This is a genomic window from Hamadaea flava (assembly GCF_024172085.1).
Classification (GTDB): domain Bacteria; phylum Actinomycetota; class Actinomycetes; order Mycobacteriales; family Micromonosporaceae; genus Hamadaea; species Hamadaea flava.
In genome coordinates, this window is record NZ_JAMZDZ010000001.1 from 7,422,624 (window position 1) to 7,653,309 (window position 230,686).

A 230,686-nucleotide genomic window follows, 5' to 3' on the forward strand; every position below is an offset into this window, starting at 1 on the left:
TGTTCGCGGCCTCGTTGTACGCCGGGACGATGATCGACACCGGATCGAGCACCTCGAACGGCCGTTCCCGCCAGCGCCGGCGGGCGACCTTGACGTGCCGGCGCGAGGCGAGGATCTGCACGAGCAGCCGGACGACCGCCAGCACCAGCGCCACCGCCATGAGCACGCCCATGGCGTCGGTGGCGAAGCCGGCCGCGACTTGTACCGTACGCAGCACGTCACCGCGGACCTGTACCGCTCGCGGGGCGGGTGCGGCAGCCGGCAGCCCGAGCGCCTCGGAGACGGTGACGAACTTGTAGCCCTTGGCCTGCAACGCCGGGATGAGCTTGGCCAGTGCTTGCACGGTCTGGCTGCGGTCGCCGCCGCTGTCGTGCATCAGCACGATCGCCCCGGCCGTGCCTTTCGGCTGGGCGGCCCGCACGATCGCGTCCACCCCCGGCCGCTGCCAGTCCTCGGTGTCCAGATCGTTGAGGACGGTCAACGCGTCGGACGGCAGCGCGGCGACCTCATAGGCGTGCAACGCGTCGGCAGTGGACGAGAACGGCGGCCGGAACAGCGTCACCTCGCGCCCGGTCGCGCCCGCGATGGCGTTGCGCGTCATCCCCAGCTCCAGGTCGCGCCGCCAGCCCGCGACGCGCGCGATCTCCACGTGGGTGAAGGTGTGCGAGCCGACCTCGTGCCCTTCCGCCGTCATGCGGCGTACCAGGTCGGGGTATTCGTTCACGTGTGAGCCGATCGGGAAGAACGTCCCATGCGCCTGATACTTCGCCAGCACGTCAAGGACCTTCGGCGTCCACTCCGGGTCCGGACCGTCGTCGAAGGTCAACGCGATCGTCTTGGCCGGCATCCGCCGCGACTCCACCTGGCCGCCGTTCGCCCGGATCACCGGCCCGCCGGTCAGCACCTGCTCAGGGGCGGCCGCCGCGCCGTCGATCGGCCGCGGCAGCTCGGCCCCGCCCGCGATGCCGTGGGCGTACCCGTTGAACGCCAGCGCTGCCAGCAGCAGCAGGAGCGACAACAGCAGCAGGATCCAGTGCGCCCGGGGCTCGCGGGCGGGCGCGCGACGGTTGCCGCTCATGGCTTGCGTGAGCGGCTCGGCTTCGCCGAGGGCCGGTGCGTGTTGGTCTGCCCCGGCGGGACCGAGGTCGCGGACGTCCGCGCGGTCGCGCTCGGCGACGCGCTCACGGACGGATCGGTGGTCCGGGTGGTCGCGGCCGTGCTCCGGCTCGGCGACACACTCGGCTCGGCCACCGCCGACGGCTTGGGCTCCGCGCCGCCGCCATGCCCCGGCCAACCCGGCAGTTGCGCCGGTCCGCCGCCGATCAGACTCGCGCCCAGCCCGATCAAACCCAGCAACAGGGATACGCCGAGAGCAGCGCCCAGGACGGTGATCAGCCGACGGCGGCGACCCGACCGGTCGACGAAGACGGGCCGGGTGTTGCGGTCGGGGTGCTCCAGGCCGGGCTCGCCGGACGGGCGCAGACTGTGCGAGGGCATCGGCAGCGAGGCTACCCAGGGCTATAAGCGCTGGTCGAGTCGAGTCACCCCTGTCACCATCCGTGACACGACATCGGCTGAACGGCCATCGGCCGCTCGGTGTCGCGGTGCCCGGCCCAGGTGAGCCTGCCGGGTCGGGCACCTCTGTGCGATCGGGGCTCGGTCAGAGGATGGTCACGCCGTACTTGTTGACCGCCTCGCGTACCGGCTGGAAGAAGGTGGTGCCACCGGACGTGCAGTCGCCGCTGCCCCCGGAGGTCAGGCCGAGCGCCTTGTTGCCGTCGTACAGCGGGCCGCCCGAGTCGCCGCCCTCGGCGCAGACGGTGGTCTGGATCAGGCCGCCGACCTTGCCACCGGGGTGGCCGGAGTACCGGACCGAGACGTTGAGGGCCGTGACCTTGCCCGAGTGCACGCCGGTGGTGGAGCCGTCGCGGGTGACCGTCTCGCCGACCACCGCGTCCGCCAGGGTGTAGCCGCCTGAATGCGACAGCGAGGTGTTGTCGTAACGGACCAGGGCGTAGTCGTCACCGGGGAAGCTGTACCCGGCGTTGCCGCCGATCAGCGTGGTGTGCGCCGAGTTGGTGTACCAGGTGCTCGCCAGGGACGCGCAGTGCCCGGCGGTCAGGAAGTAGTAGGTGCTGCCGCTGACGACGTTGAACCCGAGCGAGCAGCGGTAGCTGCCGCCGTAGATCGCGTCACCGGCCGACAGCAGCGGGCTGAAGACGCCCGAGGTGCGCTCGATCCTCAGCGCTCCGGCGGTGACGCCGGCCGCGCGCTTGAGGGTGGCCAGTTCGGCGGCGTCGACGGACTTGTCGGCGGTGACGACGACTCGGCCGGATGTCTCATCGACATACCAGGAGATTCCGTCGACGCCGGAGGCGTCGACCGCGGCGTACGCCGTAGCGAGCTGGGCCGGGCTGTAATGCGGCGCTGCCGAGGCAGCCGACGGCACAGCGACCATGCCGAGCGTGAGCGCGCCGACGATCGCGGCCAGCCGCCGGGCGGCCTGATCGAGCTGAACTCTCATGTTTCCTCCCCACGAGGCGATCGGATCTGTAGACCCGCTCCGGTCAGTATTTAGATCAATCGATCGCTGCTCAAGGGAGGAGGTTCGCCCGAAAGGCCGCTTCTGTACGCCGATGGAGACAGCCGAGGCGTGACACCCACGCCGTCGCTGCGTCAGCCGAGTAGGTTCGCGCCACAGGCGCGGGCGAGCGGGTCGGACCAGACGCTGCCGGTGAGCGGCAGCACCACGGCAGTCAGGTGGCGACGGCCGTCCGAGGGGATGACGACAAGTTCGGCCGTCATGCTCACGGGTGCCGTCGAGTCCACGCACGAGACGGTGGCACGCGCTGGGAACCATGCCGTCGCGTGCGGAATGATCCGCTGGTTGCCCTGCAGGACCAGGGCGGCGTCCTCGCCGACGCCGGTGACGTGAACCGGCAGCGGACCACCGTTCATGACGGCGACGGTGCCCTCGATCACCATCCGGCCCGACTCGCCATACCCCGAGTTGATGCCCGCCACCGTGGCGAACACCGAGACCTGGGCCGACTGCGTACGCACCCACTGCCGGGCGGCCCACAACCCCATCCCGGCCATGCCGGCGAGCACGCCCCCGAGAACGAGGACGACGACCAGCTCCATCGGCAGCCGGCGCGACCGGAACCGCGCCCACCGCCCCGGACCCGCCGGGCGACGAGCCTGGTCAAGATCGATGGCGATGGAGGCGTCCGGCGTCGGATCGAGCACGCGCACAATGTAGCCGCCGCCATCGATCGACAACGGCCGCGGCCGCCGCTGCGCGGCGACCTGCGACTGCGGCCTTCCTGGGAGATGATCGCCGGGAGGCATTCATCGAGACCGGCATTCCTCGGGAAGGACTGATCATGACGGACGACAAGCAACCGTCAGCGGCGCAGAAGCTGCTGGGCGACTTCGCGCCCGCGCTCGCGCACTTCACCGATCAACTCTTCGACGACGTCTGGGGGCGCCCTGACCTCGCGCCCCGCGACCGAAGCCTGATCACCGTCGCCGCGCTCGTGGCCGGTGGCAACACCGAGCAGTTGACCTTCCACCTCACCTTCGCCAAGCAGAACGGCCTGACCGAGGCCGAACTCGTCGAGGCGATCACCCACCTCGCCTTCTACGCCGGCTGGCCGAGAGCGATGTCGGCGATGGCCGTCGCCAAGCAGGTCTTCGCCGACGCAGGCTGACCCCGGCTCAGATGAGCCGGCCCTGGAAGAACACGAAGGTCAGCAGGCTGCCGACGCCGGCCAGGCCCACCAGCATCAGCAGGCGCAACCGCTCCGGAATCGTCGTGAGCAGCACCACCGCCGGAGCCGCCAACGCATACGACCGGTACGCGGACACCCGGGGACCGGCCACGAGCGGCACCAGGACCAGACTGACCATGAGCCCGATCAGCAGGATGAGCTCGGCGTCGAAACCGCGCGCCGTCCCTCGGCGTACCGCGACCACCAGAGCCGGGCCGACGAAGATCAGCATCGCCAGCAGGCTCCAGGCCAGGGCGCCGGCCTCGCCGCCTGCCACGATCTGCGCCGTCGTGGTGAACGGGTTGTGCACTCCGTTGCCATAGTTCCGCTGGATCAGCTGGTACGCGTCCCAGCGGCCGGTCTGCGCGAAGAAGATCCAGCCGACCACGATCAGGCCGAGCCCGCCGGCCGCCGCCACGCCGAGCCCCTTCACCGCCCGGATCCACCATGGATCCGGGCGACCGCCGAGCACGATCGCCAACGGGACCGCCAGGCACATCACCGCAGCGCTCGGATACGCGGCCACTCCGACGCCGACGCTGAGGGCAGCCCACGCCCACGATCCGTTGCGGACGGCGAGGACGGCGCCCGCTACACAGAGCAGCGCCAGCGAGATCGGGAACACCAGTTGGTAGTAGACGCTCCCCGGCAGGAGCACCGCCATCAGCAGACTTTGCGCGGCCGGCTCGGTGAGTCGTGCCCCGAGCAGCCGCCAGACGACCGTCAACGCGGCCACGAGCGCGACTTGGGAGAGCAGTACGCCCGAGGCGGCGTACCCCAGACCGGTGACGTGGACGAGCTTGATCAGCATCGGGTAGAGCGGGAACCAACCAGCATTGCCGCACCAGGCGTCCGGCGGAGGGGCTGGGAAGTCGATCGGACCGTCGCCGCAGGGATGAAGTTCATAGCCACGGCGGGCGATGTCGACATACCGCAGGGCGTCCCACTTGAGCCCGGACGTGAGCCGGAACGGATCGGCTCCCGCCGCCGCCGCGAGCAGCCACATCCATAGCTGGCAGCAGACGGCGACTGCCACTGGCGGCAGCCACCGCTGCCAGACCCTGGTCCGCTCAAGCTTGCCGGCGTCCTGCACCCGCGCCTCGGACATGCGCTTCAGCCTGCCGGGCGATCCGGTTCTCGCGCAGCGGACCGTTCGGGCGGAGCGAACTGTCCGGCGGGCCGGTGCGCGGGCGAGGGCGGATTGGCACCGTGCAGGGGTGGCGACCGGACCCCGCTGGCATTGGGCTCTACTGCCGATGGCGTTCCTGCCGTTGGCGATCTTCCGGGCCGGTCTGCTCGCCGAGTCGGACACGTTCTGGCAGATCCGCGTCGGCCTGGACACCCTGACGACCGGGCGCATTCCGCAGTCCGACACCTATTCGTGGACCCTGGCCGGTACGCCGTGGCAGCCGAACTCGTGGGCGTTCGACGTCCTGCTGGCGCTGGCGTATCGCGGCGGCGGACTGCCGATCGTCGCGTTCACCGGAGCCTTGGTCATCCCGCTCATCGCGCTCACCGTCGGATTGGCGGCGCGGCGGCTGGGCGCCCAGCCGAAGATCACGCTGCTCGTTCTGCTCTACGGCGTCATCCCGCTGACGGCGTTCCTGTCCGTCCGCCCGCAGATCGTCGACTACGCGGTCGTGCCGCTGCTGATTCTGCTGGTCGACGTGCTGATGCGGGGGAGTACGACCAAAGCCCGCTGGTGGGCCGTCGCCGGGCTCGGACTCACCCAAGCGGCCTGGGTGAACCTGCATCTGGCCGCTCCGCTCGGAGTGGCCGTCGTGGCCGCGGCCGGCATCGGCCACGTGATCCAGGAACGGTCCGCGGCCACGGTTCGGGCGTTGGCCGCCGGGCTCCTGACCACCGCAATATGTTCCCTGGCCAGCCCGTACGGGTGGCACGTCGTGCAGATCGCGGGCGCCGTCCGGGCTTCGTCGGCGTACGTCGTGGAATGGGCGCCGTTCGATCCGACCGTGGTCACCTCCGACCTGCTGCTGCTCCTGGCCGTCGGCGCGGCGTACGCGGCCTGGCGGTTGCGTGCGTACGCGTACCTGCTCGTCCTGGTGCTGCTCATCCCGGCCGGTCTGTACGCCCTGCGGATGCTGCCGATCGCCGTCGTCGCCGGGCTGCCGATCCTGGCTCGCATCGCCGACGCGTCACCGCGGCGGGACGCTTATCTGCGATCGCGGTCACCGCTGGTGTGGCTGGCGGTGTCCGGCCTGCTCGCGGCCGAAGTCGTCCTCGCGGCCGGCAAACTGCCGACCCTGGGCACTCCCGATTACCCCGTCGCAGCTATTCAGGCGATGCCGACCGGCTGCCGCCTGTTCAACGGCTACCAACTCGGCGGGCCGGTGATCCTGCTGCGCCCGGACGTGCCGGTCAGCCAGGACTCCCGCAGCGACCTCTACGGCCGTACGCTGCTGGCCGCGGCCAACGACACCGAGTTCGGCCCGGACGGCCTGCGCCGGTTGGACGCCGACGGCATCACCTGCGTCCTCGTCACCCCGAGTACGCCGCTGGGCCGGAGCCTGCGTACCGCCGACGGCTGGACGACCATCGGCGGCGACGACACAGGCATGCTCTTCATCCGTGGCGGATCGGCGGCCTCAGGCTGACTCGTGGCGGGCGCGCGGGTCCGTGTGCCATCTCAGGCGGAGCGCCCGGCCGCCGCCTCGCGGAATTGACCGACCACGTCTGACCTGGAACTCTTGCTGCATGAGCCAGAAGTCCACGACGCCGATCCGCTTCGAGGCCGGCCTCGAAACCGTCGTCACCACGACCATCGTGCGGATGCCGGGCGAAGCGAGCAAGCTGCTGCCGTCGCGGGGGCAGGTCGCGGTGAACGGATTCCTCAACGGCCACGCCTTCCAGTCGGTGATCGAACCGGACGGGCGGCGGGGCCACTGGATCAAGGTCGACGACGAGCTCCAGCGCGCCGCGGGTCTCTCGGTGGGCGACGCGGTCGACATCACCGTCGAGCCGGCTCAGGAGTGGCCGGAACCAGAAGTCCCGGCCGACTTCGCCGACGCGCTGGCGTCCGCGCCGCAACGGATCCGGCTCATCTGGGACGACATCACGCCGATGGCCCGCTGGGAATGGGTGCGCTGGATCAACGCCACGGCGAACCCGTCGACCCGGCAGACCCGGGTGGAGGCGAGCCTGTCGAAGATGGACGACGGCAAGCGGCGGCCCTGCTGCTTCGACCTCAGCTCGTGCACGGATACGACGGTGTCCCGAAGCGGCAAACTCCACGACACCGCCTAGCCGCCGTCCATGGCCGATGGTCGGCGTGGTTCCGTCCAGTCCATCTGAGCAAGATAGGCGGCGGGGTCAGCGGTGCGGCCTGATCATTTCTGCGAGGCGCGGCAGGAAATATGACCAGCCTTGCTCGTGGGAATCGCGGTCCTCGGCGTCCTGTGCCGAGTCGGCGTACGGGCCGTGGGTGATCTGCAAGCTGGTGCCGCCTTCGACTTCCGCTGGGGTGACAGTCACCTGGTAGACGTGGCCGGTGCCGTCCCATTGCCAGGTGAACACCAGGCGTCGCGCCGGATCGTATTCGACGACCCGTCCGGTCAGGGCACTGCCGAGCTGGCTGAAGTCCACCCGGTACCGGCCACCACGGTGGGGTTCGAAGGTCAGTTGCCCACGCCACCAGCCGCTGAGCATCGTCGCATCGGTGAACGCCCGCAGCGCCTCCACGGGCGTCACTCCGGGTAGCTCCACCGCGGTGTGCAGGTAATCCATGACCTGACCGTACAGGTGTCCACGAACGGTGGCACACAGCCACGGGTGCTGCCGCAGCCGCGGATCAGCGGGAAATCGACGCTTCCTCCCCATCGGATCGAGTCAGGCGGCGGCCGTCCGGGCGCGGCAGTGGAGTGTTGCGGCCTAGCTACTAAGTGATACCGTATAGCGGTACTCGGTGGCGCTAGGTACCAAGGCCCGGAGGATCGCAATGAAGACTGACGTTCGCCGTCACGCCCCGACGTTGCTGCTTGTGCGCCAGCGCGCCTGCCAGCGGGCGGCCCGCAGCCTTCGTGTACGCGTGTCGGTGTGGCTGTGCAGATTCCGCGGGCGTTCGGCTCAGTGGATCGGGCGAGGGCGAGCGAAGACCGGTGCGTCACACCCGGCGGATCTCCCAGGTCGTCAACGAAACGTCAAGAAGCCGGCGGCGGGCGTCAAGAAGGCGTAAGGACGTCTGTGCAGCCGCCATCCCCGGTTGTCGACTTGATGGTAGGGGCCGAAAAGCGGCCGCTGACAACCATCGGAGCGAGTCGTGAACACCATCCGGGCGGGGGTGAACCCGCCACACCTGAGCGAGGCGGACCCAGGCCGTCCGCAGGGAATCCTGGTCGGCCTCGGATCGCTCGTCGTCATCGTCGTGGCCTTCGTCGCCTCGGCAGTCCCGCCGGCGGACGCCGTGCTCCGGTACGCCGTCCTGGTGCTGGCGGTGTTCGGCTTCGCCGCGGCCACCTCCGTGTGGAGGGCGCCGATCGTGACCGCCGTCATCGGGTTCCTCGTGTTCGGCGGCTTCCTGGTGAACCACCTGGGCCAGCTCACCTGGCACGGCAGCTCCGACGGGATCCGGCTGGTCGCGTTGGGTGCGGCGGTGATCTTCGGCCGTCTGGCGGGCGATGTCTTCCGGATGCCCAGGTCAACCCAGGCCCGACGGCCTGCGGCGTCAACGTCGGTGCGTCACCGATAAGCGTCACGACGGGCTGACCGAGCCAAGCGGCCCTCCGCTTTGCGGCGTCCGGATCAGGCGGCGAACGCGCCCACCACCCAGGTGACGGCGATGATCAGGGCGGCGGCCAGTTCGATCAGCATGGACAGGCCGACGGCCTTGACCGCGTGCCAGGTCGCGGACCAGGCCGGTTTGAACTGCCGTTGGCGGGCCAACTCGGCGAGCAGGATGCCCACGACGAAGCCGAGGGGCAGGCCGACGACTGGGACGACGAAGAAGCCGACGATGCCCAGCAGCCCGCCCGCGATCAGCGACCAGTTCGGCACGCCGCTCTGCTTGAGGCGGCGGCCGGGCCAGGCGTACTTGGCGGCCGTGCCGGCCAGCGCGACGAAGGTCGCGATGAACAGCACCAGCCAGCGGCCCCAACCCGCGTCGGAGAACAGCGCCCAGACCAGCACCGCGCCCCAGCTCAGGATCAGGCCGGGAATCACGGGGACACCCGTTATCGGGTTGTGACACCTATGTGGTTACCGGCCCACAGCTCGGGCTGCCAGCCACGGCGCTCCGACGTGGGCGAATTAAGGCGAGCGCTACAGGTCCGGCCGAGCCAGGCGACCGGTGTCGAGGTCGACGCATGACAGGGACGGCGAGGCAGGACATCACCATCAAGTGTCGTAATCTTGCCTGTCGCCGCAGGCTCACGGATTGTGTAGATAGCCGATACTCTGTGATTCTCGGTCACGGCACCGCTGGTCGCGCCGTGGCGATTGGGGAGGTACGCCGGGTGGGAAACACACCGGACCGCGCCGGCGGCGAGCGCGACGACGATTCGTGGGATTTCCAGGTCGATGTCACCGACTCGCGGCGCGCCATGGCGTATCTGGTGGCACCTGGCTCCGCGGACTATATCCGGATCATGACCGTGTTGGAGTCGTCCCTGACGGACCTCACTCCAGCCGAGATTGCCGCGCTCGTGTCGGCTTCGGGACCGGCGATGGCGGACGACCTTGTGCAGAAGCGGCTGGACAAGCTCAAGGATTGGACGGCGGCCACAGGTCGCAGCGACCCGGCTCGGATTCGGCGGCACGCCGACATCCTGGCTCGGAACTGGCGCTGGAGCGCCACCCCCGCAGGTCGGCAGGTGCATCGTTTCTACACGACCGTGCTCGCCGCTACCCCGACGATGCGTGAGATCCCGTTGCCCAGCCTGGCACGGATCGTGGAGTCGGTCGAGAAGCTGGCAGCGGCTGTGCACTCGACGCGGCGTGACGATGCCGCAGTCGCCGAACTGATCGGACGGCTGTTCACCGGTCACGACGATCTCGATGCCGCCCTGGTGGGCGCAGAGGACAGTTTGGCCGGGTTGGCGGATCGCTTCGACCTCGATCACGACGCTACTTCCGAACTCAAAGGATTGTTGGTCGACTATGCCACGCATGTCGCGGGTGAACTCGACCGAGGGACGCAGCGGGCACACGACCTGCTGCATCGCCTGCTCCAGCCCCACTTCGCGACCCTCGCGGCGGTGGCCGTCGCCGGTTCTCAAGCGCGTGCGCTCATTGAACGTGGTGCGCTGACAGCGTCGAAAGGCGGCCGTGTCTCCGATTGGGAAGGGCTGATGGCGTGGTGCGATCCGCACACTGGCCGGTCGAGCAGGTTCGCGTTGCGACTGGTTCGCGCCCTGCCGGGCATGCACGCCAACCTCAGGCGCCTACACAGTTCGGCTAGCTACGGCACCGGCCGCGCCCGATCGCTGCTACTGGCCAAGGCATGTCTGGATGAGCGCTATGGCACGGCGATCCTGCTCGCGGCCACCGGCGACCATAAATGGCGCAAATTGTACGGGGAGGCGGAAGACACCGATCTGGCGAGCAACCCCATGTGGCGTGGTGGACCCTCGGTGGAGCTGCCCGAACTTCTGCGTACGACTGGCCGGACTGGTGCCCGCGGCCGGGCGCCCGCCGCGCGTGACGACGCGGCGGCGCGTGCGGCGGTGCAGGCCGCCCGCGAACGGAGAGTCGCTGAGCACGCCGCAGCGCTTACGGAGATCCTCGCCGCCGAGCCGGGGCAGAAGCTGTCGGCGCGGGCTGCGACGGTGGCGTTGGCGGCCCTGATGACCGCGGTGCGAGCTGGGCTGTCCCGCGGCACAACGGATCGGCGTGTCGGCACCCGGGACGGCCTGTCGTGCACGCTGTTTCACACCGGGGAGGGCATCGGCGCGCTGATCGCGCCGACGTGGCGGGTGCTGTTGCCTGGACGTCGGCCGGTGTTTCACCTGCCGGGACAATGGGCAGCTCGGCCGCGGCAGACACGTCCCGACTTGGCCGTCCGCGCGGTCGCAATATTCGAGCGGGCTGATCAGGCGGCCCGGCCATGACGACGACGTCGAATCCCAAAGCATGGCGGCGGCGTTCTGGACACGGACCGGAGGCAGCTGCCGAGACGGCTGCTGCTCTTCGTCTGCTGATGGTTCAGCCGTGGCTGGTCGCCGGCCGGGATGACATTGCCATCGCCACCGTCCGCCGCAACGAGACGTCGATACGTGACGTGCTAGCCCGTCTGGGCTGGGTGCTTGTGGTCGATCGGGACTTCGTGCGGTTGCGCAAGTCGGCACCGGTGCGACGTGACGCCTGGGCGGTCAATGGGCCCAATCCGCTGACGTGCTCGTGGTTCTTCCTGTTGGTCGCGGCGGCGGAGTCGTTGCCACGCCGAGTGAGTATCGGCCAGCTCGTCGCCGCTGCGCGTACGGCGGCCGCCGAGGCGGCCATACAATCCCGCGATGACAAGCCAGAACGGCTGGCGATTTTCAACGCGTTGAAGATGCTGGACCAGCGCGGCGCGGTTGAGAGCATCGACGGCGATGTCAGCGAGTTCCTCCGCAACGACGACCCGCCGGTTCTGCTGGCTATCCACCATCATCGGCTGGTGCACATCATCGCCAACTTCGCCCCCGCCGATCCGGTGGAAGATCCGTTGGGCTGGCTCGAGCAGGTGGAGCGAGAGCCCGAAGCCGCCCGGCGGATGCGCCGTCGGCTCATCGACGACACGGCTGTCTATTCCGGCGATCTCGACCCTGACGAGGCCGATTGGCTGTCGCGTCGGGTGCGCGGTGACGATGGGCTGCCGCTGGCCGAGGCATTCGGGTTGCATCTGGAGCGTCGCGCCGAAGGCGCGGCGTTCGTCGTACCGCTGGAGTCGTTCCGGTCGCGGGATCAGCTCGGCGACTGCCCATTCCCGGGTGGAGGCACCGTGGCGCATGCCGGGTTGCTGCTGTGCGATGTGGCTGATGCGCATGGCACGATCGACGCCGATCGTCCCGGCTGGCGCGGACTGGCCCGGAGCGAGGTCCTCGCCTACCTCGCGGACTTCGCCGAGCGCTACGCCGATCAAGGGTGGGCGGCCGAATATGTGCAAAGCCTGCCCGTGCTGGCCACGGACGTCCTGGCGCTGCTCTCGGGAGCAAACCTCGTCCGGGTCGAGGACGCCACGTGGTGGTTCACGCCGGCAGCCGGACGGTGGGAGCGTCCAACCGATCCGCACGTTCGGCGACCTGCTGGGCGTCGTGCTGACGCCAGTCCAAGTGGCATGTCCGTCGGAAACACTGGAGCGGCGCCACCGGAGGGACACCGTGACATCGACTGACCTTCTGGCGATCCTTGACGATGACAATCCCGCCGAACCGGTAGGACACGCCGAACGCTTCACCACACGATGGCGGCTGGTCGGCGCTGGCCTGTCCAATGTGTGGCGCTACGGCGATCTGCACCTCGACGCACCCAGCGGCCGCTTGTTGCTGCGAGGTCCGAACGGCACGGGAAAGACCACCGCGCTGGAAGCCTTGTGGCCGTATCTTCTCGATCTCAATCCGCAACGGCTCGCCGCAGGCAAAGCCAGGCCAACCACGCTGTCGCTGCTGATGCGCGAGGGAGCCAACGGAGCTAAACGACGCTGCGGATATCTGTGGCTCACCCTGGCCGCACCAGGAAACGAAGGGACCTTCTCCTACGGCGTACGCCTGCTGTTCAGCGAGAGCGGGTCGCCGGCCGTGCGGGTGACGCCGTTCATGGTGCCCGGAGTGCCGTTGCGGGATGTCGCGTTCTACGGCCCGAATCGCGGATTCCTGTCGGCCGATCAGTTCACCGAGGAGATAGCCAGAGTCGGGGGCATAGTCTTCGACGACGAAGACGCGTACGTAGCTCACCTGGCAACCCGGATCTGGGCCGCCGACGAACGCGAGCTACTCGAACTGGCCAACCGCGTCCGGGCCGTCCGCAACCCCACGCTGCTCGGTGATGTGTCACCTCGCGCCGCCGCCGAGACTCTGCGCGACGCGCTCCCCGGAGTCGCGGACGACGTCGTCACCGCCACGGCTGAAGCGCTCGCCGAGTCGGAAGCGACCCGGGAGGCGTTCCAACGCGACCGCGACGCAGCCGTCGCCCTTGATCGCTTTGCCGAAGCGTGGGCCGGACACGTCGTCGAGGTCGTCACCGGCGCGACCGCAACCGCGAAGAAGGCGTTGTCGGACGCCAAGGAAGCCGAGCGGCAACGCGAAAAGGCCAGCAAGAAACTCGAGGACGCCCGCCAGCAGCGCGACGAAGCGGAGAGTAAGTTCGCCGAACTCTCCCAGACAGCCCGAAGTCTCGAGGCGACCATCCGCGCATTGGAAACCTCTGAGGGATACAAAGCGGCTGGCCGCCTCACCGCCATGCAGGACGCGGTCTCCAACGATATGCGAGCCGCGTCGACCTCGCTGACGGCGTTCCAGACAGCCGTCGAGACCGCAACCCAGCGGGCCGCGCAGCTACGCGAAAGTGCGTCCGACATCGAGGTAGACCTCGAAGAGATGTTTGCCGCAGCCGCAAGAATCGACGGTCACGCCCGATCCGACCACCCGCTGCTCATTGTCGGCACCACACCGCAGGATGCCTTCCACATCGAGACGGTGACGATCGACCCCGGGCCGGCGACGCAGATCGCCGTCGATCTCGAACGAACGGACGACCTCGCGCGGTCCTGGAAGAACCTCGCAAGCGACCACCGAACGCGAGGTGACAGCGCACAGCTGGCACTGGCTGATCGCCGCGAGACCGATGAAGCTGAACGACAGGCAGACGACGCCTCGGACAAGGCACGAGCGGCGAGGCTGCAAGCCGAGCAACAACAGCGAGAACTGGCTCGCGAAACATCAGCTGCGCGCACCGCTATACAGCAGTTAGTTGACGCTATAGAGGACTGGTACGCCGAGCATGAGCCACTGGTCTCGCTAGTCGACGATGCAGTTCATGACGCATCCTCGGCTACAAATGTGGACTCCTCGGTATGGCATCTCCCCGAAACGATCGCATCGACGCGAGACGAACCTGCTCAGGCGCTCACCGAAATTGACAGCCTCGCCAATGCCATCAAGGACAGCGGCCAAACCGCTGCCGTCGATCTGCGCCATCGCGCTCAGATCGTCCGGAAGGCGGCAGCCGCTCTCCGCGAGGAGCGCAACCGACTGCTTACCGAGGCTCGGCAACTACGCGAAGGCAAACTTCTGCCGGTCCCACGGCCCGACTGGGCTGGACCACTTGCTGAAGGTGCCGCATTCGCCGACGCGATCGACTGGCACCCCACGTACACCGACTCGGACGGACGTGCGCGCATCGAATTGGCGCTGGCCGCCAGCGGTCTCCTCGGCGCTGTGCTTCTGCCCGACGGTGTGCACACTGAGGCGTGGTATGTGACCGCGACGAGCCACTCTAGCGAACCTAACCTGTCGTCGGTGCTGATCGCCGACCCGGCTCATCCCTTGTCAGGCGCGGCAACGAGAGTTCTGACCGCAATCCCGCTTCGTGACACTGCCCGCGTCGCCGACACGAACTCGGGGCTGACCGTCGGACGTGACGGGACGTTCGCCGCCGGGCCGCTGCACGGCCGTCCAGCCGGCGTTGACGACCCGGCGCGCAGACCGGCGGCCGCCTATGTGGGTGCCGCGCAACGGCGCGCCGCCGCCCTCGCCCGAGCTGAGGAACTCGAAGCACAAGCCGCGATCCTCGAGGGACAAGCCGACGACCAAGATTCCGTCGCCAGACTGCACCAATTGTCCGCCGAGCGGATTGCCTCGGCCGTGAGGCAGTTCCCTGACCGCTCTGCGGCAACCCGGGCTGAGAGTACCCGGGCCGCAGCAGCGATCCTTGCCGGTCGTCTCAACACGAAGGCAACCGAAGCGTCCGTACGGGCCGCTGAACTTGGCGAGCTGGCCCATGACCTGCGCGCCGAATGGACGCAGCGAACCTTGGCACGCGGCTTACCTAGCGACAAGGCCGAACTGGGTCGTCTCCGGGACGCCGAAGCCGAAGCCGCAAAGAAGCTCGACGGGCTGGCGAAAGACCTGGCCGCCCGCCTGCGGCCGCGGCTCCAGCGCCTAGCGGGCAACGCGGTCAATGACCGCGAACGCAATCACGCATTGGGAGGGCAGCACGCCGAAACCGTCGCCGCGGCGCGACATGCCCGCGAGGTCCAGACCGAGTACGACGCCTTGGTCATGGCCGTCGGGCTCGACGCCGAGACCGCGCTCGCGCAGCACGCCCGCGCCAAAGAACGGAGGCAAGGGCTGGCCGAGCGACTCATACTCGCTGAAAGCACCGCTAGCGACAAGCGCATCGAAGCCCAAAAGATCGGATTCGAACTGAATCAAGCCGCGGATAGGGTCGAGAGCCTCGTCCCGCTCACCGCCGCCGCGATCCGGCAGCTACGCGGTCTTGTCGATGTTCCCGGACTGGCGCAAGCTCTCGGAGGAGAAGCCGCCATAGCGACACCATCGGACGACGATGCCACTGATGAAGCCTTCGTCGCCGCTGTCAGCGCAGCGCTGACCGGCAAGCGGGCCATCAACCGACGCCTGCTACGCGAACGTTACGACGCCTGCCGGGCGGATCTCGCTGGACTCTGGACACTGGATCCCGGCGACAGTTACGACAGTCTCGACACGTACGTGCTGACCCACGACGGAATGTCCTACACGCCGCCCGCCGCCGCCGAAGCCGGACGCCGGCTCCGCGATCGGGCACAGGCAGCTCTCGACAAAGCGGAGGAGTCCGCGCTGCGCGACTTCGTCATCGGCCGCCTGCCTCTGGCCATCGGCACCGCATGGGTCGGCATCGAGGACTGGATCAAAGACGTCAACCGCAAGATGAACAAGGCCGCCGCATCCTCCGGCGTCGGCGTACAGGTCAGAAAGACCCTGCTGAAGGACCTCAGTGCAGCCGAACTGACCGTCCATCGCCTCGCCTGCAAGGAGACCACCCTCACGAGCGCGCAACAGATCGAAGTGGGCGAGGCACTGCAGGACCTCATCAACGCCGCTGACGGTGCCACCACCGCCGAGAAACTGGCCAACGCCATCGACCTCCGCAAGTGGCTTGACATCACTTATGAAATCGTCCGACCCGGCGGCCAAACCAGCCGCTGGTCCTCTAAGACAGGTCTGTCGGGTGGCGAACGTCGCCTGGTCGTCCTCGCCCCGATGCTCGCCGCCGTCGCCGCCTACTATGACCAGCTCGACCTCGCCGGGTTGCGACTGACCGCCCTCGACGAAGTTCCCGCCGAGGTCGACGAACGCGGCCGCGAAGGACTTGCCCGCTACCTTGCAGAGCTCGACCTGGATCTCATCTGCACCAGCTACCTCTGGGACGGCGCCCCCGGAGCGTGGGACGGAATCGACGCATGGGACCTGGAAGCGGGACCCGACACTACTGTCGTCGCCTTCCCCATGCTCGTTCGGGGCCTGAGCCCGCTGCCGGGCGACTCCGGCGAGGAACCCGAATGATCGAAAACGTCGGCGTGTGCGAATGGTGCGCTTCTGACTGCGCCAATGTCGACTTCAGCCCACTACGCTCGGCACAACTGGACTGGTTCTGGCGCCAGCTCGCGGCTGCCGGCGATCGACGCGGCGACCGGCAACTCACCAGCGGGACCGCGACCATCACCGCTCCTGCCAGCCCAGCCGAACGTGCCGCGGCACTAGGACTCCTCGGCGGACGCGTCCCGCGCAGCGGCCAGAGTGTGCGTGTTGACCTCGCCGACCTGACCGAGCGCATCAGGTCTCACGATCCGGTCGTCACGCCGGGCATGATCGCAGCCCACGTGGTTGAGCGAAGCCTCGGTGAGCGCGTACGCCAAACCGCACAACGCCGCAACAGCCTCGAACAGCTACGCCTGCGCTTCACCGCAGTATTTCAGACGCTTCCAGAAACCTCCCCGGTAGAGCCTGACGCTGACCAGATCTGGGCTGTGCTGCAGCGGACCGGATGGACTGCCCGCATGCTCGCCGCGTCCGATCCGGCGAACCTCGTCAGGCAGGCGGTAGACGTCATCGCCCGGTTGCCTGCCGAAGGCAGCCGCCTCGATCGACGGTTGCTCGCCGAGTCGGTTACCCGCAATCCGCATGCCCTTGACGCCGGGACGTTGCCCGGGCTCGTCCTTGCCGTCATGGCAGCCGCCGGCACCATCCCTACCGGATTGGCTCCGCGAGCGGCATGGACCGCGCTCGGCGTCGACTATGACGACCTCACCGGAGGTCTGCTAGCATTCGGAATCCAGCCGCTCGGGTGGGTGCTGCCCGCAGACGCCGTAGTCACCCTTCCACCGCGCGAGCTCGTGAACCGTAGCTGGCCACATCCACCACCAGACGGCGGGTGCGTCTTCGTCACCGAGAATCCGTCGATCGTCGGCGCCGCCGCAGATCTTGTCGCCGCAAGTCCGCAGTCATCGAAACCCATCCGTCTGTTATGTACCGTTGGTACGCCTTCGGCTTCCGAGATCGACGCGATCGGCAGACTGGCGGCACAAGGCTGGCAAATCGCGGTCCGCGCTGACTTCGACCCCGCGGGTCTGCGACATGTCGCGTCGCTTCTGCGCGGCGTCCCGACTGCCCGCCCATGGCGGATGGGCGCACGGGATTATCTCGACTGCCTAGCCGGACTCTCCAACGCCGACCGCGTCCGGCTTCCGGAGCAAGCCGTCCTGGAGACGCCATGGGATGCCGAACTCGGCCGTGTCATGGGGGAGCAGAAGGCCGTCGCGTACGAAGAGGGCCTGATCGAGGCACTTCTCGCCGACCTGACCGCCGATCGAAATGGCCCTAAGCGGCTGCGCGCCTCATAGCGCAACCGCCAAGAGCGTGGGCTGTCCCGCAGATGCCCGGTAAACCGTCTGTGCGCTGGACCGCTGAGTACGCGACTCGCGACGTAGAGGAACAGGTGATGGCACAGAGATGTACCGATGCCGAACAGGTATGGCAGCGATTTCACGATCTGGTGAACAGGAACTCGAGGCAGCTGCGGGACTCGCTGGCGGCCAGCCCGTCCGTCTACGGCCAGGAGGCACTTGGCGTGCCGCGTGAGGAACCCGAGGGTGATCCAGGCGACCTGGGCTGGCGGGTCGTCGAGGTGCTCGGCAAACGCCGGACCGACGTGACCGAAGCAGACGTCGAGGTCATGGCCCGGACCATCGGGCTCATCGAAATCCGGCTGGCGAATCCGCCAACGCGGGACAGCGACGCTGAACAATGGCGGCGCGGGCTCATGTTGCTCGGCCACGACCCGCTCGATTCGGGCTGATCGGGGCACGACGCCGTCATGTCCGATGTGACCGTGGTGATTGCCACCCGCAACCGCCGCCGACGTCTCCTGGAGGTTTGGCGACTGCGATCTTGCGGTCGCCAAATAGAGATCAAATCCGTGATGTCCGTCGTCTACTCGGCACTGCGCGAGTTGATCTATGGCGCGCACTGGCCAATGTGGTCGCTCGTGTTGAACGTTTGGGCAGTGTTTGACGTGCCTTGGCTCATATACCCTTTCGATCCGCCCATTTAATCAGAGGCGGTTGCGGGGCGGTGTGCCGCTCAGTGGCGACGGGAGGTCTCGTGTCGGGGACGCAGGCGAACGGGTTGCCTGACCCGGGCACACAGATGACTTTGGACGGTCAGCTGGTAACGGTATTAGCGGCGTCGCCAAGCCTGTCTGGCGTTGATCTAGTTTTCCGTCTTGGTGATGGAACATTAGGTGAGGCTTCGCTTGATATCGACCAGGTAAGTCGCGCTCTCATACCGATCAATGATGCGGGTGGACATCCGGGACGGGCATTGACCGGCCTCTGGGGCCGCTGGATGCAGTACGCGGTACCCCGTATCCGTTCCGCAGTGCTGGCCACGAGGCCACTGCGGCCTTACGCGCACCAGGATGAGGCCGTCTTCATCCACATGCTCGCCCAGCCACGCCTGCGGTTCCTGCTCGCTGACGAGCCCGGCACCGGCAAGACCATCATGACCGGAATGTACCTAGCCGAGGGGGCTCGCCGAGGACTAATCCCCGGGCGCACCGTCATCGTCGTTCCGGCTCATCTAGTGGAGAAGTGGCGCCGGGACCTGCGCCGGTACTTCGCGATCGAGGCTGACCGGCTCACCCCGGAACTTGCCCGCGACCCAAAGGATCTCGACCCGCGCGTCAGCGTGTGGGTCGTCTCGGTTGATTTGTATACCTACAACGGCGACGTGCGTCGCAAAGTCGCGGGTGCCCGGGCCTCCTGGTCGCTTGCCGTCTTCGATGAGGCGCACAGGTTGACTCCTACCTCCCAGTACCTCACTGCGGCCCGGGAACTGGCGGCCCGCACCCATCATCTCTTGTTGCTCACGGCTACCCCGCATCGAGGCAAGGAAGGGTTCTTCCGAGGATTGCTTAATCTCCTCGACCCGACCCTCTATCCGTGGGATCCGCGGCAGACGGACTACGAAACAGCGCTGCGTCCTAGCACTTTGTCGTTCCTGCGTCGAATGAAAGAGGAGCTGAAGGACCTCGAGGGACGTCCGCTGTTCCCGCCGCGCTACGCCGAGACCGTCCCGGTCGACCTGACGGGCCCGGAGCAGGCGGCATACACCGCGGTCATGGACTACGTCGACAGCTTCTACGGCGAGAACGCCACGCTGGCGCGGTCCATCTATGGTAAGCGCGCCGCGTCGTCCATGGTCGCCGCCATGGCGACCATCCGTCGCCGCGAGGAGGCGCTTCGCGGCCCAGCAAGTAGCCGTTCCGACGCGCTTGTCCCCGAGGAGTTCGTCGGTGATGGGGTAAACCTACAGCTTGAGGTCGCAGACGATGAGGCGTGGCAGCGAGCTGAGGACGCCGTGGTCACAGCACGCAGTAAGGACAAGGGCAAGGAGCTCGACCGAATCGAAGCCGTCCTTGAGGCGCTGCGGGTGGCCACCGCCGCAGGTATGCCGACCAAGTGGTTGCGCACGCGCGAGCTCATAGAGCGACACGGGATCCTCCCTGGGAACGGCCAGTTGCTGGTGTTCACCGAATTCGCAGACACCGCGCGTTGGCTGGCAACCATATTCATTGACGCCGGCTTCACTGCCGACACGCTCGAAGGTGCGGTAGGACACCGGGAGCGAGACCAGCTGCAGCAGCGGTTCCTCGACGGTGACTTCCAGGTGCTGGTTAGCACCGATGCTGGCGGCGAAGGCATCGACCTTCAGAGTGCGAATGTCATGATCGACTGGGACATTCCCTGGTCTCTTGTCCGCCTCGAACAGCGTATGGGGCGGTTGCACCGCATCGGCCAGACCCGGCCGGTGCACATCTATCACCTGGTTTCGCCGGCTACCCGCGAAGGCCGTGTCCAAGAGGTCATGCTCCAGAATCTGGAGAGCGCTGGCGATGCGCTCGGCGGTCGGATATTCGACCTGCTGGACGCGACTGCCGCCCGCGCAGGGTTCGACTACGGCCGCGCCCTCGTCGAGGCCCAGAAGTCTGGGATTACCGCACACATCCCCATGCCCGGTGCGCAGGAGTTGCTCGCAGCAGCCCGTGAGCTTGTGGCTGATGAGGACCGACTGCATACACCAGCGAACACCGCAGCTGCGATGGCGCGGTTCCGCGCCGACCGGCTGGAAGCCATCAACCCGGTCATCGTGGACACATTTTTCGACCAGCTTGCCCGCTCCCACAGCTGGCAGCTAGGGCCGGGGCCGGCAAAGGGAATCCGCAAAGTAACCTCGCGTGCTCCGCTGCCCGCTGCGCTCGGCGGCTCCACTAGTCGGCTCGTCGCCGCCGACGGTGCATCGGTGCGGCAGGCCATCAATGAAGGTGCCCATGGCCTGGACGAGGTAGTCGTCCTCGGTCCGACTGAAGAACCGTTCGCCGAGCTGGTGGACCTCGCGCTGCGCGATGGCGAAGCCGAGCTGATCCGCGGCACCTATCTCGTCGACACCGCTGCCCTCACCAGCTACACGCTGCTCATCTACGACGCCGAGGTCGAAGTCCACGATGGCATTCGGCGGCTGCGCCGCAAAGCGCCGCTGCTCATCCGGTTTTCCGGTGCTGGAGCGTTTGAGGTCGCCTGGGAGTCGCTGATGACCCTGCAGCCCGGCACCACGGACGCCGCCGGCGGCAGCCTAACGCCGGCGATTCGCATCGAGGGGCTTTCACAGGCGCAGGCGGCACTGACGCGGGAACTCGACCGGCAGCGTGCCGAACGGACGGCGTGGGTGGAGAAGGCCCGCGAGCAGCTCGACCAGGTCGAATACCGCTACCTCGATGAGCTCGACGAGCTTCCCGCAGAGGTGCGGCGCGAGCGGCGCGAACAATTCGCCATCCTCAAGGCCGACCGTGTCAGGCAGCTCGAAGACATCGGCAAGGTCACCGGTACGGCGCCCCGCGTCGTCGGCTGGGCGCACGTCGCCGCTGGCGCCCGCAGTGCCGAGCTCGGGTACGACCCTGATAGCGAGAACGTAGCGGTTGCGACCGTCCTTGAGGAACTCGAGCGCCTGGACTACGCCGTCGACGACCGGCAGACCGCAGGCGTCGGCTACGACCTGTTTGCCCGCCACCGAAACACCGGCGAGCAGAGACTCGTCGAGGTGAAGGGGTTCCACGGCGAGCTCCAGGCAGTGTGGCTGGAGCGGCACGAGTGGGCGCAGGCTCAACAGCGCGGCCAGGACTACTGGCTGTACGTAGTCGTCGACTGCGCCGTTTCGCCCACTGTGGTCGTCCGGGCTCAGGATCCGGCCGGGCGACTTTCAACCGGGCCACGGCGCATCGAACGGTTCCAGATCAAGGTCAGCGACCTGAAGCGGCTAATGAAGGGCGAACAGTGAGCATCGACGAGGTCAAGCGGACGCCTTATGCACCGGCAACTCATGGTGGTGCTGGCGACGTGCGCGAGCGGCTTATCGACCACTGGTTCCCGTGCACCGCCGTCGACGCAGCGGTCGGGACCCCCGCGGGCTCGGGACGGAACGAGAAGGCCATCTTTCCGTGGTTCGCATCACGTCCCATCGCCCAGGCCCGGGCGGCTGTGCTGACCACGTTGTTACCGAACGACGCGGCGCATCGGCAGTCGGTTGAAGCTGCTGTCCGCCATGGCTCTGCCGAGGCCTTCGACCGGCTGGCCGAAGCGGTGACGAAGAATTACCACGGCCGCACCCCTGTAGTAGTCGACATCTTCTCCGGCAGAGGGATGATTCCGCTCGAGGCCGCGCGTGTCGGCGCAACTGCCGTCGGCACTGACTTGAGTCCGGTGGCCACGCTGGCTGGCCGGCTGCTCGCCGACTGGTCGATGCGTGATTGGTCGGCGGAGGCACCGCTTCCGTTCGAAAGCGATGTACCCGCCGTGCTGGACTTCGCCGATACTCATCGCCTCGTATCGGACACACGACTCTTGCATGAGGAGGTCGGGCGCCGGACGCGGCAAGCGCTAGCTAAGTTCTACCCGGCCAACCAGGATGGACGACGACCGTGGGGCTATTTGTGGACGGTGTCCATGCCCTGCGACCAATGCCACCGCCGCTTCCCACTAATCGGCAGCCTCGTACTTCGGCACCCCAACAGCCGGAAGCAGGACCTCGGCCAGGCCATGAGCCTGATCACAGTTGGCGACACCTGGAAGGTCGAGGTCGTGGACGGCCCCGCCAACGGCCAGCCCACCTACTCCTCGGCCGGTAAGAAGGGCAAGAGCGCCCGGTGCCCCTTCTGCAGCCACGTTCACACTCTGGAGACGGTCAAGGCCAAAGGCTTCGCCGGACAGTACGTCGATGAACCGCTGCTCGCAGCAGACTTCGCGAACGGAGACGGAGACGCCAAAAAGCACTTCCGCCAGCTGCGAGACGAGGAGCGGCGGGCCGCACTGTCGGCCAGCCCGGACGAGCTGCCGAAGGCCGGGCAGCTGTCAGCCATCCCCGACGAGGCGATCCCCCCAGGGAATGTCCACACCGTGATGGCCAGCGGTTACGGTTACACCAACTATGGCCAGCTCATGTGCGACCGGCAGACCCTGCTTTTCGGCACCCTGACCGAGCATATCCGCGCCTGCCACGAGGAGATGCTCGATGCCGGCGTCTCCGCCGCCTACGCGAACGCCCTGGCTGGCTTCGCCGCAGCGACCCTCATGCGCGGCCTTCGCTATGCCACACGTGGGGCCCGGTTGCGTTGTCACGGGAAGCCGGACGGGTCAGGAAACAACAACGTGCAGGTCGGCGATCTCTTCGCCAACGAGGCAGTTCTCTCATTCCAGTTCGATTTCTTCGAAGTCGGCATCGGCAAGGGCCCCGGCACGTGGGCCGGACTGACCGAAACCGGCACGACTCCGCTGGCGACGCACCTGCGCGGCCGCCGGGGAACCACGGCACGCCTCCGGCGTGAAAACGCGATGGCCCTCCCGTTCCGCGACGGCACCGTCGATGCAGTGGTGACCGACCCGCCGTACTACGACATGATCGAATACTCCGACGTCTCGGACTACTTCTACGTGTGGCTACGCCGGATCATGGCCGACGTGCAGCCAGACTTGTTCGCCGAGACCATCGGGACGGAAGTCGCGCCGAACTTGCAGAACAAGGATGATGAGATCATCGTCCGACGCGTGTACAACGGTGGCGTCCGCCATGACCGCGAATTTTACGAACGGTCGCTGTCCCGCGCATTCCACGAAGCGCGGCGGGTGCTTCGACCCGACGGGCACCTCGTCGTGGTCTTCGGTCACTCCGACCCGGACGCATGGCTTCGCTTGCTGGGCGCACTCCGCGACGCCGGCTTTGTCGTGACCAGCGCGTGGCCGTCCCGGACGGAGACCTCGAACACCGGCGTTGCGAGCATCAAGGTGACGGTCACGATCGGGTGTCGTGTTGCTGCACCGCAGCGGCCCATCGCTACCGCCGCGCAGGTTGACCGTGAAGTCGCGACGGCTGTGAAGGCTGCGGTGAAGCAGTGGGACGCCGATGGGCTCGCGCTCACCGATCAGCTTATGGCTGCATACGGTCCGGCGATGGAGGTCTACGGCCGGTACAGCAGCGTGCTGCTGCCAAACGGGGAACGAGCGAACCTTGACCGCTACCTCACCTTAGCGCGGACCTCAGTGCGGGACGCTACCGCGCTCAAGCTCGACCAGTTGCCCTTGGAGACTTTCGACGCCCCCACCCGGTTCGCCGTCTTCTGGCAGCGGCTGTACGGCCGTACCGACGTCCCGAAGGGAGAGGCCCGGTTCCTCGCACAGGCTGACAACCTTCGGCTTGAGGACATGCGAGGCGCACTCCTGACCGAAAGCAAGAGCGGGTTCAAGCTTCGCTTGGACGGTCCGGCCACGTTCAGCGACCGGTCTTCGACCTTCGAGATTGCTCGGGTGATGGCGAAGGCCTGGGACGACGGCGGCACCGAAGCGGTAGCCACGGTCCTCGCGAAGTCGGACCGGCAGGCCAACGACGCACACCTATGGGCAGTCGTCGCCGAGATAGTGCGGCAGCTGCCTGCTAGCGACCCGGTTGCAAAGGCTCTCAGCGCGGTGCAACGCAACGCCGGAACCATCGGCACCATGATCCAGTATGCCGCCGCGGTCGCCGATCGAGAGGCTGATGCGCGCGCCCAGCTGACGCTGCCCTTCGAGGAGGATCTGTCGTGACTACGACTGCCACACCTGCTCCGCATTGGGCGGATGTACTCGAGCTGCGCTCCGAGGTACGTACCTCTGAGGGGTCCATCGGCGAGCTGCAGATGAGCTTGTACAAGGCCGTGTACCAGACTGTGGATGTGCCCTACCGTAGGGTCGGCTACTACGGCGACATCACAGAGCCGACTCCCAACCTTGTCGGATTCTTCGCCCGCGTAGCCCGCCGGCTCGGCACTGGCGCCGAAGCCCCGGCCCTGTTCCACCTGGACCAGGGTATGGGAGGCGGCAAGAGCCACGCGCTCGTCGGGCTGTACCACATGGCGAGCAGCCCGGAGGAGTTCTTCGCCACCGAGCTTGGCCAACGGGTGTACGACGAGGCAGCACGCGGTGCGGCCGCCATGGACCTCGCTCGAGCTACTGTCGTCACGCTGACTGCGGACTACTTCAGCCCGGGGAGCACCAACGAGGTGTTCGGCCCGGCGACCAACCTGTTTGAGCGGTTCGTGTGGGCGCTGGTCGGCGGCGATATGGATCGCTACCGGCGCTACATTGACGCCGGTCCGAACAAGGGCACGATTCAGCAGGCGTTGACAGAGAGCGGCCGGCCAGTGCTCATCCTGCTGGACGAGCTCATGGATTACGTCCTGGCGCTCTCCGACGTGGCGCATATCGACACCATGCCGGGCGAAAAGGCGTTCCTGAACGCGCTGATGGACGCCTGCGACGACGTGCCGCGGGTGGCGTTCGTTGTCGTCATGATCCGCTCCGAGCTGGACGAGCGCGGCTACCCACCGCAAGCCCTGGACTTCCGCGACTACGTCGCTGCCCGGCTGGTGCGTAACGGCCAGACCGTGGCCGTCACGGAGGCACAAGACTTCTCCGCCATCATTCGTCGACGGCTGTTCGAGCTCCCCGAGCATGATCTTCCCGTCCACGACCTGACTCGCCGGTACGCCGTTGCGGCTGAGCAGGCCTGGCGCGAGAAGGTGTTCGACAAGCTTGGGCCAAACCGTGGCCTGTCCGGCTTCGAGGAGAGGACAGCAGCCAGCTACCCGTTCCATCCGGAGCTGATGCGACTGGTCCGCGAGGAATGGGCGCAGGTCTCCGGATTCCAGCGAGTCCGCTCCACCGTAGCTATCTTCGCCCGCACCGCACTTCACTGGGTCACTGAGCACAAGGCGGGGCGGTGGTCGCCGCTGCTGATCGGCATCGGGGACATTCCGCTCACTGTTGCCCTCGAGCAGTTGCTGTCGTCCGGGCTGCTGCTCAGCAATGACCGGGCCATCCAGGGCTATCGGGCTGTTGCCAGCACCGACATCACTAGCACAGACGGCCGTACCGGCCGCGCCGTCGTCGTTGACGCATCGCTCCGCCAAGATGGCGTGACCGTAGCGCAGCCCGCGCCAGCCGTCCGGATGGCCACCGCCCTGCTGTGCTACTCGATCGTCGGTCGGCCGCAAGGTCGGCGGGGCGCCACAAAGGCGGAACTGCTGGCTGCCATCTTCGGGCCAGCTGGTGCCGCGGTGCCCTACCCTGCCGCCGACGAAGTGTTCAACAAGCTCACCGGCGACGAAGGGCTCGGCGCGTTGGAGGTCACCACGCCGACCAACGCACCAGCACGGTGGCACCTGTCGATCAAGCAGACACTGCGGATGTATTTCACCGCAGCGATGGCGTTAGTGCCACCAGAGGCCCGGGGGAAGCTGGTTTGGCACGAGGCGCAGCGGCTCGCATCGAAGGGCACCTTCGACGACCTTGTGCTGGTGGATAAACCAGGAGACGACCGGGCGCCGCTGGACAAGGTGTTCGAGGGCGTCGACAGTGCCGAGAACCGCCTTGTGCTCCTCGACCCGCGTCGATGGACACTGCTCAACGGCAAGGACTCCGCCAGCCGCGACGACATCACCGCATTGCTCGGGCTCGGTGACCACCCGCTGCGTGTCGACAACGCCGCTAGCTGTGTGGTCGCCTGCGTCAACACCCAGCGCCGCGACATTGCGCTGAAGCGGGCCGCGGAGGTCCTCGCCTGGCGCGAGGTGATCACGCAACTTACCGACGACACCGAGGACGAGCTCCGGGACGCCCGCAGCAAGCACGACGACGCGGCGGCGAAGCTGCGCCGTGATGTCGAACGTGCGTACCAGCATTACGCCTATCTAGTCCGTGCCGGGGAGCTGTACGTCGAGTTCAAGCGGTTCGATGATGACAGCCGGACCGCGCTTAATGGCGGACACGTGTGGACCGCGCTCCTCGAGGCGGGTCGGGCCACGCTGCCTTCAGCGCTGTCCGCTGGGTACCTGGCCGCGCTCCTGGACGGATTTGATCGTGCGCTGACTCCACGTGAGGTCGTGCAATCGTTCTATAAGAACTCGTCATTCCCGCTGGTCACCTCAACGGATGAGATCCGCCGTGTCCTTTTCGAACTGCTGATCACCGGCTGGGAACTTATTGACGCTGACGGTAACCCGCTGTCGATCACAAGCCCTGGACAGATCTCCATCAACTCGATCAGCCAGACCGTGCGCCGCCGGGTCGAACAGCCGGGTCGGATCCCAAAGCCGCGTGTCCAAACGGTGGACACGTTGGTGCCCAGCGGGATGGTCGCGGCTGGAGGCGGCGCCTCGGTAGTTAGAGACGATGAGTACCGCGCCGATCCTGAACCATCCACCTACACGCCACCACGGCCCTCCGAGCCGGCCGTATACAAGCGATACAGGATCGAGCTGACCAATCGCAGCATCACAAGTGCTGACACGCGCGATCAGGCATGGCAGCTGCTGAAGGAGCTTGCAAAGGTCATCGACAGCGCCAACAGGGCTGATCATCAGCTGCTGAGCCTCGATCTCACCCTGGTTACCGCCGAAGGAGATCAGGGACAGCTCGAAGCGAAGGCTCACGTTCTGGGCGCACAGGTACGCGTCGAAGACGACGACTTCTGACGTCGGAGTTGCTCAGAATTGCATGAATTGTGTCCGAATGTCAGATACCGGCTCCATAATGTCTCTAGTTGTAACCGCACTGATCAGTACGCTTGGCGTTTAACCCAAACTGGTTGTGCGTTCGGGTAACATTCAGTACATGCCGCCCAATCTCGATAAGTTTCGGCAAGTCTTCTTCGGTAGATTCCCGGAGGCCGCGAAGCTCGATAAGGCACTAAGAACATCGGCTAACAGGACGCCACTCTTCTTTTTTCACGAGTCAAGTGATCCTGACCTTAAGAGGTGCTGGCTTGTTCTCGGACGTTTAGGCCCAGAAATGGAGGCAAGCTTTTCCATTAATGGCGAAGTGCTGTTGCTGTTCAGTCCTTATGACGACTTCCAGCGACGGACATTTAACAAACTCATGAGCGAAGCCAGGAAGGAGGTTGCGGCGGCGCAGCGGCGCATATATGGTACCGTGCGGTTTACGCCCGATTCTCATTTGGCACTGATCTCGTCCCAAGACCCAGCTCTAGACAAACACATCAAAGCGTGGAATGCCGACAGGTCCTCTTCGCTGGTAGCTAGCATCCCTGCACTCGACGGTGACATCGACGCCGTTGGGCCACTTTTGCGGAGATCGATTGCTAATGTGCTGGCATCGAGGGATCTGTACGGAGGCAAGGACCCGGTATCGGGTAGAGACTTTTTCGGTCGAATAGACACGATACAGACCGTAACCGCCGAACTTAGGAGCGGCCATTCAGTTGGTCTATTTGGACTGCGCCGCTCCGGCAAGACATCACTGCTCCGCGAACTGCAATACAGGGAAGAATCGGCGGGCCTTGCGCTGGTGCTCACGGACCTGGAATCGGCAGATTCGATCGACGAAGTCCCGCATCAAATGTCGCGAGACCTTGTGGACGCATTGCGTGGCATTCGTCAATCTCGCTCAGACGTTTGGCTCGGGCCCGAAAGCGATCACGGAGCTGCAACCTTTGGCGCTCTGTCCGCACGCCTCATCCGAATAGCGAAGAAGAACCCAGATCTTCTTTTCGTGGCTGCGATTGACGAGGTAGAGAACCTACGCCGACTTGCGCGAGAATCACCGGACAAGGTTCGCCTGTTTCTTGGTGCGCTTCGACGGGCGGCGCAGGCATCGGACAACATTTCCTTGTTCTTCACTGGGTTGACGACTGAGTTCTTTGATCAAAGCATGATCGCAGGCGAGGTCGATAACCCATTGTTTGGTTTTGTTGACTCACACTATCTCCCGCCCTTCAGTAAATCGGAATCGGCTGAGCTAGTTAGGGACCTGGGAAGCCTGATGATGCTCGACTGGTCACCAGAAGCGCTCGCTTCCGTGCATCAGTTCACGGGAGGGTTTCCCTTCTTCGTACGAGACCTTTCATCAGCAGTGCGGAAGCTTGTACTAGAGGAACGCCCTCCAGATTCCGACCTGGCGGGCCGACTCGATGTGCATGAGCATCACGTTGCGCGTGCATATGCCACCTGGACGGACGGTGCTGGGAAGAAATGGTCTGAGATTCTGCGTTCACTTGCCTCGTACCATCCGGTGATGGAGGAAATGTTGCGCGCTAAATCTGAGCACCAAATGAGCGAATGGAGAAACATCGGCATTGAGGGCGACGCGGCAGTTTCTGCGCTCACCAAGCTGGGATTGGTCTACGTTGACGAAGAAGGGCGGTTGAGATGGTCCGAGAGCCTTGGCGCGCTGAAGGCTCTTGGTGGCAAGACGGAAGCGCCTTTGGCTGATATCCAAACAAAGATCGGTCTTCGTGACCTTCTGGCTCAACCGGAGAGCGCCCACCTTGAGTTTAAATCGACAGCTCGATGGAACCTTCGGAGCGAGAAGAAGGACCCTGCCATAGAGGATGCGGTCCTCAAGACAGTCGCGGCGTTTCTCAACACGGATGGTGGGACCCTTATCATCGGAGTGGATGATGGCGGTATAGTTCGGGGAATCACTGAAGACCTCCGGACATGTCGCGACAGCATGGATCAATACGAGCGGTGGCTTATGGGCAACCTGTTATCGGATCGCATCGGAGCTGACGTGATTTCTCAGTACGTGAGATTCAGGTCGGTTTCCCTTGATGGAAAAGTTGTCGTCGTGCTTGAGGCGGCAAAGTCCGAGAATATTGTTTGGGTCACTACTGGGAGCGATGAAGCGCTTTACGTCAGGAACGGCAATGAGACAAGGCAGCTGTCCGGCAAGAAGATTATTGAATTCGCTCAACTGCGCAAATAGAGAGCCAGTTTGGGGAACTCGTGCGTTACTAACGCAGATGGGGACCAGAGCGCGAATGGGTCCAACTCCGGTATTCTCCTTCGAGGTGACTGGATTTGCCTACGAGACCCACCGGTTGTACTCGCCTGCGGGTGTCGAGAGATCCACTCCAAGATGAAGTCGGCTCCAACAGTTCGATAACCAACTGTGCAGGCTTGTCGCGGAATATCTGCGGGTATCTTCCCGGCGTCTAGTCGCCACGCCGCTCAATGAGCTATCACTCGCTAGACGTCCGCTGGCCACAGGTGTCGCGGAGCACGGCTAGTGCGACCCGACGGCCCCGCTTTGCAGACAGTGTCCCCAGATCGGGGTCAAGCGGCCATGGCGCCGACGACCCAGGTGACGGCGATGATCAGGGCGGCGGCCAGCTCGATCAGCATGGACAGGCCGACGGCTTTGACGGCGTGCCACGTCGCGGCCCAGGCCGGCTTGAGGTCGCGTTGGCGGACCCATTCGGCGAGCAGGATGCCGAGGACGAAGCCGAGCGGCAGGCCGACGACGGGGACGACGAAGAAGCCGACGATGCCGAGCAGACCGCCCGCGACGAGCGACCAGTTCGGCACGCCGCTCTGCTTGAGGCGGCGGCCGGGCCAGGCGTACTTGGCGGCGGTGCCAGCCAGGGCGACGAAGGTCGCGATGAACAGCACGAGCCAGCGGCCCCAGCCCGCGTCGGAGAACAACGCCCAGACGAGCACGGCAGCCCAACTCAACACCAAACCTGGGACGACTGGAACCACTACTCCGACGGTTCCAATCAGGATCGCCAAGGCGCAGACGAGGGTCAGCGTGCTCTGCGTATCGGTCAGGTCCACGGTGTCTAGGTTCGCATGTTCACGCCAACCCTGCCGTGCGGCGGGAGCGCATTCCGTCAGATCGCGGCTCCTCGTAGGCTGCCCTCATGGATGACGTGGTGATCTCGCTATTCGACAGCACAAGCGGTCGTGAGCTGGTTGACGCGATCTGCGACGTCTATGACGAGGTGTTCTCGGCGCCGCCGTTCTTCTGGCGGGACGATGAGTCCGATCTTCATCGTGATCGGCTCATCGGGCTGTTCGATGATCCGTCCTTTGGCCTTGCTGTCGCGATGGAGGGTGACGACCTCGTGGGCTTCGCATACGGCTTCACGGTCCCGTCGGACACGCAGCGTTGGCATCGCCTGGTAGAGCAAGTGGACCCCGAGGTCGCCCGGGAGTGGCCGGGCCGGACGTTCATGCTCTTCGACTATGCGGTCTTGGCCGCCCATCGCGGACGGGGCATTGGCAGGAGGCTACACGACGTTCTGCTTGCGAGTCGATCGGAGGAGCGTGCGACGCTGACAGTCCAGCCAACTGCCCTCGAGACTAAGCGCCTCTATGAACGGTGGGGCTGGCGGACGATCGGCCAGATCGAGGGCGGACCGACGGCTGCAGCACCACTGTTCGACTGCTACCTTCGCGACAGCTTAGACGATCTCCGTGAGTCGAGTTAGGTCGTCAGCCCGTACGCGACCATCTGCTCGGATACTTGCCGTACCTCAGGGACATGCGTCCACTGAGCGAGTTCCTTCGTTCCGCGACGGAGGCGCTGTATCAACCGAGCCGACTGATTGTGGCTGGCAAGCTGTACCGCGACGGTCATCGCCTGGGCTGCCCGTGAGATGTCCGGTTTGGCGGCGCGCATCCGGCATACTCCCAACCGTAGCGAGGTCAGCGCCAGGTTCCGGACGAACGTCGGGTCGATGTCGGCCAGCGCTTGTTCGGCGACCGTGGCCCCGTGCTCATAACTGCCGAGGTAGAGGTGGCAGGTGCTCTCGGTACTCGCGAGCTGGCCGACGTTGTAGAAGTAGACCAAGCCGGTCGGGCTGCCCGCCGAGTTGCTGACGATTGTGCGGGCTGACTCGATGGCGCTCAGGGCAGCTGTTTGCTGCCCATCCATGGCGTAGGCGCGAGCGGCGACGTCGAACGCATACGCCCTCAGATGATCGTCCTCCGTGCGCATTGCCCACCCGCCTGCGGCCAACGCGTGGTCAATGCCAGTACGCGGCTGGCCACGCCACGTTGCGAGATGGCTCATGTTGCACAGCACGAGGGCGCCGAGCTCCGTGTTGTGGGCTTCGTGAGCCGCCGTCCGTGCGTGTTCGAAGTAGGTGTTGGCGGAGTCGAAGTCGTTGAGGTCGAACGACAGCCAACCGGCGAAGCGCAGCAGGTTCGCGTAAAGGGAGAGCAGTCGATCCCGCGTGATGCCGGCCACCGCAGGGAGAAGACTGCGGACGAGGCTGCGCTGAGCCAGGGTGGTCTCCAGCGCTGCTGCGGGTCCAAGCGTGTCGTCCTGCCGCATACAGCGCCAGAGGACCGCCTCGATGTGATCGATCGTGTTGTCGTCGACGCGTGACGGGCTGGCGAGCGCGGAAACGGTTCGTTCTTGTTCGTCCGGGTCCAACCCGATGAGGACGGGAGCGGCGGCTGCGGCTGCGGCGGCGAAGCTAAGCCAATGAAGAATGTCGCGACGGTGCATGCGTTGGGCCCACTCGATGAGTTCCTGCACGAGTCGCTGGTAGTCGGCCTCGTTGGCGACCAGGTGAGATCCAGACGACGAGATGACGGCGTCGACCCGGCTGACGATGTCGATGGGCTGGACGCTGTTGGTGCGGTCGCCGACGGCCACAGCCGCCGTGGCCGCCTCAGGGCTGACGGCGGTCACCGCGTCGTAAGCCGTGAAGTCCGCGCCGTCGAGTAGGGCGGCAGCGCTGCACTGATAGATCTGAGCAAGCTTGTTCAGATCCTCGATGGAGGGTGGACGGCCGCTGGCGGACGGCCATGCCTCCCAGTAAGAGATCTGTTTGTGCGTCACGGGCCGGTCGGAGGGGAACAGCTGATTCCACCGATCCGCGACCCTTTGCTGGGTCAGCCCCAGTGCCTGGCGGTAGGCCACGCGTGAGTTGACGTTGAAGCGGGCGCGGACGATCGCCGCGATTCGGTCGGTCGTTGCCCCGCGGTCGGTCAGGTCGGCCCGAATCGCCGCCAGCTCTGCCCGGCGGCTGCGGTACGCAGCCCGTGGCATGATCGCTCCTCCGCATTGAAGCGCCGATAGGGATCGTGCACGCTGCATCGTAGGTCGGAGCGGACGGGTTCTGCATCCATCGTTGCGGATATTCCACGGCTGCGTGGATTTCCCGCCGCAGGTTCCGCGTCACCGTGGTGCCACCTTGCGTAACCATCGATAACGATCATCCCAAGCTTAGGAGCAGGCTTGGGAGGGTCCATAGTGCCAATACAAGACCGCGCAATGCGCCTGGCCGAGCTGGGGCCCCGGAAGATTGGACTCGACGCGTCGATGCCATTGCCCGTCGCAGCCATGGCCATGGGCGCGGCCGCCATCCTGGTCGTCCGGACGGCGAACTCTTCGCGCGACACGGCCACGCTGCGTCGGATCCTCGCTCACCTGCAAACGATGTGAGGAGATAGCGGTGCTCGAACTAGCAAGACCCTCTACGGCAGAGGCCGCTCTGTGCTGGCCGCTATTGGGCAGCCACAGCGCCCCGCGCCAGCGGATCTTCGACGCGCTACTTGCAGGGCCGAAGCGCGTGTGGACGGTGTCCGCATTGGCCAGCGAGGTTCCAGATGTTTCCGTCGAAGCTGTACGCACGACGCTGTACCTGATGATGGGCGATCAGCTTGTCGAGGTCCTACCAGGGCAGCGCAACCTGACATTGCGCCTGACCAGACGCGGAATCGACGTGATTAGCGAAATCATCGAACGTTGGGCTGCGGCCGAAGAAGGAGCCGAGTGATGAGGAGACTTGGTGCCGTCACGGATGGACGCAATCCGAGACTGCGCAGGGCCATGCGCGCAGCCGGGCTAGACCACGTCCAGCTTGCGCTGGAGGTCGGCTGCAATCCCAAGACCGCACAGCGCTGGTACTACGAAGGCCGCGTCCCGCACCGTACGCGAGCGGAGTCGGTTGCGAACGTCCTCGACGTGCCGGTGGAGTGGCTGTTTCCTTCCCTGGGGAGCGGCGCGGCGGACGCCCGAACGGCTGGCGACCGCTACGAGCTGTACAACCACCTCGGTGAGGTGCCCGACCATCTCCTCAACGGACTGATCATGTCGGCTCAGCGCGAGATCGACGTCGTAAGCGCCAACAACGCATTCCTCGAGCTGTTCGCTTCTCCCGCACTCGACTGCTCCGGATGGCTGCGTGCCCGTGTGCTTGTGTCGCCGGACTGCGGCTGGCGCCCGAGTGTCCCGGACGCGGACGATCAGGTAGAGCTGCGTACCGCCGAGAAGCTGACGTTCGGATCGATGCTGCGGGCTGATGACGCCATGCTGATCATCGCCAGCCTTCTCGGCGAGGAGGAACCCCAGTCGCCCGCTCTCATGATCTTTCGGGCCGGCAAACCGGGCATCTTCGACTCATGCGCCCTTCGGTTCGAGCGGCTTTGGAGGTCGGCTGGGTAGCCGCTCCCGCTCCTTCTTCAGTCCGGCACCACAGCGCGATCGGGGTCGGCCGCCGAAGTCGGGATCTTACGAGTGCCGCTGACAGAACTCCCTCTGTCAGCGGCACTCGCATCGCTGTGACCAGCACTGTCAGCAAGGTGACGCAGATCACGCACCCTGCGACCGTTCGATTCGGCTGACAGAAAGCCCTTTAGGGAGTGAGGGACGCTCACCAAGGACCGCTGCCGACGGCGGTCCTTCTCGCCAATGAGAGGAGGTTCCGTGTCCAACTCAAACGACAACACGGCGGACTCCCCGCCGACCTTGGAGGGTTATGACTGACACACACCAACCCCGGACCACAACCAAAACCGAGTATCGGGCTCACCCACGGCGGCCCGTTGCAGTCGCGCCGAACCTGTCACGGGCCGAGGGCGCGGCTCAGACGGTGATGATGTTAGCCATCGCCGTTGCGGCGGGGGCGGCATCGTTCCGGCACGTTCATGACGTAGCGGCAGCGCATGGCCAGCCCGGCTGGCTCGCCTGGACCGATGCGGTGACGCTCGAACTGGCCTCGATCGCCGCCGGCCTCGACCTGCGCCGACGCAAGCGGGTGGGCAAGAGCGTCGGATTCCCCGCCACGGCCCTCACGGTGGCGGTGGCTCTCTCACTGTCAGCGCAGGTCGTCGAGGCCGAGCAGTCGATGATCGGCTGGCTGTCCGCGGCGCTTCCAGCACTCGGTTTTCTGTCGATGGTCAAGATGGCCCTCGGCCGGGCTGACCCTGGGCCTGATCCGAAGTTGGGCCGACCGGGTCGTGGTCCAGGACTCCTTGGCGCCGATGCCGACCATGTCCGGCTCACAACGGACCGTCCTGGACCGGTCCACGCTGACCGCGGACGTGGGTTCGTTGGTCCCGGCGGCACGCTCTGCCGCAGAGGTTCTTTCCGTACGAGGCGTCGTGCTCAACCGCGCGAACCTCGCCGCCCAACTACGAGAGGAGGGGCACCCGCTTTCTACCGCCTCCGCGACGGCCCTCCTGCGAATTCTCCGTTCGGAGCGAGCCGACGCAACGAAACCGCCTGGTGGCACCGACCGAGCCGGGCAATCCGCTGACAGGACCATTGCGAGCGCAGCGCCTCACCCCGCCGAGGAGGGCCACTCCTCGGGCGAAATCGAAAACCCAACCAGCAAAGGAATCGCGCCATGATGATCTTTATTCGACCTGCTGTCAGCCAAGGGCGCTGGAGCCCGGAGTTGACCGCGGTGAACTCCGGTCCGTCCGCTTCCAGTGCCCGTCAGCGGCTCAGCGTGGACCGCCATTTGGTCCTCCGTCTTGAGGCCGACCCCCGGACGGACACCACCGATCGCCCAACACTGCACGACAACCTAATCGGCTATCGACCATTGACGACCCAGACGAACCTGCTTCTGGGGGTTCCCCCGGGGGGTGCATATGTCTATTCGAACGAGTAGCAGCAGGCTCCAGATTCCGCCCTTGCTGCGGCTGCAGAACTCCATCACCGCACGTGACGACCGACTGCTCGGCTGGCTTTACGACCACGGCGTCCTCACGACCGAACAGATCGCCAAGGCCCTATTCCCGTCGCTCGACTTCGCCCAACGTCGCCTCCTGAGGCTCGCGGGACTCGGGCTCATCACGAGATTCCGGCCGAACCGACTGGACGGCGGCTCCTACTCGTACCACTATGTCCTGGCTCAACTCGGCTACGAGCACGTCATGGGACAGCGTGGACTGGGCTTTCCTCGACGAGACCAGGCCAAGCGCCGCCTCCAGTCGCTGATCTCCCGAGCGGATCTACCGCATCTGCTCGGCGGCAACAATGTGTTCATCGAACTCGCCCGCCACGAACGCACACACCCCGGTGCGAAGCTCGCCGATTGGCTTCCGGCATCGCACTTCCACAACACCGGATCGTTCTATCGGCCGGGCTCGCAACTAAGAATCATGACCCAGGAGACCAAGGTGCCGAGGCCGGATGGTGCGGCCGTGTGGGCGGACGACGGAAAGGCAGTGCCCTTCTTCCTGGAGTTCGACACCGGGACCGAACGTCTGGACGTCCTGGAAGAGAAGGTCGACAAGTACTGGCAGCTTGCTCAGTACGCCGAAGTGTGGGCCTGGCCCATGGTCATGGTGCTGCCTTCCATAGCCCGAGAACGGCACTTCCATGAGCGTCTCCCCGGCGATCCAGAGGTCGTCGTAGCGACTACCGCTCTGGAATATCTCCAAGTCCTCGGGAAGTCGCCCGCCGACGATGTCTGGCGACTGCTAGGGAGCGGACCTGAGCGAGTACGCCTCGTCGAGCTGCCCTATATCGACGCCGAGCACGACCGACGCTGGAGCGACCTCTCACGGCTGGGCCTGGAGGCTCATGGCTGAACCCGAAACCGCCGGCCCGAGCAAGCGCATCCCACGCCAGCGTGGGCCGACTAGCTACGTGCGGGCCAAACCCGCGCAGACCAAGGAGGACACCCGTAAGAAGGCGAAGACCACGACCGACGCGGCGATCGAAGCAGCCGCCGAACGTTTGGCTGCCGAGGCACCGCCGCTGAGCGCGGAGCAGCGCGCTCGACTCGCCGAGCTCTTCGCCGTCGTCGTCAACCGTTACAGCGGCTGACATGCCATCGGGTCGCGGCCGCTAGTCCACCCCAACGGGCTACGGCCGTGGCCCTTCACCGCATGCGAGGGGTCTGCTCACCGCTGCGGTGCTTCTTGAATTTGATCTCCACCGCCGCCGGGTCGAAGCCAGGCCCGCGCTTGGTCACCGGCAAGATCCGGACGGTGACCAGGGTGTCTAGGACGAGCCGCTGATGCGACAGCGGCAACCGCTCCCAAGCGGCCTCGATGTCCTCCACGCCTATCAACGGCTTGAGCGGCGAATCGACCGTTGCCGCATTCAATTCTGAGTCGATCTCGTCGAGGCGTTTTGTTCCGACCTCCGTCGCGGCGTACAGCTGCTCTCGGGTGACGCGTCCGAGGACTTGATCAGCCGCCATCGCCTTGAGGTTCGTTCGGATCGCCGTGGCTTCCGAACGGAGGGCTGGAATGTCCACGTCGGGACGGGTCGGCTGGAGCAAGTCGACGGCGTCCTTTCGTTGGAGGCGTTTAAGGATCGTCGAGACGACCAGCTTGTCGACGTTAGTGCGGTCGCGTACGAGGTGGGTGCTGTCCTTGCAGCGATATCGGGGTCGGCTTCCTCCTCGGCTGACCTCGACTCCGACGGGGTTGGTGAACTTGGCGTCGGTGCATATGCCGCACTTGTAGAGCGAGCTTCCGAGGTACTTCGGCGGAGATCCGGGATTCGTGCGCCGATTGGGATCTTGCAGGATTCGCTGGACGGCTCGGAAGGTCTCCAACGGCACGATCGGGTCCCACGGTGCTTGCCCGATCTCCTTGCCTTTGAAGATCATGATCCCGGCGTTGCGAGGCCGCAGCAGGATCTGGCGAAGAGTGGCCGAGCTCCAAGGCGCGCCGGTGACCGTCGGGATCTTCCGAAGGCGAAGATCCAGCGCGATCGAACGTAGTGACGCGGTCCTCTCGTCGTTGTCGTCCGCGTCGGCGGCTTGGACCACCCGTATCGAGCAGTCGAGGAGTACCGCGGCTTCGTCGGGGCGTACGGTGACGCCGTCCTCCTCGAACCCGTAAGGGCGCTTGCCGCCGCCGTATTCGCCCGCACGCGCCTGACGTTCCCGCGCGGCCGACACTCGGCGGCTCGTGTCCCGGGAAGCTTTGTTCGCCATCGCGACCATGACGCGGGCCATGGTGATGTCGGCGTCATTGTTCAGCCGTAGAGACCCGGTGACCGACTCGACCGGCACGTTGTACTCAGCAGCCACATCGATGAGATCTTCAAGGTCGCGCGGATCGCGGAAGGCCCGGTCAAGATCCAACGGGATGAAGCCGTCGTGCTCGCCACGCGCCAGCAGATCGAGACTCAGGCGCAGACCCGGCCGGTAGGTGCGCCACTCATGACGGCCGTCGGGGAGCTTGACCTTGCGTCGCTTGAACGCTGACACGCCTTTGACCGAACCGTCCGCGCGGCGTACAAGGTCGTTCTCGACGATCACCCGCGTGATCCGCCAGCCGATTGCCTTGGCGTAATCTCGGATACGCTGCTCCTGATCGATGTTGCCTTTGGCCCGGCCATCCTCGTCGAGATCGATGAGCCGAAGGTCGGACAGTCGCGCGAATCCGAGAGCGTTTCTGGGTTTTCCCATGTAGACGATGGTGCCACCGGGTATGTGTCACATCCCAGTGTTCGGCACGACCACGCCGACGGTCCCGACCAGGATCGCCAGCGCGCAGACGACGACGAGGGTGCTCTGCGTGTCGGTGAGGTCCACGCCGTCCAGGTTCTCACGCGGACGCCAGCTCGGCATCCGCGTGAGGTCATGGTCAGCGCGGCAGTCGCTCCGGGATCGCCATGCAGGACGGCAAGGTTCGCACCACCGCGGGCACGACGATGGTGGTACGCCCGTCGCGGTCGGTGCGGGTGGCGTACCCGAAGGAGAGGGTGTCCACCGCCGGGATCTTCTCCGGGCGGACGGTGATGATGACGTCGCCGTCGGCCACTCGGTAGGCGACCGGGGCGCGCTCCAGATCCTCCGGCGTGGCGGTCGTGAGGAACGGGAACGCCGGATCCATGTCGAGCGCTTCTGTGCAGCGGTCGGCCGCGACCATCCGCATCACCACCGTGCGCGCACCGGCCCGAGCCAGTTCTTTGTTGAGCTTGGCGGTGTCCTTCAAGCGTTCGGCGCGGAACGAGAAGTGCACCGAGCCGTCGGGTCGTTTGTCCACCGTGTACGCCGCCGCCGGGGTGGCGACGAAGAACCCGGCGACGGCCGCGGCGACTGCCGTACCGGTGACGGCGGCCATGAGGCGACGGCGGTTCCGCTTCGGCAGCGGTTCGGCTGGTGTGTCGAGGACCCGTTCGAGCAGGGCGAGCGCCTGCGAGCCGCGCGGGTCGGGGTCGGTGTGCGTACGGGCGGGATCGGCGGCACGCAGCCGGTCCAGGGGATCGGTCATGAGGTGGTGCTCCTTCCGGGAACGATGGTCGGCTGGGTGCGCCGGATCGGCGAAGCGTCCTGTTCCTCGCTGGCGAGCAGCCGCTGAGCGAACCGTTTCCGGGCTCGATGCAGCCGCACCTTCAGCGCGGTACGCGTACAGCGCAGGACGAGCGCCGCCTCGGTCACGTCCAGCCCGTCCCACTCGACTAGCCGCAGGACTTCCTGGTCGGCGGGGGACAGCTCGGCGAGGACGGCGCGTACGCGCAGCTGCTCGTCGACCTGTCCAGAAGGGTCCGCCACCTCGGCGTCGCCACCGGCAGCCGCCTTGGCGGCCAGCCTTTCCCGGCGCGTACGCCCCCGCAGTTCGTTGGCGATGACCTGCCTCGCCGTCGAGTAGAGCCAGGCTCGGGTGTGCTCGGGCGGCAGTTCGGCGAACCGGCGCCAGGCGATCAGGAACGTGTGGGCGACGATGTCGCCCGCCGCGTCGGCGCCTACCCGACGGGTCGCGAAACGCGTCAACTCCGCGTAGTGGGCGTCGAATAGTCCTTCGAAGCGCCTTCGAGCGGCCGCGTCATTGAGTTCCATACCTGGAGATGTCCGCCTGAGGCGCTGTGGTTACCGGGTGGGCGAGCATATCGGCCGGGGGAGACCCCCACATGCCGGACGAAGTGCCGGTTCAGGTGCGCCTGGTCGAAGAAGCCGGCCTCGATCGCCACCTCCGCCGGGCGGCGGCCGTCCAGCAGCAGCGTCCGGGCCAGCGCGATCCGCCGCCCCATCAGGTACGCGTGCGGCGGCAGGCCGAACGCGCGGGTGAAACTGCGTACCAAATGGGTGGGATGTGCGAAAAGCGACTCCGACGCCTCCTGGAGTGTCACCCCGGCCTTGACCCGGTCGTCGAGCAGATCCCGCAGGTCGGCCGCGAGCCGGGGCGGTGCGGAGCCGACCCGGGGCGGTGCGCCCAGGTGGGTGAGCAGGCGTTCGGCGACGAACGCGAGCCGGCTCTCGGCCTCCAGCGGGTCCGGCCCGGACACCGCGTGGTGCAACTGATCCAGCCGTGCACGCAGCAGCGGATCGCGGAACTCCGGCTGCCCGACGGCCGCACCGATCAACGCGTCGCCGAGCACCGCGCGATCGAGGTAGAGCACCCGCTTGCGGAACCCGCCCTCGGTCGCGGACTGCCCGTCGTGCGGCACGTCCGGCGGCAGCAGCGTCACCGTCGCACCGACCGCGCCATGCTCGCTGCGATCCAGGTCGTAGCGGATCGCGCCGTCGTCGACGATCAGCAGCGTCCAGGTCTCATGGGTGTGCATCGGGTACGCGTGCCGGTCGAACCGGGCATGGAACACCTCCGCGATGCCCGGTACCGGTGGACGCCACGCCGACACCGCCTGCATGCCAAGAACGTACAAGACCCGGCGGGCGCGAACGGACAGCCTCGAGTCATGAGGTTCGACACGAAGATCGCGGTCCTGCTGCGCGAGGACCTGGCCACCTGGCAACGGCTGAACGTGACGGCGTTCCTCGTCAGCGGGGTCGCCGCGCAGGAACCCGAGCTGATCGGCAAACCGTACGCCGACGCCGACGGGACGGCGTACCTGCCGATGTTCCGCCAGCCGGTGATGGTCTTCGCCGGCGACGCAGCACAGCTCACCCAGGCACACGGCCGGGCGCTGGAACGCGGGCTGACGATCGGGGTCTTCACCGAGGAACTGTTCAAGACCGGCAACGACGACGACAACCGGGCAGCCGTCGCGGCCGTACCCCGAGACGGACTACGGCTGGTGGGCATCGCCATGCACGGTCCGCGCTCCGTTGTGGACAAGGTGCTGAAGGGGGCGGCGCTGCACCCATGACCTGCGGTCGGGTAGGTTTCGCCCATGGCCGAGGTGAATGCGCGCATCGTCGAGATCTACACCGACGGCGCCTGCAGCGGCAATCCCGGGCCGGGCGGCTGGGGAGCGATCCTGCGCTGGGGCGACCGCGAGAAGGAGATCTGGGGCGGCGACGGCGGCCAGACCACCAACAACCGGATGGAGCTGATGGCCGCCATCCAGGCGCTGGAACTGCTCTCCCGGCCGGTGACCGTACGCCTCCACACCGACAGCTCCTACCTGCGTAACGGCATCCTGTCCTGGCTGCCCAACTGGAAGCGCAACGGCTGGAAGACCTCGGACAAGAAGCCGGTCAAGAACGCCGACCTGTGGCAGCGCCTCGAAGCGGCGGTCAAGGCCCACCAGATCGAGTGGGTCTGGGTGAAGGGGCACGCGGGCGATCCGGGGAACGAACGCGCCGACGCCCTCGCGAATCGGGGCATGGCCGAATCCCGCGCCGCCCTCTGATGATCAGCGGAAGTATCGCGGTGCTATAACCCCACGAAAGCTCCGCTGATCACGGCGCGATCATGCCGCCCAGTGGGCGGGGTGGTGCAGCGCGGCGGGCACTCGCGTACGGGAGTCGCCGCGAGCGGCGTCGAGCTGCGCCTGGGTGAGGTAGAGCGCCCCGGTCAGGTCGGCTCCGCGCAGGTCGGCGCCCCGGAAGTCGGCGCCGATGACGTCCGCCTCACGGAGGTCGGCCTGCCGCAGATCCGCCCCGACTAGCATCGCCCCGCGCAGTGAAGCTCGCCGGAGCGAAGCGCCCCGCAGCGACGCTCCGAAGAAGGACGCGCCCCGGTGGTCCGGCCCGGCCGGGCGGCGGCTCAACAAGCTGGCTTCGAGCAACAGCGGATTCGCCTCCGCGCGGAGAACGGAAGGGTCCACCGACGGGTCGAGCGACGCGGCCAGCTCGTCGATCTTGTCGTACATCGCGGTGAGCTGGGCGTACAGGGGCGCGGCGGCCGGCATGCTCCGTGCTTCGGCGAGGTAGTAGAGCAGCTCGTGCAGGTCCCGCATGATCGGGAACGCGGCCAGCATCCCGGGCTCGTCCCGCCAGCTTCGCCCGTCGAAGGCGGCGGTGATCCGCTGGCCCGCGCCGAAGCAGTCGAACACCGTGCAGCCGGGGAAGCCGGATTCCCGCAGCCGGGAGTGGATGCCGCAGCGGTGGTCGTCGCGCAGGTTCGGGCATGGTTTGCCCGCCGGCTTGGTGATCGCGAAGTCCGCCGACTTGGCGAAGGCGGGTGCGACACAGCAGAGCCCGACGCACGAGGCGCAGTCGGCGTGCAGAAGCTCCCGGAAAGTCATCCCGACCAGCGTACCGGCCCCTGATCATGGCCGGGCTAGGGTGGGGGCGTGACTGCGCTGGACGGCCCCTGGACGTTGCACGGAGACGCACTCGACGGGCCGGTCCCGGCGACCGTTCCCGGGTGCGTGCATACCGATCTGCTCGCCGCCGGGCTCATCGACGATCCGTTCCTCGGCGAGAACGAGCCGAAGACCGCCTGGATCGGCCGCAGCGCTTGGGCGTACCAGCTGGATTTCGACTGGAGCGACGCCGGTGACCAGCGCGCGGACCTGGTGTGCGCGGGTCTGGACACGATCGCGAGCGTGACCCTCAACGGCGTCACGCTGGGTGACACCCGCAATATGCACCGGTCGTATCGGTTCGACGCGCGTGAGGCGCTGCGGGAGGGCCGCAACCGGCTGGAGGTGCGTTTCGCCGACGTCTACCAGTACACCGATGAGCTGCGTGAACAGCTCGGAGATCGGCCCAATTCGTATCCGGAGCCGTTCAACTTCGTCCGCAAGATGGCCTGCAACTTCGGTTGGGACTGGGGTCCGACGCTGGTCACCGCCGGTATCTGGCGGCCGATCGGGCTGGAGACGTGGTCGGTCGCGCGGCTGGCCGAGGTCCGCCCGCTTGTCACGCTGCGTGACGGTATCGGCCTCGTCGAGGTGCACGTCCGCGCCGAACGCGCGTCATCCGCGCCACTGACGCTGACCGCCGCGGTGGGCGAGCACCGCGCCGAGGTCCAGCTGATCGACTCCGATCAAGGACTTGTACGCCTAGAGGTGCCGGACCCGGCCCGGTGGTGGCCCCGCGGCTACGGCGAGCCGACGCTGCACGACCTCACGGTGACGCTCACCGACGGTGACCGGGAGCTGGAGGTCTGGCAGCGTCGCATCGGCTTCCGCGACCTCCGCCTGGACACCACGCCGGACGAATCGGGCAGCGCGTTCACGCTGGTCGTGAACGATGTGCCCGTCTTCGTCCGGGGCGTCAACTGGATCCCGGAGGACGCGTTCATCACCCGTGTCGACCGTTCCCGGTACGCCGCCCGCCTGGCCGACGCGTGCGTGGCGAACGTCAACCTCATCCGGGTGTGGGGCGGCGGGATCTACGAATCGGAGGATTTCTACGACCTGTGCGACGAACTCGGTCTGCTGGTCGAGCAGGACTTCCTGTTCGCGTGCGCGGCGTACCCGGAGGAGCAGCCGCTGTGGAGCGAGGTCGAGGCGGAGGCCCGGGAGCAGGTCGCCCGGCTGACTCCGCATCCGAGTCTGGTGATGTGGGTCGGCAACAACGAGAACGTGTGGGGCTGGCGGGACTGGGGCTGGCAGGCTGATCTCGGCGACCGGACGTGGGGGAGCGGCTACTACTTCGAGCTGCTGCCGTCGATCGTCGCCGAGCTGGATCCGACTCGGCCGTATTGGCCGGCCAGCCCGTACTCGGGCGGCCCGTTCACCGGGGCCGCCGATCGGCATCCCAACGATCCGGCGTACGGGTCGACGCATATCTGGGACGTGTGGAACACCCACGACTACACCCATTACCGGTCGTACAAGCCGCGGTTCGTGGCCGAGTTCGGCTTCCAGGCCCCCGCCGCGTATTCCACGTTGGACCGTGCGCAGGCGCTGGCCGGACCGGCGCTGACGGCGCACCAGAAGGCCGGCGGCGGCGACGGCAAGCTCCAGCGCGCCCTGGACGAGCACTTCGGCGACGTCCAAGGGTTCGACGACTGGCACTACCTGACCCAGGTGAACCAGGCGCGGGCGATCCAGCTCGGCGTGGAATGGTTCCGGTCGCTGCGCCCGCACTGCATGGGAACCATCGTCTGGCAGCTCAACGACTGCTGGCCGGTGATCTCCTGGTCCGCCGTCGACGGCGACGGCCGGCGCAAACCCCTCTGGTACGCCCTCAGCCGGTCCTATGCCGATCGGCTGCTGACCTTCCAGCCGGACGGTCTGGTGGCGGTGAACGAGACGTCGTCGGAGTGGCCGCTGCGGCTGCCGGTACGCCGCATGTCGCTGGCGGGCGAGCAGCTCGCGACGGCCGATGTGGACCTCGTCGTGCCCGCCCGAGGCGCGGTGACGATCCCGCTCGCGGACTCGGTGGGCGAACCGGGTCCGGACGAGTGCCTGGTCGCGGGGAACGCCTGGTGGTTCTCCGGACGCGACAAGGACCTGGCCTACCCGGCGGCCGCGTACGAGGCGACGGCGTCGCGGGTCGAGGACGACGTGCTCGTCACCGTGATCGCCGAGACGTTCCTGCGCGACCTGTGCCTGTTCGCCGACCGGGTCCACCCGGCGGCCACCGTGGACGAACAGCTTGTCACGCTGCTGCCGGGGGACAGCTTCACCTTCCGGGTCAGCGGACTGCCGCTGGACGCCGCGGTGGACGAGCTGACCGCGGCGCCGGTGTTGCGCTGCGTCAACGACCGGGTGGGCTGACGCCTCAGGCGACCGCCTGCCACCAGCCGTCGACCGGCGGCGGAAGATCGACGTCCACCCGTTCCCCGGGCCGGGGCACCGCGAGGCGTACGCCCCGGGCCTTGGCCTCGCGCCAGACCCGGTCCACCGGCTCGGACCAGTCGTGGAAGGCGAGGTTGAAGGTCGCCCAGTGGACGGGGATCATCAGCCCGCCCTGGACGTCGAGGTGGGCGGCCACGCCCTCCTCCGGGAACATGTGGATGTGCGGCCAGGCGTCGCCGTACGCCCCGATCTGGATCAGCGTCACGTCGAACGGGCCGAGCCGCTCGCCGATCTCGGCGTACCCGTCGAAGTAGCCGGAGTCGCCGGTGTAGAACACCTTGCGCTCGCCCACCTGGACCACCCAGGACGACCACAGCGTCCCGTCGCGTTTGAGCCCCCGGCCGGAGAAGTGCCGCGCCGCCGTGCACACCAGATGCACGCGGCCGATCTCGACGTCCTCGTTCCAGTCCAGCTCGATGATCCGGTCGGCCGGCACGCGCCAGGCCTCCAGATGCGCGCCGACGCCGAGCGGGACCACGAACGGCGCGTCCTGCGACCGCGTCAGCTCCTGCACGGTGGCCATGTCGAGGTGGTCGTAGTGGTCGTGCGAGATGAGGATCGCGTCCACCTGCGGCAGCATGTCCACGGCGATCGGCGTACGGTGCAGGCGCTTGGGCCCGACCTCCTGCGACGGCGAGCAGCGGTCGCTCCAGATCGGATCGATCAGCACCCGGGCGCCTTCGATCTCCACGAGCGTCGAGGCATGCCCGTACCAGGTGATGTGCAGCCCGGTCGCGTCGGCCGACGGGGCGGCGTCGACGATCGGGATGTCGCGCTTGGGGCGGCGTACCTGGCCGCCGAAGAACGCGTCGTGCGCCAGCTTCGCCGTGTTCGACGGCATGGTCAGGGTCGGGATCGTGTTCTGGAACCGGCCGTCCCGCCACTGCGGCGACCGGCGTACGCGGTCGGCCCGCTCGCCCGAGACCCTGCCGCCCATCGCCCGGGGCACCTCCCGGCCGAACCAGGCGACCGCCGCCCCACCGGCCAAGGCGGCCAACCCGACGAGCCCCCAGCCCTTACGCGTACCACTCATGCCTCGACCCTACCCAGGCTGGGCCAGGCGCAGTCGCGGAAGTCCGGGACTCGGCGCTCGCCGAACGCGGCGACGCCCTCGGCGTACTCGGGACTGTGATAGGAGGCGGCGTACAGCTCGCGGGTCCACGCGTCGTCGGACTCCTGCCCGGCCAGCACCCGGTCGATCAGCGCCTTCGCCCCGGCGACCGAGATCGGCGCCCGGCCGGCCAGCATCCTGGCCAGCGCGTACGCCCGGCGCCGCACGGCGTGCGGCGAGCACACCTCGTCGACCAGACCCATCCGCAGCGCCCGCTGGGCGTCCACCACTTCGCCCGTCATCAGCAGGAACCGGGCGGTGGCGTGGCCCACGGTGTGCACCAGGCGCGCCGTCGAGGCCAGCGGGTAGACGATGCCCAGCTTCGCCGGGGTGATCCCGAACGACGCCCCGTCGGCGGCGACCCGCACGTCACAGGCGAGCGCCAGCTGACAGCCGCCGCCGACGCACCAGCCCTCGATCAACGCGACGACCGGTTTGGACAGCCCCGACACGGCCGCCTCGGCCCGCTGCACCACCTCGGTGTACGCCTGCGCGTCGGCCGGCTCCCGGCGTACGGTGGTGAACTCGTCGATGTCCGCGCCGGTGGAGAACGGGCCGCCCGACGGGCCCCGGATCACCAGTACGCGTACCTCCGGGTCCTCCTCGACGGCTGCGGCCGCCTCGGGCAGCGCCGCCCACATCTGCAGGGTGAAGGCGTTGAGCCGGTCCGGCCGGTCCACGACCAGGGTCGCTACCGGCCCGTCGGCGCTCAGGCGCAACTGCGGCGGGAGCGCGGGAATCCTCATGGGATCACGCTAGCGGACCGGGGTTGACCCGGCGCCGATCTTGATGGCATGCTGAGCCCCGATCGGCGTACGGGCCGGTCCCGAATTCTCCAAGGGAATGAAGTCCATGATCTCGGCGAGCCACAGCGGCCGCCGCGCGCACTTCGCCTGATTCGCTCAGGCGCGCGCCTTCATCTGCGGCGGTCCAACGCTCTCTTAGCGCATTCACGCGCGCCCTTTTCCGCAGAGCTTTCTCATCAGATGAGGTCATGAAGTTGATCATGGACATGAGCGTCCAGCGTTCCGTCGTCGCCCAGCTCTCCGCCCGGCCGCAGGTCGTCGAAGCGGGCCCGTTCGTCCTCGGCTGGGATCCCGCCAGCCCGAGCAAGTACATCAACTACGCCACCCCGGTCCCGGGCGCGGCGATCACGCCGGCCGACGTCGCCGCCCTGGTCGCGGCGTTCCGGGAGATCGACCGCATCCCGCGCCTGGAGTACGTGGTGAACATCGCCCCGGACCTGGAGGGCCAACTCCTCGCCGCCGGGTTCACCGTGGAGGCCCGGCACGAGTACCTGGTCTGCACGCCGGACACGTTCGCCGACGTGCCCGACCCCGACGGCGTCGAGGTCACCGAACCCGACACCGACGCCGACTACTGGGGCATGATCACGGCCCAGGCCGCCGCCTTCGGGGACGCCTTCGAGGTCGGCCCGGCCGACATCGACCGCTCTCGGCGTACCAAAGAGCGGGGAGGCGTGGTCCGGATGGCCCGCAGCCGCCCCGACGGCCTGATCGTCGGCGGCGGCCAGGCGTCACCCCCGAGCGAGGGCGTGGCCGAGGTCGCGGGCATCGCCGTGACCGAGCCGTTCCGGCGACGGGGCATCGCCGGGGCGATCACCGCGGCGATCACGCGCGAGGCTTTCGCGCGGGGCGTCGAGGGCGCGTGGCTGGAGGCGTCGGGCGACGACTCCTGGCGCGTCTACGAGCGCGTCGGCTTCGTCCCCACCGGCAAACGCCTCTACCTCGCCCTCGACTGATTCGCGTGATCATTGCGTCACTCATGCTGTGTCCCGCGGCGAAATGTCCGTTCAAACAGCCTGGGTGACGCAATGATCTTGCACGGTGGCTAGAAGCGGAGGAGTTCGAAGGCGGTGGCGCGCCGGCCGCCGAAGGCCGGCGCGACCTGGTCGGCGAGGAACTCCAGGAAGCCGCGCGCCGAGGCCATCGGATGGTCGCCCAGCCCCGCCAGGTACGCCCGATGCGCCTCCAGCGACGCGACGGCCCGATCGAACGTGCCCGTGATGTCCACCGCATGGGTCGGCTGAGGCGACCCCCCGACGGCGACATAGCGCACGCCGTTCCACGGCTGGAGACCTTCCTCGGCCAGTTCGGGGAAGATCCAGCGGTTCCCGGCGTCGGCCACCGCGTCCAGCACCGCCCGGCCGGTGTGCCGGTGGTCGGGGGTGTTCCAGCCACCGCCGGGCCAGCTGTCGTGATAGTTCCCGGTGATCACCAGCTCCGGCTGGTGGCGGCGGATCGCGGCGGCCAGGTCCCGGCGCAGCGGCAACCCGTACTCGATGATCCCGTCGCGGTGGTCGAGGAACTCGACGATCTCGACGCCCACCAGCTCGGCGCCGGCCCGTTCCTCGGCCTCGCGCAGGGGAGCGCACTCGGCGGGCGCGATCCCGTCGATGCCCGCCTCACCCCGGGTCACCATCAGATAGCGGACGTCCTTGCCGACGGCGGTCCACCGTGCGACCGCCCCGGCCGCGCCGTACTCCAGGTCGTCCGGGTGCGCCGCGATCGCCAGCGCCCGGGTCCAGTCCTCGGGCAGCGCCTCCAGTTGCTCCACAAGGCGAGCCTAACGTGAGCTGTGCCACCGCGAAGTGAGGCGAGGCGGACCGGCCAGGCATTCTGGAAGGCGTGACCTTGGCCGCGGTGCTCTTCGACATGGACGGAACGCTCATCGACTCCGAGCAGCTCTGGGCGATCTCGCTCCAGCAGCTCGCGGGGGAGTACGGCGGGCAGCTGTCGGAGGACGCCCGGCTGCGCATGGTCGGCACCGACATGCCCACCTCGATGGGGATCTTCCACGCGGACCTCGGCCAGGAGCACCGCGATTACGCGTTCAGCGCCGAGCGCCTGGTCTCGCTGACCGGGGAGCTGTTCGCCCAGGGGCTGCCGTGGCGGCCGGGCGCGCTGGAACTCCTCACCGAGGTACGCGCGGCGGGCGTACCGGCGGCCCTGGTGACCTCGACCGAGCGGCGGCTGGTCAAGATCGCCCTGGACACGCTCGGCCCGTTCGACGTGATCGTCTGCGGTGACGAGGTCGGCAACTCCAAGCCGCACCCGGAGCCCTACCTGACGGCGGCCCGCCTGCTCGGCGTACCGATCGAGCGGTGCGTCGCCATCGAGGACTCCTCTTCCGGCGTACGCAGCGCGATCGCGGCCGGTGCGCGGGTGATCGGCGTACCGTGCGAGGTGGCGCTGCCCGGCGATCTCGGCGCGCACCTGCTGCCGACCCTGTCCGGTGTGGACCTGGCGTACCTGCGCGGCTTCTAGACCGGCTGCCGTTCGGTCAGCTCCGAGCGCAGCGCCCCCAGCTCGGCCCGCAGCTCGCGCAGCTCCGCCAGCACCGCCCGGTCCTGGGCGGGGATCGGCTTGGCCTCCTCTTCGGCCCGATGCTCGGCCTCCATCGCGCTGACCGCCACCGCGATGAACAGGTTGAGCACGGTGAACGCCGAGACCACCAGGAACCCGATGAAGAAGATCCAGGCGAGCGGCTGTTTGGCCATGACCTCGCGGGCGACCTCGGACCAGCTGTCGCCGGTCATGATCTGGAACAGCGTGAAGATCGACTGGCCGAGCGAGCCGAACCACTCCGGCGCGGTGTGCGCGAACAGCTTGGTCGCCATCACGCCCGCGACGTAGAGCACCAGGACCAGCAGCCCGGCGATGGAGACCATGCCCGGCATCGCGGTCAGCAGCGCCGAGACGACGCGCCGCATGCTCGGCACCACCGAGACCAGGCGGAGCACCCGCAGGATCCGCATCGCCCGCAGCACGGTGAACGCCGACGACGCCGGGGCCAGCGCGACCGAGACGATCGCGAGGTCGAACACGTTCCACGGATCGCGGAAGAAGCGCAGCCGGTGCACGAACAGGCGCAGTATCAGCTCGATCACGAAGATCGACAGTGCCGTCACGTCGATGACGTGCAGCTGAACGCCGTACCGGTCGTGCAGTGTGGACGAGGTCTCCAGGCCGAGGGTCGCCGCGTTCCCGAGGATGACGGCGGTGATGAAGTACTGGAAGGCCCGGGACTCGACCAGCTGACGTGATCTCTCCCGCAAACTCACTCGCGGAAAATACCAAACCGGTCCCCGGTGAGTCGTGATCAACACGTCACCGGGGACCGGACCCTCCCGTGCAGAGGGGTCTACTGGGGACCTACTCGTACGCCTTACTCGTAGGCGATCGCCTTGAGCACGTCCGTGCGGGCCGCCTTGATCGAGGGCAGGACCGCCGCGAACACGCCGACCAGGGCCCCGGCCACGAGGTACGCGGTCAGCTGCGACCACGGCACCGCGAAGTCGGTGATGCCCTCGCCCTTGAGCGACCGGACGACCGCCGCGCCCATCCCGACGCCGGTGGCGAGGCCGAGCAGCGTCCCGAACAGGGTGATGACGACAGCCTCCACTGTGATCATCCGCATGGTGGCCGCCCGGCCGAGCCCGATCGCCCGGAGCAGACCGAGTTCCCGCGTACGCTCCAGGACCGACAGCCACAGGGTGATGATCACGCCGAGGACGGCGATCAGGATGGCCAGCGCCAGCAGGATCGTGACCATCGTCAGCAGCGTGCCGATCTGGCCCGACGCCTGGTCGAGGTACTCGGCCTTGTTCATCACCGTGACCTCGGGGTTGCCGGCGAGCAGCGCGGTGATCCGGTCGCGGACCGCCTGCTCCGAGGCGCCGTCAGCCAGTGTGATCGTCGCGATCGCCGGGTCCGGGTTGTAGCTGTGCTCGAGTGCGGCCGAGCCCAGCATGTAGCCGCCCATGAAGTCGTTCTGGGTGTAGATCGCGGCGATCCGGAACTCCACGGGATCACCCTTGGGCAGCACCACCCGGACGGTGTCGCCGAGGCGTACACCGTCCTCGACCGCGGTCTCGGTGTCCACGACGGCGTCGGTGGGTCCGAGAGCCGACAGCGATCCGCCGACCGCCTTCAGGCTGAACTGGGTGGCCAGTGCGGGCAGATCGTCGACGATCTCGACGCCGTGTCCCTGCTTGCCGACCAGGGCCCGCTCGTAGACCTCGCTGGCGGCGCTGGCCACCCCCGGGATCTTGCGGATGTCGTCCATCGTGGAACGCGCGAACGTCGGCACGACGTCGGTGCTCTCCTGGCCGCTGACCAGCAGATCGGCGTGGACCTCCCGGGCGGCCGCGCCCCGCAGGCTCTGGTCGCCCGAGGTGAGCACCGTGCTCGCCGCCGTGATCAGTGCGATGCCGATCATGAGCGCCGCCGCCGTGATCGCGGTACGCCGCGGGTTGCGGCCGGAGTTGAGCCGGCCCAGTTTGCCCGCGACCGACCAGGAGAAGAGCCGGCCGAGCGCGGCCACCAGCGGCTTGCCGACCATCGGGCTCAGCAGTGCCACCCCGATGAAGGCGAACATCACGCCGCCCAGCATCGGCCACAGGTGACCGTTGCCGGTCAGGCCGTACCCCATGAGGGCGACGCCGACCGCCGTCACCAGGCCGCCGCCGACCGTCAGCTTCGTCAGCGGCCGGTCCGGCGTCGCGACCTCCTGTAGCGCCGCGATCGGCGGCACCCGGCTGGCCCGCAGCGCCGGCAGCAGCGCCGCCAGCACGGTGATCACGATGCCGACCGAGAACGCCGCGATCACGGCCGAGGCCGGCAACGCGATCGGGGCCAGGACCAGCCCGGAGACGTTGGCCGCGAGCATCGCGAGCACCCAGCCGACGCCGAGCCCGGCGAGCAGGCCGAGCACCGAGCCGGCCAGGCCGACGACGAGCGCCTCGGCCAGCACCGAGCCGATCATCTGGCGGCGGCTCGCGCCCAGCGCCCGGGTCAGCGCCAGCTCCTTGGTCCGCTGGGCGACGGTGATCGAGAAGATGTTGAGGATCAGGAACGTGCCGACGAACAGGGCCACGCCGCCGAACCCGAGCAGCACCTTGTTCAGCCCGTCCAAGACCGACTTGAACTGGTCGGCGATGGACTTGGCCAGCTCGGCCCCGGTCTTGACCTCGTACGCCCCGCCGGTCTTGGCGGCGATCGCGTCGCGGACCGCCTCGACGCTCTGGCCGGGCGCGGCGTCCACGTCGAACGAGGTGTACGCCCCCGGCTGGCCCAGCATCAGCTCCTGGGCGACCTTCTCGGTGAACCGGACCTCCAGTACGCCGCCGCGCCCGTCGAGGCCACCGGCGTACCCGAAGGTGCCGGCCAGCTCGAAGGTGCGCTTGCCGCCCGGCGTCAGCACCGTCACCTGGTCGCCGACCTTCAGCCCGGCCTTCGTGGCCTGCTCGACGTTCAGCACGACCTGGTTGTCGTTCTGCGGGGCGTGCCCGTCGCGGATCTCCGCGCCGCCGACGCCGTCGAGCCAGTTGCTGCCGAGGCGGGGCGGGCCGACCGTCGTGACGACCTTGCCGTCGCTGCCGATGACGCGGGCGCCTTCGGCCTCGGCGATGGGGTGCACGGCGGCGACCCCGGTGACGGCTTCGACGGCCTTCTTGTCGTCGGCGGTCAGCAGCCCGGGCACCGGCGAGTCGCCGCCGGCGATCTGGCCGTCCACCTTCGGCTTCGGCTGCACGACCACATCGGTGTGGGCGTACGCCGAGTCGAACATGCTCTCGAACGAGCGTCCGAGGGTGTCGGTGAGCACAAAGGACCCGGCGACGAACATGACGCCGAGGATGACCGCCATCGCGGACAGGGCGAGCCGCAGCTTGCGGGCCAGCAGGCTCTTCAGGGTGGCGCGCAGCATCAGGACTCAGCCCCGGCGGTGTCGGCCGCGACGCGGTCCAGCGACTGCATCGCGTCGAGCACCTTCTGCGGCGTCGGCTCGGTCAGTTCGTTGACGATGCGCCCGTCGGCGAGGAACACGACCCGGTCGGCATAGGACGCGGCGGTCGGGTCGTGCGTGACCATCACGATCGTCTGCCCGTGTTCGCGTACCGACGAGCGGAGGAAGGACAGCACCTCCGCACCGGAGCGCGAGTCGAGGTTGCCCGTGGGCTCGTCGGCGAAGACCACCTCGGGCCGCGACACGAGGGCGCGGGCGCAGGCCACGCGCTGCTGCTGGCCGCCGGAGAGCTGGCTCGGGCGGTGACCGAGCCGGTCACCCAGCCCGACCGTGTCGATCACCGTGCGGAACCACTCGCGGTCCGGCTTGCGTCCGGCGATCGCCAGCGGCAGCAGGATGTTCTCCTCGGCGGTGAGCGTGGGCAGCAGGTTGAACTGCTGGAAGATGAACCCGACCTGCTCGCGACGCAGCTTGGTGAGCCCGGCGTCGCCGAGGCCGGTCAGCTTCGTGTCGCCGATGTGCACCTCGCCCCGGGTGACCGCGTCCAACCCGGCCAGGCAGTGCATCAGCGTCGACTTGCCGGAGCCGGACGGTCCCATGATCGCGGTGAAGCGGCCGGCGGCCACCTCCATGCTGACCCCCCGCAGCGCAACGACCTGGGCCTCGCCCGAGCCGTACACCTTCCAGACGTCCACGGCCCGCGCGGCGACGGCCACGCGGACGGGCGGGTGTGCGGTGATTGTCATCGAAGTCCCCCTGCACGGAATTGAAAGCTTGGTCCGGCCGGGCAAGGCGGTGCCCGACCGGCGACTCTCATCGTTCCGGCTGGTGACGCGGGAGACGTCAGACCGTGGGTGGAAAGAAGCCCGAGATCCGCGCCAGGGGCCGTCCCCGAGACGATCTCGGGGAAGCCCCTGAGTCACGCCTGGCCGCACCCTCCGTTCGCGCGTCGGCTGCACGCCGGCGCCGGCGTTGGCGCTGGATCACGGATCTGGGTCGAATCTTGGCCCAAGATTCGACCCAGAACCCTGATCCGCCGCGAAAAGCAAGCCGCGGAAAGCGAGCGGAGAGCGTCACTCGTACGCGATGGCCTCCAGCACGTTGAGCCGGCTCGCCCGGATCGCCGGGAGCACGGCGGCCAGGATGCCGGCCACGATCGCGAGGATCAGCGTCGCGATCAGGTAGCCCCACGGGATGGTGAGTCTCAGGTAGTCCCCGCCGAAGATCTTCACCGCCGCGACGCCGAGGCCGACCCCGACGACCATGCCGAGCAGTGCCCCGAACACGGAGATCAGGATCGATTCGACGGTGATCATGCGGGCGGTGGAGCCGCGGCTGAGCCCGATCGCGCGGATCATGCCGATCTCCCGCGTCCGCTCATAGATCGACAGCAGCAGCGTGTTCACCACCCCGAGCAGGGCCACGACGATGGCCAGCCCGAGCATGATGTTGAGGATCACCAGCACGATGTCGAGCACGCTGGTGACCGTGCTCAGCAGCTGGCTCTGGTCGACGACCGTCACTTCCTTGTTGTCGGCGAACAGCGACTCCAGCTGGGTGCGTACCGACTCGATCTGGTCGTCCGAGGCCACCTGGACGTAGGCCGCCTGGGCGTTGGGCGAGGTGAATCCGGCCGCGTCGGTCTCGTTGAGCAGCGGGCCGGACCAGGCGCTGGACGGCTCCAGGGTGGCCACGACCTTCTCCTGCTTCGGCCCGCCCCGCGCGGTGACGATGTCGACCGTCGAGCCGGCGGTCGCGTTGAGTCGCTTGGCGGTGGCGTCGTCGAGGATGATCTCGCCGGCCGTCAGCGGCCGGATGTCGCCGGAGGCCGGCGTCAAGGTGAAGATCTCGGCGGTGGCGGCCGGGTCACCCGCGAGGATCTGCGTGGTCTGCCCGCCCACCCGGGCGGTGTCGGTCCGGTACGCGGCCGCCTGAGTGACCCCGGGGATCTCCCGGATCTGCTTCTGCATCCCCGGGTCGAAGCCGGCCGTCGCGCCGGCCGAGAAGTCGACCTGCACGATCAGCTGCGCCTTCACGTCGTTGGTGAAGACGTCGGTGAGCCCGGCCTTGGCCGACGAGGCGAACACGCCACCGGCGGTCGCCAGGGTCACGCCGATCATCAGCGCGGCCGCGGTCAACGCCGTACGCCGAGGGTTGCGCCCGGTGTTGCGAGTGCCCAGCCGGGCCGGGACCGAGGTGCCGAACAGCGCGCCCAACGCTCGGGTCACCGGCCGGCTGAGCACCGGGGCCAGCATGATCACGCCGATGAACACCAGCAGTGCCCCGCCGCCGAGGACGAGCCAGAGCGGGTCCTTCCACACCTTCGTCAGCCGCAGCACGAGGAACGCGACGCCGATGAGCAGCACGATCAGGCCGGCGATGGTGAGCTTCTTGAGCGGCTTGTCCGGTACGGCGGCGTCCCGCATCGCCGCGATCGGCGGTACGCGCGACGCCCGCAACGCCGGGACGAGCGCCGAGATCACCGTCACGAGGACGCCGACGAGCAGCGTCACGATCACGACATAGGGCTTCACCACGATGCCGGTGACGGGCAGGTTGGTGTTGGACACCGCCTCCAGGCCCTTCTTGCCCAGCCAACCGACGCCGCAGCCGATGATCAGCCCGACCAGCGCGGCGACCAGGCCCAGCAGCGCGGACTCGGTCAGCACCGAGCGGAGGACCTGCTGCTTCGAGGCGCCGAACGAGCGATAGAGCGCCAGTTCCCGCGTACGCTGCGCGACCAGGATCGAGAACGTGTTGAAGATCAGGAAGATGGCGACGATCAAGGCGATCAGCGCGAAGACGGTGAGCCCGGTCTTGAGTACGGTGATGAAGGGCTGGATGCTGTTGCCGGCCGCTTCGGTCGCCTCTTTGTTGGTGCGTACGTCGTAGCCGGGGCCGATCTTCTGCTCGATGCGGCTTTTCAGCTCGCTGTCGCTGACCCCGCTCGCCGCCCGGACGTCCACACTGGTGTACGCGCCGGTCTTGCCCAGCATCAGTTCCTGGGCGACCGGCATCGTGAACGCGACCGTCATCTCCCCGGCCAGGGAGTCCCGGCCGCCTTCGTACCCGAAGATCCCGGCGACGGTGAACGTCTTCTCCGGCTGCAAGGTGATGACCTGCACCTGGTCGCCGACCTTCTTGCCGGCCTGCTCGGCCAGGTTCGCCGACAGGGCGACCTGGTTCGGCTGGGTCGGCCCGGTCCCGTCGCGCAGTTCGAGCAGACCGTCCTCGCCGGTCCAGCCGACGCCGAGCCGGGGCGGCCCGGAGGTCGGGATCACCTTGCCGTTGTCGCCGATCACCCGAGCGCCGTCCGAGGCGACCTGCGGGGTCGCCTTCTCGACGCCGTCGACCGTGCCGACGGTGTCGGCGACGCTCTGCGGCACCGTCGCGGTGACCACGCCGGACTGCTGGTCGCTGACCTCCGACTTGCCGGTGACCTGCACGTCCAGATCGGAGTTGATGGTCGAGAACAGCCCGGTGAAGCCCTGGGCGATCGTGTCGCCGGCGATGAACGCGCCGGACATGAACATGGTGCCCAGGATGATGGCCAACGCGGAGAGCAGCAGCCGCAGCTTGTGCGCGAGCAGGCCGCGCAGCATCGCCTTAAACATCGGCGCCGCCGGTCGCGGCGTCGGGACCGGACTGCCCCGGGTCGAGGCTCTTCATCTTGTCCAGCACCGTGCTCTCGGTCGGCCTGGCCAGCTCGTCCACGATGGAACCGTCGGCGAGGAAGATCACGCGGTCGGAGTACGAGGCGGCCCGAGGGTCGTGGGTGACCATCACGATGGTCTGCCCGAAGTCGTGCACCGAGCTGCGCAGGAAGTTCAGGACCTCGCCGCTGGACCGGGAGTCGAGGTTGCCGGTGGGCTCGTCGGCGAAGATCACCTCGGGCCGGGCCACCAGCGCGCGGGCGCACGCGACGCGCTGCTGCTGGCCGCCGGACAGCTCGGTCGGCCGGTGGCTCAGCCGGTCGCCCAGGCCGACCGTGTTGATCACCAGATCCCACCACTGCGGGTCGGGTTTGCGCCCGGAGATCGCCATCGGCAGCATGATGTTCTCCTGGGCGGTCAGCGTCGGCAGCAGGTTGAACTGCTGGAAGATGAATCCGACCTTCTCCCGCCGCAGCTTGGTCAGCCCGGCGTCGCCCAGCCCGGTCACCTGCGTGTCGCCGATGAACACGTCGCCGGCGTCGACCGTGTCCAGGCCGGCCAGGCAGTGCATCAAGGTCGACTTGCCGGAGCCGGACGGCCCCATGATCGCGGTGAACCGCCCCCGGTCGAACGCCGTGGTCACCCCGCGCAGCGCGTGGACCTGCGCCTCGCCGTGGCCGTAGACCTTCCAGATGCCCTCGGCCCGGGCGGCGGCCGGCTGGGTGGTTTCGCTGTTCATAGGCCAGATATTGCCGTAGAGATCAGGCGAATCGGGCAAACTCCGCTAAATTTCCCGCGCTTCCCGCGGCCCGCGGGACGGTCCGGCTACTCGCCCGGTTTGATCAAGCCCGACTCGTACGCATAGACGACCGCCTGGACGCGGTCACGCAGTTTGAGCTTGGTGAGCACATGACCCACATGGGTTTTCACCGTCGTCTCGCTGACGGTGAGGACCCGGGCGATCTCGGCGTTCGACAGCCCCCGCGCGACCTGTGCGAGCACCTCCCGCTCCCGCTCGGTCAACCCCGACTGCCCCTCCGGTACGCCCTCCGCCGACACCGGCAGCGCCGCGAACTGGGCCAGCAGTTGCCCCAGCAGCACCGGCGAGATCGCGGCGTGACCGGCGGCGACCGCGCGTACCGCGCCGACCAGGTCGTCGGCCGGAGCATCCTGCGCCACCAGCCCCCGGGCGCCCGCCCGCAGCGCTGCGACCGCGTGATCGCCGACCGGCTCGGCGGTCAGCACGAGCACGCCGACCGGCAGCCGTGCCCCGGTGACCTCCCGGGCCACGGCGACCCCGTCCCGCCGGGGCAACCGGGCCTCGACCAGCAGCACGTCCGGCAGCAGCCGGCGGGCCAGTTCGATCGTTTCGACGCCGTCACCGGCCTCGCCGACGACGTGGATGTCGGCGTACGCCCCGAGCACGCTGCGCAGCCCGCTGCGCAGCATCGGCTGATCGTCGGCGAGCAGCACTCGCACCGGCCCGGACATCACGAGGGCAGACTACCGGGCACGTGCCAGCGACCTGCCTGATCTTGCCCGGTCAGAGGGCGTCGGCGAGACGTTCGCCGTCCACGCCGCGCTGGGCCGCCAGCCGGGCGGTCCGGGCGTCGATCGCGGTGGTGATCGCGGCCTCTTCCGGGAACGGCGGCGGAGTGCCGCCGAACGCCGGGCAGAGCGCCTGATGGGAGCACCAGTTGCACAGGCGGCTCTGCTTCGGCCGGAAGTCGCGGGCCTGCGCCGCCTGCTCGATCGCCCGCCACAGCGCGATCAGCGTCTTCTCGAACCGCTCCAGCTCCTCGGAATCGGGGGTGTAGTCGCAGACCTCCCGGTCCTTCAGGTAGACCAGGCGCAGCACGCGCGGGACGATGCCCCGCGTCCGCCACAGCACCAGCGCGTAGAACTTGAGCTGGAACAACGCCCGCGCCTCGAACGCCTCCCGGGGTGCGCCGCCGGTCTTGTAGTCGACCACGCGCAGGTCGCCGGCAGGGGAGACGTCAAGCCGGTCCACGTAGCCCCGGATCAGCAGCTCGTCGTCCAGGGTGGCCTCGATCAGGGTCTCGCGTTCGGCCGGTTCGAGCCGGGTCGGATCCTCCACGGTGAAATAGCCCTGCAGCAGCTGGGTCGCCTCGTCGAGGAAGCCGTCGTCGACGGCGAGCGTCGCCAGCTCGGGCGCCTCGGTCAGCAGCGCTTCCCACGCCGGCCGCACCAGCAACGCCGCCTCCGCCAGCGTCCGGCTCGACGCCGGCAGGTCGAACAACCGCTCCAGCACCGCGTGCACCAATGTCCCGCGTGCCTGGTCCACCGTGGGCTGCTCGGGCAGCCGGTCGATGCTGCGCAGCCGGTAGAGCAGGGGACATGTCTTGAAGTCGGCGGCCCGGGAGGGGGAGAGGGTGGGCAGCGGCGTTGTCATGGCCCTCACCGTAAGGCAGGGGTACGACGTTCGGCGTCAGCGGATCTTCGGGCGTGCCGCCCGCGGGGGAGTACGCGGTGCGTAGCATTGCGGCGATGGAGAAGCGCTCATGACCGCGCCGGGCGCGGGCGTCAGGGTGCCCGGGGACCAAGCGGACGCTGACCGCAGGGAGGTGGCCGCGTGAGCGAGGAGACCGAACACCCCAGGTCGCAGCGGGCTCCCGAGCCGCCGCCGGCGGTCCGCCCAGGGGTGAGCCTCGGCCGGTTCTTCGGCTTCCCGGTCCGGCTGAGCCCGTCGTGGTTCCTCATGGCGCTGCTGATCATGGTCAGCTGGGGATCACAGCTGGCCGTCTCGCACGGCTCGATCGGGTACGCGCTCGCCGCTGCGATGGCGTTCTCCCTGCTGGTCTCGGTGCTGCTGCACGAGCTGGGGCACGCCCTGGTCGCCCGGTGGCGCGGGGTCGGCGTACGCGGCATCACGCTGGACCTGCTCGGCGGGTACACCGAGATGGAGTCCGATCCCCGCAAGCCCTCCACCGAACTGCTCTTCTCGCTGGCCGGTCCGCTGGTGTCGTTCCTGATCGGAGCCGTCGCCACGGTGGCGGCCCTGCTCATGCCGCCGTCGCTGCTGCGCATCCTGATCTGGCAGGTGGCCTTCAGCAACCTCGTCGTCGCCGTCTACAACGCCCTTCCGGGGCTCCCGCTGGACGGCGGCCGCGCGTTGCGTGCCGCGGTCTGGGCGATCAACGGCGACAAGACCACCGGGACGATCGTGGCGGGCTGGTCCGGCCGGGTCGTGGCGGTGCTCACCATCGTGGTCGCCTTCGTCCTCTACGCGACCGGCCTCTACAGCGCGGTCGGGCTGATCATCGCGGCGCTGATCGCGTTCACCCTGTGGCAGGGCGCCACTGCCTCGATCAACCAGGCCAAGGTGATGGCCCGCTTCCCCCTGATCGACCCGGTACGCCTGGCCCGCCCGCTGTTCGTGGTGCCGACCGGCACCTCTCTGGCCGAGGCGCTGCGCCGGGCGGCCGAGCAGGGACGCCCGGCAGCGGCGCTCGGTGTGGCCGACGCGTCCGGCCGGCTGGTGGCCCTCGTCAAGCGGGAAGCGGCCGCGGCCGTCCCCGAGCAGCGCCGGCCCTGGGTGCCGGTGGAGTCGATCGCCCGCGACATCGACAGCGTCGGCGTCATCGCGGCCGGCCTGCGTGGCGAGGACGTGATCCGGGCGGTTCAACAGCACCCGGCCGACGAGTTCCTCGTGACCACAGGAGAGGATGTCGTCGGGGTTCTGCACCTGGCGGACCTCGTCCAGCTGCTCGACCCGCGTGCCCGAAGGAGTGCTCAGTGAGCCAGATGCCCGATTTGAACGTCCCCGCGATGCCCGCCCGGCGCGGGCCGTTCGCGGTAGGCGACCGGGTGCAGCTCACCGACCCGAAGAACCGGATGCACACGATCGTCCTGGAACCCGGCAAGGCCTTCCACACGCACCGGGGCATCCTGGAGCACGACGCGCTGATCGGGCAGCCCGACGGCAGCGTCGTGGTCTCCTCCGGCGGGACGGCGTACCTGGCGCTGCGGCCGCTGCTGGCCGACTATGTGCTGTCCATGCCCCGGGGCGCGCAGGTGATCTACCCCAAGGACGCCGCGCAGATCGTCTCCATGGGCGACGTGTTCCCGGGCGCGAAGGTGCTCGAGGCGGGCGTCGGCTCCGGCGCGTTGACCTGCTCGCTGTTGCGGGCCGTCGGCGAGCACGGCGAGGTGCACTCCTACGAGCTGCGGGAGGAGTTCGCGGCGGTCGCCAAGAAGAACGTGACCGCGTTCTTCGGCGCCGAACAGCCCAACTGGCGGCTGACCGTCGGCGACGTCGCGTCCTGCGACCAGACCGGCTTCGACCGCATCATCCTGGACATGCTCACCCCGTGGGAGGCCCTCGACATGGTCGAGAAGGCGCTGCTGCCGGGTGGGGTGTTCATCGGCTACGTCGCGACCACCCCGCAGTTGTCGGAGTTGGTGGAGGCGCTGCGGGAGAAGGGCGGCTTCACCGAGCCGTACGCCTGGGAGTCGCTGGTCCGCGACTGGCACGCCGACGGTCTGGCCGTACGCCCGGATCACCGGATGATCGCGCACACCGCGTTCCTCGTGCGATCCCGGAAACTCGCCCCAGGGGTGACGCCCCCGCCCCGACGTCGCAAGCCCAGCAAGGGCGCCGAGGCGTACCAGTTGAAGAAGGCGGGACGGATCGCGGCGCGGGAGGCGGCGGCGGACGGTGAGCCGGCGGACGGTGATCAGGCGTGACCGAGGCCGTGTTCCCCGACTGGGCGCCGTTCAAGGAGCTGGACGCGGCCGCGCGAGCCTATCTGCGTGACCCGGAGGTCGCGCTGGACTGTCTCAACAGCGCGCTGGCCGGGGCACAGATCCTCGGCTTCACCCTGGAACGGTTCGTCAACGAATACAACGGCGTCTGGCAGGAGGTCGTGGTCTGCGACGGCTCGCGGCTGCTGCTGTGGCACGGCGAGGACACCGCGCCCGGCGAAGGCCCGGCGGGCTCGATGATCTCGTCGTTGCGCGTGGTGCCGTTGTCGGCGGTGACCGAGATCGGCTGCCGCCGCCGGCTGATCCGCACCGCGACCGGTCACCGGGTCGACGCAGTCGACGTCTACCTGTTGCTCAGCTCGGTCGAAGAGGCGACGGACGGGCCTGGGGTCCGGCACGACGCGCTGCGGTTCGGCAAGACCCTGACGGACGGTGGCGTAGCCCAGATCGGCCGGCTGGAGGAGTTCGCGGAACTTCTCGCCGGACTGATCGGGCGACCGCTGCTGTGAGGTCGCGACCGCCGCTGTGCGGTTTCAGACGGCTCCGGCAGCCAACTGGGACCGGATCTCGTCGCGCTCGTCCTCGGTCATCGGCTCGGCCGACGCGTCGGCTGCGCGGCGCACGTGGATGCACTCGCCGGGGCATTCCTTCGCCGCGTCGAGGATCTCCAGTCGCAGGTTTGCAGGCACCGTGACCCGGGCATCCTTGGCCAGCTGCAACTCGCCGGCCTCATCCTTGACGTAGGCCAACCCGTCGACGTCGAACTCGAAGACTTCCGGGGCGTATTGCACGCACAACCCGTCACCGGTGCACAGATCCTGATCGACCCAGACCTGAAGTTCGCTGTCTGCCACGAGTCGACGGTACTCCACCGTCCGGCGGCCGGTCGCAGCCGGTGAGATCACGATTGCGTATGGCCGTGTCGGGAGGGTTTTATTGGGGCATACAGCGGCTAGTGTTAAGGCACAACCTGGCTCAACCCCCGGGGAGGTGGGACGTGGCACGCAGCGACGACGCGGATGCGCGCGCCGCACGGTGGGAGAAGGAGTCCAACGATCTCTCCACGCAGGTCGCGTTCCTTCAAGAGGAACTCGCCCTGCTGCGGCGCAAGGTGTCTGAGAGCCCTCGTCATGTTCGCCAGCTGGAGGAGCGGCTCGCCGCGACTCAGGCACAGCTGGCCCGGCTCACGGAAAACAACGAGCGACTGGTCGCCACGCTCAAGGAGGCGCGGGCCCAGATCGTGACCCTCAAGGAGGAGATCGACCGGCTGGCGCAACCGCCCAGCGGCTATGGGATCTTCCTGACCCGGCATGAGGACGGCACGGTCGACGTCTTCACCGGGGGACGCAAGCTGCGGGTAGCCGTCTCGCCCTCGCTGGACGTGTCGGCTCTGCAACGTGGTCAAGAGGTGCTGCTCAACGACGCCTTGAACATCGTCGACGCGCTCGGGTTCGAGCGCAGCGGCGAGGTGGTCATGCTCAAGGAGCTGCTCGAAGGCGGCGACCGGGCGCTGGTCATCTCGCACGCCGACGAGGAGCGCATCGTGTTCCTGGCGGAGGGTCTCATCGAGTCCCCGCTGCGGGCCGGCGACTCGCTCATGATCGAACCGCGCTCGGCGTACGCGTACGAGCGGATTCCCAAGAGCGAGGTCGAGGAGCTCGTCCTGGAGGAGGTGCCCGACGTCGACTACACCGACATCGGCGGCCTGTTCAACCAGATCGAGCAGATCCGCGACGCCGTCGAGCTGCCCTTCCTGCACGCCGAGCTGTTCCGCGAGCACCACCTGCGCCCGCCGAAGGGCGTGCTGCTCTACGGCCCGCCCGGCTGCGGCAAGACGATGATCGCCAAGGCGGTCGCCAACTCCCTGGCCAAGAAGATCGCCGAGAAGCGGGGCGAGGAGAAGCAGACCAGCTACTTCCTCAACATCAAGGGCCCCGAGCTGCTCAACAAGTATGTCGGCGAGACCGAGCGGCACATCCGGCTGATCTTCCAGCGGGCCCGGGAGAAGGCTTCCGAGGGCACGCCGGTCATCGTGTTCTTCGACGAGATGGACTCCGTGTTCCGCACCCGCGGCTCCGGCGTCTCCTCCGATGTGGAGAACACGATCGTCCCGCAGCTGCTGTCCGAGATCGACGGTGTGGAAGGGCTGGAGAACGTCATCGTCATCGGCGCCTCCAACCGCGAGGACATGATCGACCCGGCGATCCTGCGCCCGGGGCGCCTGGACGTCAAGATCAAGATCGAGCGGCCGGACGCCGAGGCGGCCCGCGACATCTTCACGAAGTACATCGTCGAAGGGCTGCCGTTGCACCCGGACGATCTCGCCGAGCACGGCGGATCGGCCGAGGCGTGCGTGCACGCGATGATCAGCGCGGTCGTCCTGCGGATGTACTCCGAGACCGAGGAGAACCGTTTCCTCGAGGTCACCTACGCCAACGGTGACAAGGAAGTCCTGTACTTCAAGGACTTCAACTCCGGCGCGATGATCCAGAACATCGTGGACCGGGGCAAGAAGATGGCCATCAAGGAGTTCCTCTCCTCGGGGCGCAAGGGCATGCGGCTGCAACACCTGCTGGACGCCTGTGTCGACGAGTTCCGGGAGAACGAGGACCTGCCCAATACCACCAACCCCGACGACTGGGCCCGGATCTCCGGCAAGAAGGGCGAGCGGATCGTCTACATCCGGACGCTCGTCTCCGGCGGCAAGGGCACCGAGGCCGGCCGGTCGATCGAGACCGCCAGCAACACCGGCCAGTACCTGTAAGCAGCTCCTCCGGCCCGGCTGCCCGCGTGGCGGCCGGGCCGGATTTTTGCGTGCGCAGTGCCACGGACCGGTAGCGGGGAGTGCGATCGCCTGGACACCGTCTAGGCTCAGTGATATGACAGTGCGCCGGATCATGGGGACTGAGGTCGAGTACGGCATCAGCGTGCCCGGACAGCCTCAAGCCAACCCGATGGTGACCTCCTCTCAGGTAGTCAACGCCTACGGCGCGCGACCCGAGCTGACCAAGGGCGGCCGGGCCCGCTGGGACTACGAGGAGGAATCGCCGCTGCGCGACGCGCGCGGCTTCACCTACACCGGCGCTGTCTTCGACCCGGCCGAGGCGCTCGCCGACGAGGACCTGGGCCTGGCCAACGTCATCCTCACCAACGGCGCCCGCCTCTACGTCGACCACGCTCACCCGGAGTACTCCACGCCCGAGGTGACCAACCCGATGGACGTCGTCCTGTGGGACAAGGCCGGCGAGCGCGTGATGGCCGAGGGCGCCCGCCGGGCCGGCACGATCCCGGGCGCGCCGCCCATCCACCTCTACAAGCACAACACCGACAACAAGGGCGCAAGCTTCGGCTCGCACGAGAACTACCTCATGCGGCGGCAGACGCCGTTCGCGGAGATCGTCACCTACCTGACCCCGTTCTTCGTCACTCGGCAGGTGGTCTGCGGCGCGGGCCGGGTGGGCATCGGCGCCGACGGCGCCCAGGCGGGGTACCAGATCTCCCAGCGCGCCGACTTCTTCGAGGTCGAGGTCGGCCTGGAGACCACGCTCAAGCGGCCGATCATCAACACCCGCGACGAGCCGCACGCCGACGCGGACAAGTACCGCCGGCTGCACGTCATCATCGGCGACGCGAACCTCTCCGAGATCTCCACCTACCTCAAGGTGGGCACGACCTCCCTCATCCTCGCCATGATCGAGGAGAAGGCACTCACCCCTGACCTCAGCATCGCCGACCCGGTGGCCGAGCTGCGCGCGGTCAGTCACGACCCGTCGTTGTCCCATCGCGTACGCCTGCGCGACGGCCGTCGTCTGACCGCCCTGGACGTCCAGTGGGCGTACTACGAGCGCGCTCGGGCCTTCATGGACAGCCGGGGCCTCGACGACCAGACGGCGGACGTCCTGGACCGCTGGGAAGCCGTGCTGGACAAGCTGGGCCGCGACCCGATGCTGTGTGCCGACGAACTCGACTGGGTGGCCAAGCTGCGCCTGCTGGAGGGCTACCGCGAGCGGGAGAACCTCGGCTGGGCCTCGCCCAAGCTGCACCTCGTGGATCTCCAGTACGCCGACGTCCGCCAGGAGAAGGGCCTCTACCACCGCCTGGTGGCCCGGGGCGCGATGAAGACGCTGCTGCGCGAGGAGGACGTACGCCGCGCCATGACGGAGCCGCCGGAGGACACCCGGGCGTACTTCCGCGGCCGTTGCCTGGCCCAGTACGCGTCCGAAGTGGTCGCCGCCAGCTGGGACTCCGTCATCTTCGACGTCGGCCGCGAATCGCTGGTCCGGGTGCCGATGCTGGAGCCCGAGCGCGGCGTCAAGCGCGTCGTCGGCCCGCTGTTCGACCGCTGCGCCAGTGCGAAGGATCTGCTGGAGGCACTCACAGCCGCATCGTGACGCGGCGTCGGTTGAGCTTCCAGCTGATCGCAATTGTCGGTCAGGCGGGGTAGGTTTTACCTAAGACGGACGGCCGGGACCTACCAGTCCCGGCCTTGCCATCAGGGCGGCCTTTGCGGGTCGCCCCGACGGCACCAGCACGCTTCGCGGGCAGGGAGGGGCGCAATGGCCAGCCAGGACACAGGTGGGCAGGGTCAGGCCGGTCGCCGGCGCGAGAACGAGGTCGACGAGGCGGTAACGCCCGAGGTCGACCCGGAGATCGCCGAGCGGGTCGAACAGATCGGCGAGGACGTGGACGACCTGCTGGACGAGATCGACTCGGTGCTCGAGGAGAACGCCGAGGAGTTCGTCCGGGGATACATTCAAAAAGGCGGGGAATAGCCGCTAATGTCCGTTTCGCGCCGCGTCGTGGACGCAGGTGCTCGTTCAGCTGCCGTCGAGAGGTGAAGGGGACGACGTGACGTCCGGAGCAGAGTGGAACCGGGGCTTTCCGGCGGCGTACCACGCCGTGGGCATCAGCTCGTTCACGGAGTTCTTGAGCATGGCCGCGCCGGACCTGCTGCCGGGGCGCCGTCCCCTGCCGGCCGGGACGCACGCGGAGATCGCCCCGCACGCCACCACCATCGTGACGCTGAGCTGCATCGACGGTGTCGTGATGGCGGGCGACCGGCGCGCGACCATGGGCAACCTGATCGCCAGTCGTGACATCGAGAAGGTGCACGAAGCCGATCCCTACTCGCTGATCGGCATCGCGGGCACCGCCGGCATCGGCATCGAGCTGATCCGGCTGTTCCAGGTGGAGCTGGAGCACTACGAGAAGATCGAGGGCGCCATGCTCTCGCTCGACGGCAAGGCCAATCGGCTCGCCGCGATGATCCGGGGCAACCTCGGCGCGGCGATGCAAGGGCTGGTCGCCATCCCGATCTTCGCGGGCTACGACCTCGACGCCAAGGACCCGGCCAAGGTCGGCCGGATCTTCAGCTTCGACGTGGCCGGCGGGGTTTACGAGGAGACCGGCTACGACGCCATCGGCTCCGGCTCGCTGTTCGCCAAGTCCGCGCTGAAGAAGCGCTTCCGGCCCGGCCTGACCACCACCGAGGCGGTCCGGTTCGCGATCGAGGCGCTCTACGACGCGGCCGACGACGACACCGCCACCGGCGGCCCCGACGTCATCCGGCGCATCTTCCCGGTCGTCATGACGGCGACCGCCGAGGGCACGCACCGGCTGCCGGACACCGAGACGGGCACGATCGCCGAGGAGATCATCGCGGCGCGCCACGAGAACCCCGGCGGCTGACCGGCCGAGGTCCGGCGCAGCGCCGGGAAGCTCTCGGCTGAGCCGGCCAGGAGCGCAGTCCACTGAGGATTCACCTGGAAGGGAGCAGGCCGCGTGGCCATGCAGTTCTACGCCTCGCCCGAGCAGATCATGCGGGATCGCTCGGAGTACGCGCGCAAGGGGATCGCGCGCGGCCGCAGCGTGGTCGTGCTCACCTACGAGCAGGGCGTCCTGTTCGTGGCGGAGAACGTCTCGACCACGCTGCACAAGGTGAGCGAGATCTACGACCGGATCGGATTCGCCGCCGTCGGGCGGTACAACGAGTTCGAGAACCTGCGTTCGGCCGGCGTCCGGATGGCCGACATGCGCGGCTACTCCTACGACCGTCGTGACGTCACCGGCCGCGCCCTGGCCAGTGCGTACGCCCAGACGCTGGGCAACCTGTTCGGCGAGAGCGGCAAGCCGCTCGAGGTGGAGATCTGCATCGCCGAGGTCGGTGCGACCGCGGCCGACGACCAGCTCTACCGGCTCACCTACGACGGCTCCGTCCAGGACGAGCCGGGCTTCCTGGTCATGGGCGGCCAGGCCGACGCGGTCGCGACGGTGCTGAAGGACCGGCACAGCGAGAGCGACGCACTCGGTCAGGCCCTGTCCCTGGCGATCGAAGCGCTCGGCAGCGTCGGCGGTGAAGGCGGGGCGGCTCGGGAGATCTCGGGCGACCAGCTGGAAGTCGCCGTGCTGGAGCGGGCTCGGCGGGGGCGGGCGTTCCGCCGGATCACCGGGAACGCCCTGAAGACGCTGCTGACACCGGCTCCCGCTGCGGCCGCCGTCGAGGAACCCGAGCCGGCGGCTGCGGCCGAACCGGCGGGCGAAGGTTCGCCCGAGGAGTCCGGCGACACCGAGAGCTGAGCACTACGCGACAAGCGCCCCGAGCCCACCAGCTCGGGGCGCTTGCGCTCGCCCGCGTCGCGCCCGCGCCCGTCCGCGTCGCGCCCGCGCCCGTCCGCGTCGCGCCGGTTTCCTGCAGATCACGGTTATGCAGGGCAAAACCGGGCTCGGAGGCATGCGTAACCGTGATCTGCAGCGAACGGGAGCGTCAGCGGAGGGGAGCGTCAGCGGAGGGGAGCGTCAGCGGAGGGGAGCGTCAGCGGACGAGGCCGCGTACCAGCCGCCACCAGGTGCGGACGAACGCGTTGTAGAGCCCGATCCCCGGCGGAGCCTCGACATTGGACGGAGTGAAGTCGGGCGTCAGCGGCAGCACCGCATCACCGACCAGGCGTTCGGCCTGCAACTGCCGACGACGCGTACGCAGAAAGCCCAGGTTGCGCCAGATCCAGCCCCAGCCGCGTACCTTGGGCCGCAGCCAGCCGCCGGCGACCGCGGTCGCCAGCATGGCGAGTTCGGTCAGGGCCAGGACGGGCAGCAGGAGCAGGATCGTGCGCGTCCGGTACAGCGTGAGCACGGTCAGCAGCCGGTTGCGTTCCAGCAGGTAGAACTTGAGGTCGTTGCGGGAGAACTCGTAGTGGTGTCCGACGACCGCGTCCGGCACGTAGACCGGGGCCAGCCCGCGCTGCCATAGCCGCAGGCTCAGCTCGGTGTCCTCGTGGTACGCGAAGTACTCGGGCGCGAAGCCGCCGAGTTCCCGCCACAGGTCGGCCCGGATGACGAACGCGCAGCCGCTGAGCGTCGGCACCGTCGTCCGGGTCGCGTGGCGGTCGGCCGGCTCCTCGTTGCCGCCCGCCCAGGAGAGCCCGGCCACGTGCAGCGGGTTGCCCGCGGTGTTGATGACGTCGAGGCGGTCGGCGTGCCGGATCGAGGCCATCGCCGCGCCCACCCCGGGTTCCAGGGCGACGGCCCGGACCTTGGCCAGCGCGTCCGGTGCGACGACCGCGTCCGAGTTGACGAACGCGATGGCCGTCGCGTCCGCGTCGGTGGCGCCGAGGTTGCAGCCCCCGGAGAATCCGGTGTTCTCGGTCGGCTTGACGACGCGCAGACCGGGCCGGCGGGTGATCGAGGCGACCGACTCGCTGCCGTTGTCGACCAGGGTCAGCGTCACGTCGACGCCGGTGGAGGCGAAGACGGCGTCGACGGCTTCGGCCAGCCACGGCTCCTTGCCGTACGCGAGCATGACGACGTCCAGGCGAGCGTCGGCGGGGGACTCCGTCATGTCAGCGCCGGACCAGCGCCAGGAGTAGCACCGCGAAGGACCGCCCGAGGTAGACCGTGGCCTTCACGGGGGAGTGGCTCGCCTTGCCGGCCACCCGGGCGCGCATGGCGACCGGGACCTGCCGCACGGTCAGCCCGCCGCGGACCGCCTGCACGATCGTCTCGACGGTGTCGCCGAGGTACTCGACCGGGAACCACTGCGCGTACAGGTCGATGCCTTTGCGGTTGGCCGCCCGGAAGCCGGAGGTGGTGTCGGTCAGCCGGGCCTTCGCGACCCGGGAGAGCACGCCGGACAGCACCGTCATCGCCCACGCCCGCGGCCCGCGTACGCGATAGTCGCCCTCCCCGGCGAATCGGGCGCCGATCACCACGTCGGCGGTGTCGAGGGCTTCGATCAGCTGGGGGATGTAGCGGGGGTCGTGCTGACCGTCGGCGTCGAACTGGACGACCACGTCGTAGTCGTTGTCCTGGCCGTATCGGAAGCCGAGCCGCCGGGCCCCGCCGACGCCGAGGTTGTAGGGCAGCCGGGCGACCAGGGCGCCCGCCTTGCGGGCTTCGACGACGGTGGTGTCGGCCGAGCCGTCGTCGACCACGAGCACGTCGACGCCGGGCAGCTCGCCGCGTACCTCGCCGATCACGCCGGCGATCGCTCCGGCCTCGTTGAACGCCGGGATGACGACGAGAACCCGCTTACCGCTGATCATCGTGCGCACCCACCGTCTCGTCCGCGTCGATCTTGATCTTGATCAGCGCGATCTCCTCGGCGAGCGTCCGCGTCTCCTCCTCCAACCGGCTCACCTCCCAGCTCAGGTGCAGGCACACCAGCAGGAGGAAGACGATGGCCGCGAACAGCACCAGGCTGACGCCGCTGGCCACGCCGACGAAGCCGGCGACCCGGTCCATCAGGCTGGGGAAGATCGACAACGGCACGATGATCAGCGCGACGCCGATCCAGAGCATGCCGTACTTCTCGCGCAGCTGCCGCCGCCGCAACAGCTCGAGGATGCCCACGAGCAGGATCAGCCCGCAGATCATGGTTGTGACATTGAGGGTCATGCCACGGGTCCTCCGGTCAGGACGTCGCGTAGTTCGTCGCGCCAGTCGGGCTGGGGGGTCAGCCCCGCCGCTGCCCAGCGGCGGTGACCGAGGACACTGTACGCCGGTCGGGGCGCCGGGCGGGGAAACCGGTCCGTGGTCGTCGGGCGTACGCGCTCCGGATCCAGCCCGGCCTGCGCGAAGATCTCCCGGGCGAACCCGAACCAGGTCGTCTCACCGGCGGCGGTGCCGTGATAGATCCCGGCCGGGGTGTGCCCGGCGACCGCCGCCTGGGCCAGCCGGACGAGCTGAGCGGCGAGGAAAGGCGCGCCGGTCGGCTGCCCACGCTGGTCGTCGACGACGTCCAGGGTGTCCTGAGTGTCGGCCAGCCGCAGCATCGTGGTCAGGAAGTTCCGGCCGTCCCGGTCGTAGAGCCAGGCCGTGCGGACGACATGACCACGATCAGGCAGCAGCCGCCGCACCGCCAACTCCCCGGCGAGCTTGCTGCGCCCGTACGCGTTGATCGGCGCGGTCGGGGCGTCCTCCGGATAGGGCGCTTTCCCGTCCCCGGCGAAGACGTAATCGGTCGAGACGTGCACGAGCACGGCCCCGCTCGCGGCGCAGGCGGCGGCGAGGTTGGCCGGGCCGTCGCCGTTGAGCGCCGTCGCCTCGGCTTCCCGGGTCTCGGCCCCGTCGACGTCGGTCCAGGCGGCCGCGTTGATCACGGCGTCGTACCCGGTCACGGCCTCGGCGACGGCGTACCGGTCGGTGATGTCCAGAGCAGCCCGGTCCGCCCCGTGGCATCCGGGGAGCACGGACAGGCGCCGACCGAGCATCCCGCCGGCGCCGGCGACCAGGATCCTCACTTGATCAGCGCGGCCTTCGCCTGCAGCGGCTCCCACCACGACCGGTTCCCCTGGTACCAGGCGACCGTCGCGGCCAGCCCGTCGGCCAGCGTGACCTGCGGCTCGTAGCCCAGCTCGTCGCGGATCTTCTCGATCGACAGCGAGTAGCGCCGGTCGTGGCCCTTGCGGTCGGCGACCGGCTCGACCGAGGACCAGTCGCGCCCGGTCGCGGCCAGCAGCATCTCGGTCAGCTCCCGGTTGGTCAGCTCGGTGCCTCCGCCGATGTGGTAGACCTCACCGGCCCGGCCCTTCTCCAGGGCGAGGTTGATGCCCAGGCAGTGGTCGGACACGTGCAGCCAGTCGCGGACGTTCAGGCCGTCGCCGTAGAGCGGGACCTTCTTGCCGTCGAGCAGGTTCGTCACGAACAGCGGGACGACCTTCTCCGGGAACTGGTAGTGCCCGTAGTTGTTGGAGCAGCGGGTGACCACGACGTCCAGCTCGTGCGTCTTGAAGTACGACAGCGCCAGCAGATCGGAGCCCGCCTTGGCGGCCGAGTACGGCGACCGGGGGGCCAGCGGCCAGTCCTCGGTCCAGGAGCCCTCGTCGATGGAGCCGTAGACCTCGTCGGTCGACACGTGCACGAAACGTTCGATTCCGTGCCGGTACGCGGCGTCCAGCAGCACCTGGGTGCCCAGCACGTTGGTCCGGACGAAGGCGGCCGAGCCGGTGATCGAGCGGTCGACGTGCGTCTCGGCGGCGAAGTGGACCACCGCGTCGTGCCCGCTCATCAGGCCGTCGACCAGCTCGGCGTCGCAGATGTCGCCGTGGACGAAGGTCAGGCCGGGGTGGTCGGCGACAGGGTCCAGGTTCGCGCGGTTGCCCGAGTAGGTCAGCGCGTCGAGGACGGTGACCGCCGTCTCAGCGGGGCCGTACACACCCTGAAGGATGTTCCGGACATATTCCGAGCCGATGAAGCCGGCACCGCCGGTGACGAGGAGTCTCACGGTCCGGGAGTCTAGCCGACACGCTGGCTAGTACCCTGTCCCCTCATGCGCGGAATCCTGCTGGCCGGTGGTACCGGATCGCGACTGTGGCCCATCACCCGAGCGGTGTCGAAGCAGCTCATGCCGGTGTACGACAAGCCCATGATCTACTACCCGCTGACCACGCTCGTGATGGCGGGCGTACGCGAGGTCCTGGTAATCACCACCCCGGAGGACTCGACGCAGTTCCAGCGGCTGCTCGGCGACGGCGGCCAATGGGGACTGAGCATCGGATATGCGACACAGCCGAAGCCGGAGGGCATCGCGCAGGCGTTCGTGATCGGGGCCGACTTCATCGGCGACGAACCGGTGGCGCTCATCCTCGGCGACAACATCTTCCACGGCGTCGGCCTCGGCCGGCAGCTCGCCGAGCACGAGAGGCTGGAGGGTGGCCGGATCTTCGCGTACCAGGTCGCCAATCCGAGCGACTACGGCGTGGTCGAGTTCGCCCCGGACGGGCGGGTGCTGTCGATCGAGGAGAAGCCGCTCGAGCCCAAGTCCCGGTACGCCGTTCCCGGCTTGTACTTCTACGACAACCAGGTCGTCGACATCGCGGCCGGCCTCAAGCCCAGCGACCGGGGCGAACTGGAGATCACCGCGGTCAACGACGCGTACCTGCAGGCCGGGCAACTGTCGGTGACGGTGCTCGACCGGGGCACCGCCTGGCTCGACACCGGCACCTTCTCGTCGATGATGCAGGCGGCCGAGTTCGTCCGGGTCATCGAGGAGCGGCAGGGACTCAAGATCGGCTGCGTGGAGGAGGCGGCCTGGCGGGCCGGCTTCATCGACGACAACCGCCTCGGATCGCTGGCCCAGCCGTTGCGCAAGAGCGGCTACGGCGACTACCTGCTGCGCCTGCTGACCGACCACTGACCACCGCCGGGGCGGAAGCACCACTGACCACCGACGGGCGAAAGCAGCACTGACCTCCGCCGGGGCGAAAGCAGCACTGACCGCCGTCCGGGCGGAAGCTCAGTCCGCGGCCGCCCGGCGGAACACGGCGTACATGAACCCGACGGTCACCACGGCCGAGACCAGCTGCGCCGTCAGCCCGGCGGCGACCGGCTCCAGCGGGAGCAGGAAGCAGGCCAGGAAGCTGACCATGCCCACGGCGTACCCGGCTGTCACGGCCCGGTGCCGGGCCAGGGCCAGGAGTGCCGACTGAAGCACGGCGACGGCCATGCCGAAGACCGCGCTGAGTGCCAGCAACGCCAGGTCCAGGGCGCCGATGCCATGCGCGTCGCCGAAGATCATCCGCAGCACGAAGCCGCCCAGCGCCGCCGTGCCCAGGACGCCGAGAGCGCCGAGTCCCGAAACCAGGTACGCCGCTTGGCGTACCCCTTGGCGCAGGAGACGGTGATCCCCCGTGGCCGCAGCGCGCGAGAGAGCCGGGAGAAGCACGGTCTGGGCGCTGGTGAAGAGGAACTGCGGGATGCGAGCCAGGACGAAGGCGAACGCGAAGACCCCGGCCCGGCCGGGGTCGTCCGTGAGCAGGGCATTGACCACGACCGGGCCGAGGTTCGCCATGCCGAGCGAGAGCAGGTTGGACGCGGCCAGCCAGCCGACCGCCGCGAGCAGGCCGCGCCACGCGACCTGACCGCCGGCCGGGCCGAGCCGGACCCAGGGCAGGCAGGCCACCGCCGCGAGCAGCGGGCCGATGCCGACGCCGATGCCGTACGCCGACGCCAGATGGACCCCGGCGACGGCCAGGCCCAGGCAGGGCAGCAGCCGTCCGAGGCCCTCGCCGCCGATCGTGGCCGCGTATCGGCGCAGCTCGCTGCGTCCGGCGAAGGTGCCGCGCGGCAGGCTCATCACCGCATAACCGGCGCAGGCCGCAGCCAGGCCGACCACCATCCAGTGGTTGCCGTCGAACACGCGCCGCGACAGCGGGTCCGCGGCCACGCCGAGCACCGCCAGTACCGTCACGAGCAGCCCGGCGGCGATCAAGCGCAGCTGGCGCACCGCGGTGCCGGTGGGCTGCCCCTGGGCGAGGCCCCGGCTGACCAGGCGGCTGATCTCCAGGTCGACGCTGGCGAACAGGCCCGCGCCGAACACCACGATCAGCAGATAGAGCGAGGCCAGCGTGGCGTATTCGGCCGGGGTGACCATTTTCGCCGTGATCGTCAGGAACGCGTATCCGGCCGCGCCGAGCACCGCCAGCCCGACCACGATCGAACTCGCGCCCCGGGCGACGCTCTGGACGGAGACCGCGGTTTCGTCGGTGAGCTGCGCCTGGCTCACCGCTTCACCGCCTGGGGAGAGTAGGGCATAGTAGGCGCCAGCGTAGACGACGCCCGGCGGCCTGCCCCTGATCGCCTGGGTCCCCAGGCCGCAGCAGACGAGGAGATCCACCGTGACCGACGAAGCGTCGTCGCCAGCCAAAGCGGGCGCTGGGACGGAAACGCAGGCCTATACCGATCGGCTCACGACCAAGAGCGGCGTGTGGTGGAAGCGGGCGCTCAACGTGCAGGCGCCCTACCGGTGGAACCTGCGCCGTCTGGGCCTCGGCCGCACCCTCGACGTCGGCTGCGGCGTCGGCCGGAACCTGGCCCACCTGGGCCCCGGCGGCGTCGGCGTCGACCACAACCCGACCTCGATCGACGTGTGCCGCGAGCTGGGGCTGGAGGCGTACACCAGCGAGGAGTTCTTCCGCGACGGCCACGCGCGGCCCGGTTCCTTCGACTCGCTGCTCGCGGCGCACCTCGCCGAGCACCTGGACGCCGCCGACTTCGACGAGGTCATGGCCCCCTACCTGCCCTGCCTCAAGCCCGGCGGGCGGCTCGTGCTCATCACTCCGCAGGAACGCGGCTACGCCAGCGACGCCACACACGTCCGGTTCGTCGGGTTCGCCGAGGCCGCCGACGACTGCAAGCGCCTGGGACTCGACCTCGTCCGGCAGTACTCGTTCCCGCTGCCGAGGTCAGCCGGACGGTCCTTCACATACAACGAGTTCGTCACTGTCGCGCGCAAACCGGAGGGGGACGGTCGGCGATGAAGGTCAACGAGCTGAAGATCGAGGGCGCCTGGGAGTTCGTCCCGGTGCAGCACGGCGATCCGCGCGGGGTCTTCCTGGAGTGGTACCGATTCGAGCAGGTCGAGGCCGTGGTCGGGCATCCGCTGCGACTCGCGCAGGCCAACATCTCGACCTCCGTCGGGGGAACGGTCCGCGGGATCCACTTCGCTCAGGTGCCGCCCGGCCAGGCCAAATACGTGACATGTGTACGCGGAGCGGTGCTGGACGTCATCGTCGACCTGCGAGTGGGGTCCCCGACGTTCGGCGAGTGGACCTCCGCCCAGCTCGACGAGACCGAGCGCAACGCCATCTACCTGGGCGAAGGCTTGGGGCACGGGTTCTGCGCGCTGACCGGCGACGTCACGATCGCGTACCTGTGCTCGGAGGTCTACAACCCGGCGCGGGAGTTCGCGGTGAACGCGTTGGACCCCGAATTGGGCATCGTGTGGCCGGCCGACTCGCCCCTGCTGTCGGCCCGCGATTCCGCCGCGCCGTCGCTCGCGGAAGCGGCCGCTCAGGGCCTGCTTCCGTCCTATGCGGACTACCGTGCGTACGTCGATGCGCTACGTGCGTGACCTTCGCAGGTGATCTCGCGTACTGTTTGGGGATGGACCGGCGCATCTACGGCATCGAGACGGAGTACGGCGTCACCTGCACGTATCGGGGGCAGCGTCGGCTGTCGCCGGACGAGGTGGCGCGTTACCTGTTCCGGCGGGTCGTCTCGTGGGGCCGTTCTAGCAACGTCTTCCTCCGCAACGGTGCCCGCCTCTACCTGGACGTGGGCTCGCACCCCGAGTACGCCACCCCCGAATGCGACTCGTTGCTCGACCTGGTCGCCCACGACCGGGCCGGCGAGCGCATCCTCGAGGGTCTGCTGGTCGACGCCGAGAAGCGACTGCACGACGAGGGCATCGCGGGCGAGATCTACCTCTTCAAGAACAACACCGACTCCGCCGGCAACTCGTACGGCTGCCACGAGAACTACCTGGTCAGCCGGCACGGCGAGTTCGGCCGGCTCGCCGACGTCCTGATCCCGTTCCTGGTCACCCGCCAGCTCATCTGCGGAGCCGGGAAAGTCCTGCAGACCCCGCGGGGAGCGGTCTACTGCCTGTCCCAGCGCGCCGAGCACATCTGGGAGGGCGTGTCCAGCGCTACCACCCGCAGCCGGCCCATCATCAACACCCGCGACGAGCCGCACGCGGACGCCGAGCGCTACCGGCGCCTGCACGTCATCGTCGGCGACTCCAACATGAACGAGATGACCACCCTGCTGAAGGTGGGGTCGGCCGACATCGTCCTGCGGATGATCGAGGCCGGGGTCGCCATGCCCGACCTGTCGCTGGAGAACCCGATCCGGGCCATCCGGGAGGTCTCCCACGACATCACCGGCCGGCGGCGCATCCGGCTGGCCAGCGGCCGGGAGGCCAGCGCGCTGGAGATCCAGCAGGAGTACTTCGCCAAGGCCGCCGAGTTCGTCGCGAAGCGTACCCATGACGACGTCTCCAAGAAGGTCATCGACCTCTGGAGCCGGGTGCTCACCGCCGTCGAGACCGGCGACCTCGAACCGGTCTCCCGCGAGATCGACTGGGTCACCAAGCTGCGCCTGATCGAGCGCTACCAGGCCAAGAACGACCTGCCGCTGGCGCACCCCCGGGTCGCCCAGCTCGACCTCGCGTACCACGATCTCCGTCGGGGCCGGGGACTCTACCCGCTGCTGGAGAAGCGGGGCCAGGTCGAGCGAGCCGTCCACGACCTGCGCATCTACGAGGCCAAGGAGACTCCGCCGCAGACGACCCGGGCCCGGCTGCGGGGCGAGTTCATCCGGCACGCCCAGGAGAAGCGCCGCGACTTCACGGTGGACTGGGTCCACCTCAAGCTGAACGACCAGGCCCAGCGGACCGTCCTGTGCAAGGACCCGTTCCGGGCGCACGACGAGCGGGTGGACCGCCTGATCGCCAGCATGTGACCGCACCAGCCGCCGCCCGCATCCCCTCCAGGACGCGGGCGGCGGGGTGTAGGCTTCGGCCCACCATGAGCGAGAACGACACCCCGCCCACCGAATCCCAGCGGCGAATCCAGCGCGACATCTTCGGCCGCCGGATGGACGAGGTCCAGCCCCGATGGGAACGCCGCAAGGCGAAGATCCGCGCCGAGATCGAGCGGAACCGGCGCGGCGAGTACAAGGTGCCGACCTGGGTGCTGCTCGCTGTGCTGATCGCGATCGTGGTCGGGTTCACCCTCTTCGTCGCCCTCGCCTGACCCGGCCTCCCCCCTCGCCCCCCTGCGCGCTCTCCGCTCCCTCCGCGTGCCTCGGCTCTTTCCGCGTGCCTCGGCTCTTTCCGCGTGATCATGAACTAACGGTCGTGATCGACCGGCGTGTCGTGTCCCCGCGACCCTGATCGACTCCGCGCCGCCCTGATCAACTCCGGGCCGCGGCGACCGCCCTCATCAACTCCGCGCCCCCCGACCGCGCGTGATCAACCCCGCGACCGCGCTTGGTCACGGCAGCGCACTCGGTGTCGGAGCAGCGCGGCAGCGTGGCGTCCGGCCGCGGCAGCGGCGAGGAAGTACGCGTAATCGCCGTCCAGCCCCCGCCCCATCGTCGACAGCTTCACCGGCGACGCCCGCAACGCCTCGTCCAACCCTGCGCAGTCGACCTCCACGAGCCGGTGCTTGGCCTGGAGGGGGGCCAGGTCCGACGACAGTCCGGCCGCCAGGGGAGCTGGGACGGGCAGGTCGGCTCTGGCCAACGCCACCTGCCCGTACGCGGTGAGGCTGTGGTGTGACACGCCCTGGTGGCGTTCCCGGGCGTCGGCTTCCGAGATCCGCAGCGATCCGACCGGCCGCCCGCCCAGGGTCGCCACCGCGTTGACCGCCTCGCCGACGGCGACGCCGGAGAATCCCCAGATCGTGCCGGTGCCGAGGTTGCCCGGTCCCTGCGCCACGATGGTCAGCTCGGCGTCGAGGGCGTACCGGGCGGCCAGGAGCGCGCTGTGGACGTTGACCGCCTCGAGGTCACCCCCGTACGCCTGCCCGGCGGTCACCGTCCCGGCCAGCCGTTCGGTCAGCTCGGACAGCGATCGGGAGAACCAGGCGGGCAGCGCGCCCCCGTCGGTCATGACGTACGCCACTCGCGTACCCGGGCGGGTGGCGTCGATCCCGGCCAGAATCGCCGGCAGTGCCGAATGCAGGTCGGCCAGGACGACCGGCATACCGCCGAGGCCGTCGGCATCCACCAGCTTGGAACGGAACGGCGAATCCTCCTCGTCGGCGGCGAGCGTCACAGTCTGTAACGGGGTGTAGCGCGATTTGACGATGTGGCCGGGGCCGGACGGGTCCGGCGGCAGCCGGTCCGGCAGGGCCACGACCAGGGCGTACCCGCCCGTTCCCAGGCCAAGTGCCAGAGCGGTGGCGTTCAGCAACACTCGGTCACCGGTCTCCGGCTCGCCGACGAGCGCCGGGTACGCCAGCGCCCGCACCGACGAAGGGTCGTCGGGTGTCCGCTGCGTCAGGCGTACCTCCAGCTCGACCGCGCCGCGCCACCGCCGGCCCACCGATTCCACGGATCCCTGCCGCCACCTGATCACCACGACACCCTAGCGGCCCACGAGTCGCTCGGAGCGCAGCGCTCGCACACGGATTGTCACTCTTCCGAACGTTAGTTCGATCTTTTCGGGAGCCGGGGGCGACGCCGCGCGCGGACGCTGCTAGCGTTGCTCTGTGTCGCGCAGCCGGACCGAACGCCTCGTCAACTTGGTGATCTGCCTGCTCTCTACGCGCAGGTTCCTCACGGCTGCCCAGATCGCCGCGACCGTTCCCGGTTACGAGCACGATTCCGACGATCCCCGCGAGCACGAGGCCTTCCAGCGCAAATTCGAACGGGATAAGGCTGAGCTGCGGGAGCTGGGCGTACCACTGGAAATCGGCACGGCGAGCGTGTTCGACGCGGAGCCGGGCTATCGCATCGCGCGCCGGGACTACGGCCTGCCCGAGATCCCGCTCGCGCCGGACGAAGCGGCCGCCGTTGGCGTGGCCGCGCGCCTGTGGCGGCACGCGGGCATGGCCGCCGCCGCCAGCTCGGGTCTGGCGAAGCTGCGAGCCGGCGGCATCGAGGTCGACGGCGAGGCCACCCTCGGCGTGGAGCCGGTCGTGGCGGTCGACCCGGCGTTCACCCCGCTGGCCAACGCCGCCCGCGAGCGCCGCGCGGTCACCTTCAACTATCGCGTTCCCGAGCAGGACGCTTCCGCCACCCGGCACCTTCAGCCATGGGGTGTGGTCTGCTGGCGCGGCCGCTGGTACGTGGTCGGCAACGACACCGACCGGGGTGCCACCCGCTGCTTCCGCCTGTCGCGGATCACCGGGGCGGTGCGGCTGGTCGGCCCGACCGACGCCTACACGCCGCCGGCCGATCTCAATCTGATCAGCCACGTCGCGCGGTGGTCCGGCCCGCACGAGCGCACCCGGTCCGCGCGGGTCCTGGCCCGTCCAGGGCGAGCAGCAGGGGTACGCCGCTGGGCCGAGCAGGTCGAGGCGACGCCTGACGGCGACATCCTCACCCTGCGATACGCCGAACCCCTCGGCCTGGCCGCATGGCTGGTCCGCTACGGGCCGGACGTCCTCGTGCTGGAGCCCGAGGAGGTCCGCGAAGCGATCGTGTGCCGCCTGCGGGACATGGCCGGACTGGCCGAGAAGCTGGGTGCGACCGAGCTGCCGGCTCAGCTCGCCGGGTCGGATCAAGATCCGGCGCAGACCCGTTCCGCGCAGGAGATCGCGGCATGACGCGTCCGGGGACCACTTCGTCGGAGCGGCTGGCTCGGCTGCTCAACCTCGTGCCGTACCTGCTGGCCCGGCCGGGCGTGGAGGTCGCGCAGGCGGCCGCCGACCTGGGCGCGACCGAGGCCCAGGTACGCGACGACCTGGAGTTGCTGTGGGTCTGCGGCCTGCCCGGCTACGGCCCCGGCGACCTGATCGACATGGCGTTCGACGGCGACCGGGTCACCATCACCTACGACGCCGGCATCGACCGCCCGCTGCGGCTGCGGCCCGACGAGGCGACCGCGCTGGTGGTGGCGTTGCGGATGCTGGCCGAGACGCCCGGCATCGCCCAGCGTGACGCCATCCTGCGGGCGCTGGCCAAGATCGAGAGTGCTGCCGGAGACGTCGCCGACGCCCCGATCGCGGTGCAGTCGCCCGACGGCGGCTCCGCCGACGATCGGCTCGCGACGGTCCGGGCGGCCGTCGATCGGGGGCGCGCGCTGAGGATCACGTACTACACGGCGACCCGGGACGAGTCGACCGAGCGGGTCATCGACCCGATGCGGGTCATCGTGGTGGCCGACCGCTCCTATGTAGAGGCTTGGTGCCGCCGGGCCGGCGCGGTCCGGCTGTTCAAGATCGACCGCATCGACGCCCTCACCGAACTGGACGAGCCGGCCGCGCCGCCGCCGCAGGCCCAGTCGAGCGTCGTCGACGAGCAGGTCTTCCGGCCTTCGCACGAACTGCCGAGCATCACCATCCGGATCGGCCGCGGCGACCGGTGGATCACCGAGTACTACCCGGTCGAGTCGGTCGACGAGATCACCCCGGAAGAATGGCTCGTCACACTGCGAGTCAGCGACCTGGACTGGGCCCGGCGGTTCGTCCTCGGCCTCGGCCCGGGTGTGGACGTCATCGCCCCGAAAGAACTCGCCGAATCGGTACGCGGAGCGGTCCTGGAGGCTCTCGCGGCGTACGCCTGAGTCGCCTAACGTCTGCGCCGTGGAGATCCCCCTCGGCGTACAGGCGGCTGTTGCCGTCGTTGGGCTTTCGGCGTACCTGGTGCTCTCGATCGTCTACCGGCGACGGTGGGACCGTTCGCTGCGCGTCGCGTTGGGCCGCCGGCTCGGGCTGGACGTGCAGTGGCGGCGGGTCGCCGACTCCGGCGACATCCCGATGGACGCCTGGTACGCCGAGACCGACGGCCCGCTCGGCAAGCAGTTCGGCCAGCATCTGGCCATCCGGTTCGCCGACATCGCGGCCCTGGTCGTGCTCGGCGTGCTGCCACCGCTCGCGGTGCTGGGCCTGGAGTTCCTCGGCGACTTCCACAGTGCGGTCATCGGTTTGACCGCGTTCGCCGTGATCCCGATCTTCGGGGTGTACTGGAGCAGGCGGCGCGCCGCCTAGTGAGAGCGCCCCGATCCGGGGGTAAGGTGCGGTCGTGATCGGCTGGATCGTGCTAGCGCTCATCGTGGTCAGTGTCGCCGTGCTCGCCTTCGCGGCCCGTTCGGTGGTACGCCGCCTACCTGCCCTTCAGCAGGCCCAGGCCGATCTGCAGGGCCGGGTGGCGGATGCCCAGCGCCTTCAGGAACGTCTCAGCGGACTCCAAGCACAATCGGCCGCCTTACAGCAGAAGATTGCACTGGTCCAGGCGGGTGTGGCGGAAATAACGGCCAAACGTGCCAAAAAGGAACAGGGAGTCGGTTGACGTCGCTCCCGCGATGGTCAACACTTCACCAGCCGGTGCGGATGTGGCCACCAACGGACGTGGCGATCCGGCAAAACGCACGTAGGATGGGGCCGAAACACCAGCCCCTTAACTTGATCACACTTGGAGCACGACATGGGCGCCCTCAAGCCGTGGCACATCATCCTTCTGGTTGTTGTGATCGTGGTCATCTTCGGCTCGAAGCGGCTGCCGGACGCGGCCCGTTCGCTCGGCCGGTCGATGCGGATCATGAAGGCCGAGACCAAGGGTCTGATGGACGACGAGAAGGACAAGGCCAAGGAAGACTTGGTCGAGAAGGCCGACGCGCAGTCGGGCCGTGCGCCGCTGACCGGTGAGGTTCAGCAGAACGCCGACCCGGTGCAGCGCGAGCGCGTCGCCGACCGCTGAGGTCGGCACCGGCGTGACTACCCCGGCACGTCGGCAGAAGAAGCCGACCCAATTCGATCGGGCCTCCGACGGCTCGATGACTCTTATCGAGCACATCCGGGAGCTCCGTAGTCGCTTGACCAAAGCGGTCCTGGCGATCGTGGTCGGCTTCTTCGTCGCCTTCTACTTCTCGGACCAGATCTTCGACTTCATCAAGGAGCCGTACTGCGGCCTTGACCTCAAGGGCGACGGCACCTGCGACTTCGTCGTCCTGAAGGCGACGGATCCGCTCCTGATGAGCATGAAGATCGCCCTGTGGGGCGGTCTGATCGTCGCCGCGCCGTTCTGGCTGTACCAGCTCTGGGCGTTCATCGCGCCCGGCCTGCACAAGCATGAGCGCAAGTGGGCGTACATGTTCGGCGCGATCGCCGTGCCGCTGTTCTTCGCGGGCGCGGTGCTCGCCTCGCTGGTGGTCAGCAAGGGCCTTGAGTTCCTGCTCACCCATGGCGCGGTCAAAGCCACGTCGCTCGAAGCCAGTAGTTATCTCTCCTTCGTCACGAACCTCGTCCTACTTTTCGGGCTCTCGTTTGAGTTCCCGGTGCTGCTGTTGCTCCTCAACTTCACCGGGATGGTCTCCGGCAAGCGGATGATCGGCTGGTGGCGGGTCGCGATCATCGTGTTCTTCGCGTTCGCCGCGATCACCACACCCGACCCGGGTCCGTTCGGCATGACCCTGCTCGCTTGCGCGCTGATGGTTCTCTACTTCATCGCGTGTGGCATCGCGATCCTCAATGACAAGCGGCGTGCTCGCAAGCACCGTCGCGAGTTCCCGGATCTCGGTGACGACCAGGCCTCGCAGCTCGAATACGATCCCGAGCCGATCGAAGGCGCGGAGCCGGTCGCGACCCCGTCCGTGATCGACGAGCCGGCCCCGGTCGAGCAGCCTGAGCGGATCGAGCGTCAGCCGAACCGCTGGGATGACATGACCTGATCCACCCGCAAACCGGGTCGATCCGATCGAACGTGAGCCCCCGCCCCTGCACCAAGGGCGGGGGCTCACGCATACTTCCCCCACACCTCGTCGAGCCGTGGCATCCAGCAGCGAAGTCGATCACCCGTTCGTGGGAACGATCATGACGCTGGGGACACGACACACCGGTTGATCACGACCGTTAGTTCATGATCGCGGGGAAAAGGTCGCGCGGAAGAGAGGGCGGGGTGGGAGAGGGCGGAGTGATGGGGTCGGTGGCGGTGCTGATGAACCCGACGGCGGGTCGGGGTCGCCATGCGCATCTGCGTGATCAGGTCGCGCGGGTGCTGGGCGCCGACGCCGAGGTGCTCGCTGTGCGTACCACTGAGGAGGCGGAAGCCGCGTGCCGGGCGGCGGTCGCCGGCGGCGCGCGAGCTGTGATCAGCGTGGGCGGGGACGGGACGCTGCATCGCGCGGTGCAGGCCGTGGCCGGGACGGGCGTGCCGCTGGGTATCGTGCCGGCTGGGACCGGTAACGATGTCGCCGCGTGTCTGGGGGTGCCGGCGGACCCGCGGGCAGCTCTGGAAAGCGCCGCCGCCGCGCTGCGAAGCGGGCAGACCCGCGATTTCGATCTTGCCCGGCTGGAGCGTGACGGTGTCGTGCGCTGGTCCGTGGGGGTCACCGGGCTGGGCTTCGACACGCTGGTCAACGAGCTGGCCAACCGGATGCGGTTCCCGCGTGGCCCGCGTCGTTACGACGTGGCGATCGTGCTGGAGCTGGCCCGGATGCGGCCGCGCCGCTACCGGATCACCGTCGACGGCGTCGCCGAGGAACTGGACGCAGTGCTGGTCGCGGTCGGCAATACCGCGCGGTACGGCGGCGGCATGCGGATCTGCCCGGCCGCGGACCCGACCGACGGCCTGCTTGACCTGGTCCTGGCCGGTCCGGTCTCGCGGTTCACACTCATGCGGATCAAGCCCCAGGTGTACGCGGGAACGCACGTCGCCCATCCGGCGGTTCGGCAGCTGCGCGGCCGCGTCATGACGGTCGAGTGCGACGGGATCACCAGCTACGCCGACGGGGAGCAGTCGTTGCCCCTGCCGGTCACCTTCACCGCCGTGCCCGGAGCACTCCGCGTGCTCGGCTGACGGTGTGGGTATGAGCGGTTTATGGCCTGCCCGTTTTGGTGGGATTCAGCAGGGGACTGCCAGGTTCAGGGCCGCGCTCAGGCCGTTGGCTTGACCCGGTTCGGCCGGCGGCAGGACGAGTGCGCGCAGGCCGGCGTGCACGGCTCCGGCGTCGGCCGGGGTGTCGCCGACCATCAGCGCCCGTTCCGGCTCGGCCCCGAGCGCGTCGCACGCCCGCAGGAAGATCTTCGGATCGGGCTTGATCAGGCCGACCTCGTAGGACAGCGTCACCGGCAGGTCGCCCAGACCCCAGGCGGTCAGATGCGGCCGGATGTCGAAGCCGATGTTGGACAGCACCCCGACCGACACGCCGGCCTCGCGCAGTGCCTTGATCGTCGGGACGGCGTCGGGATACACGACCCAGCCTTCCGGGGTCAGCACCCGTTCGTAGATCGCCTCGGCGAGTCCGTCCACCCCGGCGTCGACCGTCTCGCACAGCCCGATGTACGCCGCGCGGTGGGCGTACGCGGAGAGATCGCGATCCGACCAGACCTCGGCGAGGTGGATGGGAATCCGGGCGGTCCGCTGCGCCACGCCGGGCAGGCCGCCGGCGGTGGCGTACCGGTCGGCGAGGACGGTCAGCCGGCCGGGGTCCAGTGCCACCCCGAGCTGGACCAGGGCCGCTCCCACCCAGGTCACCGGAGGCTGTGTCGTGGCGAGCGTCCCGTGGAAGTCGAAGATCACGGCGTCGAGCAGGCGATCGGGCACTCCCGGGAGCATTCGGTTGGGCACGCCAGCACCATACCTACATGCAGGTTGGGGACCCCAGCAACTAGGCTCGGCGGTATGTTGCGCCGCCCCTCCTCGCGGAGGCCCCGGAGTTCCCATAGGCCCGGCTGGGTGAGGAGTCCGAGATGACCAGCCCCGCGGAGCGGTACGCGGCCGCCAAGCGCCGGGCCGAGACGCCCCGGCTGACCGAGTTCATCGCCGGTCTGGAATTCCAGCTCGACGACTTCCAGCAGCGCGCCTGCGCGGCCCTGGAAGCCGGCTCGGGCGTGCTCGTGTGCGCGCCCACCGGCGCGGGGAAGACGGTCGTCGGCGAGTTCGCCGTGCACCTGGCCCTCCGCGAGGGCCGCAAGTGCTTCTACACCACGCCGATCAAGGCGCTGTCCAACCAGAAGTACCACGATCTGGTGCAGGTGCACGGCGCGGCCAAGGTCGGCCTGCTCACCGGGGACAACGCGATCAACGGCGACGCTCCGGTGGTCGTGATGACCACCGAGGTGCTGCGCAACATGCTGTACGCCGGTTCGCAGTCCCTCCACGGCTTGTCCTATGTGGTCATGGATGAGGTGCACTACCTGGCCGACCGGTTCCGCGGCGCGGTCTGGGAAGAGGTCATCATCCACCTGCCCGACTCGGTGAACCTGGTGTCGCTGTCGGCGACGGTGTCCAACGCGGAGGAGTTCGCGGACTGGCTCGTCACGGTACGCGGCCAGACCGAGGTCGTCGTCAGCGAACACCGCCCGGTCCCGCTGTGGCAGCACATGCTGGTCGGCAAGCGGATGTTCGACCTGTTCCACGACGCCGAGGCGGCCCGGTCCCACGAGGTGCACCCGGAACTGCTGCGCTACACCCGAGAGGTCAGCCGCCGCCTGGAGATGGGCGACATCCGCGGCCGGGGCCGGGGCGGCCGGGGCCGCAAGGCGATGATCTACCGGCCGGAGATCATCGAACGGCTCGACCGCGAGGGCCTGCTCCCCGCGATCGTGTTCATCTTCAGCCGCGCCGGCTGCGACGCCGCCGTCCAGCAGTGCCTCCAGGCTGGGCTGCGGCTCACCAGCCCGGACGAGCGCGCCGAGATCCGCGCGATCGTCGAACGCCGGATGAGCAGCGTGCCCAACGAGGACCTGAACGCCCTCGGCTATTGGGAATGGCTCGACGGCCTCGAACGCGGCCTCGCCGCCCACCACGCCGGGCTGCTGCCGCTGTTCAAGGAGATCGTCGAGGAGCTGTTCGTCCGGGGCCTGGTCAAGGCGGTCTTCGCAACCGAGACGCTGGCCCTCGGCATCAACATGCCGGCTCGCTGCGTCGTCCTCGAACGACTGGTCAAATACAACGGCGAAGCCCACGTCGACCTGACCCCGGGGGAGTACACCCAGCTCACCGGCCGGGCCGGGCGGCGCGGCATCGACGTCGAGGGCCACGCCGTCGTCGTCTGGGGCCCGGACGTCGACCCCAGGCACGTCGCCGGACTGGCCTCGACCCGCACCTATCCGCTGCGGTCCAGCTTCCGGCCGTCGTACAACATGGCCGTCAACCTCGTCGGCTCGGTCGGCGCCGACCGAGCGCGGGACCTCCTGGAGGCCTCGTTCGCCCAGTTCCAGGCGGACCGGTCGGTCGTCGGCGTCGCCAAGCAGGTCCAGCGCAACATCGAGACGATGGACCAGTACGCCCACGAGGCCGGCTGCGACAAGGGCGACTTCGCGGAATACTTCGCGCTACGGGTGGCGATCGCCGACCGGGAACGGCACCTGGCCAAGCAGACCCAGCAGCACCGCCGGTCCGAAGTGGCGCGATCGCTGGAACAGCTCAAGCCCGGCGACGTGATCCGGGTGCCGTCCGGCCGCCGCGCCGGGCTGGCCGTCATCCTCGACGCCGGCGTCGGCGGATTCGGCGAACCCCGGCCGCTGGTCGTGACCGAGGACCGCTGGGCCGGCCGGCTGGCTGCAGGGGAGTTCAGCGTCGCCGTCGAGGTGCTCGGCCGCGTACGCCTGCCCAGGCACGTCAACCACCGCAATCCCGGGGAACGCCGGGACATCGCGGCGAGCCTGGCCGCCCTCGGGCTCGAACGCGGACGGGGCTCCGGCCGGCGGGGCGGCCGCGCCAAGGCGCCCACCGGCGACGACGACGAGCTGCTGCGCCTGCGCCACCTCATGCGCAAGCACCCCTGCCACGCCTGCCCCGAACGGGAGGACCACGCCCGCTGGGCCGAGCGCCGGCACCGGCTCGAACGCGACACCGACCAGATGCGCGCCAAGGTCGCCAGCCGGACCGGATCGCTGGCGCGTACCTTCGACCGCGTCTGCGACCTGCTCACCGCGCGTGGCTACCTCGTGCCCGGGGTGTCGGCGCTGGACGGTGGCGGAGTCACCGACGCCGGTCGGATGCTGGCCCGCATCTGGACAGAATCCGACCTGCTCATCGCGGAGGTCTTGCGGGACGGCGTCTTCGACGGGCTCGCCCCGGCCGAACTCGCCGCCGCCGTGTCCGTCGTGGTCTACGAGGCCCGTCGCGAGTCCGAGGACCGGGCGTCGCTGCCACGCGGCCCGGTCACCGACGCGGTCGAAGGCGTCCTGCGCGTCTACGGCGGGCTCATCGGCGAGGAGCGCGACCGCGGCCTGCCGCTGACCCGGGAACCCGACCTCGGCTTCGTCTGGCCGATCTACCGGTGGGCCCGGGGCGAACCGCTCGCCAAGGTGCTGGCCAGCGCGAACGCCCTCGAGGGTGAACTGCCGGCCGGCGACTTCGTGCGCTGGGCCCGCCAGGTGGTCGATCTGCTCGGCCAGATCGGTGAGGCCAAGGGCACGCCCGACGGCGTACGCACGACCGCCCGTCAGGCCATGGATCTCATCAACCGTGGCGTACTGGCCTATACCTCAGTCGGGTGATCGGCTGAGGCGGAGACCCCTTCCGGCTCTGTTACCTTGACCCGGGCCCCTGTCATCGGCGTGAACAGCCGCCAGTGCGGGGCCCGGGGGGCACGGTTCGAGGGGGAGGCATGGCCGGAGTCTTGTCGGCTGAGATTCACCATTTCACATACGGTCCGATCACGCCGATCCTCGCGTACGCGGTGTCGGTGCTCGGCTCGCTGCTCGGCTTGACCTGCACCGCCCGCGCCCGCCGGCTCGACCCGGGTGCGCGTCGCGGCGGGTGGCTGATGCTGGCAGCCTGGGCGATCGGCGGCACCGGCATCTGGACCATGCACTTCATGGCCATGCTCGGCTTCGGCGTGAACGGCGTCGCCCTGCGCTTCGACATCCCGATCACCGTGGCGTCGGCCGTGCTCGCCGTCGCGGTCGTCGGCATCGGACTGTTCATCGTCGGCCTCGGCAAGCCCAACGTGCTCCGGGTGCTGTTCGGCGGGCTGTTCACCGGGCTCGGCGTCGCCTCGATGCACTACACCGGCATGGCGGCGCTGCGCGTCGACGGCTCGATCACGCACAGCCGCAATCTCGTCATCGCCTCCGTGGTCATCGCGGTCGTCGCCGCCACCGTGGCCCTCTGGTTCACCCTGGTCGTCTCCAAGCCCGGGACCACCTTCGCGTCGGCCCTGGTCATGGGCGTCGCCGTGTGCGGCATGCACTACACCGCCATGGCCGGCGTACGCGTCAACGCCGGCCAGCCGACACTGCACCTGCACGGGGCGACCGCCGGTACCATGCTGCTGCCGATCATCGTCCTCGTCGTACTGGTCGTCGTGCTGCTCTTCTACGCGCTGCTCTCCGAGCCGAAGGAGGAGGACGCGGCGGCCCGCGCCTTCCTCGATCGGCAGGCCGCCGAGCGCCTCGCGGCACAGCAGTCGGCCCCGGCGGCGCAGCCTATCGGCGTACGCCGGACGCGGCTGCGCTGATCGCCTCGTCGAGCTTGGCCCGCAGCCGGCCCGCCGGCTGAGCGCCGACCACCTGCCAGACGACCTCGCCGCCGGAGAACAGCGCGAACGTCGGCATCGCCATGATCCCGTACGCCCGAGCCGTGGCCGGGTTCTCGTCCGCGTTGAGCTTCGCCACCTGGGCGCGGCCGGCGTACTCCCCGGTGAGCTGGTCGAGCACCGGCGCCATCTTGTGACACGGCGGGCACCACTCGGCCCAGAACTCCACCAGCACGGGTGCGTACGCCCCCAGCACCTCGTCGGCGAAAGTGGCGTCGGTGACAGACAGGGTCATGCGTTCTCCTCCAGTTCCAGGCTCACCCGGCGGCGGATCTCGACCAGCCGCCCGATGCTCGCATCCAGATCGGCGAGCTTGCGGCCGAGCACCGCGACCGAGCCCGGGCACTGCGCGCCCGACGCGTGTCCTGATCGGAGGCACTCCACGAACGGCCGGGTCTCCTCCAGCGAGAACCCGATCTCCAGCAGCGACCGGATCTCCCGGACGAGGCGCAGATCGTCCTCGCCGTACTCCCGATAGCCGTTGGCGGTCCGGCGGGCGCTGAGCAGCCCGTGCTCCTCGTAGTACCGCAGCGTGCGGGCGCTCGTCCCGGCCTGGTCGGCCAGCTCACCAATGCGCATGCGGCAACGGTAAACCTTGACGCCCGCGTCAACGCTACTGTGACGTGGGTCGCCATTCGCCTGGCGTGTGTGCCGTGATCAGTGCGCCAGTCACGATGTTTCGCGCCGCGATTTGTCCGCTCAAGCAGCATGGCGGCGCGATGATCATCCTCAGATGGCGCTCAGCAGAGCCATCCCGGCGCGCAGCGAGCGGCGCTCCATCGCGTCCGCGAACGTCAGCTCGCCCCGGCACATCCCCGCGAACGCGCGCCAGCCCGCCTTGGTCGCCATCACGGTGTGGAAGGGCGCCGGGTGCTTACGGAACGCCGCCAGCAGCCGCCGTCCGGCGGCCATCTCCGGCAGCAGATCCTCGGTCACCATCCGCGTGTACGCCCCGACCAGCTCCGCGGGCCGATTGCGGTGGGTGGCGGCGGTCTGCCCGGCCAGCCGCCCCGAGCGCAGTGCGAAGCTGATGCCCTCGCGCGTCCACGGCTCCAGCAGTCCGGCCGCGTCGCCGGCCAGCAGCACCCGGTCCAGCCCCAGCGGCGAGTCGTCCGCGCGGCACCGCGTCAAGTGGCCCGAATCGTGCATCGGCTCCAGCCCGTCGAGCCCGAGTCTCGTCACGAAATCCGACAGGTACGCCTTGAGCCCGGACCCGTCGCTGCGGTCCCCGATGACTCCGACCGTGAGCCGATCCCCCTTCGGGAAGACCCAGCCGTACGACCCGGGCAGTTTGCCCCAGTCGATCAGCATCCGGCCCTCCCAGTCGCGGGCGCGGGCCCGGGTGACCGGCAGTTCGACCTCCAGCCCCACGTCGACCTGGGAGAACGTCGCCCCGACATGGCGCGCGGAGACTCCGCCGGAGCCGTCGGCGCCGATGATGACCCGGGAGGTCACCGTCTCACCACTGACGAGCCGGGCGACCGCCCGTTCCGGGTCCTGCCCGATCGACCGGACCAACGCCTGCTCCCGGATGACCGCGCCCGACTCCTGCGCCGCCTTCCGCAACGCGTGGTCGAACTCGTCGCGTACCACCATGGAGATCAATGGCTGGTCCATTTCGCGGGTGAACTCGCGGCCCCCGCGCAGCGTGAAGGTCGATGCGCGCACCTGTGCGCGAGCCGGGACCGAGATCCAGCCGGACGCGACCCCGAGCGAGGTGGAGACGAGCCCGCCGCCGCACGTCTTGTAGCGCGGGTGGGTGGCGCGTTCCAGGACCACGGTGCGAGCGCCGCCACGGGCGGCGGTGATCGCCGCAGCGAGGCCCGCCGGCCCGGATCCGATGACCGCCACGTCCCAGTCTGCCGCTCGTGTCACGCTCGCCAGCATATGCGTGGGAGTGATTCCCGGAGTGCCGGGGTGAATCTTCAACCAGATGCGGGATTACCGCATTTGAAATGTCCTATCTAGAACTATTGTCCGCTCGTGTCCGGTCGGCGTAGCGTCAACGCCTGTCAGAACCCGCCGCTCGGGCGGGTTCTTCGCTGGGGGGAGGAGTCCAATGTCGGTCGATGTGGACAGGCAAGCCGAAGAGAACCTGCGAGGTCTCGTGGACGGCTGGCGAGCGGGAATCGACGCACCGAGGGTGGAGTACCTTAAGCCGGTGGCCGAGTTCGTGCTGAGCAGGCAGCTGCAGGGTGAGCGCGTCCTCGAGCTCATCGACGCCCGCTTCGACCAGGTCGACGAGCGCTTCGACTCGGTCGAGCGCAGCCTTGAGCGAGTGGAGAGTGGCCAGAACTCACTGCGGGCCGAGATGCGTCACAGCCTCGTCACGGTAGACACCAGGCTCACCGGCCTGGAAAGTCGAGCCGACACGGTCAGCGCCAGCCTGAAGACGCTGGGTGAACGGCTGACCAGACTGGACGACAAGGTCACCAGGCGCATGGACGCCATGGACGTGAAGTTCGACAAGCGCATGGACGCCATGGACGTGAAGTTCGACAAGCGCCTCAAGGAGATCGAGGTTCGGATCCTCAAGGGTGTCGCGGCGCTGCTCGCCGAGCGCTAGTCATCGCGCATCCTGGATGAGCGCGGACCCGGCTCAGCCGAAGGTGTTGCATTGCTTGGGATCGCCGGTCTGATACCCCTGGGTGAACCACTGCTGACGCTGCGCTGAGCTGCCGTGGGTGAAGCCCGCCTCGTTGATCTGTCCTCCGGACTGCTGCTGGATGCGGTCGTCGCCCACCGCGGCGGCCGCGTTCAGCGCCTCCTGGAGGTCGGCCGTGGTGAGGCTCTTGAAGATCGGTACGCCGCTGGCGTCGGTCGTCCCGGACGCGGCTTTCGCCCACACCCCGGCGTAGCAGTCGGCCTGGAGTTCCATGGCGACGGAGTACTTGTTGGCGTTGGCCGGGTCGCGTTGCTGCGCGCGGCGTACCTGGGCTTCGGTGCCGAGCAGGTTCTGCACGTGGTGGCCGTATTCGTGGGCGAGCACGTAGGCCTGCGCGAAGTTGCCGGGCGCGCCGAACCGGTTGGCGAGTTCGTCGTAGAAGCTGAGGTCGATGTAGACCCGTTTGTCGCCGGGGCAGTAGAACGGGCCGACGCCGGAGGTGGCCGCTCCGCAGGCGGTGGAGACCTGGCCGGAGAAGAACCGGGTCGGCACGATCTCGTAGTTCTTGCCCATGGTCTGCGGCAACGACTTCTGCCAGTACGCCTGGACCGAGTTGATGTACGCCAGGTTCCGGCAGGCCGGGTCGTCGAACCGGTTCGGGTTGCTCTTGGCGCATGTCGACGCGAGCGAGGAGCTGTTCGGGCTCGGGTTGGTGCCGCCGAGTCCGCCGAGGTCGCCGAGGCCGGACAGGTCGCCCCGGCCGAGGCAGCAGAACAGGCCGATGCAGACGACCGCGACGAGCAGGATGATCAGCAGCCCGCCCCTGCCCATCTTGCGGCCGCCCTGACCGGCCTGGCCGCCCTGGCCCTCCTGGTTCTGCCCGCCGCCGCGGAAGATCATCGGCAGCAGGCCGCTCAGGCAGCCGGCCATGCCCGCGCCCCCGCCGCCGAGACCGCCGCCACCGCCACCGCCACCGCCCGAGGAGCCGGGGAAGTTCATGCCGGGGAAGCCGCCGCTGGGTGGCTCGCTCCCACCGCCGCCACCGCCGGAGCCGCGAATGTCCTCGACTTGACTCGGGTCGAGGTCGGCGTTCTCGTTGAGCGACATGCGCCTATTGTCGCGGTTTGCGAGCGATGTGCGGGCGGTTTCACAGCCTCTGCGCTGGAAAACCGCTTCGGGCCCCCCGGTAGACTCGGGGCCACCATGATTACCGCAACCGGGCTCGAGCTGCGCGCCGGCAGCCGCATCCTGCTCTCCGACGCGATCCTCCGAGTTCAGCCCGGCGACCGGATCGGTCTGGTCGGCCGTAACGGCGCGGGCAAGACGACCTCGCTGAAAGTGCTCGCCGGCGAGGGTCATCCTTACGCCGGGAAGCTGGAGAGCCGAGGACCCGTCGGCTACCTCCCGCAGGATCCGCGTACGGGGGATCTTGAAGTCACCGCGCGCGACCGGGTGCTGTCCGCTCGTGGGCTCGACGCGCTGCTGCGGGAGATGAAGGAACTCGAGCTGCTGATGGCCGACGGCGACGACCGCGCGGTCCGCCGTTACGGAGCGCTGGAGGACCAGTTCGCCGCCCTCGGCGGGTACGCTGCCGAGGCCGAGGCGGCCCGGATCTGCGCCAACCTGGGTCTGCCCGACCGGGTGCTGGCCCAGACCATCGGTACGCTCTCCGGCGGGCAGCGACGCCGGATCGAGCTGGCCCGCATCCTGTTCCGCGACCTGGGTCAGCCCGGCGGCGGCATCCTGCTCCTCGACGAGCCGACCAACCACCTCGACGCCGACTCGATCACCTGGCTGCGCGGCTTCCTCGCCGGGCACAAGGGTGGTCTCGTGGTCATCTCGCACGACGCCTCGATGCTGGAGGCGGTCGTGAACAAGGTCTGGTTCCTCGACGCCAACCGGGCGACCGTCGACGTCTACAACGTCGGCTGGAAGAAGTATCTGGAGCAGCGGCAGACCGACGAGCGGCGGCGGCAGCGTGAGCGCGCCAACGCCGAGAAGAAGGCCGGCGCCCTGATGGCGCAGGCCGACAAGCTGCGGGCCAAGGCCACCAAGACGGTCGCCGCGCAGAACATGGCCAAGCGCGCCGAGAAGCTGATCGGCGGGCTCGAAGAGGTGCGATCCGCCGACAAGGTCGCCAAGGTGCGGTTCCCGACTCCGGAACCGTGTGGGAAGACGCCGCTGACGGCGTCCGGGCTGTCGAAGGCGTACGGGTCGCTGGAGATCTTCACCGGAGTGGACGTCGCCGTCGACAAGGGTTCCCGGGTCGCCATTCTGGGGCTCAACGGTGCGGGGAAGACCACGCTGCTGCGGATGCTGGCCGGCGTACTGTCGCCCGACACCGGCGAGGTGCTGGCCGGGCACGGGCTGCGGATCGGTTACTACGCCCAGGAGCACGAGCAGCTCGACGTCCAGCGCACGATCCTGGACCACATGCGGTCGGCCGCGCCCGACCAGACCGACACGGACCTGCGGCGGATCCTCGGCGCGTTCCTGTTCAGCGGGGACGACGTCGACAAGCCCGCGGGCGTGCTGTCCGGCGGCGAGAAGACCCGGCTGGCGCTGGCCACCCTGGTCTGCTCCGGGGCGAACGTGCTGCTGCTCGACGAGCCGACGAACAACCTCGACCCGGTCAGCCGGGAGCAGGTGCTCGACGCGATCGCCCGCTACCCGGGCGCGATCGTGCTGGTGACGCACGACCCCGGCGCGGTGACGGCGCTCAAGCCGGACCGGGCGATCCTGCTGCCCGACGGCGTCGAGGACGCCTGGAATGACGACCTGCTGGAGCTGGTCGAGCTCGCCTGACAGCTCCCCGCCGGCGAATCACCACGGCGTCGCCAGCACCGCCTCCACGACGACGGCCGTGAGCGCCCCCACCCCGGCCAGCACCAGCGGCGGGGGTGGGATCGGCCCGCCGCGCTGTTCCGGCGCCACGGCGGCGACCGTCAGCCAGGGGAAGTACGCCAGCCACGCATGCTCGATGCCGCCCCGGGCCAATCCGGCGGCCACCGAGAAGACCACAGCGGCCCCTGCGCCCGCCAGAAACGGCCATCCAGGCGTGTTCCGCAGTTTGCGTATGCCGGGCACCAAAGCGGGTCCTGCGGCCAGCAGAAGGGCAACGAGGCTGATCGCCGCCCAGGGCAGGGCGGGCCGGGCCGGTTCGACCCGGACGGCGAAGTCGTTGTGGGCGCTGAGCAGCCCGTCCAGCCAGTTGAACCCGGCCGCCCAGGCGGCCAGTACGGGCAACAGCACGCCCAGGCCGCCGGCCCAGTTCAGGGCGGCCCGGCGACGGGCGAAGTTCAGGCATACCACCGTCAGGCCCAGCCACGCCGCGGCGTACGAGAAGAGCGCGGCCGTGCCGAGCGCGATGCCGGAGACGAGCGACCAGGCCAGGGCGCGGGTGCCGTGTCTGATCGTGGCGCGAACCCCGGCGGCGATCGTCGCCGCGCCCAGCGTGCCCACCAGGGCGTCGATCGAGACCGCGAGCCAGACCGCCCAGGTGGCCAGCAGGAGCAGCGGGGCGTAACTGCGGGCCGCCGCCTCGCCGCAGACCTCGCGGACCGCGGACAGCACGAGCGGGGCCACCAGCGCGCCCAACGCCGTGACGGCCAGGCCGAGCAGCAGATGGTCGGTCAACCCGGCCCGCTGCAGCGCCCAGAGCAGCATCACCGGGCCCGGCGGGTGCCCGCGGCTGGCGATCGACTTCTCCGCGGCGGTGGCGGTGTAAGCGCGCAAGTACTCCCAAGGGTGATCACCCATCGCGGTGACATCGGTCAGGTAACTGTCCGGACTCAGCAGTGCGCGGGTGAATCCGTCGGCACCGTCCACGTAGGCCAGACCCACCGACCAGAGGAGCAATCCGCAATAGGAAACGATTACGAGCATTCCCCACCGTGCGGAATGGAACCAGCCGCGATGCGCAAAAGTAAGGACCGAAAGCGCAATCAGTGGTGCCAGCACCGTCGCCGGGCCGATCTCAACTCGATAACGGCCGAGAAATGGCGCGCTCGCGGTACCGAGTGCGACTCCGGCGCGAACAGCTAGCCAGGTCGCGGCGGTACCCGCCGTGACCAGCGCCAACCAGGTGAAAAGGTCGTCACGTTCACGTCTGCGCGCGCCTGCGAGGTCATCGGTCACCACGGCGGATCAGGCTATCGGGTAGCCGACAGTGGCGTGCGTGTCGGTTGGCGTGTAGTTGATATCTAGCGCATGATCGTTCCAGGCGGTCTAATAGATGAGACCGCGTAACCGCACCATCTTTCGGACGTGAGGGATTCACGATGGCAGCCACCGGCACAGCTACCACCACAGAGAAGGGTCGCCGGATCGTCGGGACCGAGCGGCAGACCCTGGCGAAGGACCTCGTCAAGCGGTACACCTCCGGGGAGAGCATCCGCGCTCTGGCCTCGTCGACGGGCCGTTCCTACGGGTTCATTCACCGGGTGCTCACCGAGGCGGGCGTCCAGCTGCGTCAGCGGGGCGGCGCCCGTCGCCGCAAGAAGGCCTGACCGCCTTTTCCCCCGGACAAGCGGATACGATCTGCAGGCATGACCTCGCGATCGCCACAGGACGTGCACCCGGCCGGCGACACCCCGCCGGCCGGTGTACGGATGGAGGCTGACGGTCCGATCGCGACGATCACGCTTGATCGTCCCGAAGTTCTGAATGCGCAGACCACGGCGACGTGGGAAAGCCTGCGCGACATCGGTTCGGCGCTGCGCGCCGACGTCAGAGTGGTGGTGCTCCGCGGCGAGGGGCGGGCCTTCTCGGCCGGATTAGACCTTGCCCATGCCCAGGCCAACCTGGGTGAGCTCGCCGCGGTGCCCCCCGACGAGGCCGAAGTCCGGATCGGGCGCTTCCAGGAGGCGTTCTCCTGGTTGCGCCGCACCGACATCGTGACCATCGCCGCCGTGCAGGGCCATGCCATCGGAGCCGGTTTCCAGCTCGCGCTGGCCTGCGACTTCCGGGTCGTCGCCGACGACGCCCGGTTCGCCATGAAAGAAGTGACCTTGGGCTTGGTGCCCGATTTGACGGGCACCAAGCGGCTCGTCGACCTCGTCGGCTACTCGCGCGCCCTCGAACTGTGCGCCACCGGGCGTACGGTCGGCGCGGAGGAGGCCGAGCGGATCGGGCTGGCCACTGTTCGCGTACCGCGAACAGAGCTGGACCAGGCGGCTCGGGATCTGGCGGCCGCGCTGCTCGCGGCCGATCGCAACGCCCTCATCGAGATAAAGGCGCTGATCGCGGGCGCTTCCCACCGGTCGTACGCCGAACAGGCGCTCGCCGAACGGCAGGCTCAGGTACGCCGCATCCGGGAGATCGCCGGGCTGGGCGAGTAGCGCCACCCATGCGCCCGGGCGGGAATGTCAGCCTCGCCTTGTAGGTTTGCCTTTCAGGATCTTCCTGGGAGGGCAACACATGTCGATGATGGGCGGGGGCGGCGGGGGCTGGGGCATGATGCGCGCCCTCCGCGAGGAGGACGCGGTCAAGCAGCACAAGCTGACCAGCGGCACGTTCAAGCGCGTCATGCGCTTCGCCCGGCCGTACCGGCGCGACATCACCATCTTCCTCATCACCGTGGTGGTGTCCGCCGCGATCGGGGTGGCGACCCCGGTCCTCGCCGGTGACGTCGTCAACGCCATCACCAGCAACAAAGCCTCGGCCGGCGCCACTGTCATCCGGCTGGCGCTGATCATCGCCGGGCTTTCCATCGCCAGTGCCGGCCTCTCCCTCGCCCAGCGGTGGTACTCCGCCCGTATCGGCGAGGGCATCATCTACCGGCTGCGCAGCGAGGTCTACGACCACGTCCAGCGGATGCCGCTGCAGTTCTTCACGCGTACGCAGACCGGCGCGCTCGTGTCCCGGCTCAACAACGACGTCCTGGGCGCGCAGCGGGCGTTCACCTCGACGCTGTCCGGCGTGGTCAGCAACGTCATCCAGTTGGCCCTGACGGCGGGCGTGATGCTGAGCCTCAACTGGCAGATCACCGCCCTTTCGCTGGTGTTGCTGCCGGTCTTCATCCTGCCCGCGCGCCGGGTCGGGCGCCGGCTGGCCGCCATCACCAAGGAGTCCTACGAACTCAACGCCACGATGAACGCGACGATGACCGAGCGCTTCGGTGTCGCGGGGGCGTTGCTGGTGAAGCTGTTCGGGCGACCCGAGTCGGAGTCGGAGCGGTTCGGCGAGAAGGCCGCCCGCGTACGCGACATCGGCATCACCTCGGCGATGTACGGCCGGGCCTTCTTCGTCGCGATGATGCTGGTCGCCTCGCTGGCCCAGGCGCTCGTCTACGGTCTGGGCGGCTGGTTCGCCGTCAACCAGACGATCTCGGCCGGCACCGTGGTCGCCCTGGCGTTGCTCCTGACCCGCCTCTACGGGCCGTTGACCGAGCTGTCCAACGTACGCGTGGACGTCATGAGCGCCATGGTCAGCTTCGACCGGGTCTTCGAGATCCTGGACCTGCCGCCGGCCATCGCGGAGAAGCCGGACGCGGTCGAGATTCCGAAGGGCTCGAGCCGGGTCGACTTCCGCGACGTCTGGTTCCGCTATCCCACCGCGGCCGAGGTCTCGCTGGCCTCCCTGGAGGACGTCGCGACGCTGGACCGCAAGCAGACCGAGCCGGTGCTGCGCGGGGTCTCCTTCACGGTCCAGCCGGGTCAGATGGTGGCCCTCGTCGGCCCGTCCGGTGCCGGCAAGTCCACCACGTCGATGCTCGTGAGCCGGGTCTACGACGTGACCGAGGGCTCGGTGGCGGTCGGCGGCATCGACGTCCGCGACGCCTCCCTCGCCTCGCTGCGCGACACGATCGGCGTCGTCACGCAGGACGCTCACCTGTTCCACGAGTCGATCGCGGCGAACCTGCGCTATGCCAAGCCCGACGCGACCGACGAGGAGATCTGGGCCGCCCTGCGCGGAGCCCAGGTCGAGGAGCTGGTCCGGGCGTTGCCCGATGGACTGGAGACGGTCGTCGGCGAGCGCGGCTACCGGTTCTCCGGCGGCGAGAAGCAGCGCATCGCGATCGCCCGGCTGCTGCTGAAGGCGCCGTCCATCGTCATCCTCGACGAGGCCACGGCACACCTGGACTCCGAGAGCGAGGCGGCGGTGCAGCGAGCGCTGTCGGTCGCACTCGCCGGGCGTACGGCGCTCGTCATCGCGCACCGGCTGTCGACCGTCCGCGAAGCCGACCAGATCCTGGTGCTCGACGACGGCAAGATCGTCGAACGGGGCACCCACGAGGAGTTGGTCGCCGCGGGCGGGCTGTACGGCGACCTCTATCGGACGCAGTTCACCGCGTCGCCGATCGACTCGCCGCTGACGACGGGCCTGCCCGCGAGCCCCGCCGCCGCCTGAGCGCTCGCTCGAGCACCGCCCGACCCGGGATGACGCTGCCCCCCGCACGCGGAGGACAGCGTCATCCCGGATATCGCACGGTGCCGCACGGGCGGTGGCCCGCCGGTCGATGAGGGCCGCGCGGCCGCGGGGGCCGCACGGCCGAAGGAGCTGCCCGGCCGCCGGACCGCGCCGTGGGCGGGTTCAGCGGATCCCCGCCTCGTCGCACAGGAACTGCACGACCTCGGTCTCATCCACACCGGACAGTCCCCGGGAACGGAACCAGGTCAGCACGTTGTGCACGTCCCGAGTCAGGAACCGCCGCCCGTGCGGGTTGGCCACCACGTCCACGATCTGCGGCAGATCGATGACGACCAGCCGTCCCTCGTGGACGAGGATGTTGTACGGCGACAGGTCGCCGTGCGCGTACCCGCTGCGGGCCAGGACGCGCAGCCCGATCAGCAGCTGCTCCCACAGATCGGTCAGATTCGCGTCCTCCGGCCGGATCGCGGCCAGCCGTGGCGCGGCCACACCGTCGGGCGTACCGATGAACTCCATGAGGATCTCGGTGCCGAGGATCTGCACCGGATAAGGCGTGAACGGGGTCACGTCCAGCGACTGGGCGGTCTCCCAGAGCTTGCACAGCGCCCCGAACTCGGCGTACGCCCACTGCCCGGCGATCGCCTCCTTGCCGAAGGCGGTCCGGGCGGCGACGGCCCGGTTGACCCGGCTGTCCCGGGTCCGCCGGCCCTCCAGATATCCGGCGTCCCGGTGGAACATCCGGTGGTCGCTGTCCCGGTATCGCTTGGCCGCCATCAGCGTGCCGTAGCCGGTCTCGGGCACCTCCCGCCGGATCAGGAAGACGTCGGCTTCCTTGCCGGTCTTGAGCATGCCGCGCTCGGTGTCGACCGCGGCGAGCTCAGTGACCACCCACTCCGGATGCGGCAGCGGGCCGCGCTCGGTGGGGGAGGACAGGTCCCAGGTGGACCAGCGGTCGCCGGTCTCCGGGCCGTCCGGATTCTCATCCCATTCGGGATCGTGATCGAGGAACTTCTCGAAGGTGTCGGTATCGGTCAGCGAGAAGTCGTCGTCGTCGAACTTGCGCTGTTTGCGCACTTCAGCGGCTCCTTGAGCGAAGAGGAAAGGGGAATGGCGCAGGGCAGGGCAAAGACAGCCATCTGGCTCCCCTCCTCTCACTCGCACACCACACCGGCAAAAGACAGGCTGTGGTGGCAGCCATGATCAACGCCGACCAGTGTAGGCGGCGGGGGTGGACAGGTGTCAACCGATTTTCCGCGTGACGCCCTACACTCCCGGGATGTCGACCGCACAGGTCTCCCTCGCCCCGTCACCGTCGCGCGGCGTCGAGGTGCTCGTGGTCATCCAGTCCGCCTTGGTCGCGGCCTTCTACCTCGGAGCCTGCGGCCTCTATCTCGTCGTCAGCGCAACGGCAGGCTGGCCGGAGTCGCTCGGCCCGGAGCACGATCCCAAGGACTACTGGCCGGCGCTCCTGTGGTCGGCGTACCCGATGGTCGCGCTATCGGCGCTGGTGGGCCACATCCCCGCCGCCGCGCTGGTGCCGGCCGGGCTCTGGACGCTCGCCCAGCGGGGCGTACGCCGTCAGCGCCGGCTCGCGTGGACGCTCGCCGCGACCACCGCGCTCTGCGCGGGCATGGTGGTGCTGATCATGACGCCGGTCGGCCGGCACCTTCAGAACTGGATGCTCGACTGACCCCGAGTTGATCAGCCTTTTACGGAGTTGATCAGGGTGCTGCGGACACGACACGCCGGTCGATCACGACCGATAGTTCATGATCGGCGGGAACACACCCAGGCGGACGGGGTCAGCGTTTGCGGACGGTTTCTTCGACGAGGTCGAGGACTGGTCCGAGGTCCCCGGCGGGCCGGCCCATCGCCAAGTGCAGCACGAGCCCGTCGTAGGCCAGTTCGAGGAACCGCATGAGCGCTTCCAGCGGCACGTCGTCGCGGAGCACTCCGGCGTCGCGTTGGCGTTTGAGCCGTTCGGCGGTGGCGCTTTCGATCGCGCTGGTGCGCTGGACCCAGCGTTCGGCGAAGCCGGGGTCGGTGCGGACGCGGCGGGACACTTCCAGTTGCGTGCCGAGCCAGCCGGCCGCGTCGGGGTCGGTGGCGCGGGTCAGCAGGTCGCGCATGACCTGGACGAGTCCGTTGCGGGCGACCGTTTCCACCATTTCGGCGGCGTCGTCCTCGGCGACCGCGAGGAACAGGGAGTCCTTGTCGCGGAAGTGGTGGAAGATCGCGCCCCGGGACAGCCCGGTCGCCTCTTCGAGTCGCCGGACGGTGGCGCCTTCGTAGCCGTAGCGCGCGAAACAGGCACGGGCGGCGGTGAGGATCTCCTCCCGCCGGGCTTCCAGCTGATCCTGACTCACCCTCGGCACACTACGATCCTCCCAGGTCAACCAAGTCTTCGCAATCCGTACGTACGGCTTGCTGCACGCGTCGGCCAGTCGGGGCGGGCTAAGGTGACCCCCATGTTGACCCCGCTCACCGTCGCCGCCGTCCAGGCGCCGTCGGTCCCCGGCGACGTCGCGGCCAACGCGAAGGCCGGCGCCGAGCTGGCCGCGCAGGCCGCCGACCAGGGCGCTCGGCTGTGCGTACTGCCCGAGCTGTTCCTGCCCGCGTACCATCCGCCGGCCTTGGAAGATCTGGCCACCGACGTCGCGGCCGTGGGCGGTCAGGTGGCGGACGCGAGACTCGACCCCGTCCGGGCCGTCGCGCGCGACCGGCAGATCGTCATTCTGCTAGGGGCAGCGGTACGCGATGAGCAGGACCGGCGTACGTGCGCCGTCGTGGTGGCCGACGGCTCCGGGCGGATCCGGGTGGCGTACGAGAAGAACTTCCTGTGCGGACCGGAGGAGAAGGCGCTCTTCGTGCCGGGTTCCCGGGGTGCGACGCTGCATCTGGACGGCTGGCGGCTCGGGCTGGGCGTCTGCTACGACGGGTGCTTCCCGGAGCACGCCCGCGCCGCCCAGGACGACGACGTGCACGGCATGGTCTACCCGGCGGCGTACGTGACGGGCTCCGAGCATCGCCGCGATGTCTACTATGCCGCGCGCGCCTTGGACAACACAGGCTACGTCGTTTATGCCAATGCGGTCGACGGTGTCGCGCCGTGGACCTTCAACGGCGGCGCGGCCGTCTACGACCCGGAGGGTCGGGCGATCGTCCGCGGCCCGAACTCCGGCACGTCGGTGCAGGTGGCGACGCTGTCGGCGGAGGATCTGCAAGCGACCCGCGCCGGCCACACCATGTTGGCCGATCGACCGGCGGCGATGTCAGAAAACCTCGGAGTCGGGCGGGATCAGGTCTATACGTGAGGACCCTTTCCTAGTGAGGCGCAGGTCACGTATTGTGCGGCCGTGCCATTGCTGCTCCTTGACCTCGACAACACCCTGATCGACCGCACCGGGGCGTTCAAGGCCTGGGCCGAATGGTTCCTGCCGGAGATCGGCGCGCCCGCGTACGACGTGGACTGGTTGCTGGACGTGGACGCGGACGGGCTGACCGACCGTTGGGACGTGGCCGAGGCCATCCGCGACCGGTACGCCATCCGCGCGTCCATCGTCGATATGGTCGACGAGCTGTCCGAGGGGATGGTCGAGCATACGCGGTTCGATCCCATGGTCGGCGCGGCGCTGCGGATCGCGGCGGACGCGGGCTGGGTGCCGGTGATCGTGACCAACGGCAGCACCCGCATGCAGGAGGCGAAGATCCGCCGGACCGGGCTGGACCGATTCGTGGCCGACTGGGTGATCTCCGAGGAGGTCGACTGCCGCAAGCCCAATCCCCGGATCTTCGAGATCGCGGCCGAACGCGCCCGACTACGGCTGCGCGGCGCGTGGATGATCGGCGACAGCCCCGAGTCCGACATCGGCGGCGCGGCCGGACTGGGGCTGCCGAGCGTCTGGCTGCGGCGGGGCCGGGAGTGGACCGAGCGGCGGTTCGCGCCCACCCGGGCGGTCAACGGCGTCATCCAGGCCGTCGCGGCCGTGATGTCGCTGGCCCACTCCCGGTAGCCGCTAGCGAAGGGAGCGGGCCAGGACGCCGATGTCGGCCTGGTCGGTGAAGAGCCCGTCGATCCCGGTACGCAGGAACGTGATCTGCTCGTCGAGGGCCTTGCCGTACGCGTTGGGGTCGGTCCCGACCCGGTAGTCGGCCGGCAGGAACTGGTTCTCCGCCCGGAACGTGTACGGGTGCACGACCAGCCCGGCCGTGTGCGCGTCGGCCACCAGTGAGGTGGGGGCGGCCAGCGTGCCGTCGGCGTTGCGCGGGATCACCAGCGACTTGTCCGGTCCGATGCCGTCGGCGTACGCGGCCAGCTCGGCGAGCCCGGCCGGGCTCAGGTACTCGCGATACGTCTTGGGATCGGCGAACGGCGTACCACTGGCACTGGCGAGGAAGACCAGCGGTACGCGGAGGCCGAGCTTCTCGCGGAGGTCGCGCAGGTTGGCCGCCTCGAAGGACTGGACGAAGACCGGCGCGTTGCGGCGGTCGAGGCCGTGCTGGCGCAGCGCCTGGACCAGCGGGGCCTCCAGGGCGAGCCCGGCGGCCCGGAAGTAGGTCGGGTGCTTGGTCTCCGGGTAGACGCCGATCTCGCGGTCCAGCTCCTTGCTGAGCCGCTCGCGCAGCTTGAGCACCTCCTCGAAGGTGGGCACCTCGAAGAGTCCGTTGTAGAGGGTGTTGCGCTGGCGCACGGCGGGCAGCCGCTCCGCCGCGCGCAGCGTCTTCAGCTCCGCGAGGGTGAAGTCCTCGGTGAACCAGCCGGTCACCGGCACGCCGTCGATCTGCTTGGTGGTCCGGCGCGCCGCGAACTCCGGGTGGTCGGCCACGTTGGTCGTGCCGGAGATCTCGTTCTCGTGCCGGGCGACCAGCACGCCGTCCTTCGTGGACACGAGATCCGGCTCGATGAAATCGGCGCCCATCCGCGCGGCCAGCTCGTACGACGCCAGGGTGTGCTCGGGCCGGTAGCCGCTGGCCCCGCGGTGCCCGATCACCAGCGGCCCGCGCCGCCGCGGCTTGTCGGACGCGGCGGCCGGAGCCGCCGCCAGCAGGGGCACGGCTCCGGCCGCGATAGCACTCACCTTCAACAAACTACGCCTGTCAGCCATGCGGCTCATTCGAGACGACCTAGGGGTACGCCGAAAGGCGAGCACCTGACCGGTAGGCGAACATCGGGGCGGGCTAGAGGATCTGCGTGGGCTGCTCGCTGGACTGAGTCGGCGGGGTGTGCTGGGCCGGCGGGGTGTGCCGGGCGCTGAAGTCCGGCAGGGTGCCGCCGAGCGACAGGAAGATCCGGAGCACGGCGTACGCGACGAGGGCGGCGACGCCGAGTTCGGCGAGCCCCATCACGAAGTGCTCCAGCGCGCCGAAGGCGGACCGGGCGCTGTTGACGTAGTCGAACGTCCGGCCCAGACCGAGCAGGAACGAGATGAGCCCGAAGAAGAGCACCACGAGGTACTCGACCAACGCGATCGCCGCCATCAGCTTGCTCACCGCCAGGACCGGCGTGATCTGCGTGGCGATCAGCAGGGCGAGCAGCGGAAGCACGATCGTGTACAGCGTGACGAAGCCGGCCGACGCCGACCGGGAGCTGAAGGTGGTGTCCCGCGACGGCAGCAGCCAGCCGAAGAAGGTGAAGAACAGCTGCAGGGCGACGTAGCCCAGCAACGCCCAGGCGAACAGCGGCCGCAACGCCTTCACGGCGCTGCCGGGCGAGGAGGGAACCGAAGGGGTGGTCATGGGCGTAATGAATATCGGTAACCGGCCGGGCCCGCAAACGCTGAGCGCCGGCGCAGAGACTGCTCGGCCGGTGCGACGAGCGCCGCACCGGCCGAGCTCACCTCGACTGAGCCCTGGTTATCAGCCGAGGCCGCTCTTCATGGCGGTGATCAGTTCACCGCCGGTGGTGTCGCCGGAGAGCTCCCAGAAGAACGCTCCGCCGAGACCCTGGTTCTTGCTGTAGGTCATCTTTCCCGAGATGGTGCTGGGGGTGTCGTAGCTCCACCACTGCCCACCGCAGAAGGCGTACGCGGTGCCCGCGACCGTGCCCGTGGTCGGGCACTTCGTCTTGATCACCTTGTAGTCCTCGATGCCGGCCTCGTAGGTGCCCGGTGCGGCACCGGTCGCGGTGCCACCCGGTGCGGACTGGGTGACGCCGGTCCAGCCGCGGCCGTAGAAGCCGATGCCCAGCAGCAGCTTGGATCGAGAGACGCCCTTGGCGACGAGCTTCTGGATCGCCGCGTCCGAGTAGAACCCGGAGATCGGGATGCCCGAGTATGACGTCAGCGGCGAGTGCGGAGCGGTCGGGCCGGTCGTGGCCCAGGCGCCGAAGAAGTCGTACGTCATGACGTTGTACCAGTTCACGTACTGCGCCGCGCCGGCGTAGTCGGCAGCGTCGATCTTGCCGCCGGTGGTGCCGTCCGCGGTGATCGCGGCGGTGATGAGGTAGCTGGAGCCGAACTTCGTCCGCAGCGCCGACATCAGGTTCTTGAAGGCCGCGGCGCCACTGGTGTCACAGGACAGGCCACAGGCGTTCGGGTACTCCCAGTCGATGTCGATGCCGTCGAAGACGTCCGCCCAGCGCGGGTCCTCGACCAGGTTGTAGCAGGAGTTGGCGAACGCCGTCGGGTTCGCCGCCGCCTGGCCGAAGCCGCCGGACCAGGTCCAGCCGCCGAACGACCACAGGATCTTGATGTTCGGGTAGAGCTTCTTCAGCTTGCGCAGCTGGTTGAAGTTGCCGCGCAGGGCGCCGGCGTCCCAGGTGTCCGTGGTGCCGTCCACGCTGGACGAGGCGTCGTAGAACTTGTCGTAGTCGGCGTACGCGTCGCCGATCTGGCAGGAGCCGCCGGTCACGTTGCCGAAGGCGTAGTTGATGTACCCGAGCTTCGCCGCGGATCCGCTCGTCGCGATGTTCTTCACGTGGTAGTTGCGCTGGTAGACGCCCCAGTTGGTGAAGTAGCCGAGCAGCTTGTTGCCTCCGCCGCCGGGCGGCGACGTGGTCACCGACGGGCTGGGCGACGCCGTGGTGGGACTCGGGCTCGGCGAGGCGCTCGTCGGGCTCGGGGACGGCGACGAGGTGGAGGCGGACGGCGACGGCGAGGAGGTGCTCGCCGACGGCGACGGGTTGCCGCCCGGTCCGGTCACGACGAAGTCGTCGGCCCAGTAGGTGCCGGTGCCATACCAGCCGTGCACGTTGACCGTCAGCGTGGTCTGCGACGCGCCGGTGGTGAAGGTGGTGCTGAGCTGGGTCCAGGCGCTCGCGGCCGCCGGGTTCCAGACTTCGGTGCCGCCGGTGACGCCGAGGTAGACGTAGCCGCCACCGCCGTTGACCCACGCCGACACCGTGTACGCCGTGCTGGGCTGGACCGAGACGGTCTGGCTGCACTGCGCGTGGTTGGACGCGCTGGCCGCGCCCTGGAGGCTCTTGGTGCCACTGTGGACCGGGGTGCCGACGACGCTGCCGAGGTTGCCGGCACACGTCCACGGCGACAGCGCGCCGGTTTCGAGGCCCGGGTTGGTGAGCAGGTTCGTCGCGGCGTCGGCGGTGGTCGCGAAGACCAGCGAGACGCCGCCGGCGAGGACGGCGGCCGCGGTAGCCGCCACCAACCGGAGTCGGGGAGTGAGATGTCTGAGGTTCATCTGATGTGCCACCTGCCTGGGGGAATGGGGACAGATTCACATGGATCGGGGTAACCCTCAGGCAAAGATAAATTAAAGTCCCCTAACAGTAAAGAGACCTTCCAGTGATCGCTGTGCCAACGATGACATCGCTCAGCCGGAACTCCCGAGTCCACGGGTGACGCGCCGGGGAGCGCTTGCGTGAGCCGCCAGGAGTGCGGTCAGGTTCGCCCATGGGCCCGGGAGTTCAGGTGATGTCGCAGGTCAGTGCGTGACGATCTGCGGAGAGACCGACGTGAGCGTCTCGGTCACCGAGGCGATCACGTGCTCCGGTACGCCGAGCTCCGCCAGCACGGCCACCAGGTGCCCGCCGACCTTCGCGTACGCCTGGGAGTCGATGGCCAGGTGAGCATGCGCCTCACCCAGATCCCGCCCCGTGTAGTTGCTCGGTCCTCCCAGGACCATCGAGAGCAGGTCGACCTGATGTCGCTTCAGGGTGGCCAGGTCCACGCCGCTGAAGAAGCCGGCGAGCTCGGGATCGGCGACCAGCCGGTCGTAGAAGCGGCGTACCGCCTCGCGGACCGCCGGCGCTCCGCCGATCAGTTCGAAGTTGGTCACGACAGCAGTCATGAGAACCTCCAGCCCATGCCGCCCGACACGACGATTGGGTGATGGTTCTGCGACGTTCCCGTACGTCATGTCATCCATTTATGTAATTGACTATAGGGATGTATTGCGTTACTGGAAAGTAGTTCGGCCAACAAAAAACACGGAGGGCAACCGCTTGGTTGCCCTCCGTGCAATTTGCAGAACGCCTGGTGGCGGTCAGCCCTCGAGCATCTTGCGGAGCACGAACTGCAAGATGCCACCGTGGCGGTAGTAGTCCGCCTCTCCCGGCGTGTCGATCCGGACCACCGCGTCGAACTCGACCGGCGCGCCCGCCCCGGTCGCGACCACGCGGACGGTCTTCGGCGTCACGCCGTCGTTCAGCGCGGTCACCCCGGTGATCGAGAAGGTCTCCTCACCGGTGAGGCCGAGCGAGTCCGCCGTCTGCCCGGCCGGGAACTGCAACGGCAGCACGCCCATGCCGATCAGGTTGGAGCGGTGGATCCGCTCGTAGGACTCGGCGACGACGGCCTTGACGCCCAGCAGCGCGGTGCCCTTGGCCGCCCAGTCACGCGACGAGCCCGAGCCGTACTCCTTGCCCGCCAGCACGACGAGCGGCAGCCCGGCCGCCTGGTAGTTCACCGAGGCGTCGTAGATCGAGCTGACCGGCGCGCCCTCGACGGTGAAGTCCCGGGTGAAGCCGCCCTCGGTGCCCGGCGCCACCTGGTTGCGCAGGCGGATATTGGCAAAGGTTCCCCGGATCATCACCTCGTGGTTGCCCCGGCGGGAACCATAGGAGTTGAAGTCCCGGCGATCGACGCCGTGCTCGGCGAGGTACTTGCCCGCGGGCGAGTCCGCCTTGATGGAACCGGCCGGCGAGATGTGGTCGGTGGTCACCGAGTCGCCCAGCTTGGCCAGCACCCGTGCCCCGGCGATGTCGCCGACCGGCGCCGGCTGCGCCTGCATGCCCTCGAAGTACGGAGGCTTACGCACGTACGTCGAGGAACCGTCCCAGGCGAAGGTGTCACCGGTCGGCGTCGGCAGCGACTGCCACCGCTCGTCGCCCGCGAAGACGTCGGCGTAGTCCTTGGCGAACATCTCGGAGTTGATCGAGGAGTTGATCGTCGCCTGCACCTCGGCCGGCGTCGGCCAGATGTCGCCGAGGAAGACCGGCTTGCCGTCCGCGTCGGTGCCCAGCGGGTCCGTGGCCAGGTCGATGTCCATGGTGCCGGCGATGGCGTACGCCACGACCAGCGGCGGGGACGCCAGGTAGTTCATCTTGACGTCCGGGTTGATCCGGCCCTCGAAGTTGCGGTTGCCGGACAGGACCGACACGACGGCCAGATCGTTGTGCTGCACCGCGGCGCTGATCTCCTCCGGCAGGGGGCCGGAGTTGCCGATACAGGTCACGCAGCCGTAGCCGACCAGGTGGAAGCCCAGCTTCTCCAGGTACGGGGTGAGCCCGGCCTTCTCGTAGTAGTCCATGACCACCTTGGACCCGGGGGCCAGCGTGGTCTTCACCCACGGCTTGGCGTGCAGGCCCCGCTCGACGGCCTTCTTGGCCAGCAGCGCGGCGCCCAGCATCACCTGCGGGTTGGACGTGTTGGTGCACGAGGTGATCGAGGCGATCACGACAGCGCCGTGGTCCAGCTCGTAGACCGTGCCGTCGGCGGCGGTCACCGGGGTCGGCTTGCTCGCCCGGCCGTTGGTGGCCCGCGAGTTCGAGGCGGGCGGGTCGGACGCCGGGAAGCTCTCCTCGGCCTCCTCGTCCGTCTCGTCGTTCTTCACGTAGTCCGGCAGGACGGCGCGGAACGAGGTCTTGGCGTTGCTCAGCTCGACCCGGTCCTGCGGCCGCTTCGGGCCGGCGATCGACGGGACCACGGTGCTCAGGTCCAGCTCCAGGTACTCGGAGTAGACCGGCTCGACCGCGGGGTCGTGCCACATGCCCTGGCGCTTGGCGTACGCCTCGACGAGGGCGAGCTGCTCCGGCGAACGGCCGGTCAGGCGCAGGTATTCGATGGTCTCGCCGTCGATCGGGAAGATCGCGCAGGTGGAGCCGAACTCGGGGCTCATGTTGCCGATCGTGGCCCGGTTGGCCAGCGGGACGGCGGTCACGCCGGAGCCGTAGAACTCCACGAACTTGCCGACGACCCCGTGCTTGCGCAGCAGCTGGGTGATGGTCAGCACCAGGTCGGTCGCGGTCGCGCCGCTGGGCAGTTCGCCGTGCAGCTTGAAGCCGACGACCCGGGGGATGAGCATCGACACCGGCTGGCCGAGCATGGCCGCCTCGGCCTCGATGCCGCCGACGCCCCAGCCCAGTACGCCCAGGCCGTTGACCATCGTGGTGTGCGAGTCGGTGCCCACCACCGTGTCCGGGTACGCCTGCCCGCCGCGCGGCATGACGACGCGCGCGAGGTGCTCGATGTTGACCTGGTGCACGATGCCCGTGCCCGGCGGGACGACCTTGAACTCGTCGAACGCGGTCTGGCCCCAGCGCAGGAACTGGTACCGCTCCTGGTTGCGCCCGTACTCGATCTCGACGTTGCGCTCGAACGCGTCCGGGCGGCCGAACACGTCGGCGATGACCGAGTGGTCGATGACCAGCTCGGCCGGGGCCAGCGGGTTGACCTTGGAGGTGTTGCCGCCGAGGTCGCGTACCGCCTCTCGCATCGTCGCGAGGTCGACCACGCACGGGACGCCGGTGAAGTCCTGCATCAGCACCCGGGCCGGGGTGAACTGGATCTCGACGCTCGGCTCGGCCGCGGCGTCCCAGCTGCCCAGCGCGCGGATGTGGTCGGCGGTGATGTTGGCGCCGTCCTCCGTGCGAAGCAGGTTCTCCAGCAGGATCTTCAGGCTGTAGGGCAGGCGCTCGTGGCCCGCGACCTTGTCGATCGTGAAAATCTCGTAGCTCGCGTCGCCGACGTCGAGCTGGCTCTTCGCACCGAAGGTGTCGAGGCTGGCCACCGTCTTGCTCCTTCTGTCACACCATCCACTGGGCACAAGTCTTTCGCACGCCAGGCCGACCGGGGGCGATTAGGGCGGACTAACCCCACGACGCGGCCCGTCAGGGCATGCCGACAATGCATACCGTACGTCCGTCTTGTTTTTTTGGCAACCTCATTCTATCGTCTGGATCATGCTTCATCACGTTCAGATCGCCTGTCCGCGCGACAGCGAAGACGCGCTTCGCTCCTACTACGTCGGCGTACTCGGGATGACCGAGAAGCCGAAGCCGCCGCTGCTGGCCGTCCGGGGCGGCTGCTGGTTCGTCGACGCCGAGGGCGCCGAGCTGCACCTCGGGGTCGAGGACGACTTCCGCCCGGCCCGCAAGGCGCACCCCGCGCTCACCTGCGCCGACCTCGACGGGCTCGCCGTTCGGCTGACCGCCGCCGGGTACCCCGTGGTCTGGGCCGATCCGGCCGAACAGCCGGGCATGCGCCGGTTCCACACCAACGACTGCCATGGCAACCGCATCGAGTTCGTGACGGCCGAATAGCCGATCGCCCCGGGCCTGGGCGCAGTCCTAGACTGCCGCCGCAGACTTTGGGGAGGAAGCTTCATGACGGGGCGGCGACGGCTGGCGGCCGGCTTGACGGCGGCGGTGGTGCTGATGGGGCTGGCGGGTTGCGGCCTGCCCAGCGGGGTCGACGGGAAGCTGACCAACCAGTGGTCGATGCCGCCCGCGGCCCAGGAGGTCCAGGCGAAGGTCGGCGACTGCCGCACGGCCACCCAGGAGCAGGTCAACCCGGTCACCGAGACGATGGTGCCCTGCACCGGCTCGCACAACCGGGAGGTCGTGTACATCGGCGAGTTCACCGGCGCCTCGGCTGCCCTGACCACGCCGCCGACCCTGCAGAAGAAGGCGACCGGTGCGGCGGCCACCGCGCAGGCCGAGGCGTACGCCGAATGCAGCAAGCAGGCCAGCGCGTACGTCGGGCACAGCTGGTACCACCCGCGGCTGGATCTCAACGTCGTGCTGCCGACCAGCGCCGCCTGGGCGGCCGGACGCAAGTGGTATCGCTGCGAGCTGCAGCAAGTCGACTGGTACTCCTTCGACGACGAGACCCGCGAGGGCACGCTGAAGGACTTCACCTACCCGATCGCGTGCATGAACTTCGCCAACGACGAGTCCAAGGTGGTCGGCTGCACCACCAAGCACAACGGCGAATACGTGGGCAGCTTCACCGCCCTGAGCCAGGCGCGGCCGAACACCACCGCGCAGTACGTCCCGTACCACACGAAGTGCCGAGCGCTGGCCGGCCCGTACCTCGGGGTGACCGCCGCCCAGGTGAAGTACCTCACCGGCACCTACGTCTGGTTCTCCTACAACGAGGACTACGCCGCCTCCGGCCGCCAGGACGTCCACTGCTTCCTCTGGTACGGCGAGAAGAAGTCGATGACCGGCACGGCCAAGGGCAAACGCGGCACGAACCTGCCCAAGTAGCCGATCGGCCGTCCCCCGGCAGCCGGACGACGGTCACCCCGCCCGCTCAAGATCCCTTACGCTCCGACCGCACGCGATCGGGAGGACGGATCATGACAGGGCGGCGACTGCGGCCGGCCGCGCTGGCGGCGACGGTGCTGGTCCTCCTCGGTGGCTGCGGGCTGCCGGCGAAGGCCGATGTCCGGCTGGCGGATCACTGGTCGATGCCGCCCGCGGCCCAGCAGGTCGAGCTGAAGGCCGGCGACTGCCACCAAGGTGCCGCCGACCAGGTCGACATCACCATCGAGGAGACAGTGGACTGCTCGTTCACCCACCTGAGGGAGACGACCTACGTCGGCGAGTTCACCGGAGATCTGGCGAAGCTGGATCACGCCCCCCGGCTCATGGGGTCGCTGGAGTGGGACGTCACCGCCCAGCAGCAGGTGTACGCCGAATGCGACCGGCGGACGTCGGCGTACCTCGGCCGGGCGTCCTGGTACGACCTGCGGCTGCGGCTTGAGGTCATCGTGCCCGCCGACGCCGCCTGGGCGGCCGGACGCCGGTGGTTCCGCTGCGACCTGTCGGAGATGGACGTCGACTGGGCCGTGACGGAGCCCCGCGACGGCAGCCTCAAGCGGTTCGCGTACGCGCCGGCCTGCCTCGACATCACGTCGGACGTGACGACGATCGTGGACTGCGCGACCAAGCACAACGCCGAGTACGTCGGTTCCTTCCTGAACCCGATGGTCACCAAGGAACCCGAGAGCGACGCCGACTACGCGCCGATCCAGGCCCGTTGCCGGTCACTGGCGGCGCCGTTCCTCGGCGTCGCGGCGAGCCGGGTCGCGGGCCTGACCGGGACGACGGTCTGGTTCGATTACGAGTACAAGTTCTGGGCGGCCGGACGCCGGATCGTGCACTGCTCGCTCTGGTTCGGCACCGCCGCGATGACCGGATCGGCTCGCGGCCGGCAGGGCCGCAACCTGCCGTAAGTCGCGAACGGGCCGACGAGATAGGCTCGCCGGCATGTCCGTCTTCGACATCGAGATCTCTTCCCTGGCCGGGCAGCCCGGCGAGCTGGCCCGCCTGCGCGGCAAGCCGGCCCTCATCGTCAACGTCGCCTCCCGGTGCGGGCTCACCCCGCAGTACGCCGGGCTGGAGCACATCGCGGCGAGCACCCCCGGGCTGACCGTCATCGGGGTGCCCTGCAACCAGTTCGGCGGCCAGGAGCCGGGAACCGCCGACGAGATCGCCGAGTTCTGCTCGGCGACCTACGGCGTCACCTTCCCGATGACCGAGAAGGTCGAGGTCAACGGGGACGGCCGCCACCCGCTGTACGACCAGCTCACCCGCGTCGCCGACGCCGAGGGCCACGTCGGCGACATCCGGTGGAACTTCGAGAAGTTCCTCGTCGACGCCGACGGCGCGGTCGTCGCCCGGTTCAGCCCGCGGGTCGAGCCCGAGGCGCCCGAGCTGGTCGCCGCGATCGACAAGCTCGTCTCCGCGGCGAAGTAAGCCGTCGCGCTCGGCGCCGGGCACTTGATGACCGGCGCCGGGCGCTGCTTTACGCGTACACCTCCAGCTCGGAGACCTGACCCGCCGGCCAGCCGGTGTTGCCCGTGATCTGGATCCGCACGTAGCGGGCGCTCGCGGCCCCGAACGTGACGGTGACCGTGTTGCCGGTGGCGGGATTGAACGTGTAGCCGCCGCCGGCGAGGGTCGTGAACGACGAGCCGGCGACGCTGCCCTGCACCGAGAGGGTCTGGGTCCGGGTCTCCCAGGACGACGGCAGCTTGAGGACGACGCGGCTGATCGTGGTGGCCGTGCCGAGGTCGACCTGGAGCCATTGCGGGAACGCGCTGTTGGCGCTCTCCCAGTAGGTGCCGGCGTTGCCGTCGACGGTGTTGCCGGAGCTGTAGCTCTGCGTGTGGCTGCTCTCGCCGGTGGCCTTGCCGCGGGCGAGGTTCGTGCTGGGCGCGGCGTCGGTCGTGACGGTGACGGCGTTCGACGCGGCCGAGGTGTTGCCGGCGGCGTCCTGCGCGGTGACGGTGAACGTGTACGCGGTGGCCGGGTTGAGACCGCTGACCGTGGCGGTCGTGCCGGTGACCGTGGCGACCACCGCACCACCCTGACGGACCTGGTACGCCGTCACTCCGACGTTGTCCGTCGACGCCGACCAGGACAGCGACACGCCGCTGGACGTCTTGCCCGTGACGGTCAGGTTGGCTGGAGCGCTCGGAGCCTGCGTGTCGGCGGTCGTCGCGCCGTAGACCTCGAATGCCGACAGCTGGCCCGCGGGCCAGCCCGTGTTGGCCGACACGGTCACCCGGACGTAGCGGACGGACTTCTGGGCGAACGTGACGGTCACGGTGTTGCCGCTCGCCGGATCGAACACATAGGAGCCGCTCGCCAGCGCCGTGCCGGTTGCTCCGTCCTGGAGGGAGATCGTCTGCGTACGCGCGCCCCAGGACGCCGGAAGTTTGAGCACGGCGCGGTTGACCAGGGCGGCGGCGCCGAGGTCGACCTGCACCCACTGCGGGAACGCGTTGTTGGCGCTCTCCCAGTAGCTGTTCTGGTCGCCGTCGACCGCGTTGGCCGCCACGAATCCCTGGTTGTGGCTGCTTTCGCTGGTCGGCTTGCCGCTCGCCAGGTTGCCGGTCGCCGGCGGCGTGCCGACGACGGGTTGCGTCGGGCGGACAGCGGTCAGCGCGATCTGGCCCTTGAGCATCTTGCCGCCGTCGGCGGTGATCCGCAGGTAGTAGTCGGACGAGCAGGCGGTGCCGTCCTCGTCCAGCGTCACGAAGCTCGACCCGGCCGGGATGAAGGCGGCCGACTCGGCGGTCTTCGCGATCTGGTTGCCCTCGTTGTACTCGTCGAACATCGAGACGTAGAGGCCCTGGGCGCCCAGCCGGATCATGTTGTAGAGATGCCGCCAGTAGAAGTCCCCGTGGTGGCGGGCGTGCGACGACAGGTCGCCGGGCATGACACAGGGCTGGTAGTCGATGCCACGGGCGTTGCACTCGGCCTGGTCGGCGAGGTTGACGTTGGTGTAGAACCAGTCCAGCCCGTCCAGCGTGCCGGTCCGGCCGACCATCCACGGCGAGATCATATGGAAGGCGGTGTACACGTCGAAGTATCCGGCGCGGGAGTCGTTGATGCCCTGCCGCCAGTAGGTCGGCACGCCGCCGATCACGTAGCAGCCCTGGTTCTTGAACCAGTTCACCACGTCGAGGCAGGCCGCGGCGCTGAACGGGCGCCCGTCGTCGTTGAAGCCGAAGCCCCAGACGCACACCACCGGCTTGCCGTTCTGCTTCGCGTACGCCGAGGACGCGGTGTGCGCCGACATCTTCTGGGTCCAGTCGGTCTTGATCTCCGACTGCATGTTGGTCCAGTTGGTGACGTCGTACATCACGTAGAACCTCCGGCCGGTCGCCTCGGCCGCGGTGCGTACCTTGGCCGCCATCGCGTCGCGGATCGCGCCCTCGCCGCCGAACGGGTTGAACCGCTGCAGGGCGGCCGTGTCGCAGCCGTTGTCGCGCATCCACTGGAAATGCGTGTCGACCGTCTGCTGGTCGTAGTGGGAGAACAAGGCGGCGGGCTGACCGTTGCCAAGATTCGCCCAGGCCGTCGGATAGGTCCGGGTGTAATCGCGTACGTCGGGCCAGGAGACGATCGAGTTGTTGGACGGCGACGGGGTCTGCCCCCAGTTCTGCGCCCAATGCCACCAGCCGTTGATCGGCGAACCGTCCCCGGCCGCTGCGAACCAGCCCTGGTAGCCGACCGTGATCTTGCCGACGACGTCGCCGGGCGGGCTGGCCGCGGCCGCCGCCCCGGGCAGCTCGATCGCGGCGGCCGCCGCTGCCGCGGTTCCTGCCGCCGCAGTGGCCAGAATCTGCCTGCGTGTGACCGTCATGGCGCTCCCTTGTGTCGAATGTGGACAGGGATGCGGCGACGCCCGGCCGCCGGGCCATCATGCCAGCGGGCGAGCCGAGAACGCAATACTTAGATATTCGTACGCAACATCGCGACAACTCGCGTGCAATCTTGCGGTGCGGTTCTGTTGCCGCGGGTTCCGGCGTCGCGGGTTCCGGTGCTGTGGTTTGGGCGCTGCGGAGGTGGTGCTGTGGTTCGGGCGCTGCGGAGGCGGTGCTGTGGTTCGGGCGCTGCGGAGGTGGTGCTGTGGTTCGGGCGTTGCGGAGGCGGTGCTGTGGTTCGGGCGTTGCGGAGGCGGTGCCGCGCGGTGATCTTGAACGTTTGCTGTCGCTATGGCGACGTTTACTGATCAAGATCACCGCGCGGTGGGAGGTGATCTAGGCGAGAAACGGCGGCCGTGGCGACCATTTCCCGCCTAGATCCAACCGACGCTCGTCCGACGGCGTGGGGCGCGGGGCGCCCGGGGCGGGGGCGGGGTGCGGGGCACGGGCACGCGGGCGGCGCGGGGCCGCGGGCGCGGGGCGCTGGCACGCTGAGTGTGTGAGGCGGGGGACGTGTGGGCGTCGCGGAGTTGATCAGGGCGCTGCGGAATCGATCAGGGTGCCCGGGACGCGACACGCCGGTCGATCACGACCGAAAGTTCATGATCGCGCGGAGAGGCGGGGAGAGGCAGGGGAGAGGCAGGGGAGAGGCAAGAGGGGCGCGGAAAGGGCGGGTCAGCAGGGGGCGGCTTGGCCGTCCGCCCGGGGTTCGGACCCGGCGACATAGCCGTGGGGCGTACGCCAGATGGCTTGGCCCATCCCGAAGGTGCTCACCTCGGTGGCGACGCTGATCCGGTGCCCGCGCGCCGACAGGTCGGCCAGGATCGCCCGGTCGAACGACGGCTCGACCACCACGTCGAGGCCGCTCGTCCAGTACCACCGGGGCTGGGCCAGTGCCGCCTGCGGGTCGAGGCCGCCGTCCACCGTGGCCGTCACGAGTTGTAGGTGACCTTGCGGCTGCATGTGCCCGCCCATCACGCCGAACGGCCCGACCGGTGCGCCGTCGCGGCTCAGAAAGCCCGGGATGATGGTGTGGAACGGGCGTTTGCGCCCAGCCGCCACGTTCGGGTGGGCCGGGTCGAGGCTGAAGCCCGCGCCCCGATTCTGCAGGCCGAAGCCGTACTCGGGGATGGTGACGAACGAGCCGAACCCCATGTAGCTCGACTGGATGAGCGACACCATCATGCCGCTCGCGTCGGCGGTGGCCAGGTACACCGTGCCGCCGCGCATCGGGTCGCCGGGCGGGGGATCGGCCGCCCGCTCGCCGATCAGCGTACGGCGACTGTCTAGGTAGGACGGATCGAGCAGGTCGGGCGGGGTGCCGAACAACGGGTCCGCGACGTAGGCGTGCGCGTCGGCGAAACCCAGCTTCATCGCCTCGATCTGCTGATGCGTATCGGGGACGCCGGGCAGCCCGTCGAGCAGCGCGAGGGCCTGAAGCGCGGCCACACCCTGCCCGTTGGGCGGCAGCTCGTGCACCTCGTAACCGTGATAACTCGCGCTCATCGGCTCGACCCAGGTCGACTCGTGGCCGGCCAGGTCGTCGCCCGTGAGCAGGCCCGCCGTGTTCCAGGCGTGCCGCACCATGGCCGCGGCCACCTCGCCGTTATAGAAGTCCCGCGCGTGCGACCCGGAGATCAACCGCAAGGCCCGTCCCGCGCCCGGATTCGCGAACCGCTCACCCGCCGTGGGCGCCCGGCCGTCGAGGGTGAACGTCCGCGCCCAGTGCGCACACGCCTCATCCGACAGCCCAGCGTGTACGCGTACCGCGGCGGCCCAGTGCCGGGCAGTGGCCGGCGAGACCGGAAAGCCGCCCTCGGCGTACCGGATGGCGTCGTCGAAAAGCCGCTCGAACGGCAGCCGGCCGAATCGCGCGTGCAGATCCGCCCACCCGGCCGGCGCGCCGGGAACGGTGACCGGCAGCCATCCCCGGGCCGGGGGAGCGGTGGCCGTGGCCGCCTGCGCGCCGCCGAGCGCGGCGGTGGGCGGCAGCGCCGAGGCCGCCATCAGCTCCTGGGTCAACGCGGCGGGGGACCGGCCGGAGGCGTTGAGGCCGTGCAGCTGCCGGCCGTCCCAGACGAGGGCGAACAGGTCGCCGCCGAGGTCGTTGGAGCCGGGCTGCACGACGGCGAGCGTGATGGCCGCGGCGACGGCGGCGTCGACAGCGGTGCCGCCCTCCCGCAGCATGGCCACTCCGGCCTGAGCCGCCAGCGGCTGGCTGGTCGCGACCACTCCGTTCGGGGCGTAGACAGGGGTGCGCACGACCCCTATCCTCCACCTTTCTGGGGCGCGGGTGGGGTGGGTGCGCGGCTGACCTAGACTGCCCAGCAGAGGACGACCTGGGGAGGGGCCCTTTCATGAGACACAAGCGTGGGATCGCGACCATCGCGCTCGTGCTGGCGGCTGGGCTGGGAATGTCCGGCTGTAGTGCGTTGACCGGCACCGATGGCGATCTGGCCAACGACTGGTCGGCACTGCCCGCGCCGAAGAGCTTCGTTCCCGACCTCGGCTGTCACGCCCGGGAGACCGACGCCTCGGCGACGGCGACCGAGTTCGCGGTCGTCGACTGCGCGAAGAGCCACGAGACCGAGACGGTCTACGTCGGCGTGTTCAGCGGCTCCGCCGCGAGCGCCTCGACGCCGCCGGACACGGACTCCAAGGACGCGGCGGACGCCTTCAACGCCTGCGAGGAGCAGGCCGACAAGGTGCTCGGCCAGGACTGGCGGGACCTGCGGGTGGAGCTGAAGCTCGTGACCCCGTCCAGCGCGGCCTGGAAGGGCGGCGCGCACTGGTTCGCCTGCGACGTCATCGAGCTGGCCGACCTGGAGAACGCCGAGACCAAGGCGCGGACGGCGGCCATCAAGGAGGGCGTCGACAAGCTGCCGCTGGGGTGCTTCACCGCGACCGAGAGCGGCGGCGACCTGAAGATGGCCGAGGTGGAGTGCAGCTCCTCGCACAACAGCGAGTACGTCGGCTCGTTCGAGCCGGCCGCGAGTGTGGCGTACCCGACCACCGACGCGGGCTGGGACGTCCTGCACGAGAAGTGCGACGAGGTCGCGGCGGCGTACATGGGCATCTCGGGCAGCCAGTTCGACAAGAGCTACAGCGAGATCGCCTGGGCCACCTCGAAGAAGTACTGGGCGGCCGGCAACAACAACGTCCGCTGCTTCCTGTGGCTGGGCAAGTCGAAGATGAGCGGTTCGGCGAAGGGCAAGAAGACCACCGTGCCGAAGTGGTCCTGACGTTCGCATGACGAAGGCGCCGGCCGCGGCCGGCGCCTTCGTCATGCCCAGTGGATCTCGTGGGAAAGCACCCAGTCGTCGCCGCCTGACTTGGCGCGCTTGGCGAAGACGAGCGGCAGCACCGCGTCCCGGATGAGCCGGCCGACCGGGCCGGGCATCTTGTCGGAGCTGAGTTTCTTCGCCTCAGCGACGATGCGTTCGACCCGGCCCCGGCGTTCCCGCTCGTACGCCGAGAACGCCGTGGCCGCGTCGGGCGCGTCCCGCAGCGCCTTGGCGAGCACCAGCGCGTCCTCGATCGCCAGCGACGCGCCTTGGCCGGAGGTCGGCGCGGCGGCGTGGGCGGCGTCGCCGACGAGCACCATCCGGTCGTCGTGCCAGGTCGGCACGCTCGGGAAGTCGTAGGTGTTCCACGGCAGGGCGATCTGTTCGGTCGCCTCGACGACGGCCCGTGCGGGAGTCGCGTCGACGGCGAAGGTGTCGATCAGCCGTCGCCGCCACTGCTGAGGTGTGATGGCCGCCAGTTCGGCCGGGCTCAGCTCGCGTACCTGCGGGATGTTGGCGAACCACCAGACGACGCCGTCCGGGGCGAGCATGTGGCAGAAGAAGGCGTCGCGCCCGAAGTACATCACCATCGTGCCGGGCTCGCCGGGTACCGCCGCCCGGGTGAAACCGCCCGTGTTCAGCAGCGGCACGTAGCGCGGCTTCGGTGCGGCCGGGTCTATCAGCTCACGCGTACGCGACAGCAGGCCGTCGGCGCCGACGAGGATGTCGGCGGTGAACCGGGTGCCGTCGGCGAACACCGCGGTGACCCCGTCGCCGCCGCGCTCGGCGTCGACGAGGCGCTTGCCGTATTCGACGGTCACTCCGCGTCGCAGGGCTTCGTCGCGCAACGCCTCGTAGAGGTCGGTCCGGCGCACGGTACGGCTGGTCAGGCCATCGGGGCCGGTCGGCGCGGCCGGGAAACCGCCCAGCGGCTTGCCCTTGCCGGAGACGAACTCGAAGCGCGGGCAGTCGAACCCGTGCTTCCGGACCAGGTCCAGCAGATCCAGTTCCCGCAAGGCGCGTTGGCCGTTGACGGCCACCGTCAGGAACGAGCCGACTCCTTCCGCGCCGTGGGCGTACGCCTCGAAGACGGTGGCCTCGATGCCGGCCTGGCGCAGAGCCATGGCGGTGACGGGGCCGGCGACGCCGCCGCCGATGATCGCTGCGGTGCTTGGCTTAGTCATGGGATAACTATACATGGAATGACTATCGAACGGTCAAGGTCGTACGATGTGATCCATGGCAGAACGGCGCTCCCCGCTGGCGATAGCGATCTTGTCCTTGCTGGCAGAGGAGCCCATGCACGCGTACGGGATGCAGCAGAAGATCAAGGGCCGGCGCAAGGACGAGGTCGTCAACGTCGCCCAGCGCAACAGCGTCTACCAGGCGATCGAGCGGCTGGTGCGCGACGGCTACGTCCAGGTGCGGCACACCGCCCGGGATTCCGGCCGGCCCGAGCGCACGGTCTACGAGCTGACCGACAGCGGCCGGCAGACCCAGATGGCCTGGCTGCGATCGATGCTGGCGACTCCAGCCCGGGAGTTCCCCGAGTTCCGGGCGGCATTGGCGTTCGTCGCGACCCTCGACCCGGACGACGCCCGGGAACAGTTGGAAAACCGGGCCCGGATCCTGCAGGACCGGCTCGGCCAGTACGCCGACGACCTGAAGCGCGGCCAGGAGATGGGCCTGCCGCGGCTGTTCGCCGTCGAGGACGAGTACGCCCAAGCCGTCACCACCGCCGAGCTGACCTTCGTGCGTACGCTGATCAAGGATCTGGCCGACGGCGAGCTGACCTGGAACCCCGAGTGGCTGGCCGAGATCGTCGCGAAGTTCGAAGGGTCCCCCGCGTGACCCATCACCGGCCGGCGGAGCAGCCCACGCGGATCATCGACGGCGGCCTGTCGACGGAGTTGGCGGCGAACGGGCACGACCTCAGCGATCACCTCTGGTCGGCCCGGCTGCTGCGGGACGAGCCCGACGCGATCGTCGCCGCCCACGCCGCCTTCCTTCAGGCCGGGGCGACCGTCAGCACCACCGCCAGCTATCAGGCCACCTTCGACGGCTTCGCCCGCAGCGGCATCGACCGGGCCGAGACCGAGCGGCTGCTGACCCGCAGCGTCACCCTGGCCCGCCGGGCGAACCAGGAGACGGGGATCGACGCCCTGGTGGCGGCCTCGGTCGGCCCGTACGGCGCGATGCTCGCCGACGGTTCCGAGTACCGCGGGAACTACGGCCTCAGCGTCGCCGACCTCGTCCGGTTCCACCGGCCCCGGCTGGAGGTGCTGGCGGCGGCCGGTCCCGATCTGTTCGCCCTCGAAACCGTGCCCGACCTGGTCGAGGCCGAGGCGCTGCTGAGGGCGCTCGACGGGCTGGGCGTGCCGGCCTGGCTCTCCTACACCGTCGCCGGGTCCACCACCCGCGCCGGTCAGCCCCTCGCCGACGCCTTCGCCCTCGTACACGGCGTCGACGCGATCGTTGCCGTCGGCGTGAACTGCTGCGATCCGGCCGACGTCGGGCTCGCCCTGGCCACCGCGCGCGCGGTGAGCGGCAAGCCGCTCATCGCGTACCCGAACAGCGGCGAACAGTGGGACGCGGCGGAGCGGTCCTGGACCGGGACGGCCGGGGCGTGGCTGGCCGAGGCTCCGGCCTGGGAGGCGGACTGGCTGGGGGGCTGTTGCCGGGTCACGCCCGCGGACATCGCCGAACTGGCCCGACCGTAGGATCATCTCCGTGGAGCTGCTGCACTCGGGCAAGGTCAGAGACGTGTACGCCGACGGCGAGGACCTGATCCTCGTCGCCTCCGACCGGATGTCGGTCTTCGACGTCGTGCTGCCGACGCCGATCCCGGACAAGGGCGCGATCCTGACTCAGCTGTCGCTGTGGTGGTTCGACCAGCTCGCCGACCTGGTCCCGAACCATGTGATCTCCGAAGACGTGCCGGCCGAGTGGGCCGGGCGGGCGATCCGCTGCCGCCGCCTGAAGATGGTCCCGGTCGAGTGCGTGGCCCGGGGGTACCTGACCGGGTCGGGTCTGCGCGACTACGAGGCGACCGGGGTCGTCTCCGGCATCGAGCTGCCGGCCGGGCTGGTCGAGAGCTCCCAGCTCGCCGAGCCGATCTTCACCCCGTCGACCAAGGCCGCAATGGGGGCGCACGACGAGCCCATGACGTTCGCCGAGGTGATCACCACCGTCGGCGCGGCCACCGCAGAGCAGCTCCGCGACATCACGCTCGCGATCTACCGGCGGGGATCGGAGATCGCCGCCGAGCGCGGGATCCTCATCGCCGACACCAAGATCGAACTGGGCTGGGACGCCGACAGCCAGCTCGTCCTCGGCGACGAGGTGCTGACGCCGGACTCCTCGCGCTTCTGGTCGGCCGAGGACTACGTGCCGGGCAAGGTGCAGGACAGCTTCGACAAGCAGCCACTTCGCGACTGGGCCGTGGGCCTCGGCTGGGACAAGACCGCCCCCGGGCCGGAAGTGCCGGCCGAGATCGTCGAGCGGACGCGTGCGCGGTACGTCGCGGCGTACGAGCGACTCACCGGCCGTACTTGGAGCTGACCGCCCGCTCGCCGCTCGCTCGCTGACCCGCCGCTCGTCGGCCGTCCGCCGGATGATCGGCGGCAGCCGACGATCATCTCGCTTTGGGCCCCACGATTGTCGGCAGCCGCCGATCTTGGAGGCGGCGACCTGCGTGATCGTCGGGGGCCGCCGATCTTGGAGGCGGCGACCTGCGTGATCGGCGGCAGACGACGATCTTGGAGGCGGCGACCTGCGTGATCGTCGGCAGACGACGATCTTGGGCGCGATACCGCCAAGACTGTCGGAAGCCGACGATCATGCCGCGGATCGGCGGACAATGGGAGTCATGTACGGCACCGTGATGATCGGGAAACTCAAGGTTCCCTACGACGAGGTGGTCCGCGCCGAAGAGAAGTGGGACACCGAGCGCAAGGTACAGGGCTACGTGCGTGGCGATCTGCTGCGCGCTGACGACGGCCAGACGATCGTGATGGCCGTTCAGTTCGAGAGCAAGGAGCAGTACGTCGCCCTTGCCGACGATCCCAAACAGGACGAATGGTGGCGCACGGTGATGGCACCCATGCTCGACGGCGAGCCGACCTGGATCGACGGGACGTGGGAGTCCCAGGTTAGGTAACGCCTGCAAGATCTTGCAGCACAGCCTGCCGTGAGAGAGCAAGTCTTGCGGCAGGCTTTCAGTAACGCGTATGTTGCGGCGGACGCTTCGCAGTGATGTGTGCCACCGAGCCCCCGAGGTACGCGATGAATCTCCGCAGGTTGCTGCCGCTCGCCCTGATCCTCCCCATGATCGTCGTCCCACCGGTGGCCGCCCAGGCCGCGCCGCAACCGGAGCCATCCCGGGCCCCGAAGCGGGCAGAGCAGTACTACTTCGTGTTGCCTGACCGGTTCGCCAACGGCGACAAGTCCAACGACAAAGGCGGGTACGCCGGCGACCGGACGAAGACCGGCTACGACCCGGCGGACAAAGGCTTCTATCACGGCGGCGACCTGCAGGGCGTGATCGACAAGCTGGACTACATCCAGGGTCTCGGCACGACCTCGATCTGGCTCGCGCCGGTGTTCAAGAACCGTCCCGTCCAAGGGACCGGGGCCGACCTGAGCGCCGGGTACCACGGCTACTGGATCACCGACTTCACCCAGGTGGACCCCCACTTCGGCACCAACGCCGACCTCAAGCGGCTCGTCGGCGAGGCGCACGACCGGGGGATGAAGATCTACCTCGACGTGATCGTCAACCACACCGCCGACGTCCTCCGGTACGCCGAGAACAAGTACGACTACGTGGACAAGAAGACCAGCCCCTACACCGACACGCAGGGCCGGTCCTTCGAGGACGCGAACTACGCCGACGGCACCCAGGGCTTCCCGAAGACCGACGGGACGGCCGGGCCGTACACCCCGATCTTCCCGACCGCCGCCGACCGGACGGTGAAGAAACCGGCCTGGCTCAACGATCCCGCGATGTACCACAACCGGGGCGACTCGACGTTCGCCGGCGAGAACTCGGCGTACGGGGACTTCTATGGACTGGACGACCTGTGGACCGAACGGCCCGAGGTCGTCTCCGGGATGACGAAGATCTACCAGGACTGGATCGGCACGACCGGCGTCGACGGCTTCCGGCTCGACACCGTCAAGCACGTCGACATGGCTTTCTGGCCCCAGTTCAGCCAGGGCGTCACGAGCTACGCGAAGGACCACGGCAAGCCGGACTTCTTCATGTTCGGCGAGGTCTACAGCGCCGACGCGGCGTACGCGTCGACCTTCGTGCGGCAGGGCAAGCTGCCCGCCACCCTCGACTTCGGCTTCCAGGCCGCCGCGCAGGGCTTCGTCACCGGCGGTAGCGGCCAGGGCCTCGCCGACCTCTACGCGATGGACCCGTACTACACCGCTCCGGGCACGGACGCGAACGCGCTGCCGACCTTCCTCGGCAACCACGACATGGGCCGGATCGGCTCCTTCATCAGCAAATCCAGTGTGGACGCATCGACCTATCTCGACCGCGACAGGCTCGCTCACGAGCTGATGTTCCTCACCCGCGGCCAGCCGGTCGTCTACTCCGGCGACGAGCAGGGCTTCACCGGCCCCGGCGGCGACAAGGACGCCCGCCAGGACATGTTCGCGAGCAAGACCACCGACTACCTCGACGACGACCTGCTCGGCACCGATCGCACCCACGCCGTCGACAACTACGAGACCACGCATCCGCTCTACCAGACCATCGCGGCCCTCAGCCGCCTCCGCGCGGCTCATCCCGCGTTGGCGACTGGTACGCAGAAAGTCCGCTACGCGGGCGGCGGAGTCTTCGCGTTCAGTCGGGTCGGCGCCGGTGAGCAGGTGGAGTACCTCGTCGCGCTGAACTCCTCGACGCAGGCGCAGACGGTGACCCTGGCGACCTCCTCGGCGCCCGGTACGCGGTTCGGCCGGCTCTACCCGAGTCTGGGCGACGGCCCGGCGTCCGACGCGGACGGGAAGGTCACCGTCACCATCCCGCCGCTGTCGTCGGTGGTCCTGCAGGCGCAGCAGCCCGTGACGGCGGCCGTCGGCACGCCGACGATCACCATCAGCTCGCCCGGCGACGGCGCGAAGGTCCCCACCATCGCCAAGGTCAGCGCGACGGTCGGCAACGCGTCGCCGACCGCGACGGTCAGCTTCTCCGCGCAGGTCGCCGGCGGCCGCTGGCAGGCATTGGGCACCGCCACGCAGCCGGACGCCGACGGGCGCTACACCGTCTACCACGACCTGACCGGGCTCGGCGGGACGACGCCGATCGCGTACAAGGCGATCGTGGACAGTGGGGGAGTGAAGGCGACCGACACGACTCAGGTCACCGTGGCGACCCCGGTCCAAGGCGCGCAACGTGAATACGTCCTGGTGCACTATCGGCGCACGGACGGCGACTACGCCGACTGGGGGCTCTACAACTGGGGCGACTCCGACCCGTCGTCGCAGCACGGCTGGCCGGTCGGGCAGCCGTTCGCCGGCGCGGACTCCTACGGCCGATGGGCCTGGGTCAAGGTCAAACCGGGCGCGACCAACGTCGGCTTCCTCGTCGTGAACTCCCAAGGCGTCAAGGACGTCGACGCCGACCGCAGCCTCGATCCCAGCCGGGTCGGCGAGGTCTGGCTCAAGCAGGGCGACGCCACGATCTACTCCTCCCCGGCGGCCGCGCTCGGCTACCAGACGATCCGGTACCACCGCGCGGACGGGAACTACGCCGGCTGGGGCCTGCACCTGTGGGGCGACGGGCTCGGCATCTCCGTCGACTGGGCCAACCCGATGCCGCCCACCGGGACGGACTCCTTCGGGGCGTACTGGAACGTGCCGTTGACCGACCCGGCCAAGGTCGTCAACTTCATCGTCCACAACGGAGACACCAAGGACCCCGGGCCGGACCAGTCGATCGACCCGACGCAGGGCGCCGCCGCCTTCGTGACCAGCGGCGACGCCACCGTGTACGCCTCCGAGGCGGCCGCCTCCCACGTGGCGGTGCTGCACTACCGGCGGACGAACGCCGACTACGCGGGCTGGGGCCTGCATCTGTGGGACGGCGCGGCCACCCCGACCGACTGGGGCACACCGATGCCGCCCACCGGCACGGACGCGTACGGGGCGTACTGGCGGGTGCCGTTGGCCGACGGCGCCACCGCGCTGAGCTACATCGTGCACAACGGCGACGAGAAGGACCTTCCGGCCGACCAGAAGCTCACCTTCGCCACCAGCGGCAACGAAGTGTGGCTCCAGCAGCAGACGCCCGGCTACCTGCGGCCGGGGGTCAAGAGCGCGCCCAAGGACATCGACCTCGGGCACAGCTACGCGCAGTGGATCGACCGCACCACCATCGCCTGGAACAAGGGCGACCCCGACGGCAAGGTCTACGACCTCGTCATCGCCCCGAACGGCGGGCTCGGGGTGGCCGACGGGCACCTGACCGGCGACTACACCACGATCCGGTTGAGCGCTCGGGCCGACGGGCTCACCGAGGCGCAACGCGCGGCCTGGCCACACCTTTGGGCGTACCGCTCCTTCGGACTGAGCGCGGAGCTGAAGAAGGTCAAGGCCGCGCTGACCGCGCAGCTGGTCGTGACCGAGAGCGACCACGAGGGCAACCTGCTGTCGGCGACCGGCGTGCAGGCGCCGGGCGTCCTGGACGACGTGTACGCCGCCGCGACCAGCGCGAAGCTGGGCCCGGTCGTGACACGGGACCAGACGCGGATCTCGGTCTGGGCACCGACGGCTCGCAGCGTCCAGCTGGAACTGATGTCGACGCCGACCAGTACGCCCACCCTGGTCACGATGAAGCGAGACGACGCGACGGGCGTCTGGCGGGTGACCGGGCCGACGGCCTGGAAGGGGAGGTTCTACCGATTCCGGGTGACCGCGTGGCAGCCCGCGACGCACACCTTCGTCACCGCGAGCGTGACCGATCCCTACTCGCTGGCGCTGGCGGTGAACTCGACCGCCAGCCAGATCGTCTCGCTGGACGACGCGTCGTCGAAGCCGGCCGGGTGGGACTCGCTGCGCAAGCCCGCGGTGACCGGGCGGCCGCAGATCCAGGAGGTCTCGGTACGCGACTTCTCGATCGCCGACACGACCGTCGCGGCCGCCGACCGGGGCACGTATCTGGCGTTCGCCGGCTCGTCGGCGGGGATGACGCAGCTGCGGTCGCTGTCGGCGGCCGGGGTGACCCATCTGCATCTGCTGCCGACGTTCGACTTCGCCACCACGCCCGAGGAGCGGTCGGCCCAGGCGACGCCCGCCTGCGACCTGGCGTCGCTACCGCCGGACTCCGACCAGCAGCAGGCGTGCGTGGCGGCGGTACGCGACACCGACGGCTACAACTGGGGCTACGACCCGCTGCACTACACCGTTCCCGAAGGCGGGTACGCCGTGTCGCCCGCGAACCGGACGCTGGAGTACCGGCAGATGGTGCAGGGCGTCAACCACGCGGGGCTGCGCGTGGTGGCCGACGTCGTCTACAACCACACGTCGGCCGCGGGTGTCGCGCCCGGGTCGATCCTGGATCAGCTCGTGCCCGGCTACTACCAGCGGCTGCTCGAGGACGGCACGGTGGCGAACTCCACCTGCTGCGCGAACACCGCACCAGAACACGCCATGATGGGCAAGCTGGTGGTGGACTCGGTCGTCACCTGGGCGCGTGAGTACAAGGTGGATGGATTCCGGTTCGACCTCATGGGACACCACCCGCGCGCCAACATCCTGGCCGTGCGCGAGGCGTTGGACGCGCTGACGGTGGCGCACGACGGCGTGGACGGCAAGTCGATCCTGCTCTACGGCGAGGGCTGGGACTTCGGGGAGGTCGCGAACAACGCCCGGTTCGTCCAGGCAACCCAGCGGAACATGGCCGGAACCGGCGTCGGCACGTTCACCGACCGGCTGCGAGACGCCGTACGCGGTGGCGGCCCGTTCGACGCCGACCCCGGGATTCAGGGCTTCGCCTCCGGCCTCACTTCCTCCTCCTCCGACCTGCCGGCGCTGTTGCACGCGCAGGATCTGATTCAGCTGGGGCTGGCGGGAAACCTGGCCGCCTACGAGTTCCGGTCGTCGTCGGGTGCGGTCGTGCGCGGCGATCAGGTCGACTACAACGGCTCGCCGGCCGGGTACACGGCTTCGCCGTCGGAGGCGGTCACCTACGTGGACGCCCACGACAACGAGATCCTGTACGACGCGCTGGCGTACAAGCTGCCCCGGTCCACCTCGGCGGTGGATCGAGCGCGGATGCAGGTCCTGGCCCTGTCCACCGTGGTGTTCTCGCAGGGGACCGGGTTCGTGACCTTCGGATCCGATCGGCTGCGGTCCAAGTCGCTGGACAAGAACTCCTACAACTCCGGCGACTGGTTCAACTCGATCGAGTGGGACTGCTCGGCGGGCAACGGGTTCGGCCGCGGGCTGCCCCCGGCGGCGGACAACTCGTCGCGCTGGTCGTACGCCCGCCCGCTGCTGGCAGATCCCGCGCTGGTGCCGAACTGCGACGTGATCAACCTGGCCTCGGCCCGGTACGCCGAACTGCTGCGCATCCGTGCCTCGTCGCCGGTGTTCAGCCTGACCTCGGCTGCGGCGGTGCAGTCGCGGGTCGCATTCCCGGTGTCGGGGACGTCCGCCGCGCATCCTGGCGTGATCGTCATGTCCCTGGACGCCCGGGGTCTTTCTGGCTTCTCGCGCTATGTGGTGATCTTCAACAGCAAGGCGGAGGCTGTGACGCAGTCGGTTCCCGGGCTGACCGGGTCCTATGCGCTCCACCCCGTTCTCGCCGGGTCCGCGGACGCCTCGCTTCGCTCGGCCTCCGCGTCCGGCTCGTCCTTCACCGTTCCCCCACGGTCGGTGACCGTGTTCGTGTCCTGACACGCCCCTGCTTCCGGAACTTGATCTAGGCGAGCTTCCGGAACTTGATCTAGGCGAGAAATGGTTGCCCTGGCCGCCGTTTCTCGCCTAGATCATTTCATCCAGGCTGCGGAGGACGGTCTTACAGGATGTGGAAGACGGCGCAAAGGGCCGAGTAGACGGTGACGCCGGTCCCCAGGCCGCGATCACTCTACGTGAGCTGCGTCGGACATTACGTGACAAGACACGCGCATCGGGTGTTCTTCGCCGTGGTCCGGACAGCCGACCGCCGCCGGAGACCTGACGTCACGGCGGCGGGCGGCGGTCAAGTGTTTATCCGCCGATGTGGATCCACACCGGGCCGATCTGCAGTAGCTGGCCCAGACCCACGAACAGTCCGATGAACACGCGAAACACCCCCCACACCTTGAGTGCCTTCGGGTTTGAGCCTAGGCACTTCATCGATGGTGTGGAGGGCGTTTGCGAAAGAAGTTCGCGCAGGGAGGTACGCGTACTCCCTTGTCGTGGTTGGTCAGGCGGGCAGGCGCGGCCCGGCCTCACGCTGCTCGGCCAGCCAGGTCTCGACCTCGGCGCTGGTCCGGGGCAGCCCGGCGGACAGGTTGACGCAGCCCTCGGCGGTCACCAGGACGTCGTCCTCGATGCGTACGCCGACGCCGCGCAGCTCTTCGGGCACCAGTTCGTCCTCGGCCTGGAAGTACAGCCCGGGTTCGACCGTCAGTACGTAGCCCTCGTTCAGCTCGCCCTTGTTGTAGTGCTCCTTGCGGGCGTTGGCGCAGTCGTGCACGTCGATGCCGAGCATGTGGCCGAAGCCGTGCAGCGTCCACCGGCGGTAGAGCATCGAGTCCTTGTCCATCGCCTCCTCCACCGACACGGGCAGGATGCCCAGGTCGTGCAGGCCCTCGGCGAGCACTCGCATGCACGTGGTGTGCACGTCCTCGAACTTCACGCCCGGCTTGATGAAGTCCATGCCGGCCTGCTGCGAGGCATACACCACGTCGTAGACCTGCTTCTGCAACGGCGTGAATTGGCCGCTCACCGGCACCGTCCGGGTCACGTCGGCGGTGTAGAGGTTGCGGTTCTCCACGCCCATGTCCATGAGCAGCAGATCGCCCGGCCGCGTACGCCCGTCGTTGCGGATCCAGTGCAGGATCGTGGCGTGGGCGCCGTTGCCGACGATCGACGAGTAGCCGACGTCGTTGCCGTCGTGCCGGGCACGCAGCCCGAACACGCCCTCGATGAGCCGTTCGGAGACCGCCCGGTCGGCGGGCAGGATGCGCGCGACGTCCTCGAAGCCGCGCACGGTCGCGTCGATGGCGTCCTGCAGCTGAGCGATCTCCCACGCCTCCTTGACCAGCTTGTGCTCGGAGATCGTCCAAGCCAGCTCCTGGTCCCGGTCGAGGTCGGCCGTGCTCCACGGCAGTACGCCGGCGTCGACGCCCGGGTCGAAACCGCGCAGCACGCGGGAGCCCTTGGCGGTCAGCCCGGCCAGCACCTCGGGCAGATCGGCCAGGTTCGCCGTCTTGACCCCGAGTTCGGCTTCCTTCTCGGCCAGCGTGTGCCGGCGGCCGATCCACAGCTCGCCGTACATCCGGTCCTTGAAGAACTCGTCGGTGTCGCGCGGCGAGCGCGGCCGGACGAACAGCGTGGCCTCGCCGTCGGGGCGGACGACCAGCACGCTCTCCGGGTCGAACTCGCCCGTGAGGTAGAAGAAGTCGCTGCCCGGCCGGTAGTTGTATCCGGTGTCGTTGGCCCGGACCTTCTCGTGGCCGCTCGGGATCACGAGCGTCTCGCCCGGGAACGCGGCGGCCAGCCGCGCGCGGCGGGCGGCATAGTTCGGCGCCCCGTCGGTCCCGGTCACCGCCAGCTCCGCGTCCCGCCATCCGGTCCGCATGAACTCGAGGAACTTCTCCGGGTACGCCGGGTCGTGGGTCTGCTGGGTCTTGGTCTTCCCGTTGCCTGCCTCGGTGTCGGCGGCTTCCGGGGTGGCCTGGTCGGCCTCGGTCATGGTGATGTACCTCCCTGTGGTGTTCACCTGGCCTCGACCCTACCCGGATCATGAACACCGCATAATCGCCGACCGGATGTCTCGCCCCGGGGGTTGGCCCGCGCGCGATCATCCGCGTGACAAGATGGTGGCCATGTGCGGGATCCTTGCCTTCTTCAGCGCCACCGGCGACGCGTACCGGCACGAGCAGTCCCTGGCCGGGGCGCTCGAGTGCCTGCATCACCGGGGCCCCGACGAGACCGGCCTGGAACTGGTCGGCGCGGACGCGATCTTCGCCCACAAGCGGCTGTCGATCATCGATGTGGCGCTCTCCCATGAGCCCATCCACTACCTCAACGGCCGTTATGTCCTGACTTTCAACGGTGAGATCTACAACTACCTGGAGCTGCGCGAGGAGCTGGCCCGGGAGTTCGGCGCCGAGTTCGCCACCAACGGCGACGGCGAGGCGGTCGTCGCGGGGTTCCACTACTGGGGCGAGGCGGTTCTCGACCGGCTGCGGGGCATGTTCGCCTTCGTCATCTGGGACCGGCAGGAGCAGCGCGCGTTCGGCGCCCGCGACCCGTTCGGCATCAAGCCGATGCACTACCTGACCACCCCGGACGGGCTCTACCTGGCCAGCGAGAAGAAGGCGCTGCTGCCGTTCGCCCCGTCGGCCGAGGCCGGCGACAACGGGGTCGACACGGCCAACCTGTCGCACTACCTGACCCTGCAATACGTGCCGGAGCCTCGCACCCTGCACAAGGGCATCGCGCGGATCGGCTCGGGCGAGTGCCTGTCGTGGTCGGCCGCCGAGGGTGTGCGTACCCGGCGCTACTACCAGCCGACCTTCCGGCCCACCCCGACCGACAACCCCGAGGCCCTGTACGCGCGGATCCGCGAGACGCTGCGGGAGAGCGTACGCATGCACATGCGCTCGGACGTGCCGGTCGGCGCGTTCCTGTCCAGCGGCATCGACTCGACCGCGGTGGTGGCGCTGGCCCGGGAGTTCAACCCGAACATCCTGACCTTCACGGTCGGCTACGACGTCGACGGCTACTCCGAGATCGACGTCGCCCAGGACTCCGCCCGCCACCTCGACGTCACCACCATCCCGACCAAGATCGGGCCGGCCGAGATGATGGAGGCGCTGCCGAAGATCGTCTGGCACCTGGACGACCCGGTCGCCGACCCCGCGCTCGTACCGCTCTACTTCGTCGCCAAGAAGGCCGCCGAGCACGTCACGGTCGTCCTGTCCGGCGAGGGCGCCGACGAGTTCTTCGGCGGTTACACGATCTACCGGGAGCCGCTGTCCCTGGCGATGGTCAACGACCTGCCCGACCCGCTGCAGAAGGGTCTGCGCGCGGTCTCCAAGGTCATCCCGCAGGGCGTCAAGGGCAAGAGCTTCCTGGAGCGCGGCACGACCCCGATCGAGGCCCGCTACTACGGCAACGCCCGGATGTTCAACGAGGCCGAGAAGCAGAAGCTGCTGCGCCGGTACGACCCTTCGGTGCGCTACACCGACGTCACCGCGCCGATCTACGCCGAGGTCCCCGACCTCGACGACGTGACCACGATGCAGTACGTCGACCTCTACACCTGGCTGCGCGGCGACATCCTCGTCAAGGCCGACCGCATGTCCATGGCGCACTCGCTCGAACTGCGGGTGCCGTTCCTGGACAAGGAGGTCTTCAACGTGGCCTCGATCATCCCGGTCGACCTGAAGCTGCCGCCGCGGTCCGAGCAGACCAAGTTCGCGATGCGCCAGGCCCTGCAGCAGGTGGTGCCGCCGGCCATCGTCAGCCGGAAGAAGCTGGGCTTCCCGGTGCCCACCCGCGTGTGGCTGGCGGGCGAGATGTACGAGTGGGCGCGGCATGTCATGGCCAGCTCCGGCGCGGGCGAGCTGCTCGATCTGGCGTACGCCGACAAGCTGCTCCAGGAGCACAAGGCGGGCACCGCCGACCACTCGCGCAAGATCTGGACCGTGCTGGTCTTCTGCATCTGGCACGCCATCTTCGTGGACCGCACCCTCGATCCCGGGATCGCCCGGAACCAGTCGGCACTGCTCACCAAGCCGGTCGTCGGGTCCATGGTCTCCTGAGCCGTGATGCCCCCCTCGGCGGTCGTACTCGGTGAAGCACTCATAGATCTCCTGGAACAGCCGGACGGAAGTTTCCGTCCGGCTGTGGGCGGCGCGCCCCTCAACGTCGCCGTCGGCCTGGCCCGGCTCGGCACGCCCACCCGGCTCGTCACCGGGGTGGGCACCGATCCGTTCGCGGCCACCATCCTCGGTCTGCTGTCGGCGTCCGGGGTCTCGCTGGCCTCGGTCGCTGAGGTGACCGGACCGAGCCCGCTCGCCGTGGCGAGCTTCCAGGGCGCGGAGCCGTCGTTCTCCTTCTACGGCTCGCTGCCGATCCCGGCGCTCGACGCGGCGATCGTCGCCGAGGCGCCGGTCGTCTATTGTGGATCGATCGCGCTGCTGACGCCGTTTGTGGACGTCGCCCGGGCCGCCTGGGCGATCCCCGGCCCGCAGCGGATCTTCGACCCGAACCTGCGGCCCTTCCTGCTCGCCTCGTCCGGCGTCGACCGCGTACGCGAGATCGTGGAGGAGTTCGCGGCATCGGCCGACGTCCTGAAACTGTCCGACGCCGACGCCCGGTTGCTCTATCCGCACCTTTCACCGGTATCGACCGCGTTGCGGCTGCGGTCGCTCGGCGCGCGTACGGTCGTGGTGACGCTGGGCGCGGGCGGGGCGGTGCTACTGCGCCCGGACCGGGGTGCGCGTCCGTCGGCGATGGCCGACAGTGCGATCCACTCCACCGACACGGTCATCGGCCTGCGTACGCACCCGGGAGCGGTGGTCGACACCACCGGCTGCGGCGACTCCGTGTCGGCCGCCCTGATGCACTGCCTCGCGTCCGGGCTGCCGGACGAGGACGCCGCCTGGATCTCGGCCGTGCAGTTCGCGCTCCGTGTCGCCGCGTACGTGGCCGCCCGGCCGGGCGGCGCGGTCGCGATGCCGCCGCTCGCCGAGATCCCCGTCCCCCTCTGACCTCCGCCCGCTTAACGTGCAGATCAGGGATATGCGGCCTTCCCCGGCTCGTTTTGGCCTGCGTAACCGTGATCCGCTGCCATACGGGGGGAGCTAGTGGGTGTTCGAGGGCTGCTCTAGTTCCTCATAGCCGCGGACGACCGCGAGCTGGGCCTCTTTCAGGCCCCGATCGCCGAACCGGGCCAGCGTGGTGTTCCGGGCGACCTTGAGCGGGTCCCCGCCATCGCCGTGGGCTTCGCGGATGAGCCAGGAGAGCTGGCTGAGTTCACTGTGCTGCGCCTGGGCGAAGTCCGGCCCGACGACCGCACCGTGACCGGGCACGACCCGAGTCTGCGGGCCGAGCCGAGTCAGCAGGGCGGCCAGCGTGTCCGGCCACGAGATCGGGTACGAGTCGCCGAATCCCGGCGGCGCGCCTTCCTCGACCAGGTCGCCCGCGACGACCACGTCCACGTCCGGCACCTCGGCCACGAGGTCGCCGATCGTGTGGCCGCGCCCGAGGTGCCGAAGGACCACGACCCGGCCGCCCACGTCCAGGCTCGTCACATTGTGGACGATCTGATCCGGCGGCCGGATCACACACTGGCCGAGCGCGTCGGCGAAGGCGGGATCCTGCGGAAGCAGCTCCTCGTACCACTGTCGCTGAAGCACCGGCCCCTGATCGCGCAGCAGCGCGGCGGCCTCCACGTGGGCCCAGATCGGAGCGTCCTGCGGCGGCCGCCCGCCACCGGTCCCGGCCGCCACGACGGCGTTGCCGAACGCGTGGTCGTAATGATGGTGGGTGTTGACGACGGTCAGCGGGTCACCGGTGATTCCGCGTACGGCGGCCAGCAGTTCCTTGGCCTGGCCGTCGTGGGACAGCGTGTCGATCAGCAGTGCCTGGCCGTCGCCGACGATCAGCGTCACGTTGACGTTCACGATCGGCTCGACCGCGACCAGGACCCGGTCCGCGATCTCGGTGAACGTGATCATCCGGCCGCCCCGCCGGAAGCCGTCGCCCCGCCGGAAGAGGGAGCCGGTCCGTCGAGGGCGTCGGTCGCCTTGGCGATGAAGCGTTGCCGGTCGACCAGGATCCGCTCCACCCGGCCGTCGGCCACGACCAGATCCTCGTCGCGTACGGTGATGTCGAAGATCAGCCGTCGACCGTCCACCTTGACCAGTAGGGCCTGGGCGACGACGGTGCGGCCCACCGCGGTCGGCGAACGGTGATCCAGCTCGGCGCGTACGCCGACAGTCGTCGCGTCGGACGGCATGTGCCGCGCGGTCGCGGCGACGGTGGCCGCTTCCGCCAGGGCCAGCACCCGCGGCGTGCCGAGCACCGGCACGTCGCCGGAGCCGAGGGCCTGTGCGGTGTCGGCGTCTGAGACGCGAAGCTGCACCTGGGCGGTCAGTCCGGCGGCCAGGGAGTGCTCCATGCGCTCACTCTAGGCAACGAAGCCGACTCGGGCCACTCTCCCGCATAATTCCCACATTCGCGGGGGAAGGTGGGCGACTCCGATATGACCGACTGAGGAGATTCGCCTATGCTCGGCACGATGCGGTCGCAGGAGATGGCACCCCCGGCGCACGCCGCGCCTCCGGCACAAGTGACACCCGAAGCACGCGAAGCGATACCCGAAGCGCGACAAGTCTCAGCCTCCGCTCGGCAGACGCTACCGGCACGGCCGGAAGCGCCGGCGGACAGCTCCCCGGAAGATCGCCGACCTGCGAACAAGCCCCGGCTGCGAATCCTGGACGGGCTGCGGCTGCTGGCCGCGCTGGCCGTGGTGGGCTGGCATCTGATCGCCGCGCCGACCGCCGGCTGGGCCGAGGCCGGCGTACGCGACTTCGGGCCGTTCGCGGCGGTCGCCAAGTACGGCTGGCTCGGCGTCGAGCTGTTCTTCCTCATCTCCGGCTTCGTCATCTGCCTGAGCAGCTGGGGTCGGCGGGTCGGCGACTTCGCGGCCTCCCGCGTCATGCGCCTCTATCCCGCGTACTGGCTGGCCGTGCTGGCCTCGGCGGCGGTGCTGGCGCTGTTCGGCGCGCGGGAGGTGACCTGGCCGCAGACGGCGGCGAACCTGACGATGCTCCAGAACCCGCTGGGAGTCGCCGATGTGGACCCGTCGTACTGGACCCTCGCCGTGGAGCTGCGGTTCTATCTGCTCTTCGCGATCGTGGTGGCGCTCGGCGTGACGTATCGCCGGGTCGTCTACTTCTGCGTCATCTGGCTGGCCGTCTCGGTCTTCGTCTCCGGCCAGCCGTGGCTGGCCTGGCTGATCTCGGCCGAGAACGTGCCGTACTTCGTGGCGGGCATGGCGTTGTTCCTGGTCCACCGGTTCGGTGGGACGCCGCTGCTCTGGGGTATCGTGACCGCGAGCTGGCTGGTCGCGCTCTACCGGGTGGACTCCCACCTCACCGCCGCACTCGGCGAGCACGGATCCGACGAGTGGATTCCCGCCGCCCTGATCGTCACCGGGTTCTTCGCGCTGATGAGCCTGATCGCGGCCGGCTTCGGCAGCCGGATCAGCCGGCCCTGGCTGGTCACCGCGGGGGCGTTGACCTATCCGCTCTATCTGCTGCATCAGACGCTGGGCGTGACCGTGATCGGCGGACTGCGCGGGCACGTCCCCGGCTGGCTGATCCTGATCGCCCTAGTCACTGGGCTGCTGGGGCTGGCCTGGCTGGTGCATCGTTACGTCGAGCGACCGGTCGCGGCCTGGCTCAAGCGGGCCGCCGCGTCCTCCCTGGTAGCGATGCGCACCGCTCGCTGAGCGCGAGGAACGTCGGTTACGGGGAGTATCCTTCTGCCGATGGAATCCCAGCCCGCGGAGATGGACGGCCTCTTCGCCATCCCCACGACGCCCGGCTCCGGCGGCCCTTTCGCCGGTTTCGCCGAGCCCGGCCCGGACGCGCCGCTGGCCGTCCGGATGCGGCCGGCGAGCGTCGACGAGTTGGTGGGACAAGGTCATCTGCTGGCGGCCGGGGCCCCGCTGCGCCGGCTCGTGGGCGGTGGCGCCCCGATGTCGGTGATCCTCTGGGGTCCGCCCGGCAGCGGCAAGACCACGATCGCGCACCTCGTCGCGCGGGCGAGCGAACGGCACTTCGTCGCCATGTCCGCGCTGACCGCCGGAGTCAAGGACGTCCGGGCCGAGATCGACGCCGCTCGCGCCCGCCGTCGCCGGGGCGGCCCGGCCACCGTCCTGTTCCTCGACGAGGTGCACCGCTTCTCCAAGGCACAGCAGGACTCGCTGCTCGCGGCGGTCGAGGACCGCACGATCACCTTGCTCGCCGCCACCACGGAGAACCCCTACTTCTCGGTCATCTCGCCGCTGCTCTCCCGCTGCGTACTGCTCACGCTCAAACCCTTGGACGACGACGGCGTCCGCGGCCTGGTGCGGCGCGCGACCACCGACGAGCGCGGCCTGGGCGGGGCCGTCACGCTCGCGTCCGATGCCGAAGATCATCTGGTACGCCTGGCAGGCGGTGACGTCCGTAAAGCGCTGACGGCGCTGGAGGCGGCGGCCGGGTCGGCCGCGGAACTCGGCGTGTCCGAGATCGACCTGGCCGTCGCCGAGAAGGCGGTAGATACCGCGGCCCTGCGCTACGACCGGGCCGGCGACGAGCACTACGACGTGGTGAGCGCGTTCATCAAGAGCATGCGTGGCTCGGACGTCGACGCCGCGCTGCACTATCTGGCCCGGATGCTCGTCGCGGGGGAGGATGCCCGGTTCATCGCCCGGCGCATGGTCATCTTCGCCTCCGAGGACGTCGGGATGGCCGATCCGACGGCGCTGATGGTGGCGACCGCCGCCGCCAACGCGGTCGAATACGTCGGTCTGCCGGAGGTGACGCTCAACCTGTCGCAGGCGGTGATCCACCTGGCCACCGCGCCGAAGTCGAACTCGGCCACCACCGCGATCGGCAAGGCGATGGCCGACGTACGCGCGGGCCAGGCGGGCAGCGTGCCGAAACACCTGCGCGACGCCCACTATCGCGGGGCGGCCGGGCTCGGGCACGGAGCCGGCTACCGCTATCCGCACGACGATCCCCGGGGTGTGGTGACCCAGCAATACGCCCCGGACGCGATCGCCCGGACCGACTACTACGAGCCGACCGACCACGGCGCGGAGCGCGCCGTCGCCGCCCGGCTGCCCAAACTCCGTTCGGTGGTACGCGGTGTCCCGCTGCCGCCGTCCGACCGGCACAATGGCGCGAATGCCGGTTCGGGTGCCGAACCGGGCCAGACCTCAGCTGACCGAGAACCGGAGAAGGGGGAGGGTCGGTAGATGGCGCGCGACGCGGAGCGACCCGACGACGGCCGAGGCCGTCGCAAAGGCCGCGGCGGTGGCGAGCCGCAGGAGGTGCCCCAGGAGGAGACCGGCTGGCTCGACGACCTGCGGCACGCCAAGGAGGCGAAGGCCGACATCGGCCCAGGCGGCACTCCCGGCGGCCCCAGCGAGAAGACCCGCGGCGGCTCCGGCGACTCCCGGTGGGCCGCGTTGCGGGGCGAGTCGGGTTCCGGCTCCGCTGGATCGCCGTCGGCCGCACCGCCCGCCACCGGACCGTCGCCCGCCGGACCGCCGACGACCGGCCCCGCCCCCAGCGGCCCGGCCCAGGCGATGCCCGGATCTCCGATCGCCCGTCGCCGGGCCGAGGACACGCCTCCGCCTCCGCCGGCCGGTCGGCGCCGCGCTGACGAGCCGGGCGGCGAGCCCACCTTCGGCGGCGGACGCCGTCGAGCCGACGATGACGCCGGTGAGCCGACCTTCGGCGGGGGTCGCCGTCGCGGGGACGAGCCGTCCGGCGACGTGATGGCCGGTCGGCGACGAGCCGAGGAACCGGTGTCCGGTGGGCATCGCCGCGACGACGAACCGCCTGGTGAACCGACCTTCGGCGGAGGTCGCCGACGCGGGGACGAGCCGTCCGGCGACGTGATGGCCGGACGACGCCGGGCCGACGAGCCGACCGGTGGCTTCCGCCGGGGCGACGAGCCGTCTGGCGACGTCATGGCCGGTGGGCGCCGACGCGCTGAGGACCCCCCACCGCCCCCGGCCGGCCGCAGGCGCGCCGAGGACACTCCTCCTGCTCCACCTCCGCCGCCGGCGGGCGGTCGACGCCGCGCCGACGAACCGGCGGACGAACCGACGTTCGGCGGTGGCCGCCGTCGAGCCGCAGAGCCGGCGGAACCGCCCCGGACCGGCCATCGGCGCGACGAGCCTCCGACGCCCCCGTCCGGTCCACTGTCGACTTCCGGCGTACGCGCCGAGCCGCCCGCTGACGGACCGCAGGGGGCAGCCGGTGCACCGCCGGCCGGTCGCAGATCCGGCGGGCTGGGCGACCGTTTCGTGCCGCTGGGTCGCCGCGACGCCTCCGGTCCCGCGGAGTCCCCGAGCGGGCGAGGCGGCCCGGTTTCCGGCAGCCCGGCGGCGCCGGGTGTCGGCCCGGTCGCACCGGGTCGTGGCGGCGTACCTGGTGGACCGCGCGGGGCGGAGCATCCGCGCGACGGCGAGCCCGGCGGTCGCGGAGCCGGCCCCGGCGCGTCCGGGGCTCCCGGCCGAGGCGGCCCCGCCGCCGGTACGCCCGGCGGCCGTCCCATTTCCGGACCCGGTGGCGGACTCGGCACTCCGCCCGGCAGCGCGCCTCCGCCGGTCGCCGGTCGCGGCGGCGCTCCGGCCGGTCCCGGTGGTCCCGGTGCTGGTGGCGGCCTTGGTAGTCCGGTCGCGCCCGGTCGTGGTGGCGTACCTGGTGGGCCGCGTGGTCCCCGCGACGGCGAGCCCGGTGGGCCTGGTCGCGGTGGTGCTCCGGGTGGTCCCGGTGCTGGTGGTGGACTTGGTAGCCCCGTTGCTCCGGGGCGTGGTGGCGTACCCGCTGGGCGGGACGGCGAGCCGGGCGGACCCGGTCGCCCCGGTGCTGGTGGCGGTCTTGGTAGCCCCGTTGCTCCGGGGCGTGGCGGCGTGCCCGGTGGGCGGGACGGCGAGCCCGGTGGGCCTGGTCGCGGTGGTGCTCCGGGTGGTCCCGGTGCTGGTGGACTTGGTAGCCCCGTTGCTCCGGGGCGTGGTGGCGTACCCGCTGGTGGACCCGGGAGCCCCGTCGCTCCTGGACGTGGCGGCGTGCCCGGTGGGCCGCGTGGCCCGCGTGACGGTGAGCCCGGCGGGCCTGGACGCGCGGGCATGGGCGGCCCAGCCGCACCGGTACGCCCCGGCGGTCCCGGCACCGGCGTTCCGGGCCCCGGTGGACCCGCTGGTGGCGGGCCCGGTGTCGGGGGTCCTGGCGTGGGCGGCCCGGCCGGCCCCGGCCGTGGACCTGACCGGCCCGGCGACTCACCACCCGGCCGGATGGCGGCGGGGCTGGGGACGGGCGCACCCCCGGCACCGGCGATGCCGGGCGGACCCGGCCCGGCGATGCCCCCGGGAGGAATGCCTCCGGGAGGAATGCCTCCGGGAGGAATGCCCTCAGGTGGGATGCCACCTGGAGCGATGCCGCCCGGCGGGATGCCGCCCGGGATGGGGCCTGGCCCCGGCGGCCCGAACCGGCCCGGCGGACCCGACGACTTCCCCGGGCTCGACGGACCGCCGCGTCCGCGGTCGCCGCGGTCCGGCCTGCAGGCCGGGGTCGGCGCGTTCAAGGACGCCCGCTCGGAGCTGCGCAAGCGGATGCGCGAGCGGCAGCGCCTGCGGATGCTCACGCTCATGGCGGTCGTCGTCACCGTGCTCGGCGCGCTGCCGCTGTACCTGCTGGTGCAGGCGGCGACCCGGGACCCGGTGTTCACCTCGCTCGACGCGCTCAAGGTCCCGGCCTGGGCCGCGACCAGCCACGCCGACGAGGTCGACGGGAGCCGGTGGTGCGTCATCGAATGCCGCTACCGCGAACGGGACGTCGCCTCGCAGAAGTCGCCGGACGAGACCAACACCGCCTACGTCAAGGCCTTGCAGGACGCCGGATGGCAGCGCTGGAAGGTGCCGGACTGCCCGATGCAGGCGGCCGGGGTCACAGTGGAGGGCCACTACACCTGCTGGCGCAAGGACGAGTACACACTCGACCTTTGGGTAAGGAACAAGCCGTGTCCCGACGAGTTGCTGCGCAACCGGCCGACGGTCGGCCCGTCGGGATCGACGGCCGCCTCACCAGGGACGCAGGACTGCAACGGTTCGCTGGTGTCGTTCAAGGTCTATAACGCCATCGCGGACGACCGGCTCAACCGGACCGGCACCGACGCGACCACGTCTCCCGGCGGCTAGCCGCCTCCAGATCAGCGGGGCGCAAGGGGCGCAACGCGGCCGAAAAGGTAAGGTCTGCACGTCGGGCTGAGTCGAGGGAGGCCGCGCCATGCGTGGTTGGGAGATCGCGGCGTTGGTCGCCGCGGGGGCGTTCGCGGTGCTGATGCTCGCATTGGTCGTGCCCGTGCTGCGGCTGCGGCACACCATCGACGCCGCGACGCAGACCCTGAAAGACGTTCAGGTGCGCACCGGCCCGCTGCTCGACGAGGTGCACGGCACGGTGGACAACGTGAACACCGCGCTCGGCCAGGTGCAGGTCACCCTGGATGGGGTGAACGTGCAGCTCGCCCGGGTCGACACCATGACGCAGCACGCCCAGGCCGCCACCGCCAACGTGGCCAACCTGGTCGGCGTCGTCTCGGCGGCCGCGTCGAGCCCGCTGGTCAAGGCGGCGGCGTTCAGCTACGGCCTGCGCCGCGCCAACTCCGCGCGCCGCCAGGCCGACGACGAGAAGGCGGTACGCGCGACGCTCAAGGCGCAGCGCAAGGCCGCGAGGGGACGGTAGAGGTGAAGCGGCTGCTCTGGCTGGGCGCGGGGCTGGCCATCGGGGCCTTGGTCGTACGCGCGGTGAGCAAGCGCATGCAGCGGCTGACGCCCGGTGGCATCGCCGAGAGTGTGTCCTCCTCGATCGGTGGGATCGGCGAGACGATGCGCGAATTCGTGGAGGACGTCCGCGACGGCATGGCCGAGCGGGAGGATGAGATACATCGGGCCTTCGCCGACGGCGTGGCGCTCGACGACACCACGGCCCTGCCCTGGGCCCGTGGCGTCGGGGAGAAGTTCTACTCGAGCCAGTATTTCAGAGAACAGCAGGAAGGTGACACAAGCCGATGAGAACCGCCGAGGTCAAGCGCCGGTTCCTGGCCCACTTCGAGGCGAACGGTCACACGGTGGTGCCCAGCGCTCCGTTACCCGCCATCGACGACCCGAACCTGTTGTTCATCAACGCCGGCATGGTGCAGTTCGTGCCGTACTTCCTCGGCCAGCAGTCCGCGCCGTTCAAGCGCGCCGTCAGCGTCCAGAAGTGCATCCGGACGCCGGACATCGACGAGGTCGGCAAGACCAGCCGGCACGGCACGTTCTTCCAGATGAACGGGAACTTCTCGTTCGGGGACTACTTCAAGGCCGAGGCGATCAAGCTGTCGTGGGAGCTGATCACCAACCCGATCGAGTCCGGCGGGTTCGGCATCGACCCGGAGAAGATCTGGGCGACGGTCTACCTCGACGACGACGAGTCCATCGAATACTGGCGCAACGTCGGGCTGCCGGCTGAGCGGATCGTCCGCCGGGGCAAGGCCGACAACTTCTGGTCGATGGGCATCCCCGGTCCGTGCGGCCCCTGCTCGGAGATCTACGTCGACCGCGGCCCGGCGTACGGGCAGGAGGGCGGCCCCGCCGTCGACGAGGACCGCTACATGGAGATCTGGAACAACGTCTTCATGCAGTTCGAGCGCGGTCCGGGCACGGACAAGGAGAACTACCCGATCCTGGGCGAGCTGCCGGCGAAGAACATCGACACCGGCATGGGCCTGGAGCGGATGGCCTCGATCATGCAGGGCGTCGACAACCTCTACGAGATCGACGAGGTCCGCCCGCTGATCGACAAGGCGTGCGAGATGACCGGCAAGCGGTACAACGTCACGCATACGCACACGGCCAGCGAGTCGCACCCCGACGACGTCCGGCTGCGCGTCATCGCCGACCACGTCCGCACCGCGCTGATGCTGATCGGCGACGGCGTCACGCCGTCCAACGAGGGCCGGGGCTACGTGCTGCGCCGGATCATGCGGCGGTCCATCCGGGCGATGCGCCTGCTGGGCTGGCAGGAGCAGGCCCTGCCGCAGCTGCTGCCGGTGGCGCGGGACTGCATGGCCCCGTCCTACCCCGAGCTGGCCACCGACTTCGAGCGCATCTCGCAGTACGCGTACGCGGAGGAGGACGCGTTCCTGTCGACCCTGCGGGCCGGCACGACGATCCTCGACACCGCGATCGCGGAGACGAAGCAGGCCAGCGGCGCGACCCTGGCCGGGGACAAGGCGTTCCAGCTGCACGACACCTACGGCTTCCCGATCGACCTGACCCTGGAGATCGCGGCCGAGCAGGGCCTGTCGGTGGACACCGACGGCTTCCGGGCGCTGATGGCCGAGCAGCGTAAGCGGGCCAAGGCCGACGCCCAGGCCCGCAAGACCGGCCACGCCGACCTGTCGGCGTACCGGGGTTCGCTGGAGGCCGGCGGCGAGGTTCAGTTCACCGGATACGCCGAGATCGCCCGCGAGTCGCGCGTACGCAGTCTGCTGACGCCGACTGGTGAGGCGTTGACGGTGGCCGGCGAGGGCGACCTGATCGAGCTGGTGCTCGACACGACTCCGTTCTACGCCGAGGGCGGCGGCCAGCAGGCAGACACCGGGTTCATCACGGTCGGCTCAGGCCGGGTGCAGGTGCTGGACGTGCAGAAGCCGATCCCGGGCCTGATCGTCCACAAGGTCAAGGTGCTGTCCGGCGAGGTCCGGGCAGGTGAGGCCGGGTTCGCCGAGATCGACATCACCCGCCGCAAGGCGATCTCCCGGGCGCACACGGCGACTCACCTGGTGCACCAGACGATGCGCAACTTCCTCGGCGAGGCGGCGACCCAGGCCGGGTCGCTCAACGCGCCGGGCCGGCTCCGGTTCGACTTCAACACGCCGGGCGCGGTCCCGGGCAGCGTGCTGGTCGACGTCGAGCAGAAGATCAACGAGGTCCTGTTGGAGGATCTGGAGGTCCGGGCGTTCCTGACCTCGCAGGCCGAGGCGCGGGCGATGGGCGCGATGGCGTTGTTCGGCGAGAAGTACGGCGATGTCGTGCGGGTCGTCGAGGTCGGCGAGTACGCGCGGGAGCTGTGCGGTGGTACGCACACCGAGCGCTCCGGCCAGCTGGGCCTGGTGAAGATCCTCTCCGAGTCGTCCATCGGCTCCGGCGTACGCCGGGTGGAGGCGCTGGTCGGCCTGGACGCGTTCAGCTACCTGGCCAAGGAGCACCTGCTGGTGTCGCGGCTGGCAGAGCTGTACCGGGTGCCGAACGACCAGGTCGCCGACCGGGTCGAGCAGACGGTGGCGCAGCTGCGCGACGCCGAGCGCGAACTGGAGAAGATGCGGGCGCAGATGGTGCTGGCCGGGGCGGCGTCCCTGGCGGGCGCGGCGACCGACCTCGGCGGGATCGCGTTCGTCGGCACCGAGGCCCCTGAGGGCGCCGGCGCCAACGACGTACGCACCCTGGCCCAGGAGGTCCGCGGCAAGATCGCGGCCGATCGTCCCGGCGTGGTCGCTGTGGCGGCCCGCGCCAACGGCAAGGCGTCGCTGATCGTCGCGGTCAACGGGGCCGCCCGCGCTCGGGGCTTGGACGCGTCGGCACTGGTCAAGGGTGCGCTGTCGGGCCGCGGCGGCGGCAACGCCGACCTCGCCCAGGGCGGTGGCCTGCCCGCCGAGGAGGCGCCGAAGCTGCTGGCCGCCGTCGAGAACGCGGTACGGCAGGCCGCGTGACTTCTCCGTGGGTCCGGGGCGTACGCCTCGGCATCGACGTGGGTTCGGTACGCGTCGGGGTCGCCAAGTGCGACCCCGACGGCATTCTCGCCACCCCCCTCATCACCCTCGCCCGGGATTCCTCGGTCGACGTCTCGGTCCTCGACTTGGCCGGGATCCGGTCCGCCACTGTGGGCGTACCGGCTGATATCGCGGAGATCGCGCGTCTCGTGACTGAACATGACAGCGTAGAGGTTGTCGTGGGTTTACCAGTCAATCTTGCGGGCATGGAAGGTCCGGCCGCGAAAAAGGTTCGCGAATATGTCCGGGTTCTTGCCGAAGCCATCGCTCCTGTCCCAATTGTCATGGCGGACGAGAGGATGTCAACCGTTACGGCAGCCCGTAGGCTCTCCGATCGAGGCGTGAAGGGAAAACGCCAGCGAGCCGTCGTGGATCAGGCGGCCGCCGTAGAGATCCTGCAGCACTACCTGGAGAGTCGACGGAGGCAAGGATGATCGACGACCTGAACCTCGATTTCGAGGATCATGATCGCGGTCGTGGCCGGCGCCGACGGACCGAGCGCTGGGACAGCGGCGCCGAGCACCGCCGGCAGGACGCGAGTCAAGACCAGTGGCAGCAGCAGGGTGGTTGGGCTGGTTCCGGCGCACAAGCGCGTGGTGGTCATGAGCCCCGGTACGACAGCGACCCCCGCTACGACAGCGATCCCCGGTACGACACGGGAACGCAGCGCGGCTACGACCCCCGCTACGACCAGGATCCGCGCTATGCGCCGGATCCGCGATACGCGCCAGACCCCCGTCAGGACACGGGAACGCAGCGTGGTTACGACCCGCGCTACGCGCAGGACCCCCGCTATGACACCGGTACGCAGCCCGGCTACGCGCAGGATCCCCGTTACGACACCGGTTCGCAGCCCGGCTACGACCCCCGTTACGACAGCGAACCCCGGTACGAGCCCGACCCCCGCTACGACACCGGTTCCCGGGCGTACCGCAAACTCGACGACCGGTACGACACCGGTTCCCGGCGCGGCGGGTTCCTCGAGGAGGGTTACGACGGGGACGGCCCCGGCCTCCTGCCCGGCGGCGGCGACTATCGCGACGATGACGACGGCGGCAAACGCCGTCCACGCAAGACCAAGAAGAAGCGGCGCGGCCGCAGCTTCCTCGCCCTCTTCATGACGCTGCTCCTGCTGGGCGCGCTCGGCGGCGGCGCCTACCTGGCGTACGACAAGGTCGCGGGCTACTTCCTGACGCCGGACTACGACGGCGCGGGCACCACCGAGACGGTGATGATCGAGGTCAAGGACGGCCAACTGCTCGGCGATATCGCCAACACGCTGGTGGCTGCAGACGTCGTGAAGAGCTACAAGGCATTCGTCTCGGCCGCCGAGGAGGACCCGAAGGCCAAGAACATCCAGGCCGGGTTCTACAACATGCACAAGCAGATGAGCGGCAAGGCCGCCGTCGCCGCGATGCTGGATCCCAAGACGCGCAACGTCAAGGGTGTCACCATCACCGAGGGCATGATCACGATCCAGATCTACGAGAAGCTCTCCAAGGAACTCGGCATCCCGGTGGAGGACTTCAAGAAGGCCGCGGCCAATCCCAAGAAGTTCATCCCGGACTGGTGGTTCAAGCGGCTGGACGGCAAGGGCGTCGCCACCGGCGTCAGCGCCATCGAGGGCTTCCTGTTCCCCGCGACCTACGAATTCCCGCCGAAGGTCACTGCGGAACAGGCCATCAAGATCATGACCGACCACTTCCTGAAGGTGACCGGGGACATGGGCTTCGCCGATGCGGCGAAGGCGCTCGGGCTGTCGCCCTACGAGGCGCTCATCTCCGCCTCGATCGGCCAAGCGGAGGTCGTCAAACCCGCGGACTACCCCAAGGTCTCGCGCGTGCTCTACAACCGCGTCTACAAGCCCGGCTTCGACTGCAAGTGCCTGCAGATCGACAGCGCGGTCAACTACTGGCTTCGGGTCAGCGGCAAGGTGCCGAAGGACTCCAGCCAGATCCTCGCCGGCGAGCAGCACAACCCGAAGGATCCGTACAACACCTTCGACGCGCCGAAGTTCTCCGGGATGCCGATCGGTCCGATCAGTAACCCGGGCGAGGAGGCGCTGAAGGGTGCGATCCATCCGGCGTCCGGGGCATGGGTCTTCTTCGTGACGATCGACAAGCAAGGCACCATGGGGTACGCCACGACCTGGAACGGCCACTGCCAAAACATCAACACAGCTATCAAGAACGGTCTACAACTCGAGAAGTGCTAGCTCGTCCTTGACGAATCCAGGCCCGGCCGCGATGCGGCCGGGCCTTCGTCGTTCCGGCTGCCCTCATGGAATGCGATATGTCGATACACTGATGCGGACATTGATCGCCCAAACGGGGAGGACGACATGATCAAAAGGCTGTGGGCTGCTCGCGTCGGATCGGTGATGGCGGTTGCGACGCTCGCCGTCGCTTTCGCCGCCGTTCCAGCCCAGGCGCTGGAGGTGACGTTTAGCACGACGGGTGCGTCGGGGCGTGCCATCTACATCGCGAACGGTGCGTGGACCCTCCGGGCCACCGACACGCTGACCGACGGGCACTGCGCCCGTTTCCAGCGGCGGCTTATCGGCTCGTCGACCTGGGAGTGGACGGGGGAGAGCAGTTGCTCCGGCACCGATGAGTGGGTGGGGTCGGGTTTCAACGGCTACGACTACCGCATCTGCCGGACCGGCGTGCTCAACTGCTCGGCCGCGAAGAGCCTATGACCTGACGTATCGAACGAGCCCGGCTGTGGCGCGGCCGGGCTCGTTCGTGCTCTCAGCTCAGCAGTAGTCGGGGGCCGAGTTGTACGTGGCGTACCAGGAACCCTGGCCGCCGGTCTGATTCAGGATCACGTACGCGTTCGTGTAGGTGGACGCGCCAAGGCGACGCATCAGATACACCGTGTGAACCTTGCCGGTGTACCAGACGCTCCACTCGCCTTCGCCGTACGGGGCCGTCAGGAACGTGTTGGCCTTGGCGAAGGTGTTGGTTCCGACGACGCCGTCTGCGGACAGGTTGTGGTCGCGCTGCCAGTTCTTGGTGGTCTGGGTCGTGTTCGGCCCGAAATCGCAGTCGACGTCGGCTACGTCATACGCCGTGCCGTCGGTCTCCTTCGTGCCGTCGGCCCAGAGAATCCACTGCCAGAGCAGCGTCGCCCCACTGAAACGATGCGAGCTGGACGAGATGGTGCCCTCGTCGCCCCAGTCGTCGCGCAGCACCCCCGCGCCGGCGATGAAGCCTTCCGAGGTGTTGGCCTGCGCGGGCACCGCGATCGTCAGGCTGGCGGCGATGGCCACCGCCGAGGTGACGGCCAGCAGGACGCGTTTTGTACGATTCCCCATGTCGTTCCTCCCGTGGTTACCGGCCCGGGAATCGGAACCAGTGATGAATGAGAATACGGAAATCCACGGTTTCGTAGGGGGCGCCGAATGTCAGCCCAGCGCAGGGCCGCCGTGCTCGGTCAGCCGATCGAGCACTCGCTGTCCCCGGTGATCCACAACGCCGGGTACGCCGCCGCCGGGCTCGGCGGGTGGGCGTACGAGCGGATCGAATGCTCGATCGATCGCCTGCCGGGGCTGATCGCGGGGCTGGGGCCGGAGTGGGCCGGCCTGTCGCTGACCATGCCGCTCAAGGAGGCCGGACTGGCGGTGGCCGACGAGGTCGCCTCGACCGCCGCTGCGCTCGGCGCCTGCAACACCCTGGTACGCCTGCCGTCCGGCGGCTGGCGTGCCGAGAACACCGACGCGCCCGGGATGGTGGACGCGTTGGGCTGGGCCGGTGTCACGAGCGCGCAGCGGGTCGCGATCCTCGGGGCCGGCGGCACCGCGCGGGCGGCGCTGGCCGCGGCAGGTGAGTTGAAGGCGGCCGTGATCGAGGTGCACGCCCGGCGCGCGGCTGCGGTCGACGAGCTTCGGCCGGTCGCCGAACTGCTCGGCCTCCCCGACCTCGCGTACGCACCCTGGCCGTCGCCGGCCCGGGTCGCCGAGGCTGACGTCGTGGTCTCGACACTGCCGTTCGGAGTCGCCGACGACCTGGTCGTGCCGTGGCGGCCGGAGACGGTCGTGTTCGACGCGGTCTACAAGCCTTGGCCGACCCCGTTGGCGGGATCGGCCGCGGCGGCGGGCTGCCGGATCGTGTCCGGCCTCGACCTGCTGCTGGCCCAGGCGGTGCATCAGTTCGAGATGTTCACCGGGGTGAGCGCACCCGTCGACGCAATGCGGACAGCTCTCTTCGCCTCCGCCTAGCGCGCTCGCTCGGCCCGCTTGGGCAGCGCGCTTGGGCGCTGGATCAGGGATCTCGGTCGAATCATGGCGCAAGATACGACCCGGATCCCTGATCCAGCGCCCTCCGCGGTCAGCCCTTGACGTACGCGGCGAGGTGCTCGCCGGTCAGGGTCGCGGGCTTCTTGACGAGGTCGGCGGGAGTGCCCTCGAAGACGACCTGGCCGCCGTCGTGCCCCGCTCCCGGGCCGAGGTCGATGATCCAGTCGGCGTGGGCCATCACGGCCTGGTGGTGCTCGATGACGATCACCGACTTGCCGGAGTCCACCAGCCGGTCGAGCAGCCCGAGCAGGTGCTCCACGTCGGCGAGGTGCAAACCGTTGGTCGGCTCGTCGAGCACGTAGACGCCGCCCTTCTCGGCCATGTGCACCGCGAGCTTGAGGCGCTGCCGTTCGCCGCCGGACAGGGTGGTCAACGGTTGGCCCAGGCTGAGGTAGCCGAGTCCGACGTCGGCGAGCCGGTCGAGGATCGCGTGCGCCGCCGGCGTACGCGCGTCGCCGGAGCCGAAGAACTCCTCGGCCTCGGTCACCGGCATCGCCAGCACCTCGCTGATGTCGCGCCCGCCGAGGCGGTATTCGAGGACCGCGGCCTGGAACCGCTTGCCCTCGCACTCCTCGCAGACCGTCGAGACCTGAGCCATGATGCCGAGGTCGGTGTAGATGACCCCGGCGCCGTTGCAGGCCGGGCAGGCGCCTTCGGAGTTGGCGCTGAACAGGGCGGGCTTGACGCCGTTGGCTTTGGCGAACGCCTTGCGGATCGGGTCGAGCAGGCCGGTGTAGGTCGCGGGATTGCTGCGCCGCGAGCCCCGGATGCCGGCCTGATCGACGCTCACCACACCATCGAGTTTGGACACCGAACCGTGGATCAGGGAACTCTTCCCCGAACCCGCCACGCCGGTCACCACGACGAGTACGCCCAACGGGATGTCGACGTCCACGTCCCGGAGGTTGTGCGTACCGGCGCCGCGGATCTCCAGCTTGCCGGACGGCTTGCGTACCTTGGCCTTCAGCGAGGCCCGGTCGTCGAGGTGCCGGCCGGTCAGCGTCCCGCTGCCACGCAGACCTTCGACCGTGCCCTCGAACATCACCTCGCCACCGGCCGAGCCGGCGCCGGGACCGAGGTCGACGACGTGGTCGGCGATCGCGATCGCCTCCGGCTTGTGCTCCACGACCAGCACCGTGTTGCCCTTGTCGCGCAACCGCCGGAGCAGGCCATTCATCCGCTGGATGTCGTGCGGGTGCAGGCCGATGGTGGGCTCGTCGAAGACGTAGGTGACGTCGGTGAGCGACGAACCGAGGTGCCGGATCATCTTCGTCCGCTGCGCCTCGCCGCCCGACAGCGTGCCGGACGGCCGGTCCAGGGAGAGATAACCGAGCCCGATCTCCACGAACGAGTCCAGCGTCTGCTGCAACGCCGTCAGCAGGGGAGCGACCGAGGGCTCGTCGAGACCGCGTACCCAGTCGGAGAGGTCGCTGATCTGCATCGCGCAAGCCTCGGCGATGTTGATGCCCGCGACCTTCGACGACCGGGCCGGGGCGGCCAGGCGGGTCCCCTCGCACTCCGGGCAGGTCGTGAAGGTGACGGCCCGCTCGACGAAGGCTCGGATGTGCGGCTGCAGGGCGTCGACGTCCTTGGAGAGGAACGACTTCTGGATCTTCGGGATCAGGCCCTCGTAGGTGAGGTTGATGCCGTCGACCTTGATCTTCGTCGGCTCCTTGTGGAGCAGGTCGTGCAGCTCCTTCTGGGTGAACTTCTTGATCGGCTTGTCCGGGTCGAAGAAGCCGGAACCGCGGTAGATCCGTCCGTACCACCCGTCCATGCTGTAGCCGGGGATGGTCAGCGCGCCCTCGTTGAGCGACTTCGCCTCGTCGTAGAGCGCCGTCAGGTCGAAGTCGCTGACCGAGCCCATGCCCTCACACCGTGGGCACATGCCGCCGGTGCTGGTCCGGGAGAACGTCTCGGTCTTGCCCTCGCCGCGCTCGACGGTGATCGCACCGGTGCCGCTGACCGAGGGGACGTTGAACGAGTACGCGTTCGGCGAGCCGATGTGCGGTACGCCGAGCCGGCTGAACAGGATGCGCAGCATCGCGTTGGCGTCGGTCGCGGTGCCGACCGTCGAGCGGACGTTGGCGCCCATCCGCTCCTGGTCGACGATGATGGCCGTGGTCAGCCCGTCGAGGACGTCCACCTCCGGCCGGGACAGCGTCGGCATGAAGCCCTGGACGAAGGCGCTGTAGGTCTCGTTGATCATCCGCTGTGACTCGGCGGCGATCGTGTCGAACACCAGCGAACTCTTGCCCGAGCCGGACACGCCCGTGAACACGGTCAACCGGCGTTTGGGGATCTCGATGCTGACGTCCTTGAGATTGTTCTCGCGTGCCCCGTGCACACGGATCAAGTCATGGCTGTCGGCAGCGTGCATCGTCACTCCGTCCCTCGTGTCTGATTCGGCCGGTCCCAAAGTAGCCGGGCCCGCCGACATTCGGCGGACCCGGCTGACTACTACGGGTTACTTGTCCTCGAGGAGGCCCAGCACGTTGCCGTCGGCGTCGGTGAACGTGGCCACCGTGCGGCCCGGGCCGACCTCGCGCGGCTCGTCCTTCACCTTCCCGCCCGCGGCGGTCACCTCGGCCAGCTTGGCGGCGATGTCCGAGACATGCCAGTACGCCACCGGCGACGCCACGGACTGCGGCCCGCCCTTCGGCACCAGTCCGATGTGCTGGCCGGCGAGGTCGTAGCCGACGTAGTACTCCGAGTCGGCCTGCGGCTCGATGCCGAGCAGTGCGGTGTAGACCGCCTTGGCGGCCGCGAGATCGGACACCGGGTGCAGAACGGTCTTAATGCCCTCGTTGGACACGTCAGTCATAGTCACTCCTAGCTCACGGATTCCCCTCTGACCTCACGCTACGTGCTGGGGGTGGGCCGTGCTTCTTCATTCCTGATCGATTCCGGTCCGTCACCCGGAGGGGCCGTCGCCTCATGATCAAGTGCCCGTGGTCAGCGCTCGGCGTCCGGTTTTGAAGATCAAGTGCCAGTGGTACGCGGAATCAGCCCTCCAGCGAATACCACCGGAACATGATTCCGATTCGAGCCGGAAATCGCAGATGTCGGGCGCTGGATCAAGCCGCGCACCTCGGTCGCTGTTGATCACGGAGTTGGGGGATCGAGCGGGGTGCTGCGGACACGACACGCCGGTCGATCACGACCATTAGTTCATGATCGCGCGGAAAGCGCGCGGAAAGCGGCGGGAGAGCGGCGGGGAGCGGCGCGCGGAGCGCGCGGCGACCCAGCGCGCGGCGCCGCGCGGAGCGCGGCGGAGCGCCGCGGAAGCGGCGGGTCAGGCGGCGACGGGCCGGAGCTGGTCCCGGGTCAGCAGCGAGACGACGACGAGCGAGGCGAAGGCGAAGGCGAGCATCACGGCGGCCATGGGCACTCCGCTGGCCGCGCCCAGTGCCGCGACCAGCGGCCCGGCGACGGCGCTGATGGCGGACTGGGTCGCGCCCATGAAGGCGGCGGCGGTCCCGGCCATCTCGGGGTGCTGGTCGAGGGCGAGCGCGGTGCTGTTCGGGAAGACGACGCCGAGGCTGCCGATGAACAGGAACAGCGTGGCCATCACCAGGGGCAGGCTGCCGGTCTCCGCGCCGGCGAGCAGCACGGCGGTCGCGCCGAGTCCGATGACCAGCGCGGTGAAGAGCAGGGCGCGGGGCGTACGGCGGCCGACGATTCGGGCCGAGAGCTGTCCAGCAGTGACCAGGGCGATCGCGTTCAGGCCGAAGATCAGGCCGTAGACCTGCGGCGACACTCCGAAGACGTCTTGCAGGACGAACGAGCTGCCGGACAGGTAGGCGAACAGCCCCGCGAAGCTGAGCCCACCGGCCAATGAGTACCCCAGGTAGCGCCGGTCGCCGGCGAGCCGGCCGAAGCCGCGCAAAACCGTTGTCAGGCCGCCGGTGCGCCGGGCCGTGGCCGGCAGCGTCTCCGGCAGGAACCGCAGGATCGCCACGCCCAGGAGCACCCCATAGGCCGCCAGCAATACGAAGATGCCGCGCCAGGTGGTGAAGCGCAGGACCGCCGCGCCCACCGTCGGGGCCACGACCGGTGCGACGCCGAACACGAGCAGGATGCGCGACAGGTAGCGGGAGGCCTCAGCGCCCGAGTACAGGTCCCGGACGACCGCCCGCGAGATCGCCGTGCCGAACCCGCCGCCGATGCCTTGGAGCAGCCGCAACGCCACCAGGATCGGAATGCTGGGGGCGAACGCGATGAGCGCCGAGGTGATCGCGAACACGACCATGCCGACGAGTACCGGGCCGCGGCGGCCGAACCGGTCCGAGATCGGCCCGCCCAGCAGCTGCCCGACCCCCATGCCCACCAGCGCCGCGGTCAGCGTGAGCTGCACCTGGGGCGGCGTCACGCTGAGGGCCTCGGCGATCGCGGGGAAGGCCGGCAGGTACATGTCGAACGAGAACGCTCCGACCGCACTCAATCCACCTAGGACGGTCAAGAGCAGGCCAGGTCGCACACGCACGGTCACATGCTCGGCCAACGCGCGCCTCACTCTTTCCATTTCTTGATACGCCGAGAGTAGTGATCGTCACACGACAGGTCGAGGCGAGCGCAACTCGGTGACGCCACGCACCAGGAAGACGCCGTACGTCGAGGCGACCATGACGAAGACGGCGATGGCCACGAAGACGCCCATGCCGATGGTGGAGGCGAGCAGCGGGGCGACCGCGATGGCGATGGGCTGCAAGGCGAAGTTGCCGATCGACTCCAAGGAGAAGACACGCCCGTGGACCTCGGCCGGGAACTCGGTCTGCAACGCGGTGAACCACAGCACGAAGAAGACGCCGATGCCGCCCCAGGCCAACATCTCGACCAGGCACCACAACGGCAACGACACCGGCAGGGCCAGGCAGAGCGGCAGGATCGCACAAGGGACGAGCGCGTTCATCGCCCACAGGCCGGGGCGTCTCGTCCGGATCCTTCCGGCGACGGCCGAGCCCAGCATCATGCCGATCGAGGCGGACGCCGACAGCCACCCGTACGCCTCCGGCCCCCACCGCTGCTGGCTGACGATCGGCACGAGGGCGTAGTTCGGGGCGAACAGGAAGAACACCTGCAACGTCCCCTGGATCATGATCACCAGTGCCCACGGGCGGCGGCGTACCTCCCGGACGCCGTCGCGCGCCTCGGTGAGCACAGCGCGCACGCCCGGCGGCACGTCCCCCGTACGCAGGGCGGGGAGCCGAAGCCAGAGCAGCGTCACCAGGCTCACGGCGTACGTGGCGAGGTCGACGACGAACGCGCCCCGAGCGCCCACCGTGGCGATGAGTACGCCGCCGAGCAGCGCACCGCCGGCCGCGCCGAGCCGCTTCGTGGCCGATTCGAGCGCGTTCGCCTTCTGCAGCAGCGCCTGGGGCACCACCTGCGGCATGGCGGCGCGGTGCGCGGGCTGGTAGATCGCCCCACCGACGCCGACCAGGCAGGCCGCCCCCATCAGCAGTGCCAGCGGGCCGGACTCGGCGAAGGCGAGGAACCCGGCGACGCCGACCACGCAGACGGCGTCCGCGATCGCCATGACGACGCTGCGGGAATAACGGTCGGCGATCACCCCGCCGAACAGCAGAAGGAGTACCCCGGCCAGCGCCTGCGCCGCGATGACCAGGCCGAACGCGGTGGCGCCCCGGGCCGGCAGGACCAGCGCGGGCAACGCGATCAGCGACACCGAACTGCCGACGACGCTGGTCACCTGCCCCAGCCAGAAGGCCAGATAGCGCGGGTACGCGAACAGGGCGCGATAACTCGGCGGGACGGCGTCGGCGGTGGTCACGCCGACATCCTGCTGTCTTCGGCGGCGGTGATCAAACCAGTTTGGCTGCGCGTACGCCCAGCCAGGCCCGGTAGTGCGACCGGTGCGTCGCTTCCAGGACGGTCAGCCCGACCGCGGCCAGCAGGTCGGTGAGCGAATCGAGCCGGTGGTACGCGAACCACCGCAGCCCGTCGCCGCCGTATCCATGCCGTTCCCAGCCTTCGCCGTCGCCCTCGGCGACCACGAGGTGCACCGCGCCGCCCGGCCGCACCACGCGGGCGAACTCGGCCAACACCTCGGGAACGTGGTCGTGCGGGATGTGCAGCAGCGCCGCCTGGCACCACAGCCCGTCGAGGCAGCCGTCCCGCAACGGCAGCGTACGCATGTCGGCCTGCGCCACGCCGGTGTGCCCGCCGGCTCGGAGCATCTCGGCGGAGAGGTCCAGCCCGATCGCGCGGAAGCCGATCCCGCGCAGCAGAGCCAGATCGCGCCCCGGCCCGCAGCCGACGTCGGCGACCCGGGAACCGGCGGAAATCCGACTGGCCAACCAGGTCAGGTCGGCCGTCAACTCCGGATAACCCTCCGCCTGCGCCTCGGCGAACTGTGCAGCGATCACGTCGTACGTCGATCGGGTAACGGACACCGCGTCGGGCATGGCGTGGAGGGTACGCCCGGCGTTAATGTTGCCGCTGCCCGTGCGGGCCCCAACGCGGGTAGGAGGTCGGTTGGACTCCACCGAGCTGCAACGATTGCACCGGCTCGTCATCGAGTTCCTCGGTGACGTCGCCGTCGACGTACTGGACTACCCGACCGGCGCGATCGCCCTCACCATCTATCGCCACAGCCGGGTCGCCGTCCTCGACGGGATGGCCGACCGATCCCAGTGGGGCGTCACGGTCATCACCGAACCCGAGTTCTTCCATGCGGGCTACGACCAGGTCTTCGAAACGCTCGCCGAAGCCTTGGCGTACCTCCGCGACCGCACCTGACCCGGCAACCAGCCGCGGGCGGGGCGCTGGGCGTACCCGAATGTGAGACGCGGGGCACGGTGTGACGGAGGCCGCGGGCGGGGCGTGACAGACTGATCAGGTGTTGCGTTGGTTGACCGCAGGGGAGTCGCACGGCCCGTCGCTGACGGCTGTGCTGGACGGCCTGCCCGCCGGTATCGAGATCACGAGCGCCGAGATCGGCCGTGACCTGGCGCGGCGGCGGCTGGGTTATGGCCGGGGCGCCCGCATGTCGTTCGAGCAGGACGTCGTGACCGTGACCGGTGGTGTCCGGCACGGGCTGACGCTCGGCAGCCCCGTCTCGATCATCGTCGGCAACTCCGAGTGGCCGAAGTGGGAGACGGTGATGGCGGCCGATCCGGTCGACCCGGAGCTGCTCGCCGCGCAGGCGCGCAACGCGCCACTGACCCGGCCGCGCCCGGGGCACGCCGATCTGGCCGGGATGCAGAAGTACGGGCACACCGACGCCCGGCCGATCCTGGAGCGGGCCAGCGCCCGGGAGACGGCTGCCCGGGTGGCCGTCGGCGCGGTCGCCAAGGCGCTGCTCAAGCAGGGGCTCGGCATCGAGATCGTGTCGCACGTCGTCGAGCTGGGCTCGGTCGCGGCCAAGCCGGGGCTGGTCCCGATGCCCGCCGACGCCGAACGGGTCGACGCCGACCCGTTGCGCTGTCTCGACCCGGAGGCGAGCGTGGCGATGGTCGCCGAGGTCGACGCGGCGAAGAAGGACGCGGACACGCTGGGCGGCGTCGTCGAGGTGCTGGCCTACGGGGTGCCGCCGGGCCTGGGCAGCCACACCCAGTGGGATCGCAAGCTCGACTCGCGGCTGTCCGCCGCCCTGATGTCGATCCAGGCCATCAAGGGTGTGGAGATCGGCGACGCCTGGTTGCAGGCCCGGTCGCGGGGGTCGGTCGCGCACGACGAGATCTTCCCGAGCCCGGACGGCGTACTGCGCAACACCGACCATGCGGGCGGGCTGGAAGGCGGCATCACCAACGGCCAGCCGGTGCGCGTACGCGCGGCGATGAAGCCGATCTCGTCGCTCAACCGGGCGCTGAACACGATCGACGTGACGACCGGCGAATCGGCGACCGCGATCAACCAGCGGTCCGACGTCTGCGCCGTCCCGGCCGCGGCCGTGGTCGCCGAGGCGATGGTGGCGCTGGTACTGGCCGAGGCGGCGCTGGAGAAGTTCGGCGGGGACTCGGTCGCCGAGATCCGCCGGAACCTCGACGGCTACCTCGAGAACCTGGTGATCCGATGAGCCGGCCGGTCGCGGTGCTGGTCGGCGCGCCCGGCAGCGGGAAGACCACCATCGGCGAGCTGCTGGCCGAGGCGCTGGGCGTACCGTTCCGGGACGTCGACGCCGACATCGTGGCGAGCGCCGGCAAGCCGATCTCGGACATCTTCGTCGACGACGGCGAGGAGCACTTCCGGGAACTGGAACGGGCCGCCGTGGCCGCCGCGCTCGCCGAGCACGCCGGCGTCGTCTCGCTCGGCGGTGGGGCGATCCTCGCCGAGCCGACCCGGGCGCTGCTGGCCGAGCACACCGTCGTCTACCTGAGCGTCGACCTGCCCGACGCGGTGCACCGCATCGGGCTGGGCCAGGGCCGGCCGCTGCTGGAGCTGAACCCGCGGGCCACCCTGAAGTACCTGCTGGACCAACGGCGTCCGCTGTACGAGGAGGTCGCCACCATCACGGTGAAGACCGACGGCCGCGAACCCGCCGACATCGCCGCCGAACTGCGCCAGGCGCTGCCGGCCTAGCGGGCCGGCCTCAGGGGCAGGGCCGCTCGACCAGGCCCGGGCTGGGCCAGCCGTTGTCCGGCAGGATGTCGGCGAAGGCGGTCGTCACTCCGCCGTTGCACCACGGCGGGGTGTACGAGTACTTCTTCACGAAGGTGTTCGACCCGGTCCCGGTGATGCTGATGGTGCGCTGCGTTCCGCCGCCCCCGCTGCCGATGCCGCTGATGACGAGCTCGGCTGAACTGGAGCCGTAGCCGGTGGTCTGAATGGTGACCGTGACGGTGAACGTCGACCCGGAGAACGCCGCGGCCAGCTTGACGGACTTGATGACGAGCTTGGGCTTCGGCGAGGACGGCGGCTTCGTCGTCCGGACCGTTGTGGGCGACTTCGACGGCTTCGGGGAGGTGCTCGGCTTCGACGAGACGCTCGGCTGCGGCGTGGCGCTCGGCGAGGGCGTACTCGACGGCGCGAGGGTTGTCGCGACCGGCGAGCCGGTGGCGTCGGCCGACGTCGTCTCGGCGACCGTGACGGGCTCGTCCGCACTACAGGCTGAGGTGCCGGCCAGCAGGGCCAGCGAAAGGATCCAGACGGGAATGACGCGACGCATGGCGGCACGCTAGGGGCGATCCGCAGGCTGGGACAAGGCTCCCTCGCCAATCTTGATGATCACGTGATCCGATACGCTGACCACGATGGAGACGACAGCCATTCCGGTCGGCGGGCCGCGGCCCTACGAGGTGCTCGTCGGGCGGAGTCTGCACGGCGAACTGCCCCGGCTGACCGGCAAGGCCACCCGGGCGGCGGTGATCTTCACGCGGTCGGTCGAGCACTACGCCCAGCACGTGGCGCACGCGCTCATCGACAGCGGGCTGAGCGTACTGCCGATCGAGATCCCCGACGCCGAGGCGGGCAAGACCCTCGCGACCGCCCAGTTGTGCTGGGACGCGCTCGGGGCCGCCGGGTTCACCCGGTCCGACGTCATCGTGGGTGTCGGCGGGGGAGCGGCGACGGACCTCGCCGGCTACGTCGCCGCCTGCTGGCTGCGCGGCGTCGCCTGGATCCCGGTCTCGACCAGCGTCAACGGCATGGTCGACGCCGCGATCGGGGGCAAGACCGGGATCAACGTCGCCGCCGGCAAGAACCTCGTCGGCGCGTTCCACCCGCCGGCCGGTGTACTGTGCGAGCTGTCGGCGCTCGACACCCTGCCCGGTGATCAGTTGCGCGCTGGGCTCGCCGAGGTGGTCAAGGGCGGGTTCATCGCCGACCCGGTGATCCTCGACCTGTTCGAGGCCGACTTGGCGGCCGCGACCGACCCCGCCGGGCCTGCGCTGCGCGAGCTGATCGAGCGGAAGGTACGCGTCAAGGCCGAGGTGGTCGCGGAGGACCTGACCGAACAGGGCCGCCGCGAGATTCTCAACTACGGACACACCCTCGGGCACGCCATCGAACGCGTCGAGGGCTACACCTGGCCGCACGGGCACGCCGTCGCGGTCGGGATGGTGTACGCCGCGCTGCTGTCCCGGCGTACCGGCCGGGTGGACGTGGTGGACCGGACCCGGAAGATCCTGACCGATCTGGACCTGCCGGTGACCTATCGCGCGGACGCCTGGGAGCGGCTGCTGCCCGCGATGCGCGTGGACAAGAAGGCGCGTGGCGCTGCGCTGCGGTTCGTCCTGCTGGACGAGGTGGCCAAGCCGGTGACCGTGCCGATCGAGGACGAGGCGCTGCTGCGCGCCGCCTACGAGGAGCTTGTACGGTGACGAAGGTTTATGTCTTGAACGGGGTGAACCTGGGCCGGCTCGGCACCCGGCAGACCCTGATCTACGGCGCGACCAGCTACGAGGACCTGGCCAAGAGGTGCGTCGTGGAAGGTGAGCGGCTCGGCCTGGACGTCGAATGCCGGCAGACCGACGACGAGACCGAGATGATCCACTGGCTGTACGAGGCCGCCGACGAGGCGATCCCGGTGGTGCTCAACTCGGCCGCGTGGAGCCACTACTCGTACGCCCTCCGGGACGCCTGCGCGATGTTGAAGGCCCCGCTCGTCGAGGTGCACATCTCGAACATCCACGCGCGGGAGGAGTTCCGCCACCACTCGGTGATCTCCGGGGTGGCGACCGGGGTGATCGCCGGGCTCGGCGTCGACGGCTATCGGCTGGCCCTGTCCTACCTGTCCCGCGTGATCACCGACACCTCGGCTCCAGCGGCCTGATGACCGGCCGGTAAACTGGTCAGGCTTGTTCGTTATCAATTTCGCATACCCGGGAGCTTTTCCAGTGGCCAGCACGAACGACCTCAAGAACGGCTTGGTGCTCAACCTCGACAACGAGCTGTGGAGCGTGGTCGAGTTCCAGCACGTCAAGCCGGGTAAGGGCCCCGCGTTCGTGCGGACGACCCTCAAGCACGTGCTCTCGGGCAAGGTCGTCGACAAGACCTTCAACGCCGGCACCAAGGTCGAGACCGCCAACGTCGACAAGCGCTCGATGCAGTACCTGTACGCCGACGGCGAGGACTTCGTCTTCATGGATCTGGACACCTACGACCAGATCCACGTCTCCGGGACGACCGTGGGCACCAACGCCAACTACCTGCTGCCCGAGGCCGAGGTGGTCGTCGCCACCCACGAGGGCGCCCCGCTGTACATCGAGCTGCCCACCTCGGTCATGGTCGAGGTCACTTACACCGAGCCGGGCCTGCAGGGCGACCGCTCGACGGGCGGCACCAAGCCCGCGACCATCGAGACCGGCGCCACCGTGCAGGTTCCGCTGTTCATCACCACCGGCGAGAAGATCAAGGTCGACACCCGCGACGGGCGTTACCTGGGCCGCTCGTAATGGCGGAGGCACCGAAGTCGCAGATGCCCGCTCGCCGCAAGGCACGCAAGCGGGCTCTGGACGTCCTCTACGAGGCCGACCTGCGCGACCGCAACATCGCCAAGACGCTGTCGGAATACGTCGAGCGGCTGGAGTTCCCGCGCCCGGAGCATCTGCCGTACGCCGTGTCGCTGGTGGAAGGCGTGTCCGCCCACCTCGACCGGATCGACGAGCTGATCGCGAGCTACGCCGAGGGCTGGACGATCGACCGCATGCCGGTGGTCGACCGCAACCTCGCCCGGATCGCCGTCTACGAGCTGCTCTACGTCGAGGACGTGGACGACCCGGTAGCGATCACGGAGGCGGTCGAGCTGGCCAAGGAGCTGTCGACCGACGACTCGCCCCGCTTCCTCAACGGCATCCTCGGCCGCATCGCCGACTACGCCCACTAGGCAGCCTGGTTCTAGGGTTCTTAACTCAAGGTAAGGAAAACGGCCGTCATTTGGCCATCTGGCAAGGCGCACGACACCGACGTTGGCTAGGGCCAACGAGGTGTCGAGCAACGCAGCCAGGGGCCAAATGACGGCCGATTTTCCGGTCAGCTGCCGGCGAAGAAGGCCCGGGGGTCCGGCACGAGCACTCCCAGCTCGGCCAGCCGGTCGGTGAACTCCGACGGCGACTTGTCGTACATGATCGCGAGCGCCCGCATGTCGTCCGCGCGGATCGACAGGATGCGGCCGTTGTAGTCGCCGCGCTGCTGCTGGATGGCGCGGGCGTACCGGGCGACGTAGCCCAGCTCCTCGTTCGAGGACTCGTAGAGCTTCTCGAGGTCCAGAACGATCTTGGTGGCGCGTTCCTCACTCTGTTTGACCTCGGCGCCGTCCGGAAGCAACTCGGACACGGGTACCCGGTAGAAATCGGCCAGCTCGGCCAGGCGCGAGACGGTCACCGCGCGGTCGCCGCGCTCGTAGGAGCCGACCACCACGGCCTTCCAGCGGCCGTTCGACTTCTCCTCCACGCCCTGCAGGGAGAGGCCCTGCTGAGTGCGGATCGAGCGCAGCCGGGCACCCAGTGACCTGGAGTATTCCGTCGACATCTACACCCTCCCACAGTGCTGATCCACGAGTGATCGTTACGCAGCGTGACGGTACGTCGGTTACGCGCTGTGGTCAAGTGCTGCTAGCCCACTTGTTGGTACGCCGATGGGCCGAACGGCTTCCCCACGCCTGCCTGAACCGGCGGGACGACCCTCACATTGGCTGCTCATAGCCGAGTTGGTAGGGTCGTCGAAGACCTTGACGATCTCCTTGCGGAGTCGGAGAGGGATATCCAGACACTCTTTAATCCCGTCCCGTGAGGCGGGGAAGGGGGTCCCTGTTGGCCTACAAAGTCATACTCTCAGAAGCGGACATTCACCGCGTACTCGATCGAATCGCTCATCAGATTCTCGAGAAGACTCAGGGTGCGAGCGACGTCGTCCTCCTCGGAGTCGCCACCCGCGGAGTTCCGCTGGCCCATCGGCTCGCCGAGCGCATCAACGCCTTCGAGCAGGTCAAACTGCCGGTCGGCACGCTCGACATCACGCTTTACCGCGACGACCTCGCGCGGCAGTCCATCCGGGCGGTCGGCCGGACCGAGCTGCCCAGCGGCGGCATCGACGGCTGCCAGGTGATCCTCGTCGACGACGTGCTCTACTCCGGGCGTACGGTGCGGGCGGCGCTCGACGCGATCAGTGATCTCGGCCGCCCCGCGGCGGTGCAGCTGGCCGTCCTCGTCGACCGCGGCCACCGCCAGCTGCCGATCCGGGCCGACTACGTCGGCAAGAACATCCCGACCTCCCTCGCCGAGCAGGTCAAGGTGCTGCTCAGCGAGGTCGACGGCGTCGACGAGGTCCGGCTCGCCACCAGCGGCGCGTCGGCTGAGCCGTCCGGAGCGCAGTCAGGGAGTGTCCAGTGATCAAGCATCTGCTGTCGGCGGCCGACCTGGACGCCGTGACCGCCACCCAGATCCACGACATCGCCGCCGAGATGGCGACGGTCGCGGGCCGGGAAGTCAAGAAGCTGCCGACGCTGCGTGGGCGTACGGTGGTCAACCTGTTCTATGAGGACAGCACCCGGACCCGGACCTCCTTCGAAGTGGCCGCCAAGCGACTGTCGGCCGACGTCGTGAACTTCTCGGCCAAGGGCTCCAGCGTCGAGAAGGGCGAGTCGCTCAAGGACACCGCCTGGACGTTGCAGGCCATGGGGGCCGACGCCGTGGTCATCCGGCATCCCGCCTCGGGCGCGCCGCACCGGCTCACGCACTGGGTGCACGGCAGCGTCCTCAACGCCGGCGACGGGACCCACGAGCACCCGACCCAGGCGCTGCTCGACACGTACACGATGCGGTCGCGCATGGGCAAGGTCGAGGGCCTCAACGTGGCGATCGTCGGCGACGTCCTGCACAGCCGGGTCGCCCGGTCGAACGCGCTGCTGCTGCACACGCTGGGCGCGAAGGTGACCCTGGTCGGCCCGCCGACCCTGGTGCCGCCCGCGTTCGGCAGTCTCACCCCGAGCCTGGGCGTCAGCTACGACTTCGACTCGGTGCTGCCCCACGCCGACGTGGTCATGATGCTGCGAGTGCAGAAGGAGCGGATGAACGCGGCCTTCTTCCCGTCGTCGCAGGAGTACTACAAGCGCTACGGGCTGGACAGCGCGCGGCTGCGGCGGATGCCGGACCACGCGATCGTCATGCACCCCGGCCCGATGAACCGCGGCGTCGAGATCGCTCCCGAGGTGGCCGACTCGCCCCGCTCCACCATCGTCGAACAGGTCGCCAACGGCGTCTCCGTCCGGATGGCGTGTCTCTACCTGCTGCTTGGAGGTCGTTCGTGAGCTACCTGATCCGCAACGTCAGCGTGCTGGGCGGTGCTCCCGTCGACCTGGTCGTCCGCGACGGCGTGATCGTCGACAGCGCGGACGGCACCGAAGAGGTCATGGACGGCACCGGGCTGATCGCCCTGCCCGGCCTGGTCGACCTGCACACGCACCTGCGCGAGCCCGGCCGGGAGGACGCCGAGACCGTGCTGACCGGTTCCCGGGCCGCCGCGCTCGGCGGCTACACCGCGGTCTGCGCGATGGCCAACACCAACCCGGTCGCCGACACGGCCGGCGTCGTCGAGCAGGTCTGGCGGCTCGGCCGGGAGGCCGGCCTGGTGGACGTGCAGCCGATCGGCGCGGTCACCGTCGGCCTCGGCGGCGAGAAGCTCGCCGAACTGGGGGCGATGGCAGACTCCGCCGCCGCCGTCCGGATCTTCTCCGACGACGGCATGTGCGTGCACGATCCCCGCCTGATGCGCCGGGCACTGGAATACGTCAAGGCGTTCGACGGCGTCATCGCGCAGCACGCCGAGGAGCCGCGGCTCACCCAGGGCGCGCAGATGCACGAGGGCGACGTCTCGGCCCGGCTCGGGCTGACCGGCTGGCCCTCCGTCGCCGAGGAGGCGATCATCGCCCGCGACGTGCTGCTCGCCGCCCACACGGGTGCCCGCCTGCACGTCTGCCACGTCTCCACGGCCGGCAGCGTCGAGGTCATCCGTCAGGCCAAGGCCCGGGGCGTACGCGTCACCGCCGAGGTCACGCCGCATCACCTGCTGCTCACCGACGAGGCGGTCGGCGGTTCGATCGAGGGCACCGCGCCCTACGACCCGGTGTTCAAGGTGAACCCGCCGCTGCGTACCGCCGAGGACGTCGAGGCGCTGCGCAGCGGGCTGGTCGACGGCACCATCGACGTCGTCGCCACCGACCACGCCCCGCACGCCGCGCAGGACAAGGAATGCGAGTGGGCGTACGCCCGGCCGGGCATGCTCGGCCTGGAGACCGCGCTGCCGATCGTCCTGCACACCGTCGGCGACGCGCTGGGCTGGGACGGCATCGCCGACCGCATGTCGCGTACGCCGGCCCGCATCGCCGGGCTCGACGAGCACGGCCACACCCCGGTCCCCGGTTCCCCGGCGACCTTCACTTTGATCGATCCGCAGGCCCGGTTCACCGTCGATCCGGCCGCGCTCGCCAGCCTCAGCGCCAACACCCCGTACGCGGGGATGGAGCTGCCCGGCAAGGTGGTCGCGACCTTCCTGCGGGGTAAGCGCACGGCCCTCGACGGGAAGGCAGCAGCATGACCATGCGCAGCTTGGGCATCAGACAACACAGGGTTGACGGGCATTCGGCCGTCGACCGGAGGGAGACGGCCTGATGTCCGAAGCCATCTTGGTGTTGGAAGACGGCCGGACCTTCCGCGGCGAGGCGTTCGGCGCCGTCGGGGAGACGTTCGGCGAGGCCGTGTTCAGCACGGCGATGACCGGTTACCAGGAGACGCTGACCGACCCGTCGTACCACCGTCAGGTCGTCGTGCAGACCGCGCCGCACATCGGCAACACCGGCGTCAACGGTGAGGACGACGAGTCCGACCGGATCTGGGTCGCCGGATACGTGGTCCGCGACCCGTCGCGGGAGGCCTCGAACTGGCGAGCGACCGGCGAACTCGAGGACCGGCTCAAGGCCGAGGGGATCGTCGGCATCGCCGGGATCGACACCCGGGCGCTGACCCGGCACCTGCGCGACCGCGGCGCCATGCGGGTCGGCGTGTCCAGTGTAGACCTCGATCCCGCCTCGCTGCTGTCGAAGGTGCTGGCCAGTCCGCAGATGGTCGGGGCGGACCTCTCCGCTGAAGTGACCACGCGTCAGGCGTACACGGTGGAAGCCGAAGGCGAGAAGCTCTTCACCGTCGCGGCACTGGACCTGGGCATCAAGCGCAACGTGGCGCGGCGCTTGGCCGCGCGCGGGGTGACCACCCACATCCTGCCGGCGACCTCCACCCTGGAGGACCTGCTGGCCGTGCAGCCGGACGCGGTCTTCTTCTCGCCCGGACCAGGCGACCCGGCGACCGCCGACCACCCGGTGGCCCTGGCCCAGGAGGTGATGCGCCGCCGGATTCCACTGTTCGGGATCTGCTTCGGCAGCCAGATCCTCGGCCGGGCGCTCGGCTTCGGCACCTACAAGCTGGGCTACGGCCACCGTGGCGTCAACCAGCCGGTGATGGACCGCACCACCGGGAAGGTGGAGGTCACGTCGCACAATCACGGCTTCGCGGTCGACGCACCGTTGGACAAGGTGGTGGACACCGAGTTCGGCCGGGTCGAGGTATCCCACGTCTGCCTGAACGACAACGTGGTCGAGGGGCTGCGGGCGCTGGACGTGCCCGCCTTCACCGTCCAGTACCACCCCGAAGCGGCAGCCGGCACGCACGACGCCGACTACCTCTTCGATAGGTTCAAGCTGCTCATCGAGGGGACGCACTGATGCCGAAGCGCGAAGACCTGAAGCACATCCTGGTCATCGGCTCCGGTCCGATCGTCATCGGCCAGGCCTGCGAGTTCGACTACTCCGGTACGCAGGCCTGCCGGGTCCTGCGGGCGGAGGGCATCCGCGTCTCGCTGGTGAACTCCAACCCCGCGACGATCATGACCGACCCCGAGTTCGCCGACGCGACCTACGTCGAGCCGATCACGCCGGACTTCGTCACGAAGGTGATCGAGCGGGAGCGGCCCGACGCGATCCTGCCGACGCTGGGCGGGCAGACCGCGCTGAACACCGCGGTGGCCCTGCACGAGGCCGGCGTGCTGGACAAGTACAAGGTCGAGCTGATCGGGGCGAACATCGACGCCATCCGGCGCGGTGAGGACCGCCAGCTGTTCAAGGAGATCGTGGCGCGTGCGGGTGCCCGGGTCGGCATGGCCGACGAGGCGCTGGTGCCGCGTTCGCGGGTGTGCCACTCGATGGACGAGGTCCGCGAGACCGCGGCCGACCTGGGTCTGCCGGTCGTCATCCGGCCGAGTTTCACCATGGGCGGACTCGGGTCCGGCATGGCGCACACCGACGAGGACCTGGAGCGCATCGCCGGGTCCGGACTGGCCGCCTCGCCGGTGCACGAGGTGCTCATCGAGGAGAGCGTGCTCGGCTGGAAGGAGTACGAGCTGGAGCTGATGCGCGACAAGCACGACAACGTCGTGGTCGTCTGCTCCATCGAGAACCTCGACCCGATGGGCGTCCACACCGGAGACTCGGTGACCGTCGCCCCCGCGATGACCCTGACCGACCGCGAGTACCAGGTCATGCGGGATCTCGGCATCGCGGTGCTGCGCGAGGTCGGCGTGGACACCGGCGGCTGCAACATCCAGTTCGCCATCGACCCGGAGAACGGCCGGATCGTCGTCATCGAGATGAACCCGCGGGTGTCGCGGTCCTCGGCGCTGGCGTCGAAGGCGACCGGCTTCCCGATCGCCAAGATCGCGGCGAAGCTCGCCATCGGCTACACCCTCGACGAGATCCCCAACGACATCACCCTGCAGACCCCGGCCGCCTTCGAGCCGTCGCTGGACTACGTCGTGGTGAAGATCCCGCGGTTCGCCTTCGAGAAGTTCCCGGGCGCCGACCCGGAGCTGACCACCACGATGAAGTCGGTCGGCGAGGCGATGAGCCTGGGCCGCAATTTCACCGAGGCGCTCGGCAAGGCGATGCGGTCGATGGAGACCAAGCAGGCCGGCTTCTGGACTGTCATGGACCAGTTCGACACCGTGGCGGAGGCGCTGGCGGCGCTGAGGATCCCGCACGACGGGCGGCTCTACACGATCGAAGCGGCGCTGCGCCTGGGCGCGACCGTCGAGCAGGTGCACGAGGCGAGCGGGGGAGTGGACCCCTGGTTCCTCACCCAGATCGCCGCACTGATCAAGCTACGCGAAGAGGTGACGAGCGCGGCGGTGCTGGACGAGCCGTTGCTGCGCCGGGCCAAGCGCGCCGGGCTGTCGGACCGGCAGCTGGCGGCGCTGCGCCCGGAGCTGGCCGGCGAGGAGGGCGTACGCACGCTGCGGCACCGCCTCGGGCTGCGCCCCGTCTACAAGACGGTGGACACCTGCGCGGCCGAGTTCGCGGCGAAGACGCCGTACCACTACTCCAGCTATGACGAGGAGACGGAGGTCGCCCCGAGCGACCGCCCGAAGGTGCTCATCCTGGGCTCCGGCCCGAACCGGATCGGGCAGGGCATCGAGTTCGACTACTCCTGCGTGCACGCCGTCATGGCGCTCCGGGCGGCCGGGTTCGAGACCGTCATGGTCAACTGCAACCCGGAGACGGTCTCCACCGACTACGACACCGCCGACCGGCTCTACTTCGAGCCGCTGACCTTCGAGGACGTCCTGGAGGTCTGGCACGCCGAGCACAGCTCGGGCACGGCGGCCGGGGGTCCCGGCGTGGTGGGCGTGATCGTCCAGCTGGGCGGGCAGACCCCGCTCGGCCTGGCCCAGCGGCTCAAGGACGCCGGGGTGCCCATCGTCGGCACCAGCCCGGAGTCGATCCACCTCGCCGAGGAGCGGGGCGCGTTCGGCGCGGTGCTGGCCAAGGCCGGCCTGCGCGCGCCGGCGCACGGCACCGCGACGTCCTACGAGGACGCCAAGAAGATCGCCGACGAGGTGGGCTACCCAGTCCTGGTGCGACCGTCGTACGTGCTCGGCGGGCGCGGCATGGAGATCGTCTACGACGACGACACGCTGCGCGACTACATCGGCCGGGCGACCGACATCTCGCCGGAGCACCCGGTGCTGGTCGACCGGTTCCTGGACGACGCGATCGAGATCGACGTCGACGCGCTGTGCGACGCCGACGGCGAGGTCTACATCGGCGGTGTCATGGAGCACATCGAGGAGGCGGGCATCCACAGTGGTGACTCCTCCTGCGCGCTGCCGCCGATCACCTTGGGAGCCGCGCATCTGAAGGTCGTCCGCGACTTCACCGAGAAGATCGCGCGCGGAGTCGGCGTACGGGGGCTGCTCAACGTGCAGTACGCCCTCAAGGACGACGCCCTCTACGTGCTGGAGGCCAATCCGCGCGCGTCGCGTACGGTGCCGTTCGTCTCCAAGGCGGCCGCGGTCCCGCTGGCCAAGGCGGCGGCCCGGATCATGCTCGGGGCGAGCATCGCCGAGCTGCGCGCCGAGGGCATGCTCGAGGCCACCGGGGACGGCGGCCAGCTGCCCGAGCACGCCCCGGTCGCGGTCAAGGAGGCGGTGCTGCCGTTCAAGCGGTTCCGCACCCCGGCCGGCAAGGGCGTCGACTCGCTGCTCGGCCCGGAGATGAAGTCGACCGGCGAGGTCATGGGCATCGACATCGCCTTCGGGCAGGCGTTCGCCAAGTCGCAGGCGGCCGCGTACGGGTCGCTGCCGACCACCGGCAAGATCTTCGTGAGCGTCGCCAACCGCGACAAGCGCGCCATGATCTTCCCGGTCAAGCGGCTGGCCGACCTCGGCTTCGAGATCATCGCGACCGAGGGCACCGGCGAGGTGCTGCGGCGGCACGGCATCGGCTGCGAGGTGGTCGGCAAGCACTACGCCGGCGACCAGCGCGACGCCATCTCGCTCATCGGCGCCGGCGAGGTCAAGCTCGTGATCAACACCCCGCAGGGCTCGGGGGCCGGTGCGCGGTCCGACGGCTACGAGATCCGCTCGGCCGCGGTCGCGGCCGACATCCCGTGCATCACGACGGTCCCCGGCGCCGCGGCGGCGGTGATGGGCATCGAGGCGCTCATCGCCGGAGATCTACGGGTACGCCCACTGCAGGAACTGCACAAGGCGCTCAGGCCCGAGCTCCTGGGGGAGTCCGGACCTGAGCGCCCAGCGGACGCTGTGACATTCGATGCGGGGCCTGCGCTGGGAGCGGAGCTGTGAGCTTCTTCGAGTCCTTCGTACGCCCGGCGCTGTTCCGGATCGGCGGAGGTGACGCCGAGGCGGCCCACGAGGCGACCCTGCACCGGCTGGCCGGGATGTCCGGGCGGCACCGGGTCCTGGAGTCGCTGCGCCGCCGGTACGCGGTGGCCGCGCCGACCCGGGTGTTCGGGGTGGACTTCCCGAATCCGGTCGGCCTGGCCGCCGGGATGGACAAGAACGGGATCGCCCTGCCCGCGTGGCCGGCGCTGGGCTTCGGCTTCGTCGAGGTCGGCACGGTCACGGCGAAGGCGCAGCCGGGCAACGACAAGCCCCGGTTGTTCCGGGCGCCGGCCAGCGAGGCCGTCGTCAACCGGATGGGGTTCAACAACGAGGGCGCCATGGCGCTGGCCGGACGGCTCACGGCGTTGCTCGGCGAGCCGGCCCGGCGGCCGAACGTGCCCGACACCCCGGCGACCCTGATCCGCACCCGTACGCCGGGCGACCTGCCCGCGCTGGCCGGCCCGCTGGGGCTGCGCGCCCCGTTGGGCATCAGCCTGGGCAAGTCGAAGGTCACGCCGCTGGAGGAGGCGGTCGACGACTACGTCTACAGCCTCCAGCTGCTGCGCCCGTACGCCGACTACGTGGCGGTCAACGTCTCGTCTCCGAACACTCCGGGCCTGCGCGAGCTGCAGGACCGCGGCCACCTGAACGAGCTGCTGGCCGCCCTGGTCAAGGAGGCGAAGGGCACGCCGGTGCTGGTGAAGATCGCGCCGGACCTGACCGACAGCGCGATCGGCGAGGTCTTGCAGGTCTGCGCCGACCGGGGAGTCGCCGGGCTGATCGCCACCAACACGACGCTGGGCCGCGACGGGCTCGCCTCGGCCGACGCCCAGCTCGCGGGGGAGGCCGGTGGCCTGTCCGGCAAGCCGCTGACCGAGCGCGCTCGCAAGGTCGTCTCGTTCGTGCACGCCGAGACCGGCGGCAAGCTGCCCGTCATCGGGGTCGGCGGGGTCATGTCGGCCGACGACGCGACCCGGCTCTTCGACGCCGGCGCCAGCCTTGTCCAGCTCTACACCGGGTTCATCTTCCACGGCCCGGCGTTGGTCCGAGCGGTCGCTGTGGCGGCCCATGGACGCTGACGAGCTGCTCCGGCTCGACCGGGAACATGTCTGGCACCCGTACGGGCCGATGCCCGGGCGGATGGAGCCGCTGGTGGTGCGGTCGGCGTCGGGCGTACGCCTGACTTTGGACGACGGCCGGGAACTGGTCGACGGGATGTCGAGCTGGTGGTCGGCGATCCACGGCTACCGGCATCCGGTGCTCGACGCCGCCCTGGCCGAGCAGGCGGGCCGGATGAGCCACGTGATGTTCGGCGGGCTCACCCACGAGCCCGCCGTCCGCCTGGCGCAGACCCTCGTCGAGATCACCCCGGCCGGGCTGGAGCATGTGTTCCTGGCCGATTCCGGCTCGGTCAGCGTCGAGGTCGGCATCAAGATGGCGGTGCAGTACTGGCGGTCGCTGGGCCGCCCGGCCAAACGCCGCCTGCTGACCTGGCGCGGCGGCTACCACGGCGACACGTTCCACCCGATGAGCGTGTGCGATCCCGAGGGCGGCATGCACAGCCTCTGGGGCGACGTGCTGCCCCGGCAGATCTTCGCCGACCTGCCCCCGGCCACCTTCGAGCAGGCGTACGCCGACGAGCTGCGAGCTGCGCTCAAGGCGGAGGCGGACGAGATCGCCGCGATCATCGTCGAGCCGTTGGTCCAGGGGGCGGGTGGCATGCGGTGGCACCATCCGGCGTACCTACGGGTGCTGCGGGAGCTGGCCGACGAGTTCGGTGTGCTGCTCATCTTCGACGAGATCGCGACCGGCTTCGGGCGTACCGGCCGGATGTTCGCGGCCGACCACGCCGGCGTGACCCCCGACATCATGTGCGTGGGCAAGGCACTGACCGGCGGATACCTGACGCTGGCCGCGGCGCTGTGCACATCGGAGGTCGCCGGGGGGATCTCGCGTGGCGAGGTGCCGGTGCTCGCGCACGGGCCGACCTTCATGGGCAACCCGCTGGCCTGCGCCGTGGCGAACGCGTCTCTCGGCCTGCTGCTGTCGTCCGACTGGGAGACGGAGGTACGCCGCGTTTCCGCAGGTCTGAGTGCTGGTCTCGACGCGGCGCGGCACCTGCCCGGCGTACGCGACGTGCGGGTGCTCGGGGCCATCGGGGTGATCCAGCTGGATCACGAGGTTGCCATGGCGCCCGCGACCGCCGAGGCGGTCGCGCACGGCGTGTGGCTGCGCCCCTTTCGGGATCTGATCTACGCCATGCCGCCCTATGTGACCTCCGACGCCGATCTCGTGCTGGTCACCGGCGCGATGCGGGCCGCCGCCGGGGCCTCGTACTCAGCCTTCTCACAGCATTCGTCCTGATTTCGCCGTTATTTCGTCGTGAACGGAGCACCGTCATGGAACCCTTCGGCAGTCGCCTGCACCAAGCCCTGGCCAAGCGCGGACCGCTGTGCGTGGGCATCGATCCCCATGCTTCGCTGCTGGCCGCATGGGGTTTGAGTGATGACGTGGATGGTGTCGAGCGGTTCAGCCGAACGGTGGTAGAGGCACTGGCCGAACGGGTAGCTGTCTTTAAACCTCAGGCCGCATTCTTCGAGCGATTCGGTTCGCGTGGCATGGCCATTCTTGAGTCAACTATCCGACAGTTGCGGGATGCCGGAGCACTTGTCTTGCTGGACGCGAAACGCGGTGATATCGGCTCGACGATGGCCGCGTACGCCGACGCGTACCTGAATCCATCTAGCCCAATCTATGTAGACGCGATCACCGTGAGCCCGTTCCTCGGCTTCGGATCGCTCCGTCCGGCGTTCGACTCGGCCGCCTTGCACGGTGGTGGGGTATTCGTCCTGGCCCTTACATCGAACCCTGAAGGATCGCAGGTCCAGCATGCCCGGACGGCCGATGGGCGGACGGTCGCCCAACTGATACTAGATGAGATTTCCCAGCTCAACACGGGTGCGAAGCCGCTGGGCAGCATCGGTGCGGTGGTCGGGGCGACCGTCGGGCGGACCGGCGAGGATCTGTCCCGGACCAATGGGCCGTTCCTCGTTCCGGGGCTCGGCGCGCAGGGTGGCGACCCCGCCGGACTGCGCGAGATCTTCGGCGACTCCATCGACGCCGTCCTTCCCTCGTACTCGCGTGAGGTGCTCGCGGGCGGGCCGACGGTTCGCGGCCTGATCGAGGCTACTGAGCGGTCGCTCGATGCGTGCCGCCGCGCCCTGGGCGGGTGACCGGTGACGCCACTCACGGCGTAACCATTTTGTGATCATGCGTGGTGACGTTGCCGAAAGCGGCTCTGACCGCTAGTTTTCCCCGCGACTGGAAACCACAGGCGTCACCGTAGGTGACACGTGACCCAGGCACAGGCAAAACGTCGTCCGTCCCACCCGGGGCGGACGTGTAGACCAACGAACGAGCGGTGGGTCGACCCCTCGACCGCCGCGTGGGACCTGAGGAGAACTGGTGCCGCTCCCCACACTGAGCCCCGAGCAGCGCGCTGCCGCGCTCGAGAAGGCCGCTGAGATTCGCAAGGCCCGGGCCGAGCTGAAGGAACAGCTCAAGAAGGGTCAGACCACGCTGGACGCGGTGCTGAGCCGTGCCGAGGCCGACGACGTCGTCGGCAAGCTGAAGGTGTCGGCGGTGCTGCAGTCGCTGCCCGGCATCGGCAAGATCCGCGCCACGCAGATCATGGAGAAGCTGAAGATCGCCGACTCGCGCCGTCTGCGCGGACTCGGTGAGCAGCAGCGCAAGGCTCTGCTCGCCGAGTTCTCCGGCAACTGAGCTGACGTGACACACAAGGCCGCCGCCCGTTTCGGGCGGCGGCCTTGTGTGTACCCGGACTCGGCGTCGCGCCCGCCCTTCCGGGGTGGGCGTCGCGCCCGCCCTTCCGGGGTGGATCAGGGATCTGAGTCGAATCTTGGTCCAAGATTCGACCCGGAACCGTGATCTGGCGCTTTCGGCGATGTGATCTGTGACGTGATCTGTGCCGGGGTAACGCGACAAGATCAGCTGCGTTGGGTAGAAAGGGACCCAACGAGCGCTGCCCATCTGGCGAGGAGAAGAAGTGACCGACGTATCCCGACCGCCGGCCCGCCTCACCGTGCTGTCCGGCCCGTCCGGGGTCGGCAAGGACAGCGTGATCGAGTGGATCAAACCGCGCGCGCCCTGGGTGTGGTTCTCCGTCTCGGCGACCACGCGGAAGATGCGAGACGGCGAGGTCGACGGCATCCACTACCACTTCGTGAACCGGGCCCAGTTCCGCCACCTGGAGGCCTCCGGGCAGCTGCTGGAATGGGCCGAGTTCGCGGGCAACCTCTACGGCACGCCCCGCGCGGGCGTCGAAGCCCGGCTCGACCAGGGCATCCCGGTCCTGCTGAAGATCGACATCCAGGGCGCTCGCCAGGTCCGGGCGGTCATGCCCGAGGCTCAACTCGTCTTCCTCGCCCCGCCGAGCGTCGAGGAGTTGCACCGGCGGCTGCGCGGCCGGGGGACCGAGGACGAGGAGACCATCCGGCGCCGGCTGCTGCACGCCGACGAGGAGCTGGCCTCGCAGAAGGAGTTCGATGTCACCGTCGTCAACGACTCGGTCGAACGCGCTGCTGACGAGTTGCTAGGATTACTCGGTTCACGACAGCTCGCGCCGATCCGGGCGCACGGCTGACAAAACAGACACAAGTTTTTCTAGGGACGTGAAAGTGGCCGCAACCGTCGCCAACCCAGAGGGCATCACCAACCCGCCCATCGACGAGCTGCTGGAGAAGACCTCCTCGAAGTACGCGCTGGTCATCTTCGCGGCGAAGCGCGCGCGCCAGATCAACGCCTACTACTCGCAGCTCGGCGAGGGCCTGCTGGAGTACGTCGGCCCGCTGGTGGAGACCACTCCGCAGGAGAAGGCGCTCTCGATCTCGATGCGCGAGATCAACGCCGGCCTGCTCGTCGCCGAGCCGACCGGCGAAACCGCCTGATCAGGCGCTGAAACTCGGCAGAGAACAGAATCCGACGGTGAGCAGGGTCGTCCTCGGCGTCAGCGGCGGCATCGCCGCGTACAAGGCGTGCGAGTTGCTGCGCCTGCTCACCGAATCGGGTCACCAGGTCCGCGTCGTGCCGACGGAGGCCGCCCTGCGGTTCGTCGGCGCGCCCACCTGGGAGGCCCTGTCCGGTCAGCCGGTCGCGACCGGAGTCTTCACCGACGTCCCCGAGGTGCCGCACGTCCGCCTCGGGCAGACCGCGGATCTGGTGGTCGTCGCGCCCGCGACGGCCGATCTGCTGGCCAAGGCGGCCCACGGGCTGGCCGACGACCTGCTCACCTCGACCCTGCTCACCGCTCGCTGCCCGGTCGTCTTCGCGCCGGCCATGCATACGGAGATGTGGGAGCACCCGGCCACCGCCGACAACGTGGCGACGCTGCGCCGCCGGGGCGCGATCGTGATCGAGCCCGCCGTCGGCCGCCTCACCGGCGCCGACTCCGGCAAGGGCCGCCTGCCCGACCCCGCCGAGATCTTCGCGATCGCGCGGCGGGTGCTCGCCGGGCGTACCGCCGCCGACTTGGCCGGACGGCACGTCGTGGTCACCGCCGGCGGCACCCGGGAACCGCTCGACCCGGTCCGCTTCCTCGGCAACCGGTCGTCCGGCAAGCAGGGGTACGCGTTCGCGACGGCCGCGGTCGCCCGCGGTGCGAAGGTCACCTTGATCGCGGCCAACGTGGCCCTGCCCAACCCGGCCGGGGTCGAGCTGGTCCGGGTCGGCAGCACGGCCGACCTGCGGGATGCCGTCCTCGCGGCGGCTGACGTCGCCGACGCGATGGTGTTCGCCGCCGCGCCCGCCGACTTCCGCCCCGCGCAGTACGCCGAGCAGAAGATCAAGAAGACGGCCGACGGGTCGGCGCCCAGCCTCGAACTGGTCACCAACCCCGACATCGCCGCCGAGGCGGGCGCGCTGAAACGGCCCGGCCAGGTGCTCGTCGCGTTCGCCGCGGAGACGCACGACGCGCTCGACAACGGCGCGGCCAAGCTCGTCAAGAAGCGGGCCGACCTGATCGTGGTGAACGAGGTCGGCGCCGACAAGGTCTTCGGGGCCGACGACAACGACGTCGTGGTGCTGGGGGCGGACGGATCCACGACAGCGCTCGGCCGGCGACCCAAAGAGGATGTCGCCGACGCCGTCTGGGACCTCGTCCTGGACCGCTGGTCGGCGAAGACCGACTGAAGAGTCCGAATTGTGAACACACGGCCGGTCGCCGGATCGGCGTACGCGCAGGTTGACTAGACTGCCGCGATAACTAGCAATCGTTGAGCGTCTTGCCGTTGGCAAGCGGACCGTTGAGGGAGCACTGTGGCACGCCGTCTCTTCACCTCCGAATCGGTCACGGAGGGTCACCCCGACAAGATCGCCGACCAGATCAGCGATGGCATCCTCGACGCGCTGCTGACGCAGGACCCGCACAGCCGGGTCGCCGTGGAAACCCTGATCACGACCGGCCAGGTGCACGTCGCGGGTGAGGTCACCACGAAGGCGTACGCCGACATCCCGACGATCGTCCGCGAGACGATCCTCGGCATCGGCTACGACTCCTCGAAGAAGGGCTTCGACGGCGCGTCCTGCGGCGTCAGCGTCTCGATCGGGTCGCAGTCGCCCGACATCGCCCAGGGCGTCGACTCCGCCCTGGAGCAGCGCGAGGGCGGCCACGACCTGCTGGACTCCCAGGGCGCCGGCGACCAGGGCATGATGTTCGGCTTCGCCTGCTCGGAGACGCCCGAGCTGATGCCGCTGCCGATCGCGCTCGCGCACCGGCTGGCCCGCCGGCTCGCCGCGGTCCGCAAGGACGGGGTGATCCCGTACCTGCGCCCAGACGGCAAGACCCAGGTCACCATCGAGTACAACGGCCTCAAGCCGGTCAAGCTGCACACCGTCGTGGTGTCCTCGCAGCACGCCCCGGACATCTCGCTCGAGTCGCTGCTCGCCCCGGACGTCCGCGAGCACGTCATCGCGCCGGAGCTGGAGAGCCTCGGCCTCGACACCGAGGGCTACCGGCTGCTGGTGAACCCGACCGGCCGCTTCGAGATCGGCGGCCCGATGGGCGACGCCGGCCTGACCGGCCGGAAGATCATCGTCGACACCTACGGCGGCTACGCCCGCCACGGCGGCGGCGCGTTCTCCGGCAAGGACCCGTCCAAGGTGGACCGTTCGGCGGCGTACGCGATGCGCTGGGTCGCCAAGAACGTCGTCGCGGCCGGGCTGGCCGAGCGGTGCGAGGTGCAGGTGGCGTACGCCATCGGCAAGGCGCACCCGGTGAGCCTGTTCGTCGAGACGTTCGGCACCGAGGTCGTCCCGGTGGACCGGATCGAGAAGGCCATCAACGAGGTCTTCGACCTGCGTCCGGCCGCGATCATCCGGGACCTGGAGCTGCTGCGCCCGATCTACCAGCAGACCGCGGCGTACGGCCACTTCGGCCGCGAGCTGCCCGAGCTGGCCTGGGAGCGGACCGACCGGGTCGCCGACCTGAAGTCCGCGGCGGGGGCGTGACCCACCTTCGTCGTAGTCACCTGATACACCAGGTGACGTGACGAGCAAGACCAAGCGCAGCGACCGGCAGCCCGCATCGGGGTTGCCGGTCGCTCGCGTCTGCGTCGACGTGCCGCTGCCGCACCTCGACCGGCCGTTCGACTACCTGGTCCCAGCGGATCTCGACACGGCGGCCCAGCCGGGCACCCGGGTGCGGGTCCGGTTCTCCGGCCAACTCGTCGACGGCTGGCTGCTCGACCGGGTCGAGCACACCGAGCTGGACCGGAAGCTGGCGTTCCTGGAGAAGGTCGTGTCGCCGGAGCCGGTGCTGCGCCCGGAGATCATCCGGCTCGCCCGCGACATCGCCGACCGATACGCCGGCAGCCTGATCGACGTCCTGCGGCTGGCCGTGCCGCCCCGGCACGCGGCGGCCGAGAAGGCGGCCCCGAACACCCCGAAGCCACCCGGCCGGCGAGAAGAACGCCCCGGCTGGGGGCACTATGCCGCCGGGCAGGCCTTCCTGCGGGCGCTGGCCGACGGCAAGTCCCCACGGGCGGTCTGGTCGGCCCTGCCGGGGGAGCGCTGGCCGGACCGGGTCGCGGCCGCCGTCGCCGACACGCTGGCGAGCGGCCGGGGCGCCGTCGTCATCGTGGCCGACTATCGGGACCTGGACCGCCTCGACGCCGCCCTGACAGCCGCGCTGGGCGGCGACGACCAGCATGTCGCCCTCTCGGCAGCACTGGGCCCGGCCGAGCGCTACAAGCGCTTCCTACGCGTCAGCCGGGGCGAGGTGCAGGTGGTCATCGGGACGCGAGGCGCGTCCTTCGCCCCCGTACGCGACCTCGGCCTGGTGGTCATCTGGGACGACGGTGACGACCTGCACGCCGAACCACGGTCGCCCTACCCGCACGCGCGACAGGTGCTGCTGAGCCGGGCGCAGCTGACCGGCTGCGCCGCCCTCGTCGGCGGGTACGCCCGGACGGCCGAGGGCCAGCTGCTGGTGGAGACCGGGTGGGCCAAGGAGATCACGCCGTCCCGGGAGACGTTGCGGGTGCTCTCGCCGCGCATCGTCACCGCCGACGACCGCCAACTGGCCCGCGACCCGGGCGCCGTCGCGGCCCGCCTGCCGAGCGTGGCGTGGGACGCCGCCCGTGAAGCGATGCGAGCCGACGCCCCCGTGCTGATCCAGGTGCCCCGCCGGGGTTACGTGCCCTCCGTGGCCTGCCAGGAGTGCCGCGAACGGGCCCGCTGCTCCCGCTGCTCGGGCCCGCTGGCGCTGCCGGGCAACGCCGGTCCGCCGGCCTGTCGCTGGTGCGCCCGCCCGGCCGCCGACTACACCTGTCCGCGCTGCGGTGGCCGCCGCCTGCGTGCCTCGGTGACCGGCGTCCGGCGTACGGCGGAGGAGCTGGGCCGGGCGTTCCCGGGGGTGCCGGTGCGTACGTCCGGCGGCGAATCGGTCTTGGCGACCGTCCCGGCGGAGGCGTCGCTGGTCCTCGCCACGCCCGGCGCGGAACCCATCGTGGACGGACCCGGCTACGGCGCGGTGCTGCTGCTCGACACCTGGGCGATGCTGACCCGGGCCGACCTGCGCGCCGCCGAGGAGGCGCTGCGACGCTGGATGGCGGCCGCCGCGCTCGCCGTCCCCGCCGGCAAGGGCGGCAAGGTGGTCGTGGTCGCCGACGGTTCGATGATCCCGGTGCAGGCGCTGCTGCGCTGGGACGCCGCCTGGCTGGCCGAACGGGAGCTGGCCGACCGGCGGGCGCTCGGCTTCCCGCCCGCCGCGCGGATGGCGTCGCTCACCGGTCCACCGGCTGCGGTCGCCGAGCTGACCGAGTCGGCCGACCTGCCGCCGGGAACCGAGCAACTCGGCCCGCTGGAGATCGGCGAGGGCTCAGAACGGTTGCTGCTTCGGGTCCGGCGGTCGGAGGCGGCGGCGTTGGCGCATGCGCTTCACGCGGCCGCCGGGACGCGCAGCGCCCGCAAGTCGGCCGACGCCGTCCGGGTTCAGCTCGATCCGCTGGAACTGCTCTAGGCCCAGCCGCCTGTCCCGTCGCCCGTTCGGGGTCGGCTGCACGACACCGTCTCGGTCACCCTCGCCGCACGCTGTGCGGTACGCCGGTGACGAGGCGGTGGGCGAGAGGAGCCGGCCATGGCCGAAGGCGTCCCAGTCTGGGAGACGAGCTGGAGCGTACGCGAATTCGAGCCGGACGAGGTCGTCGAGGAGGTCTCCTGCCAGCCGGTCGACGAGCGCAACGACGGCCTGAACTGGCAGGGCAACCGGATCCCGACCGCTGAGGACTTCGAGGAGGCCGCCATCGGGCGCAATGTGCCCGGCGACGGCGGACCCGACGACGTCGACGAGGACCCCGAGGCTCCGGCGGGGGAGGCGGAGACCGATGCCCCCGCGTGAGGCGTACATGAAACGGCCGCACGGGGTGAGCCTCGACCGGGCTCAGCAGAACGGTTGGGGCACCGGCTGGCCGAACTGCCAGAAGAGCAAGATCGTCGAGCTGTCGGCCGGCGGAGTGAAGGTCAACGTACGCCGGGAGCTGGCCGAGCTGGTGGGGCTGCTGCTCAACGCGACGGTCGCCCTGCACCGGTACCGCCTCAAGGCGCATGCGACCGGTGGCTACAACTGCCGCAGCATTCGGAACAAGAACAAACCCAGCAACCACTCGTGGGGGCTGGCAGTCGATCTGAACTGGAACGACAACCCGTTCCAGAAGCCGTTCAAATCCGACCTGCCGATCGACGTCATTCCACTGTGGTGGAACTGCGGCTTCTACTGGGGCGGCTGGTACTCGACCAAGCCCGACCCGATGCACTTCGAGTACGTCTTCACCCCGGCCGACGTCCCGCGCCACGTGCGCAAGGCAAAGGAGCTGACCATGCCGTTCCGCGACGACGGCGACGCCCGCGCGCTGATCTTCCGGGTCGAGGGCCTGCTCGCCATGCGGGAGACCATCGACAACCACGTCAACAACCCGCACGAGCCGAACAAGCTGACCGCCGTGGTCAACGCGATCGCCTTGGATGCCAAGGGCGCCCGAGCCTCGGCCGGTGACGCCGCCGCGGCCGCCCGGCTCGCGGCGGAATCCGCCCGGGCCGCGCAGACCGCCGCCGAAGCGGCCCAAGCCGCGGTGCTCGACCCGGCCGCGCTGGAGGCGCTCCTCGAACGCGTCGTGCGCCGGGTGCTGGCCGAGCCCCCGCCCGCCTGACCCGCCCGCCTCCGCAGGTCGGCGTTTCTCAGCAGATCGCGGTTATGCATGCCTCCGACGGCCTCGGAAGCATGCATAACCGTGATCTGCACCAAAGGCGGTGCGGGTCGGGTCAGGCGGTGCGGCGGAGGACGGCCAGGAACATGGCGTCGGTGCCGTGCCGGTGCGGCCACAGCTGCACGGTCGGCCCGCCGCCGAGGCCGGGCATCGGCGGAAGCAGCGGCCGGGCGTCCACGAAGTCCATCGTGGACGGCGAACGGCGGGCCGCCTCGACGACGCTGACCTGCGTCTCCACTACGTGCGGCGAGCACGTCACGTACGCGACCAAGCCGCCGGGCCGGACCGCCTGGAAGGCCGCCCCCAGCAGTTCCCGTTGCAGCCGGGTCAGCGGCGGCAGGTCCGACGGCTGGCGGCGCCAGCGGGACTCGGGCCGCCGCCGCAGCGAGCCGAGCCCGGTGCAGGGCGCGTCGACCAGGACGCGGTCGAAGCCGTCGGCCGGTAGCGCGGGATCGCGTCCGACCGCCCGGCCGTCGGTGCAGACCACGTCGGCGGGCAGTCCGCGGACGGCCAGCTCGACCAGGCGAGCCCGATGCGGCTGCACCTCGACCGCGGTCAGCCGCGCGCCTCGTTCGGCCGCCAGCGCGGCCAGCAGCCCGGCCTTGCCGCCCGGTCCGGCGCACAGGTCGAGCCAGCGCTCGTCCGAACCTTCCAGTTCCGCGTTGACCAGCGCCGCCGCGACGAGCTGCGAACCCTCGTCCTGAACGTGCGCCCGGCCGTCGCGGATCGCGGCGAGGTCGCCGGGCGCGCCGCCGGACAGGTAGACCGCGTACGGGGAGAACGCTCCGGGCGCGCCGCCGACCTCGTCGGCGAGGTCCACCGCGTCGGCCCGGCCCGGCCGCGCGCACAGGTGCACCGGTGGACGTTCGTTGTCCTCGGCGAGCAGTTGCGCGGTGTCGGCCAGATCGCCGCCGAGCGCCTCGGAGAACGCCCGCACGATCCACTCCGGATGGCTCCAGGCCGCGGCCAGGTGCGCGATCGGGTCGTCGCCCGCCGGTGGCGCGACCACCCCGACCCACTCGTCGAAGGTCCGCTCGCTCACCCGGCGCAGCACCGCGTTCGCGAAGCCGATCGCCCCCGGTGCCACCTCCCGCACCAGCTCCACCGTCTCGCCGACGGCCGCGTGCGGGGGCACTCTGGTCTGCAGGATCTGGTACGCGCCCAGCCGCAGAGCGTCCCGGGCGGGCGGATCGATGCGGTCGATGTCGCGTCCGGCGGCCTCGGCGAGGATGAGGTCGATGGTGCCCTGACCACGCAGCGTCCCGTAGGTGATCTCGGTGGCGAAGGCGGCGTCCCGGCCGAACAGCTCCCGGTCGCGCAGGATCTGCGGCAGGACGATGTTCGCGTACGCTCCGTCGCGGTGCACGGCCAGCAGCGCCTCGTACGCGGCCGCGCGGGCGGGGTCGATGGTGCTGCGCCGGCCGCCGCGCCGGGCGGGTGCGGCCCGCATCAGCCGAGCCGTTCTTGCGTGCTGAGGTGCAGACCCCGGGCCCAGTCGGCGGCCCGCATGGCCTTCTTGCCGGCCGCGCGTACCTCCCCGAGGACGACGGGATCGGTCGCGGTGCCGACCAGCACCCGGTTCTTCTCGACCAGCAGGTCACCGGGCTCCAGGCGGGGACCGCCGGGCAACGGGGTGACCGCGCCGAGTTTGAGCCGCTCGTCGCGCTGAGTCTCCGGTGCCCCGTTCCGGAGCAGCCGCGTCCACGCGCCCGGATTCGGGGTCGCCGCCCGGATACGGCGGTCGACGGCGAACGCCGGTTCGATCCAGTGCACCTGCGCGTCCTCCACGGTGATCTTCGGGGCCAGGGTGATGCCGTCCATCGGCTGCGGAACCGGCGTGACCGCGCCCGCCTCGATCGCGTCCAGCACGCTGACGAGCAGGCCCGCACCGTCGACGGCGAGCCGGCCGAGCAGGTCGCCCGCGGTGTCGGCCGGGCGGATCTTCTCCGCCATCGTGCCGAAGACCGGGCCGGTGTCCAGGCCGGCCTCCAGCTGGAAGACCGACGCGCCGGTGATCTCGTCGCCGTGCCAGATCGCGTGCTGCACCGGTGCCGCGCCGCGCCAGGCGGGCAGCAGCGAGAAGTGCAGGTTCACCCAGCCGAGCCGGGGGATCTCCAGGGCGGCGGGCGGCACCAGCGCACCGTACGCCACGACCGGCACACAGTCCGGCGCGATGTTGGCCAGCCGGGCGAGGAACTCGGGATCCCTGGGCCGCTCCGGGGTCAACACCTCGACCCCGTGCTCGTCGGCCCAGGCGCCAGCGGGGGAGCGCACGACGTGCCGGCCACGGCCGGCCGGCGCGTCAGGGCGGGTCACGACGGCCACCAGTTCGTGGTCCGAGGCGGCCAGGGCGTCCAGGGACGGGAGAGCGACCTCCGGCGTACCGGCGAAGACGAGACGCATCAGTTCAGTCCACCCTTCAACGCCCGAGCCCGAACGGGCTGGGACCGGCTTGGGGGTGGACGGCGTGCGGGCTGACCTTGATCCGGGTGTTCGCCGGGTCGTACCAGTCGGCCCGGCGGATCTCCTTCAGCGCCTTCTTGCGCTCGTCGGTCTCCAGCCGGTCGATGAAGATCACCCCGTCGAGGTGGTCGGTCTCGTGCTGGGCGCAGCGGGCCATCATCCCGGTTCCGACGATCTGCAGGGGATCGCCGAACTCGTTGAAGCCCCGGGCCACCACGTTCTGCCGGCGCTTGGTGTCGAAGTAGAGGCCGGGCAGCGACAGGCAGCCCTCCTGGCCGTCCTGCTCCTCGTCGTCCGGGAACTCCAGCACCGGGTTGATCAGGTGCCCGACGACGTCGTCCACGTCGAAGGTGAACACGCGCAGCCCGACGCCGATCTGCGGCGCCGCGAGTCCAGCCCCGCCGTGTTTGCGCATCGTCTCCACCAGGTCGCCGACGAGCCGCCGCAGCTCCTTGTCGAAGTCGACCACGGGGTCTGCCGGCGTACGCAGAACCGGGTCGCCGAAGTAGCGGATGGGCTGGACAGTCACGTCGGACGGCTCCTTCGCAGAAACGCGGGTAAAGAACGTGGGTACAAGTGCCCCCAGTCTACGGACTCCGGTACGCCGAGGGCGGAGCGACGAGATGACCTAGGCTGAGCGCGTGACGCCGATCATCGCGCCCAGCCTGCTCGCAGCCGACTTCGCCCGGCTCGCCGAGGCCGCCCAGGCCGTCCACGCCGACGCCGACTGGCTCCATGTCGACGTCATGGACTACCACTTCGTCCCGAACCTGACGATCGGGCTGCCGGTCGTTCAGAGCCTGCGGGCGGCCACCGATCACCCGCTGGACTGCCACCTCATGATCGAGGCGCCGGAGCGGTGGGCCGTCGGGTACGCCGAGGCCGGCGCGTACAACGTGAGCTTCCACGTGGAGGCCGCCGCCGACCCGATCGCGCTGGCCAAGAACCTGCGGGCGGCCGGGGCCAAGGCGGGCCTCGCGGTCGACCGGGACACCCCGATCGAGCCCTATCTGGAGCTGCTCCCGCACTTCGACACCCTGCTGATCATGACGATCAAGGCCGGGTTCGGCGGCCAGAAGTTCATGCCGGAGATGCTCGACAAGGTACGCACGGCGCGGCGGCACGCCGACGCCGAAGGTCTGCAGATCCGGGTCGAGGTCGACGGCGGCATCGCCGCGGACACCATCGAGCAGGCGGCCGAGGCCGGCGCGGACGCGTTCGTCGCCGGGACGGCTGTGTTCGGCGCTGTCGACCCGGCTGACGCCTGCCGTCGCCTGCGCGCCCTGGTCGGCTAGCCGACCTCGCAGCAATAGTCACTCGCCGCAATAGTCAGCTGAGTCGCCTGGCCTGATCCGCCGGTCGGGTACAACCAGATGTTCCCAAGATTCGAAGCGGATCACTGATCCGTCCGGGCACGGTCCGCGTAGACTTCGACAACGCCAGTTGGTGCGCGCGAGATAGCATGCACCACAATGGACAGTGGGGTCGGCTTGGGTTTCCCGGGACACGGCGGCGACGCCGAGGTCATCCTGGTCGTCGACGACGACCGTGACATCGTGCGCTTCGTCGAGGTGAACCTGCGCCTGCACGGTTTCGAGGTGATGACCGCCCACGACGGGGAACAGGCCCTCTCGGTGATCGAGCAGCGGCGCCCCGATCTCGTGATCGTGGACCTGATGATGCCCACTTTGGACGGCATCGGGCTGACCCGGCGGCTGCGCGCCGACCCGCTCATGGCGGCGTTGCCCATCATCATGCTGACGGCCCGCGCGATGACCGCCGACAAGGTGCTCGGGCTGTCCGCCGGGGCCGACGACTACCTGGTCAAGCCGTTCGACACGCTGGAACTGGTGGCCCGCGTCCGCTCGACGCTGCGGCGCAACCAGGAATATCGCGAGGTGTCGCCGCTGACCGGGCTGCCCGGCAACACCCGCATCCTGCGGGAGATCTCCGATCGGGTGCAGAGCGGCTGCGACTACGCGGTCTGCTACATCGACGTCGACCGGTTCAAGACGGTCAACGACGCGTACGGGTTCGGCCGGGGGGACGAGTTCATCACCGCGCTGGCCCGTTCGCTGCACCGGGCGGTCGCCGAGGCCGGCCTGCCGCCGGTGTTCCTCGGCCACGTCGGCGGCGACGACTTCGTCCTCGTGCTCACCCCCGACCAGGTACGCCCGGTGACCACCCGATCGGTCGAGCTGTTCGAATCGGCCGCCGACGACCTCTACGACCCCGACGCGGCGGCGCGCGGCTATCTGGAGCTGACCGACCGCCGGGGCAACGTGCAGCGGGCCAACCTGGTCACCCTCTCGATCGGGGTCGCCTTGTCGACCGCCCGGCAGTTCGACGATCCCCGTGAGGTGATCGCGGCGGCGTCGGAGATGAAGTCGGTGGCCAAGAGCCAGCCGGGCTCGTTCGTGGCGATCGACCGCCGCCGGATGGACGACGAACCCGACAGCGGCGGCTTCGGCGACTACAGCACCCCGCCGCACGGCATCCCGCTGCCGCGTACGCCCTCCGAGCACGGTGCTGAGCTGTGATCAAGGTATCCCGGGCAGCCCGGGGCTGACCCCGGTCACCGCCCTGCGGGAAGATGTGGCCATGACGGAGGCCACACCCGCCGAGCATGCCGCGATGGCCCGTGCGATCGAACTCGCCGCCCGCGGACTCGGCACGACCAGCCCCAACCCCGTGGTGGGCTGCGTGATCCTGGACAGCTCGGGGGAGGTCGCCGGCGAGGGCTTCCACGCGTACGCGGGCGGCCCGCACGCCGAGATCGTGGCGCTCGCCCAGGCCGGGGAGAAGGCCAAGGGCGGCACGGCGGTGGTGACCCTGGAGCCGTGCAATCACACCGGCCGGACCGGCCCGTGCAGTCAGGCCCTGATCCGGGCGGGGATCGGCCGCGTGGTGATCGCCGTGCTCGACCCGACCGACGCCGCCAAGGGTGGCGCGGAGACCCTCCGGGAATCCGGTGTGCAGGTCGTCTCCGGCGTACGCGAGGCCGAGGCGACCCGGGGCAACGTCATGTGGCTGTCCTCCGTACGCCGAAAGCGCCCATACGTGATCTGGAAGTTCGCCTCCACGGTGGACGGCCGGTCGGCGGCCGAGGACGGCACGAGCATGTGGATCACGTCCGAGGCGTCCCGGATGGACGTGCATGCGCTGCGGGGCACGGTGGACGCGATCATCGTCGGCGTCGGCACCGTCATCGCCGACGACTCCCGGTTGACCGCGCGCAATCTCCGGGACGGCAGTCTGGCCATCCGGCAACCACTTCGCGTCGTCGTGGACTCCGTCGGGCGTACCCCTGAGAACGCGAAGGTCAGGGACGGCGCGGCCGCGACCTGGATCGCGACCGCGGCCGAGGTCGGCGCGGACGCCGAGGGGCGCGTGGATCTGGTGGCCCTGATGAGCCGGATGTACGAGCGGGGCGTGCGCAGCGCCCTGCTGGAGGGCGGTCCCACACTGGCCGGCGCGTTCCTCGCGGCCGGGCTGGTCGACAAGATCGTCGGGTATGTGGCGCCGAAGCTGCTCGGCGGCGGCCCGGCGGCGCTCATGGGCGCCGGTGTGAAGACCATCACCGAGGCGATCGAACTCGATGTCACCGACGTTGACCGGGTTGGACCGGATCTCCGGATCACCGCCGTGCCGAAGAGGGAGAATTAGGCGTGTTCACCGGCATTGTCGAGGAGTTGGGCGAGGTAGTCGAGCTCACCTGGAAGGGCGAAGGCGCACGGCTGGCGATCAAGGGGCCGGTGGTGACCTCCGACGCCGGGCACGGCGACTCGATCGCGGTCAACGGCGTCTGCCTGACCGTCGTGGAGAACCTGGGCGACGTCTTCACCACCGAGGTGATGAAGGAGTCCTTCGACCGCAGCGCGCTCGGCGGCCTGCAGGTCGGCGACCGGGTCAACCTGGAGCGGGCGGTCAAGGTGTCCGACAGGCTCGGCGGGCACATCGTGCAGGGGCACGTCGACGGGGTCGCCACGATCACCGAGCGGGTCCCCGGCGATCTGTGGGAGATCGTCCGGTTCACTCTTCCGGAGGATCTTTCCCGCTATCTCGTGGAGAAGGGCTCGATCACGGTCGACGGAATCTCGCTGACTGTGACCGAGATCTCTGAAGACGCGTTCGCGGTGAGCCTCATTCCCACCACACTGGAAGTGACGACACTGGGCCGTAAGGGCGTCGGTGACCAGGTGAACCTGGAGGTCGACGTGATCGCCAAGTACGTCGAGAAGATGGTGGGCAACGGCGGAGGGAACCGGGCATGACGCTGTCCTCGATCGAGACCGCGATCGCCGAGGTCAAAGCCGGCAAGGCCGTCGTCGTCGTGGACGACGAGGACCGCGAGAACGAAGGCGACCTGATCTTCGCGGCCGAGCTGGCCACGCCCGAGCTGCTCGCCTTCACCGTCCGCTACACCTCCGGCTACATCTGCGCCCCGATCCTGGAGCCCGACGCCGACCGCCTCGACCTGCCGCCGCAGTGGCACACCAACCAGGACCGGCGGGGGACGGCGTACACGGTCACCGTGGATGCCCGGGAAGGCGTGAGCACCGGCATCTCCGCCGCCGACCGCGCCCACACGATCCGGCTGCTCGCCGACCCCGTGACCCGGCCGAGCGACCTGTCCCGTCCCGGGCACGTGGTGCCGCTGCGGGCGAAGTCGGGCGGCGTCCTGCGCCGCCCCGGGCACACCGAGGCCGCCGTGGACCTCGCCACCCTCGCCGGGCTGCGCCCGGCCGGGGTGCTCTGCGAGCTGATCAACGACGACGGCACGATGATGCGACTGCCCGAGCTGACCGCGTTCGCCCAGGAACACGGGCTGGCCATCATCTCCATCGCCGACCTGATCGAGTACCGGCGGCGGACCGAGCGGCTGGTCGAACGGATCGCCGGCGCCCGCCTGCCCACCGAGTACGGCGAGTTCACCGCGGTCGGCTACCGCGCCACCGACGACAACGCCGAGCACATCGCCCTGGTCTTCGGCGAGATCGGCGACGGCGAGGACGTCCTGGTCCGGGTGCACTCCGAGTGCCTGACCGGCGACGTGTTCGCGTCGGTGCGCTGCGACTGCGGACCCCAGCTGCACGCCGCGCTGGAGCGGGTCGCCGAGGAGGGCCGCGGTGTCGTGCTCTACATGCGCGGGCACGAAGGCCGGGGCATCGGGCTGCTGCACAAGCTGCAGGCGTACCAGCTGCAGGACGGCGGCCGGGACACCGTCGACGCCAACCTCGACCTCGGGCTGCCCGCCGACGCCCGCGACTACGGCACCGGCGCGCAGATCCTCTACGACCTCGGCGTACGCACGATGCGCCTGCTCACCAACAACCCGGCCAAGCGCGCCGGGCTGGAAGGCTACGGCCTGTCCATCGTGGGCCGCGAGCCGCTGCCGGTCCGCCCCCACCCGGAGAACCTGCGCTACCTGCAGACCAAGCGGGACCGCATGGGCCATCTGATCGATCTCGAACCGCCGACTGAAGGAGTCGCCTGACATGGCCGGATTCGGCACGCCTGAGGACAGCGCGGTCGACGCGCACGGGCTGACCCTCGGCATCGTCGCCACCCGCTGGAACGGCGAGCTGGTCGACCAGATGCTCGAGCGGGCGCTCGCGGCCGCCAAGGCCAGCGGGGTCAGCGACGTCGAGGTCCACCGGGTCGCCGGTTCGGTGGAGATCCCGGTAGTCGCGCAGGCGCTCGCCGGCCGCAAGGACGCCGTGGTCGCCCTGGGCGTCGTCGTGCGCGGCGACACCCCGCACTTCGACTACGTCTGCCGCTCGGTCACCGACGGACTGACCCGCCTCGCGCTCGACGAGCGCACGCCGATCGGCCAGGGCGTGCTCACGGTCAACACGATCGAGCAGGCGCGCGACCGGGCCGGGCTGCCCGGCTCAGGTGAGGACAAGGGCTGGGCGGCCACTATCGCCGCCCTCGACGCCGCGGTCACGCTGCGGTCACTGTCCTAGATACGTCACTGGTGTCCGCTCCGCCAGGGGCGTTCACTGGAGGCATGCGGGTTCTCGCGGCTTCACTCGGGCTCGCCCTGCTGGCGGGCTGCACAACTCCGGCGCCGGTCCCGTCGGGGTCACCCCCGGCTTCCCACGCGGCTTCCGTGTCGGCCTCGGCCCCGGGGAGCGGCTTGCTTCCCGTCTACTACACGCTTTCCGACCGCGGTACGCCGAAACTGGTGCGCGAGTTCCACCGGTTGGCCGTCGCAGCGGACACGCCCGCTGGGAAGACCACGGCGGCGGTGGCGGAGATGCTGCGCCCCAGCGCGCTGGACCCGGACTACAAGACGCTGTGGCCGGTGGGCGTACGCGTCACGGGCTGCTCGGTCGACGGCGACGTGGTCACGGTGGACCTCACGGGCCTCACCAGCGGCGTGGGCGCGGAGGCGGAAGGTCAGGCCGTCCAGCAGCTCGTCTGGACCGCCACCGCGAACTCCGGGGCGTCTCGCGTACGCATTCGGGTCGACGGCGCCACCGTGGAGACCGTCTTCGGCCACGTCTCCGTCAAAGACCCGGTACGCCGAGCCGAGGCGGTCGACACCCTGCACCTGGTCTGGGTGATCTCCCCGCAGCAGGGCGAGACCGTCGGCCGCGACGTGACCCTGCACCTGGCCGGGATCGTCTTCGAGAACACCCTCAACTACGAGATCCTGCGGGACGGCAAGGTCGTCCAGCACGAGGTCGTCACCCTCGAACCCGGACATCCGGCGATGGGGGAGAAGAAGGTGACGGTGCGGTTGTCGCCGGGCTCCTACGTCGTGCGGGCCTACGAGATCTCGATGGCCGACAGCAGCCGGCAGCACGTCGACAACCACACCTTCACCGTGAGCTAGCGGTGAGCTAGAGGTCGGCGCCGCTCCCGATCGGGATGCGCGAGTACGCCGTCTGGCCCTTCATCTCCATCCACCGGTCGAACCCGGCGAAGCCGATGTCCTCCGAGAACATCCGGTCGTGGATCGGGTGCGCCCGCTTCGGGGCGACCGCCCGGACGAAGTCCAGCGCCTCCCGCAGCTTGAGCCACGGCGCGGAGGCCGGCACGAGCAGCACGCCGACCTCGGCCTCGGGCACGAACAGCGCGTCACCGGGGTGGTAGAGCGCCCCGGACGAGGTCCCGACCAGGTAGCCGACGTTGGCGCAGCCCGGCAGGCCCTCGTAGATCTCGGCGTGCTCGCCACCGACCACGGTGACGTCGAACCCGGCGGCGGTGAAGGTGTCGCCGGTCGCCACGGTGGTCACCGCGTCGCCCATCTTCTCGCGCAGCTCGCCGGCGATCAGCTCGGGCGCGAAGACCCGCACGTCCTGCTGGGCCAGCCGCTCCGCGTCGACGTGATCGTGGTGCTCATGGGTGATGAGGACGTCGGTGACACCCTCGAAGACCGCCGGCTCCGACCACACGCCGGGGTCGATCAGCAACGTCCGGTCGCCGTCGTGCAGGCGTACGCAGGCGTGCGTGAACTTGATCAACTGCATGGTTTCGAGCGTACGCCGTTCTCGCTCCGTGGAACCGGTCACGTCCAGGGTCGTGGGTGTGATCGCGTCGGGCAGAATTGCGGGCGTGAAGACGTTCGAGGAGCTCTTCGAGGAGCTGCGGGCGAAGGTCGCCGCCGGTGACCCCGCGTCGGGCACGGTCAAGGCCGTCCAGGGTGGGGTGCACTCGGTCGGCAAGAAGGTGGTCGAGGAGGCCGCCGAGGCGTGGATGGCCGCTGAGCATGAGGGGCCCGACCGCGCCGCCGAGGAGATCTCGCAGCTGCTCTACCAGGCTCAGGTGCTGATGCTCGCGACCGGGATCGAGCTGAAGGACGTCTACCGACATCTCTAGATCGGGTTTGTCCATCCGTTCCAGACACCGATCTTGAGGAATCTTCAGAATGCTGCGCATCGCCGTGCCCAACAAGGGCACCCTGTCCAAGCCCGCCATCGAGATGCTGCGTGAGGCGGGCTACCGCCAGCGCACCGACGACCGCGACCTCGCCTGCCTCGACACCGACAACGACATCGAGTTCTTCTACCTGCGCCCACGCGACATCGCGACCTACGTCGGCTCCGGCGACCTCGACCTGGGCATCACCGGCCAGGACCTGCTCGTCGACGGCGGCACCCCGGTCGAGCAGCTGCTGGAGCTGGGCTTCGCCGGGGCCACCTTCCGATTCGCCGCCCCGCAGGGCACCGTCGCCGACCTCGGCTCGCTCGACGGCAAGCGCATCGCCACGGCGTACCCGGGGCTGGTCGAGCGCTATCTGGAGGAGCGCGACATCAAGGCGCGCGTCGTCGAGCTGGATGGCGCGGTGGAGAACGCCGTACGCCTCGGCGTCGCCGACCTGATCGCCGACGTCGTCGCGACCGGGGCCACGCTCCGGCAGGCCGGCCTCGTCCCGATCGGCGACCCGATCATGGTCTCCGAGGCGGCGCTGATCCACCGGACCGGCGACGACCCCGCCCAGCCGCAGGTCGCCCAGCTGCTGCGGCGACTGCAGGGCGTCCTGGTCGCCCGGCGCTACGTCATGCTCGCCTACGACTGCCGGGCCGACCGGCTCGACGAGGCGGTCGCGCTGACCCCGGGCATCGAGTCGCCGACGGTCTCCCCGTTGCACCGCGAGGGCTGGGTCGCCGTGCAGGCGATGGTCCAGCGGGCCGGGATGCACCGGATCATGGACGAGCTGTACGACATCGGCGCCCGGGCCATCCTGGTCACCGACATCCACGCCTGCCGCCTCTAGCCATACGCGTTCGCCAGCCCGTTGATCATGCCCGAATGGGATCGATCATGGACTGGCGAACGCGACACGCCGGTTGATCACGAGCGAAAGTTCATGATCGCGCAGTCAGCACGGCGGTGAACCGGTGCGCCGAGCCGGGCGCGATGGTGGGGTGGCAGGATGGACGCCGTGGCAGCAGCGGAGACGGTGATGATCGACGTCCGGCCCAAGCGCGTACGTGTGGTGGCGTGGGTCGCGGCGGTCGCGATCCTGGCGGTGTTCGCCGCGGTGGCGACTGCGCTGACCGGCTCGATCGGCGAGGGCAACGCGGTGTTCCGCCCGGGTGACCAGGCCGCCATGATCGGCCTCGGGGTCTGCGGCGCGCTGGCCGCGCTCGCCTTCGGCCGTCCCCGGGTCTGGGGCACCGAGCGGGGCATCCGCGTCCGCAATGTGTTCGCGACCTATGAGCTGCCGTGGAACGTCGTCCGGGCGATCCGGTTCGACCACGGCCACCCGTGGGCGCAGCTGGAGCTGCAAGACGACGACACGGTGTCGGTCCTGGCCATCCAGGCGGTCGACAAGGAGCACGCCCTCGTCGCCGTACGCGGCCTCCGGAGCCTCCACGCGGCGCACGCCACCGCACCGGCTAGTACGCCCGATTCGCGGTCCTGAACCCTGCCTGGTAAAGTTGCTGCGTCGACCTTGCCGACGCTCACATCACCCTCGGGTGGTGCGGGTAGCTCAGCCGCCGAGTGGCGGCGGGGCAGTCGGCCACAAAGCGGAGCGCCTGCTCCCACCCGGTCACCTTGAGTGAATCGGGTCCGGTCACCGGCCTCGGGCCGCCGTCCGCACGACGGTAGCCGCCGAAGGTCCGGGTCGTACGCCTGACAGCGTGCGTGGACCGGTCGAGCGGGCCCTGGCATGCGCCGGGGCCTTCTGCTTTGGGCCACCGGGACACGGCGCGAGCCCGCTCGGTGGCGCACAAAGACACGGTCCACGCCTTCGCACCCGCGAGGGAGCGGACGCCGAAGGTCGGCACGGACACTAGTTTGGAGGAGGCCACATCAGCGTCGAGCCACGCGTCAACGATCAGATCAGGGCACGTGAGGTCCGTCTGGTCGGCCCTGAGGGTGAGCAGGTCGGCATCGTTCCGATCGAGCGCGCCCTGCAGTTGGCCGCCGACGTCGATCTGGATCTGGTCGAGGTCGCGCCGATGGCCCGCCCGCCCGTCTGCAAGCTCATGGACTTCGGCAAGTTCAAGTACGAGAGCGCGCTCAAGGCGAGGGAAGCCCGGCGTAACCAGCAGCAGACCATCATCAAGGAGATGAAGCTGCGTCCGAAGATCGACCAGCACGACTACGAGACCAAGAAAGGTCACGTCGTGCGCTTCCTCAAGGCCGGGGACAAGGTCAAGGTGACCATCATGTTCCGCGGCCGGGAGCAGAGCCGCCCGGAGCTGGGCTACCGCCTCCTGCGCCGGCTCGAGGAAGAGGTCTCGGAACTGGGCTTCGTCGAGGCCGCCCCGAAGCAGGACGGCCGAAACATGATCATGGTGCTCGCACCGAACCGTGCGACCAAGGCCATTGTCCGCGGCGCGAAGTCCGACGAGGACGCGCCGGCCGAGGCCGACGAAGCAGTACAGCCGGCCGCCGAGGGCTGACCAGCCCGATGGCGGGCCGCCAGAGCACCGTACATAGCTATATCAGGGGAGATACTTCGCAATGCCGAAGATGAAGAGCCACACCGGCATGGGCAAGCGGGTCAAGGTGACCGGCACCGGCAAGATCATGCGTCAGCAGACCGGCCTGCGCCACCGCCTCGAGGTGAAGGCGTCCAAGGAGACGCGCAGCCTCAGCGGGACCGTCGAGGTCGCCAAGAACGACCTGCCCCGCGTCAAGAAGATGCTCGGCCGCTGACGCGCGCCACGACGAACTGAAGGAGTAGATCGACATGGCACGCGTCAAGCGGGCGGTCAACGCCCAGAAGAAGCGCCGTACCCTGCTGGAGGCCGCGAGCGGCTACCGCGGCCAGCGCTCCCGGCTCTACCGCAAGGCCAAGGAGCAGGTACTGCACTCGATGCAGTACGCGTACCGCGACCGTCGTGACCGCAAGGGCGACTTCCGCCAGCTGTGGATCACCCGGATCAACGCGGCCGCCCGCGCCAACGGGATGACCTACAACCGCCTCATCCAGGGCCTCAAGCTCGCTGAGGTGGAGGTCGACCGCAAGATCCTGGCCGACCTCGCCGTGCACGACGAGGCCGCGTTCGCCGCCATCGTCGATGTCGCGCGCAAGGCCGTCGCGGCACAGGCTCAGGCCTGAGCGACACCATGACGACGGGGGGTGCGCCGTTCACTCGGCGTACCCCCCGCGTCGTGTCCGCGGTCAAGCTTCAGCGCCGCAAGGACCGCGAGGCCCAGGGCGCCTTCCTCGCCGAGGGGCCGCAAGCGGTCGCCTCGGCTCTTTCCTCCGGAGTGGTACGGGAGATCTTCGCGACCGTCGATCGCATCGCGGATTACCCGGGCGCGTCCCTCGTGGCCGATGACGCCATGGCCGCCCTGTCGGAGACCGTTCAGCCGCAAGGCGTCGTCGCCGTCTGCGACCTCCTCGACGTCCCGCTGGCCGACGCGCTCGCCAAGGAACCCCGCCTCGTCGCGGTGGTGCTGGAGATCCGTGATCCCGGCAACGCCGGGACGATCCTGCGTACAGCGGACGCGGCGGGCGCGCGGACAGTGATCTTCGCCGGTGACGCCGTCGACCCGTACAACGGCAAATGCGTACGCGCCAGCGCGGGCAGTCTGTTCCATGTGGACGTCGTGCGGGAACGCGACTGGTCGGCGCTGTTCTCCCAGCTGCGTGCGGCCGGTCTGCAGACGCTGGCCACGAGCGGGTACGCCGCTCGCGACCTCGACGACCTCGCCGACACCGGTCGCCTCGCCGGGCGTACCGCCTGGATCTTCGGATCGGAGGCCCACGGACTGCCGGACGCCGCGTTGAGCGAGTCCGACGAGGCTGTGCGAGTGCCGATCTACGGCGGCGCGGAAAGCCTGAACCTGGCAGCCGCCGCCGCGGTGTGCCTGTACGCCTCCGCGCGCGCTCAGCGCTCATGATGGTGGGATGGCACCCCTCGCCGGTTTCGGTACCGCGGTCATCCTGTTGATCATCGGCCTCGGCTTGTTGTTCGCCCGACACGTGTTCCGGCTCTACACCGGGCTGGCCGTGCTCGTGATCGCGCTCGTCGCGGGCGCGCTCGCCGGGGTATCCGCGCAGCAGGCGGTGATCGCGGCCGCGCTGCTCGTCGGGGCGATCCTGATCGCGGGCGTCGGCGCGGTCGCCTCCGTCGCCCTCCTGGCCCGCCGCCCCTAACCCCCACCCTCCCACCACCCCGCTCGCCGCTCGCCGCTCGCCGCTCGCCGCGCGGCCCCCGTCGCTTTCCGCGCGATCATGAACTAACGGTCGTGATCGACCGGTGTGTCGTGTCCCCGGCACCCTGATCGTTCCCGCAACCCCCTGATCGACTGCGGGACGACGGCGGATGAGCGCCGAATCCGGCCGACGGGTATCATGACGGCGTGCGCATGACGACCTCCTTTAGCCAGCCCGCTGGTTGCGGGCGGCTGGGCTGAGCGCACCTTCCTCCTCCAGCGAGCACCGGCGGGCGGCGACCGAGTCGCGAGTCCCTAAACTGTTCGGGTTGCCGCATCTGGAGATCTGATGACTTACCGCTCTGACCCGTACGACCCCAAGCAGGTCGCGTTGCTCGATTCCGACGCGTTGGACGCCGCCGTGGCCGAGGCGGGCCGGGCGTTCGCGGACGCCGCCGACCTCGACGCCCTGGCCGCGCTGAAGTCTGTCCACCTGGGCGACCGTGCCCCGGTTTCGTTGGCCCGCCGGGAGATCGGCGCGCTGCCCCCGGCCGCGAAGGCGTCGGCCGGGCAGCGGGTGAACGCGGCCCGCACCGCCGTTCAGGCCGCCTTCGACGCGCGCCAGGAAGTGCTCACCGCCGAGCAGGCCGAGCGCGTGCTGCGGGAGGAACGCGTCGACGTGACGCTGCCCGCCGACCGGCGTCCCCGGGGCGCCCGGCATCCGCTGACCACGCTGATGGAGCGGGTCGGCGACATGTTCGTCGGGATGGGCTACGAGATCGCCGAAGGACCTGAGGTCGAGTTGGAGTGGGCGAACTTCGACGCCCTCAACATCCCGGCCGACCACCCCGCCCGGGGCCTGATGGACACGTTCTGGGTGCAGGGCGCGGGCGAGGCCACCGAGTCCGGCCTGGTGCTGCGTACGCACACCTCGCCGGTGCAGGCCCGCACGATGCTGTCGCGCAAGCCGCCGATCTACGTCGTCGTGCCCGGCCGGGTCTACCGCACCGACGAACTGGACGCGACGCATTCGCCGGTGTTCCACCAGGTCGAGGGCCTGGTCGTGGACAAGGGCATCACCATGGCTCACCTGAAGGGGACGCTGGACCATTTCGCGCGGGCCATGTTCGGTCCCGACGCGCGGACGCGCTGGCGGCCGCACTACTTCCCGTTCACCGAGCCGTCGGCCGAGTTCGACGTGTGGTTCGCCGAGCACCGCGACGGCCCGCAGTGGGTCGAGTGGGGCGGCTGCGGCATGGTCAACCCGAACGTGCTGCGGGCCTGCGGGATCGATCCCGACGTCTACTCCGGTTTCGCGTTCGGCATGGGGATCGACCGTACGCTGATGTTCCGCAACGGGGTGTCCGACATGCGGGATATGTTCGAAGGCGATGTGCGGTTCACCCGCGCGTTCGGCATGGAGGTGCACTGAGATGCGGGTGGGTCTGTCCTGGCTGCGAGAGTTCGTGGCGCTGCCCGAGTCGGTGACCGCCGCCGAGCTGGACGCCGCGCTGAACGACCTCGGCATCGAGGTCGAGGAGATCGTCGACCAGCGCGAGACCGTGCGCGGCTCGCTGGTGGTCGGCCGGGTGCTGACCGTCGAGGAGCTGACCGGCTTCAAGAAGCCGATCCGCTTCTGCACTGTGGACGTCGGCGCCGCCAACGGAACCGGCGAACCGCAGGAGATCGTCTGCGGCGCGACCAACTTCGTCGCCGGTGACCAGGTCGTCGTGATCCTGCCCGGCGGGGAGCTGCCGGGCGGCTTCCAGATCGGCGCACGCAAGACGTACGGGCACATGTCGGCCGGCATGATCTGCTCGGCTCGGGAGCTGGGCATCAGCGACGAGCACGACGGGATCATCGTGCTGCCCGCCGAACTCGCGGTCGCGCCCGGTGACGACGCGCGCCCGATCGTCGGCCTCGACGACATGCTGATCGACGTCACCCCGACGCCCGACCGCGGCTACCAGATGTCCGTCCGGGGGCTGGCTCGCGAGCTGGCGCACTCGTTCGGCGTACCGTTCACCGATCCCGGTCTGGCCGCCGCGCCCGGTGCGACGAGCGGCGACGCCTGGGACATCGTGATCGACGACCCGGCCGGCTGCGACCGGTTCGCGGCTCGGCTCGTGCGCGGTGTCGACCCGGCCGCCGCGACGCCGGACTTCATGGCGCGCCGGTTGACGGCGGCCGGCGTACGCGTCCTCGGGTTGCCGATCGACATCACGAACTATGTGATGCTGGAACTCGGTCAGCCGATGCACGCCTTCGACGCCGACCGCGTCCAGGGCGCCCTGGTGGTCCGCCGGGCGGCCGAGGGCGAGAAGCTGACCACGTTGGACGGTGTCACTCGCGTACTCGCCGCTGAGGACATGGTCATCTGCGACGACAGCGGCCCGATCTCGCTCGCCGCCGTGATGGGCGGGCAGACCAGCGAGGTCGCGCCCGAGACGACGAGTGTCCTGTTCGAGGCGGCGCATTGGGACCCGGTGATGGTCGGCCGGACGGCGCGGCGGCACAAGCTGTTCAGCGAGGCGGCCAAGCGCTGGGAGCGCGGCGTCGACCGCGAGCTGTGCCTGGTCGGCGTCGAACGGGCGGTGAACCTGCTCCTCGAGTACGGCGGCGGCAAGGCCGGGGACGAGATCACCGACGCGAACTACCCGCCGGAGTCGTTCTCGCTGAGCTTGGACCCCGGTCTGCCGACCCGGCTGATCGGCGTGAACTACAGCCCCGAGCGGGTGGCCGAGGTGCTGACCGAGGTCGGCTGCCACGTGGCGATCGGCGACGACTTCCTGGTCACCCCGCCGAGTTGGCGGCCCGACCTGCTGCAGCCCGCCGACCTGGTCGAGGAGGTCGTCCGCCTGGACGGCCTGGACAAGGTGCCGAGCGTGCTGCCGATCGCCCCGCCGGGCAACGGCCTGACCCCGCAGCAGCGCCGTCGCCGTTCGATCGGCCGGGCGTTGGCCGAGCAGGGCTACGTCGAGGCGATCTGCAACCCGTTCGTGTCGGCCGCCGCGCTGACCTCGCTCGGGCTGCCGACCGACGCCGTACGCCTGGCGAATCCGCTGTCGGACGAGGAACCGCTGCTGCGTACCTCGCTGCTTCCGCCGCTGCTGACGACGCTCAAGCGCAACCTCGGCCGGGGGCAGCGTGATGTCGCGCTGTTCGAGCTGGGCCTGGTCTTCCGGGCCGCCGCCCGGCAGGGTGTGCCGCCGGTGCTGACCATCGCCAGCCGTCCGTCCGAGGAGGAATGGCAGGCGGCTCAGGAGTTCGTGCCGCACCAGCCGTACCACGTCGCGGTGGTGCTCGCCGGTTCTCCGCTGGAGCCCGCCGGCTGGTGGGGCGCCGGTCGCGCCGCCGACTGGTCCGACGCGATCCAGGCCGCGCGCGACACCCTCGCCGCGGCGGGCCTCGACGCCGCGCGGGTCTCGGTGGCCGCGGCGGAGCAGGCTCCGTGGCATCCCGGTCGCTGCGCGGCGATCAAGGTCGACGGCGAGATCATCGGGTACGCCGGTGAGCTGCACCCGGCCGTCTGCGCCGAGCAGGACCTCCCGAAGCGGACCTGTGCCATGGAGCTGGACCTGGATCTCGTGCCGTTGCCGGGGGTCACCCCGCCGCCGGTGCTGTCCAACTTCCCGCCCGCGCTGATCGACGTCGCGCTCGTGCTGCCGCAGGAGGTTCCGGCGGCTGACGTCGAGGCGGCGCTGCGCGAGGGGGCCGGTCCGCTGCTGGAGTCGGTCAGGCTGTTCGACGTGTACACCGGTCAGGGCATCGACCCGGGGCAGAAGTCGCTGGCGTACAAGCTGGTCTTCCGGGCCCAGGATCGTACGCTCACCGGCGAGGAGGCGGTCGCCGCCCGTGACGCGGCGGTCGCGACCACCGCTTCGCGATTCGGCGCCGTGCTCCGCGGCGCCTGACGGTTGTCGAGCGGCAGATCACGGATATGCAGGCTTCGGAGACCCGAAATGGCCTGCGTATCCGTGATCTGCCGGTAACGCTGTACAGCGGGGAACGGGATTGATCGCCGTGGCACGGGACGAGAAGCGCAAGGTCATCGCGGTCAATCGCAAGGCGCGGCACGACTACGAGATCCTCAAGACCTACGAGGCCGGTCTCGTGCTGCGTGGGACCGAGGTGAAGTCGCTGCGGGACGGCCGGGTGTCGCTCGTCGACGCGTTCGCCCAGGAGACCGACGGCGAACTGCTCCTACATGGTCTCCACATCGCCGAGTACGCCTTGGGCACCTGGACGAACCACACCCCGCGCCGGATCCGCAAGCTCCTGCTGCACCGGGTGGAGATCGAGAAGATCCTGCTGAAGCTGCGCGACCCCGGCGTCACATTGATCCCGCTGTCGATGTACTTCGCCAACGGCTGGGCCAAGGTCGAGCTGGGGCTGGCGCGCGGGCGGAAGGCGTACGACAAGCGGCAGGTGCTGGCCGAACGGGACGCCAATCGCGAGATCGCCCGGGAGTTCGGCCGTCACCTCAAGGGGCGACCCCGGTAGCCCAGCTCCGTTACAGTGTGGACGGTGCGGATCGAGGAGCATCTGACGACCGTCCCGGACGACGTGGACGTGGTGCTCGACTTGTCCAATGTGGTCCGCGAGCGCGGCCTGTGCAGTGCTCGCCCGGCCGATCTGCGACGGCTCTTCGCCCTGATCGACGGACTGAAGACGTATCTCGCCGACGGCACCGTGCAGGTCTCCGTGGTGACCGACTGGTCGCTTGAGCGCCGGTCCGATCTGCTCTCCACGAGCGAGCGCCGGGCGCTGCGCCGGTGGATCGACGGCGGCCTGATCGAGGCTCGGGACGGCGCCGACGACCGGGTGCTGGAGATCGCCGACGTGACCGGGGCGAAGGTCGTCAGCCACGACAACTTCAAGGGCCGGCACCGCGACTTCCCGTGGATTCCGGGCAGCGCCGACCGTTTCCTGCGGATGCGGCCTGACGGCGACGGCATACGCGTCGAAGCGCGCGACATCCCGATCTACCCCGAGCACCAGCTGTCGAGCGCTGAGGAGCACGACCTGCTGCGGGCGGCCGGGCTCTACGACCGGGAACGCCGTCTGCGCCGGGAACCCCTGACCCGAGGCTGGCGGTGCCCGGTGCCGGACTGCCCGCTGTTCGGCGAGGGGCGCGACGGCGGCCAGCCGCTGCCGGCGTACCGGGACGGGCGGGTGTGCTGCCCGAGCCATCGGCGGCCGATGAGCGACCTCGGCCGGCTTCTTCGCCCGATCCAGCTCAAGGTCTCGGTCAACCGCACGGTCGTCGACCGCTTCCTGGTGACGCCGGGCGAGCCGGTGACGGTCGGCCGGGAACTGCTGCGCCGGGTGCCGCCGCAGTACGGGGACTTGATCAGCCGCCGGCACGCTGAGCTCGCCTGGGACGGTCAGGTGCTCACCGTCACCGATCTGAACAGCCGAAACGGCGTACGCGTCAAGGGCCGCCGGCTGACGCCGGGCCGTCCGGAGCGCTGGGATCTCCGCGACGCCGTGGCGCTGCACGAGAAGGTGAAGCTCGTGGTGAGCGGACGGCACTTCGTCTTCGACGATGCCCCTACGTCCGAGGACGCCAAGGCAACCGGCGACAGCGCGGCCGCCGACGCTCCCAGCGTCGCGTTCGACGCCGAGACCCGAGTGCACCGGGGGCGGCGGTGACCCTCCTGGACCATCGGTACCGCCTCGGCGAACGGCTGGGCGTGGGCGGTTTCGGCGAGGTCTTCCTCGCCCAGGACGTCAAGATGAACCGGGACGTCGCGGTCAAGATGCTCAGGGACGAGGCGGACCCGGCCGACCTCGCCCGGCTGCTGCGCGAGGCCAAGGTGCTCGCCGGGATCCGGCACCCCAACATCGTCTACATCCTCGACGTCGGCGCGAACTACCTCGTCATGGAGCGGCTCACCGGCCCGGACCTGCTGACTCTCGCGAAGGCGCGGTTGCCGTTCGCGGTGGAGGAGGCGGCCAGCTACGGCGTGGTGCTGGCGGGCGCCCTCACGGTGTTGCACGAGCGGGCGGAGCCGATCGTGCACCGCGACGTCAAACCGCACAACATCATGCTCGACGGCGCTCCGGGCAGCCAGCAGGTGAAGCTGGTCGACTTCGGGCTCGCCACCACCCCGCAGCTTCCCCAGGTCACCGAGTCGGGGCAGTTGGTGGGCACGCTCGCGTACATGGCGCCCGAGCAGCTGGCCCGGCACCGGGCCGGTCCGCCGGCTGACGTCTACTCCCTCGGAGTCACGCTCTACCTGCTCCTGAGCGGGTCGATGCCGTCGGATCCGCTGGCGCAGCCGCCGGTGCCGCCCCGGCCCTTGCTGCGGTTGCGACCGGAACTACCGCCCGCACTGGCCGGCATCGTGCACCGCATGCTCGCCGTCGATCCCGCCGAGCGACCGCGGGCGGCGGAGGTTCGCGAGGGACTGGCCGCGCTCGGTGGGGCCCAGGCAGCGGCCGAGGCGGTCGCCTCGCGGCTGGCCGGTCAGTTCACCGACGTACAGGCCCTGTTCGGCGCGGGTCGAGCGAAACGCGCGGCCTTCGCGCTGGTCCGGCTCCTGGCGCGAGCCGAGGCCGAGTTGGGCCCGGATCATTCACTGGTACGCCGAATGCACGACTACGCCCTCACGCGTACTCCGTAGTGGCCCACACGGTCGCGGTCGCGCTGTCGCCGAAGGTGAAGCCGCCAGTGATCTTGGTGATGGTGGCGACGCCGAGCAGGCCCTTCTCCGTGCGGAAGCACAGGGTGGAGCCCTTGGTGACCTCCACCCGGTCGGTTCCCACGGTCGAGATGAGCTCGTTGCACTTGTGCGGGCTCGCCGTGGCGCCCGCCGGCAGGATCGCGACGCTGGTGTGGTTGCCGCCGTCGATGCCGTCGATGGTGGACTCGGTGTCGTTGGTGAGACCCAGCTGCAGGTCGATACGGCCGCTGCTGGGATCGACGACCGGCGGCGTGGTGTCGAGGTCGATGCCGTCGCCGTTGATCCGGATGGGGCCGGTCCAGCGCACTTCGTCGCTCCCCGCCGACGCCGAAGCCGACGCTGACGCCGACGGCGCGGCCGAGGACGGCGTGCCGGCCCCGGTGGTGGCGGTGACCTGGACGGCGGCTGTCGGGGCGGTGGAGACGCTCGCGCTCGGACCCACTCCCGACCCGGAGTCCGCCGCGGGGTTCGCTGCGGAGCCGGCACCGAGCTTCACCCCGACGAGCACGGCCGCCGCGAGCACCACTGCCGCGACGCCCGCTCCTACCAGCCGGCGCCGTCTGGCGGAGCGCTGTGGCAGCACGGCGGTCGGACCGATCGGCGGAACCGGCTGGGCCGCTATCCGCGCCAGTTCGGTCGCCCGGGCCGCGATGTCCGTGGTGATCGCCGGGGGCAGCCAGCCCTCGCCGAGCCGGGGCGTGCCGCCGCAGGCAGCGATTATCTCGGCCGTGTCGGGACGGTTGCCGGGGTCGACCGCCAGGCATCGTTCGACCAGATCGCGAAGTTCGGCCGGGCAGCCCGTCAGGTCGGCTTCGCCACGGGTGATCCGCACCAGCTGATGGGCGAACGTCCCGTCCCCGTACGCCGAGCGCCCGGTCGCGGCGAAGTAGGCGATGCCGCCGAGGGCGAAGACGTCGGATGCGGGGGTGGCGGGCTGGCCGAGCGCCACCTCCGGTGCCATGGAGCCGGGCGTGCCGAGCGGCGTACGCGAGACGAAGGTCTGGCTGACGTCGGTGGCCCGGGCGATGCCGAAATCGATGACCTTCGGGCCGTCGGCGGCGAGCACGACGTTGCCGGGGGAGAGGTCCCGGTGGACGATGCCGTACGAGTGGATGGCCTGCAACGCCGTGGCGACCGCGGCGACCAGTCCCTGTACGGTCGGCAGCGGCAGGGGCCCGGCGGCGCGTACCGCGTCGAGCAGCGTCGGCCCCGTCACGTAAGCCGTCGCCAGCCAGGGGATCGGGGCGTCCGCACTGGAGTCGACGAGCGGTGCGATGTAGGGCCCGGCGACTCGCCGCGCCGCGTCGGCCTCCTGGGCGAACCTGATGCGGAAGGCCTGGTCGTCGGCGTACTCGCGGCGTACCACCTTGATCGCCAGCGCTTGCCGGCCGCCCGGGAGGAAGGCGAGGTAGACCTCGCCCATGCCGCCCATGCCGAGGCGAGCACGCAGGCGGTATCCGCCGATCTCCTGCGGATCCTGATTGCTCAATGTGGACACCACGAGGGCAGCTTAGGTCATGTGTGCCGGCGATGGTGGTGCCCCGGTCCTGAGGGAGACCGGGGCACCATGAGGGGATGGGATTCAGCCGAGGGTGCAGGCGGCGCCGTTCAGGGTGAACGACGTCGGCGAGGTGTTGGTGCCGGAGTAGGTGCCCTGGAAGCCGAAGGCGGTGCTCGCCTCGGCGGCGAGGGTGCCGTTGTAGCCCAGGTCGCGAGCGGTCACCGACTGCCCGCTCTGGGTGACGGTGGCGTTCCAGAAGCTGGTGATCTTCTGGTTGCCGGAGTACGCCCAGGCCGCGGTCCATCCGGTGATCGTGGTGGAGCCGGTGTTGGTCACCGTGACGTCGGCGGTGAATCCGGTGTTCCAGGTGTTGGGGACGTACTTCACCCGGCACGACCCGCCGCCTCCGCCGCCGCTGGACGTGGTGGCGGTGACCGTCGACGAGTTGCCGGAGGTGTTCCCGGCGGCGTCTCTGGCGCGGACGTAGAACTGGTATTGCGTGGACGCGGCCAGCCCGGTCGCGGTGTACGAGGTGCCGGATGCCGTGGCGATCTGGCTGAACGATCCGCCGTTGGTGGCCCGGTAGACGTCGTACCCGGTGACTCCGACGTTGTCCGACGACGCGCTCCAGTTGAGGTTCACGCTGTTCGCGGTCGCGCCCGACGCCGTCAGGTTCGCCGGAGTCGACGGCGGCGAGGTGTCGCCACCGCCGCCACCGCTGCCGACGGAGAACGCGGTGACCGCCAGCCCGGTCTGCCCGACCCACGGCTCGAAGCCGGCCTGGATGCTGGTGAGGTACCAGCTGCGCTGGGCGTACCCGCGGCTGACGGCGTCGCTGTAGAAGTCGTTGACCGTGAAGTTCATCGAGCCGGTCGCCGATTGCCGGACGTAGGAGACCACGTTCCAGCCGATGTTGCCTTCCCAGACGTTCCAGGTCGCGCCGTTGATCGTCGCGGTGCCGACCTGGGAGCCGACCGGCTGGATCGAGCCCATCTTGTTGAGCCAGATCATGATCTCGGCGCCGGTGTTCTGCCCGTCGGTCCGCGGCGTCGGGTCGAACCAGATGTCGTACGCGGCGTCCCAGACTCCGCTCGACGGGTAGTTCATCGACACCGAGGTGGTGAGCCCGGTGAAGGTGCTGGTGCTCGCCTGGAGCGGTAGCCCGCTGCCGGTGCTGCAGTTGGCGTAGTGGCAGCCGAAATAGACCGACGGGTACGCCCCAGGCGCGCCGTTGGTCGCCTTGTTGTGGCTGGCCGTGGTCACCGCGAAACCGGTGCCGGTGACGTTGATGCACTGGGTGGTGTCGTCGCCCCAGTTGTTGTTCTGGACGACGTAGCGCCCGCTCTGAATCGTGGTGGAGCCGTACTTCTCGCAGATCGTGACGTCGGCGTGGGCGGTGCCGGACGCGGTGAGCGTCCCGGTCACGATCAGCGCACCCGCCGCGAGCGCGGCGAGGATGCGGTGTCTCATCTGCTTCCTCCATGGGCGTGGAGTCGCGGCACGTCCGTGTGCCGCCGAAGGGGGATGGGAGCGCTCCCGCACGGCAGCCTACCGTCAATCTTCATCGATGGAAAGCCGTGAGCCCATCGAACGCGATTCGATGAAAGGAGTTTCGCGAGAAGTGATGCGTGCCATAATTGCATGATCATACCTTCGGGCGTATGCTCATTCCTGCATAAAGTTGCGGAGGACGGTATGAGCATCAAAGCGGCAGTAGCGGGGGCCAGCGGATACGCGGGCGGCGAGCTGCTGCGCCTGCTCGCCGGGCACCCCGACATCGACCTGGTCACGGCGACCGCGCACTCCCAGGCCGGACAGCCCCTCGGTCGCGTACACCCGCAGTTGGCGGCGCTGGACCTGACCCTGACCGAGACCGACCCGGCCACCCTGGGCAGCGCGGACCTGGTGTTCCTGGCGCTGCCGCACGGCGAGTCGGCCGCCCTGGCCGCGCAGCTGCCCGCCGGGGTGAAGATCGTCGACCTGGGCGCGGACCACCGGCTGATCGACGGCGCGCAGTGGACCAAATACTACGGCGGCGAGCACGCCGGGACCTGGACCTACGGTCTGCCCGAGCTGCCCGGCCAGCGTCTCCAGATCGCCGACAGCGACCGGGTGGCGGCCACCGGCTGCTACGCCGTCGCGACCACGCTCGCGCTCGCGCCGCTGATCGCCGCCGACCTGATCGAGCCCGCCGACGTCGTCGTGGTCGCGGCCAGTGGCACCACCGGCGCGGGCAAGGCCCCCAAGCCGCACCTGCTCGGCTCGGAGGTGATGAGCGACCTGAGCCCCTACAAGGTCGGCGCCCACCAGCACGTGCCCGAGATCAAGCAGGCGACCGGCGCCCGGTCGCTGTCGTTCACGCCGGTGCTGGCACCGATGCCCCGCGGCATCCTCGCCACCGTGACCGGCCGCCCGACCAGTTGCGACATCACCGGGGCCGTCGTGCGGGAGGTGCTGGCCGACGCGTACGCCAACGAGCCGTTCGTCCACGTCCTCGCCGACGGCCAGCAGCCCCACACCAGCGCCACGCTGGGCTCCAACAGCTGTCACCTGCAGGCCGCCGTCGACCTCGACAGCGGCCGGGTGATCGTCGTCAGCGCCATCGACAACCTCGGCAAGGGCGCAGCCGGCCAAGCTGTGCAATGCGCCAACCTGATGCTGGGCCTGGCCGAGACGGCCGGCCTGCCGATCTACGGAACTCGGTGACCCCATGTCCGTGACCGCACCTCAGGGCTTCCGGGCCGCCGGCGTGACCGCCGGGATCAAGGCCAGTGGCAAGCCGGACCTCGCGCTCGTCGTCAACGACGGCCCTGACGCGACCGCCGCCGGAGTCTTCACCGCCAACCGCGTACAAGCCGCGCCGGTCCTCTGGAGCCGGCAGGTGCTCAAGGGTGGCGTCCTCAAGGCGGTCGTGCTCAACTCGGGCGGCGCCAACGCCTGCACCGGCCCGGCCGGATTCCAGGACACCCACGCCACCGCCGAAGCCGTCGCCGCCGCACTGCGCGGGCCGGGCGCCAAGCGCATGCTGCTCGGCGCGGTCGACGTCGCGGTCTGCTCCACCGGCCTGATCGGCGAGCGGCTGCCGATGGACAAGGTGCTCGGCGGGGTCACGACGGCCGCCAAGGCGCTGGCGAAGGACGGCGGCGGCACGGCGGCCGAGGCGATCATGACCACCGACACCGTCGCGAAGAACACGGTGATCTCCGGCGACGGCTGGTGCGTCGGCGGCATGGCCAAGGGCGCGGGCATGCTCGCCCCCGCGCTGGCCACGATGCTCGTCGTGCTCACCACCGACGCCATCGCCGGCTCGTCGGCCCTGGACGAGGCGCTGCGCGAGGCCTGCCGCCTGACCTTCGACCGGCTCGACTCCGACGGCGCGATGTCCACCAACGACACCGTCCTGCTGCTCGCCAGCGGCGCGTCCGGCGTGGAGCCGTCGCAGGAAGAGCTCACGGCCGCCGTCACGGCCGCGTGTCACGACCTCGCCCAGCAGCTGCTCGCCGACGCCGAGGGCCACACCAAGAAGGTCGCCATCGAAGTGGTACGCGCGGCGACCGAATCGGACGCGGTGTCCGTGGGCCGGGCCGTCGCCCGCAACAACCTGGTCAAGTGCGCGCTCTTCGGCAACGACCCCAACTGGGGCCGCATCCTCGCCGCCGTCGGCACCACCGCCGCCGCCTTCGAGCCCGACCGGCTCGACGTCGCGATCAACGGCGTGTGGATCTGCCGGAACGGCTCGGCCGCCGAGGACCGGTCCAAGGTGGATCTGTCGGAGTCGCAGGTGCAGATCACGATCGACCTCAACGCCGGGGCCGCCCAGGCCACCATCTGGACCAACGACCTGTCGCACGACTACGTCCACGAGAATTCGGCGTACTCGTCATGATCGGCCTGCCGAGCGTGAGCGGGGGCGCAGTATGAGTGTGGAGCTGAGCGCTGAGCAGAAGGCGGCCGTCCTCGTCGAGGCGCTGCCGTGGCTCAACCGGTTCCGGGGCGCCATCACGGTCGTGAAGTACGGCGGCAACGCCATGGTGTCAGGCGGGGAGCCTCTCGGGCGAGCCGCCAGGAGTGCGGTCGGCGCGCTGCGGGCCGCGTTCGCCGCCGACATGGTCTTCCTCCGGCAGGCCGGGCTGCAGCCGGTGGTCGTGCACGGCGGCGGTCCGCAGATCTCGGCCATGCTGGAGCAGGTCGGCCTGACCAGCGAGTTCCGGGGCGGGCTGCGGGTCACCACGCCGGAGGCGATGAAGATCGTCCAGATGGTGCTGGTCGGCCAGGTCGGTCAGGAACTCGTCGGCGAGATCAACGCGCACGGGCCGCTGGCCGTCGGGCTCTCCGGCAGCGACGGCGGCCTGTTCACGGCGGTACGCCGCCCGGCGGTCGTCGACGGCGAACCGGTCGACGTCGGCCTGGTCGGCGACGTGGCGGAGGTGAACCCGACCGTCGTCGCCCAGGTGCTCGCGGCCGGGCAGATCCCGGTGGTGTCCACCGTCGCCCCCGACATCGACGGCGTCGTGCACAACCTGAACGCCGACACCGCCGCCGCCGCGCTCGCGATCGCGCTCGGCGCGCGCAAGCTCGTCGTCCTCACCGACGTCCCCGGCCTGTACGCCAACTGGCCCGACACCAGCAGCCTGATCTCTGAGCTGTCCGCCGACGAGCTGGAGAAGCTGCTTCCCGAGCTGGCCTCGGGCATGGTCCCCAAGATGGAGGCCTGCCTGCGGGCGGTTCGCGGCGGGGTGCCGGCGGCGCACGTGGTCGACGGCCGCAGCCCCCACTCCACCCTCCTCGAGATCTTCACGGAAGCCGGCCACGGAACGATGGTGACCCCATGACCTTGCTAGATCGGTGGCAGCACTCGCTCGCCGACAACTACGGAACCCCCACCGTCGGGCTGGTGAGCGGCCAGGGCGCGGTCGTCGTCGACGAGCACGGCAAGTCCTACGTGGATTTCCTGTCCGGGATCGCGGTCAACGCGCTCGGCCACGCCCACCCGGCGGTCGTCAGCGCCGTCTCCGATCAGGTCGCCAAGCTCGGGCACGTCTCGAACTTCTACGCCGCCGAGCCCACGATCGCGCTGGCCGAGCTGCTGCTGACGCTGACCGGCCGGCCCGGCAAGGTGTTCTTCTGCAACTCCGGCGCCGAGGCCAACGAGGCCGCCTTCAAGATGTCCCGGCTGGCCGGCGCTTCCGCGGATCAGCCGCACAGCGGGCGGACGGGGATCGTCGCGGCGCAGGGCGCCTTCCACGGCCGGACGATGGGCGCGCTGTCGCTGACCGGTCAGCCCGGCAAGCGGAACCCCTTCCTGCCGCTGCCCGGCGACGTGACCCACGTGCCCTACGGCGACCTGGCCGCGCTCGAAGCCGCCGTCACCGACGAGACCGCCATGGTCATCCTGGAGCCGATCATGGGTGAGGGCGGCGTCGTCGCCGCCCCGCCCGGCTACCTCGCCGGCGTACGCGAGATCACGGCGGCCCATGGCGTCCTGTTCGTCCTCGACGAGGTGCAGACCGGCATCGGCCGGACCGGTCACTGGTTCCAGTGCCAGGCCGAAGGCGTCGCGCCCGACATCATCACGCTCGCCAAGGGCCTGGGCGGCGGGCTGCCGCTGGGGGCCGCGATCGCGTTCGCCGACGGCGCGTTCGCCGACACCCACCCGGGCGGCGCGGCCGCGCTGTTCCAGCCGGGCCACCACGGCACGACCTTCGGCGGCAACCCGATCGCCTGCGCGGCCGGGCTGGCCGTGCTGCGGACCATCGCCGCCGACGGGCTGCTCGACCACGTCAAGCGGGTCGGCGAGCGGCTCCGGCGGGGGATCGAGGCGCTCGGCCATCCCCTCGTCGACCACGTACGCGGTGCGGGCCTGCTGCTCGGCGTACAGCTGACCGCTCCGGCCGGCGCCGCCGTGGTCGGACTGCTGCGCGACGCGGGCTTCATCGCCAACGCGTGCCAGCCCGACGTGCTCCGGCTGGCCCCGCCGCTGATCATCTCGTCCGAGCAGGTCGACGCGCTGCTCGCGGCGCTGCCGGCGGCCCTCGACGCGGCGTGCCCCGGAGCGGCGTGATGGCAAGGAACTTCCTGCGCGACGACGATCTGACTCCGGCCGAGCAGACGGCTGTGCTGGACCTGGCCGCCCAGATGAAGGCCGACCGGTGGCAGTACCGCCCGTTGCAGGGCCCGAAGTCGGTCGCGGTCTTCTTCGACAAGCAGTCGCTGCGGACCCGGTTGTCGTTCGAGGTGGGCGTGGCCGACCTCGGCGGGCAGCCGATCACCGTCGACACCGTGAACACCCACCTCGGCCGGGGCGAGTCGCTGGCCGACACCGGCCGGGTGCTCTCGCGGTACGTGGCTGCGGTCGTCATGCGTACCTATGGCGACGAGCGCATCACCGAGCTGGCCTCGGGTGCGACCGTGCCCGTGGTCAACGCGCTGACCGACGGGTTCCACCCCTGTCAGCTGCTGGCCGACCTGCTCACGGTACGCGAGAAGTTCGGCCGCACGACCGGGCTGACCTTGGCGTACCTGGGCGACGCGGCGAACAACATGGCGAACTCCTACCTGCTCGCCGGGGCGGTCGCCGGGATGCACGTACGCGTCTCCGGTCCGGCCGGCTTCGAGCCCGACCCGGCGATCGTCGCCGACGCGGAGAAGATCGCGGCGTCGACCGGCGGTTCGGTCAGCGTGCTGCGGGACCCGGCCGAGGCGGCTGCGGGCGCCCACGTCCTCGCGACGGACGCCTGGACGTCGATGGGGCAGGAGGACGACGGCAAGGATCGCGTCGGCCCCTTCCTCGCGTACCAGCTGAACGAGAAGCTGGTGAGTCTCGCGGATCCGGCGGCGATCGTGCTGCACTGCCTGCCCGCGCACCGGGGCGAGGAGATCACCGACGGGGTGCTGGACGGGCCGCACAGCGCGGTGTTCGACCAGGCCGAGAACCGCCTGCACGCGCAGAAGGCGCTGCTCGCGTTCTTGCTGGAGCACAGCGGGGAGACGGCATGACCTCGCCGATGACGCGGACCGCGCGGCACGCCCGGATCGAGGAGCTGATCCGCGGCGGATCGGTACGCTCGCAGACCGAGCTGGCCGAGCTGCTCGCGACCGGCGGCGTGCAGGTGACCCAGGCGACGTTGTCGCGGGACCTGGAGGAGCTGCGGGCGATCAAGGTCGGCGGGGTCTACCTGATCCCCGAGGACGGCAACCGTGCGTTGCGCCCGGCGGAGCAGGCCCAGGTACGCCTGGTCCGGCTGCTCAAGGAGCTGCTCACCGGAACCGACCACAGTGGAAACATCACGGTCCTGCGTACGCCGCCCGGCGCCGCCCAGTTCCTGGCCAGCGCGATCGACCGCAGTGGCCTGCCCGAGGTGGCCGGCACGATCGCGGGAGACGACACCATCTTCATCGTGGCCCGCGCTGAGCCGCAGCCCGGCACAAGTGCCGTGGACACGACCGGCGCCGGGTTGGCCGCGAAGTTCGCGGCCTGGGCCAATCTCGACCAAGAAACCACAGAGGGAGCACCATCATGACCGAGCGGGTCGTACTGGCCTACTCCGGCGGCCTGGACACGTCCGTAGCCATTCCGTACCTGGCCGAGAAGATGGACGCGGAGGTCATCGCGGTCCTCGTCGACGTCGGCCAGGGCGGCGAGGACATGGAGGTCGTCCGCAAGCGGGCGCTGGCCTGCGGCGCGGTCGAGTCCGAGGTGATCGACGCCCGCGAGGAGTTCGCCGCCGACTTCTGCCTGCCGGCCATCCGGGCCAACGCCCTGTACATGGACCGGTACCCGCTGGTCAGCGCCCTGTCGCGGCCGTTGATCGTCAAGCACCTGGTCCAGGCGGCGCACAAGCACAGCGGCACCGTCGTGTCGCACGGCTGCACCGGCAAGGGCAACGACCAGGTCCGCTTCGAGGTCGGCATCGGCGCCCTCGCGCCGCACCTGAAGGTCGTCGCGCCCGCCCGGGACTTCGCGTGGACCCGGGACAAGGCCATCGCGTACGCCGAGAGCAAGAACCTGCCGATCGACCAGAGCAAGAAGTCGCCGTACTCGATCGACCAGAACATCTTCGGCCGGGCCGTCGAGACGGGCTTCCTCGAGGACATCTGGAACGCGCCGATCGAGGACATCTACTCGTACACGTCGAACCCGGCCGAGCCGCGCGACGCCGACGAGGTCGTCATCACCTTCGAGCAGGGCCGCCCGGTCGCGATCGACGGGGAGACCGTCACGCCGTTCCAGGCGATCGCCGAGCTGAACCGGCGGGCGGGCGCGCAGGGCGTCGGCCGGCTCGACATGGTCGAGGACCGGCTGGTCGGCATCAAGAGCCGCGAGGTCTACGAGGCGCCGGGCGCGATCGCGCTGATCACCGCGCACCAGGAGCTGGAGAACGTCACCGTCGAGCGCGACCTCGCCCGCTTCAAGAAGTCGGTCGACCAGCGCTGGGGCGAGCTGGTCTACGACGGCCTGTGGTTCTCGCCGCTCAAGTCCTCGCTGGAAGCCTTCATCGACGAGTCGCAGAAGCACGTCACCGGCGAGATCCGGATGACCCTGCACGGCGGGCGCGCGGTCGTCACCGGCCGGCGGTCGGAGGCCTCGCTGTACGACTTCAGCCTGGCCACCTACGACGAGGGCGACCTGTTCGACCAGTCGCTGGCCAAGGGCTTCGTCGACCTGTGGGGCCTGCCGTCGCGGCTCGCCTCCGCCCGCAACACCCGCCTTTCCTAACCCCTCCCGCCGCGCTTGTCTCGCGGCTCTATCCCGTTGATCATGAACCTATGGTCGTTGTCGACCGGCGTGTCGTGTCCGTAGGTTCATGGTCAACTCCCCGATGCACTGATCGACGAGGTAGGAAATGAAACTCTGGGGTGGACGGTTCGAGGGCGGTCCGGCCGAGGCGCTGGCCCGGCTGAGCGTCAGCGTGCACTTCGACTGGCGGCTGGCCGCGTACGACATCGCGGGGTCGAAGGCGCATGCCAAGGTGCTCGCCGACGCCGGCCTGCTGACGCCGGAGGAACTGAGCCGGATGCTGGCGGCGCTGGACGAGCTGGCCGCCGACGTCGAGTCGGGCGCGTTCCAGGCGACTCCGGCCGACGAGGACGTCCACACCGCGCTGGAGCGTGGGCTGCTGGAGAAACTCGGCCCGCTCGGCGGCAAGCTGCGCGCCGGCCGGTCCCGCAACGACCAGGTGGCCACGGATCTGCGGCTCTACCTGCGTGATCACGCCCGGCTGCTGGCGCTCGGGATCGCCGACCTGGCCGGTGCGCTCACCGAGCAGGCCGGGCAGCACGTCGCCACCCCCGCCCCGGGGATGACCCACGTCCAGCACGCTCAGCCGGTCACCTTCGGGCACTGGCTGCTCGCGCACGTGCAGCCGCTGCTGCGAGACCTCGACCGGCTGCGGGACTGGGATCGGCGTACGGCGGTCAGCCCACTCGGCGCGGGCGCGCTGGCCGGCTCGTCGCTGCCGCTGGATCCCGAGCGGGTGGCCAAGGAACTCGGGTTCACGTCCTCGGCGGCCAACTCGATGGACGCGGTGTCCGACCGCGACTTCGTCGCCGAGTTCCTGTTCGTGACCGCCCTGCTCGGCGTACACCTGAGTCGCCTCGGCGAGGAGGTCGTCCTCTGGACCTCCCAGGAGTTCGGCTGGGTGGAGCTGGACGACGCGTTCGCCACCGGGTCGTCGATCATGCCGCAGAAGAAGAACGCGGACATCGCCGAACTGGCCCGCGGCAAGGCGGGCCGGCTCATCGGCGGGCTGGTCGCGGTGCTGACCATGCTCAAGGGCCTGCCGCTGACCTACGACCGGGACATGCAGGAGGACAAGGAGCCCGCGTTCGACGCCCTCGACACGCTGGAGCTGGTCCTGCCCGCGCTCACCGGGATGATCGCCACCATGACGGTCAAGACCGAGGTGCTCGCGAAGGCCGCGCCGATCGGCTTCTCGCTCGCCACCGAGGTCGCGGACTACCTGGTACGCAAGGGAGTGGCGTTCCGGGACGCGCACGAGATCACCGGACGCCTCGTCGCGTTCTGCGCCGCTCGGGGGCTGGAGTTGCACGAGGTCGGCGACGACGACCTCGTGGCGATCTCGGCCGAACTCGACCCCGGCGTACGCGAAGTGCTGTCGGTCGACTCGGCGCTGGCCGCCCGGAAGACTCCGGGGTCGACCGGGCCGCTGGCGGTCGCCGAGCAGCTGGCGAACGTCGAGCGCGAGCTCGCCGGCGCGCGGCAGTGGGCCACACCGGACCAGTGACCGACTGGCTGAGCGCGCCGGCCGCGGAGATCCCCCAGACCGCCCGGCGGCTGCTGGGCTGGGAAGTCTCGGCCAACGGCGTCACGATCCGGCTGACCGAGGTCGAGGCGTACGCGGGAACGGGGGAGGACCCGGCGTCGCACGCGCACCGCGGTCCGACCCCGCGGACGCAGGTCATGTTCGGCCCGGCCGGGCGCGCCTACGTCTACTTCGTCTTCGGTATGCACTGGTGCCTGAACATCGTGTGCGGCCCCGAAGGCGAGGCGTCCGCCATCCTGCTGCGCGCCGGTGAGGTGGTCGACGGCGTCGAGATCGCCCGGGAACGCCGGGGCGGCTCGGACCGCGAGCTGGCGCGGGGCCCGGCCCGCCTGGTGAAGGCCCTGGGCATCGGGCCGGACGCCAACGGGACGTCCATGATGGACGGAACGGGTCCGCTGCTGCTCAAGCCGCCGACGCGGCCAGTGACGCCAGACGAGATCGTGGCGGGTCCCCGGGTCGGCGTCGCCGGGGCGCACGACGTGCCGTGGCGGTTCTCGATCGCCGGGGACCCCACCGTGAGCACGTACCGCCGCCACACCCCCCGCAAGCGCTGAAGCAAGCGCCGCCACTCTCCCCGCAAGCGCTGAAGCAAGCGCCGCCGCACTCCCCGCAAGCGCTGAAGCAAGCGCCGCCGCACTCCCCGCAAGCGCTGAAGCAAGCGCCGCCACACCCCCCGCAAGCGCTGAAGCAAGCGGCGCCACACTGTCCGCCGCAAGAGCTAAGGCAAGCTACGCCTCGTCGGACAGATGCATGGCGGACTCCTCCGCGCTCAGGCCGTCGGCCTCACCGGTGTCCTCGCCCCACGCCTCCTCCTCGTCGTCGACTCCCGCGCCGAGGTCCGGGGCGACCAGCCGCCCGACCGGCTCGTCGGGTTCGGCGTACGGGTCGGGTTCCTCGTCGTCGATCAGCACCTCGTCCGACTCCTCGTCGGGGTCGTCGAAGCCGGCCTCCAGGTCGAGTTCCTGCGTGCGATCGACGTCCAGCGCCTCGCTGGGGCCCTCGGTGAGGTCGGCTTCCTCGGCCGGGGTGGCGCTCTCGTCGGTCAGGTACTCCGGCTCGTCTCCGGGCAGCGCGGGGGCGGTGTCGTCGATGCGTGGGTGCTCGCCCGTGTCGTACGCGGTCGAGGTGTCGTCGGCGTAATCCGGAATGCCGTCGGGAACCGTCATACCGCCCAAGTTACCCCTGATCAGGCGGGCCGAATCACATATCGCAAATAGGTGCCCAGCTCCCGTTCGACCGGTCCGTCGAGGGTCAGCCCGAGGCGTTCGGCGACCCGGATCGACGCCGCGTTCTCCGGCCGGATCAGGGCCAGCACCGGCTCGCCGGGCGCCCGACGGCGCGCCAGTTCCAGCGCCGCGCGACCGAGTTCCTGGGCGTACCCGTGGCCCCAGGCGGCCGGCGTGAACCGGTAGTAGAGGTTCAGGCCGTCCTCGCCAGGCAGCGCGGGCCGCACGCCGCCGAACCCGATGACCTCGCCCGTCTCGGCCAGCCGCACGGTCCAGTAGCCGAAGCCCGACTTCGCCCACTGGAACGCCCACGCGCCCAGCGTCTGCTCGCTCTCGGCCCGGTCGGTCTGCGGCCCGGCCGGATTGTGCACGTTCGTCGCGGGGTCGGCGTGGATCGCGAAATGCTCGGCCGCGTCCGCCGCCGTGGGGCGGCACAACAGCAACCGGTCCGTGCGCCACCAGGTCGCGCCCTCGGTCACGCCCCGCGCGAGGCTCGCGCCCGCACCCGCCGGCCACGATCCCAGCAACCGGGCCGTCGCGGGTCGCGCCAGCTCGCGGGCCATCAGGACCACGTCGTGGCGTGCGTCGCCGTCCGCTACCGCATTCTCCAACCAGCCGGTACGCCGAAAGCCGCAGCCTTCATAGAGCGCTATCGCGCCATGGTTGTTGCCCCGCACGCTGAGTGTCAGCAGCTCGACGCCGTGGGCGGAGGCGTCGGCCGCGACCGCCTCGACGAGCGCCCGGCCGACACCGGAGCCCCGGTGACTTGGGGCGACGGTGAGTTTGTCGAGGTCGCCGTGCACCCAGCGGGTGGCCCACTCGCTGCGCTGCCACTTGGCCGTCCCGGCCACCTCGCCGTCGACGACCGCCGCGATCAGCCCCGCGTCGTTCGCGCGTACCGCTGGAAGGAGCTTGAGCAGCCAGTTCCGGGCGTACTCGGGGGTCACGTCGGCGGGCAGGCCGATCGCCTCGCGCCGACGTACCGCGGCGACCAGCAGCTCCGCGATCTGATCGAGGTGGGGGTCGGCCGGGTCCGTCACGGAGATCAAGTCGGGCACCTCGACAGCCTAAGCGACATCACTTGCGGGTTGACTGACGTCAGGAGTGATGGCATGGTGATGTCACTGCGACATCATAGCGATGTCGTCACCCGTGGGGAGGGTTCTCGTGCAGTTCGCACCGCTACGCCAACGGAACTTCGCGCTGCTCTGGTGGGCCGGGCTGATCTCGATCGCCGGCGACTGGACGCTGCGCATCGCGCTGCCGATCTACGTCCTGCAGCTGACCGGATCGGCGCTGGCCACCAGCGGGGCGGTCATCGCCGCCCTGATCCCGACACTGCTGTTCGGCCTCGTCGCCGGGGTGTACGTGGACCGCTGGGATCGCCGGACCGTCCTGCTCGTGGTCAGCGTGCTGCACGGCGTGACGCTGCTGCCGCTGCTGGCCGTCGACTCCGCCGGCGGCCTCTGGATCGTCTACGCGGTCCTGTTCATCCAGTCGACGCTCTCGCAGCTCTTCCAGCCCGCCGAGAACGCCCTGCTGCCGAACCTCGTGACAGCCGAGCACCTGCCCGCCGCGAACTCCCTGAACACGCTGAACAACAACATCGCCCGGCTCGCCGGACCGGCCCTCGGCGGGTTGCTGACCGCCTCGCTCGGGCTGACCGGGGTCGTCGTGGTCGACGCCGTCTCGTTCCTGCTCTCCGCCGCGCTGGTCGCTGGAATCCGGGGACGCTTCGCCGTCGTCCGCGACGCCGACACCCCGCCCCTCGGCGTACGCCGAGAGCTGGCAGAGGGGCTGCGCACGGCGTACTCCTCGCCGATGCTGCGCGCGCTGCTGGGCATCGTCACGGCGATCTGCGTCGGCGAAGGCATCATGGGCGCCCTGTTCCCGGTCTTCGTCACCGGGCCGTTGCACGGCGGCGCCCGCGAACTCGGCTGGACCATGTCGGCCCAGGCGATCGGCGGCATCACCGGCGGGCTGCTCAGCGGCCGCATCGCCGCCCGGATCGCGCCGAAGCAGCTGCTGACCTGGTCGCTTGTGGTGTTCGGGCTGATCGACCTCGCGATCTTCAACTATCCCCGGTGGACCGGCGTGATGTGGCCCGGCCTCGCCCTGTTCGTCATCGTCGGAGTGCCTTCCGTGCTCAGTGGGGTGGCCTGGATGACGCTGCTGCAAGGGGCGGTCGGCGACGCGTACCGTGGCCGGATCTTCTCGTTGATGATGGTCCTGCAGTCGCTGGCGGCGCTGCTGGGCGCGGGGCTCGCGGGCACGCTGGCCGCGCGGCTGGGCGTGATGAACCTGCTCACAGTGCAGGGCGCCGTGCCGGTCCTGTGCGGGATCGGGTTCGCGCTGATCTCCAGTCGCCTGGGCGATCGGCCGTACCCGGCGGTAGTCTCGCCCGAGAGGCAACCCGTCGCGGAAGCGTCCTGAGGAGACAGACGATGGCTGAGAAGACGATCGGCGTCGGCGACGTAGCGCCCGACTTCACCCTCCCGGCGCAGACCGGCGAGCAGGTGACGCTGGCGGACTACCGCGGCGACAAGGTCGTGGTCCTGTACTTCTACCCGAAGGACGACACCCGCGGCTGCACCGCCGAGGCGTGCGCCTTCCGCGACAGTTACGAGGAGTTCGCCGAAGCGGGCGCGCAGGTCATCGGGATCAGCTCCGACTCGATCGCCTCGCACGAGAAGTTCGCGAACAAGTACAACCTGCCCTTCGTGCTCGTGGCCGACGAGCGCGGCGAGGTCCGCAAGCGCTACGGGGTGCCCGCCACGCTCGGCATCCTGCCCGGCCGGGTCACCTACGTGATCGACCGGACCGGCGTGGTCCGGCACACCTTCACCTCGATGGTCAACATCGGCAAGCACATCGAGGGCGCGCTGGAGATCGTCCGGAACCTGGCGCACGAGCAGGCCTCGGCCTGAGGGCGGCGTACATGACGGTGCGGGCGTTCTGGCTGGACGAGGCGCACGACCGGGAGCACGGCGACCGGTACGCCGAACTTGTCACCAAGGAGGCGGTGCTCTTCACGCCCGCCTTCGGCGACATCGCCCCGGTCCAGTTCGCCTGCATCGCCTGGCGATTGGCGACCCCGCCGTTCCTGGAGCCCGGACTGGTCCGCTGGCACCGCCGGATCCTCCGGGCCGAATGCCGCCGCGACCACTGGGATGGGTCGCTGATCGCCGACGTCCGCATCGTCTCCGACCTGCCCCCGCAGCTGACGCGTACGCGCGAATGGTGGCGCGATCGGGGCTGGGAGGGCTGGCCGCGGATCCTCGGCCAGTACATCCGGCCCAGCGAGCAGGACCTGAGCAAGCGGCCCTACCTGCTGCCGACCCTGAGCATGCAGGCGCCGATCCCGCTCGGCGGCCTGCCGCCCGCGCCGGACGGTCCCACCGACGACCTCGCCGGGACGGCCCGGCACGCCGTGGTGGCCGTCGTCCGGGAGCTGGACGAGCTGCTCAGCCCCATCCTCACCCAGCTTGAGCAGGCTGAACCCGTCGAGGATGATCCAGATCGATTCCCCAGCGCGCCGGAGCCGGACGTCGCATGATGGGCGGTGGAAGCCGACCCGAGGGGGAGAGCACATGACCAGCGCCCGAGACATCATGCACCCCGGCGTGGAATGCGTGCCGTCGCACGAGACGCTCGACCGCGCCGCCCAGATGATGCGCGACATGAACGTCGGATCCCTGCCGATCTGCGGCCCCGGCGACAAGCTCTCCGGCATCCTCACCGACCGCGACATCGTCGTGAAGTGCGTGGCGGTGGGCAAGGACCCGGCCAAGATGACGGCCGCCGACCTGGCCGACGGCACCCCGGTGTGGTGTGATGCGAGCGCGGACGAGTCCGACGTCATCAGCCTCATGGAGAACAACAAGATCCGCCGGATGCCGGTGATCGAGGACCACATGCTGGTCGGCATGATCAGCGAGGCCGACCTCGCCCAGCACCTGTCCGAAGACAAGCTGGCGCACTTCGTGGCCACCGTGACGGCGGCTCCGCCCAGCACGGGCCAGCAGACCCGCTGACTTTTCCGTTCTCCCGCTTCCCGGCCGGTCTCAGCTGGTCGACAGGGACGCCAGCACCAGGCCGGTGGTGCAGAGGACGAGGAAGCCGACGACGACCACGGCCGCCACGACCACGGTCCTGCTCGTCCGGGGCGGCCGTGAGTGCGGATAGTGCGGGCTCATGCCGACAACCTAAACCGGTGTGCGGCCGGCCGGGCGGATGCGGAACAATCGGGTGCGTGACACACATCCTCGACGATCTGCAGTGGCGGGGCCTGCTCCAGGACTCGACCGGCCTCGACGACCTGCGTAAGCACCTCGACTCCGGGCCGATCAGCTTCTATGTGGGCTTCGACCCGACCGCGGCCAGCCTGCACCTGGGTCACCTCACCCAGGTGCTCACGGCGCGCCGCCTGCAGCTCGCCGGGCACCGGCCACTGCTGCTCGTCGGCGGCGCGACCGGCCAGATCGGCGACCCGAAAGAGAGCGGCGAGCGTACGCTCAACCCGCCGGAGGTCGTCGCCAGCTGGGTCGCCCGCATCCGAGGCCAGGTCGAGCCCTACTTCGACTTCGACGGGCCGGTCGCGGCCACCATGGTGAACAACCTGGACTGGACCCAGCCGATGGGCGTCGTCGAGTTCCTCCGCGACGTCGGCAAGCACTTCCCGATCAACAAGATGCTCGCCCGGGACGTCGTGCGTACGCGGCTGGAATCCGGCATCAGCTTCACCGAGTTCGCGTACCAGCTGCTCCAGTCCCACGACTACTACGAGCTGCACGTACGCCACGGCTGCTCGCTCCAGTTCGGTGGTTCCGACCAGTGGGGCAACATCACCGCTGGGGTGGACTACATCCGCCGCCGGGGTGCCGGACCGGTGCACGCCTTCACCACGCCGCTGGTCACCAAGTCCGACGGCACCAAGTTCGGCAAGACCGAAGGCGGCGCCATCTGGCTCGACCCCGCCATGACCAGCCCGTACGCCTTCTACCAGTTCTGGTTCAACACCGACGACCGGGACGTGCTGCGGTACCTGAAGTACTTCAGCTTCCGCAGTCACGAGGAACTGACCGCGTTGGAGGAGGAGACCCAGGCCCGCCCGTACGCCCGCGCCGCGCAGCGCGCGCTGGCCGAGGAGCTCACCACGTTGGTGCACGGCAAGGACGAGACCGCGCAGGTGATCGCGGCCTCCCAGGCGCTGTTCGGCCGGGGGGCGCTCGACGACCTGTCGCCGGCCACGTTGGGTGCGGCGCTGGGTGAGGCAGGGTTGGCCACGGTGGACGAACTGCCCACGTACGCCAGTCTCTTCAAGGAAGCGGGGCTCACCGCAGGACTCGGCGAAGCCCGTCGCGCGATCGCCGAAGGCGGTCTTTACGTGAACAACGAACGGGTCACCGACGGCGACGCCATGGTCGCTCCGGAGACGCTGCTGCACGGGCGATTCCTCGTACTCCGCAAGGGAAAGAAGACGATCGCCGGTGTTGAACTGCGAAAATAGCGTGCGATCAACGATGTGACGCAGGACAACGGCCCCCGATTTGCGGGGGCCGTTTGCTTTGCCGTAATGTTCTCCAGGCCAGCGCGGCACGGACGAGAACGACGAGGGTTACCTCGGCGGGAGGCCGGAGCGCGAATCCTCGAGTGATGCAGGCCCCCGGTGGGGGTGTGCGAAGTCGGTCGGGTAGGCTGGACGAGTTGCCCCTGATGCGGCCCGGCGGAAGTCGGGTGGTTGATGGTGTGTGCTTGTTCTTTGAGAACTCAACAGGGTGCTTGTAAAGCCAGTGCCAAAGTATGCACATATCATCCTCGTGATGATTCCTTTGGTTGCACCATTGATTTGGTGTTGCCAGGATTTTTGAATTCTTTGTTGGAGAGTTTGATCCTGGCTCAGGACGAACGCTGGCGGCGTGCTTAACACATGCAAGTCGAGCGGAAAGGCCCTTCGGGGTACTCGAGCGGCGAACGGGTGAGTAACACGTGAGTAACCTGCCCCGGGCTCTGGGATAACTGTCGGAAACGATGGCTAATACCGGATATACACATTTGATCGCATGGTTGGGTGTGGAAAGTTTTTCGGCTTGGGATGGGCTCGCGGCCTATCAGCTTGTTGGTGGGGTGATGGCCTACCAAGGCTTTGACGGGTAGCCGGCCTGAGAGGGCGACCGGCCACACTGGGACTGAGACACGGCCCAGACTCCTACGGGAGGCAGCAGTGGGGAATATTGCACAATGGGCGAAAGCCTGATGCAGCGACGCCGCGTGAGGGATGACGGCCTTCGGGTTGTAAACCTCTTTCAGCAGGGACGAAGCGCAAGTGACGGTACCTGCAGAAGAAGCGCCGGCCAACTACGTGCCAGCAGCCGCGGTAAGACGTAGGGCGCGAGCGTTGTCCGGATTTATTGGGCGTAAAGAGCTCGTAGGCGGCTCGTTGCGTCAACCGTGAAAACCCGGGGCTTAACTTCGGGCTTGCGGTTGATACGGGCGGGCTGGAGTTCGGTAGGGGAGACTGGAATTCCTGGTGTAGCGGTGAAATGCGCAGATATCAGGAGGAACACCGGTGGCGAAGGCGGGTCTCTGGGCCGATACTGACGCTGAGGAGCGAAAGCGTGGGGAGCGAACAGGATTAGATACCCTGGTAGTCCACGCTGTAAACGTTGGGCGCTAGGTGTGGGGGGCCTCTCCGGTTTCCTGTGCCGTAGCTAACGCATTAAGCGCCCCGCCTGGGGAGTACGGCCGCAAGGCTAAAACTCAAAGGAATTGACGGGGGCCCGCACAAGCGGCGGAGCATGCGGATTAATTCGATGCAACGCGAAGAACCTTACCTGGGTTTGACATCACCGGAAATCTCGCAGAGATGCGGGGTCCTTCGGGGTCGGTGACAGGTGGTGCATGGCTGTCGTCAGCTCGTGTCGTGAGATGTTGGGTTAAGTCCCGCAACGAGCGCAACCCTCGTTCCATGTTGCCAGCGGGTTATGCCGGGGACTCATGGGAGACTGCCGGGGTCAACTCGGAGGAAGGTGGGGATGACGTCAAGTCATCATGCCCCTTATGTCCAGGGCTTCACGCATGCTACAATGGCCGGTACAATGGGCTGCGATGCCGTAAGGTGGAGCGAATCCCAAAAAGCCGGTCTCAGTTCGGATCGGGGTCTGCAACTCGACCCCGTGAAGTCGGAGTCGCTAGTAATCGCAGATCAGCATTGCTGCGGTGAATACGTTCCCGGGCCTTGTACACACCGCCCGTCACGTCACGAAAGTCGGCAACACCCGAAGCCCGTGGCCTAACCCTTGTGGAGGGAGCGGTCGAAGGTGGGGCTGGCGATTGGGACGAAGTCGTAACAAGGTAGCCGTACCGGAAGGTGCGGCTGGATCACCTCCTTTCTAAGGAGCACCTCCCCTGTGAAAGCAGGGCAGGACCTCACGGATGGCGAATGTCTGTCCGGGGGGCTCAATTGGCGGAGACACTGGTTAGTCTGGGCCGGCAACGGCCGACCTCTTAGTACTGCGGGGCGAAAGTTCTGCGTGGAACAGGGTTGGTGCGGCTGGTATCGGATGATGAGCACCCTGTTGGGTATCTGAGAGAACAAGCCTCTGGGGCGGTTTTCTTGGGTCCGATCACGCCTTGATCTTCATACCGTCAGCTCTTCGGAGTCTGGGCTGGTGTTGGTCTGGTGGGTTGTGGTTGGTTGTTTGTTGAGATGTGGATAGTGGACGCGAGCATCTTGTTTCTCTGCATGTTTTTGACATGTTTGTAGAAGCCGAGAAGTATCTATCTGTCTTTGGTCAAGTTGTTAAGGGCGGACGGTGGATGCCTTGGCACCAGGAGCCGATGAAGGACGTGGGAGGCCGCGATAGGCCTGGGGGAGCTGTCAACCTAGCTGTGATCCCAGGGTGTCCGAATGGGGGAACCCAGCACGAGTCATGTCGTGTTACCTGCACCTGAATTCATAGGGTGTAGGGGGGAACGCCGGGAAGTGAAACATCTCAGTACCGGCAGGAAGAGAAAACAATAGTGATTCCGTGAGTAGTGGCGAGCGAAAGCGGATGTAGCCTAAACTTTGCGTGTGTGATACCTGTCAGGGGTTGCACGTGGGGGGTTGTGGGATGCCACGGATCGGGCTGACAACCGGTCGAGGAGTTACAAAATCTGGGGTTAGTCGAAGCGCATGGGAAGGCGCACCGTAGACGGTGATAGTCCGGTAGGTGAAAGTTCCAGATCTCCTGTGGCGTGTCCCGAGTAGCGGCGGACTCCTGTAATCTGCCGTGAATCTGCCAGGACCACCTGGTAAGGCTGAATACTACCTGGTGACCGATAGCGGACAAGTACCGTGAGGGAATGGTGAAAAGTACCCCGGGAGGGGAGTGAAATAGTACCTGAAACCGTTCGCCTACAATCCGTCGGAGCTGACAGCGTGAGCTGAAGGTGACGGCGTGCCTTTTGAAGAATGAGCCTGCGAGTTAGTGGCATGTGGCGAGGTTAACCCGGGTGGGGTAGCCGTAGCGAAAGCGAGTCTGAATAGGGCGGTTCAGTCGCGTGTCCTAGACCCGAAGCGGAGTGATCTAGCCATGGGCAGGCTGAAGCGAAGGTAAGACTTCGTGGAGGGCCGAACCCACCAACGTTGAAAAGTTGGGGGATGACCTGTGGTTAGGGGTGAAAGGCCAATCAAACTCCGTGATAGCTGGTTCTCCCCGAAATGCATTTAGGTGCAGCGTCACGTGTTTCTTGCCGGAGGTAGAGCTACTGGATGGCCTAGGGGGCCTACAAGCTTACCGAAGTCAGCTAAACTCCGAATGCCGGTAAGTGAGAGCGTGGCAGTGAGACTGCGGGGGATAAGCTTCGTAGTCGAGAGGGAAACAGCCCAGATCGCCGGCTAAGGCCCCTAAGCGTGTGCTAAGTGGGAAAGGATGTGGGATCGCGCAGACAACCAGGAGGTTGGCTTAGAAGCAGCCACCCTTGAAAGAGTGCGTAATAGCTCACTGGTCAAGTGGTTCCGCGCCGACAATGTAGCGGGGCTCAAGCACACCGCCGAAGCCGTGGCACTCACACTTTGCTCGGCCGGATGTACCTGCGGGTCTCCGGTCTAGGCGTGTGGGTGGGTAGGGGAGCGTCGTGCGTGCGGGGAAGCGGCAGGGTGACCTAGCCGTGGAGCGCGTGCGAGTGAGAATGCAGGCATGAGTAGCGAAAGCAGGGTGAGAAACCCTGCCGCCGGATGACCAAGGGTTCCAGAGTCAAGCTTATCTGCTCTGGGTGAGTCGGGACCTAAGGCGAGGCCGAGAGGCGTAGTCGATGGACAACGGGTTGATATTCCCGTACCCGCGAAGCAGCGTCAACGCTGAACCTCACTGTACTAACCTCCTGCGGGAGCGGAGGCCTTCGGGCTGAGGCTTTTGTGGTTGGGATCTTGGTGGGTAGTAGGTGAGCGATGGGGTGACGCAGGAAGGTAGCTGAGCCCGGCCGGTGGTTGTGCCGGGGTAAGCGTGTAGCCCGTGCCATAGGTAAATCCGTGGCACATGGGGGTGAGACGTGATGCCGAGCCGTATCAGGTGAAGTCAGTGATCCTATGCTGCCGAGAAAAGCCTCTAGCGAGTTGTGAGCGGCCCGTACCCGAAACCGACACAGGTGGTCAGGTAGAGAATACCGAGGCGACGGGCGAACTGTGGTTAAGGAACTCGGCAAATTGCCCCCGTAACTTAGGGAGAAGGGGGGCCTCTGCTGGTGATGGCACATGCTGTCTGAGCTGGTGGGGGTCGCAGAGAGCAGGGGGAAGCGACTGTTTACTAAAAACACAGGTCCATGCGAAGTCGTAAGACGCTGTATATGGACTGACGCCTGCCCGGTGCTGGAACGTTAAGGGGACCGGTTAGCCTCACGGCGAAGCTGAGAACTTAAGCGCCAGTAAACGGCGGTGGTAACTATAACCATCCTAAGGTAGCGAAATTCCTTGTCGGGTAAGTTCCGACCTGCACGAATGGCGTAACGACTTCCCCACTGTCTCAACCACAGGCCCGGCGAAATTGCACTACGAGTAAAGATGCTCGTTACGCGCGGCAGGACGGAAAGACCCCGGGACCTTTACTATAGCTTGACATTGGTATTCGGACTCAATTGTGTAGGATAGGTGGGAGCCTGTGAAGCTCGGACGCCAGTTCGGGTGGAGGCAACGTTGAAATACCACTCTGTTGTGTTTGGGTATCTAACTTCGGACCGTTATCCGGTTCAGGGACAGTGTCTGGTGGGTAGTTTAACTGGGGCGGTTGCCTCCTAAAGGGTAACGGAGGCGCCCAAAGGTTCCCTCAGCCTGGTTGGCAATCAGGTGTTGAGTGCAAGTGCACAAGGGAGCTTGACTGTGAGACTGACGGGTCGAGCAGGGACGAAAGTCGGGACTAGTGATCCGGCACTGGCTTGTGGAAGCGGTGTCGCTCAACGGATAAAAGGTACCCCGGGGATAACAGGCTGATCTTCCCCAAGAGTCCATATCGACGGGATGGTTTGGCACCTCGATGTCGGCTCGTCGCATCCTGGGGCTGTAGCAGGTCCCAAGGGTTGGGCTGTTCGCCCATTAAAGCGGTACGCGAGCTGGGTTTAGAACGTCGTGAGACAGTTCGGTCCCTATCCGCCGTGCGCGCAGGAGACTTGAGAAGGGCTGTCCCTAGTACGAGAGGACCGGGACGGACGAACCTCTGGTGTGCCAGTTGTACCGCCAGGTGCATGGCTGGTTGGCTACGTTCGGAAGGGATAACCGCTGAAAGCATCTAAGCGGGAAGCTCGCTTCAAGATGAGGTCTCCCACCACGTGAGTGGGTAAGGCCCCCAGGTAGACGACTGGGTTGATAGGCCAGACATGTAAGCTCGGTAACGGGTTCAGTGGACTGGTACTAATAGGCCGAGGACTTGACTAAAACATTCGACGATAGATTCGTCTTGTTGCTCGCGTTCACTTTTCACATCACGACCAGCAACCACTCGTAGCCGGATTTGGGCTCGTGGTTTGACAGGTTGATAGTGTTACGGCGGTCATGGCGGAGGGGAAACGCCCGGTTACATTCCGAACCCGGAAGCTAAGCCCTCCAGCGCCGATGGTACTGCACCGGGGACGGTGTGGGAGAGTAGGACACCGCCGGACAAACTTTCCAGTTGAGGGCCGCCCGGATGGGTGGCCCTCAACTGCGTTATGCCGCAGGAAATGCCCGCGGTAATGGAAGGATGTAACCGTGAGCTCCTCTGCAAACGACAATCCGCGCTATAGCCGCGGTGACAAAGGTCCGGCGTCCGGTGGCAGCCGGCGCGACGGCGACCGCTCCGGCGGTCAGGACCGGCGCGGATCCGGCGACCGTCGCGAAGGCGGCAGCGGCGACCGTTCGCAGGGCGGCTTCCGGGATCGGGATCAGCGCAGTGGCGGCTACCGGCGGGACGACCGCGACGGTGGCTTCCGTGGCGGCGACCGTGACCGTGGTGCCTACGGCGATCGCGGAGGCGACCGAGGCGGCGACCGTGGCCCGCGTCGCGACTCCGGCGACCGTGGCGGCTTCCGGGGAGGCGACCGTCCTCAGCGCGACAGCGGCTTCCGCAGCGGCGACCGCGACGGCGGCTTCCGTGGTGGCGATCGTCCGCAGCGTGAGGGTGGTTTCCGTGGTGGGGACCGGGATTCGCGTGGTGGCGATCGTGGCGGGTTCCAGGGTGGACAGCGCCGCGAGGGTGGCTTCCGCAGCGACCGTCCCCAGCGTGAGGGTGGCTACCGCAGCGGCGACCGCGAGGGCGGTTTCCGTGGTGGCGATCGTCCGCAGCGTGAGGGTGGTTTCCGTGGTGGAGACCGTGACGGTGGCTTCCGTGGCGGTGACCGTCCCCAGCGTGAGGGTGGCTACCGCAGCGGCGACCGCGAGGGTGGCTTCCGTGGTGGCGATCGTCCGCAGCGCGAGGGTGGTTTCCGTGGTGGCGATCGTCCGCAGCGTGATGGTGGTTTCCGTGGTGGCGATCGTCCGCAGCGTGATGGTGGTTTCCGTGGTGGCGATCGTCCGCAGCGCGAGGGTGGCTTCCGTGGTGGAGACCGTGACGGTGGCTTCCGTGGCGGTGACCGTCCGCAGCGTGATGGTGGTTTCCGTGGTGGTGACCGCGATCGTGGCGGCTATGGCGACCGTGGCCCGCGTCGCGACTCCGGCGACCGTCGCGAGGGCGGCTTCCGTGGCGGTGACCGTCCGCAGCGTGAGGGTGGTTTCCGTGGTGGGGACCGGGATTCGCGTGGTGGCGATCGTGGCGGGTTCCAGGGTGGACAGCGCCGCGAGGGTGGCTTCCGCAGCGACCGTCCCCAGCGTGAGGGCGGCTACCGCAGCGGCGACCGCGAGGGCGGTTTCCGTGGTGGCGACCGTCCGCAGCGCGAGGGTGGCTTCCGTGGTGGCGACCGTCCGCAGCGCGAGGGTGGCTTCCGTGGTGGCGACCGTCCGCAGCGCGAGGGTGGCTTCCGTGGTGGCGACCGTCCGCAGCGTGAGGGCGGTTTCCGTGGTGGCGACCGTCCGCAGCGTGACGGCGGTTTCCGTGGTGGCGACCGCGATCGTGGCGGCTATGGCGACCGTGGCCCGCGTCGCGACTCCGGCGACCGTCGCGAAGGCGGATTCCGGGGTGGCGACCGTGACGGTGGCTTCCGGGGCGGCGACCGTGAAGGTGGCTTCCGTGGCGGCGACCGGGGTGGCTACGGCGACCGTCGCGAAGGCGGCTTCCGCGAGCGCGAGGGTGGTTTCCGGGACCGCGGCGAGCGCCCGGTCCGGGAGGACGCGGGCGCCGAGGGCGAGACGCGTACCGAGGCTGGGTTCACCGAGGGCGGGTACGCCGAGGGCCGGGAGCGCCAGCAGGGTCCGGAGATCCCCGAGGACATCCAGGCTGACGAGCTCGACACCGAGATCCGCGCCGAACTGCTGACGCTGGCGCGTCCGGTCGCCGAGCGCGTCGCCCGGCACCTGGTGGCCACCGGCTACCTGATCGACGAGGACGCGCCGCTGGCGCTGGAGCACGCCATCGCCGCCCGTCGGCTGGCCTCCCGGATCGCCTCCGTACGCGAGGCGGTCGGGCTGGCGGCGTACCGGGCTGGGGAGTGGCAGACCGCGATCTCGGAACTGCGCACCTATCAGCGGCTGACCGGTCGGCAGACGCATCTGGCCGTCCTCGCCGACTGCGAGCGGGCGCTGGGCCGGCCGGAGAAGGCCGTGGACATGTTCCGCGCGGCCGACCGGGCCAAGCAGGGCCAGACCGAGGCGATCGAGCTGCTCATCGTGGCCGCCGGCGCTCGGGGCGACCTCGGGCAGAAGGACGCCGCCGTGGCGATGCTCCAGGTTCGGGAGCTGACGTCCGACAGCGGCGAGCCGTGGGCTGCCCGCCTCCGGTACGCGTACGCCGACGCACTGCTCAGCGCGGGGCGTACCGAGGAGGCCCGTGAGTGGTTCTCCCGGGCGGCCGAGACCGACGAAGAGGGCGACACCGACGCGGCCGAGCGGCTGCTCGAACTCGACGGCGTCAACCTGGAGGACGACGACCAGGAAGACGACGAGGACGAGGACGTCGAGGAGTCGGGTGAGGGCGAGTCGGACGACGCCGAGTCCGATGAGGACGACGATGAGTCCGATGAGGACTACGACGACGAAGAAGACGACGAGGACTACGACGACGAAGACGGCGATGACGACGACTACGACGACGATGAGTCCGATGAGTCCGATGAGTCCGATGAGGACTACGACGACGAAGACGACGACGAAGAAGACGAAGACGAAGACCGCGAAGGCGACGAGGAAGACGACGACGAGGACTCGGACGGCTACGACGACGAGTCCGATGAGGACGACGAGGACGACGCAGTCGGCGGCGAGAACAACGGCATCGACTCCCTCGCGGACGAGCACGACGACGAGATCGACGCCGATCTCGACGCGGACGCCGACATCCCGGCCGCCGAGGTCAACCGGACCGAGGATCGTCCGGCCGCCGGCCGTGACGAGTCCGGCGATCAGCGTCCCTGATCGGCGCGGCGAATGAGCGTGGCTTCGGCCGGTCGCCTGGTCGACGCGTACGACCTGGTCATCCTGGACCTGGACGGCGTTGTCTTCCTCATCGACCGGCCGATTCCCGGCGCGGTGGAGACCATCGGCAGGTTGCGGGCCGACGGCGTACCCGTGATGTTCGCGACGAACAACGCGTCACGCCGAGCGGCTGAAGTCGCGGAGCTGTTGTCTGGCATGGGCGTGGCCGCGAGCGCCGCCGAGGTCTTGACCTCCGCGGGCGCCGCGGCCGCGACCCTGGCCGGCCGGTTCCCGGCGAACGCGCCCGTGCTGGTGGTCGGCGCGGACGCGCTGCGGGACGAGGTACGCGAGGCTGGGCTGAGCCTGGTCGAGGGCGCGGACGACAAGCCGGTGGCGGTCGTGCAGGGCTACGGGCCGGAAGTGGGCTGGCGGCAGCTGGCGGAGGCGTCGCTGGCGATCCGGGCGGGCGCGCTGTGGGTCGCCACGAACACCGACCGGACCCTGCCGAGCCCGCGCGGGCCCTTGCCGGGCAACGGTTCCCTCGTGTCGGTCATCGCGACCGCGCTGGATCGCAAGCCGGATCTGGTGATCGGCAAGCCGGAACCCGGCCTGTTCGAGACGGCGGCCCGGCTGACCGGCGCCCGGCGGCCGCTGGTGGTAGGCGACCGGCTGGACACCGACATCGCGGGCGCGCGCCACGCGGGGGTCGACAGCCTGATGGTGCTGACCGGGGTAAGCAGCCGCGGGGACATCGAGCAGACCCCGCCGGAGCTGCGCCCGACGCACGTCGCGGACGATCTCACCGCCCTCTACGCCGTCACGTCCGACACCGAACGGTAGTTTGGTTCCTGTTGGGCGGCTTCCGCCGTCCACCCATGGACTTGTCGCGCCTGCCGTCCCGGGCAGAACGGCGGGCGCGCGGACGAAGGGAGCAGACGATGGCCGAAGCATGGCGGTCGTACCTCGAGATGGCCTACGGGCTCACCAAGACCTCGCGGAAGAAGGCGGAGAAGGCCGTTCGCGAGATCGTCGGCAAGGGCAACGCCAAGGCCGGGGAACTCCAGACGATGGCCGAGGACCTGATGGCCAGCGCCGACGCCAACCGCAGCGCCATCACCAAGCTGGTGCAGAGCGAGCTGGACAAGGCGCTCGGCCGGGTCGGCCTGGTCAAGGCGGAGGAAGTCACCGAGCTGCGCGGGCGGGTGGACGAGCTGGAGGCCAAGCTGGCCGCCGCTCCGGCGACAGCCGCCGCTTCGGCTCCGGCGTCGAAGACCGCTGCAGCGAAGACGGCTGGGTCGAAGGCTGCCCCGGCGTCGAAGGCGGCTCCGGCCAAGGCGACGGTCGCGAAGAAGACGGTCGCCAAGAAGACCGCCGCGCCGGCCAAGTCGGCTGCGGCGACGCCGGTCGAGACGGTGCTCGCCGAGGAGGAGAAGCTGGGTCCGGCCAAGGCTGAGCCCGCCACCCCGGCCACCCGGAAGACGACTTCCGCTTCGGCTGCGGCGAAGAAGACGGCTTCGGCTCCGGCGAAGAAGACCGTCGCCAAGAAGACGGTGGCCAAGAAGGCGCCCGCCAAGAAGGCCACTTCGTGACCTCCGCCGAGCCGGACCTCGAGCCCGACTTCGAGCCGGACCTCGAGCCGGCCGGCGGCGCGCCCGGCGCGACCGGCCATCGGGCCGTCGACGCGGCGCTGCGGTCGCTGCAGAACGCCGCCGAGCTGCCCGTGGGGGAGCAGATCGCGGCGTACGAGGCGGCGCATCGCACCCTGCGGGAGACGCTGTCCACCATCGACGACGCCTGAGCGGAGCACCATGGCACGACGACTGCGCCTCGACGCCGAACTGGTCCGCCGGGGGCTCGCCCGGTCCCGGGAACAGGCGGCCGCACTGGTCGAGGCCGGCCGGGTCGAGGTCCGCGGTCAGGTCGCCCGCAAGGTGGCGGCCATGGTCGACACGGCGGATCCGGTTCGTGTGACGGGGCCGGACGTCGGCGACGAGTACGTGTCGCGGGGCGGGCACAAGCTCGCCGGCGCCCTGGACGCGTTCACCCCTCGCGGGCTGGCCGTCGAGGGGCGGCGCTGCCTCGACGCGGGTGCGTCCACCGGCGGGTTCACCGATGTGCTGCTGCGCCGGGGTGCGGCGCACGTGGCGGCGGTCGACGTCGGCTACGGGCAGATCGCGTGGTCGTTGCGGACCGACGAGCGCGTGACGGTCATCGAGCGGACCAACGTGCGTACGCTGACGCCGGATGCGATCGGGGGGCCGGTCGAGCTGACCGTGGCCGACCTGTCCTTCATCTCGCTGCGGCTGGTGCTGCCCGCCCTGGCCGCGTGCACCGACGGCGACCTGGCCCTGATGGTGAAACCGCAGTTCGAGGTCGGCAAGGAACGCGTGGGGGCCGGCGGTGTGGTCCGGGATCCGGCGTTGCGCGCCGAAGCCGTGGTGGACGTCGCGCGTGCCGGGTGGGATCTTGGACTGGGCGTCGCCGGAGTGGTCGCCTCGCCGCTGCCCGGCCCGTCGGGCAACGTCGAGTTCTTCCTCTGGTTCCGCAAGGACGCACCGCCGGTCGACCCCGAGGAGGTCGCCACGGTGGCCGGTGTGTCACATTCGGAGGTGTCGGAAACAGGCGGGGAGGGCGGCGCGGATGGCTGAGCGGCGGGACGCGCTGCTGGTGACCCACACCGGGCGCAAGGACTCCACCGAACACGCCCGCACGGTCGCGACCGACCTGCTCGCGGCCGGCTTCGGCGTACGTGTCGTGGAGGAGGAGGCCGAGGATCTCGACCTGCCCGGGGTGACCCCCGTGTGCGGGCCGGAGGCGGCCGCCGGGACCGAGATCGTCTTCGCCCTCGGCGGCGACGGCACCTTCCTGCGGGCGGCCGAGCTGGCCCGCCCCTACGGCGCTCCGCTGCTCGGGATCAACCTGGGCCGGGTCGGCTTCCTCGCCGAGGCCGAGATCCACGACCTCGACCAGGCCGTCCGGGACGTCGTCGCCCGGGAGTACACCGTGGACGAGCGGCTCACCCTGGACGTGACGGTCGAACTGGGCGAGATCGAACTCGCCTCGTCCTGGGCGCTCAACGAGGTCAGCGTCGAGAAGAACGCCCGGGAACGGATGCTGGAGCTGCTCGTCGACGTCGACGGCCGGCCGCTGTCGCGGTACGGCTGCGACGGCGTGGTCT

The 230,686-nt window shown here is 69.3% G+C and carries 207 protein-coding genes, 3 rRNA genes and 3 pseudogenes (2 of these 213 only partly in view); 142 read left to right on the plus strand and 71 right to left on the minus strand.

Features of this window, described 5'->3' with window-relative positions; genetic code table 11:
* The 4 genes from HDA40_RS34730 to HDA40_RS34745 all read right to left on the minus strand — a co-directional run.
* Positions 1–1,078, minus strand: the 5' portion of a protein-coding gene (locus tag HDA40_RS34730) for a bifunctional polysaccharide deacetylase/glycosyltransferase family 2 protein (RefSeq protein ID WP_253762037.1). 1,049 nt of this gene lie to the left of the window's left edge; the window shows 1,078 of its 2,127 coding nt (coding positions 1–1,078); its start codon is at positions 1,076–1,078; its stop codon lies beyond the left edge, outside the window.
* Positions 1,075–1,497: a hypothetical protein gene (locus tag HDA40_RS34735; RefSeq protein WP_253762038.1), complete on the minus strand. Its 423-nt coding sequence runs from the start codon at positions 1,495–1,497 to the stop codon at positions 1,075–1,077. The genes HDA40_RS34730 and HDA40_RS34735 overlap by 4 nt, the downstream gene beginning before the upstream one ends.
* A 163-nt stretch (positions 1,498–1,660) precedes the next feature.
* On the minus strand, positions 1,661–2,524 hold the full coding sequence (locus tag HDA40_RS34740; RefSeq protein ID WP_253762040.1) for a S1 family peptidase: 864 nt from the start codon (positions 2,522–2,524) through the stop codon (positions 1,661–1,663).
* 152 nt (positions 2,525–2,676) lie between these two features.
* Positions 2,677–3,249 carry a hypothetical protein gene (locus HDA40_RS34745; RefSeq protein WP_253762042.1) on the minus strand — a complete coding sequence of 191 codons (573 nt, stop codon included), beginning with the start codon at positions 3,247–3,249 and terminating at the stop codon, positions 2,677–2,679.
* A 137-nt stretch (positions 3,250–3,386) separates the two neighbouring features.
* Between HDA40_RS34745 and HDA40_RS34750 the strand changes: the two genes are divergently transcribed.
* Positions 3,387–3,713 carry a carboxymuconolactone decarboxylase family protein gene (locus tag HDA40_RS34750; RefSeq protein WP_253762044.1) on the plus strand — a complete coding sequence of 109 codons (327 nt, stop codon included), beginning with the start codon at positions 3,387–3,389 and terminating at the stop codon, positions 3,711–3,713.
* Positions 3,714–3,720: 7 nt separating this feature from the next.
* Here HDA40_RS34750 and HDA40_RS34755 read toward each other — a convergent pair whose 3' ends face one another.
* Positions 3,721–4,881: a hypothetical protein gene (locus HDA40_RS34755; protein WP_253762046.1), complete on the minus strand. Its 1,161-nt coding sequence runs from the start codon at positions 4,879–4,881 to the stop codon at positions 3,721–3,723.
* Positions 4,882–4,990: 109 nt separating this feature from the next.
* On the opposite strand from HDA40_RS34755, the gene HDA40_RS34760 reads away from it, so the two are divergent.
* Positions 4,991–6,388 carry a hypothetical protein gene (locus HDA40_RS34760; protein WP_253762048.1) on the plus strand — a complete coding sequence of 466 codons (1,398 nt, stop codon included), beginning with the start codon at positions 4,991–4,993 and terminating at the stop codon, positions 6,386–6,388.
* Between the two features lie 100 nt (positions 6,389–6,488).
* Positions 6,489–7,037 carry a YdeI/OmpD-associated family protein gene (locus tag HDA40_RS34765; RefSeq protein WP_253762050.1) on the plus strand — a complete coding sequence of 183 codons (549 nt, stop codon included), beginning with the start codon at positions 6,489–6,491 and terminating at the stop codon, positions 7,035–7,037.
* 66 nt (positions 7,038–7,103) lie between these two features.
* Here HDA40_RS34765 and HDA40_RS34770 read toward each other — a convergent pair whose 3' ends face one another.
* The gene (locus HDA40_RS34770; RefSeq protein ID WP_253762052.1) at positions 7,104–7,517 is read right to left on the minus strand and encodes an SRPBCC family protein; all 414 of its coding nucleotides are present in this window, start codon (positions 7,515–7,517) and stop codon (positions 7,104–7,106) included.
* Positions 7,518–8,049: 532 nt separating this feature from the next.
* Between HDA40_RS34770 and HDA40_RS34775 the strand changes: the two genes are divergently transcribed.
* Positions 8,050–8,478, plus strand: a complete 429-nt coding sequence (locus HDA40_RS34775) for a hypothetical protein (protein WP_253762054.1) — start codon at positions 8,050–8,052, stop codon at positions 8,476–8,478.
* 53 nt (positions 8,479–8,531) lie between these two features.
* Here the strand turns inward: HDA40_RS34775 and HDA40_RS34780 are convergent, their stop codons facing one another.
* Positions 8,532–8,948, minus strand: coding sequence for a DUF456 domain-containing protein (locus tag HDA40_RS34780; RefSeq protein ID WP_253762056.1), 417 nt, complete (start codon positions 8,946–8,948; stop codon positions 8,532–8,534).
* 293 nt (positions 8,949–9,241) lie between these two features.
* On the opposite strand from HDA40_RS34780, the gene HDA40_RS34785 reads away from it, so the two are divergent.
* The 9 genes from HDA40_RS34785 to HDA40_RS34825 all read left to right on the plus strand — a co-directional run bounded on the left by HDA40_RS34785 (position 9,242) and on the right by HDA40_RS34825 (position 29,568).
* Entirely contained in the window at positions 9,242–10,834 is a 1,593-nt protein-coding gene (locus tag HDA40_RS34785) for a DUF2397 family protein (protein WP_253762057.1), read from the plus strand.
* Positions 10,831–12,099 (plus strand): DUF2398 family protein, encoded by a 1,269-nt coding sequence (locus HDA40_RS34790; RefSeq protein ID WP_253762060.1) that lies wholly within the window; start codon positions 10,831–10,833, stop codon positions 12,097–12,099. The genes HDA40_RS34785 and HDA40_RS34790 overlap by 4 nt, the downstream gene beginning before the upstream one ends.
* A complete protein-coding gene (locus HDA40_RS42335) occupies positions 12,086–16,267 on the plus strand; it encodes an SbcC/MukB-like Walker B domain-containing protein (RefSeq protein ID WP_253762062.1) in 4,182 nt (1,393 codons plus the stop codon). Before HDA40_RS34790 ends, HDA40_RS42335 begins: the two co-directional genes overlap by 14 nt.
* The gene (locus tag HDA40_RS34800) at positions 16,264–17,604 is read left to right on the plus strand and encodes a DUF2399 domain-containing protein (protein WP_253762064.1); all 1,341 of its coding nucleotides are present in this window, start codon (positions 16,264–16,266) and stop codon (positions 17,602–17,604) included. The genes HDA40_RS42335 and HDA40_RS34800 overlap by 4 nt, the downstream gene beginning before the upstream one ends.
* A 152-nt stretch (positions 17,605–17,756) precedes the next feature.
* Positions 17,757–18,059 carry a DUF3140 domain-containing protein gene (locus tag HDA40_RS34805; RefSeq protein ID WP_253762065.1) on the plus strand — a complete coding sequence of 101 codons (303 nt, stop codon included), beginning with the start codon at positions 17,757–17,759 and terminating at the stop codon, positions 18,057–18,059.
* Positions 18,060–18,607: 548 nt separating this feature from the next.
* Positions 18,608–21,595 carry a helicase-related protein gene (locus HDA40_RS34810; protein WP_253762066.1) on the plus strand — a complete coding sequence of 996 codons (2,988 nt, stop codon included), beginning with the start codon at positions 18,608–18,610 and terminating at the stop codon, positions 21,593–21,595.
* Positions 21,592–24,390: a DUF8807 domain-containing protein gene (locus tag HDA40_RS34815; protein ID WP_253762067.1), complete on the plus strand. Its 2,799-nt coding sequence runs from the start codon at positions 21,592–21,594 to the stop codon at positions 24,388–24,390. The genes HDA40_RS34810 and HDA40_RS34815 overlap by 4 nt, the downstream gene beginning before the upstream one ends.
* The gene (locus HDA40_RS34820) at positions 24,387–27,317 is read left to right on the plus strand and encodes a DUF499 family protein (protein WP_253762068.1); all 2,931 of its coding nucleotides are present in this window, start codon (positions 24,387–24,389) and stop codon (positions 27,315–27,317) included. The genes HDA40_RS34815 and HDA40_RS34820 overlap by 4 nt, the downstream gene beginning before the upstream one ends.
* Positions 27,318–27,456: 139 nt before the next feature.
* The gene (locus HDA40_RS34825) at positions 27,457–29,568 is read left to right on the plus strand and encodes an RNA-binding domain-containing protein (protein WP_253762070.1); all 2,112 of its coding nucleotides are present in this window, start codon (positions 27,457–27,459) and stop codon (positions 29,566–29,568) included.
* A 350-nt stretch (positions 29,569–29,918) separates the two neighbouring features.
* Here the strand turns inward: HDA40_RS34825 and HDA40_RS34830 are convergent, their stop codons facing one another.
* Complete coding sequence (locus tag HDA40_RS34830; RefSeq protein ID WP_253762072.1) at positions 29,919–30,419, minus strand: DUF456 domain-containing protein; 501 nt, start codon at positions 30,417–30,419, stop codon at positions 29,919–29,921.
* A gap of 86 nt (positions 30,420–30,505) precedes the next feature.
* On the opposite strand from HDA40_RS34830, the gene HDA40_RS34835 reads away from it, so the two are divergent.
* The gene (locus HDA40_RS34835; protein WP_253762074.1) at positions 30,506–31,075 is read left to right on the plus strand and encodes a GNAT family N-acetyltransferase; all 570 of its coding nucleotides are present in this window, start codon (positions 30,506–30,508) and stop codon (positions 31,073–31,075) included.
* On the opposite strand, the gene HDA40_RS34840 is transcribed toward HDA40_RS34835, so the two are convergent.
* Positions 31,072–32,646 (minus strand): helix-turn-helix domain-containing protein, encoded by a 1,575-nt coding sequence (locus tag HDA40_RS34840; RefSeq protein ID WP_253762075.1) that lies wholly within the window; start codon positions 32,644–32,646, stop codon positions 31,072–31,074. The two genes, HDA40_RS34835 and HDA40_RS34840, sit on opposite strands and share 4 nt — an antisense overlap.
* A 406-nt stretch (positions 32,647–33,052) precedes the next feature.
* Between HDA40_RS34840 and HDA40_RS34845 the strand changes: the two genes are divergently transcribed.
* From HDA40_RS34845 to HDA40_RS34865, 5 genes are all read left to right on the plus strand, one after another.
* On the plus strand, positions 33,053–33,376 hold the full coding sequence (locus HDA40_RS34845) for a hypothetical protein (protein ID WP_253762076.1): 324 nt from the start codon (positions 33,053–33,055) through the stop codon (positions 33,374–33,376).
* Positions 33,376–34,044 carry a helix-turn-helix domain-containing protein gene (locus HDA40_RS34850; RefSeq protein WP_253762078.1) on the plus strand — a complete coding sequence of 223 codons (669 nt, stop codon included), beginning with the start codon at positions 33,376–33,378 and terminating at the stop codon, positions 34,042–34,044. Before HDA40_RS34845 ends, HDA40_RS34850 begins: the two co-directional genes overlap by 1 nt.
* A 433-nt stretch (positions 34,045–34,477) precedes the next feature.
* The gene (locus HDA40_RS34855; RefSeq protein ID WP_253762080.1) at positions 34,478–35,137 is read left to right on the plus strand and encodes a DUF2637 domain-containing protein; all 660 of its coding nucleotides are present in this window, start codon (positions 34,478–34,480) and stop codon (positions 35,135–35,137) included.
* 382 nt (positions 35,138–35,519) lie between these two features.
* Complete coding sequence (locus tag HDA40_RS34860) at positions 35,520–36,422, plus strand: replication-relaxation family protein (protein ID WP_253762081.1); 903 nt, start codon at positions 35,520–35,522, stop codon at positions 36,420–36,422.
* Complete coding sequence (locus tag HDA40_RS34865; RefSeq protein ID WP_253762082.1) at positions 36,415–36,660, plus strand: hypothetical protein; 246 nt, start codon at positions 36,415–36,417, stop codon at positions 36,658–36,660. Before HDA40_RS34860 ends, HDA40_RS34865 begins: the two co-directional genes overlap by 8 nt.
* Positions 36,661–36,715: 55 nt before the next feature.
* Here HDA40_RS34865 and HDA40_RS34870 read toward each other — a convergent pair whose 3' ends face one another.
* From HDA40_RS34870 to HDA40_RS34885, 5 genes are read right to left on the minus strand one after another with little or no spacing between them, the layout of a single operon-like run.
* Positions 36,716–38,260 carry a recombinase family protein gene (locus tag HDA40_RS34870; RefSeq protein WP_253762083.1) on the minus strand — a complete coding sequence of 515 codons (1,545 nt, stop codon included), beginning with the start codon at positions 38,258–38,260 and terminating at the stop codon, positions 36,716–36,718.
* 27 nt (positions 38,261–38,287) lie between these two features.
* The gene (locus HDA40_RS41810; RefSeq protein WP_275978372.1) at positions 38,288–38,422 is read right to left on the minus strand and encodes a hypothetical protein; all 135 of its coding nucleotides are present in this window, start codon (positions 38,420–38,422) and stop codon (positions 38,288–38,290) included.
* Positions 38,423–38,438: 16 nt separating this feature from the next.
* Positions 38,439–39,068, minus strand: coding sequence for a hypothetical protein (locus HDA40_RS34875; RefSeq protein WP_253762084.1), 630 nt, complete (start codon positions 39,066–39,068; stop codon positions 38,439–38,441).
* A complete protein-coding gene (locus HDA40_RS34880) occupies positions 39,065–39,568 on the minus strand; it encodes an RNA polymerase sigma factor (RefSeq protein WP_253762085.1) in 504 nt (167 codons plus the stop codon). The genes HDA40_RS34875 and HDA40_RS34880 overlap by 4 nt, the downstream gene beginning before the upstream one ends.
* A complete protein-coding gene (locus HDA40_RS34885) occupies positions 39,565–40,443 on the minus strand; it encodes a helix-turn-helix domain-containing protein (protein WP_253762087.1) in 879 nt (292 codons plus the stop codon). Before HDA40_RS34885 ends, HDA40_RS34880 begins: the two co-directional genes overlap by 4 nt.
* A gap of 48 nt (positions 40,444–40,491) precedes the next feature.
* Between HDA40_RS34885 and HDA40_RS34890 the strand changes: the two genes are divergently transcribed.
* Both HDA40_RS34890 and rnhA read left to right on the plus strand, forming a co-directional pair.
* A complete protein-coding gene (locus HDA40_RS34890; protein ID WP_253762088.1) occupies positions 40,492–40,902 on the plus strand; it encodes a DUF2000 domain-containing protein in 411 nt (136 codons plus the stop codon).
* Positions 40,903–40,926: 24 nt separating this feature from the next.
* Positions 40,927–41,388: a ribonuclease HI gene (gene rnhA / locus HDA40_RS34895; RefSeq protein ID WP_253762090.1), complete on the plus strand. Its 462-nt coding sequence runs from the start codon at positions 40,927–40,929 to the stop codon at positions 41,386–41,388.
* 60 nt (positions 41,389–41,448) lie between these two features.
* On the opposite strand, the gene HDA40_RS34900 is transcribed toward rnhA, so the two are convergent.
* Positions 41,449–42,225 carry a pentapeptide repeat-containing protein gene (locus tag HDA40_RS34900; protein WP_253762091.1) on the minus strand — a complete coding sequence of 259 codons (777 nt, stop codon included), beginning with the start codon at positions 42,223–42,225 and terminating at the stop codon, positions 41,449–41,451.
* A gap of 48 nt (positions 42,226–42,273) precedes the next feature.
* Between HDA40_RS34900 and HDA40_RS34905 the strand changes: the two genes are divergently transcribed.
* Entirely contained in the window at positions 42,274–44,652 is a 2,379-nt protein-coding gene (locus HDA40_RS34905) for a glycoside hydrolase family 2 protein (RefSeq protein ID WP_253762093.1), read from the plus strand.
* Between the two features lie 4 nt (positions 44,653–44,656).
* Here the strand turns inward: HDA40_RS34905 and HDA40_RS34910 are convergent, their stop codons facing one another.
* Together HDA40_RS34910 and HDA40_RS34915 are read right to left on the minus strand one after the other, a co-directional pair.
* Positions 44,657–45,766, minus strand: coding sequence for an MBL fold metallo-hydrolase (locus HDA40_RS34910; RefSeq protein WP_253762095.1), 1,110 nt, complete (start codon positions 45,764–45,766; stop codon positions 44,657–44,659).
* A complete protein-coding gene (locus HDA40_RS34915; RefSeq protein WP_253762097.1) occupies positions 45,763–46,590 on the minus strand; it encodes an enoyl-CoA hydratase/isomerase family protein in 828 nt (275 codons plus the stop codon). The genes HDA40_RS34910 and HDA40_RS34915 overlap by 4 nt, the downstream gene beginning before the upstream one ends.
* A gap of 248 nt (positions 46,591–46,838) precedes the next feature.
* Here HDA40_RS34915 and HDA40_RS34920 point away from each other — a divergent pair, with 248 nt between their 5' ends.
* Positions 46,839–47,606 carry a GNAT family N-acetyltransferase gene (locus HDA40_RS34920; RefSeq protein WP_253762098.1) on the plus strand — a complete coding sequence of 256 codons (768 nt, stop codon included), beginning with the start codon at positions 46,839–46,841 and terminating at the stop codon, positions 47,604–47,606.
* An 89-nt stretch (positions 47,607–47,695) separates the two neighbouring features.
* Here the strand turns inward: HDA40_RS34920 and HDA40_RS34925 are convergent, their stop codons facing one another.
* Positions 47,696–48,421: a PIG-L deacetylase family protein gene (locus HDA40_RS34925; RefSeq protein WP_253762099.1), complete on the minus strand. Its 726-nt coding sequence runs from the start codon at positions 48,419–48,421 to the stop codon at positions 47,696–47,698.
* A 77-nt stretch (positions 48,422–48,498) separates the two neighbouring features.
* Here HDA40_RS34925 and HDA40_RS34930 point away from each other — a divergent pair, with 77 nt between their 5' ends.
* On the plus strand, positions 48,499–49,131 hold the full coding sequence (locus HDA40_RS34930; RefSeq protein WP_275979726.1) for an HAD family hydrolase: 633 nt from the start codon (positions 48,499–48,501) through the stop codon (positions 49,129–49,131).
* Here the strand turns inward: HDA40_RS34930 and HDA40_RS34935 are convergent.
* From HDA40_RS34935 to HDA40_RS34965, 7 genes are all read right to left on the minus strand, one after another.
* Positions 49,128–49,928, minus strand: a complete 801-nt coding sequence (locus HDA40_RS34935; RefSeq protein WP_253762100.1) for an ion transporter — start codon at positions 49,926–49,928, stop codon at positions 49,128–49,130. The genes HDA40_RS34930 and HDA40_RS34935 overlap by 4 nt on opposite strands.
* A 104-nt stretch (positions 49,929–50,032) precedes the next feature.
* Complete coding sequence (locus HDA40_RS34940) at positions 50,033–52,573, minus strand: ABC transporter permease (protein ID WP_253762101.1); 2,541 nt, start codon at positions 52,571–52,573, stop codon at positions 50,033–50,035.
* On the minus strand, positions 52,573–53,358 hold the full coding sequence (locus HDA40_RS34945) for an ABC transporter ATP-binding protein (protein WP_253762103.1): 786 nt from the start codon (positions 53,356–53,358) through the stop codon (positions 52,573–52,575). Before HDA40_RS34945 ends, HDA40_RS34940 begins: the two co-directional genes overlap by 1 nt.
* A gap of 327 nt (positions 53,359–53,685) precedes the next feature.
* On the minus strand, positions 53,686–56,214 hold the full coding sequence (locus tag HDA40_RS34950; RefSeq protein ID WP_253762104.1) for an ABC transporter permease: 2,529 nt from the start codon (positions 56,212–56,214) through the stop codon (positions 53,686–53,688).
* Positions 56,215–56,218: 4 nt separating this feature from the next.
* Entirely contained in the window at positions 56,219–57,004 is a 786-nt protein-coding gene (locus HDA40_RS34955) for an ABC transporter ATP-binding protein (RefSeq protein ID WP_253762106.1), read from the minus strand.
* Positions 57,005–57,090: 86 nt separating this feature from the next.
* Positions 57,091–57,756 carry a LuxR C-terminal-related transcriptional regulator gene (locus tag HDA40_RS34960; RefSeq protein ID WP_253763916.1) on the minus strand — a complete coding sequence of 222 codons (666 nt, stop codon included), beginning with the start codon at positions 57,754–57,756 and terminating at the stop codon, positions 57,091–57,093.
* A 52-nt stretch (positions 57,757–57,808) separates the two neighbouring features.
* Positions 57,809–58,678, minus strand: coding sequence for a RecB family exonuclease (locus tag HDA40_RS34965; RefSeq protein WP_253762107.1), 870 nt, complete (start codon positions 58,676–58,678; stop codon positions 57,809–57,811).
* A gap of 306 nt (positions 58,679–58,984) precedes the next feature.
* Between HDA40_RS34965 and HDA40_RS34970 the strand changes: the two genes are divergently transcribed.
* From HDA40_RS34970 to HDA40_RS34980, 3 genes are read left to right on the plus strand one after another with little or no spacing between them, the layout of a single operon-like run.
* A complete protein-coding gene (locus HDA40_RS34970) occupies positions 58,985–60,025 on the plus strand; it encodes a site-2 protease family protein (protein WP_253763917.1) in 1,041 nt (346 codons plus the stop codon).
* A 5-nt stretch (positions 60,026–60,030) separates the two neighbouring features.
* The gene (locus tag HDA40_RS34975; protein WP_253763918.1) at positions 60,031–60,972 is read left to right on the plus strand and encodes a tRNA (adenine-N1)-methyltransferase; all 942 of its coding nucleotides are present in this window, start codon (positions 60,031–60,033) and stop codon (positions 60,970–60,972) included.
* On the plus strand, positions 60,969–61,499 hold the full coding sequence (locus HDA40_RS34980; protein WP_253762108.1) for a hypothetical protein: 531 nt from the start codon (positions 60,969–60,971) through the stop codon (positions 61,497–61,499). The genes HDA40_RS34975 and HDA40_RS34980 overlap by 4 nt, the downstream gene beginning before the upstream one ends.
* A 24-nt stretch (positions 61,500–61,523) precedes the next feature.
* On the opposite strand, the gene HDA40_RS34985 is transcribed toward HDA40_RS34980, so the two are convergent.
* A complete protein-coding gene (locus HDA40_RS34985) occupies positions 61,524–61,844 on the minus strand; it encodes a ferredoxin (protein ID WP_253762110.1) in 321 nt (106 codons plus the stop codon).
* Positions 61,845–61,987: 143 nt separating this feature from the next.
* Between HDA40_RS34985 and arc the strand changes: the two genes are divergently transcribed.
* The 5 genes from arc (at position 61,988) to prcA (ending at position 67,566) form a co-directional block, all read left to right on the plus strand.
* Positions 61,988–63,754, plus strand: coding sequence for a proteasome ATPase (arc, locus tag HDA40_RS34990; protein WP_253762111.1), 1,767 nt, complete (start codon positions 61,988–61,990; stop codon positions 63,752–63,754).
* Positions 63,755–63,869: 115 nt separating this feature from the next.
* Positions 63,870–65,381, plus strand: a complete 1,512-nt coding sequence (dop, locus tag HDA40_RS34995; RefSeq protein WP_372503069.1) for a depupylase/deamidase Dop — start codon at positions 63,870–63,872, stop codon at positions 65,379–65,381.
* A 165-nt stretch (positions 65,382–65,546) separates the two neighbouring features.
* Complete coding sequence (locus HDA40_RS35000; RefSeq protein WP_253762112.1) at positions 65,547–65,762, plus strand: ubiquitin-like protein Pup; 216 nt, start codon at positions 65,547–65,549, stop codon at positions 65,760–65,762.
* A gap of 160 nt (positions 65,763–65,922) precedes the next feature.
* Entirely contained in the window at positions 65,923–66,678 is a 756-nt protein-coding gene (prcB, locus tag HDA40_RS35005; RefSeq protein WP_253763920.1) for a proteasome subunit beta, read from the plus strand.
* A 93-nt stretch (positions 66,679–66,771) separates the two neighbouring features.
* A complete protein-coding gene (prcA, locus tag HDA40_RS35010) occupies positions 66,772–67,566 on the plus strand; it encodes a proteasome subunit alpha (protein WP_253762113.1) in 795 nt (264 codons plus the stop codon).
* A gap of 235 nt (positions 67,567–67,801) precedes the next feature.
* Here prcA and HDA40_RS35015 read toward each other — a convergent pair whose 3' ends face one another.
* The 5 genes from HDA40_RS35015 to rfbB are packed head-to-tail and all read right to left on the minus strand — an operon-like array spanning position 67,802 to position 71,707.
* Positions 67,802–68,824 (minus strand): glycosyltransferase family 2 protein, encoded by a 1,023-nt coding sequence (locus HDA40_RS35015; RefSeq protein ID WP_253762115.1) that lies wholly within the window; start codon positions 68,822–68,824, stop codon positions 67,802–67,804.
* Position 68,825: 1 nt separating this feature from the next.
* Positions 68,826–69,527: a glycosyltransferase family 2 protein gene (locus HDA40_RS35020; protein WP_253763921.1), complete on the minus strand. Its 702-nt coding sequence runs from the start codon at positions 69,525–69,527 to the stop codon at positions 68,826–68,828.
* Complete coding sequence (locus HDA40_RS35025) at positions 69,514–69,879, minus strand: DUF2304 domain-containing protein (RefSeq protein WP_253762117.1); 366 nt, start codon at positions 69,877–69,879, stop codon at positions 69,514–69,516. The genes HDA40_RS35020 and HDA40_RS35025 overlap by 14 nt, the downstream gene beginning before the upstream one ends.
* The gene (rfbD, locus tag HDA40_RS35030; RefSeq protein ID WP_253762118.1) at positions 69,876–70,724 is read right to left on the minus strand and encodes a dTDP-4-dehydrorhamnose reductase; all 849 of its coding nucleotides are present in this window, start codon (positions 70,722–70,724) and stop codon (positions 69,876–69,878) included. The genes HDA40_RS35025 and rfbD overlap by 4 nt, the downstream gene beginning before the upstream one ends.
* The gene (gene rfbB, locus HDA40_RS35035; RefSeq protein WP_253762120.1) at positions 70,721–71,707 is read right to left on the minus strand and encodes a dTDP-glucose 4,6-dehydratase; all 987 of its coding nucleotides are present in this window, start codon (positions 71,705–71,707) and stop codon (positions 70,721–70,723) included. The genes rfbD and rfbB overlap by 4 nt, the downstream gene beginning before the upstream one ends.
* Positions 71,708–71,752: 45 nt before the next feature.
* Between rfbB and rfbA the strand changes: the two genes are divergently transcribed.
* On the plus strand, positions 71,753–72,619 hold the full coding sequence (gene rfbA / locus HDA40_RS35040; RefSeq protein ID WP_253762121.1) for a glucose-1-phosphate thymidylyltransferase RfbA: 867 nt from the start codon (positions 71,753–71,755) through the stop codon (positions 72,617–72,619).
* Between the two features lie 99 nt (positions 72,620–72,718).
* Here the strand turns inward: rfbA and HDA40_RS35045 are convergent, their stop codons facing one another.
* The gene (locus HDA40_RS35045; RefSeq protein WP_253762123.1) at positions 72,719–73,987 is read right to left on the minus strand and encodes a lipopolysaccharide biosynthesis protein; all 1,269 of its coding nucleotides are present in this window, start codon (positions 73,985–73,987) and stop codon (positions 72,719–72,721) included.
* A 112-nt stretch (positions 73,988–74,099) separates the two neighbouring features.
* On the opposite strand from HDA40_RS35045, the gene HDA40_RS35050 reads away from it, so the two are divergent.
* The 4 genes from HDA40_RS35050 to HDA40_RS35065 all read left to right on the plus strand — a co-directional run bounded on the left by HDA40_RS35050 (position 74,100) and on the right by HDA40_RS35065 (position 77,018).
* Positions 74,100–74,741 (plus strand): class I SAM-dependent methyltransferase, encoded by a 642-nt coding sequence (locus HDA40_RS35050; RefSeq protein ID WP_253762125.1) that lies wholly within the window; start codon positions 74,100–74,102, stop codon positions 74,739–74,741.
* The gene (locus HDA40_RS35055) at positions 74,738–75,334 is read left to right on the plus strand and encodes a dTDP-4-dehydrorhamnose 3,5-epimerase family protein (RefSeq protein ID WP_253762127.1); all 597 of its coding nucleotides are present in this window, start codon (positions 74,738–74,740) and stop codon (positions 75,332–75,334) included. The genes HDA40_RS35050 and HDA40_RS35055 overlap by 4 nt, the downstream gene beginning before the upstream one ends.
* Before the next feature lie 32 nt (positions 75,335–75,366).
* The gene (pafA, locus tag HDA40_RS35060; protein WP_253762128.1) at positions 75,367–76,725 is read left to right on the plus strand and encodes a Pup--protein ligase; all 1,359 of its coding nucleotides are present in this window, start codon (positions 75,367–75,369) and stop codon (positions 76,723–76,725) included.
* Positions 76,726–76,790: 65 nt separating this feature from the next.
* Positions 76,791–77,018, plus strand: coding sequence for a hypothetical protein (locus HDA40_RS35065; protein WP_253763974.1), 228 nt, complete (start codon positions 76,791–76,793; stop codon positions 77,016–77,018).
* A 218-nt stretch (positions 77,019–77,236) separates the two neighbouring features.
* Here HDA40_RS35065 and HDA40_RS35070 read toward each other — a convergent pair whose 3' ends face one another.
* Positions 77,237–78,346, minus strand: coding sequence for a DUF3866 family protein (locus HDA40_RS35070; RefSeq protein ID WP_253762129.1), 1,110 nt, complete (start codon positions 78,344–78,346; stop codon positions 77,237–77,239).
* 133 nt (positions 78,347–78,479) lie between these two features.
* Here HDA40_RS35070 and HDA40_RS35075 point away from each other — a divergent pair, with 133 nt between their 5' ends.
* The 7 genes from HDA40_RS35075 to HDA40_RS35105 all read left to right on the plus strand — a co-directional run bounded on the left by HDA40_RS35075 (position 78,480) and on the right by HDA40_RS35105 (position 83,727).
* Positions 78,480–79,538, plus strand: coding sequence for a helix-turn-helix transcriptional regulator (locus HDA40_RS35075; RefSeq protein ID WP_253762130.1), 1,059 nt, complete (start codon positions 78,480–78,482; stop codon positions 79,536–79,538).
* Positions 79,535–80,497: a helix-turn-helix transcriptional regulator gene (locus HDA40_RS35080; protein ID WP_253762131.1), complete on the plus strand. Its 963-nt coding sequence runs from the start codon at positions 79,535–79,537 to the stop codon at positions 80,495–80,497. Before HDA40_RS35075 ends, HDA40_RS35080 begins: the two co-directional genes overlap by 4 nt.
* Before the next feature lie 19 nt (positions 80,498–80,516).
* Positions 80,517–80,921 (plus strand): hypothetical protein, encoded by a 405-nt coding sequence (locus tag HDA40_RS35085; RefSeq protein ID WP_253762132.1) that lies wholly within the window; start codon positions 80,517–80,519, stop codon positions 80,919–80,921.
* A 34-nt stretch (positions 80,922–80,955) separates the two neighbouring features.
* Positions 80,956–81,222, plus strand: a complete 267-nt coding sequence (locus HDA40_RS35090; protein WP_253762133.1) for a hypothetical protein — start codon at positions 80,956–80,958, stop codon at positions 81,220–81,222.
* Positions 81,223–81,357: 135 nt separating this feature from the next.
* The gene (gene tatA, locus HDA40_RS35095; RefSeq protein ID WP_308197800.1) at positions 81,358–81,630 is read left to right on the plus strand and encodes a Sec-independent protein translocase subunit TatA; all 273 of its coding nucleotides are present in this window, start codon (positions 81,358–81,360) and stop codon (positions 81,628–81,630) included.
* A 76-nt stretch (positions 81,631–81,706) separates the two neighbouring features.
* A complete protein-coding gene (gene tatC / locus HDA40_RS35100) occupies positions 81,707–82,600 on the plus strand; it encodes a twin-arginine translocase subunit TatC (RefSeq protein WP_253763922.1) in 894 nt (297 codons plus the stop codon).
* Positions 82,601–82,845: 245 nt separating this feature from the next.
* Complete coding sequence (locus HDA40_RS35105; protein WP_253763923.1) at positions 82,846–83,727, plus strand: diacylglycerol kinase family protein; 882 nt, start codon at positions 82,846–82,848, stop codon at positions 83,725–83,727.
* Between the two features lie 45 nt (positions 83,728–83,772).
* Here the strand turns inward: HDA40_RS35105 and HDA40_RS35110 are convergent, their stop codons facing one another.
* On the minus strand, positions 83,773–84,486 hold the full coding sequence (locus tag HDA40_RS35110; RefSeq protein ID WP_253763924.1) for an HAD family hydrolase: 714 nt from the start codon (positions 84,484–84,486) through the stop codon (positions 83,773–83,775).
* 134 nt (positions 84,487–84,620) lie between these two features.
* On the opposite strand from HDA40_RS35110, the gene HDA40_RS35115 reads away from it, so the two are divergent.
* Complete coding sequence (locus HDA40_RS35115) at positions 84,621–87,377, plus strand: DEAD/DEAH box helicase (protein WP_253762134.1); 2,757 nt, start codon at positions 84,621–84,623, stop codon at positions 87,375–87,377.
* A gap of 110 nt (positions 87,378–87,487) precedes the next feature.
* Positions 87,488–88,339: an MHYT domain-containing protein gene (locus HDA40_RS35120; RefSeq protein WP_253762136.1), complete on the plus strand. Its 852-nt coding sequence runs from the start codon at positions 87,488–87,490 to the stop codon at positions 88,337–88,339.
* On the opposite strand, the gene trxA is transcribed toward HDA40_RS35120, so the two are convergent.
* The 3 genes from trxA to HDA40_RS35135 form a co-directional block, all read right to left on the minus strand.
* On the minus strand, positions 88,308–88,652 hold the full coding sequence (gene trxA, locus HDA40_RS35125; RefSeq protein ID WP_253762137.1) for a thioredoxin: 345 nt from the start codon (positions 88,650–88,652) through the stop codon (positions 88,308–88,310). The genes HDA40_RS35120 and trxA overlap by 32 nt on opposite strands.
* Positions 88,649–88,996, minus strand: coding sequence for a MerR family transcriptional regulator (locus HDA40_RS35130; protein WP_253762138.1), 348 nt, complete (start codon positions 88,994–88,996; stop codon positions 88,649–88,651). Before HDA40_RS35130 ends, trxA begins: the two co-directional genes overlap by 4 nt.
* 150 nt (positions 88,997–89,146) lie before the next feature.
* Positions 89,147–90,304, minus strand: coding sequence for a geranylgeranyl reductase family protein (locus HDA40_RS35135; RefSeq protein WP_372503072.1), 1,158 nt, complete (start codon positions 90,302–90,304; stop codon positions 89,147–89,149).
* 172 nt (positions 90,305–90,476) lie between these two features.
* On the opposite strand from HDA40_RS35135, the gene HDA40_RS35140 reads away from it, so the two are divergent.
* The gene (locus tag HDA40_RS35140; RefSeq protein ID WP_253762142.1) at positions 90,477–90,983 is read left to right on the plus strand and encodes a hypothetical protein; all 507 of its coding nucleotides are present in this window, start codon (positions 90,477–90,479) and stop codon (positions 90,981–90,983) included.
* Between the two features lie 33 nt (positions 90,984–91,016).
* On the opposite strand, the gene ypfJ is transcribed toward HDA40_RS35140, so the two are convergent.
* A complete protein-coding gene (gene ypfJ, locus HDA40_RS35145) occupies positions 91,017–92,129 on the minus strand; it encodes a KPN_02809 family neutral zinc metallopeptidase (RefSeq protein WP_253762143.1) in 1,113 nt (370 codons plus the stop codon).
* 96 nt (positions 92,130–92,225) lie between these two features.
* Between ypfJ and HDA40_RS35150 the strand changes: the two genes are divergently transcribed.
* Positions 92,226–93,827 carry an ABC-F family ATP-binding cassette domain-containing protein gene (locus HDA40_RS35150; RefSeq protein WP_253762145.1) on the plus strand — a complete coding sequence of 534 codons (1,602 nt, stop codon included), beginning with the start codon at positions 92,226–92,228 and terminating at the stop codon, positions 93,825–93,827.
* An 18-nt stretch (positions 93,828–93,845) separates the two neighbouring features.
* Here the strand turns inward: HDA40_RS35150 and HDA40_RS35155 are convergent, their stop codons facing one another.
* On the minus strand, positions 93,846–94,907 hold the full coding sequence (locus HDA40_RS35155; RefSeq protein ID WP_253762146.1) for a hypothetical protein: 1,062 nt from the start codon (positions 94,905–94,907) through the stop codon (positions 93,846–93,848).
* 395 nt (positions 94,908–95,302) lie between these two features.
* Between HDA40_RS35155 and HDA40_RS35160 the strand changes: the two genes are divergently transcribed.
* The 3 genes from HDA40_RS35160 to HDA40_RS35170 all read left to right on the plus strand — a co-directional run bounded on the left by HDA40_RS35160 (position 95,303) and on the right by HDA40_RS35170 (position 98,372).
* The gene (locus HDA40_RS35160) at positions 95,303–95,530 is read left to right on the plus strand and encodes a helix-turn-helix domain-containing protein (protein WP_027343421.1); all 228 of its coding nucleotides are present in this window, start codon (positions 95,303–95,305) and stop codon (positions 95,528–95,530) included.
* A 39-nt stretch (positions 95,531–95,569) separates the two neighbouring features.
* Complete coding sequence (locus HDA40_RS35165; protein ID WP_253762147.1) at positions 95,570–96,361, plus strand: enoyl-CoA hydratase/isomerase family protein; 792 nt, start codon at positions 95,570–95,572, stop codon at positions 96,359–96,361.
* A gap of 85 nt (positions 96,362–96,446) precedes the next feature.
* The gene (locus tag HDA40_RS35170) at positions 96,447–98,372 is read left to right on the plus strand and encodes an ABC transporter ATP-binding protein (protein WP_372503207.1); all 1,926 of its coding nucleotides are present in this window, start codon (positions 96,447–96,449) and stop codon (positions 98,370–98,372) included.
* A 183-nt stretch (positions 98,373–98,555) separates the two neighbouring features.
* Here the strand turns inward: HDA40_RS35170 and HDA40_RS35175 are convergent, their stop codons facing one another.
* Positions 98,556–99,467 (minus strand): serine protein kinase RIO, encoded by a 912-nt coding sequence (locus tag HDA40_RS35175; protein WP_253762148.1) that lies wholly within the window; start codon positions 99,465–99,467, stop codon positions 98,556–98,558.
* A gap of 202 nt (positions 99,468–99,669) precedes the next feature.
* On the opposite strand from HDA40_RS35175, the gene HDA40_RS35180 reads away from it, so the two are divergent.
* Positions 99,670–100,083: a hypothetical protein gene (locus tag HDA40_RS35180; protein WP_253762150.1), complete on the plus strand. Its 414-nt coding sequence runs from the start codon at positions 99,670–99,672 to the stop codon at positions 100,081–100,083.
* A 112-nt stretch (positions 100,084–100,195) separates the two neighbouring features.
* On the opposite strand, the gene HDA40_RS35185 is transcribed toward HDA40_RS35180, so the two are convergent.
* Entirely contained in the window at positions 100,196–100,768 is a 573-nt protein-coding gene (locus HDA40_RS35185) for a TetR/AcrR family transcriptional regulator (protein ID WP_253762152.1), read from the minus strand.
* 93 nt (positions 100,769–100,861) lie between these two features.
* On the opposite strand from HDA40_RS35185, the gene HDA40_RS35190 reads away from it, so the two are divergent.
* Both HDA40_RS35190 and HDA40_RS35195 read left to right on the plus strand, forming a co-directional pair.
* Positions 100,862–101,707: a carbon-nitrogen hydrolase family protein gene (locus HDA40_RS35190; protein ID WP_253762153.1), complete on the plus strand. Its 846-nt coding sequence runs from the start codon at positions 100,862–100,864 to the stop codon at positions 101,705–101,707.
* A 42-nt stretch (positions 101,708–101,749) separates the two neighbouring features.
* Positions 101,750–102,406: an HAD family hydrolase gene (locus tag HDA40_RS35195; protein WP_253762154.1), complete on the plus strand. Its 657-nt coding sequence runs from the start codon at positions 101,750–101,752 to the stop codon at positions 102,404–102,406.
* 3 nt (positions 102,407–102,409) lie between these two features.
* Here the strand turns inward: HDA40_RS35195 and HDA40_RS35200 are convergent, their stop codons facing one another.
* From HDA40_RS35200 to acnA, 5 genes are all read right to left on the minus strand, one after another.
* Positions 102,410–103,498 carry a glycerophosphodiester phosphodiesterase gene (locus HDA40_RS35200; protein WP_253762155.1) on the minus strand — a complete coding sequence of 363 codons (1,089 nt, stop codon included), beginning with the start codon at positions 103,496–103,498 and terminating at the stop codon, positions 102,410–102,412.
* A 73-nt stretch (positions 103,499–103,571) separates the two neighbouring features.
* Positions 103,572–104,129: a hypothetical protein gene (locus HDA40_RS35205; protein ID WP_253762157.1), complete on the minus strand. Its 558-nt coding sequence runs from the start codon at positions 104,127–104,129 to the stop codon at positions 103,572–103,574.
* A gap of 120 nt (positions 104,130–104,249) precedes the next feature.
* Positions 104,250–106,028 carry a glycosyl hydrolase family 18 protein gene (locus HDA40_RS35210; protein ID WP_253762159.1) on the minus strand — a complete coding sequence of 593 codons (1,779 nt, stop codon included), beginning with the start codon at positions 106,026–106,028 and terminating at the stop codon, positions 104,250–104,252.
* Positions 106,029–106,271: 243 nt separating this feature from the next.
* Complete coding sequence (locus HDA40_RS35215; RefSeq protein WP_253762160.1) at positions 106,272–106,637, minus strand: group I truncated hemoglobin; 366 nt, start codon at positions 106,635–106,637, stop codon at positions 106,272–106,274.
* Between the two features lie 195 nt (positions 106,638–106,832).
* A complete protein-coding gene (acnA, locus tag HDA40_RS35220; RefSeq protein ID WP_253762161.1) occupies positions 106,833–109,577 on the minus strand; it encodes an aconitate hydratase AcnA in 2,745 nt (914 codons plus the stop codon).
* Between the two features lie 172 nt (positions 109,578–109,749).
* Between acnA and HDA40_RS35225 the strand changes: the two genes are divergently transcribed.
* From HDA40_RS35225 to HDA40_RS35240, 4 genes are all read left to right on the plus strand, one after another.
* Positions 109,750–110,109, plus strand: coding sequence for a VOC family protein (locus HDA40_RS35225; RefSeq protein ID WP_253762163.1), 360 nt, complete (start codon positions 109,750–109,752; stop codon positions 110,107–110,109).
* A gap of 63 nt (positions 110,110–110,172) precedes the next feature.
* Positions 110,173–111,057, plus strand: coding sequence for a septum formation family protein (locus tag HDA40_RS35230; protein WP_253762165.1), 885 nt, complete (start codon positions 110,173–110,175; stop codon positions 111,055–111,057).
* Between the two features lie 92 nt (positions 111,058–111,149).
* Positions 111,150–112,028, plus strand: a complete 879-nt coding sequence (locus HDA40_RS35235; protein ID WP_253762166.1) for a septum formation family protein — start codon at positions 111,150–111,152, stop codon at positions 112,026–112,028.
* A gap of 34 nt (positions 112,029–112,062) precedes the next feature.
* Positions 112,063–112,551 (plus strand): glutathione peroxidase, encoded by a 489-nt coding sequence (locus HDA40_RS35240; protein WP_253762167.1) that lies wholly within the window; start codon positions 112,063–112,065, stop codon positions 112,549–112,551.
* A gap of 49 nt (positions 112,552–112,600) precedes the next feature.
* On the opposite strand, the gene HDA40_RS35245 is transcribed toward HDA40_RS35240, so the two are convergent.
* Together HDA40_RS35245 and HDA40_RS35250 are read right to left on the minus strand one after the other, a co-directional pair.
* The gene (locus HDA40_RS35245; RefSeq protein WP_253762169.1) at positions 112,601–114,949 is read right to left on the minus strand and encodes a galactose-binding domain-containing protein; all 2,349 of its coding nucleotides are present in this window, start codon (positions 114,947–114,949) and stop codon (positions 112,601–112,603) included.
* A gap of 736 nt (positions 114,950–115,685) precedes the next feature.
* A complete protein-coding gene (locus tag HDA40_RS35250; RefSeq protein ID WP_253762171.1) occupies positions 115,686–117,272 on the minus strand; it encodes a gamma-glutamyltransferase family protein in 1,587 nt (528 codons plus the stop codon).
* Between the two features lie 95 nt (positions 117,273–117,367).
* Between HDA40_RS35250 and HDA40_RS35255 the strand changes: the two genes are divergently transcribed.
* The gene (locus tag HDA40_RS35255) at positions 117,368–118,252 is read left to right on the plus strand and encodes a septum formation family protein (protein WP_253762172.1); all 885 of its coding nucleotides are present in this window, start codon (positions 117,368–117,370) and stop codon (positions 118,250–118,252) included.
* A gap of 41 nt (positions 118,253–118,293) precedes the next feature.
* Here the strand turns inward: HDA40_RS35255 and HDA40_RS35260 are convergent, their stop codons facing one another.
* Positions 118,294–119,478 (minus strand): FAD-dependent oxidoreductase, encoded by a 1,185-nt coding sequence (locus HDA40_RS35260; protein ID WP_253762174.1) that lies wholly within the window; start codon positions 119,476–119,478, stop codon positions 118,294–118,296.
* A gap of 55 nt (positions 119,479–119,533) precedes the next feature.
* Between HDA40_RS35260 and HDA40_RS35265 the strand changes: the two genes are divergently transcribed.
* From HDA40_RS35265 to pulA, 5 genes are all read left to right on the plus strand, one after another.
* On the plus strand, positions 119,534–120,145 hold the full coding sequence (locus HDA40_RS35265) for a PadR family transcriptional regulator (RefSeq protein ID WP_253762176.1): 612 nt from the start codon (positions 119,534–119,536) through the stop codon (positions 120,143–120,145).
* The gene (gene mmuM / locus HDA40_RS35270; RefSeq protein ID WP_253762178.1) at positions 120,142–121,014 is read left to right on the plus strand and encodes a homocysteine S-methyltransferase; all 873 of its coding nucleotides are present in this window, start codon (positions 120,142–120,144) and stop codon (positions 121,012–121,014) included. Before HDA40_RS35265 ends, mmuM begins: the two co-directional genes overlap by 4 nt.
* 10 nt (positions 121,015–121,024) lie before the next feature.
* Entirely contained in the window at positions 121,025–121,855 is an 831-nt protein-coding gene (locus tag HDA40_RS35275; protein ID WP_253762180.1) for a phosphoribosylaminoimidazolesuccinocarboxamide synthase, read from the plus strand.
* A gap of 307 nt (positions 121,856–122,162) precedes the next feature.
* Positions 122,163–122,453: a hypothetical protein gene (locus HDA40_RS35280; protein ID WP_253762182.1), complete on the plus strand. Its 291-nt coding sequence runs from the start codon at positions 122,163–122,165 to the stop codon at positions 122,451–122,453.
* A gap of 125 nt (positions 122,454–122,578) precedes the next feature.
* On the plus strand, positions 122,579–128,200 hold the full coding sequence (gene pulA / locus HDA40_RS35285) for a pullulanase-type alpha-1,6-glucosidase (RefSeq protein ID WP_253762184.1): 5,622 nt from the start codon (positions 122,579–122,581) through the stop codon (positions 128,198–128,200).
* 511 nt (positions 128,201–128,711) lie between these two features.
* On the opposite strand, the gene HDA40_RS35290 is transcribed toward pulA, so the two are convergent.
* The gene (locus HDA40_RS35290; RefSeq protein ID WP_253762186.1) at positions 128,712–130,205 is read right to left on the minus strand and encodes an aminopeptidase P family protein; all 1,494 of its coding nucleotides are present in this window, start codon (positions 130,203–130,205) and stop codon (positions 128,712–128,714) included.
* 133 nt (positions 130,206–130,338) lie between these two features.
* On the opposite strand from HDA40_RS35290, the gene asnB reads away from it, so the two are divergent.
* Together asnB and HDA40_RS35300 are read left to right on the plus strand one after the other, a co-directional pair.
* Entirely contained in the window at positions 130,339–132,282 is a 1,944-nt protein-coding gene (gene asnB, locus HDA40_RS35295; RefSeq protein WP_253762188.1) for an asparagine synthase (glutamine-hydrolyzing), read from the plus strand.
* A gap of 6 nt (positions 132,283–132,288) precedes the next feature.
* The gene (locus tag HDA40_RS35300; RefSeq protein ID WP_253762190.1) at positions 132,289–133,233 is read left to right on the plus strand and encodes a PfkB family carbohydrate kinase; all 945 of its coding nucleotides are present in this window, start codon (positions 132,289–132,291) and stop codon (positions 133,231–133,233) included.
* Between the two features lie 93 nt (positions 133,234–133,326).
* Here HDA40_RS35300 and HDA40_RS35305 read toward each other — a convergent pair whose 3' ends face one another.
* Together HDA40_RS35305 and HDA40_RS35310 are read right to left on the minus strand one after the other, a co-directional pair.
* Positions 133,327–134,202 carry an MBL fold metallo-hydrolase gene (locus tag HDA40_RS35305; RefSeq protein ID WP_253762192.1) on the minus strand — a complete coding sequence of 292 codons (876 nt, stop codon included), beginning with the start codon at positions 134,200–134,202 and terminating at the stop codon, positions 133,327–133,329.
* On the minus strand, positions 134,199–134,645 hold the full coding sequence (locus HDA40_RS35310; RefSeq protein ID WP_253762194.1) for a thioesterase family protein: 447 nt from the start codon (positions 134,643–134,645) through the stop codon (positions 134,199–134,201). Before HDA40_RS35310 ends, HDA40_RS35305 begins: the two co-directional genes overlap by 4 nt.
* Before the next feature lie 120 nt (positions 134,646–134,765).
* Here HDA40_RS35310 and HDA40_RS35315 point away from each other — a divergent pair, with 120 nt between their 5' ends.
* Both HDA40_RS35315 and HDA40_RS35320 read left to right on the plus strand, forming a co-directional pair.
* Entirely contained in the window at positions 134,766–135,980 is a 1,215-nt protein-coding gene (locus tag HDA40_RS35315) for an acyltransferase family protein (RefSeq protein ID WP_253762195.1), read from the plus strand.
* A 39-nt stretch (positions 135,981–136,019) separates the two neighbouring features.
* A complete protein-coding gene (locus HDA40_RS35320) occupies positions 136,020–137,495 on the plus strand; it encodes a replication-associated recombination protein A (protein WP_372503073.1) in 1,476 nt (491 codons plus the stop codon).
* On the opposite strand, the gene HDA40_RS35325 is transcribed toward HDA40_RS35320, so the two are convergent.
* Positions 137,457–138,704, minus strand: a complete 1,248-nt coding sequence (locus HDA40_RS35325; protein WP_253763975.1) for a hypothetical protein — start codon at positions 138,702–138,704, stop codon at positions 137,457–137,459. The two genes, HDA40_RS35320 and HDA40_RS35325, sit on opposite strands and share 39 nt — an antisense overlap.
* A gap of 966 nt (positions 138,705–139,670) precedes the next feature.
* Between HDA40_RS35325 and HDA40_RS35330 the strand changes: the two genes are divergently transcribed.
* From HDA40_RS35330 to HDA40_RS35360, 7 genes are all read left to right on the plus strand, one after another.
* Positions 139,671–140,447: a hypothetical protein gene (locus HDA40_RS35330; RefSeq protein ID WP_253763976.1), complete on the plus strand. Its 777-nt coding sequence runs from the start codon at positions 139,671–139,673 to the stop codon at positions 140,445–140,447.
* 88 nt (positions 140,448–140,535) lie between these two features.
* A complete protein-coding gene (locus HDA40_RS35335; RefSeq protein WP_253762196.1) occupies positions 140,536–140,991 on the plus strand; it encodes a DUF948 domain-containing protein in 456 nt (151 codons plus the stop codon).
* Positions 140,992–140,993: 2 nt separating this feature from the next.
* Positions 140,994–141,320, plus strand: coding sequence for a hypothetical protein (locus tag HDA40_RS35340; RefSeq protein WP_253762198.1), 327 nt, complete (start codon positions 140,994–140,996; stop codon positions 141,318–141,320).
* Positions 141,317–144,001 carry an alanine--tRNA ligase gene (gene alaS / locus HDA40_RS35345; RefSeq protein WP_253762199.1) on the plus strand — a complete coding sequence of 895 codons (2,685 nt, stop codon included), beginning with the start codon at positions 141,317–141,319 and terminating at the stop codon, positions 143,999–144,001. The genes HDA40_RS35340 and alaS overlap by 4 nt, the downstream gene beginning before the upstream one ends.
* Positions 143,998–144,495, plus strand: coding sequence for a Holliday junction resolvase RuvX (gene ruvX, locus HDA40_RS35350; RefSeq protein WP_253762200.1), 498 nt, complete (start codon positions 143,998–144,000; stop codon positions 144,493–144,495). The genes alaS and ruvX overlap by 4 nt, the downstream gene beginning before the upstream one ends.
* Complete coding sequence (mltG, locus tag HDA40_RS35355) at positions 144,492–146,276, plus strand: endolytic transglycosylase MltG (protein WP_253762202.1); 1,785 nt, start codon at positions 144,492–144,494, stop codon at positions 146,274–146,276. The genes ruvX and mltG overlap by 4 nt, the downstream gene beginning before the upstream one ends.
* Before the next feature lie 126 nt (positions 146,277–146,402).
* Complete coding sequence (locus HDA40_RS35360; RefSeq protein ID WP_253762204.1) at positions 146,403–146,759, plus strand: hypothetical protein; 357 nt, start codon at positions 146,403–146,405, stop codon at positions 146,757–146,759.
* Between the two features lie 57 nt (positions 146,760–146,816).
* On the opposite strand, the gene HDA40_RS35365 is transcribed toward HDA40_RS35360, so the two are convergent.
* The gene (locus HDA40_RS35365; protein WP_253762206.1) at positions 146,817–147,377 is read right to left on the minus strand and encodes a peptidoglycan-binding domain-containing protein; all 561 of its coding nucleotides are present in this window, start codon (positions 147,375–147,377) and stop codon (positions 146,817–146,819) included.
* A gap of 87 nt (positions 147,378–147,464) precedes the next feature.
* Here HDA40_RS35365 and HDA40_RS35370 point away from each other — a divergent pair, with 87 nt between their 5' ends.
* On the plus strand, positions 147,465–148,280 hold the full coding sequence (locus HDA40_RS35370; protein WP_253762207.1) for a shikimate dehydrogenase: 816 nt from the start codon (positions 147,465–147,467) through the stop codon (positions 148,278–148,280).
* A 109-nt stretch (positions 148,281–148,389) separates the two neighbouring features.
* Here HDA40_RS35370 and HDA40_RS35375 read toward each other — a convergent pair whose 3' ends face one another.
* The 5 genes from HDA40_RS35375 to HDA40_RS35395 all read right to left on the minus strand — a co-directional run bounded on the left by HDA40_RS35375 (position 148,390) and on the right by HDA40_RS35395 (position 154,783).
* Positions 148,390–150,738, minus strand: a complete 2,349-nt coding sequence (locus HDA40_RS35375) for an ATP-binding cassette domain-containing protein (RefSeq protein ID WP_253763926.1) — start codon at positions 150,736–150,738, stop codon at positions 148,390–148,392.
* Positions 150,739–150,825: 87 nt separating this feature from the next.
* Positions 150,826–151,182, minus strand: coding sequence for a VOC family protein (locus HDA40_RS35380; protein ID WP_253762209.1), 357 nt, complete (start codon positions 151,180–151,182; stop codon positions 150,826–150,828).
* Between the two features lie 471 nt (positions 151,183–151,653).
* Positions 151,654–152,844, minus strand: a complete 1,191-nt coding sequence (locus HDA40_RS35385; protein WP_253762210.1) for a multidrug effflux MFS transporter — start codon at positions 152,842–152,844, stop codon at positions 151,654–151,656.
* Between the two features lie 66 nt (positions 152,845–152,910).
* Positions 152,911–154,149 carry an MFS transporter gene (locus HDA40_RS35390; protein WP_253762212.1) on the minus strand — a complete coding sequence of 413 codons (1,239 nt, stop codon included), beginning with the start codon at positions 154,147–154,149 and terminating at the stop codon, positions 152,911–152,913.
* A gap of 31 nt (positions 154,150–154,180) precedes the next feature.
* Entirely contained in the window at positions 154,181–154,783 is a 603-nt protein-coding gene (locus HDA40_RS35395; protein ID WP_253762214.1) for a class I SAM-dependent methyltransferase, read from the minus strand.
* Between the two features lie 70 nt (positions 154,784–154,853).
* Between HDA40_RS35395 and HDA40_RS35400 the strand changes: the two genes are divergently transcribed.
* The 3 genes from HDA40_RS35400 (at position 154,854) to HDA40_RS35410 (ending at position 156,899) form a co-directional block, all read left to right on the plus strand.
* Entirely contained in the window at positions 154,854–155,117 is a 264-nt protein-coding gene (locus tag HDA40_RS35400) for a hypothetical protein (RefSeq protein WP_253762216.1), read from the plus strand.
* Between the two features lie 100 nt (positions 155,118–155,217).
* Positions 155,218–156,396 carry a chorismate synthase gene (aroC, locus tag HDA40_RS35405; protein WP_253762218.1) on the plus strand — a complete coding sequence of 393 codons (1,179 nt, stop codon included), beginning with the start codon at positions 155,218–155,220 and terminating at the stop codon, positions 156,394–156,396.
* Positions 156,393–156,899 carry a shikimate kinase gene (locus tag HDA40_RS35410; protein ID WP_253762220.1) on the plus strand — a complete coding sequence of 169 codons (507 nt, stop codon included), beginning with the start codon at positions 156,393–156,395 and terminating at the stop codon, positions 156,897–156,899. Before aroC ends, HDA40_RS35410 begins: the two co-directional genes overlap by 4 nt.
* A gap of 10 nt (positions 156,900–156,909) precedes the next feature.
* Here the strand turns inward: HDA40_RS35410 and HDA40_RS35415 are convergent, their stop codons facing one another.
* Positions 156,910–157,485 (minus strand): RAD23 family protein, encoded by a 576-nt coding sequence (locus HDA40_RS35415; RefSeq protein WP_253762221.1) that lies wholly within the window; start codon positions 157,483–157,485, stop codon positions 156,910–156,912.
* A gap of 85 nt (positions 157,486–157,570) precedes the next feature.
* Between HDA40_RS35415 and aroB the strand changes: the two genes are divergently transcribed.
* From aroB to nusB, 4 genes are all read left to right on the plus strand, one after another.
* Positions 157,571–158,638, plus strand: coding sequence for a 3-dehydroquinate synthase (aroB, locus tag HDA40_RS35420; RefSeq protein WP_253762223.1), 1,068 nt, complete (start codon positions 157,571–157,573; stop codon positions 158,636–158,638).
* Positions 158,635–159,090: a type II 3-dehydroquinate dehydratase gene (gene aroQ / locus HDA40_RS35425; RefSeq protein ID WP_253762225.1), complete on the plus strand. Its 456-nt coding sequence runs from the start codon at positions 158,635–158,637 to the stop codon at positions 159,088–159,090. Before aroB ends, aroQ begins: the two co-directional genes overlap by 4 nt.
* A 64-nt stretch (positions 159,091–159,154) precedes the next feature.
* Positions 159,155–159,712: an elongation factor P gene (gene efp, locus HDA40_RS35430; RefSeq protein WP_253762226.1), complete on the plus strand. Its 558-nt coding sequence runs from the start codon at positions 159,155–159,157 to the stop codon at positions 159,710–159,712.
* Positions 159,713–159,735: 23 nt separating this feature from the next.
* On the plus strand, positions 159,736–160,143 hold the full coding sequence (gene nusB, locus HDA40_RS35435; protein WP_253763927.1) for a transcription antitermination factor NusB: 408 nt from the start codon (positions 159,736–159,738) through the stop codon (positions 160,141–160,143).
* Positions 160,144–160,289: 146 nt separating this feature from the next.
* Here the strand turns inward: nusB and bldD are convergent, their stop codons facing one another.
* The gene (gene bldD, locus HDA40_RS35440) at positions 160,290–160,787 is read right to left on the minus strand and encodes a transcriptional regulator BldD (RefSeq protein ID WP_253762227.1); all 498 of its coding nucleotides are present in this window, start codon (positions 160,785–160,787) and stop codon (positions 160,290–160,292) included.
* Between the two features lie 257 nt (positions 160,788–161,044).
* On the opposite strand from bldD, the gene pyrR reads away from it, so the two are divergent.
* The 16 genes and pseudogenes from pyrR (at position 161,045) to HDA40_RS35520 (ending at position 179,203) form a co-directional block, all read left to right on the plus strand.
* Positions 161,045–161,647, plus strand: a complete 603-nt coding sequence (pyrR, locus tag HDA40_RS35445; protein ID WP_372503074.1) for a bifunctional pyr operon transcriptional regulator/uracil phosphoribosyltransferase PyrR — start codon at positions 161,045–161,047, stop codon at positions 161,645–161,647.
* Positions 161,644–162,564, plus strand: coding sequence for an aspartate carbamoyltransferase catalytic subunit (locus HDA40_RS35450; RefSeq protein ID WP_253762229.1), 921 nt, complete (start codon positions 161,644–161,646; stop codon positions 162,562–162,564). The genes pyrR and HDA40_RS35450 overlap by 4 nt, the downstream gene beginning before the upstream one ends.
* The gene (locus HDA40_RS35455; RefSeq protein ID WP_253762230.1) at positions 162,561–163,850 is read left to right on the plus strand and encodes a dihydroorotase; all 1,290 of its coding nucleotides are present in this window, start codon (positions 162,561–162,563) and stop codon (positions 163,848–163,850) included. Before HDA40_RS35450 ends, HDA40_RS35455 begins: the two co-directional genes overlap by 4 nt.
* Positions 163,851–163,923: 73 nt before the next feature.
* Positions 163,924–165,030, plus strand: coding sequence for a glutamine-hydrolyzing carbamoyl-phosphate synthase small subunit (carA, locus tag HDA40_RS35460; protein ID WP_253762231.1), 1,107 nt, complete (start codon positions 163,924–163,926; stop codon positions 165,028–165,030).
* Positions 165,030–168,356 (plus strand): annotated as a pseudogene (carB, locus tag HDA40_RS35465) (carbamoyl-phosphate synthase large subunit); the annotation flags it as partial. The gene carA and the pseudogene carB, both read left to right, overlap by 1 nt.
* An 83-nt stretch (positions 168,357–168,439) precedes the next feature.
* Entirely contained in the window at positions 168,440–169,561 is a 1,122-nt protein-coding gene (locus tag HDA40_RS35470; RefSeq protein WP_253762232.1) for a quinone-dependent dihydroorotate dehydrogenase, read from the plus strand.
* Entirely contained in the window at positions 169,551–170,846 is a 1,296-nt protein-coding gene (locus HDA40_RS35475) for an adenosylmethionine--8-amino-7-oxononanoate transaminase (RefSeq protein ID WP_253762234.1), read from the plus strand. The genes HDA40_RS35470 and HDA40_RS35475 overlap by 11 nt, the downstream gene beginning before the upstream one ends.
* A 35-nt stretch (positions 170,847–170,881) precedes the next feature.
* Entirely contained in the window at positions 170,882–171,715 is an 834-nt protein-coding gene (pyrF, locus tag HDA40_RS35480; protein ID WP_253762236.1) for an orotidine-5'-phosphate decarboxylase, read from the plus strand.
* A 232-nt stretch (positions 171,716–171,947) separates the two neighbouring features.
* Complete coding sequence (mihF, locus tag HDA40_RS35485; RefSeq protein WP_253762238.1) at positions 171,948–172,265, plus strand: integration host factor, actinobacterial type; 318 nt, start codon at positions 171,948–171,950, stop codon at positions 172,263–172,265.
* 283 nt (positions 172,266–172,548) lie between these two features.
* Entirely contained in the window at positions 172,549–173,145 is a 597-nt protein-coding gene (gene gmk, locus HDA40_RS35490) for a guanylate kinase (RefSeq protein WP_253762239.1), read from the plus strand.
* Positions 173,146–173,179: 34 nt separating this feature from the next.
* Complete coding sequence (gene rpoZ, locus HDA40_RS35495; RefSeq protein WP_253763928.1) at positions 173,180–173,449, plus strand: DNA-directed RNA polymerase subunit omega; 270 nt, start codon at positions 173,180–173,182, stop codon at positions 173,447–173,449.
* Between the two features lie 37 nt (positions 173,450–173,486).
* Positions 173,487–174,689 carry a bifunctional phosphopantothenoylcysteine decarboxylase/phosphopantothenate--cysteine ligase CoaBC gene (gene coaBC / locus HDA40_RS35500; RefSeq protein WP_253762241.1) on the plus strand — a complete coding sequence of 401 codons (1,203 nt, stop codon included), beginning with the start codon at positions 173,487–173,489 and terminating at the stop codon, positions 174,687–174,689.
* Between the two features lie 126 nt (positions 174,690–174,815).
* A complete protein-coding gene (gene metK / locus HDA40_RS35505; protein ID WP_253762244.1) occupies positions 174,816–176,006 on the plus strand; it encodes a methionine adenosyltransferase in 1,191 nt (396 codons plus the stop codon).
* 82 nt (positions 176,007–176,088) lie between these two features.
* Positions 176,089–178,017 carry a primosomal protein N' gene (locus HDA40_RS35510; protein ID WP_253763929.1) on the plus strand — a complete coding sequence of 643 codons (1,929 nt, stop codon included), beginning with the start codon at positions 176,089–176,091 and terminating at the stop codon, positions 178,015–178,017.
* 117 nt (positions 178,018–178,134) lie between these two features.
* On the plus strand, positions 178,135–178,395 hold the full coding sequence (locus HDA40_RS35515) for a hypothetical protein (protein WP_253762246.1): 261 nt from the start codon (positions 178,135–178,137) through the stop codon (positions 178,393–178,395).
* A complete protein-coding gene (locus tag HDA40_RS35520; protein ID WP_253762247.1) occupies positions 178,382–179,203 on the plus strand; it encodes a M15 family metallopeptidase in 822 nt (273 codons plus the stop codon). Before HDA40_RS35515 ends, HDA40_RS35520 begins: the two co-directional genes overlap by 14 nt.
* A 112-nt stretch (positions 179,204–179,315) precedes the next feature.
* Here the strand turns inward: HDA40_RS35520 and HDA40_RS35525 are convergent, their stop codons facing one another.
* Genes HDA40_RS35525 through def form a run of 3 tightly spaced genes read right to left on the minus strand, consistent with a single transcriptional unit; the run spans position 179,316 to position 182,252 of the window.
* Complete coding sequence (locus HDA40_RS35525) at positions 179,316–180,710, minus strand: RsmB/NOP family class I SAM-dependent RNA methyltransferase (RefSeq protein WP_253762249.1); 1,395 nt, start codon at positions 180,708–180,710, stop codon at positions 179,316–179,318.
* Positions 180,710–181,663, minus strand: a complete 954-nt coding sequence (locus tag HDA40_RS35530) for a methionyl-tRNA formyltransferase (RefSeq protein ID WP_253762250.1) — start codon at positions 181,661–181,663, stop codon at positions 180,710–180,712. Before HDA40_RS35530 ends, HDA40_RS35525 begins: the two co-directional genes overlap by 1 nt.
* Positions 181,664–181,679: 16 nt before the next feature.
* Complete coding sequence (gene def, locus HDA40_RS35535; RefSeq protein WP_253762252.1) at positions 181,680–182,252, minus strand: peptide deformylase; 573 nt, start codon at positions 182,250–182,252, stop codon at positions 181,680–181,682.
* 112 nt (positions 182,253–182,364) lie between these two features.
* On the opposite strand from def, the gene rpe reads away from it, so the two are divergent.
* From rpe to HDA40_RS35570, 7 genes and pseudogenes are all read left to right on the plus strand, one after another.
* Positions 182,365–183,018 carry a ribulose-phosphate 3-epimerase gene (gene rpe, locus HDA40_RS35540; RefSeq protein ID WP_253762254.1) on the plus strand — a complete coding sequence of 218 codons (654 nt, stop codon included), beginning with the start codon at positions 182,365–182,367 and terminating at the stop codon, positions 183,016–183,018.
* Positions 183,019–183,195: 177 nt separating this feature from the next.
* A pseudogene (locus tag HDA40_RS35545) lies at positions 183,196–184,161 on the plus strand (GGDEF domain-containing response regulator); the annotation flags it as partial.
* A gap of 163 nt (positions 184,162–184,324) precedes the next feature.
* A complete protein-coding gene (gene ribD, locus HDA40_RS35550) occupies positions 184,325–185,389 on the plus strand; it encodes a bifunctional diaminohydroxyphosphoribosylaminopyrimidine deaminase/5-amino-6-(5-phosphoribosylamino)uracil reductase RibD (protein WP_253762255.1) in 1,065 nt (354 codons plus the stop codon).
* Between the two features lie 2 nt (positions 185,390–185,391).
* A complete protein-coding gene (locus HDA40_RS35555; RefSeq protein ID WP_253762256.1) occupies positions 185,392–185,997 on the plus strand; it encodes a riboflavin synthase in 606 nt (201 codons plus the stop codon).
* Positions 185,994–187,220 carry a bifunctional 3,4-dihydroxy-2-butanone-4-phosphate synthase/GTP cyclohydrolase II gene (locus HDA40_RS35560; protein WP_253762257.1) on the plus strand — a complete coding sequence of 409 codons (1,227 nt, stop codon included), beginning with the start codon at positions 185,994–185,996 and terminating at the stop codon, positions 187,218–187,220. The genes HDA40_RS35555 and HDA40_RS35560 overlap by 4 nt, the downstream gene beginning before the upstream one ends.
* A 1-nt stretch (position 187,221) precedes the next feature.
* Positions 187,222–187,692: a 6,7-dimethyl-8-ribityllumazine synthase gene (gene ribH, locus HDA40_RS35565; RefSeq protein ID WP_253762258.1), complete on the plus strand. Its 471-nt coding sequence runs from the start codon at positions 187,222–187,224 to the stop codon at positions 187,690–187,692.
* A 44-nt stretch (positions 187,693–187,736) separates the two neighbouring features.
* Positions 187,737–188,567, plus strand: coding sequence for a GerMN domain-containing protein (locus HDA40_RS35570; protein WP_253762259.1), 831 nt, complete (start codon positions 187,737–187,739; stop codon positions 188,565–188,567).
* A gap of 7 nt (positions 188,568–188,574) precedes the next feature.
* Here HDA40_RS35570 and HDA40_RS35575 read toward each other — a convergent pair whose 3' ends face one another.
* Positions 188,575–189,204 (minus strand): MBL fold metallo-hydrolase, encoded by a 630-nt coding sequence (locus HDA40_RS35575; RefSeq protein WP_253762260.1) that lies wholly within the window; start codon positions 189,202–189,204, stop codon positions 188,575–188,577.
* Between the two features lie 85 nt (positions 189,205–189,289).
* Between HDA40_RS35575 and HDA40_RS35580 the strand changes: the two genes are divergently transcribed.
* From HDA40_RS35580 to HDA40_RS35640, 13 genes are all read left to right on the plus strand, one after another.
* Entirely contained in the window at positions 189,290–189,553 is a 264-nt protein-coding gene (locus HDA40_RS35580) for a phosphoribosyl-ATP diphosphatase (RefSeq protein WP_253762261.1), read from the plus strand.
* A gap of 49 nt (positions 189,554–189,602) precedes the next feature.
* A complete protein-coding gene (gene hisG, locus HDA40_RS35585; protein WP_253762262.1) occupies positions 189,603–190,451 on the plus strand; it encodes an ATP phosphoribosyltransferase in 849 nt (282 codons plus the stop codon).
* 189 nt (positions 190,452–190,640) lie between these two features.
* Entirely contained in the window at positions 190,641–191,102 is a 462-nt protein-coding gene (locus tag HDA40_RS35590) for a PH domain-containing protein (protein WP_253763930.1), read from the plus strand.
* 391 nt (positions 191,103–191,493) lie between these two features.
* Complete coding sequence (gene infC, locus HDA40_RS35595) at positions 191,494–192,090, plus strand: translation initiation factor IF-3 (protein WP_308197843.1); 597 nt, start codon at positions 191,494–191,496, stop codon at positions 192,088–192,090.
* 61 nt (positions 192,091–192,151) lie between these two features.
* Positions 192,152–192,346 (plus strand): 50S ribosomal protein L35, encoded by a 195-nt coding sequence (rpmI, locus tag HDA40_RS35600; protein WP_253762263.1) that lies wholly within the window; start codon positions 192,152–192,154, stop codon positions 192,344–192,346.
* A 34-nt stretch (positions 192,347–192,380) separates the two neighbouring features.
* Positions 192,381–192,752, plus strand: coding sequence for a 50S ribosomal protein L20 (rplT, locus tag HDA40_RS35605; RefSeq protein WP_253762264.1), 372 nt, complete (start codon positions 192,381–192,383; stop codon positions 192,750–192,752).
* Positions 192,753–192,760: 8 nt separating this feature from the next.
* Complete coding sequence (locus tag HDA40_RS35610; protein WP_253762265.1) at positions 192,761–193,540, plus strand: TrmH family RNA methyltransferase; 780 nt, start codon at positions 192,761–192,763, stop codon at positions 193,538–193,540.
* A 7-nt stretch (positions 193,541–193,547) separates the two neighbouring features.
* Entirely contained in the window at positions 193,548–193,796 is a 249-nt protein-coding gene (locus HDA40_RS35615) for a hypothetical protein (RefSeq protein WP_253762266.1), read from the plus strand.
* A gap of 348 nt (positions 193,797–194,144) precedes the next feature.
* Complete coding sequence (gene pheS, locus HDA40_RS35620) at positions 194,145–195,227, plus strand: phenylalanine--tRNA ligase subunit alpha (RefSeq protein ID WP_253762267.1); 1,083 nt, start codon at positions 194,145–194,147, stop codon at positions 195,225–195,227.
* Between the two features lies 1 nt (position 195,228).
* A complete protein-coding gene (gene pheT / locus HDA40_RS35625) occupies positions 195,229–197,709 on the plus strand; it encodes a phenylalanine--tRNA ligase subunit beta (protein ID WP_253762268.1) in 2,481 nt (826 codons plus the stop codon).
* A gap of 109 nt (positions 197,710–197,818) precedes the next feature.
* A complete protein-coding gene (smpB, locus tag HDA40_RS35630; RefSeq protein ID WP_253762269.1) occupies positions 197,819–198,298 on the plus strand; it encodes an SsrA-binding protein SmpB in 480 nt (159 codons plus the stop codon).
* Between the two features lie 24 nt (positions 198,299–198,322).
* Entirely contained in the window at positions 198,323–199,450 is a 1,128-nt protein-coding gene (locus HDA40_RS42340) for an FHA domain-containing protein (protein ID WP_253762270.1), read from the plus strand.
* On the plus strand, positions 199,447–200,424 hold the full coding sequence (locus tag HDA40_RS35640; protein WP_253762271.1) for a serine/threonine-protein kinase: 978 nt from the start codon (positions 199,447–199,449) through the stop codon (positions 200,422–200,424). Before HDA40_RS42340 ends, HDA40_RS35640 begins: the two co-directional genes overlap by 4 nt.
* On the opposite strand, the gene HDA40_RS35645 is transcribed toward HDA40_RS35640, so the two are convergent.
* Positions 200,408–201,985, minus strand: a complete 1,578-nt coding sequence (locus HDA40_RS35645; protein WP_253762272.1) for a serine/threonine-protein kinase — start codon at positions 201,983–201,985, stop codon at positions 200,408–200,410. The genes HDA40_RS35640 and HDA40_RS35645 overlap by 17 nt on opposite strands.
* 81 nt (positions 201,986–202,066) lie before the next feature.
* Positions 202,067–203,455: a GH12 family glycosyl hydrolase domain-containing protein gene (locus HDA40_RS35650; protein ID WP_253762273.1), complete on the minus strand. Its 1,389-nt coding sequence runs from the start codon at positions 203,453–203,455 to the stop codon at positions 202,067–202,069.
* Between the two features lie 225 nt (positions 203,456–203,680).
* Between HDA40_RS35650 and argC the strand changes: the two genes are divergently transcribed.
* The 9 genes from argC (at position 203,681) to HDA40_RS35695 (ending at position 212,822) form a co-directional block, all read left to right on the plus strand.
* Positions 203,681–204,691: an N-acetyl-gamma-glutamyl-phosphate reductase gene (argC, locus tag HDA40_RS35655; RefSeq protein WP_253762274.1), complete on the plus strand. Its 1,011-nt coding sequence runs from the start codon at positions 203,681–203,683 to the stop codon at positions 204,689–204,691.
* A gap of 4 nt (positions 204,692–204,695) precedes the next feature.
* Positions 204,696–205,871: a bifunctional glutamate N-acetyltransferase/amino-acid acetyltransferase ArgJ gene (gene argJ / locus HDA40_RS35660; protein ID WP_253762275.1), complete on the plus strand. Its 1,176-nt coding sequence runs from the start codon at positions 204,696–204,698 to the stop codon at positions 205,869–205,871.
* Between the two features lie 31 nt (positions 205,872–205,902).
* The gene (gene argB, locus HDA40_RS35665) at positions 205,903–206,817 is read left to right on the plus strand and encodes an acetylglutamate kinase (RefSeq protein ID WP_253762276.1); all 915 of its coding nucleotides are present in this window, start codon (positions 205,903–205,905) and stop codon (positions 206,815–206,817) included.
* Complete coding sequence (locus HDA40_RS35670) at positions 206,814–208,046, plus strand: acetylornithine transaminase (RefSeq protein ID WP_253762277.1); 1,233 nt, start codon at positions 206,814–206,816, stop codon at positions 208,044–208,046. Before argB ends, HDA40_RS35670 begins: the two co-directional genes overlap by 4 nt.
* Entirely contained in the window at positions 208,046–208,981 is a 936-nt protein-coding gene (gene argF / locus HDA40_RS35675) for an ornithine carbamoyltransferase (RefSeq protein ID WP_253762278.1), read from the plus strand. The genes HDA40_RS35670 and argF overlap by 1 nt, the downstream gene beginning before the upstream one ends.
* Positions 208,978–209,505 carry an arginine repressor gene (locus HDA40_RS35680; RefSeq protein ID WP_253762279.1) on the plus strand — a complete coding sequence of 176 codons (528 nt, stop codon included), beginning with the start codon at positions 208,978–208,980 and terminating at the stop codon, positions 209,503–209,505. Before argF ends, HDA40_RS35680 begins: the two co-directional genes overlap by 4 nt.
* Complete coding sequence (locus tag HDA40_RS35685) at positions 209,502–210,701, plus strand: argininosuccinate synthase (protein ID WP_253762280.1); 1,200 nt, start codon at positions 209,502–209,504, stop codon at positions 210,699–210,701. The genes HDA40_RS35680 and HDA40_RS35685 overlap by 4 nt, the downstream gene beginning before the upstream one ends.
* Positions 210,702–210,828: 127 nt before the next feature.
* Complete coding sequence (gene argH, locus HDA40_RS35690; protein WP_253762281.1) at positions 210,829–212,229, plus strand: argininosuccinate lyase; 1,401 nt, start codon at positions 210,829–210,831, stop codon at positions 212,227–212,229.
* Positions 212,226–212,822, plus strand: a complete 597-nt coding sequence (locus tag HDA40_RS35695; protein ID WP_253762282.1) for a DNA-3-methyladenine glycosylase — start codon at positions 212,226–212,228, stop codon at positions 212,820–212,822. The genes argH and HDA40_RS35695 overlap by 4 nt, the downstream gene beginning before the upstream one ends.
* 174 nt (positions 212,823–212,996) lie before the next feature.
* Here HDA40_RS35695 and HDA40_RS35700 read toward each other — a convergent pair whose 3' ends face one another.
* Both HDA40_RS35700 and HDA40_RS35705 read right to left on the minus strand, forming a co-directional pair.
* A complete protein-coding gene (locus HDA40_RS35700) occupies positions 212,997–213,434 on the minus strand; it encodes a DUF5709 domain-containing protein (RefSeq protein ID WP_253762283.1) in 438 nt (145 codons plus the stop codon).
* Positions 213,435–213,454: 20 nt separating this feature from the next.
* Positions 213,455–214,552, minus strand: coding sequence for a GNAT family N-acetyltransferase (locus HDA40_RS35705; protein ID WP_253762284.1), 1,098 nt, complete (start codon positions 214,550–214,552; stop codon positions 213,455–213,457).
* A 109-nt stretch (positions 214,553–214,661) separates the two neighbouring features.
* Here HDA40_RS35705 and HDA40_RS35710 point away from each other — a divergent pair, with 109 nt between their 5' ends.
* Genes HDA40_RS35710 through HDA40_RS35725 form a run of 4 tightly spaced genes read left to right on the plus strand, consistent with a single transcriptional unit; the run spans position 214,662 to position 217,528 of the window.
* On the plus strand, positions 214,662–215,927 hold the full coding sequence (locus HDA40_RS35710) for an MFS transporter (RefSeq protein ID WP_253762285.1): 1,266 nt from the start codon (positions 214,662–214,664) through the stop codon (positions 215,925–215,927).
* 11 nt (positions 215,928–215,938) lie between these two features.
* Positions 215,939–216,421 carry a peroxiredoxin gene (locus HDA40_RS35715; protein ID WP_253762286.1) on the plus strand — a complete coding sequence of 161 codons (483 nt, stop codon included), beginning with the start codon at positions 215,939–215,941 and terminating at the stop codon, positions 216,419–216,421.
* Positions 216,422–216,432: 11 nt separating this feature from the next.
* Positions 216,433–217,050, plus strand: a complete 618-nt coding sequence (locus tag HDA40_RS35720; protein ID WP_253762287.1) for a hypothetical protein — start codon at positions 216,433–216,435, stop codon at positions 217,048–217,050.
* Between the two features lie 34 nt (positions 217,051–217,084).
* Positions 217,085–217,528: a CBS domain-containing protein gene (locus HDA40_RS35725; RefSeq protein ID WP_253762288.1), complete on the plus strand. Its 444-nt coding sequence runs from the start codon at positions 217,085–217,087 to the stop codon at positions 217,526–217,528.
* 30 nt (positions 217,529–217,558) lie between these two features.
* On the opposite strand, the gene HDA40_RS41820 is transcribed toward HDA40_RS35725, so the two are convergent.
* Positions 217,559–217,690, minus strand: coding sequence for a hypothetical protein (locus HDA40_RS41820; protein ID WP_275978379.1), 132 nt, complete (start codon positions 217,688–217,690; stop codon positions 217,559–217,561).
* Positions 217,691–217,746: 56 nt separating this feature from the next.
* On the opposite strand from HDA40_RS41820, the gene tyrS reads away from it, so the two are divergent.
* From tyrS to rrf, 4 genes are all read left to right on the plus strand, one after another.
* Entirely contained in the window at positions 217,747–219,003 is a 1,257-nt protein-coding gene (gene tyrS, locus HDA40_RS35730) for a tyrosine--tRNA ligase (protein WP_253762289.1), read from the plus strand.
* Between the two features lie 366 nt (positions 219,004–219,369).
* A 16S ribosomal RNA gene (locus HDA40_RS35735) occupies positions 219,370–220,885 on the plus strand.
* 400 nt (positions 220,886–221,285) lie between these two features.
* Positions 221,286–224,403, plus strand: a 23S ribosomal RNA gene (locus tag HDA40_RS35740).
* A 107-nt stretch (positions 224,404–224,510) separates the two neighbouring features.
* Positions 224,511–224,627: ribosomal RNA gene (gene rrf / locus HDA40_RS35745) — 5S ribosomal RNA — on the plus strand.
* The 16S, 23S and 5S rRNA genes sit together here, the layout of an rRNA operon.
* 46 nt (positions 224,628–224,673) lie before the next feature.
* Here rrf and HDA40_RS35750 read toward each other — a convergent pair.
* Positions 224,674–226,506: a hypothetical protein gene (locus HDA40_RS35750; protein ID WP_253763977.1), complete on the minus strand. Its 1,833-nt coding sequence runs from the start codon at positions 226,504–226,506 to the stop codon at positions 224,674–224,676.
* Here HDA40_RS35750 and HDA40_RS35755 point away from each other — a divergent pair.
* The 6 genes and pseudogenes from HDA40_RS35755 to HDA40_RS35780 all read left to right on the plus strand — a co-directional run.
* Complete coding sequence (locus tag HDA40_RS35755; protein WP_372503077.1) at positions 226,456–227,508, plus strand: tetratricopeptide repeat protein; 1,053 nt, start codon at positions 226,456–226,458, stop codon at positions 227,506–227,508. The genes HDA40_RS35750 and HDA40_RS35755 overlap by 51 nt on opposite strands.
* Positions 227,509–227,520: 12 nt before the next feature.
* Positions 227,521–228,321: pseudogene (locus tag HDA40_RS35760) on the plus strand (HAD-IIA family hydrolase); the annotation flags it as partial.
* 125 nt (positions 228,322–228,446) lie between these two features.
* Positions 228,447–229,097 carry a phasin family protein gene (locus tag HDA40_RS35765; RefSeq protein ID WP_253762290.1) on the plus strand — a complete coding sequence of 217 codons (651 nt, stop codon included), beginning with the start codon at positions 228,447–228,449 and terminating at the stop codon, positions 229,095–229,097.
* Positions 229,094–229,306: a hypothetical protein gene (locus HDA40_RS35770; RefSeq protein ID WP_253762291.1), complete on the plus strand. Its 213-nt coding sequence runs from the start codon at positions 229,094–229,096 to the stop codon at positions 229,304–229,306. Before HDA40_RS35765 ends, HDA40_RS35770 begins: the two co-directional genes overlap by 4 nt.
* Positions 229,307–229,316: 10 nt before the next feature.
* Positions 229,317–230,156 (plus strand): TlyA family RNA methyltransferase, encoded by an 840-nt coding sequence (locus HDA40_RS35775; protein WP_253762292.1) that lies wholly within the window; start codon positions 229,317–229,319, stop codon positions 230,154–230,156.
* A protein-coding gene (locus HDA40_RS35780; protein WP_253762293.1) for an NAD kinase crosses the window boundary here: on the plus strand, positions 230,149–230,686 show its 5' portion. 350 nt of this gene lie beyond the right edge of the window; only the first 538 of its 888 coding nucleotides appear in the window; the start codon lies at positions 230,149–230,151; its stop codon lies beyond the right edge, outside the window. The genes HDA40_RS35775 and HDA40_RS35780 overlap by 8 nt, the downstream gene beginning before the upstream one ends.

Coding starts and splice junctions, on each gene's coding strand:
- pafA (WP_253762128.1), top strand. CDS start 75,367: ATGGACCGGCGCATCTACGGCATCGAGACGGAGTACGGCGTCACCTGC.
- HDA40_RS34885 (WP_253762087.1), bottom strand. CDS start 40,443: ATGCAGGCGGTGTCGGCGTGGCGTCCACCGGTACCGGGCATCGCGGAG.
- HDA40_RS34970 (WP_253763917.1), top strand. CDS start 58,985: ATGGCGCTGCTGATCATGGTCAGCTGGGGATCACAGCTGGCCGTCTCG.
- rplT (WP_253762264.1), top strand. CDS start 192,381: ATGGCACGCGTCAAGCGGGCGGTCAACGCCCAGAAGAAGCGCCGTACC.
- pheS (WP_253762267.1), top strand. CDS start 194,145: ATGACTTACCGCTCTGACCCGTACGACCCCAAGCAGGTCGCGTTGCTC.
- pyrF (WP_253762236.1), top strand. CDS start 170,882: ATGGAACCCTTCGGCAGTCGCCTGCACCAAGCCCTGGCCAAGCGCGGA.
- prcB (WP_253763920.1), top strand. CDS start 65,923: ATGGCCGCGCCGGACCTGCTGCCGGGGCGCCGTCCCCTGCCGGCCGGG.
- alaS (WP_253762199.1), top strand. CDS start 141,317: ATGAGAACCGCCGAGGTCAAGCGCCGGTTCCTGGCCCACTTCGAGGCG.
- tatC (WP_253763922.1), top strand. CDS start 81,707: ATGACTCTTATCGAGCACATCCGGGAGCTCCGTAGTCGCTTGACCAAA.
- HDA40_RS41810 (WP_275978372.1), bottom strand. CDS start 38,422: ATGCCGAGCTGGCGTCCGCGTGAGAACCTGGACGGCGTGGACCTCACC.
- aroB (WP_253762223.1), top strand. CDS start 157,571: ATGGAGACGACAGCCATTCCGGTCGGCGGGCCGCGGCCCTACGAGGTG.
- HDA40_RS35260 (WP_253762174.1), bottom strand. CDS start 119,478: ATGACTAAGCCAAGCACCGCAGCGATCATCGGCGGCGGCGTCGCCGGC.
- HDA40_RS35305 (WP_253762192.1), bottom strand. CDS start 134,202: ATGATCACGTTCACCGAGATCGCGGACCGGGTCCTGGTCGCGGTCGAG.
- HDA40_RS35360 (WP_253762204.1), top strand. CDS start 146,403: ATGATCAAAAGGCTGTGGGCTGCTCGCGTCGGATCGGTGATGGCGGTT.
- HDA40_RS35475 (WP_253762234.1), top strand. CDS start 169,551: ATGGACGCTGACGAGCTGCTCCGGCTCGACCGGGAACATGTCTGGCAC.
- bldD (WP_253762227.1), bottom strand. CDS start 160,787: ATGTCGACGGAATACTCCAGGTCACTGGGTGCCCGGCTGCGCTCGATC.
- HDA40_RS35315 (WP_253762195.1), top strand. CDS start 134,766: ATGCGGTCGCAGGAGATGGCACCCCCGGCGCACGCCGCGCCTCCGGCA.
- HDA40_RS35310 (WP_253762194.1), bottom strand. CDS start 134,645: ATGGAGCACTCCCTGGCCGCCGGACTGACCGCCCAGGTGCAGCTTCGC.
- rfbA (WP_253762121.1), top strand. CDS start 71,753: ATGCGCGGAATCCTGCTGGCCGGTGGTACCGGATCGCGACTGTGGCCC.
- HDA40_RS35320 (WP_372503073.1), top strand. CDS start 136,020: ATGGAATCCCAGCCCGCGGAGATGGACGGCCTCTTCGCCATCCCCACG.
- HDA40_RS35685 (WP_253762280.1), top strand. CDS start 209,502: ATGACCGAGCGGGTCGTACTGGCCTACTCCGGCGGCCTGGACACGTCC.
- HDA40_RS35290 (WP_253762186.1), bottom strand. CDS start 130,205: ATGACCGAGGCCGACCAGGCCACCCCGGAAGCCGCCGACACCGAGGCA.
- argF (WP_253762278.1), top strand. CDS start 208,046: ATGGCAAGGAACTTCCTGCGCGACGACGATCTGACTCCGGCCGAGCAG.
- HDA40_RS34945 (WP_253762103.1), bottom strand. CDS start 53,358: ATGACAATCACCGCACACCCGCCCGTCCGCGTGGCCGTCGCCGCGCGG.
- pheT (WP_253762268.1), top strand. CDS start 195,229: ATGCGGGTGGGTCTGTCCTGGCTGCGAGAGTTCGTGGCGCTGCCCGAG.
- HDA40_RS34940 (WP_253762101.1), bottom strand. CDS start 52,573: ATGCTGCGCGCCACCCTGAAGAGCCTGCTGGCCCGCAAGCTGCGGCTC.
- HDA40_RS35065 (WP_253763974.1), top strand. CDS start 76,791: ATGAGCGAGAACGACACCCCGCCCACCGAATCCCAGCGGCGAATCCAG.
- HDA40_RS34735 (WP_253762038.1), bottom strand. CDS start 1,497: ATGCCCTCGCACAGTCTGCGCCCGTCCGGCGAGCCCGGCCTGGAGCAC.
- rnhA (WP_253762090.1), top strand. CDS start 40,927: ATGGCCGAGGTGAATGCGCGCATCGTCGAGATCTACACCGACGGCGCC.
- HDA40_RS35380 (WP_253762209.1), bottom strand. CDS start 151,182: ATGACTGACGTGTCCAACGAGGGCATTAAGACCGTTCTGCACCCGGTG.
- hisG (WP_253762262.1), top strand. CDS start 189,603: ATGCTGCGCATCGCCGTGCCCAACAAGGGCACCCTGTCCAAGCCCGCC.
- HDA40_RS35590 (WP_253763930.1), top strand. CDS start 190,641: ATGATCGACGTCCGGCCCAAGCGCGTACGTGTGGTGGCGTGGGTCGCG.
- ribH (WP_253762258.1), top strand. CDS start 187,222: ATGGCCGGATTCGGCACGCCTGAGGACAGCGCGGTCGACGCGCACGGG.
- HDA40_RS34950 (WP_253762104.1), bottom strand. CDS start 56,214: ATGCTGCGCGGCCTGCTCGCGCACAAGCTGCGGCTGCTGCTCTCCGCG.
- HDA40_RS35700 (WP_253762283.1), bottom strand. CDS start 213,434: ATGACGGTTCCCGACGGCATTCCGGATTACGCCGACGACACCTCGACC.
- HDA40_RS35375 (WP_253763926.1), bottom strand. CDS start 150,738: ATGCACGCTGCCGACAGCCATGACTTGATCCGTGTGCACGGGGCACGC.
- HDA40_RS34870 (WP_253762083.1), bottom strand. CDS start 38,260: ATGGGAAAACCCAGAAACGCTCTCGGATTCGCGCGACTGTCCGACCTT.
- carA (WP_253762231.1), top strand. CDS start 163,924: ATGTCCGAAGCCATCTTGGTGTTGGAAGACGGCCGGACCTTCCGCGGC.
- HDA40_RS35280 (WP_253762182.1), top strand. CDS start 122,163: ATGTACGGCACCGTGATGATCGGGAAACTCAAGGTTCCCTACGACGAG.
- HDA40_RS34900 (WP_253762091.1), bottom strand. CDS start 42,225: ATGACTTTCCGGGAGCTTCTGCACGCCGACTGCGCCTCGTGCGTCGGG.
- HDA40_RS35570 (WP_253762259.1), top strand. CDS start 187,737: ATGCGGGTTCTCGCGGCTTCACTCGGGCTCGCCCTGCTGGCGGGCTGC.
- HDA40_RS35170 (WP_372503207.1), top strand. CDS start 96,447: ATGATGGGCGGGGGCGGCGGGGGCTGGGGCATGATGCGCGCCCTCCGC.
- ypfJ (WP_253762143.1), bottom strand. CDS start 92,129: ATGTCGCTCAACGAGAACGCCGACCTCGACCCGAGTCAAGTCGAGGAC.
- HDA40_RS35135 (WP_372503072.1), bottom strand. CDS start 90,304: ATGCTGGCGAGCGTGACACGAGCGGCAGACTGGGACGTGGCGGTCATC.
- HDA40_RS35410 (WP_253762220.1), top strand. CDS start 156,393: ATGAGCCGGCCGGTCGCGGTGCTGGTCGGCGCGCCCGGCAGCGGGAAG.
- HDA40_RS35235 (WP_253762166.1), top strand. CDS start 111,150: ATGACAGGGCGGCGACTGCGGCCGGCCGCGCTGGCGGCGACGGTGCTG.
- HDA40_RS35105 (WP_253763923.1), top strand. CDS start 82,846: ATGGGGTCGGTGGCGGTGCTGATGAACCCGACGGCGGGTCGGGGTCGC.
- HDA40_RS35025 (WP_253762117.1), bottom strand. CDS start 69,879: ATGACCCTCAATGTCACAACCATGATCTGCGGGCTGATCCTGCTCGTG.
- HDA40_RS34920 (WP_253762098.1), top strand. CDS start 46,839: ATGAAGTTGATCATGGACATGAGCGTCCAGCGTTCCGTCGTCGCCCAG.
- HDA40_RS35160 (WP_027343421.1), top strand. CDS start 95,303: ATGGCAGCCACCGGCACAGCTACCACCACAGAGAAGGGTCGCCGGATC.
- HDA40_RS35120 (WP_253762136.1), top strand. CDS start 87,488: ATGGCCGGAGTCTTGTCGGCTGAGATTCACCATTTCACATACGGTCCG.
- HDA40_RS35680 (WP_253762279.1), top strand. CDS start 208,978: ATGACCTCGCCGATGACGCGGACCGCGCGGCACGCCCGGATCGAGGAG.
- HDA40_RS35190 (WP_253762153.1), top strand. CDS start 100,862: ATGTTGACCCCGCTCACCGTCGCCGCCGTCCAGGCGCCGTCGGTCCCC.
- HDA40_RS35670 (WP_253762277.1), top strand. CDS start 206,814: ATGACCTTGCTAGATCGGTGGCAGCACTCGCTCGCCGACAACTACGGA.
- HDA40_RS35725 (WP_253762288.1), top strand. CDS start 217,085: ATGACCAGCGCCCGAGACATCATGCACCCCGGCGTGGAATGCGTGCCG.
- HDA40_RS34835 (WP_253762074.1), top strand. CDS start 30,506: ATGGATGACGTGGTGATCTCGCTATTCGACAGCACAAGCGGTCGTGAG.
- HDA40_RS34740 (WP_253762040.1), bottom strand. CDS start 2,524: ATGAGAGTTCAGCTCGATCAGGCCGCCCGGCGGCTGGCCGCGATCGTC.
- HDA40_RS35560 (WP_253762257.1), top strand. CDS start 185,994: ATGACGCTGTCCTCGATCGAGACCGCGATCGCCGAGGTCAAAGCCGGC.
- HDA40_RS35335 (WP_253762196.1), top strand. CDS start 140,536: ATGCGTGGTTGGGAGATCGCGGCGTTGGTCGCCGCGGGGGCGTTCGCG.
- HDA40_RS34840 (WP_253762075.1), bottom strand. CDS start 32,646: ATGCCACGGGCTGCGTACCGCAGCCGCCGGGCAGAGCTGGCGGCGATT.
- argC (WP_253762274.1), top strand. CDS start 203,681: ATGAGCATCAAAGCGGCAGTAGCGGGGGCCAGCGGATACGCGGGCGGC.
- HDA40_RS35000 (WP_253762112.1), top strand. CDS start 65,547: ATGGCCAGCCAGGACACAGGTGGGCAGGGTCAGGCCGGTCGCCGGCGC.
- HDA40_RS35265 (WP_253762176.1), top strand. CDS start 119,534: ATGGCAGAACGGCGCTCCCCGCTGGCGATAGCGATCTTGTCCTTGCTG.
- HDA40_RS35140 (WP_253762142.1), top strand. CDS start 90,477: ATGTCGGTCGATGTGGACAGGCAAGCCGAAGAGAACCTGCGAGGTCTC.
- HDA40_RS35255 (WP_253762172.1), top strand. CDS start 117,368: ATGAGACACAAGCGTGGGATCGCGACCATCGCGCTCGTGCTGGCGGCT.
- HDA40_RS35325 (WP_253763975.1), bottom strand. CDS start 138,704: ATGCTCCGCCCCGCGCGGTCCACCAGGTACGCCGCCACGACCCGGTGC.
- HDA40_RS35395 (WP_253762214.1), bottom strand. CDS start 154,783: ATGCCCGACGCGGTGTCCGTTACCCGATCGACGTACGACGTGATCGCT.
- HDA40_RS34855 (WP_253762080.1), top strand. CDS start 34,478: ATGTTAGCCATCGCCGTTGCGGCGGGGGCGGCATCGTTCCGGCACGTT.
- HDA40_RS35155 (WP_253762146.1), bottom strand. CDS start 94,907: ATGCTCGTAATCGTTTCCTATTGCGGATTGCTCCTCTGGTCGGTGGGT.
- rpmI (WP_253762263.1), top strand. CDS start 192,152: ATGCCGAAGATGAAGAGCCACACCGGCATGGGCAAGCGGGTCAAGGTG.
- HDA40_RS35610 (WP_253762265.1), top strand. CDS start 192,761: ATGACGACGGGGGGTGCGCCGTTCACTCGGCGTACCCCCCGCGTCGTG.
- argB (WP_253762276.1), top strand. CDS start 205,903: ATGAGTGTGGAGCTGAGCGCTGAGCAGAAGGCGGCCGTCCTCGTCGAG.
- HDA40_RS35300 (WP_253762190.1), top strand. CDS start 132,289: ATGCCCCCCTCGGCGGTCGTACTCGGTGAAGCACTCATAGATCTCCTG.
- HDA40_RS35515 (WP_253762246.1), top strand. CDS start 178,135: ATGGCCGAAGGCGTCCCAGTCTGGGAGACGAGCTGGAGCGTACGCGAA.
- HDA40_RS35080 (WP_253762131.1), top strand. CDS start 79,535: ATGACGCGTCCGGGGACCACTTCGTCGGAGCGGCTGGCTCGGCTGCTC.
- HDA40_RS35225 (WP_253762163.1), top strand. CDS start 109,750: ATGCTTCATCACGTTCAGATCGCCTGTCCGCGCGACAGCGAAGACGCG.
- HDA40_RS34810 (WP_253762066.1), top strand. CDS start 18,608: ATGCAGTACGCGGTACCCCGTATCCGTTCCGCAGTGCTGGCCACGAGG.
- HDA40_RS35615 (WP_253762266.1), top strand. CDS start 193,548: ATGGCACCCCTCGCCGGTTTCGGTACCGCGGTCATCCTGTTGATCATC.
- asnB (WP_253762188.1), top strand. CDS start 130,339: ATGTGCGGGATCCTTGCCTTCTTCAGCGCCACCGGCGACGCGTACCGG.
- pulA (WP_253762184.1), top strand. CDS start 122,579: ATGAATCTCCGCAGGTTGCTGCCGCTCGCCCTGATCCTCCCCATGATC.
- HDA40_RS35115 (WP_253762134.1), top strand. CDS start 84,621: ATGACCAGCCCCGCGGAGCGGTACGCGGCCGCCAAGCGCCGGGCCGAG.
- HDA40_RS34975 (WP_253763918.1), top strand. CDS start 60,031: ATGCCCGATTTGAACGTCCCCGCGATGCCCGCCCGGCGCGGGCCGTTC.
- HDA40_RS35055 (WP_253762127.1), top strand. CDS start 74,738: ATGAAGGTCAACGAGCTGAAGATCGAGGGCGCCTGGGAGTTCGTCCCG.
- HDA40_RS35020 (WP_253763921.1), bottom strand. CDS start 69,527: ATGATCAGCGGTAAGCGGGTTCTCGTCGTCATCCCGGCGTTCAACGAG.
- HDA40_RS34865 (WP_253762082.1), top strand. CDS start 36,415: ATGGCTGAACCCGAAACCGCCGGCCCGAGCAAGCGCATCCCACGCCAG.
- argJ (WP_253762275.1), top strand. CDS start 204,696: ATGTCCGTGACCGCACCTCAGGGCTTCCGGGCCGCCGGCGTGACCGCC.
- HDA40_RS34915 (WP_253762097.1), bottom strand. CDS start 46,590: ATGAGGATTCCCGCGCTCCCGCCGCAGTTGCGCCTGAGCGCCGACGGG.
- HDA40_RS34750 (WP_253762044.1), top strand. CDS start 3,387: ATGACGGACGACAAGCAACCGTCAGCGGCGCAGAAGCTGCTGGGCGAC.
- HDA40_RS35240 (WP_253762167.1), top strand. CDS start 112,063: ATGTCCGTCTTCGACATCGAGATCTCTTCCCTGGCCGGGCAGCCCGGC.
- HDA40_RS35205 (WP_253762157.1), bottom strand. CDS start 104,129: ATGACCACCCCTTCGGTTCCCTCCTCGCCCGGCAGCGCCGTGAAGGCG.
- HDA40_RS34770 (WP_253762052.1), bottom strand. CDS start 7,517: ATGGATTACCTGCACACCGCGGTGGAGCTACCCGGAGTGACGCCCGTG.
- HDA40_RS35130 (WP_253762138.1), bottom strand. CDS start 88,996: ATGCGCATTGGTGAGCTGGCCGACCAGGCCGGGACGAGCGCCCGCACG.
- HDA40_RS35765 (WP_253762290.1), top strand. CDS start 228,447: ATGGCCGAAGCATGGCGGTCGTACCTCGAGATGGCCTACGGGCTCACC.
- ribD (WP_253762255.1), top strand. CDS start 184,325: ATGACGGAGGCCACACCCGCCGAGCATGCCGCGATGGCCCGTGCGATC.
- HDA40_RS35525 (WP_253762249.1), bottom strand. CDS start 180,710: ATGCGGGCCGCACCCGCCCGGCGCGGCGGCCGGCGCAGCACCATCGAC.
- HDA40_RS35415 (WP_253762221.1), bottom strand. CDS start 157,485: ATGCGTCGCGTCATTCCCGTCTGGATCCTTTCGCTGGCCCTGCTGGCC.
- HDA40_RS35165 (WP_253762147.1), top strand. CDS start 95,570: ATGACCTCGCGATCGCCACAGGACGTGCACCCGGCCGGCGACACCCCG.
- HDA40_RS35365 (WP_253762206.1), bottom strand. CDS start 147,377: ATGGGGAATCGTACAAAACGCGTCCTGCTGGCCGTCACCTCGGCGGTG.
- HDA40_RS35650 (WP_253762273.1), bottom strand. CDS start 203,455: ATGAGACACCGCATCCTCGCCGCGCTCGCGGCGGGTGCGCTGATCGTG.
- HDA40_RS35200 (WP_253762155.1), bottom strand. CDS start 103,498: ATGGCTGACAGGCGTAGTTTGTTGAAGGTGAGTGCTATCGCGGCCGGA.
- HDA40_RS35015 (WP_253762115.1), bottom strand. CDS start 68,824: ATGACGGAGTCCCCCGCCGACGCTCGCCTGGACGTCGTCATGCTCGCG.
- HDA40_RS35150 (WP_253762145.1), top strand. CDS start 92,226: ATGATTACCGCAACCGGGCTCGAGCTGCGCGCCGGCAGCCGCATCCTG.
- nusB (WP_253763927.1), top strand. CDS start 159,736: ATGCCCGCTCGCCGCAAGGCACGCAAGCGGGCTCTGGACGTCCTCTAC.
- HDA40_RS34910 (WP_253762095.1), bottom strand. CDS start 45,766: ATGAGTGGTACGCGTAAGGGCTGGGGGCTCGTCGGGTTGGCCGCCTTG.
- HDA40_RS35230 (WP_253762165.1), top strand. CDS start 110,173: ATGACGGGGCGGCGACGGCTGGCGGCCGGCTTGACGGCGGCGGTGGTG.
- tatA (WP_308197800.1), top strand. CDS start 81,358: ATGGGCGCCCTCAAGCCGTGGCACATCATCCTTCTGGTTGTTGTGATC.
- HDA40_RS34890 (WP_253762088.1), top strand. CDS start 40,492: ATGAGGTTCGACACGAAGATCGCGGTCCTGCTGCGCGAGGACCTGGCC.
- HDA40_RS34955 (WP_253762106.1), bottom strand. CDS start 57,004: ATGAACAGCGAAACCACCCAGCCGGCCGCCGCCCGGGCCGAGGGCATC.
- HDA40_RS35775 (WP_253762292.1), top strand. CDS start 229,317: ATGGCACGACGACTGCGCCTCGACGCCGAACTGGTCCGCCGGGGGCTC.
- HDA40_RS34875 (WP_253762084.1), bottom strand. CDS start 39,068: ATGACCGATCCCCTGGACCGGCTGCGTGCCGCCGATCCCGCCCGTACG.
- HDA40_RS35720 (WP_253762287.1), top strand. CDS start 216,433: ATGACGGTGCGGGCGTTCTGGCTGGACGAGGCGCACGACCGGGAGCAC.
- argH (WP_253762281.1), top strand. CDS start 210,829: ATGAAACTCTGGGGTGGACGGTTCGAGGGCGGTCCGGCCGAGGCGCTG.
- HDA40_RS35215 (WP_253762160.1), bottom strand. CDS start 106,637: ATGACTGCTGTCGTGACCAACTTCGAACTGATCGGCGGAGCGCCGGCG.
- HDA40_RS35520 (WP_253762247.1), top strand. CDS start 178,382: ATGCCCCCGCGTGAGGCGTACATGAAACGGCCGCACGGGGTGAGCCTC.
- HDA40_RS35330 (WP_253763976.1), top strand. CDS start 139,671: ATGCCACCTGGAGCGATGCCGCCCGGCGGGATGCCGCCCGGGATGGGG.
- HDA40_RS35370 (WP_253762207.1), top strand. CDS start 147,465: ATGTCAGCCCAGCGCAGGGCCGCCGTGCTCGGTCAGCCGATCGAGCAC.
- HDA40_RS41820 (WP_275978379.1), bottom strand. CDS start 217,690: ATGAGCCCGCACTATCCGCACTCACGGCCGCCCCGGACGAGCAGGACC.
- HDA40_RS34800 (WP_253762064.1), top strand. CDS start 16,264: ATGATCGAAAACGTCGGCGTGTGCGAATGGTGCGCTTCTGACTGCGCC.
- HDA40_RS35530 (WP_253762250.1), bottom strand. CDS start 181,663: ATGCGTCTCGTCTTCGCCGGTACGCCGGAGGTCGCTCTCCCGTCCCTG.
- HDA40_RS34825 (WP_253762070.1), top strand. CDS start 27,457: ATGCCGCCCAATCTCGATAAGTTTCGGCAAGTCTTCTTCGGTAGATTC.
- HDA40_RS34850 (WP_253762078.1), top strand. CDS start 33,376: ATGAGGAGACTTGGTGCCGTCACGGATGGACGCAATCCGAGACTGCGC.
- HDA40_RS34755 (WP_253762046.1), bottom strand. CDS start 4,881: ATGTCCGAGGCGCGGGTGCAGGACGCCGGCAAGCTTGAGCGGACCAGG.
- mltG (WP_253762202.1), top strand. CDS start 144,492: ATGATCGACGACCTGAACCTCGATTTCGAGGATCATGATCGCGGTCGT.
- dop (WP_372503069.1), top strand. CDS start 63,870: ATGACAGTGCGCCGGATCATGGGGACTGAGGTCGAGTACGGCATCAGC.
- trxA (WP_253762137.1), bottom strand. CDS start 88,652: ATGACCCTGTCTGTCACCGACGCCACTTTCGCCGACGAGGTGCTGGGG.
- HDA40_RS34765 (WP_253762050.1), top strand. CDS start 6,489: ATGAGCCAGAAGTCCACGACGCCGATCCGCTTCGAGGCCGGCCTCGAA.
- HDA40_RS35180 (WP_253762150.1), top strand. CDS start 99,670: ATGTCGACCGCACAGGTCTCCCTCGCCCCGTCACCGTCGCGCGGCGTC.
- HDA40_RS34965 (WP_253762107.1), bottom strand. CDS start 58,678: ATGACAACGCCGCTGCCCACCCTCTCCCCCTCCCGGGCCGCCGACTTC.
- HDA40_RS35245 (WP_253762169.1), bottom strand. CDS start 114,949: ATGACGGTCACACGCAGGCAGATTCTGGCCACTGCGGCGGCAGGAACC.
- HDA40_RS35110 (WP_253763924.1), bottom strand. CDS start 84,486: ATGCTCCCGGGAGTGCCCGATCGCCTGCTCGACGCCGTGATCTTCGAC.
- HDA40_RS35210 (WP_253762159.1), bottom strand. CDS start 106,028: ATGAACCTCAGACATCTCACTCCCCGACTCCGGTTGGTGGCGGCTACC.
- HDA40_RS35575 (WP_253762260.1), bottom strand. CDS start 189,204: ATGCAGTTGATCAAGTTCACGCACGCCTGCGTACGCCTGCACGACGGC.
- HDA40_RS34960 (WP_253763916.1), bottom strand. CDS start 57,756: ATGTCCGGGCCGGTGCGAGTGCTGCTCGCCGACGATCAGCCGATGCTG.
- HDA40_RS34790 (WP_253762060.1), top strand. CDS start 10,831: ATGACGACGACGTCGAATCCCAAAGCATGGCGGCGGCGTTCTGGACAC.
- HDA40_RS35715 (WP_253762286.1), top strand. CDS start 215,939: ATGGCTGAGAAGACGATCGGCGTCGGCGACGTAGCGCCCGACTTCACC.